The sequence below is a fragment of the Agromyces rhizosphaerae genome (genome assembly GCF_027925245.1).
Taxonomy (GTDB): domain Bacteria; phylum Actinomycetota; class Actinomycetes; order Actinomycetales; family Microbacteriaceae; genus Agromyces; species Agromyces rhizosphaerae.
Genome location: NZ_BSDP01000001.1, coordinates 2717204 through 2943089 on the forward strand (window position 1 = coordinate 2717204; position 225886 = coordinate 2943089).

Annotated in this window: 207 protein-coding genes, 2 tRNA genes, 1 other RNA gene and 2 riboswitches (1 of these 212 only partly in view); of the genes, 112 read left to right on the plus strand and 98 right to left on the minus strand. The window is 71.8% G+C overall.

The genetic code is table 11. The features are described from left to right. Positions 1-638, plus strand: partial view of an aminotransferase class V-fold PLP-dependent enzyme gene (locus tag QMG39_RS12880; RefSeq protein ID WP_281885600.1) — the 3' portion only. The gene continues 478 nt to the left of window position 1, outside the view; the window shows 638 of its 1116 coding nt (coding positions 479-1116); its start codon lies beyond the left edge, outside the window; the stop codon is at positions 636-638. Positions 639-857: 219 nt separating this feature from the next. Beyond that, a complete protein-coding gene (phoH2, locus tag QMG39_RS12885; protein WP_281885602.1) occupies positions 858-2228 on the plus strand; it encodes an RNA 5'-3' helicase PhoH2 in 1371 nt (456 codons plus the stop codon). A 65-nt stretch (positions 2229-2293) separates the two neighbouring features. On the opposite strand, the gene QMG39_RS12890 is transcribed toward phoH2, so the two are convergent. The 5 genes from QMG39_RS12890 to xseA form a co-directional block, all read right to left on the minus strand. Further along, the gene (locus tag QMG39_RS12890) at positions 2294-3700 is read right to left on the minus strand and encodes a class II fumarate hydratase (protein WP_281885604.1); all 1407 of its coding nucleotides are present in this window, start codon (positions 3698-3700) and stop codon (positions 2294-2296) included. A gap of 62 nt (positions 3701-3762) precedes the next feature. Next, positions 3763-4422, minus strand: a complete 660-nt coding sequence (locus tag QMG39_RS12895; RefSeq protein WP_281885606.1) for a carbonic anhydrase — start codon at positions 4420-4422, stop codon at positions 3763-3765. A gap of 43 nt (positions 4423-4465) precedes the next feature. After that, positions 4466-5107, minus strand: coding sequence for a DUF4245 domain-containing protein (locus tag QMG39_RS12900; protein WP_281885608.1), 642 nt, complete (start codon positions 5105-5107; stop codon positions 4466-4468). Next, on the minus strand, positions 5107-5358 hold the full coding sequence (locus QMG39_RS12905; protein ID WP_281885610.1) for an exodeoxyribonuclease VII small subunit: 252 nt from the start codon (positions 5356-5358) through the stop codon (positions 5107-5109). The genes QMG39_RS12900 and QMG39_RS12905 overlap by 1 nt, the downstream gene beginning before the upstream one ends. Before the next feature lies 1 nt (position 5359). Further along, entirely contained in the window at positions 5360-6619 is a 1260-nt protein-coding gene (gene xseA, locus QMG39_RS12910; RefSeq protein WP_281885612.1) for an exodeoxyribonuclease VII large subunit, read from the minus strand. Positions 6620-6706: 87 nt separating this feature from the next. Between xseA and QMG39_RS12915 the strand changes: the two genes are divergently transcribed. From QMG39_RS12915 to QMG39_RS12930, 4 genes are all read left to right on the plus strand, one after another. Next, positions 6707-7732 carry a 4-hydroxy-3-methylbut-2-enyl diphosphate reductase gene (locus tag QMG39_RS12915; protein ID WP_281887286.1) on the plus strand — a complete coding sequence of 342 codons (1026 nt, stop codon included), beginning with the start codon at positions 6707-6709 and terminating at the stop codon, positions 7730-7732. A gap of 209 nt (positions 7733-7941) precedes the next feature. Beyond that, complete coding sequence (locus QMG39_RS12920) at positions 7942-8568, plus strand: TetR/AcrR family transcriptional regulator (RefSeq protein WP_281885614.1); 627 nt, start codon at positions 7942-7944, stop codon at positions 8566-8568. A gap of 82 nt (positions 8569-8650) precedes the next feature. Beyond that, positions 8651-10384 carry an ABC transporter ATP-binding protein gene (locus tag QMG39_RS12925; RefSeq protein WP_281885617.1) on the plus strand — a complete coding sequence of 578 codons (1734 nt, stop codon included), beginning with the start codon at positions 8651-8653 and terminating at the stop codon, positions 10382-10384. Further along, the gene (locus tag QMG39_RS12930) at positions 10381-12384 is read left to right on the plus strand and encodes an ABC transporter ATP-binding protein (protein ID WP_281885619.1); all 2004 of its coding nucleotides are present in this window, start codon (positions 10381-10383) and stop codon (positions 12382-12384) included. Before QMG39_RS12925 ends, QMG39_RS12930 begins: the two co-directional genes overlap by 4 nt. A 73-nt stretch (positions 12385-12457) precedes the next feature. Here the strand turns inward: QMG39_RS12930 and QMG39_RS12935 are convergent, their stop codons facing one another. Further along, complete coding sequence (locus QMG39_RS12935; RefSeq protein WP_281885621.1) at positions 12458-13102, minus strand: DUF6264 family protein; 645 nt, start codon at positions 13100-13102, stop codon at positions 12458-12460. A 5-nt stretch (positions 13103-13107) separates the two neighbouring features. After that, positions 13108-14136 carry a class II fructose-bisphosphate aldolase gene (gene fbaA / locus QMG39_RS12940; protein ID WP_281885623.1) on the minus strand — a complete coding sequence of 343 codons (1029 nt, stop codon included), beginning with the start codon at positions 14134-14136 and terminating at the stop codon, positions 13108-13110. Positions 14137-14244: 108 nt separating this feature from the next. Here fbaA and QMG39_RS12945 point away from each other — a divergent pair, with 108 nt between their 5' ends. The 3 genes from QMG39_RS12945 to QMG39_RS12955 all read left to right on the plus strand — a co-directional run bounded on the left by QMG39_RS12945 (position 14245) and on the right by QMG39_RS12955 (position 17666). Then, positions 14245-15123 (plus strand): fructose-bisphosphatase class II, encoded by an 879-nt coding sequence (locus tag QMG39_RS12945; RefSeq protein WP_281885625.1) that lies wholly within the window; start codon positions 14245-14247, stop codon positions 15121-15123. 128 nt (positions 15124-15251) lie between these two features. Next, positions 15252-16253 carry a class II fructose-bisphosphatase gene (gene glpX, locus QMG39_RS12950; protein WP_281885627.1) on the plus strand — a complete coding sequence of 334 codons (1002 nt, stop codon included), beginning with the start codon at positions 15252-15254 and terminating at the stop codon, positions 16251-16253. 54 nt (positions 16254-16307) lie between these two features. Continuing rightward, on the plus strand, positions 16308-17666 hold the full coding sequence (locus tag QMG39_RS12955) for an MFS transporter (RefSeq protein WP_281885629.1): 1359 nt from the start codon (positions 16308-16310) through the stop codon (positions 17664-17666). Positions 17667-17684: 18 nt separating this feature from the next. On the opposite strand, the gene QMG39_RS12960 is transcribed toward QMG39_RS12955, so the two are convergent. The 3 genes from QMG39_RS12960 to QMG39_RS12970 form a co-directional block, all read right to left on the minus strand. After that, entirely contained in the window at positions 17685-19184 is a 1500-nt protein-coding gene (locus tag QMG39_RS12960; protein WP_281885631.1) for a DNA recombination protein RmuC, read from the minus strand. A gap of 78 nt (positions 19185-19262) precedes the next feature. Then, the gene (locus QMG39_RS12965; protein ID WP_281885633.1) at positions 19263-19880 is read right to left on the minus strand and encodes a 3'-5' exonuclease; all 618 of its coding nucleotides are present in this window, start codon (positions 19878-19880) and stop codon (positions 19263-19265) included. A 271-nt stretch (positions 19881-20151) separates the two neighbouring features. Next, the gene (locus QMG39_RS12970) at positions 20152-20883 is read right to left on the minus strand and encodes a hypothetical protein (RefSeq protein ID WP_281885635.1); all 732 of its coding nucleotides are present in this window, start codon (positions 20881-20883) and stop codon (positions 20152-20154) included. 135 nt (positions 20884-21018) lie between these two features. On the opposite strand from QMG39_RS12970, the gene ychF reads away from it, so the two are divergent. From ychF to QMG39_RS12995, 5 genes are all read left to right on the plus strand, one after another. Then, a complete protein-coding gene (gene ychF / locus QMG39_RS12975; protein WP_281885638.1) occupies positions 21019-22092 on the plus strand; it encodes a redox-regulated ATPase YchF in 1074 nt (357 codons plus the stop codon). Positions 22093-22113: 21 nt separating this feature from the next. Further along, on the plus strand, positions 22114-22395 hold the full coding sequence (locus QMG39_RS12980) for a type II toxin-antitoxin system Phd/YefM family antitoxin (RefSeq protein WP_281885640.1): 282 nt from the start codon (positions 22114-22116) through the stop codon (positions 22393-22395). Next, on the plus strand, positions 22392-22811 hold the full coding sequence (locus QMG39_RS12985) for a type II toxin-antitoxin system VapC family toxin (RefSeq protein ID WP_281885641.1): 420 nt from the start codon (positions 22392-22394) through the stop codon (positions 22809-22811). Before QMG39_RS12980 ends, QMG39_RS12985 begins: the two co-directional genes overlap by 4 nt. Positions 22812-22907: 96 nt before the next feature. Beyond that, positions 22908-23408 (plus strand): DMP19 family protein, encoded by a 501-nt coding sequence (locus QMG39_RS12990; protein WP_281885643.1) that lies wholly within the window; start codon positions 22908-22910, stop codon positions 23406-23408. An 81-nt stretch (positions 23409-23489) separates the two neighbouring features. After that, positions 23490-23843 carry a hypothetical protein gene (locus tag QMG39_RS12995; protein WP_281885645.1) on the plus strand — a complete coding sequence of 118 codons (354 nt, stop codon included), beginning with the start codon at positions 23490-23492 and terminating at the stop codon, positions 23841-23843. 25 nt (positions 23844-23868) lie between these two features. Here QMG39_RS12995 and QMG39_RS13000 read toward each other — a convergent pair whose 3' ends face one another. The 4 genes from QMG39_RS13000 to QMG39_RS13015 all read right to left on the minus strand — a co-directional run bounded on the left by QMG39_RS13000 (position 23869) and on the right by QMG39_RS13015 (position 27263). Beyond that, positions 23869-24216 carry a hypothetical protein gene (locus QMG39_RS13000; protein ID WP_281885647.1) on the minus strand — a complete coding sequence of 116 codons (348 nt, stop codon included), beginning with the start codon at positions 24214-24216 and terminating at the stop codon, positions 23869-23871. 197 nt (positions 24217-24413) lie between these two features. Next, the gene (locus tag QMG39_RS13005) at positions 24414-24860 is read right to left on the minus strand and encodes a hypothetical protein (RefSeq protein WP_281885649.1); all 447 of its coding nucleotides are present in this window, start codon (positions 24858-24860) and stop codon (positions 24414-24416) included. 30 nt (positions 24861-24890) lie between these two features. Next, on the minus strand, positions 24891-25562 hold the full coding sequence (locus QMG39_RS13010) for a VOC family protein (RefSeq protein ID WP_281885651.1): 672 nt from the start codon (positions 25560-25562) through the stop codon (positions 24891-24893). Between the two features lie 165 nt (positions 25563-25727). Further along, complete coding sequence (locus QMG39_RS13015) at positions 25728-27263, minus strand: S10 family peptidase (RefSeq protein WP_281885653.1); 1536 nt, start codon at positions 27261-27263, stop codon at positions 25728-25730. A 169-nt stretch (positions 27264-27432) separates the two neighbouring features. On the opposite strand from QMG39_RS13015, the gene QMG39_RS13020 reads away from it, so the two are divergent. Beyond that, complete coding sequence (locus QMG39_RS13020; RefSeq protein ID WP_281885655.1) at positions 27433-27861, plus strand: MmcQ/YjbR family DNA-binding protein; 429 nt, start codon at positions 27433-27435, stop codon at positions 27859-27861. A gap of 13 nt (positions 27862-27874) precedes the next feature. Next, positions 27875-28444 (plus strand): dienelactone hydrolase family protein, encoded by a 570-nt coding sequence (locus QMG39_RS13025; RefSeq protein ID WP_281885657.1) that lies wholly within the window; start codon positions 27875-27877, stop codon positions 28442-28444. Between the two features lie 60 nt (positions 28445-28504). On the opposite strand, the gene QMG39_RS13030 is transcribed toward QMG39_RS13025, so the two are convergent. Beyond that, complete coding sequence (locus tag QMG39_RS13030) at positions 28505-37492, minus strand: SpvB/TcaC N-terminal domain-containing protein (protein ID WP_281885659.1); 8988 nt, start codon at positions 37490-37492, stop codon at positions 28505-28507. A gap of 203 nt (positions 37493-37695) precedes the next feature. Here QMG39_RS13030 and QMG39_RS13035 point away from each other — a divergent pair, with 203 nt between their 5' ends. The 7 genes from QMG39_RS13035 to QMG39_RS13065 all read left to right on the plus strand — a co-directional run bounded on the left by QMG39_RS13035 (position 37696) and on the right by QMG39_RS13065 (position 44704). Continuing rightward, positions 37696-40572 (plus strand): ATP-binding protein, encoded by a 2877-nt coding sequence (locus QMG39_RS13035; RefSeq protein ID WP_281885661.1) that lies wholly within the window; start codon positions 37696-37698, stop codon positions 40570-40572. 42 nt (positions 40573-40614) lie between these two features. Further along, on the plus strand, positions 40615-41544 hold the full coding sequence (locus tag QMG39_RS13040) for a type II toxin-antitoxin system death-on-curing family toxin (RefSeq protein ID WP_281885663.1): 930 nt from the start codon (positions 40615-40617) through the stop codon (positions 41542-41544). 160 nt (positions 41545-41704) lie between these two features. Next, on the plus strand, positions 41705-42163 hold the full coding sequence (locus QMG39_RS13045; protein ID WP_281885665.1) for a hypothetical protein: 459 nt from the start codon (positions 41705-41707) through the stop codon (positions 42161-42163). After that, a complete protein-coding gene (locus QMG39_RS13050) occupies positions 42163-42726 on the plus strand; it encodes a hypothetical protein (protein ID WP_281885667.1) in 564 nt (187 codons plus the stop codon). The genes QMG39_RS13045 and QMG39_RS13050 overlap by 1 nt, the downstream gene beginning before the upstream one ends. 34 nt (positions 42727-42760) lie before the next feature. Next, a complete protein-coding gene (locus tag QMG39_RS13055) occupies positions 42761-43354 on the plus strand; it encodes a nucleotidyltransferase domain-containing protein (RefSeq protein ID WP_281885669.1) in 594 nt (197 codons plus the stop codon). Next, positions 43347-43802 (plus strand): HEPN domain-containing protein, encoded by a 456-nt coding sequence (locus QMG39_RS13060; RefSeq protein WP_281885671.1) that lies wholly within the window; start codon positions 43347-43349, stop codon positions 43800-43802. The genes QMG39_RS13055 and QMG39_RS13060 overlap by 8 nt, the downstream gene beginning before the upstream one ends. 71 nt (positions 43803-43873) lie before the next feature. Beyond that, positions 43874-44704: a hypothetical protein gene (locus QMG39_RS13065; protein ID WP_281885673.1), complete on the plus strand. Its 831-nt coding sequence runs from the start codon at positions 43874-43876 to the stop codon at positions 44702-44704. Between the two features lie 37 nt (positions 44705-44741). Here the strand turns inward: QMG39_RS13065 and QMG39_RS13070 are convergent, their stop codons facing one another. The 5 genes from QMG39_RS13070 to QMG39_RS13090 all read right to left on the minus strand — a co-directional run bounded on the left by QMG39_RS13070 (position 44742) and on the right by QMG39_RS13090 (position 51073). Next, the gene (locus QMG39_RS13070) at positions 44742-45953 is read right to left on the minus strand and encodes a Fic family protein (protein ID WP_373878330.1); all 1212 of its coding nucleotides are present in this window, start codon (positions 45951-45953) and stop codon (positions 44742-44744) included. A 69-nt stretch (positions 45954-46022) separates the two neighbouring features. Beyond that, complete coding sequence (locus QMG39_RS13075) at positions 46023-46598, minus strand: hypothetical protein (protein WP_281885677.1); 576 nt, start codon at positions 46596-46598, stop codon at positions 46023-46025. A 33-nt stretch (positions 46599-46631) separates the two neighbouring features. Beyond that, a complete protein-coding gene (helR, locus tag QMG39_RS13080; RefSeq protein ID WP_281885679.1) occupies positions 46632-48785 on the minus strand; it encodes an RNA polymerase recycling motor ATPase HelR in 2154 nt (717 codons plus the stop codon). Between the two features lie 140 nt (positions 48786-48925). Continuing rightward, positions 48926-49384: a GyrI-like domain-containing protein gene (locus QMG39_RS13085; RefSeq protein ID WP_281885681.1), complete on the minus strand. Its 459-nt coding sequence runs from the start codon at positions 49382-49384 to the stop codon at positions 48926-48928. Between the two features lie 3 nt (positions 49385-49387). Then, on the minus strand, positions 49388-51073 hold the full coding sequence (locus QMG39_RS13090; protein WP_281885683.1) for an esterase/lipase family protein: 1686 nt from the start codon (positions 51071-51073) through the stop codon (positions 49388-49390). 181 nt (positions 51074-51254) lie between these two features. Between QMG39_RS13090 and QMG39_RS13095 the strand changes: the two genes are divergently transcribed. Continuing rightward, entirely contained in the window at positions 51255-53747 is a 2493-nt protein-coding gene (locus tag QMG39_RS13095; protein ID WP_281885685.1) for an FAD-dependent oxidoreductase, read from the plus strand. An 88-nt stretch (positions 53748-53835) separates the two neighbouring features. Here QMG39_RS13095 and QMG39_RS13100 read toward each other — a convergent pair whose 3' ends face one another. Then, on the minus strand, positions 53836-54420 hold the full coding sequence (locus QMG39_RS13100) for a 1-acyl-sn-glycerol-3-phosphate acyltransferase (protein ID WP_281885687.1): 585 nt from the start codon (positions 54418-54420) through the stop codon (positions 53836-53838). Positions 54421-54532: 112 nt separating this feature from the next. On the opposite strand from QMG39_RS13100, the gene QMG39_RS13105 reads away from it, so the two are divergent. The 4 genes from QMG39_RS13105 (at position 54533) to QMG39_RS13120 (ending at position 57677) form a co-directional block, all read left to right on the plus strand. Then, entirely contained in the window at positions 54533-55540 is a 1008-nt protein-coding gene (locus QMG39_RS13105) for a tocopherol cyclase family protein (protein WP_281885689.1), read from the plus strand. Between the two features lie 63 nt (positions 55541-55603). After that, a complete protein-coding gene (locus QMG39_RS13110) occupies positions 55604-56608 on the plus strand; it encodes an aldo/keto reductase family protein (RefSeq protein WP_281885691.1) in 1005 nt (334 codons plus the stop codon). Continuing rightward, complete coding sequence (locus QMG39_RS13115; RefSeq protein WP_281885693.1) at positions 56608-56967, plus strand: ankyrin repeat domain-containing protein; 360 nt, start codon at positions 56608-56610, stop codon at positions 56965-56967. The genes QMG39_RS13110 and QMG39_RS13115 overlap by 1 nt, the downstream gene beginning before the upstream one ends. Next, on the plus strand, positions 56964-57677 hold the full coding sequence (locus QMG39_RS13120; RefSeq protein ID WP_281885695.1) for a Pr6Pr family membrane protein: 714 nt from the start codon (positions 56964-56966) through the stop codon (positions 57675-57677). Before QMG39_RS13115 ends, QMG39_RS13120 begins: the two co-directional genes overlap by 4 nt. 53 nt (positions 57678-57730) lie before the next feature. On the opposite strand, the gene QMG39_RS13125 is transcribed toward QMG39_RS13120, so the two are convergent. The 3 genes from QMG39_RS13125 to QMG39_RS13135 all read right to left on the minus strand — a co-directional run bounded on the left by QMG39_RS13125 (position 57731) and on the right by QMG39_RS13135 (position 59967). After that, positions 57731-58621 (minus strand): oxygenase MpaB family protein, encoded by an 891-nt coding sequence (locus QMG39_RS13125; RefSeq protein WP_281885697.1) that lies wholly within the window; start codon positions 58619-58621, stop codon positions 57731-57733. A 72-nt stretch (positions 58622-58693) separates the two neighbouring features. Next, complete coding sequence (locus QMG39_RS13130) at positions 58694-59605, minus strand: hypothetical protein (protein ID WP_281885699.1); 912 nt, start codon at positions 59603-59605, stop codon at positions 58694-58696. Further along, positions 59605-59967: a PadR family transcriptional regulator gene (locus tag QMG39_RS13135; protein ID WP_281885701.1), complete on the minus strand. Its 363-nt coding sequence runs from the start codon at positions 59965-59967 to the stop codon at positions 59605-59607. The genes QMG39_RS13130 and QMG39_RS13135 overlap by 1 nt, the downstream gene beginning before the upstream one ends. Before the next feature lie 121 nt (positions 59968-60088). Between QMG39_RS13135 and QMG39_RS13140 the strand changes: the two genes are divergently transcribed. Continuing rightward, a complete protein-coding gene (locus QMG39_RS13140) occupies positions 60089-60949 on the plus strand; it encodes an Fpg/Nei family DNA glycosylase (RefSeq protein WP_281885702.1) in 861 nt (286 codons plus the stop codon). 47 nt (positions 60950-60996) lie between these two features. On the opposite strand, the gene QMG39_RS13145 is transcribed toward QMG39_RS13140, so the two are convergent. Further along, positions 60997-61662 carry a hypothetical protein gene (locus QMG39_RS13145; protein ID WP_281885705.1) on the minus strand — a complete coding sequence of 222 codons (666 nt, stop codon included), beginning with the start codon at positions 61660-61662 and terminating at the stop codon, positions 60997-60999. Between the two features lie 101 nt (positions 61663-61763). Here QMG39_RS13145 and QMG39_RS13150 point away from each other — a divergent pair, with 101 nt between their 5' ends. Then, entirely contained in the window at positions 61764-62213 is a 450-nt protein-coding gene (locus QMG39_RS13150; RefSeq protein ID WP_281885707.1) for a nitroreductase family deazaflavin-dependent oxidoreductase, read from the plus strand. Between the two features lie 162 nt (positions 62214-62375). Continuing rightward, positions 62376-64133 carry a VWA domain-containing protein gene (locus tag QMG39_RS13155; RefSeq protein WP_281885709.1) on the plus strand — a complete coding sequence of 586 codons (1758 nt, stop codon included), beginning with the start codon at positions 62376-62378 and terminating at the stop codon, positions 64131-64133. A 37-nt stretch (positions 64134-64170) separates the two neighbouring features. On the opposite strand, the gene QMG39_RS13160 is transcribed toward QMG39_RS13155, so the two are convergent. The 7 genes from QMG39_RS13160 to QMG39_RS13190 all read right to left on the minus strand — a co-directional run bounded on the left by QMG39_RS13160 (position 64171) and on the right by QMG39_RS13190 (position 72378). Further along, the gene (locus QMG39_RS13160) at positions 64171-65673 is read right to left on the minus strand and encodes a DHA2 family efflux MFS transporter permease subunit (protein ID WP_281885711.1); all 1503 of its coding nucleotides are present in this window, start codon (positions 65671-65673) and stop codon (positions 64171-64173) included. A gap of 179 nt (positions 65674-65852) precedes the next feature. Beyond that, a complete protein-coding gene (locus QMG39_RS13165; protein ID WP_281885713.1) occupies positions 65853-66998 on the minus strand; it encodes a cysteine desulfurase family protein in 1146 nt (381 codons plus the stop codon). Beyond that, the gene (nadC, locus tag QMG39_RS13170; protein ID WP_281885715.1) at positions 66995-67858 is read right to left on the minus strand and encodes a carboxylating nicotinate-nucleotide diphosphorylase; all 864 of its coding nucleotides are present in this window, start codon (positions 67856-67858) and stop codon (positions 66995-66997) included. Before nadC ends, QMG39_RS13165 begins: the two co-directional genes overlap by 4 nt. Then, the gene (gene nadB, locus QMG39_RS13175; RefSeq protein WP_281885717.1) at positions 67855-69375 is read right to left on the minus strand and encodes an L-aspartate oxidase; all 1521 of its coding nucleotides are present in this window, start codon (positions 69373-69375) and stop codon (positions 67855-67857) included. Before nadB ends, nadC begins: the two co-directional genes overlap by 4 nt. A gap of 1 nt (position 69376) precedes the next feature. Further along, the gene (nadA, locus tag QMG39_RS13180) at positions 69377-70783 is read right to left on the minus strand and encodes a quinolinate synthase NadA (RefSeq protein ID WP_281885719.1); all 1407 of its coding nucleotides are present in this window, start codon (positions 70781-70783) and stop codon (positions 69377-69379) included. Next, positions 70780-71553, minus strand: coding sequence for an NUDIX hydrolase (locus tag QMG39_RS13185; RefSeq protein WP_281885721.1), 774 nt, complete (start codon positions 71551-71553; stop codon positions 70780-70782). The genes nadA and QMG39_RS13185 overlap by 4 nt, the downstream gene beginning before the upstream one ends. Positions 71554-71823: 270 nt before the next feature. Next, positions 71824-72378, minus strand: coding sequence for a putative endonuclease domain-containing protein (locus tag QMG39_RS13190; RefSeq protein WP_281885723.1), 555 nt, complete (start codon positions 72376-72378; stop codon positions 71824-71826). A gap of 710 nt (positions 72379-73088) precedes the next feature. Then, positions 73089-73175: riboswitch (glycine riboswitch) on the plus strand. Between the two features lies 1 nt (position 73176). Continuing rightward, positions 73177-73267, plus strand: a riboswitch (glycine riboswitch). A 52-nt stretch (positions 73268-73319) separates the two neighbouring features. On the opposite strand from QMG39_RS13190, the gene gcvT reads away from it, so the two are divergent. The 3 genes from gcvT (at position 73320) to gcvP (ending at position 77821) form a co-directional block, all read left to right on the plus strand. Beyond that, positions 73320-74468: a glycine cleavage system aminomethyltransferase GcvT gene (gene gcvT / locus QMG39_RS13195; protein ID WP_281885725.1), complete on the plus strand. Its 1149-nt coding sequence runs from the start codon at positions 73320-73322 to the stop codon at positions 74466-74468. Between the two features lie 87 nt (positions 74469-74555). Next, on the plus strand, positions 74556-74954 hold the full coding sequence (gcvH, locus tag QMG39_RS13200; protein WP_281885727.1) for a glycine cleavage system protein GcvH: 399 nt from the start codon (positions 74556-74558) through the stop codon (positions 74952-74954). Between the two features lie 68 nt (positions 74955-75022). Further along, positions 75023-77821, plus strand: a complete 2799-nt coding sequence (gcvP, locus tag QMG39_RS13205; protein ID WP_373878353.1) for an aminomethyl-transferring glycine dehydrogenase — start codon at positions 75023-75025, stop codon at positions 77819-77821. Positions 77822-77851: 30 nt separating this feature from the next. On the opposite strand, the gene QMG39_RS13210 is transcribed toward gcvP, so the two are convergent. The 5 genes from QMG39_RS13210 to QMG39_RS13230 form a co-directional block, all read right to left on the minus strand. Then, complete coding sequence (locus QMG39_RS13210) at positions 77852-80671, minus strand: ATP-binding protein (protein ID WP_281885730.1); 2820 nt, start codon at positions 80669-80671, stop codon at positions 77852-77854. Positions 80672-80760: 89 nt separating this feature from the next. Continuing rightward, positions 80761-81000 carry a hypothetical protein gene (locus QMG39_RS13215; protein WP_281885732.1) on the minus strand — a complete coding sequence of 80 codons (240 nt, stop codon included), beginning with the start codon at positions 80998-81000 and terminating at the stop codon, positions 80761-80763. 221 nt (positions 81001-81221) lie between these two features. Beyond that, on the minus strand, positions 81222-84059 hold the full coding sequence (locus QMG39_RS13220; protein WP_281885734.1) for a helix-turn-helix transcriptional regulator: 2838 nt from the start codon (positions 84057-84059) through the stop codon (positions 81222-81224). A gap of 142 nt (positions 84060-84201) precedes the next feature. Further along, complete coding sequence (locus QMG39_RS13225) at positions 84202-84414, minus strand: hypothetical protein (RefSeq protein WP_281885736.1); 213 nt, start codon at positions 84412-84414, stop codon at positions 84202-84204. A gap of 173 nt (positions 84415-84587) precedes the next feature. Further along, positions 84588-85391 (minus strand): CPBP family intramembrane glutamic endopeptidase, encoded by an 804-nt coding sequence (locus QMG39_RS13230; protein WP_281885738.1) that lies wholly within the window; start codon positions 85389-85391, stop codon positions 84588-84590. 265 nt (positions 85392-85656) lie between these two features. Between QMG39_RS13230 and QMG39_RS13235 the strand changes: the two genes are divergently transcribed. From QMG39_RS13235 to QMG39_RS13245, 3 genes are all read left to right on the plus strand, one after another. Beyond that, positions 85657-87438 carry an ABC transporter family substrate-binding protein gene (locus QMG39_RS13235; RefSeq protein ID WP_281885740.1) on the plus strand — a complete coding sequence of 594 codons (1782 nt, stop codon included), beginning with the start codon at positions 85657-85659 and terminating at the stop codon, positions 87436-87438. A gap of 197 nt (positions 87439-87635) precedes the next feature. Continuing rightward, positions 87636-89183: an ABC transporter permease gene (locus QMG39_RS13240; protein WP_281885742.1), complete on the plus strand. Its 1548-nt coding sequence runs from the start codon at positions 87636-87638 to the stop codon at positions 89181-89183. A 1-nt stretch (position 89184) separates the two neighbouring features. Continuing rightward, the gene (locus QMG39_RS13245) at positions 89185-90381 is read left to right on the plus strand and encodes an ABC transporter permease (protein WP_281885744.1); all 1197 of its coding nucleotides are present in this window, start codon (positions 89185-89187) and stop codon (positions 90379-90381) included. Between the two features lie 11 nt (positions 90382-90392). Here the strand turns inward: QMG39_RS13245 and QMG39_RS13250 are convergent, their stop codons facing one another. Continuing rightward, on the minus strand, positions 90393-90989 hold the full coding sequence (locus tag QMG39_RS13250; RefSeq protein WP_281885746.1) for a PH domain-containing protein: 597 nt from the start codon (positions 90987-90989) through the stop codon (positions 90393-90395). Positions 90990-91039: 50 nt separating this feature from the next. On the opposite strand from QMG39_RS13250, the gene QMG39_RS13255 reads away from it, so the two are divergent. The 7 genes from QMG39_RS13255 (at position 91040) to QMG39_RS13285 (ending at position 102835) form a co-directional block, all read left to right on the plus strand. Then, positions 91040-92710 (plus strand): ABC transporter ATP-binding protein, encoded by a 1671-nt coding sequence (locus QMG39_RS13255; protein WP_281885748.1) that lies wholly within the window; start codon positions 91040-91042, stop codon positions 92708-92710. A 19-nt stretch (positions 92711-92729) separates the two neighbouring features. Further along, on the plus strand, positions 92730-95456 hold the full coding sequence (locus tag QMG39_RS13260; protein ID WP_281885750.1) for an ABC transporter permease family protein: 2727 nt from the start codon (positions 92730-92732) through the stop codon (positions 95454-95456). Next, on the plus strand, positions 95453-98170 hold the full coding sequence (locus tag QMG39_RS13265) for an FtsX-like permease family protein (protein ID WP_281885752.1): 2718 nt from the start codon (positions 95453-95455) through the stop codon (positions 98168-98170). The genes QMG39_RS13260 and QMG39_RS13265 overlap by 4 nt, the downstream gene beginning before the upstream one ends. Further along, on the plus strand, positions 98167-99150 hold the full coding sequence (locus QMG39_RS13270) for an ABC transporter ATP-binding protein (protein ID WP_281885754.1): 984 nt from the start codon (positions 98167-98169) through the stop codon (positions 99148-99150). Before QMG39_RS13265 ends, QMG39_RS13270 begins: the two co-directional genes overlap by 4 nt. Continuing rightward, on the plus strand, positions 99143-99817 hold the full coding sequence (locus QMG39_RS13275; RefSeq protein ID WP_281885756.1) for an ABC transporter ATP-binding protein: 675 nt from the start codon (positions 99143-99145) through the stop codon (positions 99815-99817). The genes QMG39_RS13270 and QMG39_RS13275 overlap by 8 nt, the downstream gene beginning before the upstream one ends. A 50-nt stretch (positions 99818-99867) precedes the next feature. After that, positions 99868-101772 (plus strand): translational GTPase TypA, encoded by a 1905-nt coding sequence (gene typA, locus QMG39_RS13280; RefSeq protein ID WP_281885758.1) that lies wholly within the window; start codon positions 99868-99870, stop codon positions 101770-101772. A gap of 172 nt (positions 101773-101944) precedes the next feature. Beyond that, on the plus strand, positions 101945-102835 hold the full coding sequence (locus QMG39_RS13285; RefSeq protein WP_281885761.1) for a M23 family metallopeptidase: 891 nt from the start codon (positions 101945-101947) through the stop codon (positions 102833-102835). Between the two features lie 102 nt (positions 102836-102937). Here QMG39_RS13285 and QMG39_RS13290 read toward each other — a convergent pair whose 3' ends face one another. Then, a complete protein-coding gene (locus tag QMG39_RS13290; protein WP_281885763.1) occupies positions 102938-103729 on the minus strand; it encodes an enoyl-CoA hydratase/isomerase family protein in 792 nt (263 codons plus the stop codon). A 120-nt stretch (positions 103730-103849) separates the two neighbouring features. Here QMG39_RS13290 and QMG39_RS13295 point away from each other — a divergent pair, with 120 nt between their 5' ends. The 5 genes from QMG39_RS13295 to QMG39_RS13315 all read left to right on the plus strand — a co-directional run bounded on the left by QMG39_RS13295 (position 103850) and on the right by QMG39_RS13315 (position 107639). After that, complete coding sequence (locus QMG39_RS13295; protein ID WP_281885765.1) at positions 103850-104302, plus strand: hypothetical protein; 453 nt, start codon at positions 103850-103852, stop codon at positions 104300-104302. 23 nt (positions 104303-104325) lie between these two features. Then, positions 104326-104679 carry a hypothetical protein gene (locus tag QMG39_RS13300; protein WP_507762688.1) on the plus strand — a complete coding sequence of 118 codons (354 nt, stop codon included), beginning with the start codon at positions 104326-104328 and terminating at the stop codon, positions 104677-104679. A gap of 38 nt (positions 104680-104717) precedes the next feature. Further along, positions 104718-105038 carry a ferredoxin gene (gene fdxA, locus QMG39_RS13305; protein ID WP_281885769.1) on the plus strand — a complete coding sequence of 107 codons (321 nt, stop codon included), beginning with the start codon at positions 104718-104720 and terminating at the stop codon, positions 105036-105038. A gap of 2 nt (positions 105039-105040) precedes the next feature. Then, positions 105041-106150 (plus strand): succinyldiaminopimelate transaminase, encoded by a 1110-nt coding sequence (gene dapC / locus QMG39_RS13310; protein WP_281885771.1) that lies wholly within the window; start codon positions 105041-105043, stop codon positions 106148-106150. A 181-nt stretch (positions 106151-106331) separates the two neighbouring features. Next, a complete protein-coding gene (locus QMG39_RS13315) occupies positions 106332-107639 on the plus strand; it encodes a citrate synthase (RefSeq protein ID WP_281885773.1) in 1308 nt (435 codons plus the stop codon). 61 nt (positions 107640-107700) lie between these two features. On the opposite strand, the gene QMG39_RS13320 is transcribed toward QMG39_RS13315, so the two are convergent. Further along, on the minus strand, positions 107701-110280 hold the full coding sequence (locus QMG39_RS13320) for a penicillin acylase family protein (RefSeq protein ID WP_281885775.1): 2580 nt from the start codon (positions 110278-110280) through the stop codon (positions 107701-107703). 88 nt (positions 110281-110368) lie between these two features. Continuing rightward, complete coding sequence (gene dapD, locus QMG39_RS13325) at positions 110369-111340, minus strand: 2,3,4,5-tetrahydropyridine-2,6-dicarboxylate N-succinyltransferase (protein ID WP_281885776.1); 972 nt, start codon at positions 111338-111340, stop codon at positions 110369-110371. 51 nt (positions 111341-111391) lie between these two features. On the opposite strand from dapD, the gene dapE reads away from it, so the two are divergent. The 3 genes from dapE to QMG39_RS13340 all read left to right on the plus strand — a co-directional run bounded on the left by dapE (position 111392) and on the right by QMG39_RS13340 (position 114021). Beyond that, positions 111392-112489 carry a succinyl-diaminopimelate desuccinylase gene (gene dapE / locus QMG39_RS13330; RefSeq protein ID WP_281885778.1) on the plus strand — a complete coding sequence of 366 codons (1098 nt, stop codon included), beginning with the start codon at positions 111392-111394 and terminating at the stop codon, positions 112487-112489. Continuing rightward, entirely contained in the window at positions 112482-113729 is a 1248-nt protein-coding gene (locus tag QMG39_RS13335; protein ID WP_281885780.1) for a hypothetical protein, read from the plus strand. The genes dapE and QMG39_RS13335 overlap by 8 nt, the downstream gene beginning before the upstream one ends. Before the next feature lie 118 nt (positions 113730-113847). Beyond that, positions 113848-114021: a DUF3117 domain-containing protein gene (locus QMG39_RS13340; RefSeq protein ID WP_281885782.1), complete on the plus strand. Its 174-nt coding sequence runs from the start codon at positions 113848-113850 to the stop codon at positions 114019-114021. Between the two features lie 71 nt (positions 114022-114092). On the opposite strand, the gene QMG39_RS13345 is transcribed toward QMG39_RS13340, so the two are convergent. After that, positions 114093-114725, minus strand: a complete 633-nt coding sequence (locus QMG39_RS13345) for an O-methyltransferase (RefSeq protein ID WP_281885784.1) — start codon at positions 114723-114725, stop codon at positions 114093-114095. A gap of 86 nt (positions 114726-114811) precedes the next feature. Here QMG39_RS13345 and QMG39_RS13350 point away from each other — a divergent pair, with 86 nt between their 5' ends. Then, positions 114812-115252: a twin-arginine translocase TatA/TatE family subunit gene (locus tag QMG39_RS13350; protein ID WP_281885786.1), complete on the plus strand. Its 441-nt coding sequence runs from the start codon at positions 114812-114814 to the stop codon at positions 115250-115252. A gap of 52 nt (positions 115253-115304) precedes the next feature. On the opposite strand, the gene QMG39_RS13355 is transcribed toward QMG39_RS13350, so the two are convergent. Continuing rightward, the gene (locus QMG39_RS13355; protein ID WP_281885788.1) at positions 115305-116900 is read right to left on the minus strand and encodes a succinic semialdehyde dehydrogenase; all 1596 of its coding nucleotides are present in this window, start codon (positions 116898-116900) and stop codon (positions 115305-115307) included. A gap of 56 nt (positions 116901-116956) precedes the next feature. On the opposite strand from QMG39_RS13355, the gene QMG39_RS13360 reads away from it, so the two are divergent. Then, a complete protein-coding gene (locus QMG39_RS13360; RefSeq protein WP_281885790.1) occupies positions 116957-118354 on the plus strand; it encodes an MFS transporter in 1398 nt (465 codons plus the stop codon). Further along, positions 118351-119832, plus strand: coding sequence for a pyridoxal phosphate-dependent decarboxylase family protein (locus QMG39_RS13365; RefSeq protein ID WP_281885792.1), 1482 nt, complete (start codon positions 118351-118353; stop codon positions 119830-119832). Before QMG39_RS13360 ends, QMG39_RS13365 begins: the two co-directional genes overlap by 4 nt. Positions 119833-119866: 34 nt before the next feature. Here the strand turns inward: QMG39_RS13365 and QMG39_RS13370 are convergent, their stop codons facing one another. From QMG39_RS13370 to QMG39_RS13385, 4 genes are read right to left on the minus strand one after another with little or no spacing between them, the layout of a single operon-like run. After that, on the minus strand, positions 119867-120715 hold the full coding sequence (locus tag QMG39_RS13370; RefSeq protein WP_281885794.1) for a hypothetical protein: 849 nt from the start codon (positions 120713-120715) through the stop codon (positions 119867-119869). After that, complete coding sequence (locus QMG39_RS13375; RefSeq protein ID WP_281885796.1) at positions 120712-121872, minus strand: Mrp/NBP35 family ATP-binding protein; 1161 nt, start codon at positions 121870-121872, stop codon at positions 120712-120714. Before QMG39_RS13375 ends, QMG39_RS13370 begins: the two co-directional genes overlap by 4 nt. Then, on the minus strand, positions 121859-122362 hold the full coding sequence (locus tag QMG39_RS13380; RefSeq protein WP_281885798.1) for a DUF1003 domain-containing protein: 504 nt from the start codon (positions 122360-122362) through the stop codon (positions 121859-121861). The genes QMG39_RS13375 and QMG39_RS13380 overlap by 14 nt, the downstream gene beginning before the upstream one ends. Continuing rightward, entirely contained in the window at positions 122349-123695 is a 1347-nt protein-coding gene (locus tag QMG39_RS13385) for a magnesium transporter MgtE N-terminal domain-containing protein (protein ID WP_281885800.1), read from the minus strand. The genes QMG39_RS13380 and QMG39_RS13385 overlap by 14 nt, the downstream gene beginning before the upstream one ends. A 53-nt stretch (positions 123696-123748) precedes the next feature. Here QMG39_RS13385 and QMG39_RS13390 point away from each other — a divergent pair, with 53 nt between their 5' ends. Together QMG39_RS13390 and QMG39_RS13395 are read left to right on the plus strand one after the other, a co-directional pair. Further along, a complete protein-coding gene (locus QMG39_RS13390; protein ID WP_281885802.1) occupies positions 123749-124459 on the plus strand; it encodes a general stress protein in 711 nt (236 codons plus the stop codon). A gap of 45 nt (positions 124460-124504) precedes the next feature. Beyond that, a complete protein-coding gene (locus QMG39_RS13395) occupies positions 124505-124864 on the plus strand; it encodes a TIGR02611 family protein (RefSeq protein ID WP_281885804.1) in 360 nt (119 codons plus the stop codon). A gap of 70 nt (positions 124865-124934) precedes the next feature. Here QMG39_RS13395 and QMG39_RS13400 read toward each other — a convergent pair whose 3' ends face one another. After that, a complete protein-coding gene (locus QMG39_RS13400) occupies positions 124935-126500 on the minus strand; it encodes an aminopeptidase P family protein (RefSeq protein ID WP_281885806.1) in 1566 nt (521 codons plus the stop codon). A 13-nt stretch (positions 126501-126513) separates the two neighbouring features. Then, the gene (locus QMG39_RS13405; RefSeq protein WP_281885808.1) at positions 126514-127527 is read right to left on the minus strand and encodes an endonuclease/exonuclease/phosphatase family protein; all 1014 of its coding nucleotides are present in this window, start codon (positions 127525-127527) and stop codon (positions 126514-126516) included. Between the two features lie 111 nt (positions 127528-127638). Here QMG39_RS13405 and QMG39_RS13410 point away from each other — a divergent pair, with 111 nt between their 5' ends. Continuing rightward, a complete protein-coding gene (locus QMG39_RS13410; protein ID WP_281885810.1) occupies positions 127639-128511 on the plus strand; it encodes a PHP domain-containing protein in 873 nt (290 codons plus the stop codon). Positions 128512-128551: 40 nt separating this feature from the next. Here the strand turns inward: QMG39_RS13410 and QMG39_RS13415 are convergent, their stop codons facing one another. Further along, entirely contained in the window at positions 128552-130075 is a 1524-nt protein-coding gene (locus tag QMG39_RS13415; RefSeq protein ID WP_281885812.1) for a DEAD/DEAH box helicase, read from the minus strand. A 192-nt stretch (positions 130076-130267) separates the two neighbouring features. On the opposite strand from QMG39_RS13415, the gene QMG39_RS13420 reads away from it, so the two are divergent. Next, positions 130268-130927 carry a ferritin-like fold-containing protein gene (locus QMG39_RS13420; RefSeq protein WP_281885814.1) on the plus strand — a complete coding sequence of 220 codons (660 nt, stop codon included), beginning with the start codon at positions 130268-130270 and terminating at the stop codon, positions 130925-130927. Positions 130928-131146: 219 nt separating this feature from the next. Here the strand turns inward: QMG39_RS13420 and QMG39_RS13425 are convergent, their stop codons facing one another. After that, the gene (locus QMG39_RS13425; RefSeq protein WP_281885816.1) at positions 131147-131452 is read right to left on the minus strand and encodes a hypothetical protein; all 306 of its coding nucleotides are present in this window, start codon (positions 131450-131452) and stop codon (positions 131147-131149) included. After that, positions 131452-131676, minus strand: a complete 225-nt coding sequence (locus QMG39_RS13430; protein ID WP_281885818.1) for a DUF3107 domain-containing protein — start codon at positions 131674-131676, stop codon at positions 131452-131454. Before QMG39_RS13430 ends, QMG39_RS13425 begins: the two co-directional genes overlap by 1 nt. 105 nt (positions 131677-131781) lie before the next feature. On the opposite strand from QMG39_RS13430, the gene QMG39_RS13435 reads away from it, so the two are divergent. Continuing rightward, the gene (locus tag QMG39_RS13435; RefSeq protein WP_281885820.1) at positions 131782-134982 is read left to right on the plus strand and encodes a UrvD/REP family ATP-dependent DNA helicase; all 3201 of its coding nucleotides are present in this window, start codon (positions 131782-131784) and stop codon (positions 134980-134982) included. Positions 134983-135007: 25 nt separating this feature from the next. After that, entirely contained in the window at positions 135008-138211 is a 3204-nt protein-coding gene (locus QMG39_RS13440; RefSeq protein ID WP_281885822.1) for an ATP-dependent helicase, read from the plus strand. Here the strand turns inward: QMG39_RS13440 and QMG39_RS13445 are convergent. Next, positions 138163-139374 (minus strand): phosphotransferase, encoded by a 1212-nt coding sequence (locus QMG39_RS13445; protein WP_281885824.1) that lies wholly within the window; start codon positions 139372-139374, stop codon positions 138163-138165. The two genes, QMG39_RS13440 and QMG39_RS13445, sit on opposite strands and share 49 nt — an antisense overlap. Before the next feature lie 89 nt (positions 139375-139463). Between QMG39_RS13445 and nudC the strand changes: the two genes are divergently transcribed. Further along, positions 139464-140396, plus strand: a complete 933-nt coding sequence (nudC, locus tag QMG39_RS13450) for an NAD(+) diphosphatase (RefSeq protein WP_281885826.1) — start codon at positions 139464-139466, stop codon at positions 140394-140396. After that, a complete protein-coding gene (locus tag QMG39_RS13455) occupies positions 140393-142123 on the plus strand; it encodes an ATP-dependent helicase (protein ID WP_281885828.1) in 1731 nt (576 codons plus the stop codon). The genes nudC and QMG39_RS13455 overlap by 4 nt, the downstream gene beginning before the upstream one ends. A gap of 800 nt (positions 142124-142923) precedes the next feature. On the opposite strand, the gene QMG39_RS13460 is transcribed toward QMG39_RS13455, so the two are convergent. Beyond that, the gene (locus QMG39_RS13460; RefSeq protein WP_281887288.1) at positions 142924-144252 is read right to left on the minus strand and encodes a zinc-dependent metalloprotease; all 1329 of its coding nucleotides are present in this window, start codon (positions 144250-144252) and stop codon (positions 142924-142926) included. 227 nt (positions 144253-144479) lie between these two features. Between QMG39_RS13460 and QMG39_RS13465 the strand changes: the two genes are divergently transcribed. The 3 genes from QMG39_RS13465 to QMG39_RS13475 all read left to right on the plus strand — a co-directional run bounded on the left by QMG39_RS13465 (position 144480) and on the right by QMG39_RS13475 (position 149543). Then, a complete protein-coding gene (locus tag QMG39_RS13465) occupies positions 144480-145589 on the plus strand; it encodes a YlbL family protein (RefSeq protein WP_281885830.1) in 1110 nt (369 codons plus the stop codon). 127 nt (positions 145590-145716) lie between these two features. Next, positions 145717-148671 (plus strand): UPF0182 family membrane protein, encoded by a 2955-nt coding sequence (locus tag QMG39_RS13470; RefSeq protein ID WP_281885832.1) that lies wholly within the window; start codon positions 145717-145719, stop codon positions 148669-148671. After that, positions 148671-149543, plus strand: a complete 873-nt coding sequence (locus QMG39_RS13475; RefSeq protein ID WP_281885834.1) for a class I SAM-dependent methyltransferase — start codon at positions 148671-148673, stop codon at positions 149541-149543. Before QMG39_RS13470 ends, QMG39_RS13475 begins: the two co-directional genes overlap by 1 nt. Before the next feature lie 23 nt (positions 149544-149566). On the opposite strand, the gene QMG39_RS13480 is transcribed toward QMG39_RS13475, so the two are convergent. After that, positions 149567-150343, minus strand: a complete 777-nt coding sequence (locus QMG39_RS13480; protein WP_281885836.1) for a hypothetical protein — start codon at positions 150341-150343, stop codon at positions 149567-149569. 21 nt (positions 150344-150364) lie between these two features. Continuing rightward, complete coding sequence (locus QMG39_RS13485; RefSeq protein WP_281885838.1) at positions 150365-150994, minus strand: hypothetical protein; 630 nt, start codon at positions 150992-150994, stop codon at positions 150365-150367. Between the two features lie 202 nt (positions 150995-151196). Between QMG39_RS13485 and QMG39_RS13490 the strand changes: the two genes are divergently transcribed. From QMG39_RS13490 to QMG39_RS13500, 3 genes are all read left to right on the plus strand, one after another. Continuing rightward, a tRNA-Met gene (locus QMG39_RS13490) sits at positions 151197-151273 on the plus strand. Positions 151274-151396: 123 nt separating this feature from the next. Next, on the plus strand, positions 151397-152524 hold the full coding sequence (locus tag QMG39_RS13495) for a serine hydrolase domain-containing protein (RefSeq protein WP_281885840.1): 1128 nt from the start codon (positions 151397-151399) through the stop codon (positions 152522-152524). 117 nt (positions 152525-152641) lie between these two features. Beyond that, on the plus strand, positions 152642-152974 hold the full coding sequence (locus tag QMG39_RS13500; protein WP_281885842.1) for a hypothetical protein: 333 nt from the start codon (positions 152642-152644) through the stop codon (positions 152972-152974). A gap of 57 nt (positions 152975-153031) precedes the next feature. Here the strand turns inward: QMG39_RS13500 and QMG39_RS13505 are convergent, their stop codons facing one another. Then, the gene (locus tag QMG39_RS13505; RefSeq protein ID WP_281885844.1) at positions 153032-153964 is read right to left on the minus strand and encodes an oxidoreductase; all 933 of its coding nucleotides are present in this window, start codon (positions 153962-153964) and stop codon (positions 153032-153034) included. Between the two features lie 83 nt (positions 153965-154047). Here QMG39_RS13505 and QMG39_RS13510 point away from each other — a divergent pair, with 83 nt between their 5' ends. After that, positions 154048-154869 (plus strand): carbon-nitrogen hydrolase family protein, encoded by an 822-nt coding sequence (locus QMG39_RS13510; protein ID WP_281885845.1) that lies wholly within the window; start codon positions 154048-154050, stop codon positions 154867-154869. 10 nt (positions 154870-154879) lie between these two features. Here QMG39_RS13510 and QMG39_RS13515 read toward each other — a convergent pair whose 3' ends face one another. Beyond that, complete coding sequence (locus QMG39_RS13515) at positions 154880-156097, minus strand: aminotransferase class I/II-fold pyridoxal phosphate-dependent enzyme (protein WP_281885846.1); 1218 nt, start codon at positions 156095-156097, stop codon at positions 154880-154882. A 446-nt stretch (positions 156098-156543) separates the two neighbouring features. Here QMG39_RS13515 and QMG39_RS13520 point away from each other — a divergent pair, with 446 nt between their 5' ends. From QMG39_RS13520 to QMG39_RS13550, 7 genes are all read left to right on the plus strand, one after another. Continuing rightward, on the plus strand, positions 156544-157107 hold the full coding sequence (locus QMG39_RS13520) for a hypothetical protein (RefSeq protein WP_281885847.1): 564 nt from the start codon (positions 156544-156546) through the stop codon (positions 157105-157107). Positions 157108-157355: 248 nt separating this feature from the next. Next, positions 157356-157916 carry a hypothetical protein gene (locus QMG39_RS13525; protein ID WP_281885848.1) on the plus strand — a complete coding sequence of 187 codons (561 nt, stop codon included), beginning with the start codon at positions 157356-157358 and terminating at the stop codon, positions 157914-157916. A 118-nt stretch (positions 157917-158034) separates the two neighbouring features. Further along, positions 158035-159780 carry a S1C family serine protease gene (locus QMG39_RS13530; RefSeq protein WP_281885850.1) on the plus strand — a complete coding sequence of 582 codons (1746 nt, stop codon included), beginning with the start codon at positions 158035-158037 and terminating at the stop codon, positions 159778-159780. A 159-nt stretch (positions 159781-159939) separates the two neighbouring features. After that, on the plus strand, positions 159940-160995 hold the full coding sequence (locus QMG39_RS13535; RefSeq protein ID WP_281885852.1) for a glycosyltransferase family 2 protein: 1056 nt from the start codon (positions 159940-159942) through the stop codon (positions 160993-160995). Positions 160996-160998: 3 nt separating this feature from the next. Then, a complete protein-coding gene (locus QMG39_RS13540; RefSeq protein ID WP_281885854.1) occupies positions 160999-161811 on the plus strand; it encodes a CDP-alcohol phosphatidyltransferase family protein in 813 nt (270 codons plus the stop codon). 35 nt (positions 161812-161846) lie between these two features. After that, the gene (locus QMG39_RS13545; RefSeq protein ID WP_373878354.1) at positions 161847-162692 is read left to right on the plus strand and encodes a glycosyltransferase family 2 protein; all 846 of its coding nucleotides are present in this window, start codon (positions 161847-161849) and stop codon (positions 162690-162692) included. 72 nt (positions 162693-162764) lie between these two features. Next, entirely contained in the window at positions 162765-164048 is a 1284-nt protein-coding gene (locus QMG39_RS13550; RefSeq protein ID WP_281885858.1) for a CDP-glycerol glycerophosphotransferase family protein, read from the plus strand. Between the two features lie 33 nt (positions 164049-164081). Here QMG39_RS13550 and QMG39_RS13555 read toward each other — a convergent pair whose 3' ends face one another. From QMG39_RS13555 to QMG39_RS13570, 4 genes are all read right to left on the minus strand, one after another. Further along, positions 164082-164600 carry a hypothetical protein gene (locus QMG39_RS13555; protein ID WP_281885860.1) on the minus strand — a complete coding sequence of 173 codons (519 nt, stop codon included), beginning with the start codon at positions 164598-164600 and terminating at the stop codon, positions 164082-164084. Between the two features lie 82 nt (positions 164601-164682). Next, entirely contained in the window at positions 164683-165702 is a 1020-nt protein-coding gene (locus tag QMG39_RS13560; RefSeq protein WP_281885862.1) for a hypothetical protein, read from the minus strand. A gap of 75 nt (positions 165703-165777) precedes the next feature. Beyond that, positions 165778-166548, minus strand: a complete 771-nt coding sequence (locus QMG39_RS13565) for an ABC transporter ATP-binding protein (protein WP_281885863.1) — start codon at positions 166546-166548, stop codon at positions 165778-165780. Further along, complete coding sequence (locus QMG39_RS13570; RefSeq protein ID WP_373878331.1) at positions 166548-167357, minus strand: ABC transporter permease; 810 nt, start codon at positions 167355-167357, stop codon at positions 166548-166550. The genes QMG39_RS13565 and QMG39_RS13570 overlap by 1 nt, the downstream gene beginning before the upstream one ends. A gap of 123 nt (positions 167358-167480) precedes the next feature. Between QMG39_RS13570 and QMG39_RS13575 the strand changes: the two genes are divergently transcribed. Beyond that, positions 167481-168032, plus strand: a complete 552-nt coding sequence (locus tag QMG39_RS13575; protein WP_281885867.1) for an ECF transporter S component — start codon at positions 167481-167483, stop codon at positions 168030-168032. A 73-nt stretch (positions 168033-168105) separates the two neighbouring features. On the opposite strand, the gene QMG39_RS13580 is transcribed toward QMG39_RS13575, so the two are convergent. Continuing rightward, on the minus strand, positions 168106-168798 hold the full coding sequence (locus QMG39_RS13580; RefSeq protein ID WP_281885869.1) for a phosphocholine cytidylyltransferase family protein: 693 nt from the start codon (positions 168796-168798) through the stop codon (positions 168106-168108). A 288-nt stretch (positions 168799-169086) separates the two neighbouring features. Between QMG39_RS13580 and QMG39_RS13585 the strand changes: the two genes are divergently transcribed. Genes QMG39_RS13585 through QMG39_RS13595 form a run of 3 tightly spaced genes read left to right on the plus strand, consistent with a single transcriptional unit; the run spans position 169087 to position 172407 of the window. Then, the gene (locus QMG39_RS13585) at positions 169087-170559 is read left to right on the plus strand and encodes an ABC transporter ATP-binding protein (RefSeq protein WP_281885871.1); all 1473 of its coding nucleotides are present in this window, start codon (positions 169087-169089) and stop codon (positions 170557-170559) included. Then, a complete protein-coding gene (locus tag QMG39_RS13590; RefSeq protein ID WP_281885873.1) occupies positions 170535-172109 on the plus strand; it encodes a hypothetical protein in 1575 nt (524 codons plus the stop codon). The genes QMG39_RS13585 and QMG39_RS13590 overlap by 25 nt, the downstream gene beginning before the upstream one ends. 10 nt (positions 172110-172119) lie before the next feature. Continuing rightward, on the plus strand, positions 172120-172407 hold the full coding sequence (locus QMG39_RS13595) for a DUF3039 domain-containing protein (RefSeq protein ID WP_281885875.1): 288 nt from the start codon (positions 172120-172122) through the stop codon (positions 172405-172407). Positions 172408-172437: 30 nt separating this feature from the next. Here the strand turns inward: QMG39_RS13595 and QMG39_RS13600 are convergent, their stop codons facing one another. Further along, the gene (locus tag QMG39_RS13600) at positions 172438-173790 is read right to left on the minus strand and encodes a nicotinate phosphoribosyltransferase (RefSeq protein WP_281885877.1); all 1353 of its coding nucleotides are present in this window, start codon (positions 173788-173790) and stop codon (positions 172438-172440) included. Between the two features lie 43 nt (positions 173791-173833). Further along, the gene (locus QMG39_RS13605) at positions 173834-174706 is read right to left on the minus strand and encodes an EamA family transporter (RefSeq protein WP_281885879.1); all 873 of its coding nucleotides are present in this window, start codon (positions 174704-174706) and stop codon (positions 173834-173836) included. Between the two features lie 68 nt (positions 174707-174774). Here QMG39_RS13605 and QMG39_RS13610 point away from each other — a divergent pair, with 68 nt between their 5' ends. The 5 genes from QMG39_RS13610 (at position 174775) to QMG39_RS13630 (ending at position 178988) form a co-directional block, all read left to right on the plus strand. After that, the gene (locus QMG39_RS13610) at positions 174775-175638 is read left to right on the plus strand and encodes a LysR family transcriptional regulator (protein ID WP_281885881.1); all 864 of its coding nucleotides are present in this window, start codon (positions 174775-174777) and stop codon (positions 175636-175638) included. 16 nt (positions 175639-175654) lie between these two features. Then, on the plus strand, positions 175655-176473 hold the full coding sequence (gene murI / locus QMG39_RS13615; RefSeq protein ID WP_281885883.1) for a glutamate racemase: 819 nt from the start codon (positions 175655-175657) through the stop codon (positions 176471-176473). 33 nt (positions 176474-176506) lie between these two features. Beyond that, positions 176507-177259 (plus strand): ribonuclease PH, encoded by a 753-nt coding sequence (gene rph, locus QMG39_RS13620; protein ID WP_281885886.1) that lies wholly within the window; start codon positions 176507-176509, stop codon positions 177257-177259. A gap of 14 nt (positions 177260-177273) precedes the next feature. Then, entirely contained in the window at positions 177274-177882 is a 609-nt protein-coding gene (gene rdgB, locus QMG39_RS13625; protein WP_281885888.1) for an RdgB/HAM1 family non-canonical purine NTP pyrophosphatase, read from the plus strand. A 200-nt stretch (positions 177883-178082) separates the two neighbouring features. Beyond that, entirely contained in the window at positions 178083-178988 is a 906-nt protein-coding gene (locus QMG39_RS13630; protein ID WP_281885891.1) for a cation diffusion facilitator family transporter, read from the plus strand. A 24-nt stretch (positions 178989-179012) separates the two neighbouring features. Here QMG39_RS13630 and QMG39_RS13635 read toward each other — a convergent pair whose 3' ends face one another. Both QMG39_RS13635 and QMG39_RS13640 read right to left on the minus strand, forming a co-directional pair. Then, entirely contained in the window at positions 179013-179786 is a 774-nt protein-coding gene (locus QMG39_RS13635; protein WP_281885893.1) for a DedA family protein, read from the minus strand. Between the two features lie 163 nt (positions 179787-179949). Continuing rightward, positions 179950-180594 carry a biliverdin-producing heme oxygenase gene (locus QMG39_RS13640; RefSeq protein WP_281885895.1) on the minus strand — a complete coding sequence of 215 codons (645 nt, stop codon included), beginning with the start codon at positions 180592-180594 and terminating at the stop codon, positions 179950-179952. Positions 180595-180705: 111 nt separating this feature from the next. Between QMG39_RS13640 and QMG39_RS13645 the strand changes: the two genes are divergently transcribed. Both QMG39_RS13645 and QMG39_RS13650 read left to right on the plus strand, forming a co-directional pair. Beyond that, positions 180706-181575, plus strand: a complete 870-nt coding sequence (locus QMG39_RS13645; protein ID WP_281885897.1) for an LLM class flavin-dependent oxidoreductase — start codon at positions 180706-180708, stop codon at positions 181573-181575. A 58-nt stretch (positions 181576-181633) separates the two neighbouring features. Next, the gene (locus QMG39_RS13650; protein ID WP_281885899.1) at positions 181634-182254 is read left to right on the plus strand and encodes a hypothetical protein; all 621 of its coding nucleotides are present in this window, start codon (positions 181634-181636) and stop codon (positions 182252-182254) included. A 24-nt stretch (positions 182255-182278) separates the two neighbouring features. On the opposite strand, the gene QMG39_RS13655 is transcribed toward QMG39_RS13650, so the two are convergent. Next, positions 182279-182360: transfer RNA gene (locus tag QMG39_RS13655), tRNA-Leu, on the minus strand. Between the two features lie 91 nt (positions 182361-182451). On the opposite strand from QMG39_RS13655, the gene QMG39_RS13660 reads away from it, so the two are divergent. The 9 genes from QMG39_RS13660 (at position 182452) to QMG39_RS13700 (ending at position 189928) form a co-directional block, all read left to right on the plus strand. Beyond that, a complete protein-coding gene (locus tag QMG39_RS13660) occupies positions 182452-183681 on the plus strand; it encodes a TadA family conjugal transfer-associated ATPase (protein WP_281885901.1) in 1230 nt (409 codons plus the stop codon). Then, on the plus strand, positions 183678-184553 hold the full coding sequence (locus QMG39_RS13665; RefSeq protein WP_281885903.1) for a type II secretion system F family protein: 876 nt from the start codon (positions 183678-183680) through the stop codon (positions 184551-184553). The genes QMG39_RS13660 and QMG39_RS13665 overlap by 4 nt, the downstream gene beginning before the upstream one ends. Continuing rightward, positions 184550-185467 carry a type II secretion system F family protein gene (locus QMG39_RS13670; protein ID WP_281885905.1) on the plus strand — a complete coding sequence of 306 codons (918 nt, stop codon included), beginning with the start codon at positions 184550-184552 and terminating at the stop codon, positions 185465-185467. Before QMG39_RS13665 ends, QMG39_RS13670 begins: the two co-directional genes overlap by 4 nt. Further along, positions 185464-186093, plus strand: coding sequence for a hypothetical protein (locus QMG39_RS13675; protein ID WP_281885907.1), 630 nt, complete (start codon positions 185464-185466; stop codon positions 186091-186093). The genes QMG39_RS13670 and QMG39_RS13675 overlap by 4 nt, the downstream gene beginning before the upstream one ends. 114 nt (positions 186094-186207) lie before the next feature. Beyond that, complete coding sequence (locus tag QMG39_RS13680; RefSeq protein WP_281885909.1) at positions 186208-186531, plus strand: hypothetical protein; 324 nt, start codon at positions 186208-186210, stop codon at positions 186529-186531. Between the two features lie 140 nt (positions 186532-186671). After that, positions 186672-187682, plus strand: coding sequence for an adenine-specific methyltransferase EcoRI family protein (locus QMG39_RS13685; protein ID WP_281885911.1), 1011 nt, complete (start codon positions 186672-186674; stop codon positions 187680-187682). Next, complete coding sequence (locus tag QMG39_RS13690) at positions 187679-188785, plus strand: HNH endonuclease family protein (RefSeq protein ID WP_281885913.1); 1107 nt, start codon at positions 187679-187681, stop codon at positions 188783-188785. The genes QMG39_RS13685 and QMG39_RS13690 overlap by 4 nt, the downstream gene beginning before the upstream one ends. A 19-nt stretch (positions 188786-188804) precedes the next feature. Beyond that, entirely contained in the window at positions 188805-189617 is an 813-nt protein-coding gene (locus tag QMG39_RS13695; protein ID WP_281885915.1) for a DUF3800 domain-containing protein, read from the plus strand. Between the two features lie 47 nt (positions 189618-189664). Further along, complete coding sequence (locus tag QMG39_RS13700) at positions 189665-189928, plus strand: hypothetical protein (RefSeq protein WP_281885917.1); 264 nt, start codon at positions 189665-189667, stop codon at positions 189926-189928. 93 nt (positions 189929-190021) lie between these two features. Here QMG39_RS13700 and QMG39_RS13705 read toward each other — a convergent pair whose 3' ends face one another. From QMG39_RS13705 to QMG39_RS13780, 17 genes are all read right to left on the minus strand, one after another. Then, a complete protein-coding gene (locus tag QMG39_RS13705; protein ID WP_281885919.1) occupies positions 190022-190363 on the minus strand; it encodes a hypothetical protein in 342 nt (113 codons plus the stop codon). A 208-nt stretch (positions 190364-190571) separates the two neighbouring features. Beyond that, a complete protein-coding gene (locus tag QMG39_RS13710; protein ID WP_281885921.1) occupies positions 190572-190796 on the minus strand; it encodes a hypothetical protein in 225 nt (74 codons plus the stop codon). Between the two features lie 234 nt (positions 190797-191030). Beyond that, positions 191031-191669: a recombinase family protein gene (locus QMG39_RS13715; RefSeq protein WP_281885923.1), complete on the minus strand. Its 639-nt coding sequence runs from the start codon at positions 191667-191669 to the stop codon at positions 191031-191033. Beyond that, a complete protein-coding gene (locus tag QMG39_RS13720; RefSeq protein ID WP_281885925.1) occupies positions 191666-191968 on the minus strand; it encodes a hypothetical protein in 303 nt (100 codons plus the stop codon). The genes QMG39_RS13715 and QMG39_RS13720 overlap by 4 nt, the downstream gene beginning before the upstream one ends. Beyond that, on the minus strand, positions 191965-192585 hold the full coding sequence (locus QMG39_RS13725; RefSeq protein ID WP_281885927.1) for a hypothetical protein: 621 nt from the start codon (positions 192583-192585) through the stop codon (positions 191965-191967). Before QMG39_RS13725 ends, QMG39_RS13720 begins: the two co-directional genes overlap by 4 nt. 298 nt (positions 192586-192883) lie before the next feature. Then, entirely contained in the window at positions 192884-193456 is a 573-nt protein-coding gene (locus tag QMG39_RS13730; protein ID WP_281885929.1) for a hypothetical protein, read from the minus strand. A 58-nt stretch (positions 193457-193514) separates the two neighbouring features. Beyond that, positions 193515-193694, minus strand: a complete 180-nt coding sequence (locus QMG39_RS13735) for a hypothetical protein (RefSeq protein ID WP_281885931.1) — start codon at positions 193692-193694, stop codon at positions 193515-193517. Positions 193695-193697: 3 nt separating this feature from the next. Next, positions 193698-193964 carry a WhiB family transcriptional regulator gene (locus QMG39_RS17150; protein ID WP_373878332.1) on the minus strand — a complete coding sequence of 89 codons (267 nt, stop codon included), beginning with the start codon at positions 193962-193964 and terminating at the stop codon, positions 193698-193700. Beyond that, a complete protein-coding gene (locus QMG39_RS13740; RefSeq protein ID WP_281885933.1) occupies positions 193961-194185 on the minus strand; it encodes a hypothetical protein in 225 nt (74 codons plus the stop codon). Before QMG39_RS13740 ends, QMG39_RS17150 begins: the two co-directional genes overlap by 4 nt. A 202-nt stretch (positions 194186-194387) precedes the next feature. Further along, on the minus strand, positions 194388-194582 hold the full coding sequence (locus tag QMG39_RS13745) for a hypothetical protein (protein WP_281885935.1): 195 nt from the start codon (positions 194580-194582) through the stop codon (positions 194388-194390). 172 nt (positions 194583-194754) lie between these two features. Further along, positions 194755-196056, minus strand: coding sequence for a P-loop NTPase family protein (locus tag QMG39_RS13750; protein WP_281885936.1), 1302 nt, complete (start codon positions 196054-196056; stop codon positions 194755-194757). Then, positions 196053-196772 (minus strand): bifunctional DNA primase/polymerase, encoded by a 720-nt coding sequence (locus QMG39_RS13755; RefSeq protein ID WP_281887290.1) that lies wholly within the window; start codon positions 196770-196772, stop codon positions 196053-196055. Before QMG39_RS13755 ends, QMG39_RS13750 begins: the two co-directional genes overlap by 4 nt. Positions 196773-196777: 5 nt before the next feature. Continuing rightward, a complete protein-coding gene (locus QMG39_RS13760) occupies positions 196778-197068 on the minus strand; it encodes a hypothetical protein (RefSeq protein ID WP_281885938.1) in 291 nt (96 codons plus the stop codon). 5 nt (positions 197069-197073) lie between these two features. Then, positions 197074-197490 (minus strand): hypothetical protein, encoded by a 417-nt coding sequence (locus QMG39_RS13765; RefSeq protein WP_281885940.1) that lies wholly within the window; start codon positions 197488-197490, stop codon positions 197074-197076. After that, a complete protein-coding gene (locus tag QMG39_RS13770) occupies positions 197487-197696 on the minus strand; it encodes a hypothetical protein (RefSeq protein ID WP_281885942.1) in 210 nt (69 codons plus the stop codon). Before QMG39_RS13770 ends, QMG39_RS13765 begins: the two co-directional genes overlap by 4 nt. A 158-nt stretch (positions 197697-197854) precedes the next feature. Continuing rightward, positions 197855-198133 (minus strand): hypothetical protein, encoded by a 279-nt coding sequence (locus QMG39_RS13775; protein ID WP_281885944.1) that lies wholly within the window; start codon positions 198131-198133, stop codon positions 197855-197857. Positions 198134-198458: 325 nt separating this feature from the next. Further along, entirely contained in the window at positions 198459-199856 is a 1398-nt protein-coding gene (locus QMG39_RS13780) for a recombinase family protein (protein WP_281885946.1), read from the minus strand. 287 nt (positions 199857-200143) lie between these two features. Here QMG39_RS13780 and QMG39_RS13785 point away from each other — a divergent pair, with 287 nt between their 5' ends. Genes QMG39_RS13785 through QMG39_RS13795 form a run of 3 tightly spaced genes read left to right on the plus strand, consistent with a single transcriptional unit; the run spans position 200144 to position 201509 of the window. Then, entirely contained in the window at positions 200144-200608 is a 465-nt protein-coding gene (locus tag QMG39_RS13785; RefSeq protein ID WP_373878333.1) for a TadE/TadG family type IV pilus assembly protein, read from the plus strand. Beyond that, positions 200605-201060: a hypothetical protein gene (locus tag QMG39_RS13790; RefSeq protein WP_281885948.1), complete on the plus strand. Its 456-nt coding sequence runs from the start codon at positions 200605-200607 to the stop codon at positions 201058-201060. Before QMG39_RS13785 ends, QMG39_RS13790 begins: the two co-directional genes overlap by 4 nt. Then, entirely contained in the window at positions 201060-201509 is a 450-nt protein-coding gene (locus QMG39_RS13795; RefSeq protein ID WP_281885950.1) for a pilus assembly protein TadG-related protein, read from the plus strand. The genes QMG39_RS13790 and QMG39_RS13795 overlap by 1 nt, the downstream gene beginning before the upstream one ends. An 8-nt stretch (positions 201510-201517) precedes the next feature. On the opposite strand, the gene QMG39_RS13800 is transcribed toward QMG39_RS13795, so the two are convergent. The 3 genes from QMG39_RS13800 to QMG39_RS13810 form a co-directional block, all read right to left on the minus strand. Beyond that, on the minus strand, positions 201518-201859 hold the full coding sequence (locus QMG39_RS13800) for an NIPSNAP family protein (protein WP_281885951.1): 342 nt from the start codon (positions 201857-201859) through the stop codon (positions 201518-201520). Between the two features lie 85 nt (positions 201860-201944). Continuing rightward, entirely contained in the window at positions 201945-202301 is a 357-nt protein-coding gene (locus QMG39_RS13805) for a hypothetical protein (RefSeq protein ID WP_281885953.1), read from the minus strand. Beyond that, positions 202298-202537, minus strand: a complete 240-nt coding sequence (locus QMG39_RS13810; protein ID WP_281885954.1) for a hypothetical protein — start codon at positions 202535-202537, stop codon at positions 202298-202300. Before QMG39_RS13810 ends, QMG39_RS13805 begins: the two co-directional genes overlap by 4 nt. A 220-nt stretch (positions 202538-202757) precedes the next feature. On the opposite strand from QMG39_RS13810, the gene QMG39_RS13815 reads away from it, so the two are divergent. Continuing rightward, positions 202758-203690: a carbon-nitrogen hydrolase family protein gene (locus tag QMG39_RS13815; protein ID WP_281885956.1), complete on the plus strand. Its 933-nt coding sequence runs from the start codon at positions 202758-202760 to the stop codon at positions 203688-203690. 181 nt (positions 203691-203871) lie between these two features. After that, positions 203872-204444 carry a hypothetical protein gene (locus QMG39_RS13820; protein WP_281885957.1) on the plus strand — a complete coding sequence of 191 codons (573 nt, stop codon included), beginning with the start codon at positions 203872-203874 and terminating at the stop codon, positions 204442-204444. 86 nt (positions 204445-204530) lie between these two features. Here the strand turns inward: QMG39_RS13820 and QMG39_RS13825 are convergent, their stop codons facing one another. Beyond that, positions 204531-204713, minus strand: coding sequence for a hypothetical protein (locus tag QMG39_RS13825; RefSeq protein WP_281885958.1), 183 nt, complete (start codon positions 204711-204713; stop codon positions 204531-204533). A gap of 229 nt (positions 204714-204942) precedes the next feature. Between QMG39_RS13825 and QMG39_RS13830 the strand changes: the two genes are divergently transcribed. The 7 genes from QMG39_RS13830 to QMG39_RS13860 all read left to right on the plus strand — a co-directional run bounded on the left by QMG39_RS13830 (position 204943) and on the right by QMG39_RS13860 (position 213531). Next, positions 204943-207579: a LuxR C-terminal-related transcriptional regulator gene (locus QMG39_RS13830; RefSeq protein ID WP_281885960.1), complete on the plus strand. Its 2637-nt coding sequence runs from the start codon at positions 204943-204945 to the stop codon at positions 207577-207579. A 49-nt stretch (positions 207580-207628) separates the two neighbouring features. Continuing rightward, positions 207629-208744 carry a peptide chain release factor 2 gene (gene prfB, locus QMG39_RS13835; RefSeq protein WP_281885961.1) on the plus strand — a complete coding sequence of 372 codons (1116 nt, stop codon included), beginning with the start codon at positions 207629-207631 and terminating at the stop codon, positions 208742-208744. 161 nt (positions 208745-208905) lie between these two features. After that, positions 208906-209958, plus strand: coding sequence for a cell division ATP-binding protein FtsE (ftsE, locus tag QMG39_RS13840; RefSeq protein WP_281885963.1), 1053 nt, complete (start codon positions 208906-208908; stop codon positions 209956-209958). Then, positions 209955-210869, plus strand: coding sequence for a permease-like cell division protein FtsX (gene ftsX / locus QMG39_RS13845; RefSeq protein ID WP_281885964.1), 915 nt, complete (start codon positions 209955-209957; stop codon positions 210867-210869). Before ftsE ends, ftsX begins: the two co-directional genes overlap by 4 nt. Positions 210870-210929: 60 nt before the next feature. Further along, positions 210930-211406 (plus strand): SsrA-binding protein SmpB, encoded by a 477-nt coding sequence (smpB, locus tag QMG39_RS13850; protein ID WP_281885966.1) that lies wholly within the window; start codon positions 210930-210932, stop codon positions 211404-211406. 78 nt (positions 211407-211484) lie between these two features. Next, positions 211485-212741, plus strand: a complete 1257-nt coding sequence (locus QMG39_RS13855; protein WP_281885967.1) for a glycosyltransferase — start codon at positions 211485-211487, stop codon at positions 212739-212741. Positions 212742-212793: 52 nt separating this feature from the next. After that, the gene (locus QMG39_RS13860; RefSeq protein ID WP_281885969.1) at positions 212794-213531 is read left to right on the plus strand and encodes a tyrosine-protein phosphatase; all 738 of its coding nucleotides are present in this window, start codon (positions 212794-212796) and stop codon (positions 213529-213531) included. A gap of 31 nt (positions 213532-213562) precedes the next feature. Here QMG39_RS13860 and QMG39_RS13865 read toward each other — a convergent pair whose 3' ends face one another. The 3 genes from QMG39_RS13865 to QMG39_RS13875 form a co-directional block, all read right to left on the minus strand. After that, positions 213563-214594 (minus strand): CE1 family esterase, encoded by a 1032-nt coding sequence (locus QMG39_RS13865; RefSeq protein WP_281885970.1) that lies wholly within the window; start codon positions 214592-214594, stop codon positions 213563-213565. 92 nt (positions 214595-214686) lie between these two features. Then, the gene (locus QMG39_RS13870) at positions 214687-215979 is read right to left on the minus strand and encodes a glycosyltransferase (protein WP_281885972.1); all 1293 of its coding nucleotides are present in this window, start codon (positions 215977-215979) and stop codon (positions 214687-214689) included. A gap of 108 nt (positions 215980-216087) precedes the next feature. Beyond that, positions 216088-218346: a glycoside hydrolase domain-containing protein gene (locus tag QMG39_RS13875; RefSeq protein WP_281885974.1), complete on the minus strand. Its 2259-nt coding sequence runs from the start codon at positions 218344-218346 to the stop codon at positions 216088-216090. Positions 218347-218553: 207 nt separating this feature from the next. Here QMG39_RS13875 and ssrA point away from each other — a divergent pair. Then, positions 218554-218923: a transfer-messenger RNA gene (ssrA, locus tag QMG39_RS13880) on the plus strand. A 72-nt stretch (positions 218924-218995) separates the two neighbouring features. Here the strand turns inward: ssrA and QMG39_RS13885 are convergent. The 4 genes from QMG39_RS13885 to QMG39_RS13900 form a co-directional block, all read right to left on the minus strand. Next, positions 218996-219826: a hypothetical protein gene (locus QMG39_RS13885; protein WP_281885975.1), complete on the minus strand. Its 831-nt coding sequence runs from the start codon at positions 219824-219826 to the stop codon at positions 218996-218998. A 100-nt stretch (positions 219827-219926) separates the two neighbouring features. Next, positions 219927-220190, minus strand: coding sequence for a hypothetical protein (locus QMG39_RS13890; protein ID WP_281885977.1), 264 nt, complete (start codon positions 220188-220190; stop codon positions 219927-219929). A gap of 86 nt (positions 220191-220276) precedes the next feature. After that, positions 220277-220843, minus strand: a complete 567-nt coding sequence (locus tag QMG39_RS13895; protein ID WP_281885979.1) for a hypothetical protein — start codon at positions 220841-220843, stop codon at positions 220277-220279. 18 nt (positions 220844-220861) lie between these two features. Further along, positions 220862-221386, minus strand: a complete 525-nt coding sequence (locus QMG39_RS13900; RefSeq protein ID WP_281885981.1) for a septum formation family protein — start codon at positions 221384-221386, stop codon at positions 220862-220864. 164 nt (positions 221387-221550) lie between these two features. Here QMG39_RS13900 and QMG39_RS13905 point away from each other — a divergent pair, with 164 nt between their 5' ends. Together QMG39_RS13905 and QMG39_RS13910 are read left to right on the plus strand one after the other, a co-directional pair. After that, on the plus strand, positions 221551-222228 hold the full coding sequence (locus tag QMG39_RS13905; protein ID WP_281885983.1) for a Type 1 glutamine amidotransferase-like domain-containing protein: 678 nt from the start codon (positions 221551-221553) through the stop codon (positions 222226-222228). After that, a complete protein-coding gene (locus QMG39_RS13910; RefSeq protein WP_281885985.1) occupies positions 222201-224003 on the plus strand; it encodes a pyruvate kinase in 1803 nt (600 codons plus the stop codon). The genes QMG39_RS13905 and QMG39_RS13910 overlap by 28 nt, the downstream gene beginning before the upstream one ends. A gap of 60 nt (positions 224004-224063) precedes the next feature. On the opposite strand, the gene QMG39_RS13915 is transcribed toward QMG39_RS13910, so the two are convergent. Beyond that, a complete protein-coding gene (locus tag QMG39_RS13915) occupies positions 224064-224987 on the minus strand; it encodes an LLM class F420-dependent oxidoreductase (protein WP_281885987.1) in 924 nt (307 codons plus the stop codon). Positions 224988-225033: 46 nt separating this feature from the next. Further along, a complete protein-coding gene (locus QMG39_RS13920) occupies positions 225034-225876 on the minus strand; it encodes an inositol monophosphatase family protein (RefSeq protein WP_281885989.1) in 843 nt (280 codons plus the stop codon). Between the last annotated feature and the right edge of the window lie 10 nt (positions 225877-225886).

Genomic DNA, 225886 nt, shown 5'->3' on the forward strand with positions numbered 1-225886 from the left:
ACCTCGAGGGCATCCGCCAGGTCATCGGCGACCGGCTGCTGATCGTCGACGCCATCCAGGGCTTCGGCATCGTGGACGCCCCGTGGGAGCACGTCGACGTGATCGCCTCGGGCGGGCAGAAGTGGTGCCGGGCGGGCTGGGGCACCGGGTTCCTCGCGCTCTCGGAGCGGGCGATCGACCGGCTCGTGCCCGTGTTCTCGGGCAACACCGGCACCGAGGACCCCGACGTGTGGGGCGAGGTGCCGCCGCCTGCTCCGGATGCCCGTGCCTATCGCACCTCGGTGCCCGACCCGATCGCCGAGGCCCGCCTCGCGGTCGCGCTCGAGGAGATCGCCGAGGTCGGCGTGGCCGGGATCGCCGGCGAGATCGCCCGCAAGGTCAGCGACGTGATCGACCTGGCCGACGACTTCGCCGTGCCGCTCGCGTCGTCGCGCGACGAGCGCGAACGCGCCAGCATCGTGGTGCTCGAACCCGAGCCCGAGCGGCTCAGCGCGCTCACCGCGGCCCTCCACAACCACGGGGTCACGGCGACCACGCGGCAGGGCAGGGTGCGGCTGTCGGTGCACGCCGGCACCACGCGGGAGACGCTCGACATGCTGCGGGCGGCATTCGTGTCGTTCTCCACGACCGGCTTCTGAGCCGGTCCCGTCCGGTTCCGTCCAACAGGCAACGCGCAGGCGACGATCTCGTGTCGGTCGCGTTTCGTTCCGCGTGTCGGTTACCTGCCATGTCGGCCGCCGGACGTACCGTCGAGACATCAGGCAAGGCGCCTGGTCGAGGCGGCCGCGTACGACTCGAACCGAAGCTGCGTGGCCGGCTCGTGAAGAGCCGAGCTGCAGCTCGGAGTGGGAGCGGTTGTGACCTCACTCGAAACACCGAAGTCCACCAACCAGCCGGCGAGCGAGGCCCATCGGGCCCCAGCCGCGAAGACCCAGCAGGCGGAACGGTCCTTCGTTCTCGACACGTCGGTCCTGCTGTCCGATCCCAAGGCGCTGTTCCGCTTCGCGGAGCACGCGGTCATCCTGCCGGTGGTCGTCATCACCGAGCTCGAGGCCAAGCGCCACGACCCGGAGATCGGCTTCTTCGCCCGGCAGGCGCTGCGCATCCTCGACGAGCTGCGCGTCGAGCACGAGCGGCTGGACTTCCCCATCCCGGTCGGCGACGGGGGCTCCCTCCGCGTCGAGCTGAACCACTCCAACCCCGCCGTGCTGCCGAGCGGCCTGCGCCTCGGCGACAACGACTCGCGCATACTGGCCTGCGCGATGAACCTGTCCAACGACGGCGTGGCCGTCACGGTCGTCTCGAAGGACCTCCCGCTGCGTGTCAAGGCCGCCTCGATCGGCATCGACGCGGAGGAGTACCGCCACGAGCTGGCGGTGGACTCGGGCTGGACGGGCATGTCGGAGATCGCGCTCGGCGGTGAGGACATGTCGTCCCTGTACGAGCACGAGTCGCTCGACCACGACCTGGTCGAGGGCCTGCCGATGAACACCGGCCTCGTGGTGCAGTCCGAGCGCGGCTCTGCGCTCGCGCGCGTCACGGGCGAGCGGACGATGCGCCTCGTGCGCGGCGACCGCGACGTGTTCGGCGTGCACGGCCGGTCGGCCGAGCAGCGCCTCGCGATCGACCTGCTGCTGGACCCCGAGGTCGGCATCCTCTCGCTCGGCGGCCGCGCCGGCACCGGCAAGTCGGCGCTCGCGCTCTGCGCGGGCCTCGAGGCGGTGCTGGAGCGCCAGCAGCACAAGAAGATCATGGTCTTCCGCCCGCTGTACGCCGTCGGCGGCCAGGAGCTCGGCTACCTGCCCGGCGACCAGGGCGAGAAGATGAACCCGTGGGGCCAGGCGGTGTTCGACACGCTCGGCGCGCTGGTCTCGCAGAACGTGCTCGACGAGGTCGTGGAGCGGGGCATCCTCGAGGTCCTGCCGCTCACGCACATCCGCGGCCGTTCGCTGCACGACGCGTTCGTGATCGTCGACGAGGCGCAGTCGCTCGAGCGCAACGTGCTGCTGACGATGCTCTCGCGCATCGGCCAGAACTCGCGGGTCGTGCTCACGCACGACGTCGCCCAGCGCGACAACCTGCGCGTCGGCCGGCACGACGGCATCGCCTCGGTGATCGAGACGCTCAAGGGGCATCCGCTCTTCGGCCACGTCACCCTGACGCGCTCGGAGCGCTCGGCGATCGCCGCGCTCGTCTCGGAGATGCTCGACGGGTACGAGGTGCACTAGCGGCACCGTGACGACGACGAGGCGCCCCGCGAATGCTCGCGGGGCGCCTCGGTCGTGCGTGGAGACTACGCCTGCGGCGGGCGGGTCATCTTCAGCAGGTCGAGGGCGGCGTCGAGCTGCTCCTCGGTGACCTCGCCGCGCTCGACGTAGCCGAGGTCGATGACGGCCTCGCGCACCGTGATGCCCTTGGCGACCGAGTGCTTGGCGATCTTCGCCGCGGCCTCGTAGCCGATGACCTTGTTGAGCGGCGTCACGATCGACGGCGACATGCCGGCCAGCGCGCTCGTGCGCTCGGTGTTCGCCTCGAGGCCGTCGACCGTCTTGTCGGCGAGCACTCGGACCGCGTTCGAGAGCAGGCGGATCGACTCGAGCAGCGCCGTGCCCATGACCGGGATCTGCACGTTGAGCTCGAACGAGCCGGAGGCGCCGGACCAGGCGATCGACGCGTCGTTGCCGACCACGCGCGAGCAGACCATGAGCACGGCCTCGGGCACGACCGGGTTCACCTTGCCGGGCATGATCGACGAGCCGGGCTGGAGGTCGGGGATGTGCAGCTCGCCGAGGCCGGTGTTCGGGCCCGAGCCCATCCAGCGCAGGTCGTTGCAGATCTTGGTCAGGCTCACGGCGATGGTGCGCAGGGCCCCGGATGCCTCGACCAGCCCGTCGCGGTTGGCCTGCGCCTCGAAGTGGTCGAGCGCCTCGGTGATCGGCAGCTCGGTCTCCTCCTGGAGGATCGCGATGACGCGCTGCGGGAAGCCCGCGGGCGTGTTGATGCCGGTGCCGGTGGCGGTGCCGCCGAGCGGCACCTCGGCCACGCGGGGGAGGGCCGACTGCACGCGCTCGATACCGAGGCGGAGCTGGCGGGCGTAGCCGCCGAACTCCTGCCCGAGGGTGACCGGCGTGGCGTCCATGAGGTGGGTGCGGCCCGACTTGACCTCGCTCGCCCAGAGCTCGGCCTTGGCCTCGAGGGCGACCGCGAGGTGGTCGAGCGACGGGATGAGGTCGTCGATGAGCGCGCTCGTGACGGCGATGTGCACCGAGGTCGGGAAGACGTCGTTCGACGACTGCGAGGCGTTGACGTGGTCGTTGGGGTGCACGGGCGAGCCGAGGCGCTCGGTCGCGAGGGTCGCGAGCACCTCGTTCATGTTCATGTTCGACGAGGTGCCCGAGCCGGTCTGGTAGACGTCGACCGGGAAGTGCGCGTCGTGGCGGCCCGTGATGACCTCGTCGGCGGCGCCGGCGATCGCGTCGGCGAGTGCGCGTTCGAGCACGCCCAGCTCGGCGTTGGCGAGCGCTGCGGCCTTCTTGATGCGCGCGAGCGCGGCGATCTGCGCGGGCTCGAGGGTGGCGCCGGAGATCGGGAAGTTCTCGACCGCGCGCTGGGTCTGCGCCCGGTAGAGGGCGTAGGCGGGAACCCGCACCTCGCCCATCGTGTCGTGCTCGATCCGGTACTCGGCCTGGTTGTCCACCACGGTGTGTGCTTCCCTTTCGTCGGCGTGCCGGGGCGCCGCCCGGCGGGGGTGTCGTCGTCCGCTCAGAGCTGGCCGACGACGACGTCGGTCTCGACCCGGCCCTCCATGAGCCGGTAGTTCGCCCCGACGACAGCAAGCGTACCTTCCGCGATCGCCTGGCTGATCAACTCGGAGCGCTCGATCATCTCGGAGACGGTGTCGCGCAGGTGCTCGCGGCCGACGAACCCGGCATCGACGTGCGAGGGCTGCACCGGGGCATCCGGCCCCACGCCCGCGACCTTGCGCACGGCCGGAACGATGCGGTCGACGACCGTCTGGATGTTCGGCGGGAGCGGGGTCGCGTCCTCGGCCTGCGAGTCGATCGCGGCCTGCACGGCGCCGCACGCGTCGTGGCCGAGCACGAGGATGAGCGGCACGCCCAGCACGCCCACCGCGTACTCCAGCGAGCCCAGCACGTCGCCCGACACCACCTGGCCGGCGTTGCGCACCACGAAGGCGTCGCCGAGCCCGACGTCGAAGATGATCTCGGCAGAGAGGCGCGAGTCGGCGCAGCCGAAGATGGCGACCAGGGGGCGCTGGCCCTGCGAGAGCGCGGCGCGGTGCTCGACGTCCTGGTGCGGGTGCTCGGGGGTGCCGGAGACGAAGCGGCGGTTGCCGTCGCGCAGGGCGATCCAGGTGTCGCGGGGCGAGACCGGGAGGAAGGGGGAGTCGGTGCGGGCCATCTGCGGGTCCGTTCTCGAGGGGGCGGGTGTGCGCGGTGGTGCGTCAGGGGAGGTTCGCGACCACGGTGGGCGCGATCTCGGAGGCGATGGTGCGGAACTCGTCGTCGGTGCCGGTGCCGAGCAGCACGAAGGTGCTGCCGCCGGCCTCGGTGACCAGGCCGTAGCGGGCGTTGCCGACGTCGTCGAGCGTGTCGCGGTTGTCGTAGACGGTCCACTCGACGCCGTCGACCTCGGTGACGCCCGCGGCGAGCGTGCGCTCGAGGGTCTCGGCGACCCAGGTCGGGTTCGCGTCGAAGGCCTGGTACATGCCGATGTACTCGTCGCCCGGCGTGAGGTAGCCGACGTACCAACTGGTCACGCCGTCGACGCCGCTCGTGCGGAGCTCGGCGGCGTTGGCGCGCCAGCCCTCGGGCAGCTCGGGCACGGCGAGGGTCTCGGAGGTCGCGATGGCGGCCTGCTCGGCGACGGATGCCACGTCGATGTCGGGCTCGATCGGGGTGTCGCTGCGGGGCACGATCAGCACGATGACGAGCACCACCGCGAGGGAGGCGAAGAGCGAGCCGAGCAGGTTGGTGACGGTCTGGCGGCGCCGGCGGTCTGCCGCGCCCTGCGCCTTGCGGGCGGCGGTCTCCGCGGGCGTCTCCGGTCGGCCGAGCTCGGCGACCACGCGTGGGCCGCGCGCCATCAGGCCTCGTCTCCGGCGTCGGCGGTGGCGGATGCGGCGGAGCCGGCGCGTGCGGCCTCGAGGCGTGCGCGCGCGCCGACGAGCCACTCCTCGCAGCGGGCCGCGAGGGCCTCGCCGCGCTCCCAGAGCTGGAGGGAGTGCTCGAGCGTCGGTGCGCCCTGCTCGAGTTCGCCGACGACGCGGACGAGCTCGTCGCGCGCCTGCTCGTAGCTGAGCTCGGCGATGTCGTCGTGCGTGGGCATGGGGTCCATTCTATTCGGCGGCACCGGTGGGTCCGTCCGGCGGGGCGTCGCCCTCCCGCTCGCCCGGGCCGAGCGACTCGGCGCGGATCGAGCCGACCGGCAGGGCCACGAGCAGCTCGTCGCCCGCGGGGGCGTCGCCGGGCTCGCGCACGATGCGCCCGTCGCCCCGCTGCACGATCGCGTACCCGCGATCGAGCGTGGCCTGCGGCGACAGTGCGCGCAGGCGCGCGTGCAGCTGGTCGGTGGCGACCCGCGCGCGCTCGATCGCGCGCTCGGCGAGATCGCTGCCGCGCGCGACCCACCGGGTGATGTCCTCGGCCCGCGCGTCCACGATGGTGCGCGGGTCGGCGAGCACGGGGCGCGAGCGCAGCTGGCCGATGCGGTCGACCTCGGCGGCGACCAGGTGCGTCATGCGGGCGCCGATGCGCGCGCGGGCCTGACGGACGCGGGCCAGTTCGTCGGCCACGTCGGGGACCACGCGCTTGGCCGCATCCGTCGGTGTCGACGCCCTGAGGTCGGCCACCTCGTCGAGCAGCGGCCGGTCGGCCTCGTGCCCGATCGCGCTCACGATCGGTGTGGTGGCGGCCGCCGCGGCGCGCAGCACGCGCTCGTCGCTGAAGCCGAGCAGGTTCTGGAAGTCCCCGCCGCCGCGCGCGACGATGATCACGTCGACCTCGGGGTCGGCATCGAGCTCCTCGATCGCGCGGCTGACCTCGCGGGCGGTGCGATCGCCCTGCACGGCGGCGTAGGCGATGCGGAAGTCGACCGACGGCCAGCGCAGGCGGGCGTTGCGCAGCACGTCCTGCTCGGCGTCGCTGTCGCGGCCCGTCACGAGGCCGATGCGGTGGGGGAGGAAGGGCAGCGGACGCTTGCGGGCGGGATCGAACAGCCCCTCGGCCGCGAGCTGGGCCCGCAGGCGCTCGAGCCGCTCGAGCAGGTCGCCGAGCCCGACGTGGCGCAGCTCGTAGACCTGCATCGTCAGCGATCCGCCCTTGACCCACCAGTTCGGCTTCACGAGCGCGACCACGCGGTCGCCCTGCGCGAACTCCTCGGTGAGCCGCGCGCGCACCGACGACCAGAGCGTGAAGCTCAGCGTGGCGTCCCGGTCGAGGTCCTTGAGCTTGCCGTAGACGTTGCCGTTCGAGACGCCCCACTGGGTGACCTCGCCCTCGACCCATGCGGTGCCGAGCCGGTCGATGTAGCCGCGCAGCTTCTCGGAGAGCAGGGCGACGGGCCACGGTGCATCGCGCGTCGAGGGGGCGTCGGTCATGGTCTCCTCTCGGGCCGGTGCCCAGGTGGCGGCCCGTAGACTGGCGGCGTGACGATCACCACGGATGCCCCCCGAGTGAGCCTCGGCATGCCCCGCGTTCCCGCGGTGCGCGGGCGGCTCAAGGATACCCCGGTCGCTGGCGAGAAGAAGGTGCTGCTCGCCGCCCCGAGAGGGTACTGCGCGGGCGTCGACCGGGCCGTGATCGCGGTCGAGAAGGCGCTCGAGCACTACGGCGCGCCGGTGTACGTGCGCAAGCAGATCGTGCACAACATCCACGTCGTCACCGAGCTCGAGAAGCAGGGCGCGATCTTCGTCGAGGAGGTCGACGAGGTGCCCGAGGGCGAGCACATCGTCTTCAGCGCACACGGCGTCTCGCCGGCCGTCGTGGGTGCCGCCGCCGACCGCGGCCTGCACGCGATCGACGCCACCTGCCCGCTCGTGACCAAGGTGCACCGCGAGGCCGTGCGCTTCGCGCGCGACGACTACGAGATCCTGCTCATCGGCCACGAGGGCCACGAGGAGGTCGAGGGCACCGCGGGCGAGGCGCCCGACCACGTGACGCTCGTGAACAGCCCCGACGACGTGCCGAACATCGAGGTGCAGGACCCCGACAAGGTCGTCTGGCTCTCGCAGACCACGCTCTCGGTCGACGAGACGATGGAGACCGTGCGCCGCCTGCGCGAGCGCTTCCCGAACCTGCAGGACCCGCCGTCGGACGACATCTGCTACGCCACGCAGAACCGCCAGGTCGCGATCAAGAAGGTCGCGCAGGGCGCCGACCTCGTGATCGTGGTCGGCAGCGCGAACTCGTCCAACAGCGTGCGCCTGGTCGAGGTGGCGCTCGAGTACGGCGCGAAGGCCGCGTACCGGGTCGACTTCTCGACGCAGATCGAGCAGTCCTGGCTCGACGGGGTCGAGACCGTGGGCGTGACCAGCGGGGCATCCGTGCCCGAGGGCCTCGTGCAGGAGGTGCTGATCGAGCTCGCCGACGCCGGCTACGGCGAGGTCGAGGAGGTCAAGACGGCCGAGGAGGACCTCATGTTCTCGCTGCCCAAGGAGCTCCGCAAGGACCTCAAGGGCTCGGGCCGCGCGCGCGGCGCCGCCCAGCACTGACCCGCCCACCCGGCCTCATTCCAGACCCGTCAACAAACTGCACTTCCTACGCTGAGAACGCACCCTTTTGACGGGTCTGGTGAACCGCGCGCCCGTCGCGCGACATGACCCGTCAAGAAACTGCGCATCCCGCGCTGAGAACGCAGTCGATCGACGGGTCTTGGCAACGGATGCTTGTGAGTGAGCGCTCACTCGCATAGAGTCGCCGCATGGCAACGCGCACCGAACGGGCGCGGCCGCTCTCCCCGGAGGACCGCCGCGCGGCGATCGCCGACGCCGTCGTGCCCCTGCTCATCGCGCACGGCCGCGACGTGAGCACCCGGCAGATCGCCGAGGCCGCGTGCGTCGCCGAGGGCACGCTGTTTCGCGCGTTCGACGACAAGGACGCGATCATCGACGCCGCCGTCACGCGCTACCTCGACCCCGAACCGCTTCGGCGGCAGCTGCGCGCGATCGACGCGAGCCGGCCGCTCGAGTGGAAGGTCGAGCAGGTGCTCGCCCACCTCCGCGAGCGGTTCCGCGGCATCATCGGCGTCATGTCGGCGCTCGGCACCCGCACCCCGCCGCACCGGGACCACCATCACCACAACAACGTCTACGAGGCGATCATCGCCGACCTGCTCGCCCCCGACGCCGACCGCCTGACCGCCACGCCGAGCCAGGTCGCGCGCTACCTCCGCCTGGTCGCGTTCGCCTCCTCGGTGCCCGCCTTCGGCGAGTCCATCGGCCTCGACGCCGACGAGCTCGTCGCCCTCATCACGAACGGCATCGCCTCGGGGCATCCGCTCGCCCCTCACGAACACCACCCCGAGACCCGTCAAGAAGCTGCGCTCTGACCCCTCAGAACGCAGCTTTTCGACGGGTCTCGGCCCCACCCACCACACGCACCAACCGCACCAACGGAAGAAGGCACATCGCGTGCTCTGGAAACTCCTCGTCCGATACCTCAGGCCGCACTGGCCGCTGCTCGCCGCCGTCGTGGTGTTCCAGCTGATCCAGTCGATCCTGACCCTGCTGCTGCCCGCCCTGAACGCGGACATCATCGACAACGGCGTCGCGACCGGCGACACCGGCTACATCATGTCGACCGGCGGGCTCATGCTCGCCATCACGCTCGCGCAGATCGCCTGCGCGATCATCGCCGTCTACTTCGCCGCGAAGCTCTCGATGGGCCTCGGCCGCGACGTGCGCACCGCCGTCTTCGCCCGCGTCGGGGCGTTCAGCGAGCAGGAGGTGTCGCACTTCGGCGCGCCGAGCCTCATCACGCGCTCCACGAACGACGTGCAGCAGGTGCAGATGCTCGTGCTCATGGCGTGCACGCTGCTCGTCTCGGCGCCGATCCTCGCCATCGGCGGCGTGATCATGGCGATGGGGCAAGACCTCCAGCTGTCCTGGATCATGGCCGTCGCCGTGCCGGTACTGCTCATCGCGATCGGCGCGATCATCGTGCGCATGGTGCCGCAGTTCCAGAAGATGCAGGCCCGCATCGACACCGTGAACCGCGTGCTGCGCGAACAGCTCACGGGCATCCGGGTCATCCGCGCGTTCGTGCGCGAGCCGGTCGAGTCGAAGCGCTTCGCCACCGCGAATGCCGAGCTCACCGACACGGCGCTGCGCGCCGGGCGCCTCTTCGCCCTGGTCTTCCCGGTCGCCATGGGCGTGCTGAACATCTCCAGCGTCGCCGTGCTCTGGTTCGGCGCGTTCCTCATCGAGGACGGCTCGATGCAGATCGGCGCGCTCACGGCGTTCCTCACCTACCTCATCCAGATCCTGATGGCGGTCATGATGACCACGTTCATCGCGGTGATCCTGCCGCGTGCCGCCGTCTCGGGCGGGCGCATCCAGGAGGTGCTGCTGACCGAGACCAGCGTGGTCGAGCCGACCGGCGCGACCAGCGAGCTCACCGCCGCCGGCACGGTCGAGTTCCGGGACGTCGAGTTCGCCTACCCCGGCGCCGATCAGCCCGTGCTGCACGAGCTCAGCTTCACGGCCCGCCCCGGCGAGGTGACCGCGATCATCGGCAGCACCGGCGCCGGCAAGACGACGCTGCTGAACCTCATCCCGCGCCTGTTCGACGTCACCGGCGGCCAGGTGCTGGTCGGCGGCGTCGACGTGCGCGAGCTCGACCCCGAGGCGCGCAACGCGCAGCTCGGACTCATCCCGCAGAAGGCGTACCTGTTCGCGGGCACGGTCGGCTCGACGGTACGGTACGGCGACCCGGATGCCACGGACGACGAGGTCTGGGAGGCCCTGCGCGTCGCACAGGCATCCGACTTCGTCCGGGCCATGCACGAGGGGCTCGACACCCCGATCGCCCAGGGCGGCACGAACGTCTCGGGCGGCCAGCGCCAGCGGCTCTCGATCGCGCGGGCGCTGCTGAAGCGACCACCGATCCTGCTGTTCGACGATTCGTTCTCGGCGCTCGACACGGCGACGGATGCCCGGCTGCGCCAGGCGCTCGACCGGGCGGCCGGCGACACGACCCGCATCGTGGTCGCGCAGCGCGTGTCGACCATCGTCGACGCCGACCAGATCCTCGTGCTCGACGCGGGGCGCATCGTCGCCCGCGGCACGCACGCGGAACTGCTCGAGACGTCGCCGACCTACCAGGAGATCGTGGAGAGCCAGCTGAGCGCGGAGGAGGCGGCATGAGCGAGCGCACCCCCAACCGGCCGCAGCCGCAGCGCGGACCCCAGCACGGCGGGCCCGCCGCGGGCATGGCCATGCCGGTCGAGAAGTCGATGCACTTCGGCCCCTCGGCCAAGCGCCTCATGGGGCGCCTGAAGCCCGAGCGGTGGGCCGTCTTCGGCGTGATCCTGCTCGGCGTCGTCAGCGTCACGCTCACCGTCCTTGGCCCGAAGGCACTGGGTGAGGCGACGAACATCGTCTTCGAGGGCGCGATCTCGGCGAACCTCCCCGAGGGCACCACGAAGGAGCAGGTGATCGCCGGCCTCGAGGCATCCGGTGACACCCAGCAGGCCGAGATGCTCTCGGCCATGAACCTCACGCCGGGGCAGGGCATCGACTTCGGCCTGCTCTCGCAGGTGCTGCTGCTCGTGCTCGGACTGTACGTGTTCGCGTCGGTGTTCGCGTGGCTGCAGGGCCTCGTGCTGAACGGCATCACGCAGCGCACGGTCTACCGCCTGCGCGAGGACGTCGAGACGAAGATGCACCGACTGCCGCTGTCGTACTTCGACCGGATGCAGCGCGGCGAGCTGCTCTCGCGCGTGACGAACGACATCGACAACATCTCGCAGAGCCTGCAGCAGACGCTGAGCCAGCTGCTCACGTCGATCCTCACCGTGATCGGCGTGATCACGATGATGTTCGTCATCTCGCCGCTGCTCGCGGTGATCGCGCTCGTGACGATCCCGCTGACGCTGCTCGTGACGGTGTTCATCGCGAAGCGCTCGCAGAAGCGGTTCGTCGCGCAGTGGAAGCACACTGGCGAGCTCAACGCGCAGATCGAGGAGGCCTTCACCGGCCACGCCCTCGTGAAGGTGTTCGGCCGCAGCAAGGAGGTCGAGCGCGACTTCCACGGCACGAACGAGAAGCTGTACGAGGCGAGCTTCGGCGCCCAGTTCTTCTCGGGCATCATCATGCCCGCGATGATGTTCATCGGGAACCTGGTCTACGTCGCGATCGCGGTCGTCGGCGGCCTGCTCGTCGCGAACGGCGCGATGCGGCTCGGTGACGTGCAGGCGTTCATCCAGTACTCGCGCCAGTTCACGCAGCCGCTGACCACGATCGGCTCGATGGTGAACCTGCTGCAGTCGGGCGTTGCGAGCGCCGAGCGCGTGTTCGAGCTCCTGGACGCCGACGAGCAGTCGGAGGACCCCGCCGAGGGCGAGGAACCGACCGAGCGCACCGGCCGCCTCGAGTTCGAGGACGTCGCCTTCCGCTACGAGGAGGACACCCCGCTCATCGACGGGCTGTCGCTGGTCGCCGAACCCGGGCACACGATCGCGATCGTCGGCCCGACCGGCGCCGGCAAGACGACGCTCGTGAACCTCATCATGCGCTTCTACGAGCTCGACTCGGGCCGCATCACGCTCGACGGCGTCGACATCACCCGGATGCGCCGTGACGACCTCCGCGCCCGCATGGGCATGGTGCTGCAGGACACGTGGCTGTTCGCGGGCACGATCCGCGACAACATCGCCTACGGGCGACCGGGGGCCACCGAGGACGAGATCCTCGACGCGGCGCGCGCGACCTACGTCGACCGGTTCGTGCACATGCTGCCCGACGGCTACGACACGGTGCTCGACGACGAGGCGTCGAACCTCTCGGCCGGCGAGAAGCAGCTGCTGACGATCGCGCGTGCGTTCCTCGCGCGGCCGAGCGTGCTGATCCTCGACGAGGCGACGAGCTCGGTCGACACGCGCACCGAGGTGCTCGTGCAGCACGCCATGAGCGCGCTGCGCAAGGACCGCACGAGCTTCGTGATCGCGCACCGGCTCTCGACGATCCGCGACGCCGACACGATCATCGTCATGGAGCAGGGCTCGATCGTGGAGCAGGGCACGCACGCCGAGCTCATCGCCGCCGAGGGCGCGTACGCCCGCCTGTACGAAGCGCAGTTCGCCGCGCCGATCGAGGAGGACGACCCCGAGGGCGACGCGGAGCTGGTGGCGGCGCAGCGGCCGTAGTCGCTCGGGTCGCGCAGACGACGACGCCCCCGCCCGATTCGGGGCGGGGGCGTCGTGCGCGTTGCGGGCGGCGCTAGCCGCCGATGCCCGCGGTGCCGACCGTGCCGAAGTGCTCGACGAGCACCGGGTCGGTGACCAGCACCGCCCAGATCACGCCGAACAGCACGAGGAACGACAGCGCGCCGCCGGCGAGCGGCACCCAGAACGCCAGGCGCCGGCGCACGAGTCGCACGATCGCGAGCGCCGCGGTGAGGAGCCAGAGCAGGACCTGCGTCCACATGCCGGTCGAGAGGATGCCCGCGACCGCCTCGGCCTGCACGTACGGGTCGAGCCCCTCCTGCGTGTGCAGCAGGGACATGGCGTCGGGCAGCGTCTGCTGGATCGACACCGCGATGGACGCGCCGATGATGCCGAACACCAGCAGGCCGAGCGTGACCGGTCGGTCCCAGGCGCGCTCCCGGCGCGCCGGGGCGGCGGCGGCCGCACCCGACTGCGGGGCGGGTGGCGGCGGCGGGGCGACGTCCCGCTTCGGCGGGTCGTCGTGCATGGCCTGCTCCGGCGGCTGCCAGCTCCAGCCCTCGGGTGCGTACTCGCCGTACTGCGGCTTCGGGCGCGGGTCGGCCGGTGGGGCCGCGGGCGCCGCCGGAGGCGGCGGGGGAGGCGTGGACCCGTCGCCGGGTGCCGCGCCGCCCTCGCGGGACGGGTCGGACTGCGGCATCCGGCTCAGCTCTTCGAGTGGCCGAACGAGCCGAGCTGCTTGGTCGACTCGATGACGCGCGCAGCCATGGCGGTCTCGGCGATCTTGCCCCAGGCGCGCGGGTCGTACTTCTTCTTGTTGCCCACCTCGCCGTCGACCTTCAGCACCTCGTCGTAGTTGTCGAACATGTAGCCCGCGATCGCGCGCGTGAACGCGTACTGCGTGTCGGTGTCGATGTTCATCTTCACGACGCCGTTCGAGACGGCCTCGGCGATCTCGGCGTCGGTCGAACCCGAGCCGCCGTGGAAGACGAGGTCGAGCGGCTTGGGGCCGGTGCCGAACTTCGCGGCGATGCCCTCCTGGATCTCGCCGAGCAGCTCCGGGCGCAGCTTCACGCCGCCGGGCTTGTACACGCCGTGCACGTTGCCGAAGGTGAGCGCGGCGATGTAGCGGCCGTCCTCGCCGAGGCCGAGCGCCTCGACGGCCTTGGACACGTCGCCGACGGTCGTGTAGAGCGCCTCGTTGGTGCCCTCGTGCACGACGCCGTCCTCCTCGCCGCCGACGACGCCGATCTCGACCTCGAGGATCGCGTTGATCGCCTTCGTGCGCTTCAGCATGTCCTCGGCGATCTGGATGTTCTCGTCGAGCGGCACGGCCGAGCCGTCCCACATGTGCGACTGGAAGATCGGGTTGCGACCGGCCTTGACCTCCTCCTCGGAGGCGGCGATGAGCGGCATCACGAAGTCCTCGAGGGCGGGCTTCGGGCAGTGGTCGGTGTGCAGCGCGACCGTGACGGGGTAGGACTTCGCGACCTCGGTGGCGAACTTCGCGAACGCGAGCGCGCCGGTGGCGCGGGCCTTCACGGTGTGGCCGGCGAAGTAGTCGGCGCCGCCGGTCGTGACCTGGATGATGCCGTCGGAGCCGGCCTCGGTGAGTCCCTGCAGGACCGCGTTGAGGGTCTGCGAGCTCGACACGTTGAAGGCCGGGTAGGCGAAGCCGCCGGCCTTGGCGCGGTCGAGCATCTCCGCGTACTGCTCGGGGGTGGCGATGGGCATGATGCTCCTTCACAGCGATGTTCGTGGGCGTGCACCTGCGAGTCTAGTGAGTCGCGCCCGCCGCGTTCATGGCCGCCGATTGCTCGCCCCGTGGGCCATGATGGCCGCATGGACCTGTTCGACGATGCGGTGACCGCCGGGTTCGAGCGTGCGGTGGCGCTTGCGGCGCGGGCGGCGATGCCGCTGGTCGGTGGTGGCGACGGCGATGCGGTGGATGCCGCGGCGGTCGATGCGCTGCGGCTGGCGCTCGCGTCGGTGCCGGTCGACGGGCGGGTCGTCGCGGGCGAGGGCGAGAAGGACGACGCGCCCATGCTCGAGCCCGGGGAACGCTTCGGCTCCGGCGGACCGGCCGTCGACATCGTGGTCGATCCGGTGGACGGCACGCGCCTCGCGGCATCCGGCGCCGACGGTGCCATGGCGATCCTCGCGGCGGCGCCGCGCGGGGCGTTCGTCGACATCGGGCCGGCGTACTACCTCGACAAGCTCGTGGGCGGGGCGGATGCCGCGGGGCTGGCGATCGACGCACCCGTCGCGTCGAACCTGGCGATGCTGGCCGAGGCGAGCGGATGCCCCGTGTCGGCGCTCCGCGTGGCCGTGCAGGAGCGTCCACGCAACGCCGCCGTCGCGACCGCCGTGGTGGCGGCGGGCGCACAGCTCGTGCCGTTCCTGCACGGCGACATCGAGCGTGCGCTGCGCGCGGCGCAGTCGGGCGGCGACCTCGACCTGCTGCTCGGCATTGGCGGTGCGCCCGAGGGCGTGATCGAGGCCGCCGCCGTGCGTGCGCTCGGCGGCACGATGCAGGTGCGCTTCGCGCCCCAGTCGCCGGGCGAGGCCGAGCGGTCGCGCGCGGCTGGCCTGCCGGCCGGCGTGCTCGGCCTGGGCGAGCTCTGCGCAGCGGACGCCGTGGTGTTCGTCTCGCCGGTCACGCCGTGCGATCTCGGTGCGCCGGACCCGGCGGCGGTGCGCATCGTGCCACCCGCCGAGTGAAAGATTCACGATTCTTTCACGCCGATCGTCCCCGGAATCGGGCTCGCGCCCGAACGCGCTGGATAGGCTCGGGGCAGTGGCCGACCGCGAGCGTCGCGCCCGATCGCAGTCGAACCTGGAGTAACGCGTTGACGAGCACCGAACCCGCACCACTGTTCCACCACCCCGACCGCAACCTCGCACTCGAACTGGTGCGCGCGACCGAGGCGGCCGCGATCCGGGCGGTGCCCTGGATCGGCAAGGGCGACAAGAACGCCGCCGACAAGGCCGCGGTCGACGCGATGCGGCTCTTCCTCGGCACGGTGAACTTCGACGGCGTCGTCGTGATCGGCGAGGGTGAGAAGGACGAGGCGCCGATGCTCTACAACGGGGAGCAGGTCGGCAACGGCCGCGGCCCCGCGTGCGACATCGCCGTCGACCCGATCGACGGCACGAGCCTCACCGCCGCCGGGCGCGGACACGCCCTGTCGGTCATCGCGGTCTCCGAGCGGGGCACGATGCTCGACGCGTCATCCGTCTTCTACATGGACAAGTTCGTCACCGGTCCCGAGGGCTTCGGCACCGTCGACATCCGCCGCCCCGTGGGTGAGAACCTGCGGGCGCTCGCCGAGGCGAAGGGCAAGGACATCGGCGAGGTGCGCGTCGCCGTGCTCGACCGGCCGCGCCACGAGGAGCTCATCCGCGAGATCCGTGCGGCGGGGGCGGGCACGCGCCTCATCCTCGACGGCGACGTCGCGGGCGGCATCAACGCGGCCCGCCACGACACGCGCATCGACGCGTGCATCGGCATCGGCGGCAGCCCCGAGGGCATCACCACCGCGTGCGCGGTCAAGGCGCTCGGCGGGTTCATGCAGGGCAAGCTCGCGCCGCGCGACGACGCCGAGCGCGCCCGCGCCGAGGCTGCCGGGCTCGACTGCGACAAGATCCTCGAACTCGACGACATGGTCTCGGGCGACAACCACTTCTTCGTCGCCACGGGTGTCACCGACGGCGCGCTGCTGCTCGGCGTGAAGAAGAACGGCCCGTACATCTCGACCGAGTCGATCGTGCTGCGATCGAAGTCGGGTACGATCCGGAGGGTCGCCGCCGAGCACCTCGCGCAGAAGTGGCTCGACCCCGACTTCCTCTGATGTCGTGATCGGTGCGGGGCCGCACGCGGCGCTGCACCACACCAGGAGTCGCCCATGCGCGTGCCACGCGCGCTCCGGCCGTTCGCGCTCGGCCAGTACCGCCTGCTGACGGTCGCCCTGGCGTTCTCGCTGTTCAGCGCGGGCTGCTGGATCGTCGCATCCGTCTGGCAGGTCGTCGAGCTCGGCGGGTCTCCCGTGGACCTGTCGATCGTGGCGACGGCCGCGGCGCTCGGCCTGGTGCTGGCGGTGCTGTTCGGCGGCGTCGCAGCCGATCGCATTCGGCAGCGACGCATCCTGCTCGGCGTCGAGGCCGTGCGCGGGGTCGCGTTCGGCACGGCGGCGCTGCTCGCGCTGGGCGGCGCGATCGAGGTGTGGCACCTCGCGGTGCTCGCGTTCGTGCTGGGCGTGGCCGACGGGTTCTTCTACCCGGCGTACTCGGCGTGGCTGCCGGCGATCCTGCCCGACGACCAGTTGCAGGCGGCGAACGGCGTCGAGGGTGTGCTTCGGCCCACGCTCATGAACGCCGCCGGGCCTGCCGCGGCGAGCCTGCTCATCGCGATCATGTCGCCCGGGCTCGCGTTCGCGGTGATCGCGGTCGCGCAGGTCGGTGCGGTGCTCGTGCTGCTGGCCATGCGCACGACCCCGCTGCGCGGCGAGCGCGTCGACGACGACGTGCACCCGCTGACGCGCACCTTCCTCGACCTGCGCGACGGGTTCGGGTTCCTGATGCGCACCACGTGGCTGCTCGCGTCGCTGCTGTTCGCGGTGTTCATGGTGCTGGCGATCATGGGACCGATCGAGGTGCTGCTGCCGTTCGCGGTGCGCGACCAGGCCGGCGGCGGCGCGGGCGAGTTCACGCTCGTGCTCGCGTCGTTCGGCATCGGCGGTGCGATCGGGTCGCTGTGGGTGGGGTCGTTGCGGATGCCGCGGCGGTACCTGACGCTGCTCATGCTGGGGTTCGGGTTCGGATGCCTTCCGCTGGCGATCATCGGATTCACCGACGCGCTCTGGGTGATGGTCGTCGCGCTGTTCGTGTGCGGCCTGCTCTTCCAGGGCGCGCAGGTGCTGTGGGGCACGCTGCTGCAGCGGCGCGTGCCGCCGCACATGCTGGGCCGCGTGTCGAGCCTGGACTTCTTCGTGTCGCTCGCGCTCATGCCGGTGTCGATGGCGATCGCGGGGCCGGTGGGCGAGGCGATCGGGCTCGCGCCGACGTTCCTCGTGGCCGGGCTCGTGCCGCCCGTGATCGCCGTGCTGACGATCTGGGTCGCGCGGCTCGGTCGCGACGAGCTGGCGCACCCCCTCGAGGACGCGCCGCTCTCGACCGGCCCGATCGAGACCGTGACCGGAGGCTCGGCGGCCGCGGGCTTCGACCGCCCGGTCGACGAGCCCCACCCCGACGACCGCGCCCGCTGAGAGCGCCGGGCGCTGGGGTCAGATCGAGCGGATCTCGGGGTCGAGGTCGAGCAGCGGCTCGCCCGAGTCGAAGTCGAGCTCGACGTCGTCCTCGGCCGCGCGGGCGTCGGCGTCGCGGCCGGCCGCCTCCGCGGCGTCGGCCGCAGCGGCGTCGGCGGAGCCCGCCTCGACCACGCGCACCGCTTCGGGCGCCTCGGGCTCGGTGAGCTCGGCCGCGGCGAGGCGGCGGGGCTGCTCGTGGATGGGCTCGGGCTCGGCGAGCGCGGAGATCTTGGTGGTGTCGATGCCGGGGAACTGGCGGGCGGTGACGAGCACGCGCGACTCGAGCGAGTTGGCGAACTTGTTGTAGCTCTCCACCGTGCGCTCGATCGCCCGGCGCAGGCCGTCGGCGTGGCCGGCGAGCGTGCCGATGCGCTGGTAGAGCGTGTTGCCGAGGTCGAACAGCTTCTTCGCCTCGTCGGACACGGCCTGCTGCTGCCACGTGTACGCGACCGTCTTGAGCACCGCCCAGAGGTTCACGGGGGAGGCGAGCGCGACGCGCTTGCCGAACGCGTAGTCGAGCAGCGCCGGGTCGGCCTCGAGCGCGGCCGACAGCAGCGACTCGCTCGGGATGAACGCGATGACGAACTCGGGGCTGGCGTCGAGGCCCTCCCAGTACGTCTTCTTCGCGAGCGCGTCGATGTGGCCGCGCAGCGCCTTCACGTGCCGCTCGATGAGCTGCTTGCGGCGCGCGCCCTCGTCGCCCGACGCGGTCACGGCGATCTGGCTCGCTTCGATGTAGTGCTCGAGCGGCACCTTCGCGTCGACGGCGATCGACTTGCCGCCGGGGAGGCGGATGACCATGTCGGGGCGGCCGGCACCGGCATCCGTCGTGATCGACGCCTGCGTATCGAAGTCGACGTACTGGGCGAGGCCCGCGGCCTCGACCACGCGGCGGAGCTGCGTCTCGCCCCAGACGCCACGCGTGCTGTTCGAGCGCAGCGCCGAGGCGAGCGACTCGGTCGTCGCGCGCAGCTGCTCGTCGCTCAGCTGCGCCTGCTTGAGCTGCTCGGCGATCGAGCCGTACTGCTCGCTGCGCTGCTGCTCGAGCTCGGCGACCTTGCGTTGCATCGTCGTGAGCGTCTCCCGCACGGGGCTCAGCGCCTGCAGCACGGCGGACTCGCGCTTCTCGCGCTCGGCCCGCTCGGCCTGGTCGGTGCGCTGCTGCTCCACGTACTCGCGGAACTGCGTGCGCTGCTGCGTGATCTGCTCGCGCAGGTTGTCGGCCTCAGTCGAGGCGGCGGCGAGGTCGGCGCGCAGCTCGCCCTGCACGCGCTGCTGCTCGGCGAGCAGGTCGGCGCGGGCCTGCGCCTCCTCGGCGCGGACCTGCTGCAGCTCGCCCTGGTGGCGCGCCGCGACGAGGGCGGGGTCCTCGCCCGCGGGGGCATCCGTCGCCCTGCGCGAACGCACGAGCGCGGTCACGAGCGCGCCGAGGACGGCGCCGATCACGAGGCCGATGAGGAGGGCGAGGATGTCCATGCCTGAAGTGTTGCAGCGGCCCCCGACATCGCCCGGGAGCGGGCCCGGGGTGGCGCTACTGCGGCGCCGCGGCGACCGCTACTGCAGCGCCATCGGGCCGTGGTCGGCCCGGTGCTCCCGGGTCGCGACGGTGCCGATCGTGCCGATGCGCGCCTTGGTCGAGCGGGCGAGCGCATCGAGGTCGTCGGCCTCGTGCCGCTTCGCCGCGTGGGCGACGATCGCGGCGCAGGCGCGCGAGTCGTCGAGCGCGTTGTGGTGCGAGAAGTCCTCGAAGCCTGCGGCCATCGCCGCGACCGGCAGGCGGTACGAGTCGAGGTGGTAGGTGCTGCGCGCGACCTGCAGGCTGCACAGGTAGCGGTGGTTCGGCGCGTCGACGCCGAATGCGTCGGCGAGGCCGCGCAGCACGTTCATGTCGAACCCGGCGTTGTGGGCGACGAGCCAGTCGTCGCCGGCGAATTCGGCGAACTCGGGCAGGAGGTCCCGCCACAGCGGGGCATCCGTCACCTGATCGGGAGTGATGCCGTGGATGCGCACGTTCCACTCGCTGAACTCGTCGTGCGGGAACGGCGGCTTGATGAGCCAGTACGCCTCGTCGACCGGACGCCCGTCGCGCACCTTCACCAGCCCGACCGAGCAGGCCGACGCGCTCGAACGGTTGGCGGTCTCGAAGTCGATCGCGGTGAAGTCCACTGGCACGCGGCCATCCTCACATCGCCGACCGACACGGCCGCGGAGCGGCACGCGGCTTCGGCGGCATCCGCTCGTCTGTCGCCCACCGAGTACGCAAAGTGCGGAAACGCCCCACGCATTTCCGCACTTTGCGTACTCCGTCACGTCGGCGAGGGCGACCGAGTACGCGAAGTGCGGGAACGCCTCACGCAATTCCGCACTTTGCGTACTCGGTCGCGCCGAGGGGGGCGGGGGTGCGACAGGAGGTGAGGGCGAGCGGATGCCCCGAGCCGACGCGTCAGAACGGCAGGTACGAGTACTCGGGGGCGACGATGTCCTCGATCGCGGGGCCGGCCGAGGTGCGCACGGCGACCGCGCGGGTGGTGAACGGGTCGTCGCCCGCGGGCACGGTGCCGGTCGCGAGGTAGGTCTCGAAGGCGGCCAGCTTCGCGGGGAACTCGGGGTCGACCAGCACGATCGAGGTCGTGCCGTCGGTCGGCATCTGGAAGTGCGGCGTGACCGCGAGCGCGTCGGCGATCGGATCGCCCACCGCGAGCCCGTGCGGCGCGGTGAGACTGATGCCGTGCGCGTCGGCGGCGGTCATGGTGACCCGCGCGGCGAGGTAGTAGTCGCGGGCGGCGTCGGTGAGCTGCGCGGCCTCGAACACGAAGCCGGCCCACGTGTAGACGTCGTAGGGCGCCAGGAACGTGCCGTTGCCGGGCGTGGTCGTCGCGACGGGCGCCGTGCCGAACGCGTCGGTGAGCGCGGTGACGGCTGGCCCGGGGGCATCCGACCACCCGAAGGTGAAGGTCGTGGTGCCGACCGAGTCGATGATCGCGAAACCGGTGCCGGAGACGGCGATCTCGGCAGGCACGACGGGGTCGGGGGTCGGCGTCGGGGTCTCGCTGGGGGAGGGCGACGGGGTCGCGGTCTCCGACGGCGTGGGGCCGGCCAGGCCGGCGGCGGGTGCGCACGCGACGAGCGCGAGCGCGGCGAAGGCGAGGGCAACGGTGCTGGCGATGCGTCGCATCCGTCGATTCTGCTGCCTGCGGGAGTGCTGCGACGGGGGTGTGGACAACCGGACGCTCCGCACCGGGTCGGCCGGAGGCATCCGCCGCCCTCTCGCGCGTGAGCGCACGCCTGCGCCCACGTAGACTGGTCGCCCGTGGCACTCACCATCGGAATCGTCGGGCTCCCGAACGTCGGCAAGTCGACCCTCTTCAACGCGCTCACCAAGAACGGCGTGCTCGCGGCGAACTACCCGTTCGCGACGATCGAGCCGAACATCGGCGTCGTGAACCTGCCCGACCCGCGCCTCGAGGTGCTCGCGGGCATCTTCGGCTCGGAGCGCATCCTGCCCGCGACGGTGTCGTTCGTCGACATCGCCGGCATCGTGCGCGGCGCGAGCGAGGGCGAGGGCCTCGGCAACAAGTTCCTCGCGAACATCCGCGAGGCCGACGCCATCGCGCAGGTCGTGCGTGGCTTCGAGGACTCCGACGTCGTGCACGTCGACGGCGCCGTCGACCCGAAGAACGACATGGAGACGATCAACGCCGAGCTGATCCTCGCCGACCTCGAGACCCTCGAGCGCGCCATCACGCGCTACGAGAAGGAGGTCAAGGGCAGGAAGCTCGACCCGTCGGTGCTCGCCGCGGCGCAGGAGGCGCTCGACGTGCTGCAGCGGGGGACGCCGCTGTCGGCGGCATCCGTCGACCTCGCCCCCGTCAAGGAGCTGGGCCTGCTCACCGCGAAGCCGTTCATCTACGTCTTCAACGTCGACGAGGCGGTGCTGACGGATGCTGCGCGCAAGGCCGAGCTCGCCGCGCTCGTGGCCCCGGCCGAGGCGGTCTTCCTCGACGCGAAGATCGAGTCGGAGCTGATCGACCTCGACCCCGAGGACGCCGCGGAGCTGCTCGCCTCGACCGGCCAGGACGAGTCGGGCCTCGACCAGCTCGCGCGCATCGGGTTCGACACGCTCGGCCTGCAGACCTACCTCACCGCGGGGCCGAAGGAGTCGCGCGCCTGGACGATCCCGAAGGGCGCGAAGGCGCCGCAGGCGGCCGGCGTGATCCACACCGACTTCGAGAAGGGCTTCATCAAGGCCGAGGTCATCTCGTTCGACGACCTGGTCGATGCCGGCTCGGTCGCCGAGGCCCGCTCGCGCGGCAAGGCCCGCATGGAGGGCAAGGACTACGTGATGGCCGACGGCGACGTGGTGGAGTTCCGGTTCAACGTGTAGCGCGCGTGCTACGATCGCTCTATGAGTGCGAGCATGCCACAGGGTGAGCGTCTGTCGCAGCGCGAGTTGCGCAATGAGTCCGGACGCGTCCTTCGCGCTGTCGGCGAGGGGCAGTCCTTCGTGCTGACCAACCGTGGAGTCCCCGTCGGCCGCATCGTCCCGCTCGATGCCCCCTCGCCCACGCTGCCGATCGTCAGACCCGCCAAGCGGATCGGTGGGTGGGCGTCGCTGAAGCCACAGCGGGTCGAGAACGACCGGCCGATGGCGCAGATCCTCGACGAGATGCGAGAGGATCGCCTGTGAGCGAGGAGTCGCTCGTCTACGCCGACACGTCGGCGCTGGGTGCGCTGCTGGTAGCCCAGTCCGAGACGGAGGCCCTCGTCGAGTGGCTCGACCAGGCGGATGTCAGGCTCGTCTCGAGCGATCTGCTCGAGACCGAACTGCGTCGGATGGCGGTGCGCGAGGGGCGGGATCAGTCGAAGGTCAGCGCGATCCTCGATGGCGTATCCCTCGCAGCACTCGACCGGGCCACGTACCGCTCGGCCGGGCTGCTGCCGATGCCGTACCTGCGTACGCTGGACGCCCTGCACCTCGAAGCGGCGATGCGGTTGGACGTCGATGCCGTCCTGACGTACGACCACCGGTTCGGCGAGGCGGCGCGGTCCGCAGGGCTCGACGTGATCGCTCCGGGTCAGTTGGGCGCACAGCACCCCGAGTGACCGCCGCCGCGCAGACGTCATCGACGCGGTGGTGGAAAGCGCCTGGTCCATCCGCGGTGGTCGCCGTGCCGGGCGATGTCTGTAAGTATCGTTCAGGTGAGCAGGCCGTCGGATGATCGCGTCGAGCGCCTGACTCTGGCACTCGCGGGATGCTCCGCGTTCGGCAACACCTTCGACGAGGGGTCCAGCATGGCCGCATCGGATGGCGCGTGGGCGTACTACTCAGCTCACGCAGCAACTGACCGCGCTTCTCTCAGCGTGGGCGAGCGCGGGATCCTCGCGATCCTGGACCTGCGGCAGGAGGTTGCGTCTGGCGGCTTCGACGCCTACTTCCGATACTGGCGCGGCGACACTGCTGAGGAGGCGCTGCTCGCACTCCCGACCGTTTTGGACGAGGAGTGGGTCAGAGTGCTCCGCGAGGCCATGAACAGCCTCGGCGCCCCGTACCCCAGCGATCCCGAGGCGCGCGCGCTGATTCTCGACGAGGGAGTCGTCGACGAGCGACTGCAAGCGCTGGATGAGCGGATCTACGAGTTGGAGGCTGACGCCGGCGTCGACACTCGCATCGGCGAGGCGATCGAGGGGCTCCGCAGGTGACGGGCGGCGAACTCTGACATGACGTCGCGTTCTCGGGCGAACTCGCTGCTCTCGCGACTCGTCGGAGATCGCCTTTTCTCGGTGGAGTTCGTCCTCAACGAATACGTGCAGCTCCGCTTCGACGGTGATCTCGACGCGGAGGGTCCGACGGTGCTCACCTCGTGGGTCTGGCCGGTCGTCGTGTCGGGTGGTCGCGAGTGGCGTGAGTCGGATCGCGGGTACGCCGATGCGCTGCGCAGTCTCGCGCCGGGCACGGTGCTATCGACGGCGGAGGGGACGGGAGTCGGCATTCGGGTCACGTTCGACACCGGGGTCGTCGTGATCCACCCGACGATCGACGAGGTGCAGGTCGAGATCGCGATGCTCCATGGGTTCGCCGATCAGGCATGGGATGTCTGGCGGCCGGGTGAGGAGAGCTTCGAGGACGTGGTCTGACGGCGGGTTCCAGTTCGCCGCGCAGCTAGCCCTCGATGCCAGGGGGCGTCTCTCCGGTCACTCCGTCGATCACCGTGCGGTCGCCCAGTTGCGTGTCGAGTGCGACGCGAAGGCTGTCCTGGCAGGAATCGCCCGGATCATGCAGGGTCGACTCGACGGTGACGGTCACCGTTTCGTCGTCCTCGACGACCGTCGCGTCGGGATCACCGTGACAGGTTCCGACGTACACGATCAACTCGTCGCCGCCGTTCGACCAGCCGACGATCGCCTGCGGTCCCCGCGCTTCGGTCGGCTCGGCAGGTGCGCACGCCGAGAGGGCCGAGAGCGTTGCGGCGCCTGCCAGGATCGCCCAGGCAGTTCGCGTGCGGTTCATCCCATGCATCACTCGGCACACATTGCCACATCGGGTCGCCGATGGACGCCGTTCACCATTCGATCCTGGATGGGGCCCAGCGATCGGCAGTGCGAGAAGCGAACTGTGGCGCGGGCTTCACCGCGCCTTGGCACGCCGGCCGACGAGATCGATGCGATCGTGCCGCTGGCTCGCTGAGTCCTGACGGATCGCGTGCGTCAGCGCGGCACGTCGGCCGTGACGGTCTCGCCGCCGTAGCCGTTTGCCTGGTCACGGCCTTCGACGACGACCTCGTCGACGTCGTCGGGGATCGGGAACGGCCCGCGAGTGCGGGTGAAGGGCTGCTCGTTCGCGTGGTCGTGGGCGAGTTCGTGCTCGGCGAGCACCTCGCCGTCGGGCGTCAGCACGCGCCATCCGTCGGCATAGCGCCCAGGGGTGTCGTACGGCGAGCACATCGTGACCGAGATCGAGAAGTCGTCGCCGCTCGGCTCGAGTTCAGCCTCGATGACGTCGGGGAACTGCTGGGAGGCGTCGACAGGGCCGCACACCGATTCGGCGGCGGTCGAGTCCGCGGGTGTTGCATCCTCGGTCACCGCCTGCGTCGCGCAGGCTGCGAGCAGCAGCGACAGCCCGATGGCGGTAGCAAGAACGAGGTGGCGCCCCATAGCGACGACGCTATCAATCTGCGTGGGCGGTCAGTCGGTCGCATCCGCCCACGGCGCGATGTCGACGCCGTGGTTGTCGGGGGAGGCGAGCGACCACCAGAACGGCGGGTTGGAGCCGTCGGCGAGCCGGCCGCCCGCGGCCAGCGCCGCATCGACCCTCGCCTGCGCCTGGTCGGCGGGCACGTAGACATCGAAGTGCGTGCGGCCCCTGGCCGGAGCGTCGCCGTTGATGGGGTTGAACGCGAGCTGCGGGCTGCGACGGAGCGGGTCTACCGCGTCGGTGTCGCCCAGTGAGTCGTAACCCAGCGCGGCGAGGAAGAATGGGCGGGCATCGGCCTCGGAGTGCTGCGCGACGTAGATGCCGACCGACTGCACGAGCGACGGGTCCGGCGTGAGTTCCAGTTCGGCCGCAGCTCGGGAGACCTCGGCCGCGAACGGGGCGGCCGCCGCTGGGATTCCGGTGAAGTCACGGTCCGGGATGCGCACGACCACGCCCTCGGGGCGCACGTCGGCGTCGGGCAGGATGCCGTGTCGTTCGGCCGCGGCGATGACCGGGACGACCAGGCGCGCGGCGTCGCCGAACGAACTCGCGGTGTAGACCGCCTGTGGGCCGGAGGCGGTCACGCGCCAGTCGGAGACCCCCGGTGCGCGGCGGAACTCGGCTCCGGAGATCGTCTGCGGCTCGTTCGTCGATTCGCCCATGAGTGCCCCTTCGCGCCTGGTGAGGGTGACGTGGCCGCCCCATCGCCGGCCACGTGGCCCACGGTACTTCGTCCCGTCGTCACACGCGCTGGCTCAGGGGCATCCGCTCGACTACACCGCGAGCAACTCGCGCTCGTACGGATCACCCCGGGGTGCGGTGGACGCTCAGCCCTCGGGCAGGCACGCCGCGAAGAACTCGCGCACGTCGGCGGTGAAGGCCGCCCGGCTGTCGCTGAGCGTGTAGAACATGTGCCCGCCGTCGTAGGCGTGCACGCGCACGCGATCGCCGGTTTCCGGAGCCAGGCGCATGAGGTCGACGATGCGGCGGGAGCTGTCCAGCGGCGTCACCAGGTCGTGGCGACCGTGCACGATGAGCGCCTGCAGGTGCGGGTTGAGGGTGAGGCCCCGGCGCAGGTCGTCGGCCGACCCCGGAGGGGTCTGGAGCGCGTGGTGGCCGTCGTCGGTCGCCCACTTGGTGTTCACCTCTTCGCTCAGCACCGCGTACTGCCTGTCGGTCTCGACGCCGATCTCGGCGCGCAGCAGGTGGTTGATCGCCATGGTGAACGCTGCCGTCGAGCCGGCCAGGGTGTGCTCGCCGCCTTCGAACGACACGCGATCCGGGAACGGGTCGACCACGGTCTGGGTGACGTCGTAGAGTCCCGTGACCTCGCCGCGGTCGCGGAGGAGCTCGCGGGCCCACCGGTCGATGCCGACGCGGCCGTGCAGGTGCTCGACCACCGTCGGGTCGAGTCCGATCAGGTCGGCGAGGCGCGAGAGCACGGCGGCCCGCTCGGTCGCGGGCACCGCAGCGCCGCGCAGCAGGAACATCGCGTAGTCGGTCGTGGCGAACGCGGCGGCTGCGCCCCTGACCGCATCGACGCCGTCCGTCGCCTCGGGCGCGCGGCTGAGCCCGTGGTGGAACGCGCCCGCCGCCATCGTCGGAACCGTGTCGACGTACGGATCGGTTGCGTAGTCGGTGAACGTGAGCGGGGTGATCTCGAGCGCCGGCGAGATGAGCACGGCGCCGGCGAGCCCCACGCCCTCGTCCGTCGGCAGCGACCAGGCGAGGCGACCGACCCTGTAGCCGCCGTAGCTCTCACCGGCGAGGAACACCGGCGCCGACCATCGCTTGTGGCGCGACAGCCAGCGGCTGATGAACTCGCGCATCGCCGCGAGGTCGCGGTCGTAGCTCCAGTAGCTCGGAGCATCCGTGCCCGCATTCTGCTTTGGCGGGATGGGGCGCGAGAACCCGGTGCCGACCGGGTCGATGAACACCAGGTCGGTCTCCGCGATCCACGAGGCGTCGTTGTCGACCAGGCGCACCGGCATGCGCGCCGTCGAGCCGTCGTCGGGCAGGACGACCCGGCGGGGGCCGATGGCGCCGACGTGCAGGTATGCGGACGAGGCGCCCGGCCCGCCGTTGCACACGAACGTCACGGGGCGGTCGGGGGCCGCGTCGGTGGCGAGGTACGAGACGGCGAACACCTCGGCGGACGGCGACTCCTCCCGGCGCAGCACCGTCCAGTCCGCCGTCGCGGTGAGCGAGACGGGCTCATGACCCTCGGGCGCCCACGTCATGGCCGTGCTCGCACCCGCGGGCGCCTCCCATGCCGGGGTGACCGGGCCGCGGGCGTCGGCCTTCGCGTTCGATGCACCGCCCGCCGTCGCGCCGTCGGTCGTCTCTGCGGGGGAATCGGGCATCGTCGGCCTCCTGGGGCTCTTCTCGCGCGTGGCGTCCTCAGCCTAGTGAGCGCCGTCCTGCCCGTCCCGGGTTCGACACAGGCGGTGCGACGGCGCTTCGCGGGTGAGGGCGAGGCATGGGCGGATGCTCGCGAAACGGGTGTCGCTACGTCGGCCTAGGCTCGCAACCGTGGCCACCCTCGACGACATCCGGGACGTCGCGTCGGCCCTGCCGGGCAGCGAGGAGCGCGCGACGACGGGCGGTGCCGCGTGGTTCGTGCGCCGCAAGCTGTACGCGTGGGAGGTGCATCCGTGGCCCAGTATCCCCGACGACATCCGCGCCGTCGTCGCCGCCGAGCTCGTGGTGGGCGTGAAGCTCGCCGAGCGCATCGAGGCGCTTGCGCTCGTCGAGATGGCGCCCGACGTGTTCCTGCGCACGACCACGAGCTGGGGCGAGCCGAAGGTCGCGTTCCGCATGGCGCGGATCGACCGCGACCACCTCGCCGAACTCGTCACCGAGGCGTGGCGCATCCAGGCCCCGAAGTACCTGCGGCGCGAGTTCGACGAGTCCATCGCGCCCGGCCCGCTCTCCGGCGGGTCCGGACCGGACGAGGAGTAGGGAGACCCACCACATGGCTGAAGTGCTGCTGTACCACCACATCCAGGGGCTGACCGACGGCGTGCGCGCCCTCGCCGACGAACTTCGGGCCGATGGGCACATCGTGCACACGCCCGACCTGTTCGACGGGCGCACGTTCGACTCCATCGAGGAAGGTTTCGCGTTCGCGCAGGAGACGGGATTCGACGTGATCCGCGAGCGCGGCGCCGCCGCGGCCGACGGACTCGGGCCCGGCATCGTCTACGCGGGCATGTCGTTCGGCGTGATGGTCGCCCAGCGTCTCGCGCAGACCACGCCCGGCGCGCGCGGCGCCCTGCTGCTGTTCTCGTGCGTGCCGGTGTCGGAGTTCGGCGAGGGGTGGCCCGCGGGCGTGCCGGTGCAGATCCACGGCAACCAGGGCGACGAATTCTTCGACGAAGACCTGCCCGCTGCACGCGAGCTGGCAGAGGCGACGGATGCCGCTGAGCTGTTCGTCTACCCCGGAGACCAGCACCTCTTCGCCGACTCGTCGCTCGACGCGTTCGACCCCGAGGCCTCCGCGCTGCTGCTGGAGCGCGTGCGCGCGTTCCTCGCGTCGGTCTGACCTGAGGCGCCCGCGTGGTGCCCCGGTCGCATGACCGGGGGCACCACGCGGGGTCAGCGCCTAGGTCTTGTCACCACCGGAGCGCGACCCGCCGATCGACGCCTTCTTCAGCGAGTTCGTGTTCCCAGCGCCACCGCTGTCGGTCGTCCCGCCCGTGGCCCCCGTGCCGTCGCCGGAGCCCGGCTTCCCTGGCGCCGAGGTGCTGGTGGAGCCGGTCGGCGACGTGGAGTCGTTCTGCACCGTGGGGCCGCCGGTCGAATTCGTGGCATCCGATGGCGAGTTGGTGTTCGTGTTCGTACCGGTGTTCGTGCTCGCCGTCTGCTGCCCCGACGGTGGGGCCTGCTTGCTCTCCTTGAGCTTGATGCGCGGCCCGGTGAGCAGGGGAGCGAACTTCACGGTGCCGTCGCTCCGATCGATGTCGAACAGGGGCTTCGCGTCCCACTTCTCGGCGAACGCCTGTAGCCGCTCGGCCCGGGTCTTCTTCGCCTTCGCCGCGGGCTGGTTCCCGGTGGTGGTCGCCGGCGGAGTCGCCGTCGGCGTGTTCGCCGGCGTGGCCGAGGTGCTCGACTTCCCCGCCTTGGCCTTCGCGACCACGTCGTTCGCGCTCGCGATGGTGAAGAAGAGGTTGCCGCTCGGGTCGACGTTGCTGATCGGGTTCGACCCGGCGTACGCGTAGGTCGCGCGCAGCTCCGGCGAACCGACGACGACCATCGGGTCGTCCACCAGCACCGGGTCGACCGTCGTGAACATCTCGCGCCGCTGGTCGTACCAGCGCTCGCCGAGCGAGATGATCGCGCGCTGCTCGTCGGTGTAACCGCCCGCGAACTGGTACGGCGTCCGGAACTGCGTGCTGTGCTCAGCGACCCAGACCTCACCGGTGGGGAAGTACTCCTGGTGCTGGAACGTGTCGCCGGTGTAGCCGGTGACGACGTTGGTGCTGCCCTGCAGGTCGGTGTGCAGGAAGTACCGCTGCGTCTCCTCGTACCCGCCGGTGGCCGCCGGGTCGTTGTTGCCGCTGCCTTCGTTGTCGCGCTGCGTGCCGATGCGCTCGTCGTCCAGCCAGATGTGCTTGTACAGGTCGGTGCCGTTGCGCACCGACACCCACGGGTTGATGAACGCGGTCTCACCCGACGGGCCGCGCTCGATCGCGAGCTGGCCCTGGTCGTCGTAGGTGTAGTCGGTGTCGTTCGACGCGTCATCCAGGTGCACCATGTGCCCTGCCCAGTCCCACTCCATCTCGCGGACGAGCTCGATCTTGCCCCGCTTCGTCTCGGTGGTGATGTGGGTCAGTTCGCCGTCGGCGTCGTAGTGGTACATCTCCTCGCCGGCGGTCTCCGCCTGGTGCGGGTCGTCCGTGGCGTAGGTGCGGTCGAACGAGTACGAGGTCTTGGCCTGCACCTTCTTGCCGACCTTGTCGACCTGCGACTTGCTCAGCACGTTGCCCTGGTCGTCGTAGCTCAGCTGGAACTGGTACGTGCGATCCTTCGGCAGGGTCTCGTACTTCGCCGCGGCCCCGATCAGCCGGTCGAACTCGTCGTAGTCGTACGCCGCCGTCACCACGCCGCCGAACAGGTTCGACACGGCCTCCGGCACGTCGTTCGTGTACGTCCTCGGGTTGCCCACGTCGTCGTACGTGTACCGGAGGTCCTGGATCTCCGAGTACTCGGCCGGGTTGTCCTTCAGGTCGCGGTTCGGCGAGTCAGAGTGGATGCCCGTGAGCCAGAGCTTCTCGTAGTCGTACGTCCATTGGGTGGTGACGCCGTTGCCGAGGTCCACCGCGGCTGGCCGCAGGAACTCGTCGTATCGGCGGTCGTCGACGTACGGGTACTCCCACGTGTGCGGCACGTCGGTGTAGACCACGTTGCCGTACTCGTCGATCACCACGTTGCCGGCCGCGTCGATGAGCGGCACCCGCTTCTGGCCGTCCTCCTCGCCGATGATGGTCGTGATGAGTCCGCCCGAGTCGTAGTCGTAGGCGAGACGCTCGCCGTCGGGGTACACCATCGACGCGAGGCGCCCCAGGGCGTCGTACGTCCACTCGGTGACCCAGGTGAACTTGCTCGCGTCGTCGAGGTCGGGCTCCCAGTTGTGGAGCTTGACCTCCGCGGACTCGCGGATCACGGCACCGAGCGCGTCGTACTCGAACGACGTGATCTGGGAGCCGTCCTCGACCTGCACGACCCGCCCCGCGCCGTTGCCCGGTGCTCCGGCGGCGCCGTACGTGTACGTCACGTCGGGGGTGTCTTCCGGGTAGTCGATCCCGACGAGGCGTCGCAGTTCGTAGGAGTAGTCGGTGAAGTACCCCTCCTCGCGGAGCGTCGCCGACTGGTCGCGCACGAGCTTGCCCTCGGCGTCGTACCAGAACTCGACGAGGCCGCCGTCGGGTGTCTCGGTCGAGAGCCGGTTGCCGAGCTGGTCGTACTCGTGCACGGTCTCCTCGCCGGCCGGGTCGACCCAGCGCAGCAGCTGGCCGATGCCGTCGTACTCGTACTCCGTGTGCTGCCCGGTCACGCCCGTCGGCTCGTCGTCGAACGCGCGCACGTTGCCGCGCACGTCGCTGAACGTCGTGCGCACGCGGTCGCGCGGGTCGGTGGTCGCGGCGCTGAACACCTGCACGCCTCCGACGTCGGCGAAGTCGTACGCCGTGGTCGTCACGCGCCCACCGGGCTCGGTGACCTTCGTCTCGAGGTCGGTGAGCGTGTACTCGGTCGTGGTCACGGTGTCGGGTGCCGAGGTCGTGTACTCGTACGCGGTCTGCGCGACCGTGTCGAACACGGGGCGGTACTGCTCGATCGCACGGCCCAGCTCGTCGAAGTTCGTCGCGCCGGTGACGATCCGGCCGTCCACGGCCGCACCGGTGGCGTCGACCACGCGCGCGTCGCGCTTCTCCTCGGTGACGCGACCCAGGCCGTCGACGAACGAGATCGTGTCGATCGTGTCGGCGTTGAACTGGTCGTGGTGCTTGGCGATCGCATAGCCGTAGGCCGAGGCGGTCGGGTTGTAGAGGAACTCGACCACGTCGTCCTGCAGCTCGTTGCTGATCTTCCAGATGCGGGAGAGGCTGTCGTACTCGTACGACGTCGTGTTGCCGTTCGCGTCGGTGCGGCTCGCGATGCGCCCCGAGTCGCCGTCGAACATCGCCGTGGACGTCAGGCCGGTGCGCACGGGCTCCGGCACGGTGCAGTCCTCGTAGTCGAGGAAGGCGTCGACGGATGACACGGGGTCGGTCGTCGAACAGCTCGCGACGTCTGCGGCCGTCTCGTCGAGGTCGTACTCGGTGACCTGTGCGATGTCGGAGTGACGGTCGGCGTCGTAGACGTACTCGACCGCGTAGCGCACGCCGTCCTCGCCTTCGGGGTACACGATGCGGTTGTAGCTGCCCCACTCGTCGTACGCGAGGTCGGTCACGGCGATCGTGTCGCCGTCGACGAGTTCCTCGAGGTGCGTCACGCCGGCGTTGTCGCAGAGGGCGGGGCTGCCGTCGCTGTGGCGGTAGACCTCGCCGGCGCCGTTCGTGACGGTGACGACCGCGGGCATGCTCACCCAGGTCGGGCAGCGGGTCTCCGACCAGTAGGGCGACGGATGCTCCGGGGCGCCGGTCGTGCCGAAGGCCGGCGGGCACTGCGGGTCCATGCCCGACGAGATCTCGCAGTCGGAGAAGACGATGGTCGTCTCGAGGTCGTCGTTCGGATCCTCGATCTCGCCGTGGTCGAACTCGACGAGGATGTTGCCGAGCCCGTCGTAGCTGAAGTCCGACCGGGTCTCCTGGCCGACCGCGCCGGAGCCGTCGTACCAGCGCTCGGTCGTCGACACCGCCAACGGAGCGATCGCGGTGCCGAGCGCGGCCGGCTGCGTGACATCCGGCAGCAGCGTGGTGTCGTAGGTGTCGACCTCCTCGCGCGGGTCGACGGTCTCGTCGTAGCCGACGATCTCGCGGAACTCCCAGTCGAGGTACGCGCCGCGGATCACGTCGCCCGTCGAGGCATCCGACAGCTCGGTCGACGTCTCGAGCCCGGCCGTGAAGATGTTGTCGTTGAGGAAGGTGCGCGTCGTGTCGCGCACGGCGGTCGTGCCCGCGGCATCCATCTCGTGCTCGATGACGCCGGAGTAGCCGAGCGACTGGCGGAACAGCCGGTCGAAGGCGAGCCCGTCGTACTCGAACGTCGAGGTCAGCACGTCGACGCCGTCGCCGGGGCGGCCGTCGTTCACCGACACCTTCGACATGGTCCAGATCGAGTCGGGGTGCGCGTACGTGTTGCCGTCGCGCTCGTAGTCGAGGTCGATCGAGCCGCCCAGCGGGTTCGCGACGGTCTGCAGCAGGTTCGTCTTGCCGTGCAGGTTGAGCCGCGCCGACACCTCGTCGTCGTCCGTGGTGCTGAGCGAGTCGATGTAGCCGTCGCCGTTGATGTCGTCGAGCGTGACCTCGGTGAAGCTCACCGAGTTCTGGTACGACGCGCCCGGGTTGATGACCAGGTAGCAGGCGACGAGGCAGAGTGGCCCGGCGTAGACGGTGAAGTCGAAGCCGCCGCCGATGCCCTGTGCCCGGTCGTAGCCGATGTGCGGGCTGGCGTCGACGTTCGCGGCGCCCACGCCGGCCGACTTCGCGAACGCGCCGTACGTGACGGGGGAGCCGTACAGTCCGGAACCGGTGCCGAAGGTCACGGTCGGCTCAGCAGCGTTCGACGCCTTGTGCAGCCGGTCGAGAATTCCGTCGCCGTTCACGTCGATCCAGGCGTAGCGCACCATGTCGTAGTTCCACGAGAAGGATGCCCCGCCGCTGAACTCGCCCCATGGGGTGGCGAAGCCCGCCGAGGCGCTGCCGCCGATCGACTCCTGCGTGCCGAAGCCGCCGGTCGCGAGCTGCGTCTGCTCACTGAAGCCGTAGCCGAGGTTGTACTGCACCCAGACACCCTCGTCGTTCGTGGTCACGCGGTCGGGCAGGCCGTCGCCGTTGACGTCGGCGAGCTCCTGCTGGCCCGCGGCGCCCCCGCCTGCTCCGGCTGCGATATCGGCCTGATCGGCAACGGTTCCGCTGAGGTCGGCGCTCGAATAGGAGCTGCCGCCGAGGCCGGAGTCGTTCGGGTTCGTCCAGCTGCCGTCGACGCCGCCGCCGATCGCGATGCCGAAGCCGGCGCCGAGTCCCGCGTCCTCCGCCGCGGTGCCGCCCTTGCCGGACGCGTTGCCGCTCGTGGCGTTGGTGCGGCCCTTGCTGTTCGGCGAGACGTTCACGAGCCCCGCGTCGAGGCCGCCCTGCGCGTTGACGGTGAAGTCCTGGTTGACGTAGCGCAGCCCGACGTCGGTGACGTCGGTGCCGAGTGCACCGCGCTGGGTGGTGTACTGCACGCCCTGGGGCACGAGCACGTCGGGGTAGCCGTCGCCGTTCAGGTCCTCGTAGTCGACGACGCCCTGGCTGGTGCCGACGCCCACCGACCCGCCGAGCGGTCCGAAGCCGAAGCCGACGGCCAGCGAGGGCCAGACGGTCGACAGTCGCGTGACGCCGCGGCCCGAGCCGCCCTCGGCGCCGAGGTCGACGTTGTCGGACGCGAGGCGCGACGAGCGCATCCGCTCGGGCCCGCCGGCGAGGTTGTCGCGGTTGCCGCGCCACTGGTTGCCGGCGAGCGGCGCGCCGGCGATCGCGGCGAGCGCCGGGTCGAGCGCGGGAGGCTCCGAGATCGCGAGGAAGGCGAACGACGGGTCGGGGTCGGGTCCTTCCTCGGGCACGTCCTCGAATCCGCTCGGCTCCGTCTGGGCCGCGAGCTCGTCGGCGTCGATGACGAACGCCTCGTCGTCGATCGGCTGGGTCGCGAGGTCGCCGTTCGCGGTGTAGCCCGCAAGGCCCCAGCCCCGGTACGCCAGCGGGAAGATGCCCTGCAGGTCCGCGCCGTAGAAGGTGGCATCCACCTCGGTGTCGTCCGCATCGGTCAGCTCGACGGTCATCGTGCCGTAGTCGCGCGCGAACTCCACATCGCGCGTCGTCACCTCGAACCAGTAGTCGGTGCCGTCGTCGAGGTCGAGGTTCAGGTCGAGCGTGTTCTCGTAGCCACCGGTCTCGTCGGTGGAGATCAGGGTGAACGACTCCTGGGCGACCACGCCATCGGCGGTCTTCACCGTGAGCACGGCGGTCGGGTAGCGACGATCGTCGTTCTCGTCGCGGGGAACCGCCGCGCCCGAGAACGAGACGACCGCGTCGAGCGTGTCGCCCGTGTCGGACTCCCACGGCTCGACCGGTCCGGTGGACGAGTGGATCGGGTACTGCTCGATCTCGGGGGCGAGGTCGACGCTGCGGAAGTACTCGCCGTTCGAGTCCGTCACCTCGAGCGCATCGCCGTTGCCGTCGGTCGCGGCGATGTAGAACAGCTCGGGCGTCCACGTGATGGCGTTCAGGTCGATCGGCGAGTCGACCGCGAGGTACGCCCGCACCGTGTCGGTCGTGCCATTCGGGTGGTCCGTGGTCGGTGCCACCGGCTGCGCGACATCGAAGTCGAGCGAGATGGGCACGCTGCCGATGAAGTCGGCGTCGATCGTGATGTTGGAGCCGGTGACCGCGACACCGTTGTGCTCGAGCACGAGCCGCAGGTCGTCGGAGGTGACCGCGTGCTTCTCGAGCTCGCCGGTGAAGCGCACGGTGCCGTCGTACGGCATGACCACGCTCGTGCCGGGGCGGCCCGAGAGCGTGAAGTCGGCGTTCGCGTCGTAGACGGTCTGCGAGAGGCCGTTGGCGTCGAGCGGCACCTCGACCGCGCTCGATCCGCTGGGCGCCTGGCCGGCGTCGACGACCTCGTCGCCGTCGAGCTCGACGTAGGTCACGACGGGCGACCAGGTCACCTCGTCGTTGGCGCCGTCGTTGATCGACCCGACGCGGAAGTAGAGCGGATGCCCCTGTTCGACCTCGACCTCGAACGGCGTCGTGAAGGCATCGTCTCCGATCGCCTCGAGGATCGCGGTGTCGAGCTCCGTGCCGTCGTACTCGATCGCGACGCGCACGCCGTCGGGCGAGTCCGCGGCCGGGTCGAGCGTGACGGGCGCGTCGACCTCGACGGTGCCCGTGAACGGCGGAATCCAGCGGCGCACGGTGTCGACGAGCGGAGACTGGTCGGCCAGGAGTTCGCGTAGCTCGTCGACCTGCTCGCTCTCGACATCCGGCGAGGCGCCCGTCGCGATCGGCACGGGCGTGCCGGTGCTCTGCTCGACGAAGGTGGGCACACCGTTGATGAGCCGGTTGAACAGCACGTTGCCGCCGGTGACGAGGTCGGGCAGGCCGTCGGCGTTCACGTCCGTGAAGTACGTGTCTCCCCACGCGATGGAGGTTCCGAGGCCGAAGGAGGCGGTGACGCCGAGGTGCGCCTCGACGGCGAACTGCATGTTGAATTCGTCCTCGATCGAGAGGGACGTCAGGGTCGGCAGCGCGACCGCGCCGGAGAACGTGGTCGACCCGTCGGGGCCGCCCTGGTTGAGCCGGTACGAGATGGTGCCGGCGATCGTTCCGCCGGAGCGGAACACCTTGTCGGGCAGGCCGTCGCCGTTCAGGTCGATCCACTCCTCGACGCCGGTCGTCGTGCCGCCGCCCAGCTGAATCGACCCGCCGAACGAGCCGACCTTCTGCGGGATGACCGGGTTGAACCCGATGTACGCATGGCCCTCGCCCGAGTTGTTCTCCGAGCCGCCCAGTGCGCCGGCGGAGACGTTCTCGTCGAGGAACGAGCGGTCGCCCATGTCCTCGCCCGTCGACCACGTCTCGGCCGAGTCGAAGCCCGTGTAGCCGTCCGATCCGTTGCCCACCTCGTCGAAGTACGTGAACTCGTGCGTCGCCGCGACGTCGGGGTCGTGCGCGCCCTGCGTGACGGAGGCGAGCAGCGACTTGCCGAACGGGGTCTCGCTCGCGGACTGGTACGAGAGGTCGTAGCGCGCGGCCACGTCGTCGGGGTCGGCGGCGTTCTCGAAGGCGCGGGTACGCGAGCCGTCGGGGTTGACCGTCAGGTCGCCGTGGCGCACCTCGATGCGGCCGAGGCGGTCGGCGACGAGGTCGAGGTAGCGACCGGTGCCGTCGAGCACGGGGTCGCCTCGAGTGGCCGGGGCGGGGTCGAGCTCGGACTCCAGGATGAAGTGCACCTGGTACGCGGGGTCGGAGAGCTGGCCGGATGCCTCGGCGGCGATCGTGTAGTCGATGCGGTCGAGGTACGTGTGCTGCGCGCACAGGGAGTCCCCGTTGCATCCGCTCACCCAAGTCGTGTCGGAACGCTGGTAGTCGTGCGTCTCGTAGTGGTACCGGATGATGCTGTAGCCGATGTCGCGCTCGGCGGAGAGGAGCCAGCGCACCTGGTTGCCGGCGGCGTCGGTGACGATCGCGTCGCGGTCGATGGTGCCCTCGCTGGAATCGTCGCCGTACGGCCCGCCGGCGTCGGGGAAGCCGCCGTACCAGCGGATGCCGCCGTCGGCCTGGCGCACCTCCCAGTAGTAGTTCTTCGGGCCGCCGTCGCCGACCTCGTGGCGGATGATCTGCTCGTACTCGGTCTCGACCTGGCGCACGAAGTCCTCACGGTCGCCCGGGACGCGCTCCTCCCACTCGTCGCCGAGTGCGTTCGGGACGAGCGCGTCGCCGTCGAGCGTGTAGCTCTCGCTCTCATGGTTCGCGTCGAAGTACGGGGCGCCGAAGGTCGTGTCGACCGTGACCTCGCCGACGCTGAGGTCCCACCCGGTGCCGACCCAGCCGTTGCCGCCGGACGAGTCGTAGTCGAGTGAGAGTTCCGGGGTGATGCCGCGACCCGCGGGGATCGGGAGCGGGTAGGAGAGGTGCGCGCCGCCGTCGCTCGAGGCCTCCGGTGCCTCGACGACGACGAGGCCCTCCGTGGCATCCGCGTACTGCAGGCCGTCGAAGGCGCCGTCGCCCAGCTCATCGGGCGTGAGGATCGACTCGCGCGCGAGCGGCTCGCCGGGCCCGAGCCCGCCGCCCTCGAATCCTCCGGTCGCGGCGATCGCGCCGGTGGTCGCGAGTGCGAGCACCGTGGTGATCGCCACCGCCTTTGCAGGGAGCGAGAGGCGGTTGGGCATCGGAGACCTCCGTCGTCGGGCGCGACGGCCCGCCCGGCGGCGACCGTCCGGTTCTCAGTGCACTACCTGAGGACGGCTCGTGTCCTTACGGAGTTCTTGCATTAGTATTCACATCACATTCACAGCCGGGACCTCCGAACCGGTGCGACGGCGTCGTCGGCACCACCGAGACCCCGTCTGCACGCGATCGGAGGTCGGGCTTGGTGAGCGAGTTCGTACCGACCGTTCCACCGCCTCCGACTTCCTCACCCGAGACCTTCCACTTCGACGCCTGGCGCTTCGACGCTCGCGGGGGGCGGCTCGTGGGCACCGACGGCGAGGTGTCGCTGCGCCCCAAGACGGCCGGCGTGCTGCGCGAACTGCTCGTGCGCGCGGGCGAGGTCGTGACCAAGCACGACCTGATCGACGCCGTGTGGGGGCCGGGCGGCTCCGGCGACGACGCGCTGGCCGTCTGCGTGAACGAGCTGCGGCGGGCGCTCGGCGACGACCGGAGGCATCCGCGCTTCATCGCCACCGCGCACCGGCGCGGCTACCGGTTCGTCGCGACGCTCGTCGACCCGCAGGGTGCGCGCGGCGTTCCTGCCCAGCTGCTCGTGGGGCGAGCGGGCGAGCTCGACACGCTTCGCGGGTGGCGCAACGGCGACGGGGGCTCCCGGCGCAATGTCGGCATCGTGATGGGCGAGCTCGGCATCGGGAAGTCCGCCCTCGTGCGCGCGTTCGTCGACGAGGTCCGCACGGCGGGCGGCGCCTGGGTGGGCGAGGGGCAGTGCCTCGAGCGCACGGGCGTCGGCGACCCGTACCATCCGTTCCTCGAGGCGCTCGGCGGGGTGTGCGCCGGGCCACGCGGTGCACGGGCGAGGGAGGTGCTCGCCTCGCATGCGCCGTCCTGGCTCGCGCAGCTGACGGGTGCCGCAGGCGAGACCCGGGCTGCCGAGCTCCGTTCGGGAACGGCGGGGCCGAGCCGGGGGCGGATGCTGCGCGAGTTCGTTGCCGCACTGGCCGAACTCGGCGCCGAGTCGCCCGTGCTGCTCGTGTGCGAAGACCTGCACGCGGGCGATCGTGCGAGCCTCGACCTCCTCTCGGCGCTCGCGCAGCGCGGGGCGCCGACGGGCGTGCTCGTGCTCGGCACCGCGCGCACCGACGAGGCGGGCACGAGCGCCCGCGGCGTGGACCTCCCCGAGCGCATCGGCGGGCTGCGCGACACGGGGTACCTGGCGCTCGGACCGCTCGACGCAATGAGCGCTCGCAGACTGCTCGCCGACCGTGGCGAGGCGCAGCAGCTCGACGACGACGAGATCGCCGCGCTCATGCGCCGAACCGGGGGCAACCCGCTCTACCTGGGCCTGCTCGCCGACAGCCCGGCCGCCGTTACAGTCGGCGGGCCCGCGGCGGAGCCCGCGATCCCCGAGGGGCTTCGCCGGGTCGTCGAACGGCGCATCGGCGCGCTCGCCGCGGCGGACCGCCGGCTGCTCGAGACGGCGTCCGTCTCCGGGGTCGAGTTCAGCGCGGCGGCGATCGCGACGGTCGACGCGCCCGAGTCCGAGCCAGAGATCGATGAACGACTCGCGCGACTCGCGCGCGGCCACGGTCTGCTGCGCGAGCTGGAGCCGGCCGGCTGGCCCGACGGCACGGTCACCGCGCGCTACGGATTCACGCACTCCCTCCACCGCGACGTGCTGTACGAACGGCTCGGCGGCGCACGACGAGTGCTCGCCCACCGCCGCGTGGGCGAGCGGCTCGCCGCCGCATTCGCGACCCGGCCGGGGCCGGCGGCCGCGGCGATCGCCCGGCACTTCGATCGGGGTCGCGACGCCGCGAACGCGGCGGCCTGGTTCGCCCACGCGGCCGACACGGCGCTCGGCCGGCAGGTTCCGGTCGTCGCACTGGAGCACTCCGACCGTGCGCTCGAACTCCTCGACACCGTGCGCGGGGCCGCGGATGGCGAGTCGACGTACGTCGACCCGCGCACGGTCGCGCTGGAGGCGCGACTGCGCGTGACCCGCGTGGCCGCGGCGATCCTCGCCGAAGGCGTGGCGTCCGATCGTGCCGCCGAGGAGGCTGCGGCGCTGGAGGTCGTCTCCGCCCGCATCGAGGACTCGAGCGCGCTCGGGCGCATCGGGTACGTGCTCTGGAGCGTGGCGTTCATGCGCGGCGACGTGCGCGCGGCGACGCGGCCGCTCGAACGGCTGGTCGCCGCGGCCGCGCACGGCGACGACGACGGGCTCCGCCTCCAGACGGCGAACGCGGAGGCCGTCACGACCCTCGCGCTCGGGGACCCGGTGGGCGCCCGCGAGCACCTCGAGCGGGCGCGGGCGGTCGACTCGCCCGAGGTGCGACGACGGCTCGCCGGTGCCTACCAGGACTCGGGAGTGCTGCTGCGCTCGTTCGCCGCGCTCGACGAGTGGCTGCTCGGCAGCACGGACGCGGCACGGGGCAACGCGGAGGACGCGCTGCGGCTGGCGCGGGCCGGGTCCCGGCCCGACGGCCTCGCTCAGGCGCTCAGCGCGCTCGCTTTGGTGCATCAACTGCTGGGCGACACCGCCACCGTGCGAGCGCTCGCGGAGGAGCTGCGCGCGCTCGCCGAGGCGAACGAGTTCGCGAGATGGCGCTCGGCCGCCCGGGTCATGATCGGCTGGACCATGATCGAGGACGCGCCGGCGGATGCCGCCGAGGCGATCCGTTCAGGCCTCGCCGAGCCCGAGTCGGTGGGTGACGGCATCTGGGCGCCGTACCACCTGGCGCTGCTCGTCGAGGCCGAGACCGCCGCCGGGCGCATCGACGCGGCCGCGGAGGTCGCAGACCGGGCGATCGGGCTGGCCGAGGCATCCGGTGAGGTCTGGTACCTGGCCGAGCTCACGCGCATGCGGGCGGGACTCGCGTTCGCTGCCGCACGCGAGTCGGCCAACGGTCGGCGCGGCCGGCTCGAGCGCGAGGCCGACGACCTGCTCGAGCGGTCGCTCGAGATCGCGCGCGACCAGGGCGCGCACGTGCTCGAGCTGCGGACGCTCGCGACGATCGCCGCGCGCGACCTCGAGCGGCGCGGGCCGGGGCGCTGGCTGCGGGAGCGGTCGGGGGCGTGAGGCGAACGCGACGATGTGGGCACCTGATGATGGACTGATCGCATGACGACCGCTATCGAGATCTTCAGGTCCACCGACGGCGTGGTGACGATCGAGTTGCGCACGGATGGGGAGCGGATGTGGGTGTCGCAAGCCCAGATCCAGCAGCTCTTCGGCATTGATCAGTCGGGCGTGTCCCGGCACATCCGGAACGTCTTCCGCGACTCCGAGGTGGACTCCGAGAGCAATATGCAGAAAGTGCATATTGCCGGATCGGACAAGCCGGTGACGTTGTACGGGCTCGATGTAGTGCTGTCGGTCGGGTACCGAGTCAACTCCTCCCGCGCAATCGAGTTTCGTCGTTGGGCGACGGATGTACTCAAGCGGTACCTGCTCGAAGGGGTTGCCACGAATGATGCTCGGCTCCGAGAGCTGGGAACTCTGGTCGAAGTGCTCTCCCGCTCGTCTGATCGCCTTGTCGCCGGAGTCGCTGAGGTCGTTGCCAGGTACCTGCCCAGCCTTCGCACGTTGCGCGACTACGACGAGGGCGCGATTGCGCCTGCGCCCGGCGACGCACCGACGTGGGTCCTTGGCTACGAGGAGGCGCGCGCCGTCATCGATGAGGTCGGCGCCGAGTTCCCCGACGACACGCTGTTCGGTGGTGAGCGTGGCGACGCGCTCCGAGGGGTCGTCGAGACGATCTACCAGGGGTTCGGCGGGGTCGAGCTCTACCCGACGGTGCAGGAGAAGGCCGCCAACCTGCTCTACCTCATCGTCAAGGACCACCCGCTCACCGACGGGAACAAGCGCAGCGCTGCGGCGCTCTTCGTGCACTTCCTCGCGCGAAACGGCCAGCTCGACGAGCGCGGCGTGCCGCGCATCTCCAACAACGCGCTCGCGGCGATCACCCTGATGGTCGCGATGAGCGACCCGAAGGAGAAGGAGCTGATGGTCGCGCTGCTCGTCAGCATGCTCGCGGGCGAGGTCGCATAGCGGGCGAGGAGCCTCCACAGGCCACCGTGGCCGACGCGGTGTCAGGGGACCAGCTCGGATAGTGTCGACCGACACCCGGCGGGAGGCGTGCGTGGGGAAGATCGAGGCGAAGTCCGGCGAGCCGGCGACTGAGCCCGATCCGACTGCGCAGAGCCGGGTCGTGGTCGTCGCGAATCGGGTGAAGGCGGTCACCATGGTGCTCGTCTGGGTGATGTTCCTCGCGATCTCGGTGATAGCGGTGGTCAACGGCACGCGGACGCTGGACAGCGTGGCGCAGTGGGGAACCTACGTCGAGCACCGGTGCGAACCCGTGCCGAAGGGCGGGTGTCGAAGCATCGGAACGTGGCGGGGCGACGACGGCACAGTCCTCGGCACCGTCCTTCAGCCGGTGCAGTTGTTCGGTGCCGTCTCCGGTGAGGACTCGAGCGCACGGGCGGCCTACGTTCCGGGCCGGTGGCTGGTCTTCCACGACGGCCCGGACGTCGTCGTGCAGACGGAGGCCGCCGCGACGCGGACACTGGTATTCGGCTGGGTCGGCGTCGTCGTGCTCGGTGGCGGGTCGCTGGCGTTCGGCGTCGTGCTGCTGGTGCTCCTCATCCGGAGAGGGCGAGCGGGTTGATGGACTACGGATCCTCCGCCCAGCACCCTGAACAGGGAGCGAGCGAGGTCGATTCCGGGCACTCGCGGCCGCCGCGGGGCCTGCTGTCGGTGGTCCTCGCGAGCATCGCGGCACTGGGCCTGGTGGTGGGCCTGATCGCGTACCTCGCGCTGGTCGCGGCCGTTGCGCTGATCCCCATCACGGGCGTGCAGACGTTGGGGAGCAGTGCGCAGTGGGGGACCTACCACGAGCGGGACTGCGCCACGGTAGGGCGCGGATGCGTCAGCATCGGCCAGTGGAGGGGTGATGACGGCACGTTCATCGAGACCGTCCAGCTCGCCGGCCGCACCTACCCGCCCGACGGCGTCCGGGCGGCATACACTCCGGACCGCTGGTACTGGCCATGGGGCGAGCACCGCGTGGTCGTGCAGACCGAGCACTCGGCATGGTCGAGCATCGTGTTCGGCACCTTGGGCACGTTGCTGCTGATCGCCGTGCCCGCGGGGGTCGTCGTGGCGGTCGTCCGATTCTCGGCGAAGTCCGTGCCCGAGCCCGGGGCCGGGCAGGCCGCATCCGCCTCTTGATTATTCACATATCGTGAAGATATACTCACGTTCTGTGAAGACTTTGCCCGCCCAGCTGACGCCGTTCGTACGGTCGGACGTCACCGGTGCGCTCCTCGCCGAGACGCTGGGCCGACCCGAAGAGGAGTTCTCGCTCGCCGAGCTCGGGCGCCGCATCGGCGCGGGCGGCGGCGTGGTGCACAAGGAGGTCGGGCGGCTCCTCGAGAGCGGCGTGCTGGTCGACCGGCAGAGCGGCCGCAACCGGCTGGTGCGTGCGAATCAGGGGCATCCGCTCTACTCGCTCATGCGCGAGCTGATCCAGGCGACCTACGGGCCGGTGCCGGTGCTGCGCGACCTGCTCGGCGGGCTCGACGGCGTCGAGCGGGCCTACATCTACGGTTCGTGGGCGGCCCGGCGGCACGGCGAGCCGGGGGAGTACCCGAACGACGTCGACGTGCTGGTCGTCGGCGACCCGCCGCGGCGCGAGCTCGCCGACCTCGCGGTGCGCGCGGGCGAGCAGGTCGGCCTCGACGTGAACATCACGCGGGTGGGCCGAGACGAGTGGGACGCCGCGAGCCCGTCGCCGTTCATCGCGACCGTGCGCTCGCGCCCGCTGGTCGAAGTGCTGACGGAGGCGTCCGATGGCTGACCGGCCTGCGGTGATCGAGCGGATGCTGCGCAGCAAGCGCCTCGAGCGTGTCGACGAGAACCCGGCCCACGCCCGCGACGTGCTCGCCGTGGCGCAGCAGCACGTGGCGACCGCTCGCGCGCTCGCCGGCACCGACGACGTGGCCATGGCGTTCACGGCGGCCTACGACGGCGCGCGCAAGGCGCTCACCGCGGTGCTCGCGCACGAGGGCGTGCGCGTGCGCGCGATGGGTGGCGCCCACCGCAACACCGGGCTCGCCGCGGCCGCGTACCTCGACGACGCCCCTGACGCGATGGCCGAGTTCGAGTGGATGCGCCAAGTGCGCAACAACACCGAGTACCCGAGCGACGACCAGCCCACCGCGACCCGCGCCGACGTGCGCGAGGCGATCGCCGCCGCCGACGCGATCGTGGCGGCGTGCGCCGCCTGGCTCGCCGCCCGCGGCTGAGCGGCGACGGTGGCGGGTGCGCAGGCCCGGGAGTATCGTGCGACGAGAGCCGCGCCGACGGGGGAGTCGCAATGTCACGCGCCATGCACGCACTGTCCGGAGCGGGCGCGGCTGCGCTCGTCGCATCCGCCATCGCCTTCGCCGCACCCGCGCAGGCGGCCGAGGTGGTCATCGACCAGCCGGCCGACGGTGCCGGGTTCGAGATGATCTGCGGCGTGCTCGACCTCGCGCAGACGTTCGAGGCGACGGCGACCGGTGACGTGACCGAGCTCGAGCTGCATCCGACCACCTCGGGCACCGTGTCGCTCGCCTTCTTCGCGTCGGCCGTGTTCCCCGTGGGGCCCGAGGGCTACCCGGACGACCCGCTCGTGCCCGCGCAGCAGGTCGACCTGACCGGCGGCGAGACCGCGACGGTGACGCTCGACACGCCGGTGCCGGTGACCGCGGGCGACGAGTACTGGTTCACGCTGCGCTGCGCCGGCGACCTTCCGCCGAGCGGCACGATCACTCTGGGCGGGTCGACCACGGGAGACCCGTACCCGGGCGGCGACGTCTACTTCGACGAGGGCGGGGGCTTCGGGAAGATCGTCCTCCCGCCGGGCCACGCCGATCTCGCGTTCCGCCTCGTGATCGACACCGACCTCGACGCCGACGGCGTGCTCGCCGACGCCGACGCCTGCTCGGGCACGGATGCCTCCGCCCCGCCGCCCGACCTCAAGCGGAACCACTACTGGTCGACGCCCGACGGGTTCGTCGACCAGACGGGCGCGGTCGCCTACTCCTTCGACGACACGAGCGGATGCTCCGCCGAGCAGATCATCGACGAGGCCGGCGCCTCGGTGGGCCACGCGAAGCACGGGCTGCCGCGCGGGGTGCTGCAGGCCTGGATGGCGCGCCACTGAGCCGGTTCGCCGGGCGAGGATGCGACGGCAGCACCACTCAGCGGCGCGGCGCCTCCCTGCGACCCGCGCGCTCGGCGAAGCGGTCGATCGCGCCGAGTAGTTCCTCGCTGCGCCAGAACGGTCCGACCCGATACTCCGACTTCGTCTTCAGGATGCCTGCGTCGACGAGGGCACGAAGCGGCGGGTAGACGTTGGGCGTCTGCGCGCCGAGCTCGGCGGCGGCGGTGGCTGCATCCACCACAGGGTGGCGCAGGAGCACGTCGAGCAGCTTCCACGCGTTGCTCGAGCGTCGCGCGGTGAGACGGTCGTTCCAGCTCTCGCGAATCGACTCCATCTCGGCGACGAGGGTTCGCGTGTTGGCGACCGCCCGCAGCGCTGCATCCGCGAAGGACTCGACGATCGGCGATACATCGCCCTCGCGATACCGCGTCAGCGCGCGGTGGTACCCCTCGACGTCGGCGAGCAGGCCCGCTGAGACGGGGAGTGCGACGTTCCGCGTGACGCCGCGGAATCGCAGGAGCGACTGGGCCAGCGCCCTGCCGGTGCGGCCGTTGCCGTCGGTGAACGGGTGGATCGTCTCGAACTGGGCGTGCGCGACGGCGACGGACACCAGTGGCGCGATGTCGGTTCGGCGCGCGAATGCGGTGAGGTCGTCGATGAGCGCGGAGATGCGGGAGTGATGCGGCGCGACGAACTCGGCGCCGACCGGGCTGTCGCTGCGCGTCCCGATCCACACGGCCTCACTCCGCCAGCGCCCGGGCGTATGTCGTGGCTGTGCGGACATGAGCACTTCGTGCATCTTCGCGATCGAGCTCTCCGAGAGGTCGTCGGCGAGCGCGATCGCAGCGGTCATCGCGCGCGTGTTCGCGGTGATCTGCAGGGCGTTGCGCCCGCTCTTCGCGCCGAGCTCCGCGGAGAAGATCGCGCGAGCAGATGCAGTGATGTGCTCGATCTGCGATGACGAGGCTGCTTCGGATCGGAGCAGCACCGGTGCGAACGCCGCGATGCGAAGCCCGAGCTCTGCATCGAGGCGACCGAGTTCCCTGGTGGCTGCGTCGGCAGCCGCAGCTGCTCGTGCGGGCGGTTCGGGGGTCAGGTCCGCGATCTCGGGCGGCAGCGCAGACGCGTATCGAGCTGTTCGACCGGGAAGGCCTCCGTCGCTCGCCCAAGCTGTCGACGGCTCCCACACCTGGTCTTCCCAGCCCAGGGCGGGCCATTCGGGTCGCGGCGGCTCCGCTGCGTTGCTCATAACGCGCCTCTCCGATTTTATGAGTAACTAGTTTACTCATAATCCTCGCGAGGTGGGTTCTGAGTTCGGCTACCCGAACGAGTCGCGGATGCGGGCCGCGTGCGCGACGATGCGCTCGACGACCTCGGCGTGGTGCTGCATCGACGCGCGCCAGTCGCCGACCCCGAGCCCGTGGTCGGCGCCGTCGACCGACACCAGCGCGGCCGACGTGCCGTCTACGCGCTCGGGTCGCCACGGGGCATCCGCCGTGCCGCCGATCGCGAGGTGCGTGTCGGGTGCGTCGCGCAGCGCGGCGGCGATCTCGTCGTCGGTGAGGATCGGCGTGAGCCAGACGCCCGCGGTGCCGGTGGCGACGGCGTGGGGGAGCGCGAACGAGCCCAAGGACTTGCCGACGATCAGCGACGGGTCTGCGGGGAGGCTCGCACGCGCCTCCGCGACAGCGGCCTCCACGAACGCCCGCGGACCCTGGTCGAGGGCATCGGCGGTCGGATGCCACTCCACGGCGTAGGTGCGCCAGCCGCCGGCCGCGAGCGCCGAGGCGGTCCAGTACAGCAACGGCGCCTGCGCGGTGTAGCCGCGCCCGGGCAGCACCAGGGCGACCGGGCCGTCGGAGCAGGTGGGGCGGACCTCGTGCACCTCGAGCATGCGCGCGACTCTACGACACCGCGCGTCCTCGGTTCAGTCGTCGACCACAACGAGCTCCTGCGTCGCGCGGGTCATGGCGACGTAGCGGTCGACCGCGCCCTCGATGCCGTCGCCGAACGCGTCGGGCTCGACGAGCGCGACCAGGTCGAACTCGAGGCCCTTCGCCTCGACGGGGGAGAGGGAGCGCACGCGCCCCGTGCCGCCCGCGACCGAGTCGACCGAGAGCGAGGCGTCGCCGATCACGCACGCGACCCCCTCGTGCGTCGCCAGCCACCGCTCGAGCACCGACCCGAGTTCGGCGCGCGCCACGCGTCGCACCGGCACCCCGGTCGAGCGCACCGACGTCGGTACGTTCGCATCCGGGATCGCGCGTCGGATCACGGGCTCGGCCTCCGCCATGACCTCGGCCGGCGTGCGGTAGTTCACGCGCAGCGTCGCGACCGAGGCATCCGGGAGCCCCACCCGCCGCAGGCGCTCCTCCCACGACTCGGCGAAGCCGTGGCGCGCCTGCGCGCGGTCGCCGACGACGGTGATGCTGCGCGACGGGCAGCGCGCGATGAGCATGCGCCACTCGGCATCCGTCAGCTCCTGCGCCTCGTCGACGATCACGTGCGCGAACGGGCCCGCGAGCCGGTCGGGGTCGTCGGCGGGCAGCACCGCATCGTCGACGAGGCTGTTGCGCAGGTCGTCGCCGTCGAGCCAGCTGAGGATGTCGTCGCCTGCCGCGATCAGGCGCTCGATGGTCTGCGACATCGCCTCGCGCTCGGCGGCGAGCGTCGTCTCGCGCTCGCGGCGCCGCCGTGACGCCCGCGGATCGCCGAGGCGGCGCCGGGCCGCGTCGAGCAGCGGCAGGTCGGCGCTCGTCCACTCCGAGGCATCCGTTCGCTGCAGTGCCGCCACCTCGTCGGGCGCGAGCCAGGGCGCGCAGCGGCGCAGGTAGGCGGGCACCGACCAGAGGTCGGCGACGAGCAGGGATGCCTCCACCAGCGGCCACGCCCGAGTGAACGTCCGCGCGAGCGACGTGTTGCGGGCCAGCGCGCGACGCAGCTCGTCGACCGACACCTCGTCGTCGTCGAGCCGGTCGGCCAGGATCTCCACGAGCGTCTCCCAGACCTGGTCGCGCGCCTCGTTGTGCGGCGTTCCGGGCTCGGGCGACGCGAAGGCCTCAGCCCAGTCGCCCGGGGCCAGCCACAGGTCGCCCCACGGGGTCTCGACCTCGAGCGCGTGCGTCGGCGGCTCCTCGTAGAAGGCCACGGCGGGTTCGATCGCGTCGATCATTCGAGCGGATGCCTTGAGCCTGGCCGCGTCCGCATCGCGCTCGCCGACCGCGTCGGCGCCCTCGGCGACGAGCTCGCGCAGGGTGCAGGTCTGCACGCCCTCCTCGCCGAGGCTCGGCAGCACATCGGCAACGTACGCGAGGTACGACGGGCTCGGCCCGACGAACAGCACACCGCCCCGGCCTGCGCCGAGCCGCGGGTCGGCGTGCAGCAGGTAGGCCGCGCGGTGCAGCGCGACCACGGTCTTGCCGGTGCCCGGCCCGCCGTCGACGACGAGCGCCCCGCGAGAGTCGGCTCGGATGATCGCGTCCTGGTCGGCCTGGATGGTGCCCAGCACGTCGCGCATGCGACCCGACCGCTCGGTGCCGAGGCTCGCGATGAACGCCGACTCGTCGTCGAGGGCGAGCGCGTCGCCCGGGGCATCCGCATCGAGCAGTTCGTCCCAGTAGTCGCGCACCCGACCGCCTGCCCAGCGGTATCGTCGCCGGCTCGCGAGCCCCAGCGGGTTCGCTCCGGTAGCCGCGAAGTAGGGCTCCGCGGCGGGCGTGCGCCAGTCGAGCAGGAGGCGGCGGCCGTCGTCGTCGGTCAGGCCGAAGCGGCCGACGTACACGGGGTCGCCGCCGTCGGCGGGCACGATTCGGCCGAGGCACGCGTCGGCGCCGAACCGGCGCAGCGCGCGCAACCGGGCCGACAGGTGATGGATGCGCAGGTCGCGGTCGAGCGCCTGCTGGCCGCGCCCGCCCGGGGCGCGGCGCTCGGCGTCGAGGCGGGAGTCGAGCTCGGCGATCTGCCCGGCGATGCGGTCGGCGATGCGGGCGAAGTGCCGCTCGTCAGCGGCGATGCGTGCGGGGTCGGCCTTGTGGGCGTGGGTCGGAGGGAGGTCGAAGGTGCGGGTCGAGAGGCTGGTCACGCGGCGGCTCCGGGGTCGAGGGAAGCGCGGCGCCGACGCCGAAGCGGGTCGCGGAATCGGGCTGCGACCAGCGATTCTGCCCCCGTCACCCCCTCTTGCCGCAAGCCCCCCTCGGTGCGGGATAATGGATGTGGGGGAATTCAGGCGAGGAGCCAGCACACCTCGGTGCGCCATGCCGCCGGGTCGGGCTCCTCCTCCGGGTCGCTGAGGTAGCACTCCCACATGGTGTCGCTCGGCACGAGTCCTCGCTCGGCGACGGCGCGTCCGAGTTCGTCCCACGTGGTTCCGAGCGTCTCGTAGGGGCCGACGTGCATCGTCGACGCGACCGTGCCCGCGGGCAACTCGCCCGCGCCGACCTTCCCGGTGTCCGTGAAGGCACCGGCCACGGGGATCCCAGCCTCGACGTCGGCCGTGGCACCCGGCATGCCGTGGTAGATCGCGAACGGGGCTCCGGCCGGCTGAACGCCCTGCTCGCCCACCGCCCGCATGATGGCGGGGTAGGCACGCGCGAAGAACTCGCTGAGCTCGGGCATCGGCACGGTCTCGCGGATGCTCGCCGTGGGCTGCGCGGCGCGGTCGCCGATCGAGATGTCGGCCATCGTTCAGTCCTCCTGGATGCGGACGCGGAAGGTGCCGTGGAAGCCGGTGCCGTCGATCTGGAAGGTCCAGTCGCCTGGAGCGCCTGCGACGGGCGCGGCCGCCACGACGTCGGGGTGCGCGTCGTCTGCCGCCCTGGCCCGCACTCCCGCCTGATCGAGCGCATCGTCGCCGATGAGGTGCTGCTCGCCGGTGTGCAGGTAGATCTCGGTCACTGCTCCGGCCGCCTCCGCGTGCGTGCTCGGGAACGCCTGCACGTAGTACTGCTTGCGGTAGACGACGTTGTCGGAGAAGCCGATGCCGAACGTGTCGCGCTCGCCGACGTAGAAGTCGACGCGGAAGACGAGTCCGTGCGCGTCGCCGGGCTTCAGCGCGGCGTTGATCCAGCCCTCCCAGATGAGGCGGTTCGGCCCCGCCCAGTCGGTCGCGCCGCCGAACTCCGCGAGCGGCTTCATCAGCGACGCCTGCAGGTCGCCGAGGTCGTCGGTCAGCCGGTCGTCGCGGAACGGTCCGTAGCAGTTCTCGGCCTCGACGCTCTGGTGGAACAGCTCGAAGTCGACGAACCTGGGCTTGATGGTCACCCCGAAGTAGAACTCGCTGCGCCCGACCAGATCGTGGCCGCGCGTGATCTCCGCGTCGTCGAGGAAGAGCGCGATCCGGTGCGTACCGTGGAAGAACCGCATGGCGATCTCGTACGCTTCGCGCGAGGTGACGAGCGAGTCCGCCCCGCCGTGGCACTTGTGCACGAAGGTGCGCGGTGCCCCGGGCAGTTGGGCGGATGCCTGCTTCACCAGTCCGTCGCTGCGGTTGTACACCATCGAGCCGTCGTTCAGCAGGCTCGACAGCCGGTTCAGCGCGCTCGCGATGCCGACGCTGTACGAGCGGTAGTTCGTGCCCACCACGGTCAGCACGTTCCGGGCGTCGAAGATGCGCTCCCACTCGCGGAACCGCGTGGACTCGGGGTCGAACGAGGCGAGCTCGTCGCTCGCCTCCTCGACCTTGGGCAGCGCGCGCAGCAGCCATTCGGGCGTGCGCTGGAACGAGATTCCGCGGTGCGGGGTGCCGAGCGTGACGATGCGGTGCACCAGGTTGCGCGGCGCGATGGCGTCGGCCCCGGCCGCATCCGCCTGCCCGTCCCTGAGCTCGTCGGACGTCGCCTGCATCGCGATCAGTCCCTCACGGGTGACGAGTCCGCCCATGCTGTGCGCGACGATGTCGACACCGTCGAACACCTCCCCGTGCCGCTCGGCGGAGCGCCGGATCAACGTGACCAGCCGCTCGAGTCCCTTGCCGTAGTTCGCGAGCGCGCGCGGGTCGAGGTCGTAGTAGCGGAAGATCCAGATCGTGCCCGCCGTGCCCTGCGACAGCACCTTCCGCTCGACCGTGGGGTCGAGCACGATGGTGCCGGTCACGTCGTCGGGCGACAGGTCGTATGTGCCCGGCGGGGGATCCTGGGCCCCCGAGTAGAAGCCGGCCACGTTCGTGGCATCTCGGTACGGATGCTCCGCCGACTTCATCGCCCGCAGCACGAAGCCCTCGTAGATGTAGTTCTCACCCCGCCTGCCGGGGTAGACGGTGCCGTCGTTGAAGCCCTGGTAGGGGCTCGCCTGATCGTCGTCGATGCCCACGCCGCCGAATCCGCGGATCAGGATCAGCGGTCTCGGTGTCTGCTGCTCGGTCGTCGTCGGCATCGCACGGGCCCCCGTCCGCATCAGTGAGGTTCGCTCGTACGTTGCTCCCTTCGGGTGCGCGCTGTCAAGCATCGGGCTGCGTGCGGGCGTCCGCCGACCCTTGTGGGGGTCATACCCGGGGGGTACACTATGCACTGTGGTCAGACCACAGATCCGGCCACGGTGACGCGAAGGAGTCGGTATGAAGATCGTCGTCGTCGGTGGAGTCGCGGGTGGAGCCTCGGTCGCAGCGCGCGCCCGACGGCTCGACGAGACCGCCGAGATCATCGTGTTCGAGCGTGGCGGCTACGTGTCGTTCGCCAACTGCGGGCTGCCGTACCACATCGGCGGGGTGATCACCGATCGAAGCCGCCTGCTGCTCCAGACCCCTGAGAGCCTGAACGAGTCGCTCGCCATCGACGTGCGCGTGTCGACCGAGGTCGTCGGCATCGACGCGAAGGCGAAGACCGTCACGGTCCGCGAGGTCGACACCGGCCGCGAGTACACGGAGGACTACGACGCGCTGGCGCTCTGCCAGGGCGCCGACCCGCTGCAGCTGCCGCTGCCGGGCATCGACCTCCCGGGCATCCACGTGCTGCGCAACATCGCCGACATGGACGCCATCAAGGCGCATCTCGACGAGGCGCTCGACGCCTCGGCGAAGACCGGGAAAGCCGTGCGCACCGTCGTGATCGGCGCCGGCTACATCGGCCTCGAGATGGCCGAGAACCTGCGGCACCGCGGCGCCGAGGTCACGGTCGTCGAGCTCAGCGACCAGATCATGCCACCGCTCGACAAGGAGGTCTCGATCCCCGTCGAGCAGCACATCCGCGGGCGCGGGGTCGAGCTGGTGCTCGAGACCGCGGCGGCCGCCTTCCAGCAGGCGGCCGACGGCAGCCTCAAGGTCGAGCTGAACAACGGCCGCACGCTCCCGGCCGACCTCGTCATCCTCTCCGCGGGCGTGCGCCCGAACGTCGGGCTCGCCACGGAGGCGGGCATCGAGCTGGGCCCGCGCGGCGGCATCGTCGTCGACACGCACATGCGCACCTCCGACCCGAGCATCTGGGCCGCGGGCGACGCGGTCGAGACCCCGCACACCGTGCTGCCGAGCGCCGGCCTCACGCCGCTCGCCGGCCCGGCCAACCGCGAGGCCCGCGTCGCGGCCGAGAACATCTGCGGGCGCGACACCGAGTACCTCTCGACCCAGGGCACCTCCATCGTCAAGGTCTTCGAGATGACCGCGGGCGGCACCGGTGCGACCGAGCGCCAGCTCGAGCGCGAGAGCGTGCCGTACCGCACCGTGCACGTGCACCCGTCGGGTCACGCCGGCTACTACCCGGGCACGGCGATGATGCACATCAAGGTGCTGTTCTCGCCCGACGACGGCAAGCTTCTCGGCGCGCAGATCGCGGGCTTCGACGGCGTCGACAAGCGGCTCGACGTGTTCGCCACGGCGATCCGCCTCGGGGCGACCGTGCACGACCTCGAGACTCTCGAGCTCGCGTACGCACCGCCGTTCGGGTCGGCGAAGGACCCGGTGAACATGGCGGGGTTCGTCGCGACGAACGTGCTGAAGGGCGACCTGAAGCTCTGGTACGCGAAGGACTTCCCCGGCACGGTCGAGGGAGCGCGCATCATCGACGTGCGCACCCCCGAGGAGTACGACATCTGGCACATCCCGGGCGCCGAGAACGTGCCGCTCGGCGACATGCGCGAGGCCACCGCGTCGTGGGACCTCGATGTGCCGATCCGGCTCTACTGCGCGGTCGGGTTCCGCAGCTACCTCGCGTACCGGCTGCTCGTGCAGCGCGGGTTCACCGACGTGAAGACCCTCTCCGGCGGTTCGCACACGTTCCGGTTCTGGCACGATCTGGAGCCCGTCGGCGAGGCGGTCAAGGCGCCCGAGATCGCGTACGCCGAGGCCGTCGACCTCGTCACGGCCGTGCGCGGCACCGGCAAGGTGGTCGACCTCGACTGCACCGGGCTCGCCTGCCCGGGCCCGATCATGAAGCTCTCGAAGCAGATGGACGAGGTGGCGGCGGGCGACGAGGTCGTCGTGCACGTCTCCGACCCGGGATTCGCCGCGGACGGACCGGCATGGGCGGCGACCAAGGGGCACGAGCTGCTCTCGATGACCCCCGAGGGGCCGGGCTACGTCGCGTCGTTCCGCAAGGGCGGTGCGGGGGCCGGCTCAGGGGCATCCGCCGGGGTCGCGAAGCAGGACCTCGACCAGGTCTCGTTCGTGGTGTTCTCGGGCGACATGGACAAGGTGCTCGCCGCGTTCATCATCGCGAACGGCGCGCTCGCCATGGGGCAGAAGGTGTCGATGTTCTTCACCTTCTGGGGCCTCAACGCGCTCCGCCGCCAGGACCCGCCGAAGCGCGACCGGAAGACGCTCGACCGCATGTTCGGCATGATGATGCCGTCGGGACCCGAGAAGCTGCCGCTGTCGACCATGAACATGGCGGGCATGGGGCCGTCCATGATCAAGAAGGTCATGGAGGACCACTCGGTGCCGTCGCTGCCCGAGCTCATGCAGTCGGCCCACGCCGACGGCGCACGGCTCATCGGCTGCACCATGACGATGGACCTGCTCGGCATCGCCGAGTCGGACCTCATCGACGACATCGAGCTCGGCGGCGTCGCGACCTTCCTCGGCGAGGCGCAGAAGTCGGGCACGACTCTCTTCATCTGAGCCGCCCCGGTCGTCGGGCCTGCGCGACTCGTCGTTCCACCGTCCCCGGAACGGCGAGGGCCGCAGGCTCGGCGACCTCGGGTGCAGATCAGGCGGCGGGCGCCTCGGGCAGTTCGCTGCGCAGGCGCGGCTCGGTGCGCAGCTCGGGGCGCACGCCGGCCTTGTCGGCGTAGAACTCGCGGATGCGGTCCATGTCGGCGGGCACGTCGCCGGTGAGCATGAAGGTCGGCCCGAGGCCCGTGGTCATGGTCGTGCGGTCGACGTAGCCGAGCGTGACCGGAATGCCCGCCTCGCGCGCGATGCGGTAGAAGCCCGACTTCCAGTGCGGGTTCGCGCCGCGCGTGCCGTCGGGCGTGACGACCAGGCCGAACACCTCGCCGGCCTCGATGCGCCCGAGCACCTCGCCCACCACGTCGGCCGGGTTCGAGCGGTCGACCGGGATGCCGCCGAGGCGTCGCATGATCGGCCCGCGCCAGCCGGCGAAGAGGCTCTTCTTGCCGAGCCAGCGCACGTCCATCTCGTGCCGCCACGCGATCGCGAGCATGAGCACGAAGTCCCAGTTGGAGGTGTGCGGTGCGCCGATCAGCACGGACGGCCGGTCCGGCGCCGGTTCGCCCGCGAGGGTCCACCTGCTGAGGGACCAGTAGACACGGGACAGGAGTCGTCGGAGCACCCGGCAACCTTACGCGACGAGACGTGCAGGAACCTGAATGCGACGGATGCCCCTGGGCGGCCGGTTGCCCACAGGCGGCCGCCGCGGCCGCACGCGCGCCTACGATGGGCGCATGCGGTCTCCCGCGGCATGGATGCGCGGCGTGCGGCGCCCCGAGGCGTTCCACGGCCACGGCGTGCGCCGGGGGTTCTTCGAGGGCTGGTACGTCAAGCTCGTGAGCGCCGACCGGTCGCAGCGCTGGGCGGTCATCCCCGGGGTCTTCCGCGGCCTGGCGGGCGATGGGGGCGAGCGAGACGAGGCGTTCGTGCAGGTGCTCGACGGGCTCACCGGACGGTCGTGGTACCACCGGTACGACGTCGACGACTTCGAGGCATCCGCTCACGGCTTCCACGTCCGGGTGGGCGGCAACCACTTCTCGCCCCGGGGCGTGACGCTCGACCTGCCGCAGCTGCGCGGGCACGTCGAGTTCCCCGACGCGTTCACGCCGTGGCCGGTCACGCTGCGCGAACCCGGCATCATGGGCTGGTACGGGCTCGTGCCGTTCATGGAGTGCTTCCACGGCATCGTCTCGTTCGGGCACGGCCTGGCCGGCACGCTCGAGGTCGAGGGCCGGGCGGTCTCGTTCGACGACGGGCGCGGGTACATCGAGAAGGACTGGGGCCGCGCCTTCCCGGCGGGCTACGTGTGGATGGCGAGCAACCACGTCGACGCGACGACCGGCGACGACACGGATGCCTCGCTCATCGCGTCCGTCGCGATCATCCCGTGGGTCGGCCGGTCGTTCCGCGGTTCGATCATCGGGTTCCGGCACGGCGGTCGCCTGCACAAGTGGACCACCTACAACCGATCGCGCGAGCACGCGCTCGCGATCGACGACACGCACGTGCGCTGGAGCGTCTCCGGGCCGGACGGGCTGCTGCACCTCGAGGCCGAGCGCGTGCGCGGCGGGCTGCTGCACGCGCCGCTGCGCGAGGCGATGCACCAGCGGGTCGAGGAGACGATGGACGCGCAGATCGTGTTCCGGCACGTCGACCACGACGGGCGCGTGCGGCTCGAGGGCGTGGCCGACTGTGCGGGGCTCGAGGTGTTCGGCGACACCGAGCGCCTGCTCGCGCTCTAGGCGCGGCGGGTCAGGTGGCCGGCGGCCGGCCCGCGGCATCCGCTCGCTCTCTAGGCTGGTCGCATGGAATTCAGGTACCTCGGCAACAGCGGCCTCAAGATCTCGGAGATCACCTACGGCAACTGGCTCACCCACGGCTCCCAGGTCGAGAACGACACCGCGCAGCGCTGCGTGCGTGCGGCCCTCGATGCCGGCATCACGACCTTCGACACGGCCGACGTCTACGCGAACACCGCTGCGGAGACCGTGCTCGGCGAGGCGCTGCGCGGCGAGCGCCGGCAGTCGCTCGAGATCTTCACGAAGGTCTACTTCCCGACCGGCCCGAAGGGGCACAACGACACCGGGCTCTCGCGCAAGCACATCATGGAGTCGATCGACGGCTCGCTGCAGCGACTCGGCACCGACTACGTCGACCTCTACCAGGCCCACCGCTACGACTACGAGACCCCGCTCGAGGAGACGATGCAGGCGTTCGCCGACATCGTGCGCCAGGGCAAGGCGCTCTACATCGGCGTCTCGGAGTGGAACGCCGAGCAGCTGCGCGCCGGGCACGCGCTCGCCCGCGAGCTCGGCGTCTCGCTCATCTCGAACCAGCCGCAGTACTCGATGCTGTGGCGGGTGATCGAGGAGGAGGTCGTGCCGACGTCGGAGGAGCTCGGCATCGGGCAGATCGTGTGGTCGCCGGTCGCGCAGGGCGTGCTCACGGGCAAGTACCTGCCGGGGGAGGCGCCGCCCGCGGGCTCGCGCGCGACCGACGAGAAGGGCGGCGCGGACATGGTGCAGGGATTCCTCGACGACGAGATCCTGCGCGGGGTGCAGGCGCTGCGGCCGGTGGCGGATGCCGCGGGCCTGACGATGCCCCAGCTCGCCGTCGCCTGGGTGCTCCAGAACCCCAACGTGTCGGCGGCGATCATCGGCGCGTCCCGTCCGGAGCAGGTCGCCGACAACGTGCAGGCCGCCGGTCGCACCCTCGACGCCGACACGATGGCGGCGATCGACCAGGCGATCGGGCACCTGGCCGAGCGCGACCCGGCGAAGACCCGGTCGCCGAAGGAGCGGATGAGCTGATGGCCGGACCCGAGGTCGACCCGGACCAGCTGTTCGAGCTCGCGCGCGCCGGCGCCGACCTGCTCGTCGAGTTCGTCGACGCCGGGGTCGACGCCGACCTCGCCGACGCGCAGGGCAACACCTTCGTGATGCTCGCCGCCTACAACGGCCACGGCGGCCTGGTGCGGGCGCTCGCCGAGCGCGGCGCCGACGTGAACCGGCTGAACGCGCGCGGACAGTCGCCGCTCGCGGGCGCGGTGTTCAAGGGTGAGGACGACGTGATCGCCGCGCTGGTCGCCGCCGGCGCCGATCCCGACGCGGGCTCGCCGAGCGCGCGGGCGACGGCGCAGATGTTCGGCCGCACGCTGCCCGACGCATGAGCGCGTCGCCCTGGCGCGTGCTCGGGGCACCGTCGTTCTGGTGGCGCGTCGCGATCGCGCTCGTCATCCTCGCCGGCATCCTGAGCGGCAGCCACAAGCTGCAGTTCTTCACGAGCAACGCGAGCGTCTTCGCCCTCGCCTACTACGCGATCGCGGTCGTGCTCATGGTGCAGCGGCGCACGACGGACGCCCCCGCCCCGAGGCTGCGCGGTGGCATCGTTGTCTGGCTGCTGACGACCATGCTCGTCTCGCACTTCATCAACAACCACGGCGAGAACCCCCTGCCCGGGCTGGTCGATGCGGCGGATGCCTCGGAGCTGCTGTCGAACTGGTCGGCGTTCCTCGTGCACTACGTCGCCCCGATCATGGTGCTGGCCGAGTTCGTGCTGTTCCGCCCGCACGGCCGCACCCGGTGGGTCGACATCGCGCTCTGGCTGCTGTTCCCGCTCGGCTACGCTGCCGCGTCGATCACGCGCGCGGTGCTGCTGCCGGTGGTGCCCGACCGGTACCCGTACCCGTTCCTCGATCCCGAGGGGCGCGGCTACGGCGACGTGGTGGTCGGGGTGCTGCAGATCGGCGTGGGCATCGCGGTGATCGGTGCGCTCGTCGTCGCGGTCGACCGGTTGCTCGGCCGGTGGAGCAGGTCGCGCTCCGATGCCTCGGCCGAGTCCGGGATCGACGATCCCCAGACGCACCAGCCGGCCACCTGATCGGTCACGCGCCTACGGCGGCGATCGATGCGTCGGTCGGCGGCGGCGACGGCTCAGGCGGCGCCCGACTCCGTGCGTGAGTCGTGGGGCACGGGGCATCCGCTCGGGAAGGTGCCGAGCCGCTCGATGTCGTACCCGTCGGGGTAGCTGCGCACCCACGGCAGGTCGGCGACGGCGGTCGGGGTGCGGTTCGCCGGGAGCAGCCGGGCGATGCGCCCGCGCAGGCGCAGCGCCGCGCGGGAGCTGGCGGTGACCGCACGGGGCGGGTGGTCGTAGCCGAGCGCGTCGAGCAGCTCGTCATCCATGAGCGCGCGGCTGAACACCTCGACCAGGCGCTTCGGCAGCCGCGGGTGGAAGGTCAGCAGCAGCGCCAGCGTCGAGTCGGCCACGCGCCGGGCGCCGGGCTCGAACGCGAAGTGCTCGGCCTCGTAGTCGTCCATGAGGGTCGCGAATCCCTCATACGTCTCGGGGATGTCGGGGATGCCCATGCGGGCCCCGAGCGCCCGGTAGTAGTGCACGGATGCCTCGAGCTCACCCGCGTCGAGCGGGCGCTTGCCGTACGCGTCCAGCCACCGCTTCGGCACCACGACGAACGTGGAGAGCACGTAGCGGAACTCGTGGTCGGGGATGTCGTAGGCGCGGTGCATGCCGTTGATGCGGCGAGTCGCCGCGCGCGCCTCGGGGTGGTCGAAGCCCAGGCGGCTCGGCGCCTCGAGCAGCAGCGCGGTGTCGTCGTAGCGCTTCTGCGTGCGGCCCGTGAACTCGCCGGTCTCGTCGAGGAGGCGCCCGATGCCCGGCACCGCGTAGGTGCGGAACAGCGCGAAGCTCAGCGCCTGGTTCATGTCCCACGGGAACTCGTACATGACCACGTTGCGGTAGATCTCCACGTGGTCGCGGGCGGGGTCGAGCGCCGCGTTGCGCCGCCGCCAGTGGTCTCGTCGCATGCCCGCAGCGTAGCTGCCCGGAGTCAGGAAGTGAACCAAGAATCACAGGCGGCGTCGCTGCGTGGGTCCGCCTCAGGCGTGCGCTGCGGTCCCGACGTGGTGGTGCCGCGTGCTCGCGTGGCCCGCGTGGTCGCGCGGGGCGATGGCGAGCCCGGCGCCCATGGCGGCGCACGCGAGCACGAGCGCCCAGATGAGCAGCTGCGCCGTCAGGGCGCCCGCCGACACGAAGTAGCTCACTCCCAGCGCGCTCGAGACGGCCGCATACGCGACCCATGCGACGAGCACCACGCCTGTGATGAGCGGTGCGATGCTCCACGCGCCGAGCGACCGCCTGCGGAGCGCGATCACGCCGAGGCTGACGAGGAGCGCGGTGATGCCGACGACGCCGATCGCCCAGCCGATCGTCGCCAAGGTGTCGATGACGACCTGCACGGAGTTCCGCAGGATTCTTCCGTCGGCGAACATGCTGAGCGGCGCCAGGGTGAACGCGCCGCCGGCGACGATGACGGCGGCGCGGGCGATCGCGCCTCCGCGGGTGCCGAGGCCGAGCCGACCGACGAGGCCGAGGAGCGCGATGGTGGTGAGCAGCCCGCCGGTGATGGCGATCACCGGATGGAACCAGGCCGCCGATCGGACGCCGAACGCCTCGTGGGCGCCCTCCACGAGTTGCCAGAACCCCATACTGCCGAAGCTCGCGAGGTAGAGCGGCAGGCCGACGGCCGCCGCGATGCCGTAACCGATGCCGGGTGCCGTGGTGCGCATGGTGAACCCCTTCCGTGCGTGCTCGGTGGCCGCGGTGGCCACGAGGTCGACGAGGATGCGGCCGCGCGCGCCGGAGACCGCTGCCGGGCCCGACGCGCGGGCGTCGCGCAGCGTGTCGCGCGCGACGAGGAGCACCTCGTCGCCGTACTCCGCGCGGAAGTCGGCCGGAAGAGCGTGCACCGCCGCCCGGATCATCCGGCCCTCGTCCGCGCGGGAGGACATCAGACCGCGCCCCATTCCGGCAGCAGGCGCTTCGCCGCCGCCTGTCGCGCGAGCGACGCGATGCGGCTCGCCTCCGCTGTCGCGACCCGCTCGCCGAGCCCGGTGATGCGGTAGTAGCGCCGGCGCTCGTCGTCGAGCTCCGGGTCGACGCGGGTGTCCGACTCCTCGATGAGCCCGAGCCCGCGCAGGCGCTTGATCGCCCCGTACAGGGTGCCCGGCGCCAGGTTCACGTCGCCCTCGGTGCGCGTGCGCACCTCCTGCATGATCGCGTAGCCGTGGCGCTCGTCGTCCACGAGCGCGAGCAGGATGTGGAACACCGGCTCCGTCAGCGGGAGCAGGTCGCGGGGCTGGGTGTCGGTCATGGTCTCCGTCCGTCGCTCGCGAGTCGATCACTCGTGTGTCGCTATATCGCCCCACGATATACCTGTCGGGCCTCGGGCGCAAGGGTGGTTGCGCACGCACGCGACTGGTTGACTGGGCGGCATGCCGGAACTGCCCGAGGTGGACGCCCTGATGGGCTTCCTGCGCGGGCGCACGTCGGGGCGCAGCATCCGCTCGGCCGTCATGACCTCGTTCTCGGCGCTGAAGACGTTCGATCCGCCGCTGACCGACCTCGTCGGGCGCACGGTGACCGGTGCCGCCCGGCACGGCAAGTGGCTCGACCTCGACGTCGACGGCCTGCACCTGGCCGCGCACCTCGCTCGCGCGGGCTGGCTGCGCTGGTACGAGCAGCTGCCGGCCAGCCGCATCCGGCCGGGGAAGTCGCCCATCGCGCTGCGCGTCGGCTTCGACGACGGCTCGGGGTTCGATCTCACCGAAGCCGGCACCAAGAAGTCGCTCGCCGTGTATGTGGTGCGCGACCCGGCCGAGGTGCCGGGCATCGCCTCGCTCGGGCCCGAGCCCCTCGACGACGACTTCACGCTCGAGGTGTTCGCCGGCATCCTCTCGGGCCGCCGCACCCAGATCAAGGGCGTGCTGCGCGAGCAGTCGCTCATCGCGGGCGTCGGCAACGCGTACTCCGACGAGGTGCTGCACGTGGCGAGGATGTCGCCCTACGCGCTCGCGTCGTCACTCGACGACGAGGAGGTCGCGCGCCTCTACGACGCGCTGCGCGACACCCTGCGGGGCGCCGTCGAAGCCGCGGAAGGGCGCCCGGCCGCCGAGCTCAAGGACGCGAAGCGCCAGGGCATGCGCGTGCACGCACGCGGCGGCGAGGCCTGCCCGGTGTGCGGCGACACCGTGCGAGACGTGCACTTCGCCGACCGCTCGATGCAGTACTGCCCGACCTGTCAGACCGGCGGCAAGCTGCTCGCCGACCGGCGGATGTCACGCCTGCTGAAATAGGCGACGGATGCCGGTGACGCGCGTGTTCCCGGCATCCGCCGCATCGGTCACGCCGTGGGGCGTGCCCGCTCCGAACTCGCGTCGCGCTCGTGCGCGGCGCGGTCGGCGTCGGTGCGGCCGTCGGCCGGGGTGACCCGCGGCTCGTCGGGAGCGGAGTCCTGCTGCTCGTCCGCTGCGTGCCGGCCGGTGGGGTGCGGGGAGTCGGCGTTCTCGTCCGCGGTGGCATCCGCCGACGCATCGGTGTCTCGGGACTCCGTCGTCGCGGCATCAGCGGACTCGTCGTCGCGGGCATCGGCCGTGCCCGACGCGGGCTCCGCGGCATCGTCCCGCGTGAGGTCCGGATCGACCTCGTCGGCCCTGCGCCGCGTCTCGTCGGTGGTCGCGCGGGCCTCCTCGGCCGCCGCCTGGCGCTCCGCGCTCTCGCGGCTGCGCTCCTCGGCGTCGAGCCGGGCCTGCGCGGCCCGCGCCTGCGCCTCCTCGGCCTCCGCCTGCGAGCGCGCGGCCTCGGCGCGCGCCTGCGCGGCGGCGGCCTCGCGCTCGCGCGCCTGCCGGTCGGCCTCCTCCGCCTCGGCCCGCAGCTCGGCGGCCCTGCGCCGATCGGCCTCCATGCGCGCCTCGCGGCGCTTGCCGGCGGTGAGCAGCACGACGGCGACGACGACCGCGATGACGGCGACGACTCCGACGATGATCCAGATGAGCGTGGTGGTGTCCACGTGGGTCCTCCTTCGTGAGGTTCGACCACACAGCCAAGCGGCGGGCGGCCGGCCGTGCAATGCCCTTGCGCGCACGCCGGGCGTGCGACATCATGCGCACGGTGAGCCTCGCCGCGAAGATCATCACGACCCGCTGGGTCGTCCGCCTGCCCATCCCGATGTACCGGGCCGGCCTGGGGGCGCTGCTCGGGCGCCGGTTCACGATGATCGAGCACGTCGGCCGGAAGTCGGGCGAGCCGCGCTTCGTCGTGCTCGAGGTGGTCGAGCGGCCCGATGAGCGCACCGTCACCGTGGCCGCGGGCTTCGGACCGACCTCGCAGTGGTACCGCAACCTCCGGGCGAATCCGGAGTGCCACGTCAGCACCGGTCGCATCCGTCGCAGGCCCGCGCACGCCGAGCTGCTCGACGCCGACGGGAGCGCCGAGGTGCTCGCCGGGTACGCCGAGCGCTACCCGAAGGCGTGGGACGCGCTGTCCAAGATGATGCGCGACGCGACGGGGGAGGACGACCCCGAGATCCCGATCGTTCGCCTCCACCTCGCCGAGCGCTGAGGGGCCTGAGGATCTCTCCACCTTGTAGGAGACCTCCACTTCGGGCGCCGCTTCGGTCGCCTACACTGTTGGGAATCCCGCACCCCCCAGGTGCGGACCCGAACGACAAGCGAACGAGTCACCGGTGCCGCCGCGAGCGTGCCGGTGGGCAATGGAGTGAGCGTGGGCCGTCACAGCGTCGCGCCGACGAGGCGACCTCGGCGATCGATGCTGGTCGGCGTCTCCGCTGCGCTCGTCGCGCTGCTGGTGGTCGGCGGCGCGGGCGCGGCATGGGCCACCGGCATGCTCGACCCGCTGCTCGACGGCTCGATGTTCACGTCCGAGCCCGACGGATGCGACGAGCCGACCGAACTCGTCATCGTCGCCGACACCACCATCGCCCCGGCCGTGACCAGCGTGGCGGAGGAGTTCGACGCCGCCTCGGAGGGCTGCGCCCTCACGACGGTCCGTGCGCAGGAGTCGGCCGACACCGCGGCCGTCGTCGCGACCGGAACCGGCGACCCCGCCGACGCGTGGATCCCGAGCTCGGGCGCCTGGGTCGACCGCATGGCCGCGACGGCGAGTTCGCTGGGCAGGCCCGCGCCCGAGGTGTCGGTCGGCCTCGACGTGGCCACGACCCCGGTCGTGTTCGCCACCCCCGCCGAGGAGGCGGCCTCGATGGGCGAGACCGCTCCGGGCTGGGGCACGGTGCTCGCGGGCGGCACGCGCATGCTGCTGCCCGATCCGGAGGGATCGGGCGCGAGCCTCGCCGCGCTCGCGGCGCTCGCCGGCATCGCCGACCCCGACGACCCGACGCAGCTCGCCGGTGCGATGATCGAGCTCGGCAAGGCCATCCCCGCGTCGACGGATGCGGCGTTCGGCGCCACGGTCGCCGCGGCCGAGCCGACCATGGCGATCGTCACCGAGCAGGCCGTCGCGGAGTACAACTCCGACGAGGACGTCCAGCAGCTCGTCGCCGTGTACCCCGCCGAGGGCACCCCGGCGATGACGTACCCGTTCGTGCGGCTGCCCGCGCAGGCGGCGGCCGACGACGCCGATGAGGAGGCCGACGCCTCTGCCGATGCCGACGCTCCGGCCGACCCCGACGCGTGGACGCCGCCGACGCGCGCCGAGCTGCTGACGGGCCTGGAGTCGGCGATCGCGGACGCCGAGGGCGTGCTCACCGCGCACGGCTTCCGCACCGCCGACGGCGACGGCGAGCTCGACGCCCCGGGCGTGGTCGTCGAGGCGGTGTCCACCTTCCCCGCACCGGCGGGCGCCGACCAGGTGGCGCTGCTGCGCCAGTGGGGCGTGCTCACGCTCCGGGGCCGCATGCTCGCGGTCATCGACGTGTCCGGTTCGATGCTCGACCCGGCCGGCAACGGCCTGCGCCGCATCGACATCTTCCAGCAGGCCGCGCTCGGCGCCATGCAGAAGTTCTCGGGCGAGGTGCAGATGGGCGTCTGGGCGTTCTCGACCGCGCGCAACGGCGACCTCGACTACGAGGAGCTCGCGCCGATCGGGCCGCTGGCGGACGCCGCGCACCTGCAGCAGATCGCCGGCATCATCGCCTCGCTGCCCGAGCGGCTCGGCGGCGCAACCGGCCTCTACGACACGACGCTCGCGGCGGTGCAGCGGGTGACCGAGACCTACGACCCCGATCGCATCAACTCGGTGCTGCTCATCACCGACGGCGTCAACGAGGACGCGAACGGCATCGACCTCGACACGCTGCTCGCCGAGCTCGAGGAGCTGCAGGACCCGCTCCGCCCCGTGCCGGTGATCATGATCGGGTTCGGCCCCGACACCGACTTCGACGCGATGAACCGCATCGCGAAGGCCACGGGCGGTGCCGCCTACTCGGCGACCGAGCCGGAGGACCTCGGCGACGTGCTCGTCACCGCGCTGTCGCAGCGCACCTGCCGTCCCGACTGCGGCTGAACGCCGGCCGGGCGGTGCCGATCAGCTCGGCACCCGCTCAGTGCCCGACGACGGCCGCGGGCGTGTCCGCCGGGCGGCGCACCAGCGCCGAGCCGACGATCGCGAACAGCGAGAGGATCGCACCCACGAGGAACGCGGCCCGCACGCCGCCGGCCGCCGCGGCGGCATCCGCCATCTCCGGCCGCAGCGCGGCGGTCTGCGCGGCGAGGATCGTCACGAACAGGGCCGTGCCCGCGGCGCCCGCGACCTGCTGCACGGTGCCCACGATGGCGCTGCCGTGCGAGTACAGGCGAGGCTCGACCGAGGCGAGCGCGGCCGTGAACAGCGGCGTGAACATGAACGCGAGGCCGAGGCTCAGCATCACGTGGGCGGCCAGCACGGTCCAGGCCGGCGTCGTCTCGGTGGCGAACACCGCGAGGAACCACATGACCGCGCTCACCACGATGCTGCCCGGCACGAGCAGCGGGGTCGGCCCGACCCGGTCGAACAACCGGCCGACGGTCGGCGCCGCGAGGCCCATCACGAGCCCGCCCGGCAGCAGCAGGAGCCCCGCCTGGAGCGCGTCGAGGCCGATGACGTTCTGCATGTAGATCGGCAGCAGGATGATCGTGCCGAAGAGCGTCAGCATCATGATCGCCATGAGGCCGATCGAGATCGAGAAGTTGCGCGAGCGGAAGGTGCGCAGGTCGAGCAGCGCCCGGTCGCTGCGCTGCAGCCGCAGCTGGCGCAGGATGAACGCCGCGAGGCCGACCGCGCCGACCGCGAGCGAGATCCACATGACCATCGCGCTGCCGCCCGCCTCGCCGCCGGACTCGGCGGCGCCGCCGATCTGGCTGAAGCCGAACACGATGCCGCCGAAGCCGAACGCCGAGAGCACGACCGAGAACACGTCGATCGGCACGACACGGGGCTCGGTGACGTTCTCGACGCGGCGGATGCCGATGACGAGCATCGTGACCGCGATCGGCAGCACGATCCAGAACATCCACCGCCACGAGAGGTAGTTGAGGATCAGGCCCGAGATCGTCGGTCCGATCGCCGGGGCGACCGAGATCACCGTCGAGACGCGGCCCATGATGCGCCCGCGGTCCTTGGGCGCGACGAGGTTCATGAGCGTCGTCATGAGCAGCGGCATCATGATCGCCGTGCCGGTCGCCTGCACGACGCGTGCGCCGAGCAGCACCTCGTAGCCGGGCGCGAGCGCGGCGATGAGCGTGCCGGCCGAGAACAGGCTCATGGCCGCGATGAAGACCGGCCGGGTGTGGAAGCGCTGCAGCAGGAAGCCGGTGATCGGGATCACGACCGCCATCGTGAGCATGAACGCCGTCGTGAGCCACTGCGCGGCCTGCACCGTGACGCCGAGGTCGGACTGCAGGTGCGGGATCGCGACGCTCATGATCGTCTCGTTGAGGATCACGACGAACGACGCCGAGAGCAGCAGCCAGATGACGCGCGAGTCCCGCGCGGCCCTGTCCGCGTCGACTGCAGCGGTGGAGCCCGTCGCGGCGGCAGGGGTGGATCGGGTGGAGCGGTCGGTCACGTACGGTTCCTCACTGCGGACGCTGGAGCGCGTCCGGGGTCGGCATGGAGATACTGCCGGGCAACCGCCGAGGGGCGGAGAGTATTCCCGGTCGAGTGGTGCGATCTGCGCTCCGTCACGCAGCGAGAGCCGGCCGAGGGCCGGCGTGCGGCGGGGGCCATCTCGATGGCGGCCGCCGGTCAGGAAGCCACGATACCGCCCACCGCCGACACTGCAGGGGCCACGGATGCCGCTGCGGCGGCCACCTCCTCGGCGCTCGCGTCGCGGCCGAGCGTGAACCGCACGGCGGTCTGCGCGACCTCGGCGGGCAGTCCGATCGCGGTGAGCACGTGCGACGGCTCGTCGCTCCCCGCCGCGCAGGCGGACCCGCTCGAGCCGACGACCCCGCGCTGCTCGAGCTCGAGCAGCACCGCCTCGCCGCTCGTGCCCGGGAAGACGAACGACGCCGTGCCCGGCAGCCGGTGCACCGCGTCGCCCGTGAGCCCGGCCGACGGCACGTCGGCGAGCACGCGGGCGATGAGCGCATCGCGCGCGGCCGCGACCCGCGCGGCGGCCTCCTCGCGCTCGGCCTCGGCCAGGCGCAGTGCGGTCGCGAGCGCGACGGCGCCGGCCACGTTCTCGGTGCCCGAACGCCTGCCCCGTTCCTGGCCGCCGCCGTGCAGCACCGGCTCCAGGGGCATCCGCCCTCGTGCCGCCAGCACGCCGGAGCCCTTCGGCGCGCCGACCTTGTGGCCCGAGAGCGAGAGCGCGTCGACGCCGAGCGCGCCGAGGTCGAGCGGCAGCCATCCGGCGGCCTGCACCGCGTCGGTGTGGATCGGCACGCCGCGCGCGTGCGCGACCGCCGCGAGCTCGGCGATGGGCTGGACCGTGCCGATCTCGTTGTTCGCCAGTTGCACGCTCACGAGCGTCGTGTCGTCGCGCAGCACCGCGGCGAGCTCGTCGGGGGAGACCCGGCCGCCGGCGTCGACCCCGAGCATCGTCACCTCGAAGCCGTGCACGCGGGCCAGGAAGTCGACCGACTCGAGCACCGCCTCGTGCTCGATGGGGGTCGTGACCACGTGCCGGCCGCGCGGGGCGCCGAGCGCGATGCCCTTGATCGCCAGGTTGTCGGCCTCGGTGCCGCCCGAGGTGAAGGTGACCGCGCCGGGACGGCAGCCGAGCACGCGCGCCACCTCGGCCCGCGCGTCGGCCAGCGCCGCCGCGGCGGCCTCGCCGACCCGATGGTGGCTCGACGGGTTGCCGAAGTCGCCGGTCAGGTAGGGCCACATCGCCTCGAGCGCCTCGCGGCGCACCGGGGTCGTGGCGGCGTGGTCGAGGTAGATCACGGTCCGCCGACCACCACGTCGAGCCCGAGGTCGAGCGAACGCACGCTGTGCGTGAGCGCGCCGACCGAGATGACGTCCACCCCCGTCTCGGCGATCGCGCCGACGGTGTCGAGGTTCACGCCGCCGCTGGCCTCGACCACGGCACGCCCGTCGACGAGCGCGACGCCCGTGCGCAGGTCGTCGAGCCCGAAGTTGTCGAGCATGATCGTGTCCACGCCCGCGGCCAGCACGGGCTCGACCTGGTCGAGCCGGTCGACCTCGACCTCGAGGTGCGCCGTGTGCGGCATCCGCTCGCGCACCGCCAGCAGGGCGTCGGTCACGCTCGAGCCGTCGGCCGTGAGCACGGCGAGGTGGTTGTCCTTGGCCATGACCGCGTCCGACAGCGAGAAGCGGTGGTTGCGGCCGCCGCCGTCGCGCACCGCCTGGCGCTCGAGCACGCGCAGTCCGGGCGTGGTCTTGCGCGTGTCGACGATGCGGGCGCGGGTGCCGGCGACGGCGTCGACGTAGCGGGCCGTGAGGGTCGCGATGCCCGACATGCGCTGGGTGAAGTTCAGGCCGATGCGCTCGGCGCGCAGCACGGCCCGTGCGGGGCCGGCGACGCTCGCGAGCCGGTCGCCGGCGTTGAAGCGCGCGCCGTCGGGCACGACCTGCTCGACCGCGATGCGCGGGTCGACGAGGCGGAACGCGGCCGCGAACACCGCGCCGCCGCTCATGACGCCCGGCTCGCGGGCGACGAGGTCGGCGCGGGCCTGCGCGGTCGCGGGGATGAGCGTCTCGGAGGTGAGGTCGCCCCAGGGAGCGTCCTCGTCGAGCGCGGCCTGCACGATGCGGTCGAGCTGGGCGGGGGTGAGGGCGGTCATGCGGCCTCCGGGAGCGCGCCGAGCGCGGGATCGCGTTCGGGGTGGTCGAGTCGGTGGTGCGCGCCGCGCGACTCGCGGCGGGCGAGCGCGGCGTCGACGGTGAGGCGGGCGAGCAGCAGGAGGTTCGCGTCCTCGATCGCCTCGACCGCGGGCGCCGGCTCCGCCGGTTGCGCGAGAGCCCAGTCGTCGAGCAGGGCGGATGCCCCGGCGAGGCCGTCGCCGGAGCGCTCGAGGCCGGCGCGGGTCCACATGAGGTCCTGCAGCGCGGCGCGGGTGAACGGGCCGGCGGCGCTCGACCGCGGGGCGGCGCCCTCGGTGCGGAGCTGCGCCCGGCTCGCCGCGTGCGCGTGCGGGAACGGCTCGCCGAGCACCCGTCCCGCACGGTCGGCGAACACCGCCGCCTCGAGCAGCGAGTTCGATGCGAGCCGGTTGGCGCCGTGCACGCCCGTGCGCGCGCACTCGCCGATCGCGAACAGGCCCGGCACGCTCGTGCGGCCCCACAGGTCGGTCGCGATGCCGCCCATCGCGTAGTGGGCCGCGGGCGTGACCGGCACGGGCTCGCGCGACCAGTCGTACCCGGCGGCGCGCGTGGCCGCGTCGATGCCGGGGAACCGGCGCGCGAGGAAGGCCGCGCCGAGCGCGGTCGCGTCCAGGGTCGCCGGCGCGTCCCCGTGGCGGCGCATGGCGGCGGCGACCTCGCGGGCGACGACGTCGCGCGGGGCCAGCTCGGCGAGCGGATGCCGCGACGGCATGAAGCGCTCGCCCGAGGCATCCCGCAGCACCGCGCCCTCGCCGCGCACGGCCTCCGAGATCAGCGGCGTGCCGGGGGCCGCGAGCGCCGTCGGGTGGAACTGCGTGAACTCGAGGTCGTCGACCCGCGCGCCGGCGCGCCACGCGGCGGCCACCCCGTCGCCGGTCGCGACCGCCGGGTTCGTGGTGCGGCCGTAGAGCTGCCCGGTACCGCCCGTCGCGAGCACCACGGCGTCGGCCGGCCGGTCGACGTACTGCCCGCCGATGAGCAGCCGCACGCCGCAGGCGCGGCCGCGGCAGGTCAGCACGTCGGCGAGCATGGCGTGCTCGACCAGCTCGACGGCGCGCGAGCGCACGGTCGCGACGAGCGCGCGCTGGATCTCGGCGCCGGTCGCGTCGCCGCCCGCGTGCACGACGCGTGCCCGCGAGTGCGCCGCCTCCAGGCCGCGCGCGAGGCCCGACTCGTCGCGGTCGAACGCGGCGCCGAAGCGGATCAGGTCGCGGACGCGCGCCGGACCCTCCTCGCACAGCACGCGCACCGCCGCGGGGTCGCAGTGGCCCGCGCCCGCGCGGAGCGTGTCGCGCACGTGCGCGTCGACCGAGTCGTCCGCGAACAGGGCTGCGGCGATGCCGCCCTGCGCGTGGCGCGTGCTGCCCTCGTCGAGCGTTCCCTTCGTGACGACGGTCACGCGGTGGCCCGCGTCGGCGGCGCGCACGGCGGCGAGCAGGCCCGCGAGCCCGCTGCCGACGACCACGACGGCGGCCATGTCAGTCCGTCGGCTCGGCGGCGGGCGCAGCGGCGGGCGAGGCGATCGCGTCGGAGACGCGCGTGCCCGCCTTCGCGACGGCGCCGGCGGGCGGCTTGGCCGCCAGCATCCGCTCGAGTGCCACCCGGGCGTGGCCCGCCACCTCGTCGGGCACGGTGATGGGGTTCACCGTGCGCCCCTCGACGAGCTCCTCGAGCACCCACGCGAGGTACCCGGGGTGGATGCGGTACATGGTCGAGCACGGGCACACCACTGGGTCGAGGCAGAAGATCTCGTGCTCGGGGTGCTCTGCGGCGAGACGCTGCACGAGGTTGATCTCGGTGCCGATCGCGAAGCTCGAACCGGCCGGCGCCGCCTGGATCGCCTTCACGATGAAGTCGGTCGAGCCGTAACCGTCGGCGGCGTCGACCACCGGCATCGGGCACTCGGGGTGCACGATGACCTGCACGCCCGGGTGCTCGGCGCGCGCGGTCTCGATCTGGTCGACGGTGAAGCGCTTGTGCACCGAGCAGAAGCCGTGCCAGAGGATGACGCGGGCATCCTGCAGCTCGTCCTCGGTCGAGCCGCCGAGCGGCTTGCGCGGGTTCCACATCGGCATCTGCTCGAGGGGCACGCCCATCGCCTTCGCCGTGTTGCGGCCGAGGTGCTGGTCGGGGAAGAACAGCACGCGCTGCCCGCGCTCGAACGCCCACTCGAGCACCGTCTCGGCGTTCGACGAGGTGCAGACGATGCCGCCGCGCTCGCCGCAGAAGCCCTTGAGCGCCGCCGACGAGTTCATGTACGTGACCGGGATGACCGGCACGCGGCCGTCGGCGTCGGGCTCGGTGCCGTAGACCTCCTCGAGCTGCTCCCAGCACTCCATGACCGAGTCGAGGTCGGCCATGTCGGCCATCGAGCAGCCGGCGGCGAGGTTCGGCAGGATGACGTCCTGTTCGGGCGTCGACAGCATGTCGGCGGTCTCGGCCATGAAGTGCACGCCGCAGAACACGATCGCCTCGGCCTCGGGCTTCGCCTTGGCGGCGTTCGCGAGCTGGAACGAGTCGCCCACGAAGTCGGCGTGGCGCACGACCTCGTCGCGCTGGTAGAAGTGGCCGAGCACGACGACCCGGTCGCCGAGCGTGGCCTTCGCGGCCTCGATGCGCTCGTGCAGCTCGTCCTGCGAGGCGGCGCGGTACGACTCGGGCAGGTCGCCCTGGCGGGGCGAGCCGGTCGGAATGACGTCGCCCATCGACGATCCCGGGCCGTAGCCGATCGGGCCGCGGTCGAACTCCCACGGTCCCTTCGCGAGCTCGGGCGTGCAGGTCTCGCCGGCCGTCGCGCCGGTCTGGATGAGCCGGATGCTGCGGTCGACGGATGCCGCGCGGCGGACCTGTGCCTCGTCGCGGGCGGGGGGCGTTGCGATGGTCATGCTCTCATCCTCGGGTGGGGCAGGATCGGGTCGGTCTCGCCCCGATCGGGGTGCGCGCCGTTGCCGAGCGCGCGGGTTCTGGCGAGCGGCCCGGCGTCGGCCAGGTCGATCGAGGCGTCGTAGCGGTAGAGCTTCGGCGGCCGGTGCGGGGTGCCCGACAGGCGCTCGCCGGTGTCGACGAGCGTGCCGGACGCTTCCATCGTGCGACGGAAGTTGGCGGGGTCGAGCCGGCGCTGCAGCACGGCCTCGTGCACCTCGCGCAGCTGCGCGAGGGTGAAGGTGTCGCCGAGGAACGCGTGCGCGATGCGCGCGTACTCCATCTTCGTGCGGAGGCGCCAGAGCGCGTACTCGACGATGCGGTTGTGGTCGAAGGCGAGCCGGCCGAGCGCATCGGCGGCGCACCAGCGCACGTTCTCGTCGGTCGTGGCGCGCTCGGCCTCGTCCGACTGCACGAGCGCCCAGTACACGACCGACACGACGCGGCCGCCGGGGGAACGCCCCAGGGCGCCGAACGTGTAGAGCTGCTCGAGGTACTTCGGCGCGAGGCCGGTCGTCTCGCCGAGCGTCCTGGCCGCGGCATCCGACAGCTCCTCGTCGTCGGGCAGCCAGCCGCCGGGCAGGGCCCAGTCGTCGAGATAGGGGTCGCGGGTGCGGCGCACGAGGGGAATCCAGAGCGAGGGCAGGCCGGATGCCTCGTCGCGGCGCAGCGCGAAGATCACCGTTGACACGGCGAGGCGCGCGTCGTGCGTGGGCACGGGCTCCACCGGCATCCGCTCACCCCCTAAATGTCACTCTGACTCGAAGCTCCCAGCCATCTTAGTGTCACCCTGACCCGAACACAAAACCGTGCCCGCGAACTTCCAGACCCGTCAATTCCCTGCACTCTGGCGAGCCAGACCGCAGTTTCCTGACGGGTCTTGCGCGTCGGGTCACGTAGGTGGCTCGAGACCCGTCAGAAAACTACGCTCCCAGCGGGGAGAGCGCAGTTTCTTGACGGGTCTCAGCGGGGCGGGAACGAGATCGGCTGAGTCTCTGGGTATTCAGGTGCGGGACATGCGGAGTCTGCGTTCGATTCGCTCCACCGTGTCGCGGGAGGCCGTCGTCGTGAGCGTCGCGTCAACGTCGTCCGAGGTCAGGCGGATCATGTGCCAGCCTGCGTCCTGGAGCCGTTCGATGCGTCGGATGTCACGACGGAAGCGTTCGCGCTCGCGATGCGAGTCGCCCTCGTACTCCACTCCGAGAAGGTCGTCCGGGTACGCGAGGTCGATCTCGGCGATGAGCTCGCCCTTCTCGTCGACGACTGGGTGGTTCAGCACCGGCTCCGGCAATCCTGCACGGCAGAGCATGAGCCGAGCTTCGGTCTCCTTCGGTGAACGGGCGCCCGCGCGCACGTCGACGAGTGCATCGCGGGCGCGAGCCGCTCCGCGAAGGCGCGGCGTTCGCTCGATCGAACGCTGGAGCGCCTCGTCTTCGGTGAGGGCAGGGAGATCGCCGTAGGACCCGCGGGGCGACACCAAGTAGTCGCCGACCGCGATGAGCTCGTCGACGGAGAGCATCCCGGCGAGGTGGCGCCAGGTGGTCGGAGCATCCGTCACTGGCAGACCATCGACCTCGATGACCTTGGTGCATCGGCTCGACAGCTCGTGCCCGACGACCCCGCGAGTGCGGGGCCCGCGCCACTTCCCGACGCTCGAGACGTGGACACGCGGGTCTCGTTCCAGCCTGCGGGGGAGAGGACAGCCCAAGAGCAGTGCGGCCGTGGTGTGGCTGAAGCACTGGCCCTCGGCGAGTCGCACCTGATAGGCCGACGCGAGCGGTGGTGCGTCTTGGGCGGACCGAACCCCGTGGAACGGAGCCACGATGTCGGATGCGGCGAGCCGCCGATGCCCGACGCCGTGCTGCGCGGCATCCCCAGTCGTGAATGACACGCGGGACACGAGATCGGCGGGGAGTCGGCTCGGACTTCGCATGCGGACACGGTCTTCCAACGAGCCGGACTTCGGCGGTGCCGCATGCGCTCACCCCCCGAGTGAGTGCCCGTTCGCACCTGTGGAGGACCAATGCCCGGGTCGCCGATACAAGACCCGTCAAGAACCTGCGTTCTCAGCGCTGGGAGCGCAGGCTCTTGACGGGTCTCGAGGCCACGGGGACGGGTCGTGCGCGAGACCCGTCAAGAAACTGCGCCATGAGGCGCGAGAGTGCAGGAGATTGACGGGTCTGGGGCCGGACTGGGATCAAGCGGCGCGCAGGCGGGGATTCGCGGGTTCGATTGGTAGGCTGTGCGCACAATCGCATATCGGGCCATCGACGCGTTGCGGGAGAGCCGGCTGGGCCGGCACCGAAGGAGCAAGCCTCCCCGCCAATCTCTCAGGTCACAGACCGCAGCGAGCAGGCCGCTCTGAAAAGCGGATGCCACGAGCATCCCGCCCACGGTGAAAGCGACCCCACGGGTCGTGAAACTCTCAGGCAGATGACAGAGGGGGAGTTCTCGACCGCGGCGACTGCCGCGCGCGCCGTGCGACGACAGGAGAACTCCGTGACCGAACGCCTGAGCCCCCTCGATGCGATCCACCGCGCCGCCGGCGCGACCTTCACCGACTTCGCGGGCTGGCAGATGCCGGTGCGCTACTCGTCCGACCTGGCCGAGCACAAGGCGGTCCGCACGGCGGCCGGCCTGTTCGACCTCTCGCACATGGGCGAGATCGTGGTCGTCGGCCCCGAGGCCGACCGCGCGCTCGACTACGCGCTCGCCGGGAAGCTCTCGGCCAGCGCCGAGGGCCAGGCGAAGTACACCCTGCTGCTCGCTCGCCACGGCGGCGTGATCGACGACCTCGTCGTCTACCGCACCGGCGCCGACCGCTACCTCGTCGTCGCCAACGCGGCCAACGTCGCCCACGTCGCCGACGAGCTGCGCGCCCGCACCGCCCCGTTCGACTGCGAGGTGTTCGACGAGTCCGACGACATGGCGCTGATCGCCGTGCAGGGCCCCAAGGCGCTCGATATCCTCACGAGTACCGCCGGATTCGGCATCCAGGGCGACGGCAACGACCACGACGACTTCGTGGATGCCGTGAGCGGCATGAAGTACTACCGCGCCGTCGCGGCCGAGTTCGCCGAGCAGCCGGTGCTGGTCGCCCGCACCGGCTACACCGGCGAGGACGGCTTCGAGCTCTACGTCTCGCCCGACCAGGCGCCCGCCCTCTGGGAGGCGCTCGCCGAGGCGGGCGAGGCGCACGGACTCGTTCCGGCGGGCCTCGCGAGCCGCGACACGCTCCGCCTCGAGGCGGGCATGCCGCTGTACGGCCACGAGCTCACGCGCGACACCTTCCCGGCCCAGGCGGGCCTCGGCCGCGTGGTCGCGCTCGGCAAGGAGGTCGACTTCGTCGGCCGCGCCGCGAGCGAGGAGGGGCCGGCGGCGGATGCCCCGGTGCTGGTCGGACTCGCGAGCGAGGGCCGACGCGCGGGCCGCGCCGGGTACGCGCTCTTCGACGGCGAGGGGGCGGATGCCTCCGAGGCCGGCGTGATCACGAGCGGCGCGCTGTCGCCCACGCTGGGCCACCCGATCGCCATGGCCTACGTCGCCCCGCGCCACGCGGCGACGGGCACCACCCTGTACGTCGACGTGCGCGGCACGCGCATCGCCGCGTCCGTCGTCGACCTGCCGTTCTACCGCCGCGAGAAGTAATCCCGCCGCCCACCGGCATCCGCCGCCCGCCAGCCACCACGAACCGCACCGCACGAGCACCGCGAACCACCACCCGAGGGGAACCCCATGACCGACCTGAACGACCTGAAGTACACCAGCGACCACGAGTGGGTGCTGATCGACGAGGACCCCGCCGAGGGTGTCGACGCCGGCGGCGTGGTGGTGGGCATCACCGCGTACGCGGCCGACAAGCTCGGCGACGTCGTCTTCCTCGAGCTGCCCGAGGTGGGCACCGCCGTGGCCGCCGGTGAGGTCGTCGGCGAGATCGAGTCGACGAAGTCGGTGGGCGAGCTGATCTCGCCGGTCGACGGCACGGTCACCGAGGTCAACGAGCGTGCGGTCGAGGAGCCCGAGCTGCTCAACAGCGACCCGTTCGGCGACGGCTGGCTGATCAAGGTCACGGTCGCGGAGGTCCCCGCCGACCTGCTGAGCCTCGAGCAGTACCGCGAGGTCACGGGCGAGTGAGCGACACGTACGACCTCGACGCCTTCGGGCGCCGGCACATCGGCACCACCCGCGACGACCAGCGCCTCATGCTGGCGACGCTCGGCTACGACTCGCTCGACGCGCTCGTCGACGCGGCCGTGCCGAGCGCGATCCAGATGCGCGAGGTCATCTCGTCGTCCATCCCCGAGGCGGCCACGGAGCGCCAGGCGCTCGCCGAGCTGCGCGCGCTCGCCGACGAGAACACCGAGCGCACGTCCATGATCGGCCTCGGCTACTTCGGCACCATCACCCCGGCCGTGATCCAGCGCAACGTGCTCGAGAACCCGTCGTGGTACACGGCCTACACGCCGTACCAGCCGGAGATCTCGCAGGGTCGCCTCGAGGCGATGCTCAACTTCCAGACCATGGTCGCCGACCTCACCGGGCTCGACACGGCGAACGCGTCGATGCTCGACGAGGGCACGGCGGTGGTCGAGGGGATGCTGCTGGCCCGACGCGCATCGAAGGCGAAGACGAGCCGCTTCGTGGTCGACGCCGACGCGCTGCCGCAGACCCTCGCGCTGCTGCGCTCGCGCGCCGAGGCCGTGGGCATCGAGCTCGCGGAGCTGCCGCTCGCCGAGACCGACGCGGCCGAGCTGGGGGAGTGCTTCGGCGTGTTCGTGCAGTACCCCGGGGCATCCGGTCGCATCTGGGACCCGTCGGCCGTGTTCGAGGCCGTGCACGCGGGCGGCGGGCTCGCCGTCGCCGCGGCGGACCTCCTCGCCACGACGCTGGTCACCCCGCCCGGCGAGCTCGGCGCGGACGTCGCCGTCGGCACCTCGCAGCGCTTCGGCGTGCCGATGGGCTTCGGCGGGCCGCACGCCGGCTTCATGGCCGTGCGGAAGGGCCTCGAACGACAGCTGCCCGGCCGGCTCGTGGGGGTGTCGCAGGATGCCGCGGGGCATCCGGCCTACCGCCTCAGCCTCCAGGCGCGCGAGCAGCACATCCGCCGCGAGAAGGCCACGTCGAACATCTGCACCGCGCAGGTGCTGCTCGCCGTGATGGCCTCGATGTACGCGGTGTACCACGGCCCGCGCGGACTGCGCGCGATCGCCGCCCGCACCGCCGGCATGGCGCACCTGCTCGCCGGGTGGCTGTCCGACCTCGGCCAGACGGTCGTGCACGACGCTTACTTCGACACGATCCGCGTGGTCGTGCCCGGCACCGCCGACCGCGTCGTCGAGCGCGCCCGCGAGCTCGGAGTGCACCTCTGGGCCGCCGACGAGGCGACCGTGCAGGTGTCGGTCGACGAGACCACCACGTTCGACGAGCTGCACCTCGTGACGCGCGCCTTCGGCGGGCCCGAGGAGCGGGGCGACGCCGCGCTCGGCGCCACCGCGATCCCCGACGCCCTCGGCCGCACCACCGCTTACCTCGAGCACCCGGTGTTCAACACGCACCACTCCGAGACGGCGATGATGCGGTACCTGAAGCTGCTCGGCGACCGCGACTACGCGCTCGACCGCGGCATGATCCCGCTCGGCTCGTGCACCATGAAGCTCAACGCGGCCACCGAGATGCAGGCCGTGACCTGGCCGGAGTTCGCCAACCTGCATCCGTTCGCCCCCGAGGCCGACGTGGTCGGCTCGCTCGCGCTCATCGAGCAGCTCGAGTCGTGGCTCGCCGAGGTGACCGGGTACGACACCGTCTCGCTGCAGCCGAACGCGGGCAGCCAGGGCGAGCTCGCGGGCCTGCTCGCGATCCGCGGCTACCACCGCGCGAACGGCGAGGCCGAGCGCACGGTGTGCCTCATCCCGCAGAGCGCGCACGGCACCAACGCGGCATCCGCCGTGCTCGCCGGCATGCGCGTGGTGGTCGTGGCCTGCGACGACCGCGGCAACGTCGACCTCGACGACCTGCGCGCGAAGATCGACGCCAACGCGGCCGAGATCGCGGCGCTCATGATCACCTACCCGTCGACGCACGGCGTCTACGAGCACGACGTGATGGACATCACGCAGGCCGTGCACGACGCCGGCGGCCAGGTCTACGTCGACGGCGCGAACCTGAACGCACTGCTCGGCACCGCCCGGTTCGGCGACTTCGGCGGCGACGTCTCGCACCTGAACCTGCACAAGACGTTCTGCATCCCGCACGGCGGCGGCGGCCCCGGCGTCGGCCCGGTCGCGGCGAAGGCGCACCTCGCGCCCTACCTGCCCGGCCACCCGATGGCCCAGCGCGCCGACCACCGCGAGCTCGTCCACGGCGGCGGCCCGGTCTCGGCGGCGCCCTACGGCAGCCCGTCGATCCTGCCGATCTCGTGGGCGTACATCCGCATGATGGGCTCCGAGGGGCTGCGCGAGGCGACGGCCGCCGCGGTGCTCGCCGCGAACTACGTCGCGGAGCGCCTGCGCGAGCACTTCCCGGTGCTGTACACGGGCGACAACGGGCTGGTCGCGCACGAGTGCATCCTCGACGTGCGCCCGCTCACCCAGGCGACCGGCGTCACGGTCGACGACGTGGCGAAGCGCCTGATCGACTACGGGTTCCACGCGCCGACCATGTCGTTCCCCGTCGCGGGCACGCTCATGGTCGAGCCGACCGAGTCGGAGGACCTGGCGGAGCTCGAACGCTTCGTCGAGGCGATGATCGCGATCAAGGCCGAGGCCGACGCGGTGGGCCGGGGCGAGTTCCCCGCCGACGACAACCCGCTGCGCAACGCCCCGCACACGGCCGAGTCGATCGCGGTCGGCGAGTGGACGCACCCGTACACCCGCGAGCAGGCGGTCTTCCCGGTGCACTCGCTCGTGCGCACGAAGTACTGGCCGCCGGTGCGCCGCGTCGACCAGGCCTACGGCGACCGCAACCTCGTCTGCGCGTGCCCGCCCGTGGAGGCGTTCGCGTAGGGGCCGAGCGGATGCCTCGGGCGGGCCGCCTCAGTGCCGGCTCGCCCGCGCGGCGCCGGCGAGTGCTGCCGCCTCCGTGCGCGAGCCCACGCCGAGCTTCCGCAGCACGGCGGAGACGTGCACGCTCACGGTCTTGCCGCTGATGAAGAGGCGTTCGCCGATCTCGCGGTTCGACAGGCCCGCGGCGACGAGGTCGAGCACCTGCTGCTCGCGGGCCGTGAGCTCGGCGTCGGCGCCGCCCGCCTCCGGGGCGCCGACTCGCAGTCCGGCGCGGCCGGCGACGTCGTCCGCCATCCGCACGACCAGCCCGCTGCCGAGCGCCTCGGCCTCGGCGCGCCCCTGCGCGATCCGCTCGGCGGCGCGCTCGCGCTCGCCGGCGTCGAGAAGCGCGGTGCCCTGGCGCACCAGCCCGTAGCCGAGCAGGTGCCGGTGCCCCTTCCCCTCGGCGAGGAGGTCGAGCGCGGGCTGCCAGACGCCGGCCCGCTCGGCCGGGTCGTCGGTCAGTTCGGCGAGTGCGATCGCGGTCCAGACCGGCGCCGACTCCCAGCCCTGCAGCGTTTCGAGCGCGGTCCGCAGGTCGTCGGCGGGTCGCGGCGGTGCGATGCCCCGATCGCGCATCGCACCGATGATGCGCGCGGCGAGGGCGAGCAGCAGCAGCCGGTCGGCGGGCCGGTCGTCGCGCCCGTCGAAGATGATCGGCTCGAGGCGGGCGAACGCGGCCGCGGGGTCGCCGTTCGCGAGCAGCAGCTCCGCCTCGTCGTACGCGGCGCCGGTCTCCACCTGGCGTTCGATGCGCCCGACCTCGTCGCGACGGCCGCGGATCATCCGGTTCCAGTCGTTCGCCGCATCGAGGTCGCCCGACCAGACGAGCATCCAGAGCTGCATGTGCTCGAGGAACCGGCGGAACGCCATGGGGGCGTCGGAGCGCAACGTGCGTTCGAGCACACGACGCGCCCGGTCCCACTCGCCGATGGCGAAGAGCGGCTCGGCCGCGTTCGACGCGAGCATCACGCCGGTGCCGCGCTCCTCACCACGTTCGCGCGCCTCCTCGAGCGCCGTCTCCGCGACCTCGACCGCCTCGCGGTAGCGGCCGAGCTGGAGCAGCGAGTCCGACAGGTTGATCGCGAGGCGCACGCGCGGGGCCCAGTCGTCGCCGGCGAACTCGCGGGCCTGGGCGAACCGCTCCATCGCCTGTTCGACGCGACCCCGGTCGACGAGCGCGACTCCGGCGATGTTGGCGCCGATGGAGGCCGCGCGGCGACCGTCCTCGCCGACCGATGCCCCGACCTCGAGTGCCCGCTCGGCGATGTCGAGCGTGTCGTCGCTGCCCTGCATCATGTGCGCCGCGCTCAGGTCCGCGAGGATCTCCGCGCGGACCACGAGCGCCTCATGCGACGGGTCGTCGGCGATGAGCGCGAGCCCGCGCTCCATGAGCGTCTGCGCGCCGGGCTCGCCGATGCGGTACAGGTCGCGCCCGTTGTCGCCGAGCAGGCGAGCCATGAGGAGCGGGTCCTCGCCCGCGGACTCCATGGCGAGTTCCGTCAGGGGAATCGCGCGCACGGCGCTGCCGGCAGCCCGATGCGCGTGCGCCGCCGCCTGGAGCAGGTCGACGCGCGACATGCCCGCGGTCTCCTCGGCGTCGGGCACCTGGTCCCAGATGTCGATCATGCGCTCGGCCATGGCCGCGACCGTCGACATCGCGTACGTGCGCTCGGACTCCTCGATCGCCCGCCTGGCCGCGGCGAACGACTCGTCGAACCGCCGGGCGGCGAGGAAGTGGGTCGAGACCTCGACGTCGACGCCCGGCCCGGGGCGGTCCTGCAGCGCCTCCGCGTACCGCGCGTGGTGCCGCGAGCGCTCGCCGGGCATCAGCTCGCCGTCGACCACCTCGCGAACCAGCGCGTGGCGGAACGCGTAGCCCGATCGGTCTGCGACGACCAGGCCGCCGTCGACCGCCTCCCGGATGGCCCGCTCCATTCGCGCGGACTCCCCGTCGTGCACGATCTCGAGCAGGTCGTGCTCGACGCGCAGCCCGCCGACCGCCATCAGCCGCAGCGCCGCGCGCGTGTCGGCGGACATCCGCTCGTAGCGCGCGGCGAGCAGGTCGGTGAGCGAGTGCGGCAGGTCGTGCGGGTTGGCCCCCAGCAGTTCCTCGACGAAGAACGGGATGCCCCCGCTCCGCTCGGAGAGCTCATCGACCCGGTCCGCGTGGGCGGCGCCCGCCATCTGCGCGACGTCGTCGCGGGTGAGGCGCGGCAGCTCGATGCGCGAGACGGCGCGGAGCCGGTCGAGCTCGGCGAGGTCGGTGCGCAGGCGGTGCCCGCGCGGCAGTTCGGCCGTGCGCGCGGTGAGCACGAGCATGGCGCGGGCGTCGCGCAGCAGGCGGATGGCGTACTGGACGACGGCCATCGTGGAGGCATCCGCCCAGTGCACGTCCTCGACGACGAGCACGAGCGGACGCTGCTGGGCGAGTCCCTCGACGAGTCGCAGAAAGCCCTCCTCGAGCAGGCCGGCACCGCCGGACGGGTGGGCATCGCCGCCGCCGGGGAAGAGCGTGCGGAGGGCGTCGGAGGAGGGGCCGGCGGCGTCGCGGGCCGCCTGCTCGCCGAACTCGCGCACGAGCGCGCGCACCACCTGGCGGATCGGGATCAGCGGCGCTCCGGCGTCCGCCAGCTCGATGCACTGGCCGCGCGCGACGAACGGCTCCTCGAGGCCGGACGTGAACTCCTCGACGAGGCGGCTCTTGCCGATGCCGGCCTCGCCGCCGACCAGCACGACCCGCGTCTCGCCGCCTCGCGCGGCCTCGTACGCATCGCGCAGAGCCTGCATCTCGGCGCGCCGACCCGCCATGCTGCGAGTCGGTGCGGCGCCCACGGCGTCATCCTCCCACAGCGACGCGGCCCGCGGTCGGTGCCACGGGCCGCGTGCCGGTGTGCGGTTCAGAGGTGCCGGGTGCGCATCACCGCGGCGTCGTGGTGCACGCGGGCGAGGTGCCGGATACGCAGGCGGCGGCGTGCCCGGCGGAAGGCACGCACGAGTGCGCGGTCGATGCGGTGCCAGGCGTGCTCCGGGAGCTGGCCGCGTTCGGCGGCGACGCGGCGGTGCTCGAGCTCGACCGCCTGGCGCTTCGCCTCGTGGGCGTAGAGCGACTCGGCGATGACGGTGTTCGCGTAGTACATGATCCGATTTCCCCCTCGTGTGCGGTGCGTCGGGATCGCGCCGCCACCACTTCAGACTGCCGCCACCCACCGACCTCCGCATCGGAGCGTGCACCGGTCCTGTGGTCGGTCAGCGAGGACACCGGCTCGGTGCCCGCCGGGCGCGTGCGTCGGTGCCAGCAGCGTCGCTCGTGCGTGCGGACACCGAGGTCGCTCGGGTCCGCATCGCCGGCTCCGACGCCTCAGGACGCGCGGCTCTCCGCACCCGTACGGGCGAGCACGGCGGCCTCGGTGCGGCTGGAGACCCCGAGCTTGCGCAGCACGGCGGAGACGTGGACGCTCACGGTCTTGCCGCTGATGAACAGCCGCTCGCCGATCTGCCGGTTCGACAGCCCCTCGGCGACGAGGTCGAGCACCTGCCGCTCGCGGGCGGTGAGCGCGTCGTCGGGTGGGGGCTCCTCGCGGATGAGCGCGCCGCGCCGGGCGACGTCGTCGGCGAGTCGCACGATGAGGCCGGCCCCCAGCGCTCGCGCCGCGTGGTCGCCGTCGCGCAGCGATGCTGCGGCCGCGATCCGGTCACCGTTCGCCAAGAGGCTCTCGGCCCTGCGCACGAGTGAATAGGCGTGCAGGTGTCTGTGCCCGTGGTCGTCGAGCATGGAGGAGGCGGCGTCGGAGAACCCCTCGGCTGCCCGCTCCGGGTCCGGTTCGAGTTCCGCGCGGATGAGGGGTTCCCAGGCGGGTGCCGACTCCCAATCGTGCAAGGGCGAGAGGGCCGCGGAGAGGCGGCGGGCGACGGGACCGACGTCCGCGCCCGCGGAACGCAGGGCGGCGACGGCTCGTGCGCCGCAGGCCAGCAGGTGCAGTCGGTCGGCCGCGCGGTCCGTCATGCCGTCATGGGTGAGCGGACCGACCACCGCGAGGGCGCGGTCCGCGTGGCCGTCGGCAAGGAGCTCCTCGGCTTCGTCGATGGCGAGGCCGAACTGCAGCTGCCGTTCGAACCGGGCGACCTCCGCGAGCCGTCGCCCGAGCCTCTCCCGCAGGACGCGGGCCTCGGCGAGCTCGCCCCGCCAGTGCAGCATGCGCCAGCGCATGCGCTCGAAGTACCGCTGTCCGTCGCGCCACTCGTCCCGGACGTCGGCCGTCGCGATCACTCCGTCGGCCGTCTCCCAGTCGCCGAGGGCGACGAGCGCCTCGGCGGCGTTGGCCGAGAGGGCGGTCCCGGCCGCGGCTCCGAGCACTCCGCGGCGACGCGCCTCGCCGATGGCGCCGAGGGCGAGATCCCGGGCCCGCGCGTGGCGCCCGAGCAGGATCATGGCGTCGGAGACGTTCACCGCGTACCGAACCCGATTCCGCCAGGCCACCGGGTCCATCGCGAGCGAGCGCTCGAAGCGGTCCAGCGATTCCTCGACATGGCCCGACGCGAGGAGCACCGACGCTGCGAGGTTGTCGGCTCGTGCCGCCTCGTCCGAGCCGTCCGCGCCGGCGGCGGGACCTTCCGCAACCGCCGCGTCGGCGGCGGCGAGCGTCCGCTCGAGGTCGCCGAGTATCAGGTACGCACCGGCCTGTGCCGTGAGCACTCGCACGCGCTCCAGCGGTGCCGCCGGCGTGTCGTCGGCATCGACCAGTGCGAGCGCCTGCTCGAGCAGCCGCTCCTCGCCCGGGCGCCCGAGCATGGACCACAGCGCTCCCTGGGCCCGGATCAGAGCGGACCGCGTGGTGAGGTCGTCCGGCTCGACGATCTCGAGGCACTGCTCCACCAACTCGAGCGCCCGTGCGTCGTCGCCGACGTGGGAGTGCAGGTCGGCAACCCTTCGTGCGACGCCGATCCGGTCGTCTCCCGCTCGACCATCGGGGTCGGCGACCACGTCCCACAGCTCGAGGACTCGGTCGCCCATGGCGGCGGCGGTGGTCAGGGCGAAGCTCGATTCCGCGTCCTCGAGGCCCCGCAGCGCCGCGTCGAACGAACGGTCGAAGTCACGCGCCTCGAGCCAGTGACCGGATGCCTCGACGGCGGCGCCGCGCTCGTCTCGACGATCGTCCAGCAGCTCCGCGAAGCGACGATGGTGGCGTGCGCGCTCGCCGGGGAGCAGATGGCCCTCGATCACGTCGCGCAGCAGTGCGTGACGGAACGCGTATGCAGTCGCGTCGGCGACCACCAGCCCGCAATCGAGCGCCTGCCGCATCGCGTCCTCGAGCGCATCGTCGTCCAGTCCAGCAGCGGTGGCGAGGTCGGCGTGGTCGACCCGTATGCCGCCCACGGCCATGGTCCGCAGCACCCGGCGCACCTCCGGTGGTACGGATTCGTAGCGTGCGGTGAGGAGGTCGTCGAGCGAACGTGGAACACTCGCGTCCGCCGCATCCATCTCCTCGACGAGGAACGGCACGCCTCCGCTGCGCCGGTGCAGTTCGTCGGCACGCGCAGGATCGGTGCAGAGACGTGCCACGTCGTCGCGGTCGAGCGGCGCGAGCTCGATGCGGACCGCCCGGGGGAGTCGCTCGAGCTCGGCGAGCACCCCGCGCAACGCGTGACCGCGGGGTACGTCGGGCGTCCGCACGGTGAGCAGCAGCAGCAGGCGCGCGTCCGCCGCCGCGCGGGCGAGGTAGGCGAGCGCGTGCACGGACGGCGTGTCAGCCCAGTGCAGGTCCTCGATCACGACCACGACGGTCTGCTCGTCTCCCGTGGCGGCGAGCGCGGAGGCGAGCGCCTCGTAGAGCATCCCCGCTCCGCCACCGCTCGCGGACCGGCCCGGGCGAAGCGCGTCGAGCGCGTCGGTCCCGCCGGCCGCGTCGCGGAGGCCCTGGTCGCCGAGCACGTCTGCGAGGCGGCGCACGATCGGGCGGAGCGGCTGGAACGGAAGCCCGTCGTCGCCGAGGCCGACGCATCGGCCGATCAGGACGAGCGAGTCGTCGCCTACGCGCGCGAGGAACTCCTCGACGAGGCGGCTCTTGCCGATGCCGGGTTCGCCTCCGATGACGACGCACCTGGTGTCCCCGTCGGCAGCGGCGTGCGCCGCGTCGAGCAGCACGGTGAGCTCGGCGTCACGGCCGACCATCGTGTTCCGCGTTGGGACGTGGGTCATGTCCGCTCGCCTCCCATGGCGCCATCCGGCGGTGCCGCACCGGGGCGGGCGCTGCCGGCGCCATCGTCCCACAGCCGGCCGCGCCGCACACGACCCCATCCGGGGCGCATGCGGCCGCGCATCCGGATCGGGGAGGCAGGAGTCACGCGTGACGGTGGTTCCGCGAGGCGAGCCGGACGCCGGCGAGGGCTGCCGCGATGCGGGAACGGATGCGGGCGACGAGCCCCGCGCGCTCGGGGGTGCCGGCGGCGGCGGCGCGCTCGGCGATCCGGCGGCGGCGCTCGACCTCCAGGGCGAGGTCGGCGGCGCGGTGGCGGTCGAGCTGGGCGGCGACGTGGGTGGTGGCGAAGTCCATGATCTGCTCCTCGGGTCCGGTGCTGCATCGGTCGAAGCATCCGAGATTCCTCCCTGAGGTGCCTCACCCGGATCGGGCAGGTGCCCTAGATGGGGCCTCAGATTGCCCGGCATCAGCCTCAGAATGCGCCTGCGCTGCCTCAGGCGGCGCAGCACCTCACCGTGGAGCGCACGTCAGGCCGAGGGCACCCCGAACAGCGTCGGCCACCAGGCGACCGCCAGCGGATACCCGATGAACGAGGCCATGTCGATGATCCAGTGCGCGATCACGAGCGGCATCGTGCGACCCCAGCGGGCGTAGCACCAGCCGAAGACGACGCCCATCGCGACGTTGCCGACGAACGGGCCGATGCCCTGGTACAGGTGGTACGTGCCGCGCAGCAGCGCGCTCGCGCCGATGATGCCCCAGGTGCCCCAGCCGAGCTCGCGCAGGCGCGTGAAGAGGTAGCCGACCACGATCACCTCCTCGACGAGCGCCGCGCGCAGCGCGGAGAGGACCAGGATCGGCACGGTCCACCAGAAGGTGTCGAGGGGGGACGGCACGACCGTGACGGTGATGCCGAGCGCGCGGCCGGCTGCGTAGAGCGCGAGGCCGGGCACGCCGATGACCGCGACCAGCGCGACGCCGCTGCCGAGGTCGCGCCACGGCCTGGTGAGGTCGAACCCGATGCGGCGGAAGGCGCTGCGGCCGGGCTGCCAGAGCAGGTAGAGCACGAGGGCGACCACGAAGAGGTCGAAGAACACGTCGAGGAACTGGTACGTGAAGTCGAGCCACTCGCGGTCGGAGCGCGAGGCGTTGATCGAGGCCGTCTGGTCGCCCAGGGGCGTCTCCGCGGTGAGGCGGGCCGTGATGGCGACGACGGAGTAGACGGCGGATGCCCCGAGGGACAGCCCGAGCACGATGACGAGCTCCCAGATCGTGCGTGAGTGGGACGCTTGTCCCACTGGGGCGGATCCAGTCGAACCGTTTGTCCACATGCCGTCGATCCCCATTCCCTGCGATCAGCGCTCAAATGAGCATTTGTCGACTATTCGTTGCACGAGGGCCGCGAACGACGCTCGAATCGTGCGTCATTCGCAAAGAAACGCTTCGCTCGTTACTACTCGGTAACGAATTCCGCCTCAAGTTGGAACCACCCCCGAGCCGACTTAGAGTCTCTCTCATTGGTGTCGGCCGGCGCTCTCGGGCGCCGGTCGATCTTGTGGATACAACTACACCTTGCACCCCTGCACAGGAGGAAATGTGAACATCAAGCGTGGGGCGGCTGGCGCAGCCGTCATCGCCGCGGGAGCACTCGTGCTCTCGGGCTGCTCGCTGCCGTATGAGTCGGAGGTCATCGAGGGAACCGAGATCACGGTTTCCTGGAATGACATCATCGACAACTTCAACAGCAGCAGCACCTCGGGTAACAACATCGCGAACAGCAATGTGACCTACCTGACGACGGCGAGCTTCAACTACTACGACAACTCGCCCGAGCTGGTCCAGAACACGGACTTCGGCTCGTACGAGAAGACCAGCGACGACCCGCTGACCGTCGAGTACACCGTCAACGACAACATCGTCTGGTCGGACGGCACGCCGCTCGACGAGGCCGACCTGCTCCTGTCGTGGGCGTACATCTTCGCCGGCGTCACCGACGAGGAGGGCGCACCGCTCTTCAACTACGCGAACCCGCGCGCCGACCTCGCCAGCTCGCTGCCCGAGATCGACGACAACAAGCTCACCCTCGTCTACGACAAGGCCTACGTCGACTGGGAGACCCAGTACGGTGTCGGCTCGGTCGCGGCGCACGCGGCGGTCATGCTCGCGTACCCGGAGATCGAGGACCCGCAGGAGGCCAAGGACGCGCTCGTCGAGGCCATCCAGAACGGCGACTCCGAGTGGCTCGCCCCGGTCGCCGAGGCGTGGGAGGCGGACTTCCAGTCGGCCAACACCCCCGAGTCGGAGCTCGTGACCCTCTCGTACGGCCCCTACATCGTGGAGGAGCTCGTCGAGGAGGACTACGTCACCCTCGTCGCGAACGAGGAATTCGCCTGGGGCCCCTCGCCCAAGTACGAGCGGATCACCATCCGCCAGATCGCGGACCCGACCGCTCAGGTGCAGTCGCTCCAGAACGGTGACGTCCAGGTCGCTTCGGGCCAGCCCACGCCGGACGTGCTGCAGCTCGTCCAGGAGACCGAGACCGCTGACTACCACACCAGCGACGAGGCCACCTACGAGCACGTCGACCTGACCTTCAACAACGGTGGTCCGTTCGACCCGGCGACCTACGGTGGCGACGAGGAGACCGCGAAGGCCGTTCGCATCGCGTTCCTCAAGACCATCCCGCGTAACGAGATCCTCGAGAAGCTCATCCACCCGCTCAACCCGAACGCGGTCGTGCGCAACTCGATCCTCCAGATCCCGGGCTCGCCGATGTACGACCCGATCGTCGAGGAGAACGGCTCGGCCGAGTACGCCGAGGTCGACATCGAGGGCGCCAAGGCGCTGCTCGAGGAGGCCGGTGTCGAGACCCCGGTCGAGGTCAAGTTCTGGTACCCCGAGGGCAACGAGCGTCGTGCCGCCGAGTACGAGCTCATCGCCACCTCGGCCGCCCTCGCCGGCTTCGACGTGACCGACGACTCCGAGCCCAACTGGGAGTTCACCGACACCGCCGCCAACCCGACGAACCCGCACGACGCGGTCATCTTCGCCTGGGCGTCGACGAGCCTCGCGCTCACCGGTACCGACCAGTACCTCGGTTCGGGCCAGCCGTCGAACTTCGGTGGCTACTCGAACGAGATCGTCGACACGCGTCTCGCCGACCTCGAGACCGAGCTCGACGTGGACGAGCAGATCGCGATCCAGCTGGACGTGGAGAAGGAGCTGTGGGCTGACGGCTACGGCATCACCATCTTCCAGTTCCCCGGTCTGACGGCATGGGACAAGGGTGTCGAGGGCATCGCCCCCGCTCCGCTGGCCCCGTACTACTTCTGGAACTTCTGGGAGTGGGCGCCGACTGACGGTGCGACCGCCGAGTAATACGGCTATCGCCTCACCCGGTGGGCCGGATGCGACCTCCGCATCCGGCCCACCGGCCTGATCCCGGCGGGCGGGTGAAGTTGCATCCCAGCTTGCCCCGCCTATACTGACCTCTTCGAACCGGCAGCGGCCCACCCGGCCGCCGCTCCCGAGGGGTGTCGCCGGGTCTCGTGCCGAACCACCCGTAAGGACCCCCGGTGTTCTCCTTCGTCGCCAGGCGACTCGTCGCCACCCTGCTCGTCCTGCTCGTCGCGTCATACGTCGTGTACGTGCTCACCGCCGTCTCGGGCGACCCGCTCGCCGAGCTGCGCGGAAGCCGCGACCCCGACGCGCAGGCCAAGATCGCGGACCTCGCGAACAAGCTCGACCTCGACACCCCGCCCGTGCTGCGCTACTTCGCCTGGCTCGGCGGCGCCGCAGGCTGCCTCGTCGGCAACTGCGACCTCGGCATCTCCGTCGCGCGCGGTGAGGCCCCCGTCACCGAGGTCATCATGACCGCGATGGGCTCGACCCTCCAGCTGGTCACCGCCGCGACCGTCCTCGCCATCCTCTTCGGCATCGCGATCGGCATGACGACCGCGCTGCGCCAGTACAGCGGATACGACTACACCGTCACGTTCGCGACCTTCGTCTTCTACTCGCTGCCCGTCTTCTGGGTCGCGGTGCTCCTCAAGCAGTACGGCGGTATCGCCTTCAACCAGTTCCTCGGCGATCCGGTGATCCCGTGGTGGTTCATCCCCATATTCGGACTCATCACCGGCTTCATCCTGATGTCCATCGTCGGCGGCGGACTCGCCACGAGGATCAAGACGTTCGTGTTCACGGGCCTCGCAGGAGCAGCGCTGCTCCTCGTGCTCGACGTCACGGGCTGGTTCTCGGAGCCGTCGATCGGCATCGCCGGCATCATCCTGTTCTCGACCGCCAACGCCCTCATCGTGGCGAGCCTCACGACCGGTCTCCGCGACCGGCCCGCGCTCATCGCGTTCGGGCTCGCCGCCGTGGTGGCGCCCGTCGCACTCTGGTTCCCCTTCCAGTTCCTCTTCTTCTACGGGAACGCGTGGTGGACCATCGCGCTCGTGGCGATCATCCTCGTCGCGGTCGGCGCGCTCGTCGGATTCGTCTTCGGCGGTGACCGCAAGGCGAACCTCGCGCGCGTCGTGGGGCTCGCGGCGGGCCTCGGCACGATCCCGCTGGTGGCCGACCAGATGTTCCAGCGCTGGGCGACCTACGAGCAGATCATCCCGCTCTCGAGCGGCGTCATCTCCACGATCGGTGCGTCCACCCCGGCCATCGACCGGCGCGACGACTACTGGCTGCAGATGCTCGACTCGATGACGCACCTGATCCTGCCGACCATGACCCTGATGCTCATCTCGCTCGCGGCGTACACCCGGTACTCGCGCGCCAGCCTGCTCGAGGTCATGAACCAGGACTACGTGCGCACCGCGCGCGCCAAGGGCCTCTCGGAGCGCGTCGTCGTGATGCGCCACGCGTTCCGCAACGCCATGATCCCGATCGCGACGATCATCGCGTTCGAGTTCGGCGGCCTGATCGGCGGCGCGGTCATCACCGAGACGGTGTTCGCGTGGAAGGGCATGGGAGCAGTGTTCTCCGATGCGCTCGAACACACGGACGTCAACCTGATGATGGGCTTCTTCCTCGTCACGGGCGTGCTGGCCGTCGTCTTCAACATCATCGCCGACCTCTTGTACTCGGCACTCGATCCGCGAATCCGGGTGAGCTGACATGACCGACCCCAAGAACACCGCAACGGCCACGGACGAGTCCCGCGGCAGCGAGATCAGCATCGAGCAGCGGCAGGTCGCCGGGCTCAGCCAGGGCGCCATCGTGCGCCGCCGGTTCTTCCAGCACCGCGGCGCGGTCGTCTCGCTGATCGCGTTCGGCCTCCTCGTCCTGTTCGCCTTCAGTTCCGTCGGCACCGTCATCGGCGGCAGCGGCGAATACGCGGTCGACACGAGCACCGGCACCCTCGGCATCGACGGCTTCCGCATCGCCGGCTGGTGGGACAAGGACTGGTGGACCCGCTACCCGATCGTGAACTCGGGCCACCCGACGCTCCAGCTCTGGCCGTTCCAGATCGGTGAGCACCCGTTCGGACAGGACGACCTCGGCAAGGACATGTTCGCCCGCGTCATGCGCGGCACCCAGCAGTCGCTGATCGTCGTCTTCCTCGCCGGCATCATCGCGACCGTCATCGGCGTCGTGGTCGGCGCGGTCTCGGGCTTCTTCCGCGGTCGCGTGGACTCGCTGCTCATGCGCTTCACCGACGTCGTCATCATCATCCCGATCCTCGTCCTCGGCGCGGTGCTCGCGCGCACCCTCGGCGGTGACGCGATCACGATCGGCGTGCTGCTCGGCGCGATCGCCTGGACCGGCCTCGCACGTCTCGTGCGCGCCGAGTTCCTGGCCCTGCGCGAACGCGAGTTCGTCGACGCCGCCCGCGTCGCGGGCGCGAGCAACGGCCGCATCATCTTCAAGCACATCCTGCCGAACACCGTCGGCGTGATCGTGGTGAACTCGACGCTGCTCATGAGCGCCGCGATCCTGATCGAGGTGTCGCTGAGCTTCCTCGGCTTCGGCATCACGAACCCGGACATCTCACTGGGTCAGCTGATCAACCAGTACCGTGGCGCGTTCACCACGCGGCCGTGGCTGTTCTGGTGGCCGGGCATCTTCATCATCATCATCGCCCTCTGCATCAACTTCGTCGGCGACGGCCTCCGCGACGCCTTCGACCCGCGCCAGAAGCGCGTGCCGAACTTCAACGGGCCGATGTCGGAGCTGCGCCGCTGGTGGGCGCAGCGCGGCGCGGACCGCACCGGTGCCGTCGCTCCCGGCGGTGCGGCCGACGGCATGTCGGCGACCGGCGCGCCCACGTCCGGTGGGCCGACCGGCCGCGGGTCGGCGGCCGAAGACCGGTGATCTCGATGCGGCTAGACCACGACGCCCAGCACGGTCGCGAGGATGAGCACCGCGAATCCCGCGATCGTGGCGACGTGCACCGTCACGTCGCGGGGGCTGCCGTCGTCGACCAGCCGGTCGCTGTCGCGCAGTTCCTCCCAGCGGCGGCGCACCAGGTAGGCCGCCGCGCCGGAGTCGCTCGACACGAGGTCGCCGGGTCGCACCGTGCCGGCCACGTAGCTCGACTCGGGCAGGTGCGTGCCCTGCTCGCGCGACGCGAAGAGCAGGGAGTAGCGGCCGGGTGCGGGTGCCGCCCAGGCGCTCACCTTGCCGTGCGTCGTGTCGAGCATGAGCGCGTAGCGCGTATCGATACGGCGGATCTGGCCCCACGGCACGCGTGTGGTGCGGAAGACGTTCGCGATGGCCACGCCGTCGTCGTCGATGCGCACCGACGGGCGCCAGTAGGCCGCCCAGGCGGCGTACGCGAGCAGCGCAAGCATGGGCGCGAAGGCGACGAAGTCGCCGGGCGCGCCCATGAACGCGGCGACCGCGCCGATGCCGCAGGCAACGAACACGGCTCCCGCGAGCCATCGACCGAACCGGGGGCGGAAGACATGTACCTCGGACACCACACCATCGTCGCAGATGCGATGCGAACCATCCCGAAAGGCCACCTCCAGTGAACGAGACGCAGAGCCGGATCGACCCGGTCCTCGAAGTGCGCGACCTCGGCATCGACTTCTGGGTCGAGGGCGAGTGGGTGTCGGCGGCACGTGGCATCAACTACACGCTGAATCCCGGTGACGTGCTCGCCATCGTCGGCGAGTCCGGCTCGGGCAAGTCGACGAGCTCCATGGGCGTGCTCGGGCTGCTGCCCGGCAACGGCCGCGCGACCGGCAGCGCCAAGCTCGCCGGCGAGGAGCTCATCGGCGCCCCGGTGTCGAAGTTGCGCAAGGTGCGCGGCCAGGGCATCTCGGTCATCTTCCAGGAGCCGATGACCGCGCTGAACCCGGTCTACACGGTCGGCTTCCAGATCGTCGAGGCGCTGCAGATCCACAACCCGAACATGCGGCGCAAGCAGGCCGCGGAGCGGGCGATCGAGCTGCTCACCCAGGTCGAGATGCCCGACCCGCAGAAGGCGTTCGACTCGTTCCCGCACCAGCTCTCGGGCGGCCAGCGCCAGCGCGCGATGATCGCGCAGTCGATGGCGAACGACCCGAAGCTGCTCATCGCCGATGAGCCGACCACGGCGCTCGACGTCACCGTGCAGGCCGAGATCCTCGACCTCATGCGCCGCCTGCACACCGAGCTCGGCTCGGCGATCGTGCTCATCACGCACGACATGGGCGTGGTGGCCGACCTCGCCGACCAGGTGATCGTCATGAAGGACGGCGCGGTCGTCGAGAACGGCAGCGTCGTCGACGTGTTCGAGTCGCCGAAGCACCCGTACACGCAGGCCCTGCTCGCGGCCGTGCCGCACCTCGGCACCGTGACCACCGACGAGGCCGAGGTGGCGCAGCGCGTCGAGTCGGAGTCGGTGCTGCACATGCGCGACGTCGTCCTCGAGTACCCGAAGCGCGGCCGCGTGCCGGCGTTCCGGGCCGTCGACGGCGTCGACCTCGAGATCCGCCGCGGCGAGGTCGTCGGCCTCGTGGGCGAGTCGGGCTCGGGCAAGACCACCATCGGTCGCGCCGCGATCGGCCTGCTCCCCGTGCACTCGGGCGAGATGACCGTCGCCGGCCGCAACATGGTCGGTGTGGGCACCAAGGAGCTGCGCGACATCCGCCGCGACATCGGCATCGTCTTCCAGGACCCGGGCTCGTCGCTGAACCCGCGCATCCCGGTCGGCGAGTCGATCGCCGAGCCCCTCATCCTCGCCGGTGAGAAGGACAAGAAGGTCGTCAACGCCCGGGTGGAGGAGCTGCTCGACGCGGTCGAGCTGCCCCGCTCGATGCGCAACCGCTACCCGCACGAGCTCTCGGGCGGCCAGCGCCAGCGCATCGGCATCGCCCGCGCCCTCGCGCTGAAGCCCCAGCTGCTCGTCGCCGACGAGCCGACCAGCGCGCTCGACGTCTCGGTGCAGGCCCGCGTGCTCGAGCTGTTCACCTCGCTGCAGCAGGACCTCGGGTTCGGATGCCTCTTCGTGACGCACGACCTCGGCGTCGTCGACCAGCTGGCCGACCGCATCGCGGTGATGCACAACGGCAAGCTCGTCGAGCAGGGCACGCGCGACCAGATCCTCCGCAACCCGAAGGACCCGTACACGCAGCGACTCATCGCCGCCGTGCCGGTGCCGGACCCGACGGAGCAGCGCGAGCGCCGCGAGCGGCGCCGCACCGCGCTCGGCTGAGCGCTCCACCGCCCCCGAGGTGACGAGGCCACGAGCACGGCGGCGCGGGAACGCGCGGTTCCTCCTGGCGCGCGCCCGCGCCGCCCTCCCGGCACTCGTCGCGCTCGCGGTCACGACCGCGGTCGCCGCGGCGACCCTCGCCGGCCTCGTGGGCGCGATCGCCGTCGTGGAGTCGCGCGCCGCACTGGCGGCCGTCGCCGCGGCGCCGGGTGACGGCGACCGCGTGGTCGTGCGGCCCGAGTCGGGCGACCCCACCGACGCCGTACCCGCGGTGCGCGACGCGCTCGGGTCGCTCGGCGCGCCGGGTGCCCTCGCGATCGAGGTCGACGGCCGCACGCTGGTGCTGACGCCCGACCCCGCACGCTTCACGGCCGGTGCCGCGGCCGCCCTCGCGGGCGGGCTCGCCGATCTCGACGATGCGGTTGCCGACGCCGGCGGCCCCGAGGTGCAGGCGTCGGGCGGGCTGCGCCGCACCCTCGTCGACCTGCTGCCCGGCCTCGAGTCCAGGCGCGGACCGACCGCGGTCGCCGTCGGCATCACCGGGCTCGTGGCCGCGGTCGCGGTCGCAGCGGTCGCGCTCGAGGTCGTGCGCGTGCGCACCATCGAGACGCGCCTGCAGCGTGCTCGCGGCGCGTCGCGCCGGCGACTCGTGGGCATAGCCGCATCCGAGGCCGCCGTGGTGGCGGCGACCGGGGCGATCGCGGGCGGGCTCGCCGGCACGCTCGTCGCGGCGCTCGCCGGTGTCGTCGCGGTCGGGGCCTGGCCGGCGGTCGCCGTGGGCGCGGCCGTCGTGCTCGTCGCGGTTGCCGCGGTGGTGATCGGCACGTTCCGCGGCGCCGACCGCACCTCGGCGCGGACCGACGGCACCGCGCTGATCGGCACGGCCGTGCTCGTCGCGATCGTCACGGGCGTCGCCGTCTGGCAGTTCGCCCAGGCGGGCAGCGCCGTGGTCGTTCGCGGCGACGGCTCGCGAGGCGTCGACCCGATCGTCGCGATCGCTCCCGCGCTGGTGCTCGCCCTGGCGGGCCTCGTCGCCGTCGCCGTTGCCGCGCCCGTCGCGCGCGTGATTGCCGCGGCGTTCACGGGTGCACGCGGTGCGAGCCCCGTCACCCCGTTCCGTCTCGCCTCGCGCAGGCCGGCCCGCCACGCCGTCACCATCGCCGTCGTCCTGCTCGCCGCCGGCGCCGTGACGCTCGCGGTCGCGTACCGCGGCAGCATCGAGGCACTCGGCGCGGCGCCCGAGGACGTGCGCGTCGGCGCCGACGTGCGCGTGGAGCTGCCCGATGGGGTGTCCGCAGCGGACATCGCCGACGTCGCAGGCGCCGACGCGGCCATGGCGGTGCGCCCGCTCGAGGTGCGGGGGAGCGACGGCACCATCCCCGTGCTGCCCGTCCAGGCGGCGCAGCTCGCCGACGTGCTCGCCGACGCCGACGGCACGATCGACCCGCAGGCCCTCGCGGAGGCGCTGGGCCAGGGCGGCGACGGTCCCGCTGGCATCGCGCTCCCGGCGGGCATCCGGTCGTTCACGGTCGAGCTGCACGTACCCGAGGGGGAGTACCAGCAGTCCGACGGGTCGACCTTCACCGGCCCGCCGCCCGGCATGACGGCGGGCTTCGTCCTGGCCGACGCCGAGGGGCGGTTCGCGCAGTTGGCCGCGACCAACGTGGAGATCACGGAGCTCGAGGGGTCCGATGTCGGCCAGCTGGTCGAGTTCGAGAACCTCATGGATTCGACGACCGAGCTCGAACTGCCCGACGGCGGCCCGTGGACGATCGTGGAGCTGCGCGTGGGCCACGCCGAGGAGTACGGGATCGGGGCTCCCGCGGGGGCACCCGTGGACCTCGTGGTGCGTGCCGACGGGCAGCCGGTCGATCTCACCCCGCTCGAGCTCGCAGCCGGCGGCGACGGGTCGATCCAGGAGTTCGGCGACGGCATCCGCGTGGGCGTGCCGTCGCCCTCCGGTCCGTCGACCGAGGCGGTGCGCGCGGTGCCCGCCGGCGCGCCCACGCGCGTGCCCGCGGTGTTCACCGAGCAGGTCGCCGCAGAGCTGGGCGCCGACGTCGGCGACGAGCTCTCGCTGCGCATCCCGACCATGAACGCCACGATCGACTTCGAGGTCGCCGACGTCATCCGGCTGCTGCCCGGCGCTCCCGACGGACAGGGCATCCTCACCGACCTGGTCACCGCGTCGCTCTCGGCAGCGGTTCCGCTCGAGCCGACCGAGGTCTGGTTCGGCACGACGGATGCGGCGGAGGTCGCGCTCGCGGTCGAGGAGGCGTTCCCCGCGGCATCCGTCGACGCCGCCGACCCCCTCGCGGCCGCCGACGCCGAGCGCACCGCCGTCGCGTTCGTGCTCGCGGCCGCCGCCGCGACCGTGCTCGCCCTCGTCGTGCTCGTGCTGCGCCGCACGCGCACCCGCCAGGACACGCGCGAGCTCGCCGTGCTCGCGGTGCTCGGCCTCGGCCGGCGCGGCGCTGCCCGCGTGCGCACGCTCGAGGAGGTCTCCACGCTCGTGCTGGGCGCCGTCGGCGGCGTCGCGGCGGGCCTCGCGACCGCGTGGGTCGTCGTGCCCGCGCTCGTGCGGGGCGCGTACGTCGACCTGCCGGCGACGTTCCCGGTCGTGCTCGAGTTCGACCTCGTGGTGCTCGGTGTCGCGGTCGGCGCGCTGCTGGCCGCGAGCATCCTGATCGCCGCGACCGTGCGCGCCCCCGCCGCACTCGCCCCCGTGCTCCGGGAGGACGAATGACGAAGTCCCCGGGCATCGCGCGGCTGACGCGCCGCCGATTCGCCACGCCCCGCAGCGCCGCGCTCGTGATCGTGGCGCTCACGGCGCTCGTCGCGTTCGTGGTCGCCGCGGCGCCGCGCGCGCTGGCCGGCGTGATCCGCGACGAGGTCGCGTACCAGGTCGACCAGGTCGCGCCGACCGGCCGCGACCTGACCGGGCGCATGCTCGCCGCACCCCTGCCCGGCGCCGCCACGGAACCCGCCGTCGTCGAGGGCTGGGACGAGGGGGCGGATGCCGCGTTCGGCGCGTTCGGCGAACGGCTCGCCGCGGTCATGGGAGGCGTCGACCCGGCGCTCGCGCCGCTGCTCGGCGAGCCCGGGTTCGCGGTCTACGAGGTGCCGATCGAGGCAGAGCCCGAGGACCTGCCCGCCACCGCCCCGACGGGCGTCGTGCAGCTGCTCGCCGACGTGCGCATGCGCAGCGAGCTCGACGTCGTCGAGGGGGAGTGGCCGGCGACCTACGACGGCAGCGGCGAGCTCGAGATCGTGCTCGCCCGCGACGCCGCGGAGACGATGGCGTGGCCGGTCGGCGAACTGCGCACCATGCCCGGCGGCCTCGGCGCGAATGATCCGCCCGGCGAGCCGGTGCGCCTCGTCGGCCTGGTCGAAGCCGTGGACCCCGATGCGGACCGCTGGCAGCATCTGCCGAACCCGCTGAGCGCGGCCATCTTCGACGACGGCAACCGCCGGCCCACCGCCACCGCTGCCGCCTACGTCGACGCCGCGGGCTGGCACGATCTGCCCGCCCGCCTGCACTACCAGCCGCAGACCACCGCGTGGATCCCGCTCGACGCCGATGCCGCCGCCGCGCAGGACCCGTCGGCCCTGCTCGCCGCCATGCGCGGCGCGACCGCGCAGTCCGAGCGCATGGACGACAGCGGCGACGCGCGCATGAGGTTCTCGAGCTCGGTCGTCGAGGTGCTCGCCACGGCGGTCGCCCGCTCGCACGCCGCCAGCGCGATCCTCACGGTCGCCGCGGTCGGCCCCATCGCGGTGAGCGTCGCGCTCGTCGTGCTCGCCGCATCCCTCGTGGTGCGCCGACGTCGCGGCGACCTCGCGCTGCTCGCCGCCCGCGGCGCGCCGATCGGCCTGCTGCGCCGCCTGCTCGCGCTCGAGGGGCTCATCCTCGGCGTGCCGGTCGCGGTCGTCGCCGCGGCGGTCGCGGTCGCCACGGTGCCGACCGACGCCGGCTGGCTCGGCACCGCGATCGCCGCGCTCGTCGGGTTCGTGCCCGCGATCGCGCTCGCGGGCGCGCTGCGCCCCGCGTCGCTCGCCCCCGGCCGCGCCGACCTCGACGCCCCGGTGCGCGGCCGCGCGCGCCGCATCGTCGAGGGCGCCGTGCTGCTCATCGCCGCGATCGCGGTCGCGCTGCTCGTGGTGCGCGGCATCGGTCCGTCGACGGGCGGCGTCGACCCGCTGGTCGTGGCGGCGCCGCTGCTCGCGACCGTCGCGCTCGCGCTCATCGTCGTCCGGCTGCATCCGCTGCCCATCGCCGCCGTGCTGCGGCGCGCCACCCGCGGCCGGGGCGTCGTCGCGCTCGTCGGCGCCGCCCGCACCCTGCGCGACCCCGCCGCCGGCACCACCGCCGTGCTCGCGATGCTCGTGGCCGTGGCGGTCGCCGTGTTCTCGTCGCTCGTGCTCGCGACCGTCGACGGCGGCGCGCAGCAGGCGGCCGAGCGGCAGGTGGGCGCCGACATCCGCGTCTCGGGGCCGTTCTTCGACGCCGAGCGCACCGAGGCGATCCGGGCCGTCGGCGGCGTGGAGGAGGCCGTCGGGCTGCTCGTCGGCGACCGCGCCCCGGTCGACGGACCCGACGGCGGCTCGCCCGCGATCGTGCTCGCGACCGAGACCGAGCGGCTCGCCGCCGTGCAGGCCGACCTCGACGAGGGCTTCCGCTTCGTCGACCTCGCTCCCGGCGACGACCAGGTGCTGGCGCTCGCCTCGCCCGCGCTCGTCGAGGCGGTGGGCGACGGCACCATCACGGTCGCGTACACCGACGTCGAGGTCGTCGGCGAGATCGCCCGCGTCGCCGGCGAGAACACGCCCGCCGAGTGGCTGCTCGTCGACGCCGAGGACTACCGCGCGGTGACCGCGCTCGGCTACTTCCCCCAGGTGCTGCTCGTCGACGTCGCGGACGGGGCGGATGCCGCGGCCGTCGCCGCAGCGATCTCCGAGACGATCGGCGGCCCGCACGCGATCGAGCGCCTCGACGAGCGCACCACGCGCATCCAGGGCTCGCCCGCGGTGACCGCGCTGCGCGTCGCGCTGCTCCTGGCCCTCGGCCTCGCCGTCGTGCTCTCGATGATCGCCGTGCTGCTCGTCGCGGGCGTCTCGCGCGACGCCCGCTCGCGCACCATCGCGCTGCTGCGCACCATGGGCCTCGACCGTCGCCAGTCGCGCGGCATCGTCGCGTGGGAGTTCGCGCCGCTCGGGGCCACCGCGCTCGTGGGCGGCACCCTGCTCGGCGCCGTGCTGCCGCTGCTCGTCGTCGCCGCGGTCGACCTCAGGCCCTTCACCGGCGGCGCCGTGCAGCCCGGCATCGCCGTCGACCCCGTGCTGACCGGCGCGCTCGTCGCGGCCGTCGCGGTGGCGCTCGCCCTCGCGGTCGTCGTCGGCGTCGTGACCGCGCGCACCACCTCCATCGCCACCGTGCTCCGAACCGAGGAGGACCGATGACCACCACGTCCATCGCCGACACCGGCCCCGACATCGAGTGCCACGGCCTCGTGCGCATCTTCACGGTCGCCGACATCGAGGTGCAGGCCCTCCAGGGCCTCGACCTGCTCGTCGACCGCGGCGAACTCGTCGCACTCGTCGGCGCATCGGGTTCGGGCAAGTCGACGCTGCTCTCCATCCTCTCGGCGCTCGACGCCCCGACCGCGGGCAAGGCCACCGTCGCCGGTCGCGACCTGCCGTCGCTGTCGAACCGCGAACGCGTGCGCTACCGCCGCGAGGTCGTCGGCTTCGTCTGGCAGCAGACCGCGCGCAACCTCCTGCCGTACCTCTCGGCGCTCGAGAACGTGCAGCTCGCCCGCGCGATCGGCGGCGACCGGAAGCACCCGGAGCGGGCGCACGAGCTGCTCGACCTCGCGGGGGTCGCCGACCTCGCCGGCCGACGCCCGGCCGAGCTGTCGGGCGGCCAGCAGCAGCGCGTCGCGATCGCGGTCGCGCTCGCGAACGACCCGCGCGTGCTGCTCGCCGACGAGCCGACGGGAGACCTCGACGAGCACGCCTCGGTCGAGGTGCTCGAGACGTTCGAGACCGTGAACCGCGAGCTCGGCACCACGGCGCTGCTCGTCACGCACGACCCGACCGTGTCGGAGCACGTGCAGCGCACCGTGCAGATCCGCGACGGCCGCACCTCGACCGAGGTGCTGCGCTGGACCCACACCGACGACGAGGGCCGCGAGCACGCCATGGCCGAGGAGTTCGCGGTGCTCGACCGCGTGGGCCGGCTCCAGCTGCCCGACGACTACCTGGCGCGCCTGTCGCTCCGCGAGCGCGTGCGGCTGCGGCTCGAGGCCGACCACGTGGGGGTGTGGCCGGGCCACCGGGGCGCGCCCGAGCCGGGGAGCGCCGATTCAGGGGCATCCGAACCGCACGAGGCATCCGATCAGACCGAAGGCGACGACCCGCAGGGAGGCGACCGTGGCTGAGCACGTGCTCGAGGCGGAGGGCCTCTCCGTCATCCACCGCACCCCGGCCGGCGACGTCACCGCGCTGGCCGACGCATCCCTCACCCTCTCGCCCGGCGAGTTCGTCGTGCTCATCGGCCCGTCGGGTGCGGGCAAGACGACGCTGCTGCACGTGCTCGGGGGCATCCAGCCGCCCACGACCGGCACCGTGCGGGTCGGCGGCGTCGACCTCACGACGGCGGGCGAGTCCGAGGCCGACCGCATCCGCCGTGACGACGTCGGCTTCGTGTTCCAGTCGTTCGGCCTGATCGGCGCGCTCTCGGCGCAGGAGAACGTCGAGCTGCCGCTGCGCATCCAGGGGGCGGATGCCGCGGAGCGCACCGAGCGCGTCGGCATGCTGCTCGACCGGGTCGGCCTCGCCGGCCACGCCTCGCAGCGTCCGGCCGAGCTGTCGGGCGGGCAGCAGCAGCGCGTGGGCATCGCGCGTTCGCTCGCGGGCCGTCCCCGCATCCTGCTCGCCGACGAGCCCACCGGCCAGCTCGACTCGACGACGGCCGCCGCCATGGTGGAGCTCATCGCGTCGATCGCGCACGAGGACGGGCTGGCGGTGCTGCTCACGACCCACGACCCCTCGATCGTGGAGCGCGCCGACCGGGTGCTCGAATTGCACGACGGCGTGCTGCGATAGGCTGTCCTGTCGGCTTCCCGGCGTTCTCCCTCACTCCCAAGGACTTCTTCATGGCCTCCGCCACCCGCTCCGACGTGCGCAACGTCGCGATCGTCGCCCACGTCGACCACGGCAAGACCACGCTCGTCGACGCCATGCTCAAGCAGACGCACTCGTTCGCCGAGCACGCGCACGTGGACGATCGCGCGATGGACTCGAACGAGCTCGAGCGCGAGAAGGGCATCACGATCCTCGCCAAGAACACGGCGGTGGAGTACGCGGGGGCGCACGCCCCCGACGGCCCGGTCACCATCAACGTGATCGACACCCCCGGCCACGCCGACTTCGGCGGCGAGGTCGAGCGCGGCCTGTCGATGGTCGACGGCGTCGTGCTGCTCGTCGACGCGAGCGAGGGCCCGCTGCCGCAGACCCGCTTCGTGCTGCGCAAGGCGCTGGAGGCGCGCCTGCCCGTCATCCTGCTGGTGAACAAGACCGACCGGCCCGACGCCCGCATCGACGAGGTCGTCGCCGAGAGCCAGGACCTCCTGCTCGGCCTCGCCTCCGACCTGTCGGACGACGTGCCCGACCTCGACCTCGACGCGATCCTCGACGTCCCCGTCGTCTACGCCTCGGGCAAGGCCGGCCGCGCGTCGACCACGAAGCCCGCCGACGGCGCGCTGCCCGACTCCGACGACCTCGAGCCGCTGTTCGACGCGATCCTCACGCACATCCCCGCGCCGACCTACGACGACGAGGCCCCGCTGCAGGCGTGGGTCACCAACCTCGACGCGTCGCCGTTCCTCGGCCGCCTCGCGCTGCTGCGAGTGTTCAACGGCACCATCCGCAAGGGCCAGACGGTCGCGTGGGTGCGCCACGACGGCACGCACTCGAACGTGCGCATCACCGAACTGCTGAAGACCAAGGCGCTCGAGCGCCACCCGGCCGAGGAGGCCGGCCCCGGCGACATCATCGCGGTCGCGGGCATCGAGGAGATCACGATCGGCGAGACCCTCGCCGACCCGGAGGACGTCCGGCCGCTCGAGGCGATCCACGTCGACGACCCCGCCATCTCGATGACGATCGGCACGAACACGTCGCCGCTCGTCGGCAAGGTGAAGGGCCACAAGCTCACCGCCCGCATGGTCAAGGACCGCCTCGACCGCGAGCTCATCGGCAACGTCTCGCTCAAGGTCCTCGACATCGGCAAGCCCGACGCGTGGGAGGTGCAGGGCCGCGGCGAGCTCGCGCTCGCGATCCTCGTCGAGCAGATGCGCCGCGAGGGCTTCGAGCTGACCGTCGGCAAGCCGCAGGTGGTCACGCGCACCGTCGACGGCAAGGTGCACGAGCCCTACGAGCACCTCACGATCGACGCCCCCGAGGAGTACCTCGGCGCGATCACGCAGCTGCTCGCCGCCCGCAAGGGCCGCATGGAGAACATGACGAACCACGGCACCGGCTGGGTGCGTATGGAGTTCGTCGTGCCGAGCCGCGGCCTCATCGGCTTCCGCACCGAGTTCCTCACCATCACCCGCGGCACCGGCATCGCGAACGCGATCTCGCACGGCTACGGCGAGTGGGCCGGCGTCATCACGACCCGCAACAACGGCTCGATCGTCGCCGACCGCTCGGGCGTCGTGACGCCGTTCGCGATCATCGCCCTGCAGGAGCGCATGACGTTCTTCGTGAACCCCACGGAGGAGGTGTACGAGGGCATGGTCATCGGCGAGAACTCGCGCAACGACGACATGGACGTGAACATCACCAAGGAGAAGAAGCTCACGAACATGCGTTCCTCGACGGCCGACACGTTCGAGTCGATGACCCCGTCGCGCCAGCTCTCCCTGGAGGAGTGCCTGGAGTTCGCCCGCGAGGACGAGTGCGTCGAGGTCACCCCCGAGAAGGTGCGCATCCGCAAGGTCGAGCTCGACGCCACGGCCCGTGCGCGGGCCGCATCGCGCCTCAAGAAGCAGGCCTAGCCGGAGGTTCCGGATGCCGGTGGGCGACGCCCGCCGGGGGAGAAGGCGCTCGCGCGCAGTCCGGCGCGGGCGCCAATACCGAGCGTTCTTTCAGGTTCGGTCACGTAACGTACGTCGGGTCGTTCATCGACCGTTACCCGAACGTTACATTTCCCCCGAGGTTCCCCCAGCAATGCCCCGCCGTTCCACCGGCCGCCGTGCGGCCCCGCGCCGCCGCGCGTTCACGCCCCGTCGCGGGTGCGCCCCGTCGGCGACCCAGCGCCTCCTGCGCAACGCGCAGCGTGTGCTGCGCGACGCGTCGGTCACGGGCGCCAAGTGGTTCGAGGGCCCCGAGCACCCGCTGAGCGCCGAGGCGTACCGCGCACGCAAGGCGCGCCTGCGCACCGCGACGAGCGGTCTCGGGTTCCTCTTCGTCGGCGCGCTCGCGGTCTCGACGACCCTGCCGGCCGCTGCACTCACGTCGAACGACGGCCAGGCGCACGCCTCGGTCTACGACGAGCCCGCCGAGGATCCGCAGACGATCGTGGTCGGCGCGGCCGAGCTCGAGCCTGTGCGGCCCGGCTCCTACGACGTCGAGGCGGCACCGCCGCCCCTCTACACCTCCGTCGCGGGCGTGGGCGTGACCGCGCTCGCCGACGTCGACAAGGTCGTCTGGCCGTTCGCGAACTACTCGAAGGTCAGCGACGGCTTCGGCTACCGCGTGGCACCGTGCGCGGGCTGCTCGACCTACCACGACGGCATCGACTTCAACCCGGGCGCGGGCACCGCGATCGGCTCGATCTCCGACGGCGTCGTCATCACCGCGACTGCCGCCGGCGGCGGCCTCGGGAACTACGTCGAGGTGCAGCACAACATCGGCGGCCGCCTCGTCACGAGCCTGTACGCGCACATGCAGTCCGGCTCGATCTCGGTCTCGGTCGGCCAGAAGGTCACCGCGGGGCAGACGCTCGGCCGCGTCGGCTCGACCGGCCAGTCCACCGGGCCGCACCTGCACCTCGAGATGTACTACACCGACGGCGTGCGGTTCGACGGCTACGCCTGGCTGCTCAGCCACGTCAACTGACGCCGGCGCGCCCGGGTCCGCGTCGACGGAGTACGCGAACTGCGGGAACGCCCGACGCGTTCCCGCATCTTGCGTACTCGGTGCCGGGGTCGGGCGACGCCGTCAGCGACCCGTGAACTCCGGCGTGCGCTTGGCGAGGAACGCCGCCGTGCCCTCGCGCATGTCGTCGGTCGCGAACGCGCGCGAGAACCCGTCGATCTCCAGCTCCGTCGCCCGCTCGGTCGGCGTGCCTGTCGCGTCGACGAGCACCTGCTTCGCCAGCGCGACCGCGCTCGGCGATCTGGTGCCGATCTCGTCGAGCGTCGCGCGCGCGGCCGCGAGCAACGCGTCGCGGTCCGGCTCGACCCGTGAGGCGAGGCCGATGCGCTCCGCCTCGGCGGCGTCGACCATGCGGCCCGAGTAGATCAGCTCCTTGGCGCGGGCGAGGCCGACCGCGCGGGGGAGCCGCACCGTGCCGCCGAACCCGGGGATCACCCCGAGCGAGACCTCGGGCAGCCCGAACCGCGCCTGCGCCGACGCGTAGATGAAGTCGCAGGCGAGCGCGAGCTCGAGCCCGCCGCCCAGTGCGTAGCCGTCGACGCACGCGATCACCGGTGCGCCGAGCGACTCGATGCGCGCGACGGTCTCGTGGCCCAGCCTGCCCATCGCCGCGGCGCCGTCGGCGTCGAGGCCCGACAGCTCGCGGATGTCGGCGCCCGCGACGAACGCCCGACCGCCCGCGCCGACCAGCACGACGCCGCGCAGCCCGGCGCCCGCATCGGCGAGGGCGTCGAAGGCCGCGCCGAGCTCCTCGAGCACCTGGCGCGAGAGGGCGTTCAGGGCGGCGGGCCGGTCGATCGTCACGGTCGCGACCGGGCCGTCCCAGGTCGTCGTGATCACGGGCTGGTCGTCCATGCGGATGCTCCTCGCGTCGTCGGCAGGTCGGACCCACCGTACGCGACCCTCGGGCCGGGAGTGAACCGGGTCGTGGGCAACCCCGATGCGCAGGGCGGTACCGGGCAATACACTGCCTGCATGCCCACCACCGCACTCCGTGCCGCTGCCGCCGTCGCCGTCTCCGCCGCACTCGCGTTCGGCCTCAGCGGATGCTTCGGCAACCCGCTCGAGCAGATCGTGAACCAGGGCGTCGAGGACGCCATCGAGGGAGCGACCGGCGGCGCCGTCGGGCTCGGTGAGATGCCCGAGGGCTGGCCGGCCGAGGTGCCGGTCGTGGACGGTGAGGTGCTGTTCGGGGCATCCGGCACCGTCGACAACGAGACCGGCTGGGCGGTCACGATCCAGGCCGACTCGGCCGAGCCGCTCGAGCAGGCGCGGCAGCAGCTGCTCGCGGCGGGCTTCGACGAGGACTCCGCGCTCGCCGAGGCCGGCGGCACCGGGGTCGTCGCGTTCAGCAACCCCCGCTTCGACGTGATCGTGACCGCGGGCAACGACGGCATCGCGTACGTCGTCGTGCCCGCAGGCCAGTGACCGGCGCCGCCCGCATCGCCGTCATGGCCGGCGCCGTCGTCGCCGGCGCCGCGTACGGCCTGCTCGGAACCCTGGGCCATCGCCTGACCTGGACCGTCGGCGACGTCGCGATCCCGTGGGGCATCGTGCTCGCGCTCCTCGGCGCGACCGCGCTGCTCGTGGGCCTGCGCCTCGCGACGCACGATCGCTGGGTGGCGTTCGCCGGTGCGTTCGGCCTCGTGGGCGTGGTCTCGCTGCTCTCGCTGCCGCAGCAGGACGGCACCCTGCTCATCTCCGGTGAGACCGCCGGCATCGCCTGGACGATCGGCCCGACGCTCGTCGCGGTGCTCGTCGTCGCATGGCCGTCGCTGCCGCAGCGGCCGCGCGCCGACGCGTAGACTGGCTGGGCCCAACAACAGAAGGGAACGCGAACACCGTGACCTATGTCATCGCCCTCCCGTGCGTCGACGTCAAGGACCGCGCCTGCATCGACGAATGTCCCGTCGACTGCATCTACGAGGGGGAGCGTTCGCTCTACATCCACCCGGACGAATGCGTCGACTGCGGCGCATGCGAGCCCGTGTGCCCGGTCGAGGCGATCTACTACGAGGACGACCTGCCCGACCAGTGGGCCGACTACTACAAGGCCAACGTCGAGTTCTTCGACGACATCGGATCGCCCGGCGGGGCGGCGAAGGTCGGCGTGATCGCCAAGGACCACCCGGTCGTGGCCGCGCTGCCGCCGCAGGCGCACTGACCGTGGCGCTCGGCGAGCTCCCGGACTACCCCTGGGACCTCATGACGCCGTACCGCGAGCGCGCGGCGCGGCACCCGGGCGGCACGGTGGACCTCTCCATCGGCTCGCCGGTGGATGCGACCCCCGACGTGGTGCGCGACGCGCTGCGCGAGGCGACCGACGCGCACGCGTACCCCGCGACGACCGGCACGCCCGAACTGCGCGCGGCGATCGTCGACTGGTTCGCCCGACGTCGCGGCGTCACGGGCCTCACGCCCGACCACGTGCTGCCGACGATCGGCTCGAAGGAGCTCGTCGCGATGCTGCCGTTCATGCTCGGCGTCGGGGCGGGCGACGTGGTGGTGCACCCGCGTGCCGCGTACCCCACCTACGCCGTGGGAGCGACCTTCGCGGGCGCCGACGCGGTGGCCTCCGACGACCCCGCCGAGTGGCCCGAGGAGACCGCGCTCGTCTGGCTGAACAGCCCCGGGAACCCCGACGGCCGCGTGCTCGACGTCGAGGCGCTGCGCGCCGCGCATGCCAGGGCGCGCGAGCTGGGCGCCGTCGTCGTGAACGACGAGTGCTACGCCGAGCTGGGGTGGGACGCGCCGTGGGACGAGCTGCGCGTGCCGAGCATCCTCGACCCCCGCGTGATCGGCGACGACCGCACCGACACCCTCGCCGTCTACTCGCTGAGCAAGCAGTCGAACATGGCCGGGTACCGTGGCGCGTTCGTCGCGGGCTGCCGCACCCGCATCGCGCGGCTGCTGAACGTGCGCAAGCACGCGGGCCTCATGCCGCCGGCGCCGCTGCAGGCGGCCATGGTGGCCGCCCTGGGCGACGACGCGCACGTCGCGGAGCAGAAGGCGCGCTACCTGGCCAGGCGCGACGCACTCGTGCCCGCGCTGATCGCGGCGGGCTTCCGCATCGACCACAGCGAGGCGGGCCTCTACCTCTGGGCGACCGAGGGGCGCGACGCCTGGGAGAGCATCGACCGGCTCGCCGGGCTCGGCATCGTCGCGGGCCCCGGGCACTTCTACGGCCCGCACTTCCCCGAGCACGTGCGGCTCTCGCTGACGGCGACCGACGAGCGGGTCGCAGAGGCGGCCGCACGCCTCTCGGCCGCATCCTGAGCGCGGGGCGGCCCCGGGGCATCCGCCTGCCGTTGGCCGAATCGTGCAGCCGTCCACGGGGATCGTTGGCGGATGCGACAGTAGGTCGTCCCGCCGTCTAGGCTGTATGCGGGCGCCCGGCCGTGAACCGACGGCGGGCGCGCACCATCCCCCGAGACACACCCGGATCACAGGAGGCGCCGTGGGCGACGTCGAGACGCGAACGAGTGGCGAGCCGGAGCAGGCGACGCTGACCTACCCGGGAGGGACTGCGAGCTTCCCGGTCGTTCCGTCGGTCGAGGGGGCGTCGAGCATCGACATCTCGACCTTCATGAAGCAGACCGGCATGACCACGCTGGACTACGGCTTCGCCAACACCGCCGCGACCCGCTCGTCGGTCACCTACATCGACGGCAACGCCGGCATCCTGCGCTACCGGGGCTACCCGATCGAGCAGCTCGCGCAGGGCTCCACCTTCCTCGAGGTCGCCTGGCTGCTCATCTACGGCGACCTGCCGACCGCCGACGAGCTCGCCGCGTTCGATGAGCGCATCCGCCGCCACACGCTGCTCCACGAGGACCTCAAGCGCTTCTTCTCGGCACTGCCGCACACCGCGCACCCCATGTCGGTGCTCTCGAGCGCCGTGTCGGCCCTCTCGACGTACTACGAGGACTCCTCCGACCCCAACGACCCCGAGCAGGTCGAGCTCACCACGATCCGCCTGCTCGCGAAGCTGCCGGTCATCGCCACCTACGCGCACAAGAAGTCGCTCGGCCAGGCGTTCCTCTACCCCGACAACTCGCTGTCGTACATCGACAACTTCCTCAAGATGAACTTCGGCATCCTCGCCGAGCCGTACCAGATCGACCCGACCGTCTCGGCCGCGCTCGACCGCCTGCTCATCCTGCACGAGGACCACGAGCAGAACGCGTCGACCTCGACCGTGCGCCTGGTCGGCTCGACCGGCGCCAACCTCTACGCCTCGGTCTCCGCGGGCATCAACGCGCTCTACGGCCCGCTGCACGGCGGCGCCAACGAGGCCGTGCTCGAGATGCTCGCGCGCATCAGGGACTCCGGCGAGGGCGTGCGCGGCTTCGTCGAGCGCGTCAAGCGCAAGGAGGAGGGCGTGCGCCTGATGGGCTTCGGCCACCGGGTGTACAAGAACTACGACCCGCGCGCGAAGCTCGTCAAGGAGAGCGCCGACGCGGTGCTCGCGGGCCTCGGCGTGAACGACCCGCTGCTCGATATCGCCAAGGAGCTCGAGCAGATCGCGCTCGAGGACGACTACTTCCGCGACCGCAAGCTGTACCCGAACGTCGACTTCTACACCGGCGTGATCTACAAGGCGATGGGCTTCCCGACGCGCATGTTCACGGTGCTGTTCGCGATCGGGCGCCTGCCCGGCTGGATCGCGCACTGGCGCGAGATGCAGGTCGACGGCTCGACCAAGATCGGCCGCCCGCAGCAGCTCTACGTGGGCGAGCCCGAGCGGCAGTTCCCGGCCCGCTGAGCGCGCGCCGGGGCGGCTGCGTCCGGCCCCGGCCGTTCGGTGGTGCCGCGCGGCGCGGCCGTCAGCGCCCCTCCGGCCGCATGAGCAGCGTGTGCTCGGCGAGTTCCTGCGTGCGCTCGAGCGTGAACGGCCACGGCAGCGTGCCGCCGCGCGACCAGACGTCGGTCTGGTCGACGTAGTTCCGGTCGAAGGCGTGGCCCGATGCGCCCGAGGAGTTCACCCAGCGCGACGCGTCGAGGTCGGCCAGGTCCACCAGCATTCGCATCGACGGCACCGACGTCGCCGCGTAGCCGTCCCGCGCGTCCCAGGCGGTGGCGTCCACGATCGCGGACGAGCCGCCGAGCTGCCATGGCCCGCGGTCGAGCAGCAGGCGCGCGGGCAGGAGGCCGGTCTCGCCGAAGGCCCGGCTGCGCAGGTCGAGCTGGTGCAGGCGCCCCCAGCGCCACTGCGCGGGCTCCGAGCCCATGCGGTCCGCCGCCTCCTGCCAGGCCTCGGTCAGTGCCCGGGCGAGCATCGCGTCGCGGCCGTCGACGCCGGCCGCGTCGTCGACCCACCACTGCGCCTCCGGCTCGTCGAGGAGCCCGTCGACGACGCGGATCCACCGGTCGCCGCCGGCGGGCAGGGTGCTGGCCGGCAGCTCGGCGAACATGTCGCCGAGCAGGGTGCCCCAGACGACCTGGAAGTACGCGGCGCCCGCGCTGTCGACGTCGCTCACGCCGTCCCAGTCCTCGAGGAGCTGCCGGCCGCGGGCGGCATCGCCCTCGAGCGACAGCTCGGCGAGCGCCGGCAGGAGCATCGCCGCGGCGGGGTCGACCTGGTCGAACTGCAGGTTCGCCATCGTGGCGAGGCTCACCGGCTGCTCGGCGTCGATCGACTCCCGGAGCACCCGGTCGATGCGGGCGGCGCGGTACCCCTGCGACCAGTCCTGCGTGAGCATGGGTCCGTCGCCCGCGTCGAGCGGCGGGGTGTTGGCCGCGACGAGGTACCCGCGGTCGGGGTTCGACTCCCGGGGCATCTCGTCGAACGGGACGACGCCGCTCCAGCGGTAGTCGGTGTCCCAGCCCGGAACGGGGAAGGTGCCGTCGCCGGTCTCGCGCACGGGCACCCGGCCCACCGCCTGCGAGCCGATGTTGCCGTTCACGTCGGCGAACAGCAGGTTCTGGGCGGGCAGGTCCCAGCGCTCCGCGGCCTCCCGGAAGCTCCGCCAGCCGGCGGCCCGGTTCATCTCGAGGATCGCCCGTGCGGTGCGCGACGGCGTGAAGCCGGTCCACTGCAGCGCGAGCTCGTAGCGCGCGTCGTCGAAGCCCGCGGCCTCCGGGTATCCCTCGGCGACGGCGTCGAACCCGTCGTCGAGTCCCGTCACGAGCGGCCCGTGCCCGGTCGAGCGCACCGTGATCGTCACGGGGGCGCCGCCCGCGACCTCGATGACCTCGCGGCGCTCCTCGAACGAGACCATGGTGTCGTCCTGCAGGTACTCGCCGCCGTCGACGCGCTCGACGTACAGGTCGGTCGTGTCGGCGAGCAGGTTCGTGGGCGTCCAGGCGATGGCCGCGTTGTGCCCGGCGATGATTCCGGGCACGCCGGCGAAGCCGAAGCCGGAGACCTCGTACGGGCACTCCTCCGAGACGGGCGCGCAGCGCAGGCCCGACTGCGTCCAGGCCGACGGCAGCGCGGCCTCGAGGTGCGGGTCGCCGGCGAGCAGCGGGAGCTCCGACGCCGTGTGCGAGCCGTCCACGACCCAGGAGTTCGACCCGATCTCGGCACCCGGGGTGGTCAGCACGCCGGGCAGCGCGTCGAGCCGGGCGCGCAGCTCGGCGAGCGGCGCGGCGAGCACCTCGGCGTCCTGATCGGTCGCATCCGTGGCGCCCGTCGACGCGCCCTCGGCCTCGGCGTCCTCGCCCTCCTCGTCAGGGAGCGGGGGCGGGTCGCCGATGATCGTCGGCGCGGCGTCGTAGTCGAAGCCCGGGTGCAGGCGCTCGACCTCCTCGGCGGGCAGCGCGGTCGACAGCAGTGCCCGGTCGAGCTCGTCGTCGAGGTTGGCGCGCTGGTCCCACGCCGCGGCCTTCAGCCACGCGACCGAGTCGGCCGGGGTCCACGGCTCGGGTTCGTAGCCCGGCAACTGCAGCGCGAGCAGGACGTACTCGATCGAGAGGTCCGCGCCGCCGCGCGTGTCGAGGTACGCGTTGACGCCGGCGGCGTAGGCCTCGTACGCGGCGCGCGTCGTGTCGTCGAACTCCTCCACCTCGCGTTCGGCGACCTGCCGCCAGCCCAGCGTGCGGACCAGGGCGTCGGATGCCACGTACTGCTCGCCGAGCAGCTCGGCCAGCCGTCCTGAAGCGGCGTGGCGGCGGTAGTCCATCTCCCAGAAGCGGTCCTGCGCGTGCACCCAGCCCTGGGTGAAGAACAGGTCGGCGGTGGTCTCGGCGACGACCTGCGGCACGCCCGCGTCGTCGCGGTACACGACCGCCGGCTGGTCGAGCCCGGCGACCTCGATGCGGCCGGACGTCTCGGGGAACGAGCGCTGCACGGTCCACCAGCCCACGCCGGCGCCGACGACGACGGCGACGAGCAGGAGGACGAGCAGGCTCACGAAGAACGCGGTGATGCGGTGGCGGTGGGTGCGAGGCCGGTCGGATCCCACGCATCACTCCTTCGTGTCGATCGATCGGCGCCGCCGCACGACGGGCCGCGTGGGGCCACACTATCGCCCGAGCGACGGCTCGCGGCGGTCAGGCGTGCAACTGCGCGTTGAGTGCGACGCCATCGCCGCTGCGCGAGAGCACCTCGACCGCGCCCGTGAGCGAGTTGCGGCGGAACAGCAGGTTCGGCGTGCCGGAGAGCTCGACCGCCTTGACCGTGGTGAGGCCGCCGTCGGCGCTGCGGGGGCCGTCGACCACGACGACCTTCGTGCCCGCGGTCACGTACAGGCCGGCCTCGACGACGGTGTCGTCGCCGATCGAGATGCCGATGCCGGAGTTCGCGCCGAGCAGCGCGCGCTCGCCGATCGAGACCCGCTGCGTGCCACCGCCCGAGAGGGTGCCCATGATCGACGCGCCGCCGCCGATGTCGGAGCCGTCGCCCACCACGACGCCCTGCGAGATGCGGCCCTCGACCATCGAGGTGCCGAGCGTGCCGGCGTTGAAGTTCACGAACCCCTCGTGCATCACGGTCGTGCCCGGGGCGAGGTGCGCGCCCAGGCGCACGCGGCCGGCGTCGGCGATGCGCACGCGCTCGGGCGTGACGTAGTCGAGCAGGCGCGGGAACTTGTCGAGCCCGGTCGCCTGGATGCCGTGGCGCCGCAGCACCGGGCGCAGCCGGTCGAAGTCGGCCGGATGCACCGGGCCCGCGTTGGTCCAGACGACGTTGGGCAGGAACCCGAAGACGCCGTCGAGGTTCAGCGTGTTCGGCGCGGCCACCAGGTGCGAGAGCAGCTGCAGGCGCAGGTACGCGTCGCTCGTCGACGCCGGCGGCGCGTCGAGGTCGATGTGCTCGGTCACGAGCCGCTGGGTGACGCCGCGGCGCTCGTCGTCGTGCACGGCGGCCTCGAGGGCGCTCGGCACGACGTGGTGGTCGGCGGGCGGCGCACCGAGCGCGGGCGAGGGGAACCAGGTGTCGAGCACGGTGCCGTCGGTCGCGATCGAGGCGATGCCGTGGCCCCAGGCGGAGCGGGCGGACGACGTGTCGGATGCGGTGTCGGGCATACGGCAAGCGTAGCGGCCGCGCCCCGGCCCGCCCTTTCGTAGACTGGCCGGATGACCGCCTCGGACGCCCCAGCCCCGGCCCTCGACCTCACCGCCGACCCGGTCGAGATCACGCGCGCGATCTGCGACGTGCCGTCGGTCTCCGGCGACGAGGCGACGCTCGCCGACCTGATCGAGCGCGCGCTCGCGCCGGCCGCGCACCTCGAGGTGCTGCGCGACGGCGACGCGGTCGTCGCACGCACGGACCTGGGCCGCGCGCGCAGGGTCGTGATCGCCGGCCACATCGACACCGTGCCGATCAACCGCAACCTGCCGACCCGGTTCGAGACGATCGACGGCGTGGAGTACTTGTGGGGGCGGGGCACGGTCGACATGAAGGCGGGCGTCGCGGTGCAGCTGAAGCTCGCGCTCGAGCTGGTCGCTCCCGCGGTCGACGTGACCTGGATGTGGTACGACCACGAGGAGGTCGCGGCCGACCTGAACGGCCTCGGCCGGCTGGCCGCGCACCGGCCCGAGCTCTTCGCGGGGGACTTCGCTATTCTCGGCGAACCGAGCAACGGCGCGGTCGAGGGCGGATGCAACGGGAACGTGCGCGTCGAACTGCGCGCGCGCGGCCTGCGGGCCCACTCCGCGCGCAGCTGGGTGGGCGAGAACGCGATCCACAGGCTCGCGCCGGCGCTCGAGCGCCTCGCCGCGTACGAGGCGCAGACCGTCGAGGTCGACGGGCTCGCGTACCGCGAGGGGCTCAACGCCGTGGGCGTCTCCGGCGGCGTCGCGGGCAACGTGATCCCCGACGAGGCGACGCTGGCGGTGAACTACCGGTTCGCGCCCAGCAAGACCGCCGACGAGGCGATCGCGCACGTGCGCGAGCTGTTCGGCGAGTACGAGCTCACCGTGGTCGACCGCGCCGAGGGCGCCCGACCGGGGCTCGACGCCGCGCTCGCGCAGGAGTTCGTGGCCGCGGTCGGCGCCGAGGCGAAGCCGAAGTACGGCTGGACCGACGTCGCCCGGTTCAGCGCGATGGGCATCCCCGCGGTGAACTTCGGCCCGGGCGACCCGCTCAAGGCCCACGCCGACGACGAGCGGGTGCCGCTGCACCAGATCCGCGACTGCGACCGCGCCCTCCGCGCCTGGCTGAACGGTGACTGACGGCGGCGCCGGCGCGGCGGGCGCCGTCGACGATCGCGCCGCGCGGGGCGCCCGGGCGGGGCGCGCGCGCCGGCTCGCGGCATCCGCCCCGTGGTGGCTGCAGGTCATCGTCGCCTACGGGCTGGCGCGCGCCGCGAGCACCGCGATGGTGCTCGTGCTGGCGAGCGTGCAGCAGGCGAACCCGTGGACGGGAGCGTCGCCGGGCTACTGGGAGTACGCGAACATCTGGGACGCGCGATGGTTCGCCTACGTCGCGTTCTCGGGCTACCCGTCGGAGCTGCCGGTCGACGAGCAGGGCCACGTGGGCGAGAACGCGTGGGCGTTCATGCCGGTCTACCCCGTGGTCGTGCGGCTGGTCATGACCGTCACGACGCTGGGCTGGGACGTCTCGGCGGTGCTCGTGTCGCTCGCGGCGGGGCTCGGGTCGGCGCTCGTGTTCCACCGGCTGATGAGCCGCTTCCTCGAGCCGGACCGGGCGATGTTCGCGGTCGTGCTGTACTGCGTGGCCCCGGTGTCGGTCGTCTTCGGCTTCGGGTACGCGGAGGCGCTGTTCCTGCTGCTGCTGAACACGGCGCTGCTGCTGCTCGTCGACCGGCGCTACGAGTGGCTGTTCCCGGTCGTGACGGTGATGGCGTTCACGCGGCCCGGGGCGCTCGCGCTGTCGCTCGCGCTCGTGCTCCACTGGCTGCTGCGCTTCCGCACGCGGCGCACCGAGGCGTTCCCGCTCGTGGACCGCGTGCTCGCGGCATCCGCCGCCGTCTACACCGGGCTCGTCGGCCTCGCGTGGCCGGTCGTCGCCTGGATCGTCACGGGGCTGCCGGGCGCGTACTTCGACACCGAGCTGGCCTGGCGGGCGCCGTACATCGGCTACGTCGAGCTCGTGCCGTTCACGGCGTGGTTCCAGTCGGGCGACTGGTGGCTCGGGCAGCCGCTCGGCACCATCGTCGTGCTGGGGCTCATCGCGGCGTTCGCACTGGTGCTCGTCTCCCCGGCGGTGCGGCGCATCGGCGTCGACCTGCGGCTCTGGGTGCTGAGCTACGGCCTGTACCTGCTCGCGGTGTTCTTCCCGCAGTCGAGCGTCTTCCGCCTGCTCGCGCCGATGTTCCCGCTGCTGGGGGCCGTCGCGCTGCCGCGCTCGCGCGTCTACCGCGTGTCGGTGGTCGTCGTCTTCCTCGCGCTGCAGTGGGGCTGGCTGCTCATCTGCTGGGGCATCGACGGGGCCGACTGGACCCCGCCGTGACCCGTGCCGCAGGCGCTCCTCCGGGGGCCCCGCGCGGCGTGATCGATCCCCAGCCGATTTCCACCGTCCGTCCTGATGCCGGATAATGGAACGCGTCAGGCCACGAAAGGGGAGCTCAATGGCGGCCATGAAGCCACGGACCGGTGACGGGCCTATGGAGGCTGTGAAGGAGGGTCGTCTCATCATCGTGCGGGTTCCGCTCGAGGGTGGCGGCCGTCTCGTCGTCTCGGTCAACGATGCGGAAGCCAAGGAGCTGCACGACGTGCTCGGCGGCGTTGTCGACGCCGGCTGACCATCGTCTCGTGAGGGCCCGCGCCAGGTGCGCGGGCCCTTCGCATGTCCGCGGCCGGCCGGCCGCCGCGGTCACGCGCCGAGCTTGACGATCTGCAGCAGCCCCTCGCCGGCGGGGGAGAGGCTCGTGGCCACGGCGTTCGAGCCCGCGAGCTCGGAGATGAGGGTGCGGAACCCGGATGCCACGGGGTCGCGCCTGGCCGGATCGGCGACGCGGCCCTTCCAGAGCGCGCGCGCCACGAGCACCGCGCCGCCCGGCAGGGCGAGCCGGAGCGCGTGCTCGACGTACTCGATCGCCGACTCGGGGTCGGCGTCGACCAGCACGATGTCGTAGGAGTTCTCGTTCATGCGCGGCAGCACCTCGCCCGCGCGGCCGGCGATGAACCGGGTGCGGGTGGGGGCGATGCCCGCGTCGGCGAAGTTCTCGCGCGCATGCTGGTGGTACTCGGCCTCGCTGTCGATCGACGTGAGGTGCGCGTGGCGGTTGCCCGCCAGGAGCCAGAGCCCGGAGACGCCGACACCCGTGCCGATCTCGATGATCGAGCTGGCCCGGCCGACGCCCGTGAGCACCGACAGCTGCGCGCCGACCGCGGGCGAGACGGGGTCGATGCCCAGCTCGAGCGACTGCAGCCGCACGCGGGCGATCGCCTCGGGTTCGACGACGGTCTCGTCGGCGAACTTCCAGTTCAGGTCATGGTCGGACACGTGTTGCTCCCGGTACTCGTCGGCGTCCAGCGTACGACTCTCCCGAGCCGTTCGTCGGCCGCCTCGCCGGGCAGTAGTCTGGAGGGGTGTTCGGGCTGACCTTCGAGAAACTCCTCATCATCGGGGTCATCGCCGTGTTCCTGCTCGGGCCCGACAAGCTGCCGATCTACACGCAGAAGCTCGCCCAGTTCGTGCGCTCGCTGCGCGACATGGCCAACGGTGCCAAGTCGCGCATGAAGGAGGAGATGGGCGACGAGTTCGACGAGGTCGACTGGCGCAAGCTCGACCCGCGCCAGTACGACCCGCGGCGCATCGTGCGCGACGCGCTGAGCGATGTCGACCCGTTCGCCGATCCGAAGCCGAAGCCCAAGTCCGAGGCCGTGACGGCCGCTGCGGCCGCGACCGCGGCCGCGGCCGCGAAGAACGGCGATGGAGCCCCGGTCGGAGCCGCGTCGTCGCCGTTCAAGCGCGCCCCGCAGACGGCCGCGGTCGGCGAGGCGGCGCCGTTCGACGCCGAGGCGACCTGACCGGCACGTCCGTCTGGCGCACCGACCCGGTGATCCGAGCGGATGCCCCGGGTCAGCGACGCCGGAGCACGCGCTGCGCGCGCAGCAGGAGCAGCATCGGCTGCTCGAGCATCCGCCACTCCCGTGCCGAGGTCGGCGCCTGGATGAGGCCGGTCGCCGACGCCACCGTGACCGATTCGACGTAGCGCTTCAGCCCGTCGGGCCCGTTCCGGCGACCGAGGCCCGACTGCTTCGAGCCGCCCATCGGGGCCGCGATCGAGCCGAAGCTGCCGCGGTAGCCCTCGTTGATGTTCACCGAGCCGGTCTCGAGCGCGGCGGCGACCCGGCGGGCGCGGGCGACCGAGCCGCTCAGCACGACCGCGTTCAGGCCGTAGTCGCTCGCGTTGGCGGCGAGCACCGCCTCCTCCTCGTCGTCGACGACGTAGAGCGAGACGATCGCGCCGAAGGTCTCCTCGGCGAAGCAGTGCATGTCGGGGGAGACGTCGGCGAGCAGCGTCGGCTCGAACGCGTACGGGCCGATGTCGGGCCGGTGCGCGCCGCCGGCGAGCACGGTCGCGCCCTTCGCGGTCGCGTCGTCGAGGTGCGCGCGCACGCGGTCGAGCTGCGCCTGCCCGGTGAGCGTGCCGACGTCGCCCGCCGAACCCGGGGCGGGGTCGATCGTCATCGACCCGATCACGCGCACGAACGCACGGGTGAACGCGTCGGCGACGCCGCGCGTCACGTAGATGCGCTCGGGGGAGACGCAGAGCTGGCCCATCGAGGCGTAGCACGCGTACGCGGCCTGACGTGCGGCCTTCCCGGGGTCGACGTCGTCGAGCACGATCATGGGGTTCTTGCCGCCGAGCTCGAGCGACGCGGGCACGAGCCGTTCGGCCGCCTTCCGCGCAATGCGGCGCCCCGTCGCGGTGGAGCCGGTGAACGCGATCACGTCGGCGTGGTCGGTGACGGCCTCGCCGATGGTGGCCCCGTCACCGGTGACGACGGCCCAGAGGTCGCCCGGCAGCCCGGCGTCGATGGCCGCGCGGCGCAGCTCGAGGATGTTGAGCGCCGCCTGCTCGTCGGCCTTCTGCACGACGCCGCAGCCGGCGGCGAGCGCCGAGAAGACGTCCATGCCGGCGAGCGAGAGGGGGAAGTTCCAGGGCGTGATCACGCCGGCGACGCCCCGGGGGCGGTGCCGCACGCGCGCCTCGATGACCGTCGGCGCGCCGCTGTGCACGCGCCGGCTGCGGAGCACGCCGCGCGCGGCGAGCGCGTTGTAGCGTGCCGAGGCCGCCGACTGGTAGACCTCCTCGAACGCCTGCCCGCGGGTCTTGCCGGTCTCGAGCTGCACGAGGTCGATGAGCTGCTCGCGCCGGGCCACGATGAGGTCGTGCGCGCGGAGCAGCACCCTCCGCCGGTGCGCGAACCCCGCGCGGGCCCAGGCCACCTGCGCGAGACGGGCGCGGGCGAATGCGTCGGCGACGTCGCCCGGGGTGCTGAGGGGCAGCTCGTGCAGCGGCTCGCCGGTCGCGGGTGCGAGCACCGTGCGCGTGTCGCCGCCGGTCGCCGTGATGTCATCGTGCAGTTCGGCCACCCACTGGGGGTCCGGTCCTCCGGTGCTCCGGGGCGGTGCGGCGGGGGCGTGCGAGACGGCGACCGGGGCTGACATGTGGACAGTCTAGGTCAAATGACCCACTTCGCCGCGGAGCGGTTATGCTGCCCGTCATGACTGCGACGGAACGCCCGCTGGGCCGGTCGACGATCGCCCGCTACGCGGTCGGATCCATCGGCACCGGTGGCTTCGGCACGCTCCCCGGCCTGGTGCTCGTCTACTACCTCACCGACACCCTCGGGGTAACCGCGCTGCTGGCCGGCGTCATCGTCACCGTCGCGAAGATCTGGGACGTGATCATCGACCCGGTCATCGGGTACCGCAGCGACCGCGCCCTCGCGCGCACGGGCAGCCGGCGCGGTCCGATGCTGCTCGGCGCGATCGCGCTGCCGGTGTGCTTCCTGCTGACCTTCGCCGTGCCCGAGGGGCTCGCGCCCGGCTGGGCCGCGGCCTGGGTGCTCGTCGCGTTCACGCTCACCGCGACGGCGTTCTCGCTCTTCCAGGTGCCCTACATCGCGCTGCCGGCCGAGATCACGACGGGCTACGACGCCCGCACCCGGCTTCTGACATGGCGCGTGGTGGTGCTGAGCGTCGCGATCCTGCTGTTCGGGGCGGGCGCTCCGGCACTGCGCCGTGCCGGTCCCGACGAGTACACCGGCTACCTCGTGATGGCCCTCGTCGCGGGTCTCGTGATCGGCGCGGGCCTGCTCATCGCGAGCTTCACGGCGCCCAAGGGCGCGGTGCCCGCGACGGATGCCGCCCCGGCGACGCAGCGCGGCTCGGCCTGGCGCGGCATCCGCGAGCAGTACGCGGCCGGCGTGCTCGTGCTCCGCCGGAGCGCGCCGTTCCGGGCGCTCCTGTCGACGTTCGTGCTGCAGGCCCTCGCGACCGGCCTCATGCTCGCCGCCGCGAACTACGTGGCCGTCTGGGTGCTGCACTCCGACGACGCGCTGACCTTCCTCTTCCTCGCCCTCATCGGCCCCGCCATCCTGATGGCCCCGGCCTGGGGCGCGGTGTCGCGCCGTGTGGGCAAGGAGCGCGCCTTCCTGTGGGCCAGCGTCCTGTTCGCGGTCGCGACCCTCGGCCTCACCCCGCTGTTGTTCGCACCGGGCGCGTGGGTCTACCTGCCCGTCGCGCTCGCCGGCGCCGCCTACGCGGGCATGCAGTCGCTGCCCATGGCGATGCTGCCCGACGTCGTCTCGGTCGACGCGGCCACGCACGGCGAGGGCAGCGCGGGCAGCTTCGGCGGCGTGTGGACCGCGGGCGAGACCGCCGGCATGGCGCTCGGTGCGAGCGCGCTCGCCGTCGTGCTCGCCGTCACGGGCTACGCGGAGTCGGTCGGCTCCGAGGTCGTCGCCCAGTCCTCCGCGGCCGTCGCCGGCATCGCGATCGCGTTCAGCGTCGTGCCGGCCGCGCTCGCCCTCATCAGCCTCGTGACGCTCGGCCGCTACCGGCTGCGTCGCACCGACATCGACCGCGCCGTCCAGGCGCAGGAGGAGACCCCGCGGTGACCGAACTCGCCCCCGACGCACTCGAGGTGCTCGACCGGCTGGACGCGCTGCGCGCCGCCGACGCGCCCACCCACGGCGGACGAGTGCTCTCGTACGTCTACGACTCCGGTCGGCCCGACCTCGACGAGCTGGCCGCACGCGCGGCCCGCGCCGTGCAGCCCGTGAACGGCCTCGACCCGACCACCTTCGGCTCGGTCGCGGTCATGGAGCGCGAGCTCGTCGGATTCGCCCGCGAGGCGTTCCACGGCGGCGACGACGTGGTCGGCTCAGTCACCTCCGGCGGCACCGAGAGCTGCATCCTCGCGGTGAAGACCGCGCGCGACGCCTGGCGCGCCCGCGGCGGCGAGGGCACGCCGCGACTCGTGGCGCCGGGCACCGTGCACGCCGCGTTCCGCAAGGGCGCGCACCTGCTCGGGCTCGAGCTCGACATCGTGCCGGTGGACCCCGCGACCGGCGGGCCCGAGGCATCCGCCATGATCGACCGGCTCGGCCCCGACGTCGCGCTCGTCGTGGTGAGCGCGCCGTCGTACCCGTTCGCGACGCTCGACCCGGTCGTCGAGGTGGCGGATGCCGCGCTCGCGCAGGGCGTCGACCTGCACGTCGACGCGTGCATCGGCGGCTTCGCCCTCGCGTTCTGGCCGACCGAGGTCGCGCCGTGGGACTTCCGCGTACCCGGCGTGACGAGCCTGTCGGCCGACCTGCACAAGTACGGCTACTCGCCGAAGGGCGCGAGCGTGCTGCTGCAGCGCGGCCGCGACCGGCAGCGCAACCAGTACTTCGCCACGACCGAGTGGTCGGGCTACCCGGTCGTCAACCCGACGCTGCTCGGCTCGAAGCCGGCCGGCCCGCTCGCGGGCGCGTGGGCGATCGTGCAGGTGCTCGGCACCGGCGGCTTCACGGAGCTCGTCGGCAAGACCGCGCGTGCGACGGCCGCGCTCGTCGACGCCGTGACGGCGATCGAGGGGCTGCGCGTCGTCGGCGAGCCGACCGGACCGCTGCTCGCGGTCGCGACCGACGAGGACGCGCCGGCGGAGCGCCGGGTCGACCCGCACCGCTGGGCCGACGCCGTGCGCGCCCGCGGCTGGCAGCTGCAGCTCCAGCCCGCGCACCGCCAGGCCGACGGCACCGTGCTGCCGCGCACCACGCACCTCACGGTCACGCCCGTGACCGAGTCGACGCTCGACGGCCTGCTGCCCGACCTCGCGGCGGCCGCCGACGACGTGCGCGGCGAGCCCGGGCTCGACGGCACGGCACTGCTCGACGGCCTCGGCGGCGCCGCGGCGCTCGGCGCGCTCGCGGGCGGCGTCGACTCCGACACCGCGGCCGGGCTGCTCGGCGGGCTGGGCCTGCTCGCGGCCGACGGCCCCGCGGTGCCCGAGTCGCTCGCACCCGTGCTCGCGCTGGTCGAGGTGCTGCCCGCGCCGCTCTCCGAGCGCCTGCTCGTCGAGCTGCTCGGCCGCTTGGTCGAGCCGGTCTGATGCCGCCGGCGCTCCCGCGGGGAGCGCGGGAGCGTCACCCGGTGGGCAGCTCGCAGCGCTCGGCGACGAACGCGTAGATCTCGCCCCGGAGGTCGTCGCCCGGCACCAGGTCGAGATCGCCCGAGCGGTCGCCCACGGCGACCTCGAACGGCAGGATCGTGCCGCGCTTGTCCTCGGCGATCGCGTGCGGGTCGCAGCGCGCGGGCACGATCTCGAGCGGGATCGTCGAGGGCGCGTCGTCGGCGCGCACCTCGAGGCCCAGTGGCCAGCCGGTGCCGGCGGGGCCATCGAGCAGCGTCGTCGGGCGCACGCCGTCGATGCGCAGCATCCGCTCGCCACCGGCGGGCTCGACCGACACGTCGACCCACGCGCGCCGCGCGGCGCCCGAGCCCTCCGTGCGCAGCCGCTCGGGCATCGAGAGCCGCGCGACGGCGTCCACCGCGGCGGCCAGGCAGTCCTCGTCGTTGATGCGATCGAGCACGCCCTGCTCGTCGACGGCGGGCAGCCGCGCGGTGCGGCTGCCGTCCGCGGCCGCCCAGGTCACGTCGACGACCGCCGGATCCGGGTCGGAGGCGTCGCAGAGGGACGCGGGCAGCGGGATGCGCAGCGCGACCGCGCGGCCCGGCGTGAGCGTGACGCCGTCGGGGTCGACCGCCGCGCCGTCGAAGCGGCCCGAGCGGAACGCGACGCTCGTCACGTCGAGCGTCGTGCCGGCGCCGTTCTCGAGCCGCACCTCCAGCACGCGCGGCGCGTAGTCGAGCCGGTGCTGGAACACGGTCACCCCGAGGCCGGGCGGCGGCTCGGAGAACCCGTCGCCGGCGGTGCAGCCGGCGCACGCGAGCAGCAGGGCGGATGCCCCGAGCGCGACGCCCGCGCGCGTCACCGCACCCGGACCCCGAGCGACCGCCCCTGGAGCGATCGCGGGCGCGTCGCGAGCGCCTCGGCGACCCGGTCGATGGCCTGCGCGGCGGGGTCCGCGGGGTGGCCGACCACGACCGGCACGCCCTCGTCGCCGCCCTCGCGGAGCGCGATCGACAGCGGTACCGAGGCGAGCAGCGGCACGGGCTCGTCCTGCCCGCGGGAGAGCCTGGCGGCGACCTCCTCGCCGCCGCCCTCGCCGAAGACGCGCAGCACGGTGCCGTCGGGCTGGGCCAGGCCCGCCATGTTCTCGATCACGCCGTACACGTGCTGGCCGGTCTGCCGTGCGACCGTGCCGCTGCGCTCGGCGACGTCCGCGGCGGCGGGCTGCGGGGTCGTCACGACGAGCACGTCGGCGTGGGGGAGCAGCTGCCCGACCGAGATGGCCACGTCTCCGGTGCCCGGCGGGAGGTCGAGCAGCAGCACGTCGAGGTCGCCCCAGTAGACGTCGGTGAGGAACTGCTGGATCGTGCGGTGCAGCATCGGGCCGCGCCACGCGACGGCCGCCTGCGGGTCGTCGACGAACATGCCGATCGAGACGACCTTCACGTCGTGCGCGACCGGCGGCAGGATCATCTCGTCGACCCGCGTCGGCCGCGGCGCGCGCCCCTCGTCGTCGGCCATGCCGAGCACGCCGGGGATGGAGAAGCCGTGCACGTCGGCGTCGAGCACGCCCACGGCGAGGCCGCGCCGGGCGAGGGCGACCGCGAGGTTCGCCGTCACGGTCGACTTGCCGACGCCGCCCTTGCCGCTCGTCACCGCGTAGACGCGGGTGAGCGAGTCGGCGTCGAACGGGATGCCGCGCTTCGGCCGACCCGCCTGCAGCTTCTCGGTGAGTGCGCGCCGCTCGTCGGGCGTCATGACCGAGAGGGTCACGCCGGCGTTGCCCTCGCCGACGACCGACTCGGCCGCGGTGCGCACGTCGCGCTCGATGCGGTCCGCGGCGGGGCATCCGACGATCGTGAGCTTCACCCCGACGTGCACGCCGTCACCGGTCTCGGCGACCTCGCCGATCATGTCGAGCTCGGTGACGGGCCGGCGGATCTCGGGGTCGAGCACCCCGTCGAGCGCGCGCCGCACGCGCTCGACGACCGTCGCACCCGTCGCCTCAGGCGGTGGCATTCTCACCCTCGCCGGCGTCGTCGCGCGCGTCGAGCTCGTCGAGCAGCGCGCGCAGCTCGGAGCGGATGAACTCCTTGGACGCCATGTCGCTCATCGCCAGGCGCAGCGCGACGACCTCGCGCGCGAGGTACTCGGTGTCGGCGAGGTTGCGCTCGGCGCGCTGGCGGTCCTGCTCGATCTGCACGCGGTCGCGGTCGTCCTGCCGGTTCTGCGCGAGCAGGATGAGCGGGGCGGCGTACGAGGCCTGCAGCGAGAGCACGAGGGTCAGCGCGATGAAGCCGTAGTCGGCCCGGTCGAACTGGAGGCTCGCGGGCGCGAACGTGTTCCAGCTCATCCAGAGCAGCACGAACAGGGTCAGGCCGAGCAGGAACCAGGGCGTGCCCATGCCGCGGGCGACGACCTCGGTGAACCGGCCGAACCGGTCGCGGTCGCGGCCGGGCGCGCTGCGGGACTGGTCGCCGCGCGAACCCTGGCGGTCAGCGCGTGCCATCGGCGCCCCTCCTCCGCGAGCGTCGCCCGGTCTGCAACGGGATGCTGCCGGTCAGCAGCTGCTCCCGGGCGGCGGCGCGCCGGCGCACCTCGTCGTCCTCGTCGGGCTGGGAGCGCCAGTCGTCGGGCAGCAGGTAGTCGAGCACGTCGTCGATCGTGACCACGCCGAGCAGCCGGTTCCGCTCGTCGACCACCGGCACCGACACGAGGTCGTAGCTGGCGAGGATGCGGCTGACCTCGGCGGCCGAGGTGTCGCCGCTCACGGGCTCGAGGCCCTGGTCGATGAGCGTGCCGAGCCGTTCGTTCGGGGGGTAGCGCAGCATGCGCTGGAAGTGCACCATGCCGAGGAAGCGCCCCGTGGGCGGCTCGTGCGGCGGCATCGTGACGCAGACCGCCGCGCCGAGCGCGGGCGGCAGCTCGTGCCGGCGGATCAGCGCGAGCCCCTCCGCCACGGTCGCATCGGCCGAGACGATGATCGGCTCGGTGGTCATGAGGCCGCCGGCGGTGTCGGCCTCGTACTTCAGGAGGAACCGCACGTCGTCGGCCTCCTCGGGCTCCATCAGGTCGAGGAGCTGCTCGCCGCGCTCGAGGGGGAGCTGGGCGATGAGGTCGGCGGCGTCGTCGGGCTGCATGTGGTCGAGCACGTCGGCCGCGCGCTCGTCGCCGAGGGTCGCGAGCAGCTCGACCTGGTCGGACTCGGGCATCTCCTCGAGCGCGTCGGCCAGACGGCCGTCGGGCAACTCGGCCGCGACCTCGCGCCGCCGTTCCGCCGGGAGCTCGAGCATGGTGGTGGCGAGGTCGGCGGGCTTCAGCTCGGAGTAGGCGGCGATGAGGTGCTCGGCCGACTGCTGCTGGCCCGCGCCTGCGCGCTCGCTCACCTCGCCCCAGCCGACGAACGCCGTCGCGCCGCGCGCGAACGGCGACGCGCTCGTCTTGCGCCGGCGCACGAGCAGCTGCGAGACGTCCCACTCGCCCTGGTCGCGCTCCTCGATCGCGACGTCCTCGATGGTCGCGTCGCCCGAGCCGTCGTCGAAGTCGACCTGGCGCCCGAACATCTCCGCGATCAGGCGCACCTCGCCGCCGCGCTGCTCGAAGCGGCGCATGTTGACCATTCCGGTCGTGATGATCTGCGAGCCGGAGATGCTCGTGACCCGGCCGATCGAGACGAACACCCGGCGCTTGCCGGGGATCTCGACGATGAGGCCGACGACGCGCGGAGGGTCGTCCTTGCGGTACACGACCAGCACGTCGCGCAGCTTGCCGACGCGGTCGCCGGCGGGGTCGAAGACGGCGCAGCCGGCCAGGCGGGCGACGAAGACTCTCGAGGCGCTCACCCCTCGAATGTACCCCCGGGCCGCGCCCGGGGAGCGCATGGGAGAATGGGCGCGTGACGAATCCGAGGATGCTGGGCGGCCGCGGCACGAAGTTCCCCACGGTGCCCAAGGGCGACGAGGCGGCGAGCTTCGAGACCTACGCGGAGGCGCAGGCGGCCGTCGACACGCTCGCCCGCGCCGACTTCCCGGTCAAGCAGCTCTCCATCGTCGGCACCGACCTCACGAGCATCGAGCGCGTGACCGGCCGCATGAGCTACGGGCGCGCGGCGGGCGCCGGCGCGCTGTCCGGCCTCTGGTTCGGCATGTTCCTCGGCCTGCTGTTCTTCATCGTCACCCCGAACGACCAGGCGTTCGGCGTGCTGTTCGCCGCGCTGCTGCTGGGTGCCGGGTTCGGCATGCTGTTCGGCCTCGTGACGTACACGATCAACCGCCGGCGCCGCGACTTCACGTCGGTCATGCAGGTTGCGGCCGGCCGCTACGCGCTCATCGTCGAGCCGGGCCTCGGCGCGCGGGCGCGGGAGCTCCTGGGCACGGATGCCTCGCCGGCGCCGTCGCCCGCCGCGCCCACCTCGGCCCCGCGCACCTACGAGCAGGCGACGACCGCGCGCGAGGCGTCCGAGCCCGGTGAACGCGCGCCCCGACCGCGGCCGCAGTACGGCGAGCTCGCCGAGCCGGAGGACGAGACCGCGCCGGGAGCGGACGCGACCGACGCGACCGGGGCCGAGGGGTCGGACGAGCCGGCGGCCCGCGACGGTCGGGCCTGAGCCTCACGCAGCCCGTTCCCAGCACCGCTGCGTAGCATCCACGGCATGGTCACCGAGCTCGAACTGCGTCGCGAGATCGCGGCCGGAGAGGACCCCGACCGACCGATCCGCCGGCTGCTGCGCCGTGCGCGCGCCTGGATCGAGCGGCACCCGCGGCTGCGCTTCGCCTACCGGTTCGCGGTCGGCGTGCTCGGCGCGATCGTGATCGTCGCGGGCCTCATCCTGATGCCGTTGCCCGGGCCGGGCACGCTCGTGTTCTTCCTCGGCTTCGCCATCCTCGGCACCGAGTTCGCCTGGGCCAAGCGCATCGCGGTCTGGGTCAAGCGCATCATCGACCGGGTGCTCGCCTGGTGGCGCGAGCGCCGCGCGCAGCGGCAGGCCGCCGCACGGCCCGCGGAGGGCTGACCCGAACCGCACGCCGCCGAGCAGGTGCGCCCGCCCGGCGGCATCCGCCCGACCGAGCCCGCCGTGACGCTCAGCCGCGCGCCGCGACCTCGCGCACCCAGGCCTCGACCTCGTCGGCCGTGCGCGGGAACGCCGCCGACAGGTTCTCGACGCCGTCGGCCGTGACGAGCACGTCGTCCTCGATGCGCACGCCGATGCCGCGGTACTCCTCGGGCACCGTCAGGTCGTCGGGCTGGAAGTACAGGCCCGGCTCGATCGTGAAGACCATGCCCTCCTCGAGCACGCCGTCCTTGTAGAGCTCGCGGCGGGCCTGCGCGCAGTCGTGCACGTCCATGCCGAGGTGGTGGCTCGTGCCGTGCACCATGTAGCGGCGGTGGAACTGGTTGTCGGGCTGCAGCGACTCCTCGGCCGAGACCGGCAGCAGGCCCCACTCGGCCGTGCGGCGGGCGATGACCTCCATGGCGGCCTCGTGCACCTCGCGGAAGATCGCCCCGGGCCTCGCGACGGCGAACGCCGCGTCGGCCGCCTCGCGCACGGCCTCGTAGACCCGGCGCTGCACCTCGGTGAACGTGCCGCTCACCGGGAAGGTGCGCGTGATGTCGGCGGTGTAGTAGCTGTCGAGCTCGACGCCCGCGTCGAGCAGCACGAGGTCGCCGGGCGCGACGGGGCCGTCGTTGCGGGTCCAGTGCAGGATCGTCGCGTGCGGGCCGGCGGCCGCGATCGAGCCGTAGCCGACATCGTTGCCGTCGAGCCGCGCGCGCGCCTGGAACGCGCCCTCGATGACCCGCTCGCCGCGCTGCACGGCCGAGGCGCGGGGGAGCGCCGCGAGCACGTCGTCGAAGCCGTCGCGGGTCGCCGCGACCGCCAGGCGCATCTGCTCGACCTCGTAGTCGTCCTTCACGAGGCGCAGCTCGGAGCAGGTGCGCGCCAGCGCGGCATCCGGCTCGTGCTCGTGCCCGACCTCGAGGCTGAACGGCGCGTCGGCGGCGTTGTGGCTGACGGCCCGCTCGGCGGCGTAGCGGATGCGGGCGTGGTCGATGCGCTCGGTCACGGCGGCGTCGGCCTCGCGGATCACGACGGTGTCGGTGTCCACGCCCGCGACGACGTCGTCGAAGTCGCCGAGGCCGCGCGTGGCCACGCCGAGGTCGGCGGCCACGTGCGCGAGCGACGGGCGCGGGCCGATCCAGAACTCGCCGATGGCGGGGTTGTCGTAGAACTCGCTCGAGTCGCGCCCGGCGCGCTCGCGGAAGTAGACGGTCGCGTCGTGCCCGTCGTCGGTGGGCTCGAGCACGAGCACCGCGCCCGGCTCGGAGTCGGAGCCCCAGCCGGTGAGGTGCGCGAACGCCGAGTGCGCGCGGAACGGGTAGTCGGTGTCGTTCGAGCGCTGCTTCATGTCGCCCGCGGGGATGACCAGGCGCTGGCCCGGGTGCGCGGCCGACACGCGCGCGCGGCGGCGGGCGGCGTAGGCGGCCGGCTCGCGCAGCGGCGGCGCCACCTCGGTGCGCTCGGCCCAGCCCGAGCCGATGTACTCCTTGAACCCCTCCGACCCGGGGGTGGTGGACCGGTTGGCGTTGCGGTCGGCCTCGGCCTCGTCGGCGGGCGCGGTGGTGCTGGTGTCGGTGGAGTTCGTGGACATGTCGTCCATTCTCTCAGCGCTGCGCGAGCTCCGCCACGATCGGCCGGTGGTCGCTGCCGGAGTCGTCGAACTCGCCGAGCACCTCGAAGCCGACGACCCGCCAGTCGGGGGTCGCCAGCACGTGGTCGATCGGGCTGCCGAGCAGTGCGGGCAGGTCGGTGGGCCAGGTGCCGAGCCCCGCGGCATCCGCCTGGTTCGCCGCATCGCTGCACCGGCCGAGGTCGCCGCCGTCGCTGCCGAGCCCCGCGAAGTGGTCGACGGTCGCGTTGAAGTCGCCGGCCATGATGACGCTGTCGGCGGTGCACTGGGTCGCGAGCCACTCGAGGTCGCTGCGCCAGTTGCGCATCTCCCAGCGGATGGGCGCGACCGCGTGCGCCGCGACGATGACCGGTCCGTCGCCGTCGACCGGCTGGGCCACGACCGTCGGCAGCGTGTTCGTGTTGCCCGGGGGTCCGGTGCCGACCGCCGAGACGACCTCGTAGTCGCCGAGGTCGGGGCTGATCAGCAGCGTCGTCGAGCGCGCCTTCGCGATCACGTCGAACGCGATCGTGTTGACCCACATGGGGTTGCCGCCCTCGCGCATGGCGATCGCGACCTCCTCGCCGAGCGGCTCGGTGGTCTCGGGCAGCGACACGATGTCGGCCCCCGTTTCGAGTGCGAGCTGAGCGATGGTGGCGGCGTCGGGCACCTCGCCGAGCGTGTTCCACGACAGCACCGTGATCGTCTCGGGGCCCGAGGAGGCCGTGGTGCCGGTGACGCCGCGGAAGGCGACCACGGCCGAGTTCGCGGCGGCGTAGGCGACGAGCACGAGGATGAGCGCGACGCTGAACCGACGCAGCTGGTGGGTCGCGACCACGAGTGCGAGCAGCACGCAGCACGCCACCGCCGCGACGACCGCGAGCCCGCGCAGCGCGACGACGTGCGAGATGATCCACTCCTGCTGGAGTCCGAACGCCTGCGGCCAGGTGAGGACCGCGGCGACGGCGGCGCAGCCGAGCACCGCGAGGACAGCGAGCACCCGGGACACCCGATACAGCGTAGGGGCTCGCGCCGGGTGCGCCGTGCAGGTGTGCCGAGAGTGCGCCGTGAGCGTGTCGGGCGCGCCCGGGCGCGTGTCGCGCGTCGATACGATGGGGGGATGCCCCGCCGCGATCGCCCAGCCGGTGGCATCGACCTGCACACGCACTCGAGCGTCTCCGATGGCACGCAGGAACCGGCCGAGCTGGTCGCCGAGGCCGCGCTGGCCGGGCTGGCCGGCATCGCGCTCACCGACCACGACTCGACGGCGGGGTGGGATGCCGCGCGGGACGCGGCGCGCGCGCACGGCATCGTGCTGCTGCCCGGCATGGAGCTGTCGACGCGCGAGCAGTTCGCCAGCGTGCACGTGCTCGGGTACCTCGTCGACCCGCGCAACGAGGCGCTCGTCGCCGAGACCGCGCGCATCCGCGAGGGCCGGCGCACGCGCGCCGAGGCGATCGTCGAGGCGATCGCGCACGACTACGCGCTCACCTGGGACGACGTGCTCGAGCAGGCGACAGAGGGGGCCACGATCGGCAGGCCGCACATCGCCGACGCGCTCGTGGCCCGCGGCCACGTGCCGACGCGATCGGACGCGTTCGCGGGCATCCTGCACTGGCGCTCGGGCTACGCGCGCCCGCACTACGCGCCCGACCCGCTCACCGGCGTGCGGCTCATCCGCGCGGCGGGCGGGGTGCCCGTGCTCGCGCACCCCGGCACGCGCGGCGACGGCGACGTGATCGCGCCGAAGCGCCTGCGCCAGCTCGTCGACGCGGGGCTCTTCGGCCTCGAGATCGACCACCCCGAGAACCACGAGCCGAACAAGCGCGCGCTGCGCGAGCTCGCGGCGCGCTTCGACCTGGCGATCACCGGGTCGAGCGACTACCACGGCACGGGCAAGGCCAACCGGCTCGGCGAGCACCTGACCTCGCCCGAGGTCGTCGAGCGGATCCTCGACGAGGCCACGGGCACCGAGCCGGTGCTGCCCGGCTGACGGCTCGCGTCAGCCGGGCGCGTGACGGCCCGTCGGGCCGCTACTGCTGCGGGGCCTGGCCGCCCTGGTTCGCGCCCTGGCGGGGACCGCGACGGCGACGGCGGCGGCGCGGCGCGGCCTTGCCGTCGTGGTGCTCGTGGCCCTTGCCGTCGTGCGTGCCGGTGCCCGGCTCCGCGCGCTCGGCGGGAGCCTGGCCGTCGGTCGGCTGGCTCGCGGGCGCCGCCTGCGACGACCCGCCGCCCTGGCCGCCCGACGACTGCCCGTTGCGGGTGCGACGACGGTTGCGCGAGCGGTTGCGGGAGCCCGAGCCGCCGCCCGGTGCATCCGAACCGCCCTCGGCCCGGCCGGCCGTGCTCGAACGCGACGGCGGCGCGGAGGCCGCGCGGATGCGGCCCTTCGTGCCCTCGGGGATGTCGAGGTCGGTGTAGAGGTGCGGGCTCGACGAGTACGTCTCGGTCGGCTCGGGCTGGCCGAACTCGAGGGCGCGGTTGATCAGCGCCCACTTGTGCAGGTCGTCCCAGTCGACGAACGTGACCGCGATGCCGGTCTTGCCCGCGCGGCCGGTGCGGCCGGCGCGGTGCAGGTACGTCTTCTCGTCGTCGGGGATGGTGTGGTTGATCACGTGCGTGACGTCGAGCACGTCGATGCCGCGCGCGGCCACGTCGGTCGCGATCAGCACGTCCTTCTTGCCGGCCTTGAACGCGGCCATGGCGCGCTCGCGCTGGTCCTGGTTCAGGTCGCCGTGCACGGCCGCCGCGTTGAAGCCGCGGTCGTTGAGCTCCTCGACCAGCTTCGCCGCCGCGCGCTTGGTGCGCGTGAAGATCACGGTCTTGCCGCGGCCCTCGGCCTGGAGGATGCGGGCGATGACCTCGTCCTTGTCGAGCGAGTGCGCCCGGTAGACGAGGTGCTTGATGTTCGCCTGGGTGAGGCCCTCGTCGGGGTCGGTGGCGCGGATGTGGATCGGGCGCGTCATGAAGCGACGGGCCAGGGCCACGATCGGGCCCGGCATGGTCGCCGAGAACAGCATGGTGTGGCGCGTCGGCGGGGTCTGCGCGAAGAGCTTCTCGATGTCGGCGAGGAAGCCGAGGTCGAGCATCTTGTCGGCCTCGTCGAGCACCATCTCGCGCACGTTCTTCAGCGAGAGGATGCGCTGCGACGCGAGGTCGAGGAGGCGGCCCGGGGTGCCGACCACGATCTGGCCGCCGGCCTTCAGCTGGTCGATCTGGCCCTCGTAGGCCTTGCCGCCGTAGATCGAGACGATGTTCGTCGGGCGGTTCGCGGTCGCCAGCTCGAGGTCCTCGGTCACCTGCACGCAGAGCTCGCGGGTCGGCACGACCACGAGGGCCTGCACGCCCGGCTCGGGCGCATCGCCCAGGCGCTGGATGAGGGGGAGGCCGAAGCCGAAGGTCTTGCCCGTGCCGGTCTTCGCCTGGCCGATGATGTCCTGGCCGGAGAGGGCGAGCGGGATGGTCTGTTCCTGGATGGGGAAGGGCTCGGTGATGCCCTTCGCCGAGAGGGCGTCGACCATGTCCTGGGCGATGCCGAGATCGGAGAATGTCGTCAAGGGAGAGTGCCTGTCGTCGAATGAAGAAGGTGCGCCTCGTTCGTCGTCAGGCGCACTGGCCGTCGATCCGTTGCCGACGGCTCCGGGACGAGTGTACCGTCCGAGCCGTCACAACCCCTGATCGGGCGGCACTAGAGTGGTCCCGTGGTTTCCTGGTCGGCCCGTCGCGGCGCTCGTGGTGAGACGCAGGGAATGCGTCCCCGGGTCGAGCCGACGAACCTCACCCGGGTCGACTTCACCGAGCTGACGCCCGACGTGCTGCCGTTCCTGGGGCAGGCCGCGTACATCCAGCTCGAGTTCTTCGAGAACCTCTCGCGCGCGGTCGCGACCTCGCCGAACCTCGCCGCGAAGGAGGGCCTCAGCGCCTCCGCCGGCGTCGCGCTGCGCAAGCACCACGGCCTGATCGAGGAGATCCGCGAGCACGACGCCGAGCCCGAGGACGTCATGGCGCCGTTCGCCCCGGCGCTCGACGTGTACCGCACGGCGATCGCCGGCGCCGACTGGTGGGAGCTGCTGCTCGGCACGTATGTCAGCGCGGGCATGCTCGACGACTACTTCATCCGGCTGGCCGACGGGCTGCCGTCGCCCGTGCGCGGCCGCGTCGTGCGCCTGCTCGGCGAGGTGGGCGCATCGCCCGTGCTCGTGCGCGAGCTGAGCGAGGGCATCGCGACCGTGCCGGGGCTGGCGGACCGGCTCGCGCTGTGGGGGCGCCGCATCGTCGGCGACACGCTGCTGGTCGCTCGGTCGGCGATCCGCGAGGGCACGGGCACCGGCCCCGAGGTCGAGCCCATGTTCACGGAACTGATCGCGGCGCACACCCGGCGCATGGACGGGCTGGGCCTCACGGCCTGACGCGCTGCGCGTCGGACGGCGCGCAGCTCAGCGGCATCCGTGTCATTGGCGCTTTTCAGGAGTGGATGCGGGACGGATGCAACGATCCGGCGTGCGCTGTGCCGAACCCGCTGGTTCCGTGCGGCTCGCGTCGCGCAGTGCAGCATCCGTGCACGCCGCATCCGTCACTTCCTGAAAAGTGACGTCTGCCGACGTGAGAACGGCAGGGCGGATGCCGCCTCAGGCGACCTGCGCGCCGGGACGCTGCAGGCGCTCCGCCAGCTCGGCGTCGGCGGCCTCGCGGCGACGGCCGATCAGCACGTCGGCGCCCGCCGCGGTCAGGCCGGAGCAGACGAGGGCGATCACCCAGATCCAGCCGCCGTCCCACGGCATGCCGAGCCAGGTCAGCGCGACCCAGGTGACGGCGGCGGCCGCGGTGCCGATCGCGGGGACCAGCACCGAGCCGTGCAGGTTGCGGCGGGTGAGCGCGTAGCGCGCGGCGAGGCCGAGGATGGCGCCGCCGAGCGAGATGAAGAGGAGCTCCATCAGGCGACGAAGCCGACGCGACGCGACTGGTCGGAGCCGATCTCGACATACGCGAGCGACGCGGTCGGCACGACGTAGACCGAGCCCTTCGCGTCGACGAGGCGGAGGTAGCCCGACGCGTTCGCGAGGGCATCGGCGACGGCCTTCTCGACGTCCTTCGCCGTCTGGTCCGACTCGAACCCGATCTCGCGGGGGGAGTTCTGGATGCCGATGCGAATGTCCACTGTGGGCCCTTCCGAGTGTGCGACGTGACCCGCTCAGACTACGACACCCGCGACCCGCCCCCGGGCTCGCGTTCACTGTCGGCGCAACCGGTTAGCGTGAGGCCGATGGAGCACGCAGACCTCACCCGACCCGCGACCCCGGACGAGTCCGTCGCGCTCGCCGCGGGCGCCGGCGCGGCGGCCGGCGGCCTGCTGCTCGACCCCGAACAGCGGCACGTCGTGGAGCTTCCCGAAGGGCGCTCCGCCGCGGTGCTCGGTGCGCCGGGCACGGGCAAGACCACGCTCGCGGTCGAGGTCGTCGCCGATCGTGTGCTCGGCCGCGCGTACGCGCCCGAGCACGTGCTGGTGCTCGCGTCGAGCCGCCGGGCCGCGACCGCACTGCGCGACCGCATCGCCCTGCGCCTCGGCGTGCCGACGAACGGGCCGCTCGCGCGCACGGCCAACTCGGTCGCGTTCCAGGTCGTGCGCGGCGCGCTCGCCGACGCCGACCCGACGCTGCTCACGGGCGGCGAGCACGACCGCATCATCGCCGACCTCATCGAGGGCGCGATCGACGACGGCGCCGGCCCCGCCTGGCCCGACGCGCTCGGCCCCGACGTGCGGCGCCTGCGCGGCTTCCGCACCGAACTGCGCGACCTGCTCATGCGCGCGACCGAGCACGGAATCGGACCGCACGACCTGCGCCGGCTCGGCGCGAGCGCGGGCGTGCCCGCGTGGGAGGCCGCCGCCGACTTCGCCGACGAGTACGCCGACGTCAAGGACCAGTTCCGCGACTCCCGCTTCGACGCCGCCGAGCTGCTCGCGTTCGGCGCCGCGGTGGTCGGCGACAGCGTGCACGACCCAGAGGCGCTCGTCGCGCTCGGGCCGCTCGCCGAGGCGCGCTGCATCGTCGTCGACGACGCGCAGGATGCCACGGAGGGCACGATCGCGCTGCTGCGCGCGTTCGTGCACCGCGGCGCCTCGGTCATCGCGCTCGGCGACCCCGACGTCGCGGCGAACGCCTTCCGCGGCGGGCGCGCCGACCTGCTCGGCGGGCTCGGGCCCGCGCTGGGCCTGCCCGACGTCGAGCGGGTCGTGCTCGGTCACGTGCGGCGCGGGCGGCCGGAGATCCACGGGGTGGTCGCGGCCGCGACCAGCCGCATCGGCACGGCGCTGGGCGGGCCGCAGCGCGCCGCCCGGCTCGTCGCCGACGCCCGCGAGGCGGATGCCGGCATGGCGCCGCTCGTGCGCATCGACGCGCCGTCGCACGCCGCCGAGTGCGCCGACATCGCCGCGCTGCTGCGCGAGCGCCACCTGCTCGACGGCGTGCCGTGGTCGCGCATGGCGGTCGTGCTGCGCTCGGGCGGGGAGATCGCCGCGGTCGAGCGCGCGCTCTCGGTCGCCGACGTGCCGACCCGCACGACGGCGGCCCGCGCCGCGCTGCGCGACGAGGCCGCGGCCGCGCTGCTGCTGCGCGCGGCCTCGTACGTGGTCGACCGCGAGCCGCTCACCCCCGACCTGGCCGCAGCGCTGCTGGCCGGTCCGCTCGGGCGGCTCGACGGGGTGGGGCTGCGGCGGCTGCGCCTCGCGCTCCGGCGCGACGAGCTCGCCGCGGGCGGCGACCGCACCGGCGACGAACTGCTCGTCGAGGCCCTCGGCGTGGCCGGTGGATTCGAGACCATCGACGACCGGGTCGCGCGGCGCGCGGGCCGGCTCGGGCGGGTGCTCGCCGACGCGCGTCGCGTGGCGGACGCGGGCGGCACGATCGAGGAGGTGCTCTGGGCGATCTGGGACGGCACCGGGCTCGCCGCCGAGTGGGCCGCGCAGGCGAGCGGACACGGCCTCCTCGCCGAGGAGGCGAACCGCGCACTCGACGCCGCCGTCGCGCTCTTCGCCTCGGCCGAGCGGTTCGTCGAGCGACTGCCGGGCGCGCCGGCCCGGCGGTTCCTCGACGACGTGCTCGGCAGCGACGTGCCCGAGGACTCGCTCGCGCCGCGACGTTCCGACGAGACCGTGCTCGTGTGCTCGCCGCAGGCCCTCGTCGGCGGCGAGTACGACGTGGTCGTGATCGCCGGCCTGCAGGACGGCGTCTGGCCGAACCTCAGGCCCCGCGGGTCGCTGCTGCGCGCCGACCGCCTCGCGGCCGTGGCCGCTGCCGACCGGGCGGGCGAACCGGTGGGCCACGTGGTCGACCGCACCGTCGCCGACGAGCGCGCGGAGGTGCGCGGCGATGAGCTGCGGCTGTTCGCGCTCGCCGCGTCGCGGGCCGACCGCCAGCTCGTGCTGTCGTGCACGAGCAACGACGACGAGCAGCCCTCGGTGCTCATGGCCTTCGCCGACGTGCCGACCGCCCCGCGCCGGCGCCGCCCGCTGCACCTGCGCCGCCTGGTCGCGACGCTGCGGCGCGAGCTCGCCGCCACGGGTTCGGCCGAGGCCGCGCAGGCGCTCGCCCGGCTCGCCGAGGCGGGCGTGCCGGGTGCCGACCCGGCCGAGTGGTACGGGCTCGGCGAGCCCAGCACGGACGCCCCGCTCGTGGACCTCGACGGCGACCTCGAGGCGCGGGTGCACGTCTCGCCGTCGCAGATCGAGAAGGCCGAGGCGTCGCCCGTCGCCTGGTTCGTCGACGCCGTGGCGCAGACGCCGAGCGGGCTCGCCGCGTCGCTCGGCACGATCGTGCACGCCGTCGTCGAGGAGGCATCCGCCCTGCCGCCCGACGAGCTCGGCGTCGAGGCGGTGTGGGCCGGCATCGAGGCCCGCTGGGGCGAGCTGCGCTTCGACGCCCCCTGGCTCGACGCCCGCGAGCGCCGCAGCGCGCGGGCCATGGCGGAGGGCGCGGCCGAGTACCTCGCCGGGTTCGCCGACGACGGCAAGGTGCTGCTGGGCGCCGAGGGGCGTTTCAGCCTCGAGCTCGGCCGCACCGTGCTGCGCGGCACCGTCGACCGCGTCGAGCGGTCGGCCGACGGCACGGTCGTGATCGTGGACCTCAAGACCGGGCGCCGGGTGCCGACGGCGGGCGCGATGCCGGAGCATCCGCAGCTCGCCGCCTACCAGGCCGCCGCCCGCGACGGCGCGGTGCCGCTCGGCGACGGCGAGCTCGGCGGGGCGAAGCTCGTGTTCGTGGCGAAGCCCGCCTCGGGGCGGGCGTACTCCGAGCGCGCGCAGCAGCCGTTCGACGACGAGGCGGCGGCCGCCTTCGCGGAGCGCGTCGAGGCCGCCGGGCGCATCATGGCCGGCTCGACGTTCGACGGCCCGCTCGAGCTGGGCTACCGGTCGCCGCTCGGTGCGTGGGAGTACCGGGTGCAGCTCGTGAAGGCGGTCAGCGCGTGAGGCGGCGGCACGCGGAGGTATCCGCATGATCGGCGCGCGCGAGATCGCCGCGCGCCTCGGGCTGCCTGCGCCGACCGACGAGCAGTGCGCGGTCATCGAGGCGCCGCACGCCGCGCAGAGCCTCGTCGTGGCCGGCGCCGGCAGCGGCAAGACCGAGACCATGGCGAACCGCGTGGTCTGGCTGCTCGCCAACGGCCACGTCGCGGTGCCGGAGGTGCTCGGGCTCACCTTCACCCGCAAGGCCGCGGGCGAGCTCGCCGAGCGCATCTCGCGGCGCGTGGGCCAGCTCGTGCACGAGGGCATCGCACGCGTCGAGCTCGACCTGCTCGACGCCGCCGAGGTCTCGACCTACAACGCGTTCGCGAGCGCGATCTACCGCGAGCACGCCATGCGCATCGGGCGCGAGCCCGACGCGGCCCTGCTCGGCGAGGCGTCCGCGTGGCAGCTCGCGCGGCGCGTGGTGCTCGACAGCGACGACGACCGCCTGGTCGAGCTCGACGCGTCGGCGGATCGCATCACCGGCGCGGTGCTCGGCCTCAGCCGCGGCATCGCCGAGAACGTCGCCGATCCGCGCGACGTGCGCGTGATGGCGCGGCAGTTCCTCGCCATGCACGACCTGCCGACGGGGTCGGCGCGCAAGAAGGCGCCGTACGCCTCGTTCGCGCAGGCGATGCAGCAGGTCGGCGCGCTGCCCGTGCTGGTCGACCTCGCCGAGCGCTTCGCGCTCGAGAAGCGACGGCGCGGCCTGCTCGAGTTCTCCGACCAGGTGGCGTTCGCGCTCGAGATCTGCGCGAGCGAGCCGGGCGTGGTCGAGGCGTACCGCAGTCGCTACGGCGCGGTGCTGCTCGACGAGTACCAGGACACGAGCGTGGTGCAGACGCGGCTGCTGTCGACCCTCTTCGGCGGGCAGTCGGTCATGGCCGTGGGCGACCCCGACCAGTCGATCTACGGGTGGCGGGGCGCGAGCGCGACGAACCTGGCGCGGTTCGGCGGCGACTTCGGCGATGCGGATGCCCCGGTCTACGACCTCTCCACGAGCTGGCGCAACCCGCGCCGGGTGCTCGACGCCGCGAACACGCTGCTGCGCCCGTTCCTCGACGCGCCGGTCGTGCCGAAGCGCGCGCTCGAGGCCGCGCCCGGAGCGGGCGACGGCGCCGTCGACCTGCGCTGGGGCGAGACGATCGAGGACGAGGCCGCCGCCGTCGCCGACTGGTTCGCCGGCCGCCTGCGCACGGGCGGGCGCCCGCCGTCGGCAGCCATGCTCTGCCGCACGCTCAAGCAGGTCGACGTGTTCGCCGAGGCGTTCGAGGCCCGGGGCGTGCCGTTCCACGTGCTCGGCCTCGCCGGACTGCTCGACCAGCCCGTGATCGCCGATCTCGTGAGTGCCCTGCGCGTGCTGCACGACCCGAGCGCGGGCGCCGAGCTGCTGCGCCTGCTGGGCGGCGCGCGCTGGCGCGTCGGCGCGGCCGACCTGGCCGGACTCGCCGAGACCGCGCGCTGGCTCGCGGCGCGCGACCACGCGCTGCAGCCCCTCGACGACGCGGTGCGCGCACGGCTGCGGTCGAGCGTCGCCGCCGAGGAGCACGCCTCGCTCGTGGACGCGCTCGACTTCGTCGTCGAGGCGCCCGAAGGCCACGCGGCGACCGCCCGCATCAGCGCGGAGGGGCTCGCCCGCATGCGCGCCGCGGGCGCGCAGCTCATGTCCCTCCGGCGCCGCGCCGGGCTCGAGCTCGCCGACCTGGTCACCCTCGTGCAGCACGAGCTGCTGCTCGACATCGAGGTGGGTGCGAACGCGGCCCAGCCGCTCGGCGCACCGAGCCTCGAGGCGTTCGACGAGCTGCTCGCGGGCTTCCTCGACGTGAGCGAGGCACCGACCCTCGGGGCGTTCCTCGGCTGGCTCGCGGAGGCCGAGCAGCGCGACCGGCTCGCGCCCCGGCAGGACGAGCCCGAGCCCGGCACCGTGCAGGTGCTCACCGTGCACGGCGCGAAGGGGCTGGAGTGGGACCTCGTCGCCATCCCGCGGGCCGTCGAGGACGAGCTGCCCGCGGCCCCGCTGTCGACCAAGGGGTGGCTCGCGTTCGGGGCACTGCCGTACGAGTTCAAGGGCGACCGCGACGAACTGCCCGAGCTCGCTTGGCGCGGCGTGCACGACCAGAAGCAGTTCGACGAGGCCGCGCGCGACTACCAGGCCGAGATCCGCCGCCTGCACGAGGAGGAGCAGCGACGGCTCGCGTACGTGGCCGTGACGCGCGCGCGGCACTCGCTCCTGTTCAGCGGCTCGTGGTGGTCGGTGCAGAAGGGCGCGCGCGGGCCCAGTCCCTACCTGCACGAGCTCGTCGCCGGCGGCGTGCTCGACGAGGCGCTGCTGCCCGGCCCGAGCGCGCACGAGTCCAACCCGCGCGAGGGCGGCGGGCAGCGCGCGACGTGGCCGCTCGACCCGCTCGGGACCCGCCGCGCCCGCGTGACCGCGGCGGCCGACGCGGTGCGTGCCGCGCGCGAGGCCGGCGCCGACTCGGCGATCGGCGACGCCCTCGCCCGCGACCTCGAGCTGCTCATCGCCGAGCGCGACGCGCGTCGCTCACCCGAGGAGGCGGGCGAGGCCCGGCCCACGCGCGTGCCCGCGTCGCGCTTCAAGGACTGGGTCGACGACCCCGCGGGCGTGGCGGCCGAGCTGCGCCGCCCGCTGCCGCAGCGGCCGTACCGCGCGACGCGCATCGGCACGTTGTTCCACTCGTGGGTCGAGGCGCGGTCGACGGGCGTCGGCGACGCGGTCGACGCGGAGGCGTTCGAACTCGATGCCGGCGACGCCGTGCCCGTCGAGCACGAGCGGCTCGCCCGCCTGCAGGCGACGTTCGCCGCGTCGCCCTGGGGGCACCGCAGGCCCGACGAGGTCGAGGTCGAGATCCACCTGCCGCTCGGCGGCACCGTGTTCGTCTGCAAGCTCGATGCGGTGTACCAGGTCGACCCGGACAGCGAGGCCGGCCGCAGGGGCATCCGCTACGAGGTGGTCGACTGGAAGACCGGTGCCGCGCCGAGGGACGCCCGCGACCTCGAGCTCAAGCAGACCCAGCTCGCGCTCTACCGGCTCGCGTTCGCGACCTGGCGCGAGGTGCCCGTCGAGGAGGTCGACGCGCTGTTCTACTTCGTCGAGGACGACGAGGTCGTGCGGCCGGAGCGGCTCTATGACGAGGAGGAGCTGCTCGCGTCCTGGTCGTCGTCCGTCGCCTGATCCTCGTCGGCCGATTCGTCGTCCTCGCTCTCGCCCCACCCGGTGAGGTCGAGCGGCAGCGCCCCCGTGGCATCCGCCTCGGACTCGTCGTGCTCGCCGGCCTCACCGCGCTCGAGGTCGGACCGGTCGTACGAGTCGGTCAGCATGCTGGACGCCTCGCTGCCGCCGCCGGTGCGGGGCGTGCGGCCGAGCAGCTCCTCGACCTCCGACACGGCCATGATCGGGCCGGTGTCGGTCGACAGGTCGGGGGACTGCTCCGCGTGCACCGTCTCGACCAGGCCGTCGAGCAGTCCGACCGCGTCCTCGACGACGTCGGGGTCGCGGGTCTCGACGCCGTGCAGCAGCCAGCGCGCGAGCTCCAGCTCGCCGTGCAGCAGCGCGCGCTGGGCGATCCCGCCGTCCTGCGGCCCGCCTCGGGCGCGCAGGTACGCCGACAGGGCGTGCTCGGCGGCCTCGCCGCGTGCCGTCATCAACCAGTGCAGGTCGCGGGCCGGATCGCCGCCCTGCAGGCCCGACCAGCCGATGACGCCGGTCACGTGCACGCCCTCGACGAGGATCGAGTCGGCTGCGAGCCCGCCGTTGATGACGGTCGGTGCGAACTGCCAGAGGTCGGCGTCGTCGGCGGCGGACTCCCAGCGGCGCAGCAGCGCGGCGGGCACGCGACCCGTGTCCGCCGCACGGCCGATGAGCTCGATCACCTGCGACCGGCTCTCGGCGGCAGTGTGCCGGGGAAGGCCCGCCTCGGCGAGGAAGGCCGAGGGGAGCGCGTGGATCGCGGCGATGGACTCGCCGACCTCGGCCGCGAGCACGGGCTCGGCGGTCAGCGCGTCGGCGTCGCGCACCATTCCGGGCACGTAGTCGTACACGACGGCGCGGGTGCCCGAGACGGGCGCCTGCCCGACGAAGGTCGGCACGGCGAACGGCAGGCGCGCGCGGATGCCGGCGGACAGGGCCCGCAGCGCGACGAGGTCGGCCGACTGCTCGAGCTCCGCGCCCGACGACGTCGGCACGCGGATGAGGAGGGTGCGGCCGTCGGTGCTGTGCAGCAGCGCGGAGTCGAACTGGCCGTACGACCCGCGCGAGTGCGGCCGCGCACCCGACACCTCGAGCCCCGGAACGGCCGCCGTGGCCAACGCGGCTAGAGTGAGTGGAGGTCTGGCCATGGGTCTCAGCCTAGGCTCGCCCGGCTTCCCCGGGGTCGAGCGCCACGCCTTCGCGGTGTCTCCGCCGCCCGCAGCAGAGAGGTCGCCCGATGTCGGTTCCCGTGCCGCCGCTCGCGAGATCGGCGCTCGATCGCGATGCCGAGTCGCGCACCGCACCCGACCTGTTCGACCGGCTCGACGCCGCCGACGACGTCCGCGTGCTCCCGATCTGGCGCGGGAGGGCGCTCATGGCGGAGCGCGTCGACGGCTCCGCCCCCGAGCTCGCGCTGCTGCCGCCGGGGGAGGTCCCGGCATCCGGCATCCGCATCTACCTCGGCCGCACGGTGTCCGCGGACGGCGGCCCGTCGCTGCGCATCGTCGCGCGCGTGCTCGACGACGACGACGCCCACGGCCTCGAGCCCGAGGAGGCGCGCTGGGCCGGCCTGCGCACGGTCGTGACCGGGCTCGCCGACCGCGACGCGGGCCTGTTCACCGAGGCGGTCGCGCTCGCGAACTGGCACGAGTCGCACCGGCACTGCCCGGCCTGCGGCGCGCCCTCGACGCCCGAGCAGGGCGGCTGGGTGCGGCGCTGCACGGTCGAGGACCGCCAGATCTTCCCGCGCACGGACCCCGCCGTCATCGTGCTCGTGACCGACGACCGCGGTCGCGTGCTGCTCGGTTCGAACGCGATGTGGGAGCAGCACCGGTTCTCGGTGCTCGCCGGCTTCGTCGAGCCGGGGGAGTCGCTCGAGGCCGCGGTGGTGCGCGAGATCGAGGAGGAGGCCGGGCTCGCCGTCAGCGACGTGCGCTACCTGGGGTCGCAGCCGTGGCCGTTCCCCGCCTCGCTCATGGTCGGGTTCGCAGCGTCCGTCGAGGATCCCGACGCGGTGCGGCCCGACGGCGAGGAGATCGTCGAGCTGCGCTGGTACACGCGGGAGGCACTGGCGGATGCGGCGGGGGAGATCGCCCTGCCCGGGGCGTCCTCGATCGCCCGCTGGATGCTCGAGCAGTGGTACGGCGGCGACATCGACGGGCACGCATGAGCGACGATCCCGACTCCCTGCTCGACGGGCTCGACGACCAGCAGCGCCGGGCGGCCGAGGCGCTGCTCGGCCCGGTCTGCGTGCTCGCGGGTGCGGGCACCGGCAAGACCCGCGCGATCACGCACCGCATCGCCTACGGCGTGCGCACCGGCGCCTACACGCCCGAGCGCGTCATGGCGCTGACCTTCACCACGCGCGCCGCGGCCGAGCTGCGCGGCCGGCTGCGCACGCTGGGCGCCGCGGGCGTGGCCACGCGCACGTTCCACGCCGCCGCCCTCGCGCAGCTCAACTACTTCTGGCCGCTCGTCGTGGGCGGCAGCGCGCCGGCCGTGCTCGACGGCAAGGCGCGCGTGCTCGGGCAGGCCGCCGAGCGCCTGCGCATCCGCGTCGACACCGCGACGCTGCGCGACCTCGCGGCCGACATCGAGCTGCGCAAGGTCTCGGGGCTCTCCCTCGACGAGCACGCCGTGCGGCTCACCTCGCGCGGGGCGCCCGGCGCGCTGACCGTCGAGCAGGCGCTCGACCTGCACCGCGGCTACGAGGCCGTGAAGGACGAGGCGCGGCGCATCGACTTCGAGGACGTGCTGCTCGCGACGGCGGGCATGATCGAGCAGGAGGCATCCGTCGCCCTGCACGTGCGCGAGCAGTACCGGTTCTTCGTGGTCGACGAGTACCAGGACGTCTCGCCCGCGCAGCAGCGCCTGCTCGACCTGTGGCTGGGCGACCGCAGCGAGCTGTGCGTCGTCGGCGACGCGAGCCAGACCATCTACTCGTTCGCCGGCGCGCGGCCCGACTACCTGCTCGGCTTCGAGTCGCGGTATCCGGATGCCACGGTGCTGCGCCTCGAGCACAACTACCGCTCGTCCGCGCCGATCGTCGAGATCGCCAACCGGCTCATGCGCGGCCGGCCGGGCGCGCTCGCGCTCACGAGCGAGCGCTCGGAGGCGTCGCCGCCCCGCCCCGTGGTGCGCGACCACCCGTCCGACATCGCCGAGGCCAGGCAGGTCGCCCAGCGCGTGCTCGAGCTCATCGAGGCGGGCGAGGCGCCCGAGTCGATCGCGGTGCTCTACCGGGTGAACGCGCAGTCGGCGGTGCTCGAGCGCGCGCTCGACGAGGTGGGCGTGAGCTCGCGGCTTCGCGGTGCGCGCCGCTTCTTCGACCAGCCCGAGGTGAAGCAGGCCGTGCAGGCGCTGCGCGCGGCCTCGCTCACGATCGCCGACGAGCCGCTGTTCAAGTCGGTCAGCGACGTGATGCGCTCGCTCGGGTGGAGCCAGACCCCGCCCGAGGGGCCGGGCGCGGTGCGCGATCGCTGGGAGGCCTACAACGCGCTGGTGCGGCTGGTCGACGACGTCGAGCCCGGCACCACCTTCCGCCGCTTCACCGACGACCTGCTCGAGCGCGCGGCCGCGCAGCACGAGCCCACCGTGTCGGCCGTCACGCTCGCCACGCTGCACTCGGCGAAGGGCCTCGAGTGGGACACGGTATTCCTCGTCGGCCTCTGCGAGGGCCTGCTGCCCATCTCGTACGCGACCGGCATCGAGCAGGTCGACGAGGAGCGGCGCCTGCTCTACGTCGGCATCACGCGGGCACGACGCCGGCTCGAGGTGAGCTGGGCCGAGCGAGGCGGGCAGTCGAGGTCGGTGCGAGCTCCGTCACGGTTCCTCCGAGAGCTCGGCAGCCGCAACGCGGATGCGACGGCACCGGCTCGGGGCGCGGTGCTCCGCTGACGGCGTCGAACCGCACGGCGTGCGCCGCCAGCTCCGGGTCCTGACGGCGCAGTCGCGCATCGACGGCGAGCGTCGCGGCGGTCATGGCCTGCAGCAGGGTGAGTCGGCGGATGCCCCGGGCCGGACGCCCGAGCAGCTGCGACGCGATCGCCGGCCAGGCCGGATCGGCGTCGGCCCGGGCGAGCTCGATGCAGTGCAGGCACGGGCCCTCGCCGGGCTCGACGAGCGGCCCGACGAGCACGCCGGCGTCGTCGAACAGCACGCGCAGGTGCGGCACGTCGCGCGACATCCAGCGGCGCGCCCTCGCCGGGTCGACGACGTGGTCGGCGACGACCACTGCGAGGTCGACCGCGTCGGGGACGTGGGCAGGGCCGACCACGTCATAGCCGACCGCCGCGAGGTCGGCGGCGAGCCGGGCGCAGCGTTCGGCGTCGCCGTCGATCGCGACCCGTGCCCCGACGTCGGGATCGGGTGCGTCGAGCGCGGGCTCGACGGTCGCGAGGAAGACGTCGACGTCGCCGTCGTCGGCGCCGAGCCGTCGCGCGAGCAGTTCGAGGCTCGCCCGGCCCGCCCCCGCGCGGAGCGCCTCGACGAGCGCCATGTCCACGTGGTCGGCGTCCGGGATGACGGCGAGCGGGTGGGCGGCGCCGAGCTGGAGGTCTGCGGGCGTGCGCCAGACGAGGGGGATGCGCGGGTCGATCCGTACGGCCATGCGTCAGAGACTGCCCCACGGGGCATCCGCTCGGGTGGTGTCGCTCCGATCTGTGGAGGCGGGTCGCTCTCCACAGGCCGGCTCCGGGTCAGTCGCGCTCGTCGTCCGGGGCGTCGGCGTCGGCGTCGCCGCCCGGCGTCTCGCCGCGCAGCAGCGCCTCGAGCGCCTGGTCGAACGCGTCGGCCTCGCTCGCCTCCTCCTCGGTGCGCTCGCCCGTGAGCCGGGCGACGATGCGCGCCGGGTCGTCCACGTCGGTCGAGCTCGGCAGCAGGTCGGGGTGCGACCACAGGTCGTCGCGCCCGGCGACGCCGACGGCGTCGGTCACGGCCGACCACATCGCCGCGGCCTCGCGCAGGCGGCGCGGGCGCAGCTCGAGGCCGACGAGGGTGCCGAACGCCGACTCGGCCGGGCCGCCGGTGGCGCGGCGGCGGCGGATGGTCTCCGCGATGGCGCCGCTCGAGGGCAGGCGCTCCGTCGCGCGGGCGGTGACCACGTCGACCCAGCCCTCGATCAGGGCGAGCATGGTCTCGAGGCGCGCGAGCGCGACCTGCTGCTCCTCGGTCTTCGGCGGGATGAGCGAGCCGTTGACGAGCGCGTCGCGCAGCGCCTCCGGGTTCGACGGGTCGAAGTCGCTCGCGAGCTCCTCGATGCGCTCGGTGTCGATGCGGATGCCGCGGGCGAAGTCCGTGATCGACGAGATGAGGCGCAGCCGCAGCCAGCGCGCATGGCGGAAGAGCCGCGCGTGGGCGAGCTCGCGCACCGCGAGGTAGAGCTGGATCTGGTCGTCGGGGATGTCGAGCCCGTCGCCGAACTCGGCGGCGTTCTGCGGCAGCACCGCCGCGACGCCGTCCTCGAGCAGCGGGATGCCGACGTCGCCGCCCGTGACCACCTCGGCGCTCAGCTGCCCGACCACCTGGCCGAGCTGCATGGCGAACAGCGTGCCGCCGATCGAGCGCATCATCTGGCTCGCGCCGGCCATCATGCCGCGCAGTTCCTCCGGCGCCTGCTCCGACATGACCTTGGTGAGCGAGTCGGCGATGCTCGAGGCGACGGGCTCGGCGAGCTGGGTCCAGACCGGCATCGTCTGCTCCACCCAGCGCCGGCGGCTGAGCACCACGCCCGGTTCGGTCAGGCTCGAGACCGCCACGACCTCGTCGAGCCAGAGCGCGGCCACGTGCTGCGCCTGCGCCCAGGCGGCGCGCGTGGCCGCATCCGTGTCCTGCTGTCCCTGGTTCGCGCGGGCGACGCCCTGCTGCAGTGCGAGGTCCCGGTTGATGCCGTCGCCGCCCGAGGTCATCGCCTGCTGGAGCTGGCTGAACAGCGCGGCGACGCTGGCCGGGTCGTTCGGGAGGCCCGCCGCGCCGGCGAGCTGGGCGGGGTCGACGCCCGCGCCGCCGGACAGGATCTCGCGCAGCATGTCGCGGAACTCGTCCTCGGGACTCCGGTCGTCGCCGGGGCCATCTGCATCGGCCACTTCAGCCACCTCCCAGTCGGATGTTCCTACGCTATCCGCGCACCCGACGGGATGACTGGGAAATGGCCTAGGCTGGTCGCTCCGGCTGTCCGCCCGTCGCGAACAGCGCCCCCGGCACCTCGCACGTGTTCGTCGGCGCGCCCCCGCGTGCCGACCCAGAGAGGAACCCGATGGCCCTGTTCGACGAGGACCGGCTGCGCCCTGCGAGCCGCACCCCGGGGTCGCGGGCCCGCGCTGCGGGATGGTGGCTGCTGGGCATCGCGGCGGTCGTGGGTGGCGTGTTCGCCGCGTCCCCGGCGCCGTACGTGATCGAGCAGCCAGGGCCCGTCTACGACACCCTCGGCGTCGCGGCCACGAGCGACGGCGGCGAGGTGCCGCTCATCTCGATCCCCGACGAGACCACCTACCCGACCGAGGGCAACCTCGACCTGCTGACGGTGTCGATCGTGGGCAACCCGCAGCAGCAGCCGTCGTGGCTCGAGATCGGCGGTGCGGTGCTCGACGACAGCCGCGCGGTCGTGCCGATCGAGGCCGTGTTCCCCGCCGACCTCACGCAGGAGGAGCGCGACGAGCAGAACCAGACGCTCATGGTCGACTCGCAGCAGGACGCGATCGCCGCGGCGCTCGTCGCGCTCGGCTACGACTTCCCGCGCGACGTCACGGTGATCGCGCTGCTCGAGGACTCGGCCGCGGAGGGCGAGCTCGAGGAGGGCGACGTCATCACCTCGGTGAACGGCGAGCCCGTGCACGACATCGCCACGCTGCGCCAGGTGATCCAGGACAACGGCGCCGAGCCGGCCGACATCGAGGTGGAACGCGACGGCGAGTCGGTCGACGCGGTCGTGACGCCCCGGGACGTCGACGGCACGCTGCTGATCGGCGTGGGCGTGACCATGGAGTACGAGTTCCCGATCGACGTGCAGATTCAGCTCGACGACGTGGGCGGCCCGAGCGCGGGACTCATGTTCGCGCTCGGCATCATCGACAAGCTGACCCCCGACGCGATGACCGGCGGCGAGCGCATCGCGGGCACCGGCACCATCGACACGGCCGGCAACGTCGGGGCGATCGGCGGCATCGTGCAGAAGATGCACGGCGCGCTCGGCGCCGGCGCCGACTGGATGCTCGCGCCCGTCACCAACTGCGACGAGGTCGTCGGCAACGTGCCCGGCGGGCTCGAGGTGTTCGCCGTGTCGACGCTCGACGAGGCCATGGACGTCATCGAGGTGGTCGCGTCGGACGGCGACATCGATGCGCTGCCGCGCTGCACGGAGGGCTGAGCCGGGCCTCGCAGGGTCACGGCAGGGTCACGGCGCGCTCTGCGTTCGCTGGATCCCGGAGCGTGCGCTGCCCGGTCCGCATAGGATTGAGGATCGACCCCGACCCCCATCGAAGTAGAGGCCGAGAGTGACGTCAGCACAGCCCGAACAGGCACAGGGGCGCCGCCGTGCGCCGATCGCGATCACGATAGGAATCGTGGCCGCCCTGGTGATCGGCTTCTTCATCTTCGCCGGGCTCTATGCCGACATCCTCTGGTACGACCAGCTCGGATTCCTCAACGTGCTCACCACCGAGTGGATCGCACGCGTCGTGCTGTTCCTCATCGGGTTCGTCGGCATGGCGGTGCCGGTCTGGCTCAGCATCCAGATCGCCTACCGCACCCGGCCGGTCTACGCGAAGCTCAACTCGCAGCTCGACCGCTACCAAGAGGTGTTCGAGCCGCTGCGACGGCTGGCGATGTACGGCATCCCCGCCGTGCTCGGCATCTTCGGCGGCGTCTCGGCCGCGTCGCGCTGGCAGACCACGCTGCTCTGGCTGAACGGCACGTCGTTCGGCACCGAGGACCCGCAGTTCGGCTTCGACGTGGGCTTCTACGTGTTCGACCTGCCGTTCTACCGCGGGCTCGTCGGGTTCGCGTCGGCCGTCGTGCTGCTGTCGATCCTGCTCGTCGCCGCGACCAACTACCTCTACGGCGCGATCCGCATCTCGGGCCGCGAGGTCGTCATCTCGAAGTCGGCGCGCATCCAGCTCGCGATCACCGCCGGCATCTACCTGCTGCTGCAGGCCGTGAGCATCTGGTTCGACCAGTACGCCACGCTCACCGAGTCCAACGACCTCATGACGGGTGCGTCGTACGCCGACGTGTACGCGACGATCCCGGGTCGGGGCATCCTGGCCGGCATCGCGCTCGTCGTCGCCGTGCTCTTCTTCATCACGGCGATCATCGGGCGCTGGCGCCTGCCGCTCGTCGGCACCGCGCTGCTCATCATCTCGAGCCTCATCATCGGCTCGCTGTACCCGTGGGTCATCCAGCGCTTCCAGGTCGACCCGAGCGCGAAGTCGCTCGAGGCGCCGTTCATCGAGCGCAACATCGACCTGACCCGCGAGGCGTACGGCGTCGCCGACGTCGAGGAGATCCCGTACGAGGCGCAGACCGACGCCGAGCGCGGCGCGCTGCGGGAGGACGCGGAGACCACCGCGAACATCCGCCTCATGGACCCGGCGCTGATCAGCGACGCGTTCGCGCAGCTCGAGCAGTTCCGCCAGTACTACCAGTTCCCCGACGTGCTCGACGTCGACCGCTACCAGATCGACGGCACGACCCAGGACGCCGTGGTCGCGGTGCGCGACCTGCGCCTCGCCGGCCTCGGCGACGCCCAGAACTGGGTGAACTCGCACATCGTCTACACCCACGGCTACGGCGTGGTCGCGGCGGCGGGCAACCAGCGGTCGGTCGACGGCCAGCCCGTGTTCATCCAGTCGGGCATCCCGACCATCGGCGACCTCGACGTCGAGGAGCCCCGCGTGTACTTCGGCGAGAACTCGCCCGAGTACTCGATCGTGGGCGCCCCCGAGGGAGCGAACCCCGTCGAGCTCGACTACCCGGCGGGCGGCGACAACGGCACCCAGACCCAGACGACGTTCGAGGGCGACGGCGGGCCGTCGCTGAACGGCATCTTCAACAAGCTGATCTACGCGCTGAAGTTCCAGAGCGAGCAGATCTTCCTCTCCGACAACGTCAACGACGAGTCGCAGATCCTCTACGACCGCGACCCGCTCACGCGCATCGAGAAGGTCGCGCCGTACCTCACGCTCGACTCCGACCCGTACCCGTCGGTCGTCGACGGGCGCATCGTCTGGATCGTCGACGGCTACACCAAGACCGACGCGTACCCGTACTCGACGAAGCTCTCGATGAGCCAGGCCATCTCCGACTCGCAGCAGATCGCACCGACGTTCGCGCTCGACGACGTGAACTACATCCGCAACTCGGTGAAGGCGACGGTCGACGCGTACGACGGCACCGTGACCCTGTACGCGTGGGACGCGGACGAGCCGATCCTGCAGGCGTGGCAGAACATCTTCCCGTCGACCGTCGTGCCGATGGAGGAGATGTCGGGCGACCTGATGAGCCACGTGCGCTACCCGAGCGACCTGTTCAAGCTGCAGCGCTCGATCCTCGGCCGGTACCACGTGACCGACCCCGGCTCGTTCTTCTCGCGCGACGACGCCTGGACCACGCCGGACGAGCCGACCGCGCCGACCGGCAGCGACCTGCTCCAGCCGCCGTACTACCTGACGATGCAGATGCCGGGGCAGGACGACCCGACGTACTCGCTGTACTCGACGTTCATCCCGGAGTCGGGCGACCAGGACAGCCGCAACGTGCTCAAGGGCTATCTCGCGGTCGATGCGGACGCCGGCAGCGAGGACGGCCAGCCGTCGGAGGGCTACGGCACCCTGCGCCTGCTCACGCTGCCGTCGGGCGACCTCGTGCCCGGCCCCGGCCAGGTGCAGAACCAGTTCAACGGCGACCCGAGCATCTCGGCCCAGCTGAACATCCTCCGCCAGGGCTCGTCCGACGTCATCAACGGCAACCTGCTCACGGTGCCCGTCGGCGGCGGCCTGCTCTACGTGCAGCCCGTCTACGTGCGCTCGACCGGTGAGACCAGCTACCCGCTGCTGCAGAAGGTGCTCGTCGCCTTCGGTGACCAGATCGCCTTCCAGGACACCCTCGACGAGGCGCTCGACGTGCTGTTCGGCGGCGAGTCCGGGGCATCCGCGGGTGACAGCGGGGTCGACGGCAGCACGGGCGACACCGGTGACACGGGCGACACGGGCGACACCGGTGACACCGGTGACACCGGTGACACCGGCGACACGGGTGACACCGGTGACTCGGGCACCTCGACCGGCGACCCGGCGACCGACGCCGAGCTGCAGGCCCTGCTCCGCCAGGCGCAGCAGGCGCTGGAGGACAAGCAGCAGGCGCTCGCCGAGGGCGACTGGGCGGCGTACGGCCTCGCCGACGCCGAGCTCGCCTCGACGATCGCCAGCATGCTCGCCCTGCTGAACGAGTGATGAGCATCGACCTGCGGTCGGGGGACTGGCTCGACGACAATCGGGCCAACTGGGACGAGCGTGTCCCGGTGCACCTCGGCCCAGGTTCGATGTACGACCAGCAGCCGCTCCGCGAGGGGCGCAGCGTGCTCGACCCGATCGCGTCGGCGATGCTGGCGCGCCGGTTCCCCGACGGCGTCGAGGGGCTGCGGATGCTGCACCTGCAGTGCCACTTCGGCTCGGACACGCTCTCGCTCGCGAACCTCGGCGCGAACGTCGTCGGCCTCGACTTCTCGAGGCCCGCGGTCGACGAGGCGCGCCGCATGGCGACCGAGCTCGGGCTGGGGGAGGACCGCGCCCGGTTCGTCGAGGCGAACGTGTACGAGGCCCGCGAGGCCCTGCCCGAGCCGGGGTCGTTCGACGCCGTGTTCACCACGTGGGGCACGATCGGCTGGCTGCCCGACGTCGCCGAGTGGGCGCGCATCATCGCCTGGTTCCTGAAGCCCGGCGGGTCGCTCGTGTTCGCCGACGGGCACCCGACCGCGTTCGTGTTCGACGGCGACGGTGCTGCCGACGGGATGCCGTCGTTCACCTACCCGTACGGCAACCTCGAGCCCGACATCGTCGAGGACTCATCCGACTACGCCGACCCCGACGCTCGCCTCGAGAACGAGCGCACGTGGGAGTGGATGCACCCGATGGACGAGATCCACGGGGCGCTGCGCGCCGCGGGCCTCGCCATCGAGGACTTCCGCGAGCACTACCACGTGCCGTGGCAGATCTACCCGCGCATGGTCGATGCCGGCGACGGCATGTACGGCTGGCCCGACCGCCCGTGGCTGCCCCTGTCGTACTCGATCGAGGCCGTGAAGACCGGCCCCGGGGCATCCTGAACTCGACCCTTCGGGTCTCCCGGTCAGGGGCGAGCGCGAATCCTGTCGATGGTCGTCTCGTCGATGGCGGTCAGGCCGATCGCGACCGGGTCGGTGCGCACCTCACGGGGCGCTCCGTCGAGATCGAACGAGACAGTCGGCGAGAGGACCCAGAAGTCGGCGGTGTCGTCGCAGTGCAGATCGAACTCGAGGTCGAACGGCGCACCGGCGGTGGCGGACGCCACAGGGGCGAAGTCGACGTCTACACCGGCGGCCGGGATGTCGACTGCGATGTCCAGGAGGTCCGAGTCCGCCACGTTCACAAATGTTGCTGAGACCGGCTCGCAGCGCGGATACGTCAGCACGAATTCACCGGACGGCTGAATGACCGTCTCGGAGTCCTGCAGTTCTACCTCCCACGAGCCGACCCGTGCGACGACCGAAGTCTCGCCTGCGAGTAGCAGCTCGATCTGGTCGAAGGCGACTCCGTCAGCGGGGACGGGGATGTGGAGGGTGATGTTCCCCAGCACCACTCCGCCCGCCGAGCTCTCGCTCCTGACGACCTCGAAAGCGCCCGGACCGAAGGTCTCACCGTCGCCGAGCGCGACGCCGGTGACCGAGTCCCAGATCGGGTCCTCTTCCTCGGCCACGAAGATGAAGTTGGCGGGAAAGGTGTCGCCCGGGGAGATGGCAGCGTCGACCGTGGTGAGCGCGAACTTCGCCTCGGCGCGGGTCGGTGGTTCAGGGGTGCAGCCGGTGAGTACGGCACCAGCCGCGATCAGGAAAGCAACAGCGATCAGTGATCGCGACTGGTGACGCATCGTGTGTCTCGCTTCGAAGGGTCAGGACTTGTACGTGGTGATGAGGTACTGGTTGGCAAGGGGGGAGTACAGATACGCGTACTTCCATGCGGAGTACGACGTTCCGACGTAGGAGCGCGAACGAACGTAGTACCTGTTGAAGTCGGAATACAGGCCTAGCTTCGACAGCTTGCTCTTGTTCGCATAGATGTTCACCGAGATCGAGTAGGTCTGCGTCTTCGACGACGACACCCCGATCGACGAGGATGCACCCTGTGCGGTCACCCCAATGCTCGCAGTGAGCGTCGACGAGACCGTAGTCGATGAGCTCCAGGTGTACCCCGTCGAGTACACCCAGGCGCCCGTGAGGTAACGCACGAACTTCTTGTTGAATCGAATGGGGCCCGAGACCTTCTGTGTCTGCGTTCCTGCACCGCCGATGCATGCGATGCAAGTGGGCAACTGGACTTCTTCGATCGGGGTCGGCACCATCCCTGGCGGCGGCTCATCCGAGCCCACCCCCGCTTCTGCTTCGGTCAGCTCTTCGGTGACCACCGTGGGCCCGGAGTACTCGAACGTGTCGTCCTCCGCCGCCCAGGCTGCCGTGCCGGTGCCCATCACCATCACGGCAAGTAGCGCCGCCGCCATGGCGGACGCTAAGGGTCGGTTCATATCGTGCTCCTCTGAGTCGGACGCCAAGACGGCGTCGGGTAGGGCACACGCTAGGGGTCGGCAGATATGCAGGCGCCAGTACGGCCCCTGTTGCCTAAGCGGACTTGTCTGTGCTAGTTCTCCGCACGCGACAGGCCTCTGTTCTCATTCGCGGCGCCGATTGGACGAGCGCCCGAACCGATGCTAGAGTTATCTCTTGTGCCGCGGGGTGGAGCAGTTCGGTAGCTCGCTGGGCTCATAACCCAGAGGTCGTAGGTTCAAATCCTGCCCCCGCAACCAGATGAGGCCCGGAATCATGCGTGATTCCGGGCCTCAGCCATTTCCTCGCACGCCGGCTCGCGGCGGTCCTCCGATGCGATCACGACCGGTGCCGCACGCGTCCCGCAGTGGGAGAATCGACCCATGCGGACAGGACGTCGTGTCCGGTCGCATGCGGGCGGGGTCGCCCTCGCCGTCGCGATGACGACGGCCCTCGCCGGGTGCACGGGCATCATCGACATGATCGCTCCGAGCGAGCAGGAGGAGCTCGCGGCGGAGATCCGCGGGCGCGCGTCGCAGGGCATCGCCGACCTCGGCGAGCAGACGCGACGCGCGGGCCAGCTGCGCGCCCTGCTCGTGACCGTCGACGGCGAACCGATCCTCGACGAGACCTTCGACTCCACGGCGGCCGATGGCTGGGACACGGCCGACGTCACGATGAGCGTGATGTCGACCCTGATCGGCATCGCGATCGCCGACGGCAGCGTGCCCGGCGTCGACGCGACCCTCGCCGAGCTCCTGCCCGACCACGCCGACCAGATGGGAGCGCAGCTCGCCGGCGCGACCCTCGACGACGTGCTCACCCACACCGCCGGCCTCGCGGGCACGCACGAGGGGCCGTCGTACACGTTCGAGCAGGCGGACGACTGGATCGCGCAGATCCTCGCCGATGCCGTGCGGCCTCCGGGGCGCACCTTCGACTTCTCCGACGGCGGGGCGCACCTGCTCTCGGCGATCCTCGAGCAGGCGACCGGAGTGTCCGCGCTCGAGTTCGCGCGCGAGCGGCTCTTCGGCCCGCTCGGCATCGACACCTCGATCGCGTTCGACGGGCCGCTCGCTCAGGCGGCGGACGACGACGCGGCGGTCGGCTGGCCGGTCGATCCCCAGGGGCTCAGCACGGGGTGGAGCCACCTGCGGCTCCGCCCGGCCGACCTCGCCGCGATCGGCAACCTCTACCTGCAGGACGGCCGCTGGCAGGGCGAGCAGGTGGTGCCGGCGGAGTGGGTACGGCTGGCGACCTCCGATCGGCTGGGCGGCGTGCCGATCCGCGCGGGCGTGACCGACGGCTACGGCTACCTGTGGTGGCGCACGACGTTCCACGAGGACCCCGCCTACCTCGCCTGGGGCTTCGGCGGGCAGGTGATCGAGGTGGTGCCGGCGCGCGGACTGGTCGCGGTCGCCGCGACCGAGTTCGACCCGACCGTCGACGCGGACGTCGGCCTGCTGCCGTCCCAACTGCTGCCGCTGCTCGAGGGGCTCGTGCCCGGCTGACGGATGCTGCCGCAACCACGTCGCATGCGACCCGGCCGCTTCACGGTGGCGACCCCTCCGACGCGCCCCGCGAGGCGCACGTGACAGGTACCCCGCCGGTATGGGTACGATCGGGGTGTGGCACAGCTTCGTGACTCGATCGGATCCCGCGCATCGGCGGCGGGTGAGGCGGAGCGTACCCGCGGGGCCGGTGCCACCGGCCCCGGCGCGAACGACGGGCAGGCACAGGCGGTCCGGGCCCGGACGATCTCGAGTCGACGCGCCACGGTGCTCACGGCCGTGCTCGTGCCGATCGCCGTGCTGACGCTGCTCAGCCCGATCCTGTTCGCCGTGCTCACGAGCAACGGCACGATGGCCGAGGCGGCCGGCGTGTGGCTCTCGGTCGCCGCCCTGGTCGTCGCCGCGGGCATCATGGCGGTCGTGGTCCGGGTGCAGCTCCGACGCAGGTAGCGGATGCCGCGGGGCGGCGCGCGCCCCGATCCGACGTGGTCGGCTGCGAACGTGCCGCTAGGCCTGCGGCGGCACCTCGAGCGGCACGCCGGTGAGCCGCTCCGACACCTCCCAGAGCGCGCGGATCGCCGCCTCGCGCCCAGGCCGCACCACGGGCAGCCGAACCGCGTTGCCGACGTTCACCCAGCGCGGCCCGTAGAACTCGCCCCCGCGGGCGGCGGGGTCGGTCGCCGCGCGGATCTGGGGGAGCGCCCCGCGCGCGGGCTCCATGCCGGTGTTCGCCGCCGCCCAGGCGAAGAACGGGCCGGCGCTGCCGCCGCCGCCCTCGCGCACCGTGCGGGTCTGCAGGTCGCTGTGCGAGAGACCCGGGTGCGCGATGAGGCTCTGCGCGGGCACGCCCGCGGCCGCGAAGCGCTCCTGCAGGCCGAGGCCGAAGTGGTAGTTCGCGAGCTTCGCGTCGCCGTAGACGCGCCAGGAGTCGTAGCGGTCGCCGCGGCGGAACGGCTCCTCGGGGTCGAGCGGCGTGCCGATGTGGTGCGCGGTCGAGGTGACGGTCACCACTCGCGCGGCGGGCGCGGCGAGCAGCGCGGGCAGCAGCAGCGCCGTGAGGGTCCAGTGCCCGAGGTGGTCGACGCCGACCTGCATCTCGAAGCCGTCCTCGGTCTCGCGCTCGGGCATCGCCATGAGGCCCGCGTTGTTCACGAGCACGTCGACGCGGTCGTGCGCGGCGAGCACCTGCTCGGCTGCGGCGCGCACCGACGCCTGCGACGCGAGGTCGAGCGCGACGCGCTCCAGCGAGGCATCCGGAGTCTCATCGAGGATCTCGGCCACCGCGGCATCCGCCTTCTGCGTGTCGCGCACGGCCATGACGACGTGTGCGCCGTTCGCCGCGAACGCCTTCGCCGTCTCGAGGCCCAGCCCGCCGTTCGCGCCGGTGATCACGGTCGTGAGTCCGGTCAGGTCGGGGACGGACTCGCGGGTGTACGCCATCGGATGCCTCTCGCTCGGGGGTGCGTCCAGCTTGGTCGATGCGCGGCCCCGCCGCATCCGCTCGCCCTCGATAGTCTGGGCGAATGACGGATGCCGCAGCCGACGCCGACGCCATCGGAGTCGCGGTCGCGCAGTTCGCGCCCGGCGACGACCCCGAGGCGAACCTCGCCGAGATCGTGCGCCTGGCGACGCTCGCCGCCTCGCGCGGTGCGAAGCTCGTCGTCTTCCCCGAGTACTCGAGCTACTTCACGCCGCAGCAGGGGCAGGACTGGGTGGATGCCGCGCAGCCCTCGGACGGCCCGTTCGTCACCGCGCTCGCGGCGCTCGCCGACGAACTCGACGTGCACCTCGTGGCGGGCTTCCTCGAGCGCGCGTACGAGGCGCACGCCCACAACACCGTGGTCGCGGTGGCGCCCGGCTCGGGCGTCGTGGCCGCGTACCGCAAGCTGCACCTGTACGACGCGTTCGGGCAGCGGGAGTCCGACTGGATCGCCCCGGGCGAGGTCGACGACCCGGAGGTGTTCGCGCTCGGGGGCATCCGCTTCGGCCTGCAGACCTGCTACGACGCGCGGTTCCCCGAGGTGACGCGGCGCATCGTCGACGCGGGCGCCGACGTCGTCTGCATGCCCGCCGAGTGGGTGCGCGGGCCGCTCAAGGAGCACCACTGGCGCACGCTCACGACCGCGCGGGCGCTCGAGAACACCGCGTACGTGCTCGCGGCCGACCACGCGCCGCCGGTCGGCGCGGGCAACAGCATGGTCGTCGACCCCATGGGCGTCGAGATCGCGACGATCGGCGAGGCGACCGACGTGGCCGTGGCGTGGATCTCGGCGGCGCGCATCGCGGCCGTGCGTCGCCTGAACCCGGCGCTGGCGCTGCGGCGGTTCGCGGTCGTGCCGCGCTGAGCCTGCGGGTCTAGTACGCGCCGAGCCGGGCGAGGCGAGCGGATGCCTCCTCCAGCACGTCCACCCGCTTGCAGTACGCGAACCGCACCAGGCTGCGATACGGCTCGCGCCGATCGGGGTGCACCAACGCCGTCATCGGCACCGCGACGACGCCCGCGAGTTCGGGCAGGCGCCGGCAGAACGCCTCGCCGTCGGGATGGCCGACCGCGGCGGCGTCGGCGACGACGAAATAGCCCGTGTCGGGCACCGAGAGCTCGAAGCCCGCGTGGCGGAGGCCGGTGACGAGCAGGTCGCGCTTGCTGCGGAGCGTGTCGGCGAGCAGGGCGAACCGGTCGTCGGGCAGGCTGAGCCCGGTGGCGATCGCCGGCTGGAACGGCGCGCCGTTGACGTAGGTGAGGAACTGCTTGACCGCGAGCACCTGCTCGATGAGCCTGGCGGGACCGGTCGCCCAGCCGATCTTCCAGCCGGTGGTGCTGAACGTCTTGCCGCCGGACGAGATGGAGACGGTGCGGTCGAAGGCGCCGGCGAGGGATGACACGGGCACGTGCGCGGCGCCGAAGGCGAGGTGCTCGTACACCTCGTCGGTCACGATGATCGCGTCGTGGCGGGCCGCGAGCTCGACCACGAGCTCGAGCGTCGTGCGGTCGAACACCGCGCCCGTGGGGTTGTGCGGCGAGTTGACGATGATGACGCGCGTGCGATCGGTCACGGCGGCGCGCAGCTCGTCGGTGTCGGGCCGGAAGTCGGGGAAACGCAGCGGCACCGTGCGGTGGATGCCGCCCGCGCGGGCCGTGAGTGCGCCATAGGCGTCGTAGAACGGCTCGAACGTGACGACCTCGTCGCCCGTGTCGACCAGCGCGAGCAGCGTCGCGGCGAGCGCCTCGGTCGCGCCCGCGGTCACGAGCACTTCGCGCTCGGGGTCCAGCTCGATGCCGTACCAGTGCCGCTGGTGCGCGGCGATCGCCTCGCGCAGCACCGGCATGCCGATGCCCGGCGGGTACTGGTTCACCCCGTCGGCGATGGCCTGGCGCGCGGCCTCGAGCACCTCGGCCGGGCCGTCCTCGTCGGGGAAGCCCTGCCCCAGGTTGATCGCCCCCGTGCGCGCCGCGAGCGCGCTCATCTCGGCGAAGATCGTGGCGGCGACCGAGCCGTCGTCGGCCAGCAGCCCGGCGCCCGCCGCGGTGCGCTGCCAGGGCTCCAGCCGCCCTGCCGGAGTGAAATCGCTCACGCCCCTCACGCTACACACCCGCGCTGCGCCCGTTTCGCCGCCCGCGCGTGCCCGGAGTCCGCCCTCCCGCACGCACCGAGTACGCAAACTGCGGAAACCACTCACTCATTCGCGCCACTTGCGTACTCCGTCGCCGCGCCCGCGCGCACCGAGTACGCGAATGGCGGGAATCCGCCGCGCGTTTCCGCACGCTGCGTACTCGGTCGCGCCCCTGGGCTGCTGCTGGTGCGCAAGTGGTGGCCACCCGCGCGCCCCGCCCCGGTTCGCGCACCCGCAGCGGTGCCCAACGCGCGTCGATGGTGCACGAACTGCGGTGTCGGGTCGCCATGGCCACAGTCTGCGCACCAGCAGGGCAACGGATGCCGGTGAGTCGGCGCTCGCGCCCCGTCGGCCTCGGCTGTGGAAACGCCGTTTCGCCGCACGCCGGATGTCCTACGGTGTGCTGCATGCCCGCGCCGCGCACCCGCCTCCTCGCGGTGCTCGCCGTCGCCGCCGCGACCGCCCTCGTGGGCTGCGCCCCCGCCGATGCGTCCCCTCCGCCGGCGTCGGCGACGCCCACCGTCGAGCCGGTCTTCGCCTCCGACGAGGAGGCCCTCGCTGCTGCGATCGCCGCCTACGAGGCCTACCTAGCACTTTCGCAAGTGATCGAAGAGGAAGGCGGACATGCCCCCGATCGCATCAGAGATGTTGTAACGCCGACCTACGCAGACGAGTTGATCCTCGAATTCGAGGAACTCGCGTCGCGCTCGATCAGCATCGTCGGAAGTTCTAGAATCGCGAGCGCGCACATCGCACAGTGGAGTGTGGGTGCCGAGGACGTCGTGGTCGACGCATACATGTGTGTTGATGGCTCGGATACTCGGATCCTTGACTCTGCCGGTGACGACATCACTCCTGCCAGCCGCGAGACGAGGGTGCCTCTGCTCGTCCACTTCATCGGACCGGCCGTACAGGACAGAGGGCTGTTGGTTGATTCGAGCGAGCTATGGCGCGGCGACGATTTCTGCTGATTGGTGCTCTGGCTCTTGTTGTTGCCAGCGCAGTCGTGCCGGAGAACGCGTTCGCCTGTTCCCGTGTAGCGATCAGCACGGGGGCATGTGTCGACTCATCAACAGAGGCCACTCCGGGTGCTGTCGATCTCTTCGCATGGCTTGATCTGACCCAATCGGACCAACCATCTGCGCCCGTTGATCTACCTGCGCCAACAGACCCCGAATCCGACTCCGACCCCGAACCGGGGCGCCCGTGGGACATCATCGTGCAGGGGCTGAACGTCGTGCCGCCGCCGTGCTGGCCGGAGCCGGAGTGCCCGCCGGGCGTGGACATCCCGGGCTACGTCGTGACGCTCGCGGACATCGCGTCGTTCCGGCCCGTCGAACCCGAGAACGGCATGGAACCCGATGGCTGGGCCATCGCCGGGCTGCCGGCGAACTTCGTGGCAGGGGCATCCGTGCACCCGGTGGCCGGCACGCTGCTCGGCCTGCCCGCCGACGTGCGCTTCACCCCGGTCGGCTATCGCTGGGAGCACAGCGACGGCAGCAGTATCAACGACCCGGAGGGCGGCGCCACCTGGGACGCGCTCGGCCAGCGCGAGTTCACGCCGACGTCGACCTCCCACGTCTACACGACCAGAGGCATGCACGCAGTCACGATGGTCGTGACGTACACGGCCGAGTACCGGTTCGCGGGCACCGGCTGGGTGCCGATCGCCGGTACGCTCGACATCGGATCGGCACCGCTCGACGTGCTGGTCGGCGCCGCCGACACGGTGCTGGTGGGGGCCGACTGCGTCGCCGATCCGGGCGGTCCGGGCTGCTGAGCGCCCGCACGACCCGAACCTGAGTGCAGTCCCCGCAGAGGGATAGACGGTTCACAGACTCCGCCGACCGAACGCACAGCTTGCGCGTTCAGTCTGGTCTCGCTTGGAAGGAGCAGACATGACCGACACGAACGGCACCGCCCCCGAGGATCCTCGCGCCGAGGACCAGGACTCCGAGAAGACCCCGACGACGGATGCCGCGGGCGAGACGGCCCGCGAGACCGCACCGCCCGCCCCGCCGGCGGCCGCCGCGCAGCCCGCTGAGCCCGCCGCCGCCGCTGAGCCCGCCGCCGCGGCTGAGCCCGCCGCCGCGGCTGAGCCCGCCGCCGCGGCTGAGCCCGCCGCCCCCGCGCAGCCCGCCGCGGCGACCTCCCCGCAGGCGACGACCCCGCAGCCCACCACCCCGCAACCGGCCACCCCGAACGCGACCGTCTACACGCCCGGCCAGGCGCCCCGCCCCTACGGCGCGCAGCCCGCGGCAGGCGCCTCGCAGCCCGCGCCGGGCGCGGTGCCGCCCGCATTCGGCGGCACGAACGCCGGCGACGGCAGCACCGGCGCCGGCCCCGGCGACACCGCCACCAACCCGACCGCGGTGCTCACCGACGCGCCCGAGACCCGCCAGCCCAAGGAGCGCTCCGGCCGCAGCACGCTCGGCGTGGCCGCCGCGGCGCTCGTGATCGGCGCCCTGATCGGCGGCGCGTCCGGCGCCGGCATCACCGCGCTCGTCTCGGCGAACCAGACCACGAGCATCCCCGCCGCCGAGGCCGAGGGTGCGCAGAACGTCGTCGTGAACGACACCTCCGACGTGAACGCCATCACGGCGGTCGCGGCGATCGCCTCGCCGAGCGTGGTGACCATCTCGGTGAGCGGCGGCTCGTCGGCCGGCACCGGCTCGGGCGTGATCCTGAGCGAGGACGGCTACATCCTCACCAACACGCACGTGGTGACCCTCGACGGCGCCATCGGCGACCCGACGATCGAGGTGAAGACCGACGACGGGCGCCTGTACACGGCGACCCTGATCGGCACCGACCCGCTCTCCGACCTCGCAGTCATCAAGCTCGACGACGCGAGCGGCCTCACGCCCATGGAGTTCGCCGACTCCGACTCGCTGAACGTCGGTGACGCGGCGATCGCCATCGGTGCCCCGCTCGGCCTCTCGGGCACGGTGACCAACGGCATCGTGTCGGCGCTGAACCGCAGCATCGACGTCGCCTCCTCGGCCGCCCCCGAGACCCCCGACGACAGCAGCGGGTCCGACGACGGCGACAGCGACTCGGGCAGCAGCGACAGCCCGTTCGACTTCTGGAACTTCGAGGACCAGGTGCCGGGCCAGGGCCAGAGCTCCTCGTCGTCGACCATCTCGCTGCCGGTGATCCAGACGGATGCCGCGATCAACCCGGGCAACTCGGGCGGCGCGCTCCTGAACAGCGACGGCCAGCTGATCGGCATCAACGTGGCGATCCTGAGCACCGGCTCGAGCTCGTCGGAGGCCGGCAACATCGGCGTCGGCTTCGCGGTGCCGTCGAACCTCGCGCAGCGCATCGCGAACGAGCTGATCGAGGACGGCACTGCCAGCCACGGCCTGCTCGGTGCGACGGTCAGCGCCGCATCCGCCGCAGAGGGCGCCGACACGGTGGGCGCGCTGATCCAGGAGGTGACGTCGGGCGGCGGCGCCGACCAGGCGGGCCTGCAGGCCGGCGACATCGTCACCAACTTCAACGGGGTGCCGATCACCGACCAGACCGACCTCACCGCGCAGGTGCGCGCCCTCCCGGGCGGCGCGCAGGTCGACCTGACCTATGTGCGCGACGGCCAGGCCACCACGGTCACCGTCACCCTGAGCGAGCTGCCCACCGAGTAGCCCGCCCGCTCCTTCCGCGAGGGGCCGTCGGATGCCGCGCCACAGCGCATCCGGCGGCCCTTCGTCGTGCCCGGCGACGCCCATGACGCCGCCCCGTCGCGGCGCGGCCGCGCCGCTCCCTGCTGGTAGCATCGATCGACCCGAGCACGAGTGAGGACGATGGCCGACGACCACCCCGACGCGACGGTGTCGTCGCACTCCGGCGTCTCGTACGTCATGCCGGTCCTCAACGACGTGGCGCACGTGCGCGCCGCTGTGGAGTCGATCCTCGCGCAGGACCACGACGGCCCGTTCGACGTGACCATCGCGCTCGGCCCGTCGATCGATGGCACGACCGAGCTCGTCGAGGACCTCGCGCGGCGCGACGAGCGCGTGCGCGTCATCGAGAACGAGGTCGGCTCGACCCCCGCCGGACTGAACCTCGCGATCGGGGCCTCCGGGTACCCGGTCGTGGTGCGCGTCGACGCGCACTCCGCGCTCCCCGCCGACTACGCCCGCATCGCGGTCGAGACGCTCGCGCGCACGGGCGCCGACAACGTCGGCGGCATCATGGACGCGCAGGGCGAGACGCCGTTCGAGCGCGCCGTCGCCCGCGCGTACGGCACGAAGGTCGGCCTCGGCGGCACCCCGCACCACGTCGGCGGCCCGGAGGGCGCTGCCGACACCGTGTACCTCGGCGTGTTCCGCCGCGAGGCGATCGAGGCGGTCGGCCTCTTCGACGAGGACATCAAGCGCGGCCAGGACTGGGAGCTGAACAAGCGCCTCCGCGAGGCCGGCGGCACGGTCTGGTTCACGCCCGAGCTGAAGGTCACCTACCGCCCGCGCGGGTCGGTCTCGAGGCTCGCCAGGCAGATGCTCTCGACGGGCCTCTGGCGCGGGGAGCTCGCGCGCCGGTTCCCGTCGGCCAACGGCATCCGCTACTTCCTCCCGCCGCTGCTGGTGCTGGGTCTCGCGCTCGGTACCCTGCTCGGCATCGCGGGGCTGGTGCAGGCCGCGCTCGGCGCGACGCCGTGGCTGCTCGTCGGCTTCCTCGCGCCGGTGTTGTACGCCCTCATCGTCGTGGCCGCGACACTCGCGTACGGTCGCGGCGACGGTGCCGCCACCGCGGCCCGGTTCCTCGTAGTGTTGCCGTGCATACACGTCTGCTGGGGGATCGGGTTCGTGCTCGGGTACGGGTCGCTCACGCGCAACATCTCCGCACACACGGGAAGGTGACGGATGCCTGAAGCCATCCACGATCGCGGGCGACCGTCGAGCATCGCGGAGCTCCGCGCCGTGGCGCAGCCGCCCGAGGTGCGCGGGCGTCGCAACGCCGAGCACTGGACCGCGTCGCTGTACCTGCGCAACCTCTCGCCGTACGTCACCTGGGTGCTGCTGAAGACCTCGATCTCGGCCAACGGCGTGACGGGCCTCATGATCCTCATCGGCTGGTCCACGGCGGCGGCGCTGCTCATCCCGGGCATCTGGGGGCCGCTGCTCGCGGTCGTGCTCGGGCAGCTGCAGATGCTCGTCGACTGCTGCGACGGCGAGGTCGCCCGCTGGCGCGGCACCTCGAGTCCCGCGGGCGTGTTCCTCGACAAGGTCGGGCACTACTCGACCGAGGCGCTCATTCCGCTCGCGCTCGGCATCCGCGCGGCCGCGTACCCGCTCGAGTTCCCCGCGGACTTCCTCTGGACCACGCTCGCCGCGCTGCTCGCGCTCATCATCGTGCTGAACAAGGCGCTCAACGACATGGTGCACGTGGCGCGCGCCAACGCCGGCCTGCCGAAGCTCGCCGACGCCGCGGGGGAGACGGCCCCGCGCGGCGGGCTCATCCTCGCGCTGCGCCGCGCGGCCCGGTTCGTGCCGTTCCACCGCCTGTACCACTCGGTGGAGCTGACGCTCATCATCTTCGCCGCGGCGGTCGTGGGCCTGTTCGTCGGCGAGCCGCTGGTCGACCGGGTCGTGCTGATCGCGCTCGTGCCGCTCTCGCTGCTCGCGCTCGTCGGCCACTTCGTGGCGATCCTCGCGTCGCGCCGGGTGCGCGCGTGACCGAGGCCCCGCGCGTCGGGGCCGTGGTGCTCACCATGGGCACCCGGCCGGACGACCTGGCCCGGGGCATCCGCAGCCTGCTCGACCAGCAGGGCGTGGAGGTCGACGTCGTCTGCGTCGGCAACGGGTGGGACCCGGCGACGGCCGAGCCCGCGCTGCCGGCGACGGTGAAGACCCTGCACCTGCCCGAGAACCTCGGCATCCCGGCCGGCCGCAACCGCGGCGTGCCCGAGGTCGCGGGGGAGTACCTCTTCTTCCTCGACGACGACGCGTTCCTGCCGAGCCCGACGTTCCTCGCCGACGCGATCGCGCTCGTGCGCAGCGACCCGGGCATCGGGCTCGTGCAGCCCCGCGTGGTCGACCCGGCGGGCGTCGCCTCGCCCCGCCGCTGGACACCGCGCATCCGCAAGGGCGACCCGGCCCGCGCGAGCAACGTGTTCTCGTGCTGGGAGGGCGCCGTGCTGCTGCCGCGCGACGTGTTCGACGCCACCGGCGGCTGGGCCGACCCGTTCTTCTACGCGCACGAGGGCATCGAGCTCGCGTGGCGGGTGTGGGACACCGGGCACCGCGCCTGGTACGCGGGCGACCTCGAGGCGGGGCATCCGGTCATCGAGCCCACCCGGCACGCCTACTACTACCGACTCAACGCCCGCAATCGCGTCTGGCTCGCCCGCCGCAACCTGCCCGCGCTGCTGGTGCCGCTGTACGTCGGCTCGTGGACGGCGATCCAGGTGCTGCGCTGGGCGCGCAACCCCAAGGCCCTCCGCGCGTGGTTCGGCGGCTGGCGCGAGGGGTGGCGCGCCGACCCCGGCGAGCGGCGCCCGATGCGCTGGAGGACCGTGTGGCGGATGACGCTGGCCGGCCGCCCACCCGTCGTCTAACGATTCGCTACCGACGCCCGCACGGGCACCGCTCTCGGCGAGCTGTGACCTGCCGCCGGGTAGCCTTGGGCGGTGAGAATCGGACGTGACGTGCGGCTCGCCGCGAAGGTGGCGCGCGACCTGTGGGCTGCGCGCCGCGGGCAGACGGCGGTGCGCAAGAAGCTCGTCGAGACCCCGCCGCTCGAGCCGCAGCAGTACGTCATCGGCGTCTACTTCGCCGACGGCGACGTCAACCTGTACCAGCTGCGCCAGTGGTACAAGCCGCTCGCCGAGCTCGCGAAGACCTGGCCGGTCGTGATCCTGAGCCGCAACGCCACGGCGGCGACCCGGCTGCTCGAGGAGTCGCCCGTGCCGGTCGCGTACGTGCGCACCGTCGTCGACCTCGAGAAGCTCATCCACGACCAGCCGATCCGCGTCGTGTTCTACGTGAACCAGAACACCCGCAACTTCCAGATGATGCGTTACGGGCGCCGCTGGCACGTGTTCATCAACCACGGCGAGTCCGACAAGATGTACATGACGACGAACCAGTTCAAGGCGTACGACTACGCGCTCATCGCCGGCGATGCGGCGCGCGCCCGCCTCGACAAGGTGCTCTGGGACTTCGACTTCGACAAGCGGGCCATCCCGATCGGGCGCCCGCAGGCCGATCACTACTCGGGCGAGCTGCCGTACACGCCCGACGACCGCGAGGTGGTGCTCTACGCCCCCACCTGGGAGGGCGACCGGGCCGCGGCCGCGTACGGCTCGATCGCCTCGCACGGCGTGACCCTCGTGCGCGCGCTGCTCGCCACGGGCCGCCACCGCGTGATCTACCGCCCGCACCCGCGCTCGGGGGTCGTCGACCACGCCTACGGCGCCGCGAACACCGAGATCGTGCGCATGATCGAGGAGGCGAACCAGGCGGATGCCTCTGCGCAGCACGTGCACGACACGGGCGCCGAGCTCGGCTGGCAGCTCGCCGCCGCCGACATGGCGATCGTCGACATCTCCGCGATGGTCTACGACCGGCTCGCTGCGGGAAAGCCGCTCATGGTCACCCGTCCGCTGAACCCCGACGCCGAGGTCGACACCGGCGGCTACCTCGCCGCGTGCGAGTGGCTCACCGCGGCCGACGCGGCGAACGTCGTCGAGCGCATCGACCAGGTCGAGCACGACGACGACTCGCTCGCGCGCCTCGCGTACTGGGTCGAGCGCTACTTCGGCGACACGACGCCGGGTGCGACGACCGCGCGCTTCCACGCCGCCGTGCAGCACCTCATGGACGAGTGGGAGCGGTACGCGAAGATCCACGAGGGCGACCCCGAGATCGACGAGCACGACTCCGAGGCCGAGGAGCTCGGCACCGAGCTCTAGCGTCTCCTCGCACGAGCGGGCCCCGACGATCGGTCAGAGGTGCATGGGGCTGGGGCGCCAACCGCCGAGGAATCGGGCGGCGACCTCGCGAGTCCGTACCACGAGCTGGTCGCGAACATACGTGTCCGCACTCGCGGGGACGAGTCGCCTCGTGACGACGAACGGGCCCATGACCGGGAGGCCCAGATGCTTCTCTCCCTCAGCCGTGAGTCGGCTGCCCGGCGTGACCAAGGTCAGGTCGGGGTTGCTGGCGATCTCGACGTTCGCGGTGAGCACGGCCCGGTCCAGGGACTCTTGACCCAGATCCGCGAACACCCAGCCGTCGACCGGTGGGTGATAGTGGTGCAGGTCGCGGCTGAATACGCCGCGTACCTCGGTTCGCCGGAAGGCGTAGACCGGGACTGTCGGGACACCATGCGTTCTGGCGAATTCCACGAACCCGCGAAGTGTCTCCATCGCGTGCGCGTGTCGCTCTTCGCTCTCGCGACGGCTCTTCGCCTCGCGCTCTGCGTGCATCGCCGCGAGCGCGGCGACATCCTCCTCGAACCCCATCGCACGAACGTTACTGGCCCCGGGTACGGCGGGCAATCGCCCGATCTCAACTGCCCGATCTCAACTGATCGGCTGCTCGGGTCTACTCGACGGGTGACGAGGCCTCGGCGATGTCGTCACCGGCCTCGCGGCGACGCCGGCCGGGCACGATGCGTCCGGCGGAGCGCGCCGCGCGCGTCACGCCGCCCGCCGCGGCGGATCCGATGCGGCGCAGGCGCCCGCCCGATGCATCCGTCACTTGGGCCTCGCGGATCGTCGGCTCGATGACCGAGGGCACGAGCGCGGGCGGCGGGCCGAACGCGAGCCGCGACTGCTGCAGCACGCGGCGGCCCAGCACGTGGTTGCCGGCGCCGCCGATCACGGCGCCGATGCCGAACGGGATCGCCTTGCCGATGACGCTCGCACCGCCGCGCGCCGCGAACTGCTTGATGAAGGTGTGGCGCAGCCGGTCGACGACGGTCGACATGACCGCCTTCGGCAGGCTGTTCGTGATGAGCTCGCCCCAGTAGGCGTTGCGGTCGACGCCGGAGCCGGTCGCCTGGCCGGCGAACTGGCGGATCAGGTCGCTGCCCTCGCGGCCGAGCATGAGCGTCATGACGAGGGCCCGGGCCCGGTCGGGGTTGTCGACCGCGATGCCGTGCACCTCGGCGACGGACTGCGCGAACAGCGCGGTCGCCTCGAGGAAGCCGGCCGTCTCGACGCCCGACAGCGCGAGCGTCACCGGCGTGGAGATCGCGGGGATGACCGCAGTCGCGCCGACGGCGGCACCTCCGGTCGTGATCGCGGCGAGGTAGCGGCGCTCGAGGATCCGCACGAGCTGGTCGGGGCTCGCGTGCGGCGAACGGCGACGGATGCCCCGCAGGTGCGCCAGCACGATCGGGCGCTGCACCGCCAGCACGCGGTCGATGGTGCGCAGCAGCATGGGCGACGGCTCGTCGGCCGCGTCGCGGGGCGGCTCCTCGTGCGTGCCCCCGGCATCGCCCGGATCGTCGTGCCCTGCGGGACGGAACGTCGCCGACTGCGTGGGCTCGTGGGGCTGCGGATGCGGCAGGCTCGGCGCATCCGACCCCATCGTGGTGATCCTGTACACGGGCTCGGCCATCGGCGCCATCCTACGTCGGCCCCGTCGCGATGCCGAGGGGGTTGCGCCACCCGGGCGCGGCGGCCCGGGCGCGGGCTACCGCTTGCCGGAGTCGGCGTTGTAGCGCTCGAGCACCGCGTCGATCGGGCCGTCGAGCACGAGCGCGCCCTTGTCGAGGTACAGGCCGCGCACGCAGAACCGGCGCAGGTCGCGCTCGTTGTGCGAGACGAAGAACAGGGTGCGGCCGCCGGCGAGCATCTCCTCGATGCGGCGGTAGCACTTCTCTCGGAACGCCTTGTCGCCGACCGCGAGCACCTCGTCGACGAGGATCACCGGCTCTTCGAGCTGCGAGATGACCGAGAACGCGACGCGCACCTTCATGCCGCTCGAGAGGTGCTTGTAGGGGGTGTCGAGGAAGTCGCCGATCTCGGCGAAGTCGACGATGCCGTCGAAGCGCTCCTCGATGAGGTCGCGGCGCATGCCGTGCAGGCCGGCGGTCAGCATGATGTTGTCGCGCACGGTGAGGTCGTCGACGAAGCCGCCGGTGATCTCGATCAGCGGTGCGACGCCGCCGTCGACGGTGACCGCGCCCTCGTCGGGCAGCATGACGCCGGCGACCAGCTTCAGCAGCGTCGACTTGCCCTGGCCGTTGCGGCCGACCACGCCGATCGCCTCACCGGGCCGCACCTCGACCGTGACGTTGCGCAGCGCCCAGAACTCGTCTGGGCGCGAGCGGCGGGAACGGCCGGCCAGCAGGTCCTTGAACGAGCGGCGGCCGCGGCGGTTGCGGCGGAACCGGATGCCGACGTCGTCGACGCGGATCGCTCCGCCGTGGCCGGCGGGCGCCTGGGTCGTGGCATCCGTCATCAGATCTCCTTCAGCACGGCGCGCTCGGTGCGGCGGAACACCCAGATGCCGATGGCGAGGAAGCCGAGCGACATCGCGGCCGAGACGGCGACCGCGAACCAGTCGAGCTCAGACGGGAAGAACCCCGCGCGGTAGAGCCCGAAGATGCCGGTGAGCGGATTGAACGCGGCCCACGGCTGGAGCGACTCGGGCAGGTTGGACGTGCCGTAGACGATCGGCGACGCGTAGAAGAGGAAGCGCAGCACGAGCTTCACCGCGCGCTCGAAGTCGCGGAAGAACACCACGAGCGGCGCCACGATGAGCCCGAGGCCCACCACCAGCGTCGCCTGGAGCAGGATCGCGAGCGGGAACAGCAGCAGCTCCCAGTGCGCCTCGGCGCCGAAGGCGATCGCGAAGAACGCCAGCACCGGGATCGCGAGGAGGAACTCGATGCCCTTCGACAGCGCGATGCGGGTCACCCAGACCGTGCGCGGCAGCTTGGTCGAGCGCACGAGCTTGGCGTCCTTCAGGAATGCGCGAGTGGAGTCGGACACCGACCCGGTGAACCACATCCACGGCAGCAGCGCGGCGAGCAGGAAGACGATGTACGGCTCGGTGCCGACCAGGCGCTGGAAGACGACGGTGAAGACGAACCAGTAGATCGCCGCCATCACGAGCGGGTCGAGGATCGACCAGAGGTACCCCAGCGCCGACGTGGAGTAGCGCACCTTGAGGTCGCGCGTGGTCAGCAGCCACAGTGCGTGGCGGTAGCGTGACCAGGGAGTCCGCGCATACGGGTGCGCCTCGGCGTAGCTGGTCACGACACTCATCGTAGAGGTCGGCGCGGCCTCGTCCGGCCGCGACGGTCCGCGGGCCGCCGTGGCGGCGCCCGATGCGGGCTTCCGCGCCCCGCGGCGGTAGGTTGAGAGCAACGAGAACGTGGAGGCCATTCGGTGGATCGGGTCAGTACGCGGGTCATCCTGAGCTGCGCGGCGATCGGCGTGGGCGGCGGCCTCTTCGCCGCGGGCGCCGGCTACCTCGCCGGGCTGATCGCGGTCATCGCGCCGGTGCTCTACGGCGTCACGATCGGCACCCACTTCCTGCCGAGCGCCGTCGGGCTCGCCCTGCTGCGCCGGCCCGGCACCGCGGTGCTCACCGGGCTGATCGCCGGCCTCGTGGCATCCGCCTTCGCCCCGCAGTGGCTGCTGCGCTACCTCGGCACCGGCCTGCTCGTCGGTGTGCTGCTCGAGCTGCCGTTCCTCCTCACGCGCTACCGGAAGTGGTCGGCGTGGCTCTACTACCTCGCCGCGGGCGGCTCAGGCGTGGTGCTGGGGGTCGCCGTCTTCGTCGCGCTGGGCGCGGAGTACTACGCGCCGGCAGTCTGGGCGGTGGCGCTGCCGCTGTACGTGCTGAGTCCCGTGGTGTTCACCTGGCTGGGCCGGCTCATCGCCGCCGCGCTCGAGCGCGCGGGCGTCGCGCGGTCGTCCCGACAGCGCACCGGCTGATCGCGCCCGGCGCAGCGCCGGGAATGCGGAACGCCGGCGCCCCGAGGGACGCCGGCGTTCACGAGTCGCGAGGTCACACGAAGTGGTTCGCGCGCTCCAGGTCTTCCGCGAAGTCGATCTCGACCGCATACAGGTCGGAGATGTCGAGCGGCTCGACGAGCACGGCGTCGTGGGCGATCGCCAGCTCGAGGCCGCGCTCAAAGTAGTCCTGGTCGTCGACCTGCTGCAGACGTCGCACCAGCGCCGCCTTGTCGTGCGCGGCGATGTAGTTGATGCCGACCGCCTCGCCGAGGCCGCCCCGCACCTGCTTCGAGAGCTGCTCGATGTAGCCCTCGGCGCCGGTCGTGTACTTGACCTCCTCGTCGGAGACCTTCGAGGTGTTGACCGTCACGAACGACTGCTCGCGCGCGATGAGGCCGACGGCCCGGTCGAGCACGCGCGGGTCGTAGACGACGTCGCCGTTCATCCAGAGCACGCCGCCCGACTGCGAGGCGCGCAGCGCGCGCAGCAGGCTCTTCGACGTGTTCGTCTGGTCGTACTCCTCGTTGTAGACGAACGAGGCCTCGGGGAACGACTCGATGATGTGCTCGAGCTTGTAGCCGACGACGATCGTCACGCCCGCGGCGTTGCCGAAGGCGTGGTGGATGTTGTCGAACTGCTGCTGCATGATGGTGCGGCCGTCGCTCAACGGGGTCAGCGGCTTCGGGAGGGTCCGACCGAGTCGGCTGCCCATCCCCGCCGCGAGGATCACGATCTGGGTGCTCACTGCATCTCCTTGCTGTGGTGGCGGATGCAGCGGGGGAGACGATCGACGATCCTGCTCAGCCTCGTGTCGAGTCGTTTCCCTGCCGTTCATCCGGAAGTTCACATCTGGACACACCGTTATGCCGGGGTCAGAATACCCGAACCACCTGAACCGTGCCGTGGGGTTGACACTCCGTGCTCAGATTGTGACACGCTTCGTGTACCGTGGCCCGGAAGCGCCGCGACTGAGCTTCGGGGGGAATGCATGGCACACGCGCGCGAGTCTCGGGTGGCTTGCTAGGTTGGGATGGTGACACCCGTGCCGCCGTTCCGGGATGACGGAGAACGCACCGACGGGCCCGACGAGGGCGCGTCGGCCGCTGGCGCTGGCCGTAATGGGTCGAAGCGCTCGTCCGCGTCGCGCTCCGCGTCGGGCCAGGCCGCCGGCGCGCGCGGCGAGGCGGCGCGTCGCACCACCGCCGACAAGTCGCGCACGCGCTCGCAGGCCGCGGCCGACGCCAAGTCCTCGCGCAGCGGAACCACCACCGCCATCGCCGAGCGCCGGCGCCAGGCGAAGGTCGCCGCCGCCACGGTCGTCGGCGGCTCGCGCACCGAACCCGACCCCATGGGCGGCGAGGCCCCGGTGGAGGAGCTCGCGGTCGAGGAGATCGAGGACCAGACGATGACGGATGCCGCCGAGCGCACGCTCCCGCCCGAGGAGGCCGTGCTGCTCGTCGACGAGGACGACGACGCCGACCTCGAGCCCGAAGCGGACGCCGCACCCGAGGCGGAGGACGAGCTCGAGGACGAGGACCCCGAGGGCTCGATCGAGACGGCCGAGACCGGCGTCGACGCCCCGGGCGTCGACGAGCTCGAGTCGGAGTTCGCCGTCGACTTCGCGATCGCGCCCGAGGCGGAGCCCGAGCCCGCGCCCGTGCGGCGCACGAAGTCGCAGCGCCGCATGCGCCGGTTCCAGCGCGGCACGCGCATCCGCCCCGCACGCCCCGGGCCCGGCCCGGACGCCCCGGTCGTGCTCTCGCTCTCGGGGCTCGGCAAGCGCTACGGGTCGACCGTCGCCGTGCAGGACGTCAGCCTCGACGTGCGCGCCGGCTCCTTCTACGGCATCGTCGGCCCCAACGGCGCCGGCAAGACGACCACCCTGTCGATCATCTCGGGGCTGCTGCGGCCCGACGCGGGCACGGTGAAGGTGCACGGCATCGACGTGTGGAAGGACCCGCGCCGTGCCAAGCAGGCGCTCGGCGTGCTGCCCGACCGGCTGCGCGTGTTCGACCGGCTCACCGGCAGCCAGCTCCTCTACTACGCGGGCGTGCTGCGCGGCATGAACCCCAAGACGGTGCGCCAGCGCTCCGCCGACCTGGCGGCGGCGTTCGGCATCGAGGAGGCACTCGACCGCCTCGTCGCCGACTACAGCGCCGGCATGACCAAGAAGGTCGCGCTCGCGGCATCCATGATCCACTCGCCGCGCGTGCTGGTGCTCGACGAGCCGTTCGAGTCGGTCGACCCGGTGTCGACGGCGAACATCAGCGACATCCTGCAGCGGTTCGCCGACCGCGGCGGCACGGTGATCATCTCGAGCCACGGCATGGACCTCATCGAGCGGGCCTGCGACAGCGTGGCCGTCATCGTCGGCGGCAAGGTGCTCGCCGAGGGCACCATGGACGAGGTGCGCGACGGGCGCACGCTCGAGGACCGTTTCGTCGACCTCGCGGGTGGGCGCAAGGCCGCGGAGGGGCTCGAGTGGTTGCACAGCTCGTCCGACTGAAGCTGCTGCTGCTGGCGAACATGTTCCGCCGCTCGGCCTGGCAGGTCGTCGGCATCACGCTGGGCATCGCCTACGGCATCGGCGTCTCGCTGCTGATCACCACGATCCTCGCGGGGCTGCGGCTCGCGCCCGACACGGGCCTCATCCGCGACGTGCTCGTCGTGGCCGGGTCGGTGATCGTCGCGGGCTTCATCATCGTGCCGCTCATCCTCGGCGTCGACGACAGCATGGACCCGCGCCGCTTCGCGCTGCTCGGCATGCCCGACCGCACCCTCGCCGCCGGGCTGGCGGTCGCGGCCATGGTCGGCATCCCGACGGTCGTGCTCGGCATCGGGCTCGTGGGCACCGTCATCACCTGGAGCCGCGGGTTCTGGGTCACCCTGCTGGCGATCATCTCCGCGGCCATCGCGTTCGCCACCTGCGTGCTGCTCGCGCGCGTGGCGACGTCGATCGGCGCGTTCGCGCTGTCGACCCGCCGCTCGCGCGAGGCGCTCGGCGTGCTCGGCATCGTGCTCGCGGTGCTCTCGGCGCCCGCCCTGCTGTCGCTGCTCACCATCGACTGGGCGCGTTCGGGCCTGCGCGTGCTCGAGCAGCTCGCCGCCGTGCTCGGCTGGACCCCGCTCGGCGCGGTCTGGGCGGTCCCCGGCGACGCCGCGTCGGGCCAGGTCTGGTTCGCGCTGCTGAAGCTGCTGATCGCCGGCGGCACGGTCGTCGGGCTCTGGTACGCGTGGGAGTGGCTCGTCGCGCGCATGCTGGTCACGCCGGGTCGCGAGGCATCCGCCCGCTCCTACCGGGGGCTCGGCTGGTTCGACGTGCTGCTGGGCACGCCGACCTCGGTCGTCGCGGCGCGCACGCTCACCTACATCTTCCGCGACGCCAGGTACTGGGCGTCGTACCTGATCCTGCCGGTCGCACCCGTGCTCGTCGTCGTGCCGCTCGGCATCGCCGGCGTCGATCCGTCGCTGCTCGCGCTCATCCCGGTGCCGATGGTGTCGCTGTTCCTCGCCTGGACGGTGCACAACGACACCGCCCTGGACTCGACCGCGGTCTGGATGCACGTCACCTCGGGCGTCCGCGGCACGGCCGACCGCATCGGCCGGCTCCTGCCGGTGTTCCTGGTCGGAGTCGTCGTGATCGCGATCGGCGCGCCGATCAGTGCCATGTTCTACGGCGACCTCGCGATCCTCCCGGCGATCGTCGGGGTGAGCGGATGCCTCCTCGGCAGCGCGCTCGGCATCGGCAGCATCGTCTCGGCCCGGTTCCCGTACCCCGCCGTGAAGCCCGGCGACAGCCCGTTCCAGGCGCCCCAGTCGTCGTCGAGCATCGCCGCGTTCGTGCAGGCCATCACGATGCTCGCGTCGGTGGTGTTCGCGCTGCCGGCGATCCTGTTCATGCTGCGGGGAATGTCGGGCCTCGACATCTGGTTCGAGTCCGCGCTGTGGGCGGGCCTCCTCATCGGCTCGGCCGTGCTCGTCGCGGGCGTGCTGATCGGGGGCGCGGTGTTCAGCCGTCGTGGACCGGAGATCCTCGCGGCCGCCCAGCGGGCGTAGAATCGCGGTCATGGTCCACGACGTCCGCGCCAGCATCGCCGACCCCGACAGCTCCGGCGGCAGCACGTCCGTGCTCGACCGCGAGCTCGAGAAGCTCCTCGAGGAGGAGGCGATCGAGCCGGGCGACCACGAACGGTTCTCGCACTACGTCAAGAAGGACAAGATCCTCGAGTCGGCCATCACCGGCAAGCCGGTCAAGGCGCTCTGCGGCAAGAAGTGGACGCCGGGTCGCGACCCGGAGAAGTTCCCGGTCTGCCCGACCTGCAAGGAGATCTACGAGAAGATGAAGTCCGAGTAGCGACTTCCCTCCTCGTCGCCGGCGCCGCGCTCAGCGGTACGTCGTCGGGATCGCGGCCTCGCCCGCGCCCAGCCGGAACGCCTCGATCGGCAGCTCCTGCATCGCCGCCGCGCGCTGCTCCCGCGCGAGTCGTGTGCCGTCGGGCCCGAGCCAGCGCTCGTCGGGCACGCCCGCCCGCATGAGCGGCACGACCAGGTCGCGCTCGGTCTGCGACCGGCCCGCGGCCTCCGTCGCCTCGGCGGCATCCGCCCCTGACTCACCCGGCGCGGCCTCGCCCGCGTCGACGATCACGACCTCCTCGCGCGCGGTGCGGGTCCCGTCGAGGCGGCGGACCGCGTGCTTGCGCCCGCCGACGCTCACCTTCTGCGCGCTCGACTTCGCCACGTCGACCCACGCGCCGGCGTCGTCGCGGCGGGCGACGAGCTTGTAGACCATGCCGGCGGCCGGATGCCCCGAGCCGGTCGCGACCCGGGTACCGACGCCGAACGCGTCGACCGGCGACCCCGAGAGCGCGGCGATGAGGAACTCGTCGAGGTCGCTCGTGACGGTGATCCTCGTGTCGACGGCACCGAGCTCGTCGAGCTGGCGGCGCACGTCGGCGACGACCGTCGGGAGGTCGCCCGAGTCGATGCGCACCGCGCCCAATCCGGTGCCGGCCACCTCGATAGCGGTCGCGACGCCCCGCTCGATGTCGTAGGTGTCGACGAGCAGCGTGGTGTCCGGGCCCATGGCCTCGACCTGGGCGCGGAACGCGTCGGCCTCGCTGTCGTGCAGCAGCGTGAACGCGTGCGCGGCGGTGCCCATGGTCGGCACGCCCCAGGTGCGGCCGGCCTCGAGGTTGCTCGTCGCGTCGAAGCCCGCGATGTACGCGGCGCGCGCGGCGGCGATGGCCGAGCGCTCGTTGGTGCGGCGCGAGCCCATCTCGGCGAGCGGACGACCGAGCGCGACCGACGACATGCGCGCGGCGGCGCTCGCCACGGCCGAGTCGTAGTTCAGCACGCTCAGGATGAGCGTCTCGAGCACGACGGCCTCGGCGAACGAGCCCTGCACCGTCACGAGCGGCGAGCCGGGGAAGTACGCCTCGCCTTCGCGGTAGCCCCAGATGTCGCCCGAGAAGCGGTAGTCGGCGAGCCAGTCGAGGGTGGCGGGGCGCACGACCTCGTTGGCGCGCAGCCACTCGAGCTCGGGGTCGTCGAAGCGGTACTCGGTGATGAGCTGCAGCATCCGCCCGGTGCCCGCGACGACGCCGTAGCGGCGGCCCTCGGGCAGCCGGCGGGCGAAGGCCTCGAAGACGCTCTCGCGTTCGGCCGTGCCCGACTGCAGAGCGGCGTCGACCATCGTGAGCTCGTAGCGGTCGGTGAGGAGCGCGGCGGATCCGGTCACGAGTGCGAGCCTAGCGCCGTGCCCGGCGGGCCCGAGCAGCGGGCTACGCGCTCGCGGCGGCCTCGGCGGGGCCCGCGCCGCGGGCGGGGCGCCCGACCGCGACGACGTTGCCGACCGAGATGAGCGCGAGCCCGGTGAGCTGCCAGGCGCTGAGCGCCTGCCCGAGCACCACGAAGCCCGCGAGCGCCGCGGCCGCGGGCTGCACGCTCTGGAGCACGCCGAAGATGTTGCGGGGCAGCACGCGCAGCACGTTGAGGTCGATCGAGTACGGCAGCGCCGACGAGAGGATGCCCGCGGCCAGGCCGATCAGCAGCACGTGCCCGAGCACGCGCGGATCGAGTCCGGCGAGGGCGAAGACGAGCAGGGGAGCGGTGAGCACGGCCGCGACGAGGCTCGCGACTGCGGTGCCCTGCACGCCCGGCAGGCGCGCGCCGACGCGCTGGTTCAGCACGATGTACGCCGCCCACGCGCCGGCGGCGAGCAGGCCGAGCGCGACGCCGGTGAGGTCGATGCCCGGCACGGTGCCGGTGAGCAGCACGACGCCGGTGCCCGCGAGCGCGGCGGCGCCGAGATCCAAGCGCCGCCGCGAGCCGACGAGCGCGAGCGTCAGCGGGCCGAGGAACTCGAGCGTGACGGCGAGGCCCAGGCCGAGGCGCTCGACCGCGCCGTAGAGGGCCCAGTTCATGACGACGAGCGCGAGGCCGAGCAGCACGGCGGGCCGGATCGCCCGGAACGTCAGCCGCCGCGGGTTCGGTCGCGCGATCGCCAGCAGCGCGGTGGCGGCCACGGCCTGTCGCAGCGCGACCACGCCCGCGGGCCCGATGAGCGGGAAGACGGTCGCCCCGAGGGCGGCGCCGACCTGCACCGAGCACGCCCCGCCGACGGATGCGGCGGCCGCGACACGTTCCTGGTTCATGTCGCTCACGCTAGGTCGCATTGTCGCGTCCCGGAAATGCAATCGACGCCGATTGATACGCTCAACGCATGGACGTGGAACTGCGCCACCTGCGCGCGCTCATCGCGGTCGACGAGGAGCGCTCGTTCACCGATGCGGCGGACGAGCTCGGGCTCTCGCAGGCGGCGGTCTCGCGCACCGTGGCGGCCCTCGAGCACGAGCTCGGCGTGCCGCTGCTGCACCGCACGACGAGGCGGGTCGAGCCGACCGACGCCGGTGAGGCGTTCCTGGTGGTGGCCCGGCGGATCGTGGGCGAGCTCGACCGCGCGGTCGCCGGGCTCCGGGGCGAGGCCACGACGATCCGCGTCGGGTACGCGTGGGCGGCGCTCGGCGCGCACACCACGCCCGTGCTGCGCGAGTGGAACCGCGCGCACGCCGACGCCAGGCTGCGCCTCGTGCGGGTGAGCCGCGCCGAGCTCGCGCTCGCCGAGGGGCGCATCGACCTCGCGGTCGTGCGCGGGCCGCTCGAGCGCCGCGACCTCCGGTCGGAGGTCGTCGGCACCGAGCGCCGGGTGGTTGCGCTGCCGGTCGACCACGCGCTGGCCTTCCGGGCATCCGTCACGCTCGCCGACCTCACCGCCGAGACGCTCGCGATCGACCCGCACAACGGCACGACCCGGCGCTCGCTCTGGACCGATGCGGGCCTCGTCGCGCCGACCACCGTCGAGACGGACGACGTCGAGTCGTGGCTCGACCTCATCGCCGCGGGCGAGGCGGTCGGCGTGACCGCCGAGGCGACCGCCGAGCACTACCCGCGGCCGGGCGTCGCGTTCGTGCCCATCTCCGACGCGCCCACGCTCGACGTGCGGCTCGCCTGGCTGCGCGCGCACCCGCACGACGCCGCCGGCCGGCTCGCCCGCGCCGTCCGGGCGGCATACGGGGCTCCCGGCTGATCTAGGCTTGGAGACCGTGACGGACGCGCCGATCGGGATCTTCGACTCAGGAGTCGGCGGGCTCACCGTGGCCCGCGCGGTCAAGGACCAGCTCCCGAACGAGTCGATCCTCTACATCGGCGACCTCGAGCACTCGCCCTACGGGCCCAAGCGCATCGCCGACGTGCGCGAGTATGCGCTCGCCGTGCTCGACGACCTCGTCGCGCAGGGCGTCAAGATGCTCGTGATCGCCTGCAACACCGCATCCGCCGCCATGCTGCGCGACGCGCGCGAGCGCTACGAGGTGCCGGTCGTCGAGGTGATCCAGCCCGCCGTGCGGCGCGCGGTCGCCGCCACTCGCTCGGGTCGCGTCGGCGTCATCGGTACCGCGGGCACCGTGAACTCCCGCGCCTACGAGGACGCGTTCGCCGCCGCCCCGCACCTCGACCTGCGCACGCGCGCCTGCCCGCGGTTCGTCGAGTTCGTCGAGGCGGGCGTGACGACCGGGCCCGAGCTGCTCGCGGTCGCCGAGGAGTACCTGGCTCCGCTGCGCGAGGCATCCGTCGATACCCTCGTGCTCGGCTGCACCCACTACCCGTTCCTCAAGGGCGCGATCCAGTACGTGATGGGCGACCAGGTCACGCTCGTCTCCAGCGACGTCGAGACCGCGAACGACGTGTACCGCGTGCTCGTCTCGACGGGGCTCGAACGCACCGCCGGCGCGCCGCCGACCTACCGCTACGAGGCCACCGGCCGCAGCGAGGAGGAGTTCCTCGGGCTCGCGCACCGGCTCATGGGCCCCGAGATCCAGCACGTCGACCTGGTGCACACCGGCACCATCCCGATCCAGCGCTGACCGCGCAGCATCCGCTCCACCGAAGGGAACACCATGACCGACCAGCCCGACCTCCTGAGGGCCGACGGCCGCACGCCCGCGGACCTGCGCGACGTGACGATCGAGCGCGGCTGGAGCGAGCACGCCGAGGGCTCGGCGCTCATCTCGTTCGGCCGCACCAAGGTGCTCTGCACCGCCTCGTTCACCAACGGCGTGCCGCGCTGGCTCACCGGCAAGGGCAAGGGCTGGGTCACCGCCGAGTACGCGATGCTGCCGCGCTCGACGAACTCGCGCAACGACCGCGAGGCGGTCAAGGGCAAGATCGGCGGGCGCACGCACGAGATCTCGCGCCTGATCGGCCGGAGCCTCCGCTCGGTCGTCGACATGAAGGCGCTCGGCGAGAACACGGTCGTGCTCGACTGCGACGTGCTGCAGGCCGACGGCGGCACGCGCACCGCGGCCATCACCGGCGCGTACGTGGCGCTCGCCGACGCGCTCGAGTGGGGTCGCGAGCACCAGTTCATCGGCAAGAAGGCCGTGCCGCTCACCGACTCGGTGTCGGCGATCTCGGTCGGCATCATCGACGGCACGCCCATGCTCGACCTCGCCTATGTCGAGGACGTGCGCGCCGAGACCGACATGAACGTCGTCGCGACGGGCGCGGGCGCGTTCGTCGAGGTGCAGGGCACCGCCGAGGGCGCGCCGTTCGACCGCGCCGAGCTCGACGCCCTGCTCGACCTGGCGCTCGCCGGCACGCGCGAGCTCACCGAGATCCAGCGCGCGGTGCTCGCCGCGGCGCAGGCCTAGCTTCGAGGCCGACGATGGAGATCGTGCTCGCGACGCACAACGCGCACAAGGTCGAGGAGTTCCAGCGCATCATCGGCGAGCGGATGCCCGGCGTCACCGTGCTGGGCTACGACGGGCCGGAGCCCGTGGAGGACGGCACGAGCTTCGCCGAGAACGCGTTCATCAAGGCGCGCACGGCCGCCGTGCACACCGGGCGCATCGCGCTCGCCGACGACTCGGGCATCGCGGTCGACGTGATGGGCGGGTCGCCCGGCATCTTCTCGGCGCGCTGGGCCGGGCCGGATGCGGGTGCGCTCGCGAACCTCGACCTGCTGCTCGCGCAGCTCGCCGACCTGACCGACCCGGCGAAGCGGCGGGCGGCGTTCCACTGCACGATCGCGCTGGTCGTGCCGCCGTCGGCGGGCCAGGCCGAGGAGTTCGCCGCGGTCGGCGTGTGGCCGGGGCGGCTCGCGACCGAGGCATCCGGCGCCCACGGCTTCGGCTACGACCCCATCTTCGTGCCCGACGGCCACGACGTGACCGCCGCCGAGCTGACGCCTGCGCAGAAGAACGCCGAGAGCCACCGGGCGCGCGCCTTCGCCGCGCTGCTGCCCGAGCTGGAGCGGGTGGCCGCCTCCCGCTAGCCGCGGCACCCAGCATCCGCGCGTGCCTCCCGTCGCTATGGCCAGTCTGCGTCGTCGCGGCCAGCCCTGCACGACTGGCCGCAACGACGCAGACTGGCCGAACCGGGGCGGGAGCCGCGTCGGCACAGCTGAGAACGCGAATCGTTCCTGATTGGGCGGGCGGTCTCTGGGGCATCCGTCGCCCACCTACGCTGAGGGTGATGGGACACGATCACGACCACGCGCGCCACGCGAATCGCACCCGGCTGGGCATCGCGATCGCGATCGTCGCGTCCGTGCTCGTGCTCGAGGTCGTCGGCGCGCTGATCAGCGGCTCGCTCGCGCTGCTCGCCGACGCGGGCCACATGCTCTCTGACCTCATCGGGCTGATCATCGCGCTCGTCGCGGTGGTGGTCGCCGGCAGGCCCGCGACCGATCGGCAGACCTACGGGTACCAGCGCGTCGAGGTGTTCGCGGCGTTGCTGAACTCGATCATCCTGCTCGTGATCGCCGCGTCGGTCACGGTCGAGGCGATCGGGCGCCTGGTGCGCGCGGACGCCGCCGAGCCGCAGGGCGTGGCGATGCTCGTCGTCGCCGCGATCGGCCTGGTGGCGAACCTCGCCGCGCTGCTCGTGCTGCGGTCGGGCGCGAAGACGTCGATCAACATGCGCGGCGCCTACCTCGAGGTGCTGGGCGACACGCTCGGCTCGATCGCCGTGATCGTCGCGGCCGGCGTGATCCTGCTGACCGGCTTCGGCGCGGCCGACGCGATCGCGTCGCTCGTGATCGCCGCGCTCATCGTGCCGCGCGCGCTCGTGCTGCTGCGCGACGTGATGCGGGTGCTCAGCGAGTCCGCGCCCGCGGAGACGTCGGTCGCCGAGATCCGCACGCACATCCTGCGCACGGCCGGCGTGGTCGACGTGCACGACGTGCACGTCTGGGCCATCACGTCGGGGTCGCACGTGTTCACGGCGCACGTCGTGGTCGAGCCCGAGCTGCTCGCCGAAGGCCGGGCATCCGCCCTGCTCGAGGAACTCGGCGGATGCCTCGAGGAGCACTTCGACGTCGACCACTCGACGTTCCAGCTCGAACCCGCCGGGCACCAGGAGCGCGCGCAGCACCCGTGACGGATGCCCCGGGGCATCCGCTCGTCAGTCGTGGCGGTCGTCGTCGTGGTGCGGGTGCTCGTGGTGGCCGCCGTGCTCCAGCGTCTCCTGGTCGAGCACGAGCTCGCGCGCCTCGAACGCGTCGGTGATGACGTCCTCGCCCGCGGCCTCGGCGCGCTTCGCCTTGCGCGACGACTGCCAGTAGTGGAACAGCGTGACGAGCAGGGTGGCGCCGACCGCGACGATGAGGATCAGGTCGATGTACTCGCGCACGAAGTCGGCCACCCACGGGATGTACGCGATCGCGTAGCCGACGTAGGTGAGCCCGACGCCCCAGATGACCGCGCCGATGAAGTTGTAGAGCGTGTACTTGCGGTAGTTCATGTGCCCGACGCCCGCGGCGACCGGCGTGAAGGTGCGCACGATCGGCACGAAGCGCGCGAGGATCACGGCCATCGCGCCGAACCGCTCGAAGAACGCGTTCGTGCGTTCGACGTTCTTCACGCTGAAGATGCCGGACTCCTTGCGCTCGAAGACGCTCGGCCCGAACTTGTGCCCGATGAGGTAGCCCACCTCGCCCCCGAGGAACGCGGCGAAGCCGATCGCGAGGCACACCCACCAGATGTCGACGCCGAACACCAGCGAGGTGTGCGTGAGCAGGCCGGCGATGATGAGCAGCGTGTCGCCCGGCAGGAGGAAGCCCACGAGCAGGCCGGTCTCGGCGAAGACGATGAAGCACACGACCAGCAGTGCCCACGGACCCGCGGCGGCGATGATCGTCTCCGGGTCGAGGAACGGCAGGAGCGCGGTCGGGCTCATCGGGGTGGACTCCAGACGTCGGCAGGCCTCGCGCGGCGGCTGCGGCGGTCGGAAAACGTGAGCACAATTCTATCCGCGACCGGGGACCCCGAAACGGGGGGAGAACCCCCGGAACAGGGGGCAACTCAGGGGGCTCGGCGGGTTCCGGCGCCCCGGGTGCGGGTCAGGCGTCGAGCGCGTCGAACACGGCGCTGTTCAGCGCGAACGAGCGGCGCACCTCGGCGATGAGGCGGTCGACGGATGCCGCGGGCAGCCGCAGCTCGTTGATGCCCTCGCGGTACCGGCGCTTGAACGGCACAGGCGCCTCGAGCCGGTCGAAGCGCCCGAATGCGAGCTGGTCGGGGGTGGCGCCGTAGTGGCGCGCGATCAGCGCGGCGATGGCCTGCCCACCCGAGAGGTCGCCGAGGTAGCGCGTGTAGTGGTGCGCGAGGTACTCGACCACGTCGTGGCGGCCGACGATGTCGCGCAGGTGAGCCGCGTAGGCGGCGGTCGCGGGCAGCGCCGGGTGCGTGGTGCGGCGGTCGGGGACGCCGAGGGCGAGCAGGTCGGACTCGATCGCGGGCATGCGGTCGAGCTCGGGCTGGAACAGCTCGGGGTCGCCGGCGCGGTGCTCCCACGACTCGAGCGCCTCGTAGATCCAGGCGAGCTGCGCGAGGTAGCGCGCGTAGGCGTCGAGGTCGAGCTCGCCCGCCATGAGCCGGGTCACGAACCCGCGCGTCTCGGCCGCCTTGTGGTCCTCCGCCGAGGCCGTGCGGATGAGCGCGGCCACGTCGAGCGGCGCCGTTTCGGTGAGGGTGTCGCTCGTCATGGGGAGGCCGATCGTGTGGGGGTTAGGGTTACCTAACCAACCTACGGCGGGCGGTGGTGGCCCGCAAGGGCCGAACGGATGCCTGTGGGCGGCACGCGGTACGTTCTGCGCATGCGCTACGGCTTCGTCGTCACCGGCTCCGACCCGAACCTCGCCGTCGAACTCGCGCCGCTCATCGAGCAGCACGGGTGGGACGGCATGTTCGTCTGGGAGGGCATCTGGGCGACCGACCCGTGGTCGGTGCTCGCCGCCGCCGCGATGCGCACTGAGCGCATCTGCCTCGGCACGATGCTCACCCCGCTGCCGCGCCGCCGGCCGTGGGAGCTCGCGAGCCAGACCGCGACGGTCGACGCCCTCTCGCACGGCCGCACGGTGCTGTCGGTGGGCCTCGGCGTGCCGCAGGAGGTCGAGCAGCGGTTCTGGATCTTCGAGGACGACCCCGGCCGGCGCACCCGCGCCGAACTGCTCGACGAGGGCCTCGAGATGCTCGACCACCTCTGGCGCGGCGAGCCGTTCGAGTACGACGGGCAGCACTATCGTGCCGCCCGCACCGAGACGCTGCTGCCGGCGGCGACCGTGCAGCGCCCGCGCATCCCCACCTGGGTGGTCGGCGTCTGGCCCCGCATGAAGTCCATGCGCCGGGTCGCGAGGTACGACGGGTGGATTCCGAACTACGCGCCGCCCGGGGCATCCGTCGTCGATGCCGAGCAGCAGGCGGCCGCCTACACGCCGGAGGTCGCGGCCGAGGCGATCGCATGGCTGCGTGCCGAGCGCGATCGGTTGGGGCTCGCCGACCGTCCGTTCGACGTGGTGCAGGAGGGCGTGACGACCGGCACGGACGCGGCGGCCGACGCCGCGGTCGTGCGCCCGTGGGCCGACGCCGGTGCGACGTGGTGGCTCGAGGCCGACTGGTCGGTGCCCGAGGAACGGGTGGCGGATGCCGCGCGGGCGCGCATCGCCGCGGGCCCGCCCCGAGGATGACTCACAAGTCGGCGTGGTGATTCCGCGATCGGACCCGTGCGCCCGGTAGGTTTTCGCCATGAGCCTCGTGGAGCGACTCTTCGGGCGGTCGAAGCCGACCCCGCAGCAGACCGAGCCGGACGCGAGCCCCGAGGCGGCCGCGCCGCCCGAACCCGTCGAGGCGCCGATCAATGCCGAGGTGCCGACCACCTCGGAGATCTTCCTCTCGTGGGTCGCCGACCTCGACGTTGAGCGCGAGGCGCGCGAACGCGCCCGGCAGTACGCCGCCGAGCGCGGCCTGCCGCCGCTCACGGTGCGGGTGCTCGGCGAGCCCGAGCACGTCGTCGACCTGCGCTACCTGCCGACGATGCGCCTGCGCATCACGGCGATCGAGCGCCACGTGCCCCACGACGAGGTCGACGCGCACACCGCCGACTCGTACCTGCTGGTGCGCGAGCGCGACCCCGCACACCACCCGCACCTGGTCGCCGTCTACGGTCGCCGTCGCCGCATCGGCCACCTCACCGAGTCGAAGTCGCGCGGCCTGCTGCCGCTGCTCGACGCGCTCGGTGCCGACGCCTACCTCGTCGCGGGTACCGAGGCGCCCGACGCCGGCGGGCGTCTCTGGGTGCACGCGCCGAAGGTGCCCGCGCTGCGCGCGTTCGCTCGTGACCGTGCTGCGGAGCCCGAGTCGAACTGACCCCTCGGCCCCGCGTCGATCGAGTGCGGAAGGTGGGACTCGAACCCACACGCCCGAAGGCACAGGAACCTAAATCCTGCGTGTCTACCGATTTCACCACTCCCGCGAGTGCGTGGACAGTCTAGGCGGGGCCCGCCTGATCATCGCGGTGTGGACAACGCCGGCGCGCCCGGACGCTCTCGTCCACACTGTTGCGCATGTCCGACGCGGTCCGCACGATCACCGAGCAGGTGCGGGCCCGCGTGCTGCGCGACGGCGTGGACCTGTCGCAGGATGCGGCACTGGCCGAACGGTACGCGCGCGACGAGATCCGTCGTCGTAGCGAGGGGCTCCTCGCCCGTGGCCGGCTCGCCGACGTCGACGAGCGCGAGGCGGCGCGCGAGGTCGTCGCAGCCCTCACCGGTCTCGGTGCGATCCAGCCGCTGCTCGACGACGAGAGCGTCGAGGAGATCTGGATCAACGGCCCGACGCGCGTGTTCGTCGCCCGCAACGGCGTCAGCGAGCTCACTTCCCTGGTGCTCACCGAGCAGGACGTGCGCGACCTGGTCGAGCGGATGCTCCGGGCATCCGGCCGCCGGGTCGACCTGAGCTCGCCATTCGTCGATGCGTCCCTGCCCGACGGCTCGCGCCTGCACGTCGCGATCCCCGACGTGACGCGTCGCCACTGGGCCGTCAACATCCGCAAGTTCCACCGTCGCGTCCGCGACCTGCATGACCTCGTCGCATCGGGAAGCCTCACCGAGCAGGCGGCCGCCTTCCTCGATGCGAGCGTGCGTGCGGGCCTCAACATCCTCGTCTCGGGGCCGACGCACAGCGGCAAGACGACGATGCTCGGGGCGCTGCTGGGCTGCGTGCGCCCCGCCGAGCGCATCGTCACGGTCGAGGAGACCTTCGAGCTCGACCTCGCTGCGCGTGACGTGGTCGCGCTGCAGTGCCGCCAGCCGAACCTCGAGGGCGGCGGCGAGATCTCCCTGCGCCGGCTGGTCAAGGAGTCGCTGCGGATGCGCCCCGACCGCCTCGTCGTCGGCGAGGTGCGCGAGGCGGAGAGCCTCGACCTGCTGATCGCGCTGAACTCGGGCGTGCCGGGCATGTGCACGATCCACGCGAACAGTGCGGCGGATGCCCTGCTGAAGCTCTGCACCCTTCCGCTGCTCGCCGGTCGCAACATCGACGCCGCGTTCGTCGTGCCCACGGTCTCCTCCTGCATCGACTTGGTGGTGCACACGAGGCTCGGCGCCGACGGGGCACGGCAGGTCGAGGAGATCGCGCACCCCGCCGGCGTGGACGCCGCCGGACGCGTCGCCGTGGAGCAGGTCTTCGCGCGCGACGGCGGACGACTCCGGGCCTTGCCCGGCGCCGCCCCGGACCGGCGAAAGTTCGAGGCCGCCGGCATCGACCTCGAGGCCACGCTGCGAGACGTGGCGTGACCGCGATCGCGGTCGCCCTCGGCGGCGCGCTCGGGGTCGGCCTCGTGCTCTGCGCCTCGCCCTGGCTCTGGCCCCGGCGCGCCGTGGTCTCGCCGGCCACGAGCGTCGGCGTCACCCCGCGAGTGCGCGGCACCCTCGCCGCCGCCGGCCTCCCCGGGGTCTCGCCCACGCTGCTGGTCGTGATGTCGATCGTGTTCGCGGGCGTCGGCGGCACGACCGTGCTGGCGATCTCCGGCGTCGTCGCGCTGGCCGGTGCCATCGCCGCGGCCGCGCTCACCCTGCCCTGGGTGCTGGTGCGGCAGCGCCTCGTCGCCCGTCGTGCCGCCCACCGGTCGGCGTGGCCCGACCTCGTCGACCACCTCGTCTCGGCGGTGCGGGCCGGCATGTCGTTGCCCGACGCCGTATCGGCACTCGCCGAGGTCGGACCCGCTCCGCTGCGCGCCGCATTCGCCGAGTTCCGCCGCGACTGGCACGAGACCGCGAACTTCTCCGCGAGCCTCGACCGCCTGAAGGCGACCCTCGCCGACCCCGTCGGCGACCGCATCATCGAGACCCTTCGCATGGCGCGGGAGATCGGCGGCACCGAGCTGACCTCGACGCTGCGCGCGCTGTCGGCGTACCTGCGGTCGGATGCCGCGCTGCGCGCCGAGGTCTCAGCCAGGCAGGGGTGGGTGCGCAACGCCGCCCGACTCGGGGTGTGCGCGCCGTGGCTCCTCCTGCTGATCCTCTCGACGCGCCCGGAGGCCATCGCCGCGTACAACACGCCCGCCGGCATGGCGCTGATCGTGATCGGCCTCGGAGTGAGCGTGGTCGCGTACCGGCTGATGCTCGGCCTCGGTCGGCTCCCCGACGAGGGGAGGTGGCTCGCGTGAGCGCGGCATCCGTCGCCCTGGGCGCATGCCTCGGCATCGGACTGTGGTGCCTGCTCGCGGCACTGCCGAGCTGGAGCCGGCCCCGGGCTCTCCAGCGGGTCGCCCCGTACGTGCTCGACGTGTCGCCCGAGGCGCATGCGATCGTGCACCGGGAGCGCAGCGACCCGATGGCAGTGCTCGTCGGATTGTTCGGGCCCGCGATGGAGTCGACGCTGCGCGCCGTGGCCCTGGTGTTCGGCGACGACGCGCAGATCGTCAGGCGCGCACGCCAGGCGGGCCTCGCGACGGCGCCCGCGCGTCTGCGCATGCAGCAGCTGGTCGCGGCGGTCGGCGCCGGAGCGGTGACCGTCGCGGCCGTGGTGCTCGCGCCCGGACTCGCGGGGCTGCCGCCGGCGGCGCGGATCGTCCTGCCGCTCATCGCCGCCGCAGCCGGGGCGCTGGCCCCGCAGCAGCTCCTCGAATGGCGGGCTCGCCGACGCATGCGGCGCCTCGCGAGCGAGCTGCCCACCGTGCTGGAGTTCCTCACGCTGAGCATCACGGCGGGCGAGTCGATGCTCGATGCGGTCACCCGGGTGTCGAGGGTGGGGACCGGCGTACTGGCGAGCGAGTTCGCCGGTGTCGTGGCATCCGTGCACACCGGGGTCCCCCTCGTGCGCGCGCTCCGAGATCTCGCCGCGGCGCTCGACGAGCCGAGCCTCGATCGCTGCATCTCGCAGGTCATCGCCGCGATGGAGCGCGGGGTCCCCACCGCCGAGGTGCTGCGCGCGCTCGCCGGGGACGTGCGCGGCGAGGCATCCCGTGCCCTGATCGAGCTGGCCGGCCGCAAGGAGATCGCGATGCTCGTGCCGGGCACAATGGCGGAAACGTACCTTACCCCCGGAAGAGCCGCTCAGTCGATACACTCTGCCGCATGAGTTACCCGCCACTGCCCCATGGCCCGAATAGCGGCGCAGTCAAGGAACTTCTGGAGGCGCTGTCGATGCTCTCAGTCCCCGAGCTCGACGCGGCGGCCACAGCCGCGAATGAGTTCATTCGTCCACGAGTGACGGATGCCCTAAGGACCGAACGCGCCGAGAACATGCGGCGGATCGCATACGCCATGGAGCAGCAGCGCTATGGGATGGGCTTCCTTTCGGAGGCTCACCGGCAGCAGGCAACGCGAATGTCCGCGCAGGAGCGGGAGCGTGTCCTAGTCGACGAGCCCGGGCACTACGAGCACGCATGGTCAATCCTCGAGGCGGAGATTACTGCGCCCGTTATGGCCACCCTGAAGACTCGCGACGGAGAAGATGTGGGAGGAGCCGCGTACAACAACGCGATGTCGAGAATCATTGACGCGGCGAAGGCGCGCTCTCTGAAGCCAGGTGGAATTGACCAGAAGACTACGGAGTGGCTCCGACCCGGAGCGTACGCTGCTGAGCGGGCGGGTCGGGTGTTGGTTGTGCAGGACCTGATCCCGGCCGCTCAGTTCGAGCCCTTCGCGGCCCCGATGCGGGCGTGCGGTATCGACCTACTAGCGCTAGTTGGCGAAGGCCGGTAGCGGCGGCATCTGGGCACGAGCCTGGGTCATCTGGAGCCCGGCACAATTGCGAGTGGGTACCGTGTACCAGGTCGGCGCAACGGGCGTCCCCGAGGCTTCCGCTACGCTCGCGCTATGGATGACGAGTGGCAGGTTGCTGAGGGAATCAAATGGATTCATGTGCCGGGGTTCGGTCGTATCAACCCTAGGCGCGACACCGTGGCGGGCGGACGCCAATACTTCACGGCGTACGTAGACGGTGATGAGTATGCAACCGCGTCTGGCGCAGAAATCACCGGCGGCCCGGAGACCTACTACTTCGAGTTCGATCAGCCCTTCTTGCTCGCCGATAGGACTCGGAAGCTCTGCGCGGAGGTGATGATCTCGCTGCTGCCCGGAGGGCGCTACGCCGTGAAGTATCGCCGGGGGCAGTGGCCAATTGGCGGAGGAGGCTGGTGACGCAGGCCTCCCGGGACCTACAGTTCCCGCTGTCACGCGGCGGACGGAATGGCGGGCGGGTCACTATCGGTGGTTCCCAATAGGATCGGGACCACAACCGACCGGGGGAGCCCGGCCCGACCCAGGAGCGACTTGCCATCGTGGCGAAGAACAGCAGTTTGACCGCAGCCAAGTCCGCCAAGGAAGACGAGTTCTACACTCAACTGTCGGATATCGAGAAGGAGCTCAAGCACTACCGGAGTCACTTTGAGGGCAAGGTTGTGTACCTCAACTGCGACGATCCGCGGGTAAGCAACTTCTTCCACTACTTCAGCTACAACTTCGAGAAGCTCGGGCTCAAGAAGCTCATCGCTACGTGCTACAAGAGCCAGGACATCGACTTGTTCAGTGAGCACAACACCGAGCAAGCCGTCTACCTCGAGTACGAGGGTGACAAGGATGGGGACCTCGTGCCGGGGCCGAATGAGATCGGCATCAAGCCCTTGAAGGGCGACGGCGACTTCCGCAGTTCTGAGAGCATTGAGCTGCTCAAGCAGGCTGACATCGTGGTCACCAATCCGCCGTTCTCGCTCTTCCGCGAACACGTAGCCCAGCTCATCGATCACAACAAGAAGTTCCTCCTCATCGGCAGTCAGAATGCGATCACGTACAAGGACGTCTTCCGGCTCTTCAAGGAAGACAAGCTCTGGCAGGGGTACAACAGTGGCGACATGGCTTTTCAGGTCCCCGATCACTACCCGCCGCGTGAGACGCGCTTCTGGGTCGACGAATCAGGTACCAAATGGCGGAGCCTCGGCAACGCCTGCTGGTTCACGAATCTCGATACCCCGAAGCGCCACGAAGATCTGATCCTCTACAAGTCCTACTCGCCGGCAGAGTTTCCGACCTATGACAACTACGACGCAATCGAGGTTGGTCGAACCGAGCACATCCCGGCTGACTACGACGGTGTGATGGGCGTACCTATCACCTTCCTCAGCCGCTACAACCCGGATCAGTTCGAGATCGTCGGTTCCGACCACGAAGTCAAGGATGGGCTACTGCCCTGGCTTGTGCGGGAGGGTTGGACTGGGAAGGTCGATCGCGCGTACCTGAACGGCAAGCGCATGTACGCGAGAATCCTCATCCGCCGCAAGGGAGCTCCTGCATGAAGATGACGATTCAGCCGACCAAAGTGACGGTCCGCGAGCTCACCAGCGGCTACCAGGATCACGCCGAAGCCGGAGTAGTCGGCTACGGCGGGAAGCTCGACATTCGACCGCCCTACCAGCGCGAGTTCGTCTATGACGACAAGCAGCGTGACGCAGTGATCGACACGCTCTTCAAGGATTACCCGCTGAACGTCATGTACTGGGCGGTCCGCGACGACGTGCCGGAGGGCGACGAACGCATCTACGAGGTGATGGACGGACAGCAGCGCACCATCAGCATCTGCCAGTACGTCGATTCTGTCTTCGCGTTCGAAGGGCGCTACTTCCACAATCTCCAGCCTGACGAGAGCGCCCGGATCCTCGACTATGAGCTGACTGTCTACCTGTGCTCAGGACCGCCGAGCGAGAAGCTGGCGTGGTTCCGCACAATCAACATCGCGGGCGAAGAACTTACCGATCAGGAGATGCTGAACGCCGTCTACGCCGGGCCTTGGGTCTCTGAGGCGAAGAAGATCTTCAGCAAGAATGGCTGTCCCGCATACGGGCTCGGCTCCGCGTACATGAAGGGCTCTCCGATCAGGCAGCAGTACCTCGAGACCGTCATCAAATGGTTCAACGATGGCGACGTCGAAAGTTACATGGCTGCGCACCATCACGACCCGAACGCGAACGAGCTGTGGCTCTACTTCCAGGCTGTTATCGCCTGGGTCAACAGCACGTTCCCCAAGTATCGCGGTCTGATGAAGGGCCTCCCGTGGGGAGTGCTCTACAACCAGTACAAGGGCACGTCCTGGGACTCGGCGAAGCTTGAAGCGAGGATTGCGGATCTAGTCCAGAACGACGACGTAACGAACAAGAAGGGCGCATACCTCTACGTCCTGAGCGGTCAGGAGAAACACCTCAACATCCGCGCCTTCAGCCCAGCCGAACGGCTGGCGGCGTACGAGCGGCAGGCGGGTGTTTGCCCGGTGTGTGGCGAGCACTACGAACTGAACGAAATGGAAGCTGACCACATCACGCCGTGGCGCGAGGGAGGTCGGACGAGCGCTGAGAATTGCCAGATGCTCTGTGTAGAGGACAACCGCCGCAAGGGGGCGAGGTAGACGCATGCACGTTGCGTACGTGGACGACACCAAGCAGCGAGGGCGTCGGCGGGGGATGGGCCAACTGGTCGCCCTCGGTGCTGCGATCTTTGGCGAGGATCAGATCCAACCGTTTGCCGAGGCGTTCCGCGCGATCTATGACGATTTTGGCGTGCCGTACGAGGTCGAACTCAAGTGGTCGAATTCTCAGCGCACCAACTGGTGGGCCGAGTCCGAGGAGCGGAGGGCGAAGCAGACCCCCATGCGTCAGCGCGTCCTCGAAGCTGCTCAGGCGCACGATGTGCGCGTAATCGTGGTGATCTGGGATCTCGGTGGCGGAGTCGCCACCGCTGGCGGTGAAGGGCCGGAAGACGCAGTCATTACATTCATGTTCGAGCGGGTCTCAATGCAGCTCGAGAACGCGGGTCATCGCGGCATTATTGTCTTCGACAAGCCGGGGGGCTCGCACCGCGACGAAGCGAACTGGCTTACGGGTCGCGCCGAGATGGTGCAATTAGGCACGCAGTACGTGAAGCCAAACGCGATAGTTACCCAAGTTCTAACAGCTCCCTCCCACCTCCATCCTCACCTTCAACTCGCCGATCTGATTGCAGGCAGTGTCACTGCCGCGGTGGCAGGTGTTCAGCATGGGCTGGATCTGATTCCTCTCATCAAACCCATGATGTGCACCAACTGGAGGGGTAACGTCGGCGGAACTGGGTTGAAGTTGTATCCGGACGATCTGAATAATCTGAATTACTGGGTTCTAGACGAGGACTCATTCTCCCGGGGCGCCGGTGGCGTCCGCCTTCCGCGTACAGGATGGCGGTATGCGGAGGACGACGGGCTTTGACGAGTTCCAGCCGCCGCGGGTAGCCGCATCTGTGGCAGCATCACCTCATGGGAATCTTCGACTCCGTCGCACGAGCCATGGGCAGTCTCCGACCGCTGTCAGACGAAGAGTTGGAAGAGGACTACGAGGCGCTGCGACAGCGGTATGTGTCCAGTGGGAGCGTCGCGGAGTCGACGAGACTCTACGGTGTGCTTCAGCGCTACAACGAAGAGATCACCCGCCGCGCGAACGATGCGTACGACCGAGAGCACCCGAACCCACCTGAGCGCAGGCATCGGGAGCACGGCTGGTACCTCCCGAACGACGACTAGGAGTGTCAGGGTACGAGAGAGGGACACCCCTAGCGCGTTCGCTAGGAGTGCCCCTCTGAGTCGTTCAGCCGGTGACGGCCTTCATGCAGCCGCCTACTTGACTGGTGCCCGCCGTGCGGGAGACTTCTTGGCTGGTGCCTTCGCCGTGGTCGGCTTCGCAGCAGGCTTGGACGCAGCCTCCAGCTCCCAGCCGGTGGGCAGCTCGTCCACGTTGGCGCTGGCCCGCTCGACCAGCGCGTCGAACTCGCCGGCTTCGATCGCCTCGACGAACGCCTGCCAAGCGATCGCTCGCATTGCCTTGTAGCGGTTCTTCTGCACGTTGATGTCGTGGGCCTCGATCACCCGCATGATGCCCTCGTTGACGATCTGCTGGGGTGTGAGCTCAACGGTCTCAGTGGTCTCGACGGGTGCCTTGGTGGTGGTCTTGCTGGCCATGATGGGGTTCTCCTTGGGTGTCAGAATCTCGAACATGTGTTCGAACAAGGGCACTTTGCCTGACGTCGATCAGAGTGCGCAAACCCTGGATAGAGCGTGGTTCCACGTCAAGGCACAAGGCGTAGCCGCACGGTTCTGCCGCGTCTGGGCACAAGAGAGGGGCACCCCCAGCCGACTGGCTCGGAGTGCCCCGATGGAAGGTAGGGGTTCAGCCCTCGATCTCGTAGTAGATGTCCTCGGTCAGGGTGCCGTCGGTCAGCCACGGCTCAACGTAGAGGCCGGGGTAGGTGCCCTCCTCGGCGTCCCAGTGGAAGCGACAGCCCTCGACCTCGATCCAGGCCGGAGTCGTGAAGGGCTCCATGTCGCCGCCCATTGGAACCATCGGTCCCAGGGTCGGGGTCGGAACGCCGGACTGGTTGAGGTTGCTGTTCATAGGGCAATTTTGCCTGATCAGAGCTGGAATCTACAGCCAAACCTAGACTGGCCCTGCGTCGGCGTAGGGGTCCACGGGCGCGGCTGTTGGTGGGGTGGGCAGGCTCGCATGTCTCGCCAGCGCGTCCTGAGACAGACCCTGCGGTCGCCAGCCGGGGTGCGCCTAGGTGGCAGGTAGCCCCGGGACGCCAGAGACCCCCAGGAGCGCGTGCTGGGGGTCTCGGTGCGGGGCCGGTCAGGCCGTGGCGGATGCGTACGCGCGGCGCACGGTGGACTCTTGCCACTGAGGCAGGCCGGTCGGCGACAGCACGCCGTCGGCCGTCAGGGTGTCCGCGATGCGGCAGAAACTGAGGCCCTCCTGCTCGCGGGTGATGACGATCCGGCGCAGTACGGCGGGCGGGATGGCCGTGCGGCGTCCGTTGTGCTCGCCCCGTGCCTTGCGTGCCGCGAGGGCTTCACGGGTGCGGCTGGCGATCAGGTCGCGTTCAAGCTCCGCAAAGGTGGCGAGCATGTTGGCCATCGCCCGACCGCCTGGGGTGGTGAGGTCGAGCGCGTTGTCCAGTACGACGAGCGCCCATGCCTGCGTGATGGCCGAGTCGATGATGGCGGACGCGTGCCGTACCGACCGTGCGAGGCGGTCGAGCTTCGCGACAATCAGGCCGTCGAACTGACCGGACGAGAGCATGTCGAGGCCACGGCGCAGCTCGGGGTTCACGTGCTTCCCGGAGCACCCGAGGTCGCGGAACAGCTCGTAGGTCCAGCCCCGACGCTCGCACTCAGTGATGATCGCGGTCTCCTGTGCCTCGATGCCCAGGCCGGAACGGTGCTGCTCCTCGGTGCTGACGCGAATGTAGCCGATCATGTGCTTGGTCATCGGCTCGCCCCCTTCGTGCGGTCGTAGAGGTCGCCCTCCACGTGGTGGAGCTTCGCCCCGGTGCGGCGGTGCCGTGCGATGTAGACGTAGCTCCCCCCGACGAATCGAATCTCCCAACCTGCGTCGTGCAGAGCATCGGCAAGGCCGTCGTCGGCTCCGCCCGGGAAGAACGCATCCCCGCTGCTCGGTGGTTCGAAGCTGTCGAGGATCGCCTTGAGTGCGGCGAACGTGTCGGGCTTCTCCTCTCGGACTCGGGCGAGCGTGGCGTCGGATGCGGCCCAGTAGGCAGACAGGCTCATGCGATTGCCTCCACAGCCGTGGGGCAGTTGGAGTCGCCGCCGAAGACGTCGCCGCAGTCATGCCAGCTGTGCGGCGTGCCGTCCCATGTGCAGTGGTCGTTGTCCCCGGGTGTTGCCTCGCAGTAGGCGCACGTGTCGCCATCCTCGGCGTTGGTGACCTCGAGCGAGTCGCCGTAGCCCCCGACGAATGAGCCAAACCCGGCTCCGTAGCGCTGGCCGTTGGAGAGGACCACCTTGGCGTCCTCCCCGAACTCATCGATGGCCTCCTGAATCGACTCCAGCATGGCGCCGAGGGTGATGTGAGTGTTGATCTGCTCGGGCGAGTAGCCCTCGTTGTCGCTGATGTTGATGAGGACCGTGGCGGGACGGGCAGGGGTGTCTTCGCCGGCATCCTTGACCGGGGCCGACTCGGTGTCGCCCAACAGGTCACCGCAGCGTCCGCATCGCTCGGACTGCTTGCCGGTAGCAGCCGCGACGAACGCCGAGTGGCCGTAGGCGGAGCAGTAGTCTGCGTGGCCCTGAGCGACGACCGTGTCGGTCCAATGGGCCTCGGGTTCGTTGGTCGAGACGGCGTAGGGCTGCTGCGTGCCGTAGAACGAGTCGATTGCGATGGTCATGATGTGGAACCTTCCGTGTGGACTGAGGCGGAACCGTACGAACTCGCCTTGCGCCTGAACTTTGCCTGAACATGACGAATGCTCACAAATTGCCCAATCGAGATGGTGATGTGCGCGCAGAGTGCTGCAAGGTGTCGGGTGTGGCCCGTAGTGGTTGGCTGGCTGGGGGCACTCGGTGGCAGGTGTCTCCGTGCGCGTCTCTCAGCGACCGCCTGGCTCGCCAGCAGGGCCGGGGCTAGGTGGCAACACCCCGAGAGACCCCCAGCGATGCCAGGGGTCTCCCCCGTGCGGGCGCAGATCAGACGTTCGGCGCGGCGTACGTCATCGAGTTGGACAGGTTGTACGCGGCTCCGCTGGTGTTCGCCTCGACGTAGGCGAGCGCTGCGGCCGAGTCCGCCGTGTCCGGGTGTGCGGCCTGGTAGGCCTGGGCCACGTCGAGCCACACGTGGTTCCGCGCGCGGGTGCCGATGGCGTGGGCCATCTCGGCGTCACCGTTGCGGATGGCGTCGTTGAGGACGTCCATCGCCTCCTGCTTGTCCGTGATCTTGCGGGCACGGTCGGCGGCGTCACGGCGCAGGAGCACGCTGTTGGCGTCGGTGGGCTGGTTCCCGCGCAGCTCCTTCTCGATCTTGTTGCGCAGGCCGCTCACGTAGGAGTCCTGCTGGCCCTTGATCGCGTCGAGCTTGCTGCGGGTGTCCTTGTCGAGGGCTTCCAGCTTCTGCTTCTTGGCGAGGTCGGACGCCATCGGGTCTGCGAGGATCGCCTGGCGGGCGGCGCGGTGCGCTTCCTTGGCGGCGCTCGCGCTCTCCTTGTAGCTGTTCAGCGCCGAGGGGAGGCTCGACTCGACGGATGCTGCGGTGCTCTTGCTCATGATGTGTTCCTTCTGTTGATCGGTTGCCGGGAACCGCCCGGCGCGGTGGTCGTGATGGTCAGTAGCGCAAACGCGCGTGGCGGTGCCCTGCCCGAAAGCCCTCGTCCCACGCGTCCGCCTTGATGGAGGCGATGGCCGGTGAAGTAAGCACGGCGTCGGCCAGTTCCTCGCCGGTGAGCGTCGTGCGGAGGCCCTCGATCGTTCGCGCGAGTTCTTCGCGGAGCTGCTCGGGAGTCATAGGTCACTTCCTCCCTTTCTCGGAGTAGTGGTGCCCGGCCCAGAAGCCGGAGGTCACCTTGGCTGCGGTCGCGGCTGCGTCGCACAGGTCCGACACGAGGCACCGACCGCAGATCGACGTGCATCGTGCGCGGTCCTCGGCTGACACTCGGTCGGCGGTGAACAGGGCGTCCCCGTCGCACGGTGGCGCGTACTCTCGCAGCGCGGCATTGAGCTCATCCCACGCATCGTCGACGGCTTCTGTGGCCTCGGCTTTCGGTTGGGCGCTCACAGCGCGACACCGTCTCGACGGTAGGGAGGTACCGCGCCCAGGTCGTCGGCTGGGGTAGTGCGAGGACTCAGCAGACTCGGCACGATGACGATCGAAGCCATCTCGCGCTCGACCTGGATCCACGACGGGATGCCGTCGGCGTCTTCCAAGAGGTCGACGTCGACTACCTCGACGTGCTGGCCGTGCAGGGCTTCGAGGTCGCTGGTGTCACGCTCGGTCATGATCTAGATGTCCTTTCGATTGATGAGGGCTGAGGCAGATTGAGGCGGAAGTCGTATGTGCCCGATTCCGCCTGAGTGTCGTGCGCGGGCGGAGCCGGCGAGAGGCGCGTTCGTTCGTGCGCTGCACAGGCTTCGGTTTCTCGACGTGTTCATGGGTGCCTTCTTCCTGTGTGCCTCGATTGATCGCCGCACAGCCGGGTGGCTAGTGCGTGATGCCGTTCAGCCGGGGGCACGTCGGGTCGTGGAGGATCGTGGCGTGGTGGACACCGTGCTGATCGCGCGTCACCTCACCCGCGACGGAGTCGCAGTCGGGGCACTTGTACGACTCGACGTACTGGACCGCTCGCGGGTCCAGCCGTGTCGCCTTCGCGAGCGCGCGACGCTCTCGCCGGTTCATCGCCCTCCTCCTCTTGGGCGGCTGCGGGTGCCAAGCGGCGTACCACCCCGGTTTCTCTCTGTTTTGCTAGGCGCTTGCTGCTTGGGTTTAAGGACCCAAGCGGCCAAGCGTCGTAGCAATGCCGCTTTGCAAGCAGCGACAAGCGGCGTAAAGCGGCAAGCGGTGTGGGTGCTCATTCGGTATCCACCAGCTCGAGCTCTTCCGGCGTCCAGATGCCGTCGTACGGCTGGACGAGCGTGTGCATGACCGCCTTGCCGTGCTTCTCCTTCTTGATGAAGCCAGCGGCGACCATCTGATTGATGACCGTGCCGAGGTTGGAGTTGTCGAACCCCTTGAACGCTTCTCTCAGGTCGGTTGTGTTGAGCGGGCCGTCGGCCAGCGCGTCGCAGAGTGCCTTCGCCTTCTGCTTGAACTTGACTGCGTCGGCCAGCTCCTGCGGCGGCGGGTCTACCAGGCTGATACGCGTGATTGCCTGCGCCTCGCGCTTCCGGCGGACCTGCACGATGTCGACCTTCAAGTGGGCGACAACCTCAGCCTCTGCCGAGGCTCCGTGGCGGTCCTTGGCGGTGACCAGCTTCGAGTAGCCGGACTTCGCCTTGCTGAAGCCGACGACCCGCTCCTGGAGGTATTGCGCACCTGTGATCGCCGCCTTCTTGCGCTGGCTGCCGATGGGCCACAGAGCCCCGTTGACGGTGTCCTTCGGGTTGTGGTCCAGCAGCAGCACGGCTGGCCCGTGCCTGACGATGAACCCCGGCACGCGGAACGTCCACTGGATGATGTGGTTGTCGTCCAGGTAGCTGAGGCCCTCCTGCGCCAGCGAGCCACCGACCGCATCAATCACGACCAGCGCAGGCTTGATGCGGCTGAGCATCGCGCCGACGCTCTGCTGGTCGAACCGATACTTCGGGCGGAAGTAGATGAACCGCTCCAGCACCACGTCGGGCTTGACTCCGAAGTAGAGCAGGAGGCGCTCCGTGATGCCCCGCTCGTCGTCCTCGTGGTCGATGTAGACAACGGTCTCGCCCGCGTCGAGCGCCTGCTTGCAGGCCAGCAGAGCCGTCCACGACTTGCCCGCGTTGCTGTGCCCATGGATGCCATTGACACGACCCGCGTACAGCAGGAAGCGCTCGCTCGGTGACACCAGGAGCAACCCCGGCACGATGGGAGGGAGGGTGCCGTCCATGATTCCCGTGACCACATCGGTGAGGTCCAGCGGCTCCCACGCGCCAGTGAGTCCCTTCCGGCGGGCGACCTCCTGCTCAGCCCTCTCCTTGGACTCGATCCGGAGAATCTCATCGCTGGTGGCCTCTTCGAAGTCCTGCATGTCGAAGAGCGCCTCTTCGTCGGCGGTGGGCTTGTCGACTCGACTCGTGGGGGACGGGGGACCGGAGCGGGTGCGCTTCTTGAGTGGCCTCTCAGCGGCAGCCCGCTTCTTTGCAGGCGCGTCACGGCGTCCGTTCTTTGGGGTGGTCATGCTGATGCCTTTCTGACGGAGTCGACGACGCGGCGAGCCTCCTGCGGGGTGAAGCCGAGGTCCTCTGCGGCCTCGATGAGCTTGCGTATCTGGCGCTCGGGCGCGCTCTGCTCGACGGCCCTGCGCACCGCCCAGTGATACGCGTCGTGCCGTTGGCCCTTGGGCTGTCGGCGAACGTAGGAGATCAGTCCGCTGATGTTGACCGCCCGTCGTCCACGGCGGGGCGTGTATGGCTTCGGGCGAATGAGGCTGATGACTTCGATGGGCAGGCGGGCGACGGGAACGTCAGCACCCCATCGATACGGCTTGCCAGTGTCAGGGTGGATGCTTGGCGGCATGACCACTTGAGCACTCGTAAGCACGTCGATGCCTACAGGCATCCGCACCTTGGTCGTCTTCGGGAACGGGCGGAGGTAGTGAAGGTGCATCGAGCCGTCTCCGCGGCCAGACTTGATGGTCATCGTCGGCGGCATCTTGACCCCGGCCAGCTCTTCGAGCGCTTCGAGTGAGCCGCCATTGTGTGGGTCGATGTCGATCACCACGTGGTTGTCCGGAATGACCGCGCCGACGTTGTACTCGTTGCTCGTCCACCAGTCGCGGATAGTTGCCGGATCGGTGGTGGCCTCCTGCATCCAGCCGAGGATGAAGGGCTTCTTGCCGTTGAGCGGGATCACGCGCCACCCAGCGTCGGCAAGCTCCAGCGCGGCACGCAGCATCGGCCTCACCGGTCGGCTCCATTCGCAGGGGGAGACGCCAGCTCGATCCGGCAGAGCCCTGTCGCGGCCCAGCGCGCGAGCAGGCTGGTCGGCCAGAATCGGCGGTGTCGGCCATACCGGCTCACGTGGCCTTGGAAGCCCCGGGGTGCGACGCCCTTGTGCAGGACGAAGTCGCGGAAGGCGCGGCTCTCGGCCTCCAGCCAGAAGTGGTGACCAGAGGGATCGGTGACCTGAATCACGGTCCCGATGGGCAGGCTCTCCAGGTAGTCCTGGGACGCGCTCTCAGCGTCGTCCACGGGGCTCACTGGTCGGCCTCCTCTTCGCCGTCCTCGTCCTCGTCCTCGTCGTCCTGCTCGATCACTAGCCGCATCCGCAGCGGCTCGTCCGCCGTGAAGTACACGACGCTCTGGCATTCCTCGCACCGGGGATAGGAGCGTTCCTCCTGTAGTCCGCGCCCCGTGTGGTGGTTCCACAGCGCCTCCAGGCCCCAGCAGAGGCCCTCCTCGGTGGGCCACGCGGCGAAGTCGTACTGGAACGACCCAGCGACGCTGTAGACGTGGAAGTACCCGTAGGGGTGTGAGGTTGCATTGGAGAGGTTGACGCCGCGCTCTGCCCACGGCTCGAACCACGTAGGGTCGGGGCCAGACTGAAGCACTCTGCGCGCTTCCGTCTCAGACAGTGATCGCTTGCCGGGGTAGTCGGACGGGTAGCGGGTCATCGCCGGACCCCCTTCATCAGACCGGTCAGGGTTCTGACCTGAGTGGGGGTGAGCGGCGGAGCAACGGCGAGTGCGCGATCGATTGCGTCGGCGATCTGAGCCTCTGCCAGGTTGCGACGGGCGACAGCCTCGCGCTCAGGGTCTTTGAGGCGGACGGCTACAGCGACATGCGCCGAAGCGGTGAGGGTACGGGTGACGGTGGCCACGGGAGTTTCCTTCGCGAGTTGAAGTAACTCCCGCGGAGGAGGCTCGACCGGACTGGCCACGGCACCTGGAGCGTCCAGGCATTTTGATGCCGCAATGTGGCCCTGATGTTTACAGCGCCGACCACCAGCGCTTGTTGTTCAGTTGTGGTGTGGACAGGCTAGACCATGAGCCGCTCGTCATTGCGCACGGCCTCGGCGATCTTCGCCTGAATCTCATCGTGAGAGTACACCGGGCTGTTGCCGCAGGGGCACTCAAGTGTCGGACGAGGGTACGCCTGCATGGTTCCGTCATCCAGACGGCGGAGGTAGAAATCGTCATTGGAGCCGTGCTGATCACTCCGGACCCACACGTTGTCGGCCTCATCCCACGAGTAGCGAGCGAGCGTGCGCTCGTCGTTCTTGCAGAAGACCTTGATCGTGGATCGCTGGTGTGCCATGCCCACAAGCCTTGCCTATGCCCCGTAGAGCGCCAAACGGATTGTTTGCCTCAAGCGGGCCCGTTCCCTAGCGGGCACAGGCAAGGACTCGTGCCAAATTCGTGTCTCAACTCGGTGTGTCGCGGGCCAGCAGCGCCTCCCAGTGACCGCCTGCGTCGTTGGGCTACTCGGGGTAGGGGGTTGGGTCGGCGGCTGGCCGTTGGCGACCCCAGCGAGACCTGAGAGACGCGGGCACCGACCCCGGCGGGCCGGGGGTATCCGCAGCCGCCCCCATTCCAGGCACAAGGCGTAGACGGCCTATTACGCCCGAGCTGCCTGTCGGCAGTCAGCTACGCCAGTCCACGCGCACGGTCGCCGGGTCGAACGCCTTGCCGCTGCCGCTCGGCATGATCGTCACCGTCACGAGGGTGCTGAGCACCGCACGCTTGCTGTCCATGCTGAGTGCGGCCCACGTCTCGGCAGCGGCATCGCCCATCAGGTCGGCGGGCACGGCACCCGGGAGGGCGGCTTCGAGGTCCGCGGCAGCGCGAGCGCGGTCGGCCCGCAGCCGCTCAGTGATGCGCGCCAGCTGACCCCCGTCGATGTCGCCGGCTGCGAACATGTCGGCGGCGTTCGCCAGTCGTGCGTCGATGGCCTCGATGGCGTCCTGCGCCTCGGCGAGCGCGATCGGGTCGCCCGTGACGAATAGCTGTGCGGCGTCGGGCATCTGCAACCGACCGGCGATGATGCCCTCGACCAGCGCGTCCACGTCGGCTTGCTTCCGCCGAACGCGATAGCAATCGCCGCACACGTAGCTCGGCGGCTGACGCTTCGATCCACCTGACTTCGTGGTCGTCATCCGTCCCACCGCGCGCCGCATGACTCCGCCGCACCGTCCACACCGGGCGATGCCTCCAAGTAGATACTTCGGCGCGCGGCCGACCGGTGCAGTACGGCGCATGGGATCGTTCAATATCGCCTTGAGGCGCTCGTGCTCGTCCACCGTCAAGATGCGGGGGATGCTCTCGTGAAGCTCACCTACGACAGCGCCCCGGTGTCGACGGAGGCCGGCGAGTGACTCGCGGAGAAGGAGCTGCTTCAGCGTCGTCGTGTTCCAAGTCGAGCCTCGCCCCGGCGTCGAGACACCGCGCTTCTGGAGGTCCATGCAGATTTGCCGTAGCGAGGCTCCTTCGAGCACGCGACGCGCGGCGTCCTGGATCACTACCACCTGCTCCGGGACGAGGGAGACTGAGCCACCTTCGAGTCGTTTGAACCCATACCCGGTCTGTCCAGCCATCTGCCCGTCTGCCGCGCGCTGGTCACTGGCTCGGCGGATACGCCGCTTCATCTTGTCGATCTCATTGCGCGCGACGGTGATCTTGATGCGGAAGAGCATCTGGCCGTCTGACGTCGTCAGGTCGTCGCCGTGAAATCCGATGACCTTGATACCGCGCGTCGTCACCAAGTCGATTACGTCCTCGGCCTCGCGTGGGGTGCGCGTGATTCGGTCCGAGTCCCAGAACACGATGGCGTCGATTTGCCCGGCGTGCGCGTCGGCCATCATGCGCTCGAAGACAGGGCGCTTGCCCCTAGTCGCGGAGGTGTCGTTCTCCTTATAGACGCTGACCTCTCCTGACCACTCAAGGCGGGTGACCAGGCCTCGGCAGTCCTGCTCCTGCCGCTGGACACCCTTTCCAAGGTGTTCGTCGTCCTCGGAGATGCGGGTGTAGATGGCGATCTGCATAAAGGTACTTTAGCTCCATGTTGCTACCGCTGGTCTTCATGATCCTTCCCGTGACGGTGGCCTTCGCCGTGTACCCGGGCCTGCTCGTGCTGCAGGCGGGGTTCTGAGGTGACGGCCGGGCGGGCGGGCACGTGACGCGAACGATGGAGTTGCCGGGGGCCGGAACCCCGGCGGGAGAGGACGGAACGGATGCGCCGAGGGCGGAACCGGGTACTGGGCGAGGAACGCGGCGACGTTCCCGGGTGGGTGTTGATCACCCTGATGACCGCGGGCCTGGTCATCGTGCTGTGGGGCCTGGCGGGCCCCGCGCTCGGCGGCGTGTTCGACGCTGCGATCGACCGCGTGATGGGGTTCTGAGCCGGCTGCGGCGGTCGCTCGCTCGCGAGCGGGGCTCGGCGCTCGTCGAGTCGATGCTCGTGACGGTGCTGCTCGTGGCGCTCGCGGTCGCGGTCGTGCAGCTCGCGCTCGCCCTGCACGTGCGCAACACGGTGCTCGACGCGGCCGCCGAGGGGGCGCGGTACGCGGCGCTCGCGGGCAACGGCGCGGCCGACGGCATCGAGCGCACGCGTGTCCTGATCGACGCGGCCGTGTCGGACGCGTACGCGCGGGACGTGACGGCGACGGTGAGCACCGCGCGCGGTGCCGAGGTCGTCGAGGTGCGCGTTCGGGCGCCGCTGCCGCTCGTGGGACTCATCGGGCTCGAGGCCGCGCTCGACGTGAGTGGGCACGCGGTGGTGGAGACGTACGGATGACCCGCCGGGTGGGTGCTCGCCGCCTGCGTCGCGATGAGACGGGCTCGGCGTCGCTCGAGTTCGTGACGGTGGGCGTCATCCTGCTCGTGCCGCTCGTGTACCTCGTGCTCGCGGTCGGCGCGATCCAGGCGGGCGTGCTCGCCACCGAGGGCGCGGCCCGCCACGCGGCGCGCGTGTACTCGCTCGCGCCCGACGACGCATCGGGCCGTGACGCGGTCGAACGCGCCGTCGCGATCGCGCTGGCCGATTACGGAATCGACCGCTCGGCGGCATCCGTTTCGCTGCACTGCGACGGCGGATGCCTCGAGCCGGGGTCTCGCGTGACCGTGGTCGTGCGCGCGTCCGTGGCGCTGCCGCTCGTGCCGCCCGTGCTCGCGATGCGCGAGCGCGCGAGCGTGCCCGTCGAGGCATCCGCCACCGTGCCCGTGTCGCGGTTCGCGGGGGCCGGCTGATGCGGCGGCTGCGGGCGCAACTGGCGGACGACGAGTCGGGCTCGACGCTGCTGCTGACGATCGGATGCTGCGTGCTCGGCCTGGCGGTCATCATCGTGACGATCGGAGCGACGTCGCTCTACCTCGAGCGCAAGCGCCTCTTCACGATCGCCGATGGTGCCGCGCTCGCCGGGGCGGAGGCGTTCGCGCTCGCCGACGTGCGGCGCGAGGGCGACCGACTGGTCGTGGATCTGGCGCCCGCGGATGTCTCCGCGGCGGTGGCGGAGCACCTCGCGGCGAGCGTCGGCGTCGACTCCGACGTGCGCGTCGTGCACGCGACGAGCGTCGACGGGCGCAGCGCCACGGTGACGCTCGGCACGGTCTGGCGCGCGCCGATCGTGGGGGAGTTCCTCCCCGCCGAGGTGCCGATCGAGGTGACGAGTGTCGCGAGGTCGGTGTTCTCCGGCTGACGCGCAGGTCACCAGAGCGTGTGCACGACCTGCGCGGGGTTCCAGATGACGCGCTCGCCGATCTCGGTCAGCGTGCCGAGGTCGACCGTGTCGGGGTCGGAGTGCGCGATGCGGAGGTGGTTCTCCCAGCCCGCCTGCGATGCGAAGACCTCGGTCACGAGCACGACGAGCTTGCCGTCGTCGTCGCCCTTGGCGACCGAGTACTGCACGAGCGCCTCGGCGCCCTCGCGCGGGTGCACCCGCTCCATCCAGGCCGCGTGGCGCTCGAAGAACGCGTCGACCTCGGCCTCGCGTTCGGGCGGGAACCGGAAGACGGCGAAGAACTGCGTGGTGTCGGTGAGCTGACTCATGTCGACCTCTCGGTTGCGACTGCTGGAGTTCTGGCGGCGCTCTCCGAGGTCGGTCCTGGCTGGAGCGTGCCCGCCGAGGTGCGTGCTAGTGGTGCTGAGGAGCGTTCCGGCTGCTCACGCTCGTTTCGATGTCCACCGCAGTCTCGCTCAGGAACCCGTCGAGTGCGTCGCGAACCAATTGCGAGATACGGACGTGCTTGACCTCGGCAACGGCTTCCAGCCGGGCGTACACATCCTCCGGAACACGGACATGGAGCGTCGGCGAGTGCTTCCCCCCGCCTGAGAGCGATTTGCGGCCGGGGATGAGATTCGGGTGCTGGGCTGCCACACGGTCGAGCAGACCGTCGGCGAACTCCTCAGCCGCCTCACCGTCCAGGACGGTTCCGTCGGGGAGGGTGACGGGCTCGTCGCTGGTGTCGTCACTCAGCTCGTACTTGATCATCGGTTCCTCCAATCGGTCGGCATCGCGTGGATGACGGCGAGATCGCCTGGGTTGCGATCGTCGGGGACGGCCACGATCTCCAGTTCCACCCCACGCTGGTCCTCGCCGATGAAGTACGTCCCATCGCTGCCCTCCCGCGGGTCAGGTCCTGTGTACGTGGCGTGTTGCATCGCGTACAGGATGCGTTCGTTTCCGATGCGGTGTCTCCGGGCGGGCCCGGTGATCCGTATCTTCATCGGTCTCGATTGTGTCACGCACATTCGACAACCGCAATCGATAGTGCGCGACACATACGGTCGAGTGAGTCTGATGGGACGTCCTCGACTCCCGCGCCCGGATCATTCTTGGTCCGTGACGTCTCGCTACGAGAACACCCTCGAAGTGGGGCGGCGCGCGGCGTGAACGAGGAGTAACGTCCGCATGGAGCGCCCGACGATCCCGCGGAGGTGATCGCGCATGAAGGCGGCGATCGTGCAGTACCCGCCCGTGTTCCTCGACCTCGAGCGCACGCTCGAGCACGCGGTGCAGCACATCGAGGAGGCCGCCGGGCTCGGGGCCGAGCTCGTCGTCTTCCCCGAGGCGTGGTTCCCCGGGTATCCGATGTGGATCCAGCGCACCCGCCCGGAGGGCGAGGAGGACGTCGTGCACGTGCTCATCGCGCGCCTGCAGGACAACGCCGTCGACCTGGCATCCGATGGCCTCGCACCCGTGCGGCGAGCGGCACGAGAGCACGGCGTCGTCGTGGTCGCGGCCCACCAGGAGATCGACCGCGCGCACAGTGGCACGATCTTCAACAGCGTCGCGATCATCGACGCCGACGGCACGATCCTGAACAACCACCGCAAGGTGATGCCGACGTTCCCCGAGCGCATGGTGTGGGGGTTCGGGGATGCCTCGACGATCCGAGTCGTCGAGACGGCGGTCGGTCGCGTGGGGGCGTTGCTGTGCTGGGAGAACCTCATGCCGCTCGCGCGATACGCGCTCTACGCGCAGATGCCGGAGATCTACGTCGCGCCCACGGCCGACGAGGGGGATGGCTGGCAGGCGACGATGCAGCACATCGCGCGCGAGAGCTGCGCGTACGTGCTCGGCGGCTCGACGAGCTGGCGGACGGCGGATCTGCCCGCCGATGTGCCGTTCCGCGACCGGCTGGTCGACGACGAGGAGGAGTGGATCAGTCCGGGCGACGCGGTCGTGTACGAGCCGTTCGGGTCAGCGGTCGCCGGCCCCATGCATCGCGGGCGGGGACTGCTCGTCGCCGAGATCGACATCGAGAAGTGCCGCCTTCCGCGGGTGTGGTTCGACGTGACCGGCCACTATGCCCGGCCCGACCTGTTCCAGCTGCACGTGAACACGACGCCGCAGTCGCCGGTGAGCTTCGGCGCGTGACACGAGGCCGTCGCGGAGCGTGCGGGCTTCGGCGTCCCTCGAACTGGGGGTATGTCGGACGCCGCCGGAATCTGGACGAAACAGTCCGGCGGAGAGTAGCGTCCGCGACGGGTGACCGGAACGTCGTGCCGGCGGGCCGGCGCCCCGCACATGCGGTGTCGATACGAAGGAGTGTCCCCAAGTGCTCGCGACCCAACGACTGCCCAGGATCGTCGCCATCATGCTCGCCGCGCTGCTGGCGATCGTCTTCGCCATCGCGCTCACCGGAGCGAAGGGCGGCAACGGCCATGGCGGGCCCGGTGGCAACTCCGCCGTGGCGAAGCTGTGCAACCAGGGCTCCTGGGAGGAACTGGCGCCGTCGGCCGACCCGCTCACGCCGTTCGAGTCCGAGGAGGCGTGCGTCGCCTACGGCGCGCAGGGCGGCAGCATCGTCGCAGTGACCGATGCGCGACTCCTCGTCCACGCCGAAGGTGCGTCGGGCACCGCACCGACCAGCGAGTGCGACATCCGGCTCGAGCTCAGCGAGCCCGACCCTGCATGGTCGGACGTGGCGGTCTCCGTCACCTTCGAGACGAGCACCGGAGCGGTGCAGGTCGCCACCGTGCTCGACGCGGGGAACGCCTGGTCGACGCTGCTCGTGGGCGAGGTGACCGGCTTCACCCTGCAGGAGGTGATCACCGGCGCGACAGCGACGGCGAACACCGGTGCCGAGATTCCGGTGGAGTTCGGGTACACGTCCTGCCAGCCCGCCTGAGCGCACGCAGGCTGGTCGCGGCCGGGCGCACCGCACCCGCCGCCGGGGGAGCCACCCCTGTAGGCCGTTCCGGCGGCGGGTGCGGTTCAGCGCAGGCTGACGGCGACCGAACCTCCGCCCATCCCCCGATCAACGGGCGGGGTCGGGGCGATCGAGTCGGGCTGCGCGGTGACCATGTCGCATCCGGCGAGGGCGATCACGATCGGCACGACCGCGATGGCGCGTCGCAGTCGACGATCGTGGCGCCGTGCTCGGGTGGACGGCGACATGGACGTCTGGGTACGTGCTGAGTGGATCATCTGGTGCTCCCGGTGCTGGGGGAACCGTGGGGCGGTGCTCCGAGTCTGGGTGCCGTGGCGCGACGAGGGCAGCCGACGGGAGGCCCAATCGGGGGAGGCGGGTGGCCCATTGTCGCTCGAAGTGGGGCACGCGCAGTCGGCGGCGCAGTCGGTAGCGTGGTGGAGAAATCGAAAACTCCTCACTATCGCAGGAGGGCGGATGGCGCGAGAGACGCTCCGGCCGGGTGGACCCGGTCGTCGTGCTCGTGCGCGCGCCGTGCCTCTGGTCGGTCGAGACGCTGAGCTCGCCGGCATCCGCTCCGCGCTGCGCGACCGCGGCGCGCTGCTGGTCGGCCCGGCCGGCATCGGCAAGACCCGCCTCGCCCACGCCGCCGGCGATGAGCGGACGGACGCGGACGTGTATCGCATCCGCGGCGCCGCATCCGTCGCATCGATGCCGCTCGGCCCGATCTTCGAGGCGGTCGGGGCGCCGGCGGGCGCCGACCCGACCGCATCGGCGATCTCGGTGCTGCGCGAACGGCGCCGCAGCAGGCCGCAACTGCTGGTCGTCGACGACGCCCACCTCTTCGACGACGACTCGGCCCGGGTGATCGCCCACCTCGTGGACGTGATCGGATGCGGTGCGATCGTCACCCTGCGCGCGGGTGAGCGCTGCCCGGAGTCGTTCACGATGCTCTGGAAGGACGAGCTGATCGAGCGTCACGTGATCGAGCCGCTCGCGCCCGATGCGGTGGTGGAGATCGCCTCGCTGCTCGTGGGCGCCGACCTCGACCCCCGCGCCGAGCGATGGATCGTCAACGCCGCTCGCGGGCTGCCGCTGTGCGTCCGGGAACTCGTGGGCGCGGCAGTCGAGGACGGCGACCTGGTGGTGGAGCACGGCGAGGCACGGCTGGCGGCCGACGCAGCGGTCGCCGCTCCGCCCCGGCTGCGAGAGGTGATCGGCGCACAGGTCGCCCGCCTCGACGATGCCTCGCTCCGTGCGCTCGCCGCGCTGGAGCTCGCGCAGCCGGTGCCCCTGGAGGTGCTGCAGCGGGTCGTCACGACGGCCGGCCTCGAGTCGCTGCGCGAACGGGGGATGGCGGTCGACGGGCTCGGCGGCATCGAGCTCGGGCACCCGCTCCACGGCGAGGTCGCGATGGCGACACTCGACGAGGAGGCGCTCGACGTCGTGCGCGTCGAGCTCGCAGAGGCGTTCGAGGAAGACGATCCGGCCCGATCTGCGGTGCTCCTCCTCGAGAGCGGGGGAACGCCCGACCCGGCCGGGCTCAGGCGCGCCCTCGAGCGCGCGCTCTCGGTGCAGCGCGTCGACCTCGCTCGCGTGATCGCGTCGGCGCTCGCGAACGCCGACCGGTCCGCGCGCACGCTCTCGCTCTCCGCCGAGCTCACCGCGATGACGCAGGACTGGGCCACGGCGGATCGACTGTTCGCCGAGGCGCGTGCGCTCGCGGTCGGCGAGGAGGAGATCGGCGAGGTCGCGTGCGCCGAGTCGCGCGCCCGGTTCGAGTTCGGCCACGACGTGGTCGCCGCCCGCGACGTGGCGGTCGCGGCGGAGGCGCGCCTCACGGGCCGCCCTCGTGACGCCGTGGCGGCGTTCGAGGCCCGCGCGCGCATGTTCGTCGAGCCGATGGATCCGCTCTGGGAGTTCTTCCGCGATCACGCGTTCGACCGGGACCTGCCCTGGGGTGCCGCTGGCGTCGTCGCGACGGACGCGCTGGCGAGCGCCTGGAAGACCGGTCGCGTCGGCGCGGGCATGGCCATCGCGGAACGCCTCGGCGACGTGCCCGGCCAGCGCATGTACGACACCCTCCGGATGCTGCAGCTGCACGTGGCGCTCGCGACCTGGGCGTCCGGCACGGAGGCGTCGCGAGCGGTCTGGCGGATGCTGTTCGACCTCGCCTCCCGCAGCGGCAACCCGTCGGGTGAGATCCTCGTGCCGACCGCGGAGGTGCTGATCGAGGCGCGTCGCGGCCGCGCGCGGGCGACGGCGCGCGCGCTCGTCGAGACGGAGTGGTCGGCGCGCGCCGGCGCGCACCGCATCCACGCACCGGTGGTGCTCGCCGAGTACGCCGTCGCCGCCGCGTCGCTGGTGCGCCCCCCGGCGGACGTGGCGCGCGTGCTCGGGGAATTGGAGCAGCCGATCGCCGACGGCCGCGCGCAGAGCGAGCCGCTGCGGCATCTCGCGTCTGCGCGCATCGCGTTCCGAACGCAGGGCCTGTCAGCCGTCTCCGCGCACCTCGATCGGGGCGTGGAGGTCGCCGCGCGGCAGCACACCCGGCTCTACGAACTGCTCTGCCGTCGCGAGCGCGTGATGCTGGGGCTGGGTGACGCCGACGACGTCGAGCGGATGGACGAGATCGCACGCATCGCCGACATTCCGGGCGGCGGCCTGCCGCAGATCATGGCCGACGAGGCGCGGGCCGTCATCGAGGCGGATGCCGCGGGGCTGGACGCGGTCGCGCTGCGCGCGGCGGGGTTCGGGGCGGACTCGATCGCCTGGGAGGCATCCGTTCGCTCCCATGCCCTGCACCGGGCGGCGGGGTCGGCGCGTGCGGCGCTGGTCGCCGAACTGCGCGTGCGACAGATCGCGCCCGTGTTCGCCGACCAGTGGATCGCGGCGCCGACGTTCGTGGGGATCCTCAGCGAGCGCGAGCACGAGGTGCTCGCCGAGGTCGCGGCAGGGGCCTCGAACGGCGAGGTCGGCGAGCGGCTCTTCCTCTCGCCGCACACCGTCAAGCGCCACCTCGAGCGCATCACCGAGCGCATCGGCGTGCACGGCCGCGCGGCGCTCGCCGACCTCGTGGGCGACGCCCGCCTCGACGCCTTCCCGGTCGACTGACCGGCCCCGGGGCATCCGATCAGCCTCGCGCCGGTAGGCTTGAGCCGACATGTTGGAACTTGACCTCTCGCAGGAGATCTCCGCCCTGCGCACCACCTTCCGTGACATCCGCGCCGTCGTCGACGTCGACCGGCTCGAGTCGGAGATCGCCGACCTCAGCGAGCAGGCAGGCGCCCCCGACCTGTGGGACGACGTCGACCACGCCCAGAAGGTCACGAGTGCCCTGAGCCACAAGCAGGCCGACCTCGCCCGCGTGAAGAAGGTCGACCAGCGGCTCGACGACCTCGAGGTGCTCGTCGAGCTCGCCAACGAGATGGGCGACGAGGACAGCGCCGCCGAGGCCCGCGACGAGCTCGCAGCGCTCACCAAGACCATCGGCGACCTCGAGGTGCAGACCCTGCTCGACGGCGAGTGGGACCCGAAGCCCGCGGTCATCACGATCCGCGCGGGCGCCGGCGGCGTCGACGCGAGCGACTTCGCCGAGATGCTGCTGCGCATGTACCTGCGCTGGGCCGAGCAGCACAAGTACCCGGCGAAGGTGCTCGACACGAGCTACGCCGAGGAGGCCGGCATCAAGTCGGCGACCATCGAGGTCGACGCGCCCTACGCGTTCGGCACGCTCTCGGTCGAGGCCGGCACGCACCGCCTGGTGCGCATGAGCCCCTTCAACTCCGCGGGCAAGCGGCAGACGAGCTTCGCGGCCGTCGAGGTCATCCCGCTCATGGAGGAGGCCGTCGAGGTCGAGATCCCCGAGAACGACATCCGCGTCGACGTGTTCCGCTCGTCGGGCCCCGGCGGCCAGTCGGTCAACACGACCGACTCCGCCGTGCGCATCACGCACCTCCCGACCGGCATCGTCGTGTCGATGCAGAACGAGAAGTCGCAGATCCAGAACCGCGCCGCCGCGATGCGCGTGCTCCAGTCGCGCCTGCTGCTGCAGCAGCGCGAGGAGGAGGCCGCGAAGAAGAAGGAGCTCGCCGGCACCATCACCGCGAGCTGGGGCGACCAGATGCGCTCCTACGTGCTCGCGCCGTACCAGATGGTCAAGGACCTCCGCACCGAGTTCGAGGTCAACAACCCCACGAACGTCTTCGACGGCGACCTCGACGGCTTCATCGCCGCGGGCATCCGCTGGCGTAAGCAGCAGCAGGCGCAGCCGGCCTAGGTTCGGGCCGCAACAGCACGCGAGCGGATGCCCCTGGGCCCGCGCGCAGGCTCGAGGCATCCGCTCGCCCGTCACAGCCGGCACACGGCGACCGCACAGGCTCGCGGGCGACACGCGCGTCGCTGCTGACAGAGCGCGGGCCGCTGCTTAGGCTCGACCCGATGATCCGCTTCGACTCCGTCACCAAGAAGTACCCCGGCAACCCGAGGCCGGCGCTCGACGGCGTCGACGTCGAGATCCTCAAGGGCGAGTTCGTGTTCCTCGTCGGGGCGTCGGGGTCGGGCAAGTCGAGCTTCCTGCGGCTGATCCTCAAGGAGGAGAAGCCGTCGGCGGGCCGCATCCACGTGCTCGGGCAGAACCTCGGGCAGATCTCGAGCCGCAAGGTGCCGTACTTCCGGCGCAGCCTCGGCGTCGTCTTCCAGGACTTCCGGCTGCTGCCGAACAAGAACGTCTACGACAACGTGGCGTTCTCGCTGCGGGTGATCGGCAAGTCGCGCGGCTACATCCAGCAGGCGGTGCCCGAGACCCTGAAGCTCGTCGGCCTCGACGAGAAGGCGAAGCGGATGCCCCACGAGCTGTCCGGTGGTGAGCAGCAGCGGGTCGCCATCGCCCGCGCGATCGTCAACAAGCCGCAGATCCTGCTCGCCGACGAGCCGACCGGCAACCTCGACCCGGTGACGAGCGCGGGCATCATGACGCTGCTCGAGCGCATCTCGATGGGCGGCACGACCATCGTCATGGCCACGCACGAGGCCGGCATCGTCGACCAGATGCAGCGGCGCGTCATCGAGCTCTCGGCCGGCACCGTCGTGCGCGACGACCGGCAGGGCGGGTACGGGCACGACGAGGCGCGCGAGCAGATCGCCGCGGAGCGCGACGTGCAGGTCGCGGCGCCGAAGGTGCCGGTCGCTGCGATGCAGCAGGCGAAGCCGCTGTACGTGGAGCCCGAGGAGAGCGACGAGGTGACGGATGCCGCCGCGCGCGTGACCGCCGCCGCGACGGGGGTCGTCGACCTGGCCGACGACGAGACCGGCGCGGAGGGCGAGGGCGACGACTCCGGGGCATCCGGTGCCGACCACGTGCTCGACGGCGTCAGCCACGCCGAGCCGACGCCCGAGGTGGCCCACCAGCTCACGCTCGCCGAACGGCTGGGGTTGCGCGCGAGCGAGCCGAAGCAGGGCGACGACGAGCAGGAAGTGGGGCCCACCCGATGAGAGTCGGACTCGTGCTCGGCGAGGCGGCGAGCGGCCTGCGGCGCAACGCCTCGATGGTCGTGTCGGTCGTGCTCGTGACCTTCGTGTCGCTCACGTTCGTGGGTACCGCGGCGTTGCTGCAGTTGCAGATCGCCCAGATGAAGAACTACTGGTACGACCGGGCGCAGGTCGCCGTGTACCTCTGCACCTCGGTGTCGCCGGGCACGACCTGCACCGACGGCGAGGCCACCGAGGAGCAGCGCGCCGCGATCGAGGCGCAACTCGACTCCGAGACCCTCGCGCCCTTCATAGACGAGTACTACTTCGAGGACCACGACCAGGCGTACGAGAACTTCCAGGCGCAGTTCGAGGGCACGCCCGCGGCCGACTACGTCACGCCCGAGGTGCTGAACGAGACGTACTGGATCAACCTCGTCGATCCGTCGCAGTCGGCCGTGATCGCCGAGAGCTTCTCGGGCGTCGCCGGCGTCGAGCAGGTGGTCGACCAGCGGCGCTACCTCGACCAGATCTTCTCCGTGCTGAACGCCGCGAGCTACACCGCGATCGGCGTCGCGCTCGTGATGCTCGTCGCCGCGACGCTGCTCATCGCCACGACGATCCGGCTGTCGGCGTACTCGCGCCGGCGCGAGCTCGGCATCATGCGCCTGGTGGGCGCGTCGAACCGGTTCATCCAGACGCCGTTCGTGCTCGAGGGCGTGTTCGCCGCCCTCATCGGGTCGCTGCTCGCCGGGGCGGCCGTCGTCGGCATCGTGCAGTTCTTCGTGCAGGGCTACCTGTCGACCCGGCTCACGTTCACCGCGCTCGTCGGGCTCGGCGATGCCCTCGTCGTCGTGCCGCTGCTGATCGTCTCGGGCGTGGTGCTCGCTGCCCTGTCGGCGTACATCGCGATCGCGCGGTACCTGCGGGTCTAGGAGTCGCTAGACTGTGAGGCTGCCCCGCACCCGGCGGGGCGATCGAGACGGGAGTGCACCGTGCCCAAGGAACGCGGCGAGAAGGTCATCGCCACCAACCGGCGGGCCCGTCACGACTACCTCATCGAGGACACGTACGAGGCCGGCATCGTGCTGAGCGGCACCGAGGTGAAGTCGCTGCGGCAGGGCCGGGCGTCGCTCGTCGACGGCTACGCCTACATCGACGGCGGTGAGGCGTGGCTCGACGCCGTGCACATCCCCGAGTACACCCAGGGCACCTGGAACAACCACTCGCCCCGGCGCAAGCGCAAGCTCCTGCTGCACAAGCAGGAGATCGTGAAGATCAGCCACAAGACCAAGGAGGGCGGGTACACGCTCGTCCCGCTGAAGCTGTACTTCTCCGACGGTCGCGCGAAGGTCGAGATCGCGGTCGCGAAGGGCAAGCGCGAGTACGACAAGCGCCAGGCGCTGCGCGAGAAGCAGGACAAGCGCGAGGCAGACCGCGCCATCTCGAGCCGCCGCCACCTGGGGGAGTAGCCCCGGGTCGGGGCGGGCCGCGTCGCTAGACTGACCGCACCCGACGACCGGCGTCGCATTCCCCGGGAGGACGCACCGATGGCAGCGCCCCACGACCCGCCCGCGCGCGAGGCGATCGATCGCCTGGTCGACGAGGTCATGGAGGCCGCCGCTGCCGCCGCACCCGCCGCGCGCCGTCGTGCGTTCCTCCACGGGCTGCGCCGCGCGCCGCAGCGGCTGCGTTCGGCGATCGGCCGCCTGCGTCGGCGCGGCCGGGGCGACGAGAGTGCCGCGCCGGGTCAGCACACGCTGCTGGCGTTCCCGTACTGGGCGGGCAACCACTGGCAGGCGATCATGTACGACGACCTGCGCCGGAACGGCTGGCGAGTGGACGCGTGCGCGGGCCTCGACGACCGGGGCCTGCGCGAACTCGGGGCCGGCGACGTGCTGCACGTGAACTGGACCTCGCCCGTGAGCCAGGAGCCCCAGGACCTCCTCGACGCGGCGATCGCCGTGCGCGAGGCGATCGACGCGATGACGGCGCTGCAGGCGCGCGGCGGCCGGGTGGTCTGGACCGTGCACAACGTGCTGCCGCACGAGACCGCCCACGTCGCTCCCGAGCTCGCCCTGCTGCGCTGGCTCGGCACGCACGCCGACCTCGTGACGATCATGAACCCGCACACCCTCGAGCTGACCGCGGGGCTGTACCCGATCGACCCCGCACGCACCGTGCGCATCGCCCACCCCAGCTACCTCGGCTGGCTGCCCGAGACGCTCAGCCGCGACCAGGCGCGGGACGCGCTCGGCCTCGCCGACGGCGAGATCGCCGTCGCGTTCCTCGGCCGGCTCCGGGCCTACAAGGGCCTCGACCGCCTGCTCGCGGCGCACCGGGTGATCCACGACGACGACGATCGTTTCCGCCTCCTGATCGCCGGGGAGCGGGGCGAGGGGTTCGGCGACGACGACGAGCGGATGCTCCGGGAGGCGGGCGCCGGTGTCGTGACGTCCATCGGGCGGGTGCCCGACGACGAGATGCAGCGCTGGCTGCTCGCCGCCGACCTGCTCGTGCTGCCGTACGGCGCCGACGCGCTGAACCTGTCGCTCGTCGAGGTCGCGGCGACGTTCGGGGTGCCGGCCGCGGTGAGCGACGGGCACGGGCGGGGCCACCTCGCGGCGCGGAGCTGGGTGACGATCCTCGACGACGCCGACTTCGCCGGCAGCCTGCGGGCCGCGGCGATCGCGGCGCGCGACGACGGCGAGGTGCGGGCAGCCGCACGGCGCCACGCCGATGCGGTCGCGCCGGGTGCCGTGTCGGCCGCGTTCCGCGACGCCGTCGAGCGGCTGCTGGTCACCTGAGCGTCACCCGCCGACGGCCCCCGGGCCGGCACGCGGGGTTAGGCTCGACCAGATGAACGCCTCGACCCGACTCGACATCCCCGGCACCGTCAACTTCCGCGAGGTCGGGCCCGTGCCCGCCGCGACCGGCACGGTGCGCGAGGGCGTGCTCTTCCGCTCCGACGCCCTGCACGAGCTCGGCGAGCCCGGGCGCGAGGCGCTGCGCGAGCTCGGCATCGGCATCGTGATCGACCTGCGCGACGAGTACGAGGTCGCGAACCGGCCCGACGACCTCGACGGGCTCGACGTGGAACTGCTGCGGCTGCCGGTGTTCGAGGGCTCCGGGGCATCCGCCGGCCAGCCCGGCATCACGCTCGACGCGCTCTACGCGCGCATCGTCACCCAGCACACGGGCGTCGTCATCGAGGCGCTGCGCGAGATCTCGCGCGCCGACGGGCGAGGGGTGGTCGTGCACTGCACGGCCGGCAAGGACCGCACGGGCGTCATCACCGCGCTCGCGCTGCTCTCGGTCGGCGTCGACCGCGAGCTCGTGCTCGATGACTACGCGAGCACCGAGCAGTACCTCGCGGGCGCCTGGCTCGAGGGCATGATCCGGCTCGTGGGCGAGTACGGCGTGCCCGACTCGCCCGGCCTGCGCATGCTGATGGGCGGCAGCCCGCGCGACGCACTGGCGTCGGCGCTCGACCTCATCGACCGGCAGCACGGCTCGGCGCGCGAGTACCTGCTCGCGGGCGGGCTGACCCTCGACGAGCTCGCGGCGCTCGAGGCCGTGCTCGTGCGCGCCGGCTGAGGCGCGGGCCGAGCACTCGGCACCCGCCGGCTCAGCGCTCCGACGCGGCGAAGAACTCCCACGCGACGAGCGGCCCGTCGAGGTGCGCGGTGGTCGCGCCCATCACGCGCGGCTGCGCGTAGACCGGGTTCGGCACGACGTGGCCGCCGTCCTCGACGGTGTACAGCACCACCGCGGCATCCGTGTCATCGCCGTACGCGGTGCGCACCACGTCGTCGCCCGTGCGCTCGACCACGGGCTCGCCCGCGACGCCGTTGCGCTCGGCGATGACGCGCGCCGACTCCTCGGCCGAGTACACGTCGCCGAGGCTGCCGGCTAACGTGCCGGCCTCGCCGCCCTCGTACGGGTTGATCGGGTCGGCGGTGCCGAGCACGAACATGGTGGGCACGGCCTCGCCCGACCACTCGCAGGTGTCGTTCGCGGGTGCCGGCTGGGCGGCGGCGAACGCGGCGACGCCCGAGATGAGGTCGGGGCGCTCGGCGCCGAGGCGGATTGCCATGTGGCCGCCGTTCGAGAGGCCCGTCGCGTAGACGCGGGACGTGTCGATGCCGAGGTCGGATGCGGCGGCGCCGACGATCGCCTCGGCGAACGCCACGTCGTCGATGTCGTCGATGCGGGCCGGGTAGGGCGTCTCGGCGCGGCATCCGTGCCAGGTCTGCTCGTAGCCGTCGGGGTAGGCCATCACGAAGCCGCGCTCGACGGCGAGCTCGTCGAAGCGGTAGCCCGCGACCGTCCGCATCGCGGCGCTGTCGGCGTTGGAGCCGTGGAAGGCGAGCACCAGGGGCGCGTCGGCCGGCAGGTCGTCGGGCACGACGGTGGTGTAGGTGCGCTCGAGCCCGTCGACCGTGATCGTGTGCTGCTCGACGGACGCCGCGAGCTCGGGCTCGGCCGGGGCGGGCGAGTAGAGGAACCACGCGCCGAGGCCGCCGATGACGAGCACGAGGCCGCCGAGGATCGAGCCCGCGACGATGAGCGCCCGGCGCAGCCGCGACCGGCGGCGCTTCGGCGCCGCGGAGGTCGTGGCCCCGGTCGGTGAGGTGGTGGGGGCGGCGGTGTCGGCCAATGCTGCTCCTTCGCGCGCGGTCAGATGACCGCGTCACGATACCAAACAACGTTCGTGTTTCGAACTCGCGGCCGACTCCGCCGCCCGCCGCCTCAGACCGGGAGCACCTCCGGCAGTGCACCCGCGCCCGTGAAGAGGCGCTCGAACACGTTGCGCCGGTCGAACTGGAGGGCGTACTCGCGCGCCGCGTGCGACCGGGTGAGTCGCTCCTCGGGGCTGAGCGCCACCACGGCGGCGTCGATCGCCTCGGCGATCGCATCCGCGTCCTCCACGGGGATGATCGTCGCGTGGTCGCCCACCGCCTCGAGGATGCCGCCGGTGTCGGCCGTGATCACGGGGCCGCCGCCCGCGAGCATCTTCTCGGCGAGCGCGATGCCGAACGTCTCGACGAACTCGGGGCGCGGCTTGCTCGGCAGCACGTAGGTCGAGCAGCCGGCCATGAGGAACGGCTTCTCCGCGTCGTCGACGTCGTCGAGGAAGCGGATGCGGTCGGCCATCGGCGAGGCGGCCGCGATGGCGTGCAGCGCCTCGGCCTCCGGCCCGCGCCCGGCGATGATGAGCTGCTGGCTCGTGCTCGCCGCGCTCTTCTCGAAGCCCGCGATGAGGTCGTCGACGCCCTTCGCCTTGGTGAGCCGCGAGAGGAACAGGATGTACCCGTCGCGCGTGAGGCCGCGCGCCGCGAGGCGCGCCTCGAGCTCGGACTCGTCGAGGTCGAGGTACTGGTCGGTGTCGATCGCCGGGTAGGAGATCTCGATGCGCTCGCGGCACTGGTCTGCGAACTTCGTGCCGTGGAACGCGTCGATCTCGGCCGCCGACGACACGATCAGCTCGCGCGTGTACTCCGAGACCGCGACGCAGTGGTCCTGGCTCAGGTAGCTCGACAGGATGTGCGCGGCAGCGCCGAACTGGCCCGACTCGACGCACGAGCGCACGACGTTCGTGACATCCGACCCCACCGCCTCGGCGATGGTCGTCACGTTGACGGGCAGGCCCGTGCTCCACGCCGCGCGCACCGCGTCGGACACCGCGACGGTGTGCGGGCTGAGGTAGAGCGACAGGCACACGGTCGGCACGCCGTCGGTGAACAGCTCGACCAGGCGCCCGGTGATGCCGGCCAGGTAGCGGCCGTCGGGCACCTTGTAGTCGCCGACCGGGTCGGGCCGCTCGACGAAGATGCCGTCGCTGTACGGCAGCACGCCGTCGAGGGGCTTCAGCGGAAGCCCGGTCGACTCGAGCCGATCGATCGGCCAGGTCACGATGCGCACCTCGTCGAAGCCGCGTTCTCGGGCCGTCTCCGCGAGATTGCGCCCCTCGACCGAGTGCCCGCAGATCACGGGGTCGGCGCGGTTGACGATGACGAGGCGGTTCCGGGGCTTGGTCTCCATGGCTTCCTCCGGTGTTCGATGGTGCGGTGATGCGGTGTTGCGCTTCGGGTGGACGGGGTTTCGGTTGCGGGTCTCGTGCTTCGGTCGGGCTGGTCTGGTCTGGGCTGGTCAGCGGACGGGTGTGGACGGCGGGCGCCGGTCGGTGCCCCAGGCGGACGGCTCGTCGCCCAGCTCGAGCACGAGTTCGCCGCCGCGGTGGAGCTCGTCGCCGCGCAGCCAGGTGCGATCGAGCGGTGCGCCGTTGAGCGTCGCCGACTGCACGTACTGCGCCGGGCCGTCGTGCTCGGGCTCGCGGAACCCGCGGGTGCGCACGAAGAAGGTCTCCTCGCCGCCGACGCGGATCTCCGACTCGGCGAACGACGGGGCGTTGACGAGGAAGCGGTTCTGGCCGGCGACGGGGAACATGCCGAGCGAGGCCCAGACGTACCAGGAGCTGAGGCCGCCCGAGTCGTCGTTGCCGGGGAGTCCGCCGCGACCGGTGCCGAACTGCTGCTGCACGATCGCGTGCACGACCTCGGCGGTGCGGTCGGGTCGCCCGGCGTAGTGATACGACCAGGGGGCCTCCATGTCGGGCTCGTTGTTGAGGCCCTCGAACCGGCCGAGCGAGTAGCCCGCCGCGAGCTCGGCCGGGCTCGGGTCGACGCCCGGCTGGGTGACCGGGTCGGCGCCGTACCCGAAGAAGTCGTCGAGCAGGCCGACGAACGCGTCGTCGCCGCCCGCGAGGTCGATGCGGCCCTCCATGTCGTGCAGCAGCCGGAACGAGTAGTTGTACTTGCTGCCCTCGTAGAAGGTCGAGTCGCGCAGCAGTCCGGATGCCGCGTCGAACGCGTTGACCCACTGGGCCGCGAGCGGCTCGAACTCCTTCACGAGCGCACGGTCGCCCATGCGCAGTGCGACCTTCGCCGTGCACCAGTAGCCGAACGCGAGGTCGAGCGTGTGGCTGATCGGGTGCGCGTGGCCCCGCAGCAGGAAGTCCTCGCCGTAGGTGCGGCGCAGGTCGTTGTGCATGTGCACGAGCGCCCAGTCCCAGTCGATGCCGGGCAGGCCGAGCTGGCACAGGTCGGCGAGGAACGTCTGCGCGAGCGCGCTGCCCTGGCGGGAGAACCGGTCGCTGCCGCGGGCCATGCGGTACCCGATGGGGAAGTTGCCCTCCTCCTCGCAGATCGTCAGCAGCGCGTTGCCCAGCTCGACGGCCTTCTCGGGCATCAGCGTGGTGATGAGCGGCAGCTGCGTGCGGTAGATGTCCCACATGGTGCTGAGGTCGAACACGAACGGGCCGTCGGTCGGCCAGAACGGGCTCTCCTGCGGGGCGAGGCACGGCTTGATCAGCGAGTGGTAGAGCGCGGTGCCGAAGATCGTCTCGCGGTCGGCCGACGGGGTGTCGACCGCGATCGAGCGCAGCTGCTTGCGCCACGCCTTCTGGGTGCGCTCGCGGCGGTACCCGAAGCGGTTCGCCCCCGACCCGCAGTCGCGCCGCAGGTTCTCGCGCGCCTGCTCGACGCCGCGCAGCGAGAATCCGATGCGGATCTCGATGGTGTGGCCGGGCTCGCTGGGGCCGGCCCACATGAGTCCGAACGGGCGCAGCGTCGTCGGGCGGATGTGGTCGAAGTCGAGCCGCGTGCCGCCGGGCATGAGCCGCCGGTCGTACCAGAGCATCTGCCGCCAGTGGTGCTCGTCGCACTCGATGTAGACCGACAGCGGCGTGCCCTCGACCACGATCTCGCCCTGCGCGATGCCCGGGGCGACCTGCTCGAGGTGGGCGCGGAGCGGGATGGTCGAGCCGTACGGGATCGACAGGCCGCCCAGCGAGAAGTCGATCACGATGCGCGCGTTCTCGTGCCGTGGGAACGTGTAGCGGTGCACCGCGCTCTTCGGGCCGACCGTGATCTCCGAGCGCACGCCCGAGTCGAGGGTCGCCGCGTAGTACCCGGGCGTCGCCTCCTCGTCCTCGATGCCCCAGGTGCGACCGAGCACGTCGAGCGGCTCGAGCATGGGGGTGACGCGGAAGTAGTTGTAGTACTTGCGGATCGCGCCGGTGCCCGACTGCTGGAAGTGCGTGAAGCCGGATGCCACGGGCTCGTCGTGGATCGTGCGCGGCACGCCCTCGGTATTGAGGTCGTAGCGCCCGTAGCCGGTGGGGTAGGCGCCCGAGTACGCGCACGCCGACACCATGCCCAGCGGGTAGGTCGCCCCGGGGTGCGTGTTGCCGACCTGGGGCTTGGCCCACCACCACGTCGCCGCGAGACCGGTCTGCTTCGGGAGGGAAGTGACCTCGGTCCCGATGAACGGGTCGACGCGGTCGATCATGCCGTCGTTCCCGTCGTCGTCGGCGGCTGCGGCCGGGTGGTTCCGGTGGTGCCCATGCATGGACGGTATGGGCGCAATGTGTTGATCGCATTACGTACGTGTGACGGGCTGGCGACGAGGCATCCGCCTGCTCTCGGCCGTGTCGGCGGTGCACAGGGAATGGCGCGGGATCCGGAGAGGTTGTATTCTGAAAGGCCGCGCACCCCTCGGGTCGCGGGATTGACAACTCCACAGCGTGCGACGACGACCCGCCATCCGGCGGCTCATGGGGATGATCGGTTTCGACATTGCCTGTGTGCCCACGAGAAGCGGGCCGAGGATGCAGAGTTATCTCGTAAACGCCCTCTGCACACCAATAACTGCCAATAAGAAGCAGTCCGACTTCGCCCTCGCTGCCTAAGCGAGCCCGATAGTCCGTCAGCCCGGGTGTGTTCCCGCCCCGGGTCCTGGCGTCATCTAGGGAACTCGCTGCGCGACGTCGCCTGAGCGTCGTGCGGGACTTTCCTCAGGCTGGGCCTGTCGACTTGGATGCCTGTGGCAAAGGTCGGGGCCGAGCAGAACGCCTTCACAGGCTGCGCCCGGAGAATGCGTGGAATCTCAGCGATGGACGGGGGTTCAATTCCCCCCATCTCCACCACCGGTCGTCGTCGCACGCTGCGGAGCCCTCGCTCGTCGGTCACACGGCGACGGATGCCCCGGACGACCGATCTCAGTCGCGCACGATCACGGTCGGAGACGGGTCCTCGAGTCCGTCGCGCAGTTCAACGCCGGTCCAGCGCACGGGCGCCTCGGCGAAGACCGGCCCGAGGATCTCCCACATCTCGTCCGCGTCGTCGCCGACGAAGTACAGCTCGTATCCGTGGTCGCCGATGTCGTTGCCGTCGATGCGGCCCGCACCGGCACGATTCAGGGCCGAGTCCGCCTCGAGCTCGGTCGGCAGGAGCGCGTCCATGAGCCCGAGGTCGAACTGCTCGTCGCCCTCGAACGAGACCACCACCCAGGCGCTCGCGTCGGCGGCGCCGGGGCCCGCACCGGCGAGGGTGCCCGTCGTCAGGCCCGCGGGGTCGAACACCATGCAGAGCACGCGACGGTCGTCGACCTCGTCCCAGCTCTCCACCGTCGGGGCGAAGTAGTACCAGTTGAGGGAGGACAGCGACCATTCGACCCCGACGAACGACTCGAAGGCCGCGTCGCACTCCGCCGCGACCATCGGGAACAACTCGTCGTCCGACGGCAACGACGTCGTGCCGAGGTCGAACTCGTGGAACGCCTCAGCCAGGTGCGGATCCGAGCACGGCATGACGGGCACCACGTCCACGATGCCGTCGGGGCCGAAGTCCCCGACGCAGTCGCCGACGAGCAGCTCGCTCGGCTGGCGCACCCCCGCCTCGGTGATCGGCTCGGGCGACGAGGGGAGCTCCACGACCCCGCCCGGCCGGAATGCGTCGGCGACCAGCGAGCAGCCGGCGAGCATCGCCACGGCCGACGCCGCCAGAGCGAACCGGCCGACCGCCCGAGCCAGCCGACCTCCGTCACGCACCCGGGCTCCGATCTCGATGGAGCCTGCAGCGTATCGGCCGGCCGCTCCCGTCGCCGGGATGTCCACAGGCACTCGGGCGGATGCCGCCGGGCGACCGCGCTCAGAGGCGATCGTCGAGCGGCACGTCGCCGTTCGGCGCCGTCTCCGGGTCGGGGACGCGGTCGTAGCGCCGGTACAGCGTCTGCCCCGGCATCGGGAGTCCCTGGGCGCGGGCCTGCGCCGCTGCGGACACCCAGCTGCCGCGCCGTTCCCAGGTCGCGCCGTCCCACCCGACGGCACCCTCCCCGTCGAAGTCGAGGTCGCGCACGTCCACGAGCGCGACCACGGCGCCGTCCATGAAGAGTGCCACCTGCTCGATCGCCATGCGCGGAGTGTACGTGCGCGGCTCGTCGCGCAGGTGAACAGCCGGTGGCGCGCGCCGGCGGCCGGCGTAGGCGGTTCAGCGGCCCTTCACTCGGATCCGAGCCCGCCCACCATCAGGAGGCTGCGCAGCCGTGCGCGATACGCTCCGACGCGGTCGTACGAGAGCCCGATCCGGTCGCCGACCTGGAACGCCTCGCTGCCGGACTTCGTGAGGCGTGCGTGGCTCTTCGCGTCGACGGTGTCCTGCCCGTGGACGACCAGGTTCCGCACCACGCCGACCTCCGAAGCTCCGGCGAGTCCGTCGACGACATCACTCCAGTCCCGACCTGCGTGGCCGAGGAGGCGCGTGCCCCAATCCTCCACGCCGGCGACGGTGCGCGAGTCGATGCCGAGCCGATCGAGGGCGGCCGCCTCCGCGAGCGCGTACGAGAGCACGAGGGACGCGGCCAGGACGGTGCGCTCGTCGTCGAGCGCCGCCAGATGCTCGGTGACGCGCACGGTGACCTTGCTGCCGTTCGGCTGCGCCTTCAGCTTCAGCTGCGACTTGTTGGTCAGGCTCAGGCCTTCCCAGAACGACCGCTCGCGATCCATGGCGATCCGCGTGCTGATGAGCGACCGGGTGAGCGCGCCCCAGCGGATCCAGATGTCCGTCATGCTCCCTGGCCCCCGTGACTAGATACCCGCGCCCTCGAGTGAGCCGGTGACCGGGCCGGTCGGGTCGTACACGAAGCACTGCACGACGCGGTCGCCGACCTCGTTCCATGACGTCTCGGTCGGGAAGACCGAGTACCAGTCGAGCACCGAGTCGACCCAGTCGACGCCGACGTACTCCGCGAAGGCGGCGTCGCACTCCTCGAGGGAGGCCTCGTCGATCACCTCGAGTTCGGGGTACGCGTCACCGGTCAGGTCGAACTCGTGCATGACCTCGTAGTCGTGCGGCTCGTCGCACGGCACGACGTCGATCTGGTCGATCTCGTCCTCGTCCGTGATGCCGCCGAGGCAGTCGCCGATGCGCACGTTCAGCACGTGCGTCTGGCCGCTCTCGACGACCTCCTGCGATTCCGCATCGCGCACGGGCGGCAGTTCGTAGCCCGTCGTGGCGGCCTCGATCAGGGCGCATCCGCTCAGCAGTGCCGCAACCGCAGTCGCTGCCGCGGCCGACGCGATCGCACGGGGGAGGGGACGTCGTGCGCGCACGCGGGGCTCCGATCTCGGGGTGGGCCTGAATGGTATCGACCGGGTGCGACGAGCGGGTGCTTCTCCACAGCGCCTCGCCGCTCCGTGCGCAGCGTCGTGCGTCACCGGCCGGTCGTACACTCGGAAACGGTCGAAGCACCTGCATCCGCCACCGAAGGGAACCGATGAAGCTGCTCCTCGCCTCTGCGGGCGTCACCAATCCGAGCATCCGGGGTGCGCTGGTGGAGATGCTCGGGAAGCCGATCTCCGAGGCATCCGCGCTCGCCATCCCGACCGCGAGCTGGGGGCACCCGTTCGTCGAACCGGCGCGGCCGTACGAGTTCATCAGCGGGCGGGAGCCGCGCACGCCCATGACCGAGCTGGGATGGAAGTCGGTGGGCGTGCTCGAGCTCACGGCGCTGCCGACGGTGGAGCGCGAGCGCTGGACGCGCTGGGTCGACGAGACCGACGTCTTCCTCGTGGGCGGCGGCGACGCCGTCTACCTGGCGCACTGGATGCGGGAGTCGGGCCTGGCGGACCTGTTGCCGACGTACGACGAGAAGGTCTGGGTCGGCCTCAGTGCGGGCAGCATGGTGATGACCCCGCGCGTCGGCTCCGAGTTCCTCGCGGGCGAGTCGATCACCGGTACCGACGAGACCCTCGGCGTCGTCGACTTCTCGATCTTCCCGCACCTCGAGCACCCCGAACTGCGCGAGAACACCATGGCCGCTGCCGAGAAGTGGGCCGAGCGGCTCGGGGGCCACGCCTACGCGATCGACGACGCGACGGCGATCAGGGTGGTCGACGGCGCGGTCGACGTGATCTCGGAGGGGACATGGCGGTACTTCCCGGCCGGCACGTGAGGACCGAGCGTCTGCGGACGCTGCGCGCGGAGGTCGCCGACCTGCGCGCGGCGGCGCTCGCGGCGGAGGCGGCCGAACGCGAGCGGATCGATGCGGTCGACCCGGTCCATCGCGGCGGCGCGACGAACCTGGTGCACTACCTCGCACTGCGGTCGCGCGACCTGCGTCCGCTGCAGGAGCGGCTCTCGGCCGAGGGGCTGTCGTCGCTCGGCCGCATGGAGGCGGGCGTGCTGCGCAACCTCGACGCGGTGCTGCGGATGCTCGGCGACGCGCTCGGCGAGCCGGACGACGCGCTCGGTGACGGCGACGCGCACGAGGCGCGGCTCTCCGCCAACGCGGCGGCCCTGCTGGGCGGACTCCCGGAGGATCGCACCACCCGGATCATGGTGACGCTGCCCTCCACCGCGGCGCACGACCCCGCCGAGGTGGCCGGGTTCGCCGAGGCGGGCATGGACCTCGCGCGCGTCAACTGCGCCCACGACGGCCCCGCCGCATGGGCGCGGATGGCCGCCAACGTGCGCGCCGCGGGCGCGGGCATCCCCGTCGCCATGGACCTCGCCGGGCCGAAGCTCCGCACGGGACCGATCGCCGCGGGGCCGCGCGTGATCCGCATCAAGCCCGAGCGCGACCAGCTCGGCCGGGTGCTGGCGCCGGCGCGAGTGCGGCTCGTCGCGCCGGGCGCGCCCGCAGGGCACGCCGGTACGCCGGAGGTGCCGGTCACGGATGCCGGCTGGCTGCGCCGCCGCGCACCGGGAGACTCCGTCCGGTTCACCGACACCCGCGGCCGCTCTCGTCGCCTGCACGTCGAGGAGCGCGACGGCAACTCGGTGGTGCTGCGAGGCGACCGTACCTCGTATCTCGCAACCGGCATGGTGCTCGCGGTCGAGGACGCACGGACCTCGGTCGGCGTGCTGCCGGCCGTCGTGCAGGCGCACCGCGTGCACCCCGGCGACACGATCACGCTCACCGCCGACCTGACGCCCGCCGAGCCGACGAGCGGCGACCGGCACCGCGTCGGCTGCACCCTGCCCGAGGCGTTCGCCACGCTCCGGCCCGGGCATCGCGTCGCGTTCGACGACGGCGCGATCGCGGGCGTCGTGCGCGAGGTCGGCGAGCGCAGCGCCGAGGTCGAGGTGACCCGCGCAGCGCCCGGGGGCACGAAGCTCCGCGCGGAGAAGGGCATCAACCTGCCCGACACCGACCTGCCGGTCTCCGCGCTGACCGCCGAGGACCGGGCCGCGCTCGATTCCGTGGTCGAGTTCGCCGACATCGTGCAGCTCTCGTTCGTGCGCAGCGAGGCCGACGTGCGCGAGCTGGCCGACGAGCTCGACGCGCGCGGCGCCGGCGACCTGGGCGTCGTCGTGAAGATCGAGACGACGCAGGGCTTCGCCGACCTGCCCGACATCTTCCTCGAGCTCATGCGCCGCCCGAAGGGCGGGGTCATGATCGCGCGCGGCGACCTCGGCGTCGAGGCCGGCTTCGAGCGGCTCGCCGAGCTGCAGGAGGAGATGCTCTGGCTCTGCGAGGCCGCGCGGGTGCCCGTGATCTGGGCGACCGAGGTGCTCGACACGCTCGCCGACACGGGCGTGCCGACGCGTGCCGAGGTGACGGATGCGGCGGCCGGCGACCGCGCCGAATGCGTCATGCTCAACAAGGGGCCCTACATCCCCGAGGCGATCCGCACGCTCGACGACATCTTCAGCCGCATGCACGGACACCTCGACAAGAAGCGGCCGCTGCTGCGGCGGCTGCGCTCGTTCCAGCGCGAGGACTGAGCGGGCGGCGCGGCCGGCCCGGGGGCATCCGCAGCCCCGGCAGTGCCCCGGATCGCGCGCTCAGCGCACGTGCGGCAGCACCTCGGCGGCGATGAGCTCCAGGTGGTCGAGGTCGGTCATGTCGATCGTCTGCAGGTAGACGCGCTCCGAGCCGAGCTCGCGCAGACGACCGAGCTTGTCGACGACCTGCTGCGGGGTGCCGGCGATGTTCACCCCGGCGAACGTCTCGGGGTCGCCGCCCGCCGCGAGCACCCGGCGTCGGTACTCCTCGTCGCTCGTCGCCACGACGGTCGGCAGCGCCGCCGAGTACTTCAGGTCGTCGGGGTCGCGCCCCTCCGCCTCGCAGGCGGCGCGCACGCGCGCGAAGTTCTCGGCGAGCTCCGCCTCGCTCACGAAGCCCCGGTTGAACTCGGTCGCGTACCGCGCGGCCAGCTGGGGGGTCTTGCGCGGCCCGCCCCCGCCGACGATGATCGGCACGCGGTGCTGCGCGGGCTTCGGCAGCGCGGGGGAATCGGCGAGCGTGTGGTGCTCGCCATCGAAGTGGAAGCGCTCGCCCACCGGGGTGCCCCACAGGCCGGTGACGATCTGCAGCTGCTCCTCGAGCAGCGCGAACCGGCGCTCGGGGAACGGCATGCCGTACGCGGCGTGCTCCGCCTCGAACCAGCCGGTGCCGAGGCCCAGCTCTACGCGGCCGCCCGACATCTGGTCGACCTGCGCGACCTGGATCGCGAGCACGCCCGGGTGCCGGTACGTCACCGACGACACGAGCGTGCCGAGCCGCACCCGCTCGGTCTCGCGGGCGAGGCCGGCGAGCGTGGTCCAGGCGTCGGTGGGTCCGGGGAGGCCGTCGTTCGGACCCATGGCGAGGTAGTGGTCGGATCGGAACCAGCCGTCGAAGCCGAGTCGCTCGGCCGCCTGCGCGTGCGCGAGCTGGGTGTTGTAGGTCGCGCCCTGCTGGGGCTCGGTGAAGACGCAGAATTCCATGGGTCCCTCTCGATCGGATGCCCCGTGCGGGGCGAGGATTCGCAGCTCAGCGCGGTTCGTGGCCGAGCACGCCGAGCACCTCGTCGTGCAGCAGGCCGTTCGTCGCGAGCGACGATCCGCTCCACGGTCCGGGCGTGCCGTCGATGCTCGTGAAGCGGCCGCCGGCCTCCTCGACGATGGGGATCAGCGCGGCCAGGTCGTAGACCTTCACGTCGAACTCGCCCGTGATGTCGATGAGCCCGTCGGCGAGCAGCATGTACGACCACATGTCGCCGTACGCGCGATCGCGCCAGACGCGCCCCTGCAGGTCGAGCAGCCGCTCGAGGTAGCCGGCGTCGCGCCACTGGGCGAGGCTCTGGAAGCTGAGCGACGCGTCGGCGAGATCGGCGACCTGCGACACGTGCATGCGCCGGGGTGCTCCCGACGCGGATGCCTCGGGGTCGCCGTCGACCGCGTGGCCACGCTCCGCGTCGGACGAGAACGTCCACGCGCCCGACCCGGCGGCGGCCCACCAGCGGCGGCCCATCGCGGGCGACGAGACGACGCCCACGACCGGCACGTCGTCGACCGCGAGCGCGATGAGCGTCGCCCACACCGGTACCCCGCGCAGGAAGTTCGCGGTGCCGTCGATCGGATCGATGATCCAGCGCCGCGTGCTCGAGCCCTCGGTGCCGTACTCCTCGCCGATCACGCCGTCGTCGGGGCGCTCGGCCGCGAGGTGCTCGCGGATGGCGCGCTCGACCGCGAGGTCGGCCTCGGTGACGGGGGAGCGGTCGGGCTTGGTCTGCACGTCGAGGTCGACGGCGCGGAACCGCCGGAGCGAGACGCGGTCGGCGATCTCGGCGAGTTCGAGGGCGAGTGCGAGGTCGTCGGCGTGTGGTGCGGTCACCCGTTCAGGC

What these genes read in the sequence shown, in the direction of transcription:
- QMG39_RS13085 (WP_281885681.1), bottom strand. Translation starts at nt 49,384, where the DNA reads ATGGCCGACATCTCGATCGGCGACCGCGCCGCGCAGCCCACGGCGAGC.
- QMG39_RS13220 (WP_281885734.1), bottom strand. Translation starts at nt 84,059, where the DNA reads ATGACCCACGTCCCAACGCGGAACACGATGGTCGGCCGTGACGCCGAG.
- QMG39_RS13605 (WP_281885879.1), bottom strand. Translation starts at nt 174,706, where the DNA reads ATGAACCAGGAACGTGTCGCGGCCGCCGCATCCGTCGGCGGGGCGTGC.
- typA (WP_281885758.1), top strand. Translation starts at nt 99,868, where the DNA reads ATGGCCTCCGCCACCCGCTCCGACGTGCGCAACGTCGCGATCGTCGCC.
- QMG39_RS13410 (WP_281885810.1), top strand. Translation starts at nt 127,639, where the DNA reads ATGCCCCGCCGCGATCGCCCAGCCGGTGGCATCGACCTGCACACGCAC.
- QMG39_RS13855 (WP_281885967.1), top strand. Translation starts at nt 211,485, where the DNA reads ATGGCAGCGCCCCACGACCCGCCCGCGCGCGAGGCGATCGATCGCCTG.
- QMG39_RS13480 (WP_281885836.1), bottom strand. Translation starts at nt 150,343, where the DNA reads ATGCGTCACCAGTCGCGATCACTGATCGCTGTTGCTTTCCTGATCGCG.
- QMG39_RS13890 (WP_281885977.1), bottom strand. Translation starts at nt 220,190, where the DNA reads ATGGCGATCGAGCAGGTGGCACTCTTCATGGACGGCGCCGTGGTCGCG.
- QMG39_RS13830 (WP_281885960.1), top strand. Translation starts at nt 204,943, where the DNA reads ATGGCGCGAGAGACGCTCCGGCCGGGTGGACCCGGTCGTCGTGCTCGT.
- QMG39_RS13530 (WP_281885850.1), top strand. Translation starts at nt 158,035, where the DNA reads ATGACCGACACGAACGGCACCGCCCCCGAGGATCCTCGCGCCGAGGAC.
- QMG39_RS13780 (WP_281885946.1), bottom strand. Translation starts at nt 199,856, where the DNA reads ATGCAGATCGCCATCTACACCCGCATCTCCGAGGACGACGAACACCTT.
- QMG39_RS13030 (WP_281885659.1), bottom strand. Translation starts at nt 37,492, where the DNA reads ATGCCCAACCGCCTCTCGCTCCCTGCAAAGGCGGTGGCGATCACCACG.
- QMG39_RS13510 (WP_281885845.1), top strand. Translation starts at nt 154,048, where the DNA reads ATGACGGATGCCGCAGCCGACGCCGACGCCATCGGAGTCGCGGTCGCG.
- QMG39_RS13860 (WP_281885969.1), top strand. Translation starts at nt 212,794, where the DNA reads ATGAACGCCTCGACCCGACTCGACATCCCCGGCACCGTCAACTTCCGC.
- nadA (WP_281885719.1), bottom strand. Translation starts at nt 70,783, where the DNA reads ATGACCATCGCAACGCCCCCCGCCCGCGACGAGGCACAGGTCCGCCGC.
- QMG39_RS13090 (WP_281885683.1), bottom strand. Translation starts at nt 51,073, where the DNA reads ATGCCGACGACGACCGAGCAGCAGACACCGAGACCGCTGATCCTGATC.
- QMG39_RS13765 (WP_281885940.1), bottom strand. Translation starts at nt 197,490, where the DNA reads ATGACCCGCTACCCGTCCGACTACCCCGGCAAGCGATCACTGTCTGAG.
- QMG39_RS13455 (WP_281885828.1), top strand. Translation starts at nt 140,393, where the DNA reads ATGAGCGACGATCCCGACTCCCTGCTCGACGGGCTCGACGACCAGCAG.
- QMG39_RS13715 (WP_281885923.1), bottom strand. Translation starts at nt 191,669, where the DNA reads ATGACCAAGCACATGATCGGCTACATTCGCGTCAGCACCGAGGAGCAG.
- QMG39_RS13140 (WP_281885702.1), top strand. Translation starts at nt 60,089, where the DNA reads ATGCCGGAACTGCCCGAGGTGGACGCCCTGATGGGCTTCCTGCGCGGG.
- QMG39_RS13485 (WP_281885838.1), bottom strand. Translation starts at nt 150,994, where the DNA reads ATGAACCGACCCTTAGCGTCCGCCATGGCGGCGGCGCTACTTGCCGTG.
- QMG39_RS13380 (WP_281885798.1), bottom strand. Translation starts at nt 122,362, where the DNA reads ATGGCACGCGCTGACCGCCAGGGTTCGCGCGGCGACCAGTCCCGCAGC.
- nadC (WP_281885715.1), bottom strand. Translation starts at nt 67,858, where the DNA reads ATGACCGCCCTCACCCCCGCCCAGCTCGACCGCATCGTGCAGGCCGCG.
- QMG39_RS13105 (WP_281885689.1), top strand. Translation starts at nt 54,533, where the DNA reads ATGCGGTCTCCCGCGGCATGGATGCGCGGCGTGCGGCGCCCCGAGGCG.
- QMG39_RS13445 (WP_281885824.1), bottom strand. Translation starts at nt 139,374, where the DNA reads ATGGCCAGACCTCCACTCACTCTAGCCGCGTTGGCCACGGCGGCCGTT.
- QMG39_RS13825 (WP_281885958.1), bottom strand. Translation starts at nt 204,713, where the DNA reads ATGTCGCCGTCCACCCGAGCACGGCGCCACGATCGTCGACTGCGACGC.
- QMG39_RS13355 (WP_281885788.1), bottom strand. Translation starts at nt 116,900, where the DNA reads ATGTCAGCCCCGGTCGCCGTCTCGCACGCCCCCGCCGCACCGCCCCGG.
- QMG39_RS13875 (WP_281885974.1), bottom strand. Translation starts at nt 218,346, where the DNA reads ATGCATGGGCACCACCGGAACCACCCGGCCGCAGCCGCCGACGACGAC.
- dapE (WP_281885778.1), top strand. Translation starts at nt 111,392, where the DNA reads ATGACCGCCTCGGACGCCCCAGCCCCGGCCCTCGACCTCACCGCCGAC.
- QMG39_RS13420 (WP_281885814.1), top strand. Translation starts at nt 130,268, where the DNA reads ATGCGTCCCCGGGTCGAGCCGACGAACCTCACCCGGGTCGACTTCACC.
- QMG39_RS13435 (WP_281885820.1), top strand. Translation starts at nt 131,782, where the DNA reads ATGGAGCACGCAGACCTCACCCGACCCGCGACCCCGGACGAGTCCGTC.
- QMG39_RS13340 (WP_281885782.1), top strand. Translation starts at nt 113,848, where the DNA reads ATGGCGGCCATGAAGCCACGGACCGGTGACGGGCCTATGGAGGCTGTG.
- QMG39_RS13815 (WP_281885956.1), top strand. Translation starts at nt 202,758, where the DNA reads ATGAAGGCGGCGATCGTGCAGTACCCGCCCGTGTTCCTCGACCTCGAG.
- QMG39_RS13905 (WP_281885983.1), top strand. Translation starts at nt 221,551, where the DNA reads ATGAAGCTGCTCCTCGCCTCTGCGGGCGTCACCAATCCGAGCATCCGG.
- QMG39_RS13795 (WP_281885950.1), top strand. Translation starts at nt 201,060, where the DNA reads ATGCGGCGGCTGCGGGCGCAACTGGCGGACGACGAGTCGGGCTCGACG.
- QMG39_RS13535 (WP_281885852.1), top strand. Translation starts at nt 159,940, where the DNA reads ATGGCCGACGACCACCCCGACGCGACGGTGTCGTCGCACTCCGGCGTC.
- QMG39_RS13790 (WP_281885948.1), top strand. Translation starts at nt 200,605, where the DNA reads ATGACCCGCCGGGTGGGTGCTCGCCGCCTGCGTCGCGATGAGACGGGC.
- QMG39_RS13630 (WP_281885891.1), top strand. Translation starts at nt 178,083, where the DNA reads ATGGGACACGATCACGACCACGCGCGCCACGCGAATCGCACCCGGCTG.
- QMG39_RS12955 (WP_281885629.1), top strand. Translation starts at nt 16,308, where the DNA reads ATGCGCGTGCCACGCGCGCTCCGGCCGTTCGCGCTCGGCCAGTACCGC.
- ftsE (WP_281885963.1), top strand. Translation starts at nt 208,906, where the DNA reads ATGATCCGCTTCGACTCCGTCACCAAGAAGTACCCCGGCAACCCGAGG.
- QMG39_RS13295 (WP_281885765.1), top strand. Translation starts at nt 103,850, where the DNA reads ATGCCCACCACCGCACTCCGTGCCGCTGCCGCCGTCGCCGTCTCCGCC.
- QMG39_RS13130 (WP_281885699.1), bottom strand. Translation starts at nt 59,605, where the DNA reads ATGTCCTCCCGCGCGGACGAGGGCCGGATGATCCGGGCGGCGGTGCAC.
- QMG39_RS13735 (WP_281885931.1), bottom strand. Translation starts at nt 193,694, where the DNA reads ATGACTCCCGAGCAGCTCCGCGAAGAACTCGCGCGAACGATCGAGGGC.
- QMG39_RS13775 (WP_281885944.1), bottom strand. Translation starts at nt 198,133, where the DNA reads ATGGCACACCAGCGATCCACGATCAAGGTCTTCTGCAAGAACGACGAG.
- QMG39_RS12900 (WP_281885608.1), bottom strand. Translation starts at nt 5,107, where the DNA reads ATGGCGCGCGGCCCACGCGTGGTCGCCGAGCTCGGCCGACCGGAGACG.
- QMG39_RS13185 (WP_281885721.1), bottom strand. Translation starts at nt 71,553, where the DNA reads ATGCCGGTGGAGCCCGTGCCCACGCACGACGCGCGCCTCGCCGTGTCA.
- QMG39_RS13025 (WP_281885657.1), top strand. Translation starts at nt 27,875, where the DNA reads ATGGCTGAAGTGCTGCTGTACCACCACATCCAGGGGCTGACCGACGGC.
- QMG39_RS13705 (WP_281885919.1), bottom strand. Translation starts at nt 190,363, where the DNA reads ATGGCCAGCAAGACCACCACCAAGGCACCCGTCGAGACCACTGAGACC.
- QMG39_RS13060 (WP_281885671.1), top strand. Translation starts at nt 43,347, where the DNA reads ATGGCTGACCGGCCTGCGGTGATCGAGCGGATGCTGCGCAGCAAGCGC.
- nadB (WP_281885717.1), bottom strand. Translation starts at nt 69,375, where the DNA reads ATGGCCGCCGTCGTGGTCGTCGGCAGCGGGCTCGCGGGCCTGCTCGCC.
- QMG39_RS13395 (WP_281885804.1), top strand. Translation starts at nt 124,505, where the DNA reads ATGGTCACCGAGCTCGAACTGCGTCGCGAGATCGCGGCCGGAGAGGAC.
- QMG39_RS13560 (WP_281885862.1), bottom strand. Translation starts at nt 165,702, where the DNA reads ATGGCCGAGCCCGTGTACAGGATCACCACGATGGGGTCGGATGCGCCG.
- QMG39_RS13690 (WP_281885913.1), top strand. Translation starts at nt 187,679, where the DNA reads ATGAAGATGACGATTCAGCCGACCAAAGTGACGGTCCGCGAGCTCACC.
- QMG39_RS13065 (WP_281885673.1), top strand. Translation starts at nt 43,874, where the DNA reads ATGTCACGCGCCATGCACGCACTGTCCGGAGCGGGCGCGGCTGCGCTC.
- QMG39_RS13005 (WP_281885649.1), bottom strand. Translation starts at nt 24,860, where the DNA reads ATGGGGCGCCACCTCGTTCTTGCTACCGCCATCGGGCTGTCGCTGCTG.
- QMG39_RS13360 (WP_281885790.1), top strand. Translation starts at nt 116,957, where the DNA reads ATGACTGCGACGGAACGCCCGCTGGGCCGGTCGACGATCGCCCGCTAC.
- QMG39_RS12960 (WP_281885631.1), bottom strand. Translation starts at nt 19,184, where the DNA reads ATGGACATCCTCGCCCTCCTCATCGGCCTCGTGATCGGCGCCGTCCTC.
- ftsX (WP_281885964.1), top strand. Translation starts at nt 209,955, where the DNA reads ATGAGAGTCGGACTCGTGCTCGGCGAGGCGGCGAGCGGCCTGCGGCGC.
- QMG39_RS13595 (WP_281885875.1), top strand. Translation starts at nt 172,120, where the DNA reads ATGGTCCACGACGTCCGCGCCAGCATCGCCGACCCCGACAGCTCCGGC.
- QMG39_RS13540 (WP_281885854.1), top strand. Translation starts at nt 160,999, where the DNA reads ATGCCTGAAGCCATCCACGATCGCGGGCGACCGTCGAGCATCGCGGAG.
- QMG39_RS13075 (WP_281885677.1), bottom strand. Translation starts at nt 46,598, where the DNA reads ATGCTCGAGGTGCACGAGGTCCGCCCCACCTGCTCCGACGGCCCGGTC.
- QMG39_RS13225 (WP_281885736.1), bottom strand. Translation starts at nt 84,414, where the DNA reads ATGGACTTCGCCACCACCCACGTCGCCGCCCAGCTCGACCGCCACCGC.
- QMG39_RS13475 (WP_281885834.1), top strand. Translation starts at nt 148,671, where the DNA reads ATGAGCATCGACCTGCGGTCGGGGGACTGGCTCGACGACAATCGGGCC.
- QMG39_RS13290 (WP_281885763.1), bottom strand. Translation starts at nt 103,729, where the DNA reads ATGGACGACCAGCCCGTGATCACGACGACCTGGGACGGCCCGGTCGCG.
- QMG39_RS13910 (WP_281885985.1), top strand. Translation starts at nt 222,201, where the DNA reads ATGGCGGTACTTCCCGGCCGGCACGTGAGGACCGAGCGTCTGCGGACG.
- QMG39_RS13110 (WP_281885691.1), top strand. Translation starts at nt 55,604, where the DNA reads ATGGAATTCAGGTACCTCGGCAACAGCGGCCTCAAGATCTCGGAGATC.
- QMG39_RS13050 (WP_281885667.1), top strand. Translation starts at nt 42,163, where the DNA reads ATGGACTACGGATCCTCCGCCCAGCACCCTGAACAGGGAGCGAGCGAG.
- QMG39_RS13095 (WP_281885685.1), top strand. Translation starts at nt 51,255, where the DNA reads ATGAAGATCGTCGTCGTCGGTGGAGTCGCGGGTGGAGCCTCGGTCGCA.
- QMG39_RS13660 (WP_281885901.1), top strand. Translation starts at nt 182,452, where the DNA reads ATGTCCGACGCGGTCCGCACGATCACCGAGCAGGTGCGGGCCCGCGTG.
- QMG39_RS13740 (WP_281885933.1), bottom strand. Translation starts at nt 194,185, where the DNA reads ATGACCGAGCGTGACACCAGCGACCTCGAAGCCCTGCACGGCCAGCAC.
- QMG39_RS13545 (WP_373878354.1), top strand. Translation starts at nt 161,847, where the DNA reads ATGGGCACCCGGCCGGACGACCTGGCCCGGGGCATCCGCAGCCTGCTC.
- QMG39_RS12920 (WP_281885614.1), top strand. Translation starts at nt 7,942, where the DNA reads ATGGCAACGCGCACCGAACGGGCGCGGCCGCTCTCCCCGGAGGACCGC.
- QMG39_RS13915 (WP_281885987.1), bottom strand. Translation starts at nt 224,987, where the DNA reads ATGGAATTCTGCGTCTTCACCGAGCCCCAGCAGGGCGCGACCTACAAC.
- xseA (WP_281885612.1), bottom strand. Translation starts at nt 6,619, where the DNA reads ATGACCGACGCCCCCTCGACGCGCGATGCACCGTGGCCCGTCGCCCTG.
- QMG39_RS13270 (WP_281885754.1), top strand. Translation starts at nt 98,167, where the DNA reads ATGACCACCACGTCCATCGCCGACACCGGCCCCGACATCGAGTGCCAC.
- QMG39_RS13495 (WP_281885840.1), top strand. Translation starts at nt 151,397, where the DNA reads ATGCGGACAGGACGTCGTGTCCGGTCGCATGCGGGCGGGGTCGCCCTC.
- nudC (WP_281885826.1), top strand. Translation starts at nt 139,464, where the DNA reads ATGTCGGTTCCCGTGCCGCCGCTCGCGAGATCGGCGCTCGATCGCGAT.
- QMG39_RS13640 (WP_281885895.1), bottom strand. Translation starts at nt 180,594, where the DNA reads ATGACGAGCGACACCCTCACCGAAACGGCGCCGCTCGACGTGGCCGCG.
- QMG39_RS13125 (WP_281885697.1), bottom strand. Translation starts at nt 58,621, where the DNA reads ATGCGACGAGACCACTGGCGGCGGCGCAACGCGGCGCTCGACCCCGCC.
- rdgB (WP_281885888.1), top strand. Translation starts at nt 177,274, where the DNA reads ATGGAGATCGTGCTCGCGACGCACAACGCGCACAAGGTCGAGGAGTTC.
- QMG39_RS13015 (WP_281885653.1), bottom strand. Translation starts at nt 27,263, where the DNA reads ATGCCCGATTCCCCCGCAGAGACGACCGACGGCGCGACGGCGGGCGGT.
- QMG39_RS13505 (WP_281885844.1), bottom strand. Translation starts at nt 153,964, where the DNA reads ATGGCGTACACCCGCGAGTCCGTCCCCGACCTGACCGGACTCACGACC.
- QMG39_RS13425 (WP_281885816.1), bottom strand. Translation starts at nt 131,452, where the DNA reads ATGGAGCTCCTCTTCATCTCGCTCGGCGGCGCCATCCTCGGCCTCGCC.
- gcvP (WP_373878353.1), top strand. Translation starts at nt 75,023, where the DNA reads ATGCTGGCGACGCTCGGCTACGACTCGCTCGACGCGCTCGTCGACGCG.
- QMG39_RS13745 (WP_281885935.1), bottom strand. Translation starts at nt 194,582, where the DNA reads ATGAACCGGCGAGAGCGTCGCGCGCTCGCGAAGGCGACACGGCTGGAC.
- QMG39_RS13610 (WP_281885881.1), top strand. Translation starts at nt 174,775, where the DNA reads ATGGACGTGGAACTGCGCCACCTGCGCGCGCTCATCGCGGTCGACGAG.
- QMG39_RS13710 (WP_281885921.1), bottom strand. Translation starts at nt 190,796, where the DNA reads ATGAACAGCAACCTCAACCAGTCCGGCGTTCCGACCCCGACCCTGGGA.
- fbaA (WP_281885623.1), bottom strand. Translation starts at nt 14,136, where the DNA reads ATGCCCATCGCCACCCCCGAGCAGTACGCGGAGATGCTCGACCGCGCC.
- QMG39_RS13555 (WP_281885860.1), bottom strand. Translation starts at nt 164,600, where the DNA reads ATGGGGTTCGAGGAGGATGTCGCCGCGCTCGCGGCGATGCACGCAGAG.
- QMG39_RS13680 (WP_281885909.1), top strand. Translation starts at nt 186,208, where the DNA reads ATGGATGACGAGTGGCAGGTTGCTGAGGGAATCAAATGGATTCATGTG.
- QMG39_RS13755 (WP_281887290.1), bottom strand. Translation starts at nt 196,772, where the DNA reads ATGCTGCGTGCCGCGCTGGAGCTTGCCGACGCTGGGTGGCGCGTGATC.
- QMG39_RS13040 (WP_281885663.1), top strand. Translation starts at nt 40,615, where the DNA reads ATGACGACCGCTATCGAGATCTTCAGGTCCACCGACGGCGTGGTGACG.
- QMG39_RS13650 (WP_281885899.1), top strand. Translation starts at nt 181,634, where the DNA reads ATGAGCCTCGTGGAGCGACTCTTCGGGCGGTCGAAGCCGACCCCGCAG.
- QMG39_RS12895 (WP_281885606.1), bottom strand. Translation starts at nt 4,422, where the DNA reads ATGGCCCGCACCGACTCCCCCTTCCTCCCGGTCTCGCCCCGCGACACC.
- QMG39_RS13115 (WP_281885693.1), top strand. Translation starts at nt 56,608, where the DNA reads ATGGCCGGACCCGAGGTCGACCCGGACCAGCTGTTCGAGCTCGCGCGC.
- QMG39_RS12970 (WP_281885635.1), bottom strand. Translation starts at nt 20,883, where the DNA reads ATGCGACGCATCGCCAGCACCGTTGCCCTCGCCTTCGCCGCGCTCGCG.
- QMG39_RS13750 (WP_281885936.1), bottom strand. Translation starts at nt 196,056, where the DNA reads ATGACCACCCCAAAGAACGGACGCCGTGACGCGCCTGCAAAGAAGCGG.
- QMG39_RS13870 (WP_281885972.1), bottom strand. Translation starts at nt 215,979, where the DNA reads ATGGAGACCAAGCCCCGGAACCGCCTCGTCATCGTCAACCGCGCCGAC.
- QMG39_RS13720 (WP_281885925.1), bottom strand. Translation starts at nt 191,968, where the DNA reads ATGAGCCTGTCTGCCTACTGGGCCGCATCCGACGCCACGCTCGCCCGA.
- QMG39_RS12930 (WP_281885619.1), top strand. Translation starts at nt 10,381, where the DNA reads ATGAGCGAGCGCACCCCCAACCGGCCGCAGCCGCAGCGCGGACCCCAG.
- QMG39_RS13645 (WP_281885897.1), top strand. Translation starts at nt 180,706, where the DNA reads ATGCGCTACGGCTTCGTCGTCACCGGCTCCGACCCGAACCTCGCCGTC.
- QMG39_RS12945 (WP_281885625.1), top strand. Translation starts at nt 14,245, where the DNA reads ATGGACCTGTTCGACGATGCGGTGACCGCCGGGTTCGAGCGTGCGGTG.
- dapD (WP_281885776.1), bottom strand. Translation starts at nt 111,340, where the DNA reads ATGCCCGACACCGCATCCGACACGTCGTCCGCCCGCTCCGCCTGGGGC.
- QMG39_RS13245 (WP_281885744.1), top strand. Translation starts at nt 89,185, where the DNA reads ATGACCGACCCCAAGAACACCGCAACGGCCACGGACGAGTCCCGCGGC.
- QMG39_RS13440 (WP_281885822.1), top strand. Translation starts at nt 135,008, where the DNA reads ATGATCGGCGCGCGCGAGATCGCCGCGCGCCTCGGGCTGCCTGCGCCG.
- QMG39_RS13465 (WP_281885830.1), top strand. Translation starts at nt 144,480, where the DNA reads ATGGCCCTGTTCGACGAGGACCGGCTGCGCCCTGCGAGCCGCACCCCG.
- QMG39_RS13070 (WP_373878330.1), bottom strand. Translation starts at nt 45,953, where the DNA reads ATGAGCAACGCAGCGGAGCCGCCGCGACCCGAATGGCCCGCCCTGGGC.
- QMG39_RS13675 (WP_281885907.1), top strand. Translation starts at nt 185,464, where the DNA reads ATGAGTTACCCGCCACTGCCCCATGGCCCGAATAGCGGCGCAGTCAAG.
- QMG39_RS13800 (WP_281885951.1), bottom strand. Translation starts at nt 201,859, where the DNA reads ATGAGTCAGCTCACCGACACCACGCAGTTCTTCGCCGTCTTCCGGTTC.
- QMG39_RS13265 (WP_281885752.1), top strand. Translation starts at nt 95,453, where the DNA reads ATGACGAAGTCCCCGGGCATCGCGCGGCTGACGCGCCGCCGATTCGCC.
- QMG39_RS13210 (WP_281885730.1), bottom strand. Translation starts at nt 80,671, where the DNA reads ATGGCGGGTCGGCGCGCCGAGATGCAGGCTCTGCGCGATGCGTACGAG.
- QMG39_RS12935 (WP_281885621.1), bottom strand. Translation starts at nt 13,102, where the DNA reads ATGCCGCAGTCCGACCCGTCCCGCGAGGGCGGCGCGGCACCCGGCGAC.
- QMG39_RS13570 (WP_373878331.1), bottom strand. Translation starts at nt 167,357, where the DNA reads ATGAGTGTCGTGACCAGCTACGCCGAGGCGCACCCGTATGCGCGGACT.
- QMG39_RS13565 (WP_281885863.1), bottom strand. Translation starts at nt 166,548, where the DNA reads ATGACGGATGCCACGACCCAGGCGCCCGCCGGCCACGGCGGAGCGATC.
- QMG39_RS12980 (WP_281885640.1), top strand. Translation starts at nt 22,114, where the DNA reads ATGAGTGCGAGCATGCCACAGGGTGAGCGTCTGTCGCAGCGCGAGTTG.
- QMG39_RS13895 (WP_281885979.1), bottom strand. Translation starts at nt 220,843, where the DNA reads ATGACGGACATCTGGATCCGCTGGGGCGCGCTCACCCGGTCGCTCATC.
- QMG39_RS13010 (WP_281885651.1), bottom strand. Translation starts at nt 25,562, where the DNA reads ATGGGCGAATCGACGAACGAGCCGCAGACGATCTCCGGAGCCGAGTTC.
- QMG39_RS12905 (WP_281885610.1), bottom strand. Translation starts at nt 5,358, where the DNA reads ATGGACCCCATGCCCACGCACGACGACATCGCCGAGCTCAGCTACGAG.
- QMG39_RS13300 (WP_507762688.1), top strand. Translation starts at nt 104,326, where the DNA reads ATGGCCGGCGCCGTCGTCGCCGGCGCCGCGTACGGCCTGCTCGGAACC.
- QMG39_RS13810 (WP_281885954.1), bottom strand. Translation starts at nt 202,537, where the DNA reads ATGAAGATACGGATCACCGGGCCCGCCCGGAGACACCGCATCGGAAAC.
- QMG39_RS13520 (WP_281885847.1), top strand. Translation starts at nt 156,544, where the DNA reads ATGCCCGCGCCGCGCACCCGCCTCCTCGCGGTGCTCGCCGTCGCCGCC.
- QMG39_RS13700 (WP_281885917.1), top strand. Translation starts at nt 189,665, where the DNA reads ATGGGAATCTTCGACTCCGTCGCACGAGCCATGGGCAGTCTCCGACCG.
- QMG39_RS13635 (WP_281885893.1), bottom strand. Translation starts at nt 179,786, where the DNA reads ATGAGCCCGACCGCGCTCCTGCCGTTCCTCGACCCGGAGACGATCATC.
- QMG39_RS13375 (WP_281885796.1), bottom strand. Translation starts at nt 121,872, where the DNA reads ATGCCACCGCCTGAGGCGACGGGTGCGACGGTCGTCGAGCGCGTGCGG.
- QMG39_RS13230 (WP_281885738.1), bottom strand. Translation starts at nt 85,391, where the DNA reads ATGTGGACAAACGGTTCGACTGGATCCGCCCCAGTGGGACAAGCGTCC.
- QMG39_RS13460 (WP_281887288.1), bottom strand. Translation starts at nt 144,252, where the DNA reads ATGCTGCGCGAGATCCTGTCCGGCGGCGCGGGCGTCGACCCCGCCCAG.
- prfB (WP_281885961.1), top strand. Translation starts at nt 207,629, where the DNA reads ATGTTGGAACTTGACCTCTCGCAGGAGATCTCCGCCCTGCGCACCACC.
- gcvH (WP_281885727.1), top strand. Translation starts at nt 74,556, where the DNA reads ATGACCGACCTGAACGACCTGAAGTACACCAGCGACCACGAGTGGGTG.
- QMG39_RS13135 (WP_281885701.1), bottom strand. Translation starts at nt 59,967, where the DNA reads ATGACCGACACCCAGCCCCGCGACCTGCTCCCGCTGACGGAGCCGGTG.
- QMG39_RS12915 (WP_281887286.1), top strand. Translation starts at nt 6,707, where the DNA reads ATGCCCCGCGTTCCCGCGGTGCGCGGGCGGCTCAAGGATACCCCGGTC.
- QMG39_RS13730 (WP_281885929.1), bottom strand. Translation starts at nt 193,456, where the DNA reads ATGAGCAAGAGCACCGCAGCATCCGTCGAGTCGAGCCTCCCCTCGGCG.
- QMG39_RS13725 (WP_281885927.1), bottom strand. Translation starts at nt 192,585, where the DNA reads ATGACCATCGCAATCGACTCGTTCTACGGCACGCAGCAGCCCTACGCC.
- QMG39_RS13215 (WP_281885732.1), bottom strand. Translation starts at nt 81,000, where the DNA reads ATGTACTACGCGAACACCGTCATCGCCGAGTCGCTCTACGCCCACGAG.
- QMG39_RS13120 (WP_281885695.1), top strand. Translation starts at nt 56,964, where the DNA reads ATGAGCGCGTCGCCCTGGCGCGTGCTCGGGGCACCGTCGTTCTGGTGG.
- rph (WP_281885886.1), top strand. Translation starts at nt 176,507, where the DNA reads ATGACCGACCAGCCCGACCTCCTGAGGGCCGACGGCCGCACGCCCGCG.
- QMG39_RS13400 (WP_281885806.1), bottom strand. Translation starts at nt 126,500, where the DNA reads ATGTCCACGAACTCCACCGACACCAGCACCACCGCGCCCGCCGACGAG.
- QMG39_RS13000 (WP_281885647.1), bottom strand. Translation starts at nt 24,216, where the DNA reads ATGAACCGCACGCGAACTGCCTGGGCGATCCTGGCAGGCGCCGCAACG.
- QMG39_RS13805 (WP_281885953.1), bottom strand. Translation starts at nt 202,301, where the DNA reads ATGATCAAGTACGAGCTGAGTGACGACACCAGCGACGAGCCCGTCACC.
- QMG39_RS13285 (WP_281885761.1), top strand. Translation starts at nt 101,945, where the DNA reads ATGCCCCGCCGTTCCACCGGCCGCCGTGCGGCCCCGCGCCGCCGCGCG.